This window comes from Halobacillus litoralis, assembly GCF_004101865.1.
Taxonomy (GTDB): domain Bacteria; phylum Bacillota; class Bacilli; order Bacillales; family Halobacillaceae; genus Halobacillus; species Halobacillus litoralis_A.
Window position 1 is genome coordinate 519,043 of the sequence record NZ_CP026118.1, and the last position, 230,686, is coordinate 749,728.

Here is a 230,686-nt window from a genome sequence, read left to right on the forward strand (position 1 = left end):
CACGGTTCACGCGTTTGCGAAGCATTTTCATGCCTCCGCCGCCCGCTTGGAAGTGACGCAAATTACCTTCTTCATCAAATACATAATAAGCAGGAACGTATTGATTTTCGAAAGCGTCAGTCAACGCATGTTGATTGTCTACATAAATCGGCTGCGTAATGCCGTGCTCTTCAGCAACTTCCTTGATTTGTTCCAGGTCCAAGTCCTTCTCTGAACGTGGCATGTGCACGGCAATGACATTTAAATCGTCACTGTATTCATCGCGAAATTCATTGACATTCGGCATTGCTTCTTTACAGAGGCCACAGCTGACAGACCAGAAATGGATCAATGTCGGTTTGCCTCCAACCAAATCTTCTTTAGATAATGGTTCACTATTCAACCACTCTGTAGCTTCTGGTAATTCTGGTATCGGTGTGCGTAAACGCATTGTTAACATCCTCCTTACGTGCTGTTAAATAAGAAAGAAAAGGGTCTAACAAATAAATGTTAGACCCTAATTCTCTAATGTTACGGAAACTTATAGGGTTTCTTGACCTGGTTTCCAGTTTGCCGGGCAGAGCCCACCAGTTTGAAGAGCTTGTAGGACACGAAGCGTTTCATCAACGTCGCGACCGATATTGTTATGGTTAACAACCTGGTATTGCAGCTCTCCCTCAGGGCTGATGATAAATAGACCACGAAGGGCTACACCTTCTTCTTCAAGAAGGACACCATAGTCACGGGACACTTGATGATTCGTGTCTGCTGCCAAGGAATATTGTAAATCTCCAAGACCATTTTCATCACGAGATGTATTGATCCATGCCAGGTGTGTGTGGATAGTATCTGTAGACACGCCCACAACTTCTGCATCCAGATCTTCAAACTCGTCGAAACGGTCAGAAAGCGCTGTAATTTCTGTTGGACATACAAAGGTAAAGTCCATTGGATAAAAATAGAGAACCGTCCATTTGTCATTTTTCATGTTTTCTTCAAGTGATACTTTACCAAATTCTTTGTTTGGAAGCACCGCATCCATTTCAAATCGTGGTGCCTGCTTAGCTACCATACGTTCTGCCATTAGAATCCCTCCGAAATATATTACTCTTTTTTCTACACAATTGTCAGTATAACGAAAAGTTTATTTATAGTCAATTTTAAGTAATAATTATTTTAATCTACTGACAAAAGGAATGGACATCCGCCTATCGCTATTCTTAACCTTCACTTTTTTATTAAACACAAACTCTTCAGGAAAGTAAAATTATTTGCCCTGCTAGTGTATCTCGACAAAATTCATTGCATTTCAACCTACTAATCGTTGAAACTTCCCTATCATTTCAGCTATCCTATTATAGTAAGAGAATGGACTGTAAGAAAGGAGTCACACCTATCATGAACTTATTTGAAGAAGGATTTAAATTCAATCCGACAGTAGTCGTCGAATGGTTGATTACTGGCGGCTTAAAGGTTCTCGTCTTATTAATCGCTTTTGCCATTATTAAGCCGATTGGCAGTAAAGCAATTGAAGCGGCCATCAACCGGATGAGCACACAGCGAAAAATATCAGAAAGGCGAAACCAAACTCTCCAGAAGCTTACTGTAAACATTTTCTCCTATGTCCTATTTTTTATACTTGTCATGATGCTATTGAGCACAGTAGGTATAGAAATCGGCCCACTTCTTGCCGGGGCTGGAATTGTCGGCCTTGCCATCGGATTTGGTGCACAGGGACTTGTTTCTGATATCGTTACAGGTTTCTTCCTGTTGCTGGAGCGGCAAATTGAAGTCGATGATTATGTTACAGCAGGCGGCTATGATGGTGTCGTTGAGGAAGTCGGCATACGTACAACGAAAGTACGCAGCTTTGACGGTACGCTCAACTTCATTCCCAACCGGAACATTGCCGGGGTAGCCAACCATTCCCGTGGCAACATGCGTGCACTCGTCGACATCGGCATCGGGTATGATGAAAACATCGACCAGGCGATGGATGTCCTGCATAAGGTAGCTGAAGACTTCGCTGAAGATGAACGCTTCAAGGAAGGTCCAAGTGTCCTTGGCGTACAAAGTCTCGGTTCCTCTGACGTTGTCATCCGTATTTTAGGTAAAACGGAAAACATGCAGCAATGGGCTGTGGAGCGTGACTTAAGAAAAGCTATGAAAGAAGCACTTGATGCAGCTGGAATCGAAATTCCTTATCCACACCAGGTTTTTGTACAAAAAGAGTCTTAAGTCAATGCAGGGTCCGTCTATAGTGCATGGACATTGAAGATGAAAAGGAGGACTTCCAAATGTGGGAGTCCCCCTTTTTTAGTTTGAATGAAAGGATACGAGCCCATCTTCTCTAAACGGTGTCTTGACTATTCGACCTCTTTCCAAACTTCTACTTTTTTGATCTGACCTTTGACCATATCAACTATTTTGAAATGATGATCTTCTTCTGTCACCAATGTCCCTTCTTTTGCTTCATAATCTTTTGTGTAAAGCCAGCCTGATATGGTATCAATTTCATGATGATTCAACTGAATATCAAAATAGTCATTGACATCCTGGATAGCTGTCTTTCCTTCTAAAAGGAAGTGGCCATTTTTCAAACGTTTAATGTCCCGCTCCTCTTCCGAGTCAAATTCGTCCCTGATCTCACCGACGATCTCCTCCAGAATATCCTCAACGGTCACCATACCCGCTGTACCCCCGTATTCATCAATTAATATGGCTAAGTGTGTATGCTCTTTCTGCATTTTCACAAGCAAATCCTGGATAGGTACATTTTCAAATACTTTCATGACAGGGCGGAGGAATGGACGCAGGCTTCCCTGATTTTCAGCATCGTCATAGAGCAATTCCTTCATATGAATGACTCCGACCACCTGGTCTTTATCTCCTTCGACAATCGGGTACCTTGTATACCGGTTGTGTTTGACTTCCCGTATGGCGTTAGTCACTGATTGATGGACATCGATGACTGCCATTTCTGTTCTCGGAATCATGATTTCTTTCGCAGTCCTATTATCAAACTCGAATATCCTATCCACATACGTATATTCAGATCGGTTAATTTCGCCTTTTTGATAACTTTTCGTCAGAATGTGGCGTAACTCGTCTTCGGAATGGACTTCATCCGCTTCTCTAGCGGTCTGAAAACCGAACATCCGCACCAAAATATTAGCAGAACCGTTCAACAGCCAAATCAATGGATACATAAGCTTGCTATATAACATCAATGGTTTAGCAAGCAACAAAGTGATGCCCTCAGCCTTCTGAATGGCCATCGTTTTTGGAGCCAGTTCACCGAGAACCACATGTAAAAAGGTGATGATAAAGAAGGCGATTGCAAAGGATATCGTATGTGTCACTCCTTCGGGAAGCGCAACCTGATCCAGCAACGGTCTTAAAAGGACCTCAAGTGTCGGCTCCCCTAACCAGCCTAGACCAAGAGCTGTGATTGTAATACCCAGTTGGCACGCGGACAAATAATAATCCAGATCATTCAGCACTGTCATAGCATTATTCGCTTTCGAATCCCCTTCGGAAGCCCTCGATTCCAGTCTCGTCTTCCTGACCTTGACAATGGCGAACTCGCTGGCGACGAAAAAAGCTGTCAAAATGATCAGGAGAGCCACAGCGAAAAGTTTGATTGTTGTTTCCATCAAAGACAACCCCTTCAATTATGTAAATGCCAGGCCAGAACTCCCCGGCGCAGCCAGGAAAATCAGGGAAGTACATGTCTACTTCATGGCACACCTGGTCTGCTGTTCTCCCATCTGCCCCAAAGCCAGCGGACATTGGATCCCACACCATCACGGTCTTATCCTGATATGGCACAACAAATAAGCTTGCGGCACCCATCCTGGTTATTCAATTTGTTGAACATAATAGCTTTCGCTTGAAGTGCAGCGTAGGTATTTAAAGTCAGCTTCGATCCCTATTTTCTTCATTCCCAACACCCTCAGATTACATCCATGGGATAGTGTTTGCAGGAATCTCGATCATATACCCCTGTTCAGAGTTCGCGCAACGTCTGTTCCACAATATCCACGCCGACGACAAGGGCCTTTTCATCTGGCTTTAATGTTGATTGATGCAATCCCGCTTCGGAATCAACCCCAAGCCAAAACATGAAACCAGGGATTTCCCTAAGCATATACCCGAAGTCCTCTCCTGTCATCGCCATCTTCGCCTCTTGAAAATTGTATGGTGTCCTTTCCATGATTCTTTTAAAAAGCTGGACATGTGTCTCTTCATTGAACACTTGATGATAATTCGAACCATAGTCAATGGCGATTTCGCAATCATCGGCGATTTCAAACCCTTTTGCAATCTTTTCTATTTCCATCTTCACTTTATCCATTGCATCAGGAGAAAGGCTACGCACTGTCCCTTCTAGCCTGGCATTTTGAGAAATGATGTTCTGCACAGTACCCGCTTCTATTTTCCCTACAGTGATAACAGCACTGTCGAGCGGGTCGACTCTGCGCGCTACGATTTGCTGCAAGTGCGTAACGAATGAACTTGCCGTCACAACCATATCATGTGTCAAATGAGGAAAAGCTGCATGCCCGCCGACACCTGTAAAATCGATGAACAATTCGCTCGTATTGGCAAAGAGCAAACCCGGTTTTGATGAAACCGTACCAACGGGTAAGTCTGGCGCAATATGAAGACCGAAAATGACATCCGGGCGGAAATGCTCCATCATTTCAGACTCCAGCATAGGTTCTGCTCCACCTGGCCCTTCTTCTGCCGGTTGGAAAATAAACACAACATCATCATCTGCCGGATCCGCAGCTAAACGCGTCAGCGCGCCCAGTGCGATCGTCATGTGAAAATCATGCCCGCAAGCGTGCATCCGCCCTTCATGTGTCGAAGAAAAAGGAAAACCCGTTTCTTCTTTTAATGGCAGTCCGTCGATATCTGCGCGATATCCCACAGTCTTGTCCCCGTTCTCTCCTTTCACACGAACAAAAATCCCTGTTTTCCATGTCTCTACAGTCAAAGATTCCTGAGGCAATGCTGCGATATAGTCTAATAGATATTGTTGTGTTTTGAATTCCTCAAAACCAAGTTCAGGGATTTTGTGCAAATCCCGTCTGATGGATGTCAATCTTTCCTGCTGCATCATGATTCCTCCTTAGAAGAAGGGCCTTGCTGTCTGCAGCAAGGCCCTTTCGGCTATTATTCCCGTTTCGTACGTTTCTTTTAATGGTGCTATTTATTGAAACCGCCACTTCAAGCGTTTGCTTATGCTTGTCGGAGCTTTCAAGGCGCATACGCTTTTCATTTTGATCCAGCTTCTGCGCCTAGCTCCTCGGGGTCATAAGCAAGCCCCTTGCTGTGGCATAAAACCGCCACTTCAAGCGTTTGCTTATGCCTGTCGGAGCTTTCGAGGCGCATACGCTTTTCTTAATTATCCAATTTTCGTAATTCTTGTTTGATTTCTGTTTTTGATTTTGTTTGGTCGTCGATTTTTTTGATCACTTTCGCTGGGGTTCCTGCTACCAGGGTGTTCGCTGGTACGTCTGCTGTGACGATGGAGCCTGCAGCGACTACAGATCCTTCGCCGACAGTCACGCCTTCCAATACGACCGCATTCGCTCCGATTACGACCCCGTCTTCAATCACGACTGGGCTGGCAGAAGGCGGTTCAATCACACCGGCTAATACGGCACCAGCACCTATGTGGCAGTTCTTCCCTACAGTTGCGCGGCCACCAAGGACGACGTTCATATCAATCATCGTCCCTTCGCCGACAACAGAACCGATATTGATCATTGCACCTAGCATAATGACCGCGCCATCTCCGATTTCAACCTGATCACGGATGATTGCACCTGGTTCAATGCGGGCATTCACTTTCTTCAAATCAAGCAAAGGAATCGCTGAATTACGACGGTCATTCTCAAGCACGTAATCATCGATCTCGTTCTGATATTTTTCTAAAAGAGGCTGAATCACTTTCCACTCTCCGAAGATCACACCAGAATTTTCGGATAAGAAATCTTGTACTTGTTCACCGAAATCAAGGTTCTCCAAGTTTTCCCCTTTGAGATAAACTTTGACCGGGGTCGATTTTTCACTATTTGAAATAAATGAAATGATTTCATTTGCGTCCATTTGCTTCATTGCGTTCTCCTCCTTTATGTATATCTTTCCTCCTTTACTTTATCAAAGCAAGGATAGGTTTATCAATCTTCTTTTTTAGGAAGTTGCAGAATTAGCAGAAAACTCAGGACAGCTAAAGAGAATAATCCAATATAGACAAGCTGCAAGCCACTGGTGAGGCCGTTTTGAAGCACCTGCAATTCTTGCGGACCTAATGCCTGCCTGCTTTCTGCTCTTAACAGGGCATTGGTGGAGTCGACATCAAAAGATGCTGGAAGGCTTGAGTTTTCGATTGCTCTTGCGATTCGACTATTGAGGAGGCCTCCGAGCAAAGCCGCTCCGATGGCACTACCAATTGTACGCATGAACATATTCGTCGCCGTTGCGATGCCACGTTTTTTCCATGTCACACTATTCTGGATGGAAACGATGAAAGATGTCGTCGAAAGTCCCATGCCGATACCGATGAACAACGAACCGAGAGCCGCAAACCAAGGTCCTTTTTCCGGAGTCAATATAGAAAAAAGACCACTTCCGATCATGAGGGAAATCCCACCTGACAATGCAGTCGGCCGAAAGCCGATTTTCAAAATAAGACGGCCGGCTACCGTTGCTGCAATGGGCCAGCCGATCGACATCGTTGTAAGTGTAAAGCCAGCCACTGTCGCAGATTCCTCCATCACCCCTTGTACAAAAGCGGGCAAATAACTGCTCACACCAATCAAGATCATCCCTGTGGTTAAAGATGTCAAATTAGCAAATCGGATGGAACGGATATTCCATAAGTCCATCGGCATCATTGGATCAGCTGCCTGACGCTCATGGAAAAAGAAGATGATCGCCCCTGCCAAGCTGACTGTGATCATTGAAGCCATTGTCCAGGATGCCCAAGGGATACCGACACCACCTTCGACAAGAATGATCATCATGGTACTTACCGTTGTGACTACCCATAAAGAACCAGCAATATCGACAGAGCGTTTTTCCTTGGATACGTCCTCTTTGAAAAAAAGGAGAATACCCGTTAAGGCTAGCAGTCCTAAGGGAACATTCATCCAGAAGACATAAGGCCAGCTCAGAACATCTACGAAAAAACCGCCTAATGCCGGACCAGTCACTGCAGAAATTCCCCACACACTTGATAAATAACCTTGTATTTTCGCTCGTTCTTCCTTTGTATATAAATCACCGACAATCGTCGTTGCAATAGGCATGAGAGCCCCGGCGCCGAGCCCCTGGATGAGCCTTGCGCCAATCAATACTTCCATCGATGGAGCTAAAGCGCATAGCATTGCACCTGCCAGGAACAAGCTGATTCCAATCATGAAAATCGGCTTCCGCCCGAACACATCTGACAACCTGCCGAACATTAATACAGTTGCAGCATTTGTCAATAAGTACGCAGAAAAAACCCAGCTATACAGGCTGAATCCACCTAAGTCAGAGACGATACTCGGCATGGCTGTCGAAACGATTGTCGCTTCAATAGCTGCCAAAAACATGGCGAGCATGATTGAGCCTAACACAAGCCAACGTCTGTGTTTGTATGATTGCATATGTATGTTCACCTTCAATACAAAAATAGATGACACCTTAGAGATGCCATCTATTCTACATAATATTATAGAGTCGTTTCAGTCATTGTATGTTTTAACGTTTCGTGATAGTGCTTACTGAACTGTTTAAGAATTGTACGACGTGTCACAATGCCGTCAAACTCACCTTCAGGGTTCGTCACGCAAACAAAGGGATAATCAATCAACTTGTGCATCGCATCAATCATGTTGTCATCCAACTGTAGACAAGGAACTTCATTGTCCATCACTTCACTGACTGTAATCTCTGATAAACGATTTAATTCAAACTCCTCGATACCTAACGTTTCTTCCAAAATTTTCGTCTTGCTTATGACACCCTGGAATTTAAATCTGGGATCAAGAACTGGCACTGCTGAATAACCTGACTTAACAAGGACTAACAGAGCATGTTCCAATGGATTACCGACTTGCACATGGGCTACTTTCTCCGAAGGGATCATAAGTTCTGAAACGAGAGGAATCCTTAATGCTTCTTTTTCTAAACTTACCATTTTCATGTTCACTCCTTTTTCCAAACACATCTGAAGGAACAGAAAGAGACGCTATTTGGAAACACTACTTATTCTATCATACATTTTCAGGAATCTCGAATCGCATTTCCCGACATTTCTCTCTCTGGCGCTCTCAGACGAAATACTTATACCCCCGTTCCAGTGCAACCCAAACCATTAATTTGCACTTAACTTTATAATTATTCTGCAGGGGCGTATAATGAACGTATCAGTAAGTATTGGGGTTGAAAAAATTGATGACACACACCTTCTCGAAGCGCGAGGAAATAGCCAATGCCATCACTCATGGGATCGGGGCCATCCTCAGTATCGCCATGCTTGTCCTGCTTATCGTTTTCGCCAGTTTCGGTGGAAACGCATGGCACATTACAAGCGTGACAATCTACGGAATTACGATGCTGGTACTCTATGTTTCTTCGACACTCGTCCATAGTTTTCCTGCCGGGAAGGCGAAAGACCTCTTCGAAATCTTCGACCATTCGGCGATTTACTTGTTCATTGCAGGAACCTATACACCTATTCTGCTGGTTCCATTACGCGGCACCCTTGGTTGGACGCTTTTCGGAACAGTTTGGGGCATAGCTGTCCTAGGTATCCTCTTCAAAATGTTTTTCGTTAAGAAATTCGTCGTCATGTCCACCGTTTTTTATGTATTAATGGGCTGGTTGATCGTGCTTGCATGGGGACCTTTGACAGCACAGGTACCTGCAGCCGGTATCACTTATCTCGTCGTTGGGGGAGTCATGTATTCCATCGGGGCGATCTTTTATGTCTGGCGCAGCTTCAAGTACCATCATATGGTTTGGCACTTGTTCGTGCTTGGCGGTTCAATTCTCCATTTTTTCTCCATCTTCTTTTATATTGTCGGGTATTGACCCTTATAATTAGTCAGCTCGAGATCTCGAGAGTCTCAATTGAATCGAAAAAGCCGTCCTGAAATTATTCAGGACGGCTTTTTTCTGCTCCTTGCTATTGGTACCCCCGTCATTGGATTCAATGGCAGGTTTGTAGAATGCGATGTGACCATGTGGCTGGCTTTTGTTTAGCCTCTGTTAAATTTTAGTGTTGATTTTTGATATAAGCTCCCTTTTGTGTAAGACTCAGTTTCGAGACTTTAGTGGGAGTTTAGGGGCTGCGGGAAAAGGTTCGCGTTCCATGGGGCGGGCGCTGAGCCTCCTCGGACTTAAAGTCCTGTGGGGTCTCAGCTGTCCCGCACATCCCATAGGAGTCTCACCGTTTCCCTCCGCCCCTTTACCATATGGGGTTCTCGAAACGACTTCTGGAATAAGCATCTATGAGCTTAAGGGAAGTAGAGGATTGACAATTCCAAGGAAGGTATTCTGATCAAGAGAGCTTGATATAAAGCATTTTACGACTATAACACAAGGATAGAGAAGACAATCCCCCTGAGTAAGGGGGTTCGTTTCTCACATATATCAGAATGGGTTGGTGGGGAAGCTGCGAGACTCCCGTGGGAGAAGGAGATAGGCGAGATCCCGCAGGGCGATAGTCCCGAGGAAGCTCGCCAGGTCCCCCACAGGAAAGCGAGTAGCTTCCTCACCAACCCTGAAGCTCAACATGGCAACGAACCTTGATTATCTCGAAATCGTCTATTCAAGAATCCTGCCACATGAAAAATTAACAACTTTTAACAAAGCCTTTGTTCAAATGACATCATAGCCCTGTTCTTCTACAACTTCTCTCATCTCCACTTTATTCGCCGTTTCTGAGTGAGTAACTTCTACTTTTCCTGTTTCCAAATCGACATCGACTTGTTCGACACCATCCACTTCTTTCAATGCCCCATTGACAGCACTCTTACAATGTTCACAAGTCATTCCTTCTACATTCAAAACCGTCTTCATGAAAAACTTCCTTTCCTTTTTCTTTATATTTTCGCTCTCTTCAAACGTAGCGAGTTCGTGACGACACTTACAGAACTGAAGGCCATCGCGGCGCCTGCAACCCAAGGTGCGAGTAAACCGATGGCAGCTACCGGGATTCCGGCGGTGTTATAAGCAAGTGCCCAGAACAAGTTTTGACGGATATTCTGCATTGTTTTACGGCTTAAACCGATCGCCTTGCTTAAATGGGCTAAGTCGCCGCCGACTAAGGTAATATCTGCCGTTTCGATGGCCACATCTGACCCTGTTCCAATCGCAATACCTATATCAGCTGTAGCCAGGGACGGGGCATCATTGATTCCATCTCCGACCATGGCGACTTTCTGGCCTTGTTTTTGTAACTCCTTTACTTTTTCCGCTTTTTCTTCAGGTAACACTTCTGCAAATACACCATCAATGCCTACTTGGCTGGCAATTGCTTCTGCGGTCCGTTTATTATCACCAGTGACCATGAAAACTTGTAAGCCAAGATCTTTCAAATGACGAATGGCTTGCTTGGATGTTTCTTTCACTGTATCCGCAACAGCTATATACCCTTCAAGCTGACCTTCAACAGCTATATACATCGCTGTTTTTCCTTCTTCTTCAAGCCCTGAGATGACTTCTTCATAATCTTCCCAGGTGATTTTTTCACGGTCCATCAATTTTCTTGTGCCGATATCTATACGTTTTCCATCTATAGCTGCTTTAATGCCATACCCTGGAATTGCTTCAAAATCAGTGGTCCCTTCCACCTGAACACCCTGGCTGTCTCCGTACTGCACAATCGCTTCTGCTAAAGGGTGCTCAGAAGGATTCTCGGCAGCTACTACCTTAGCAAGGAGCTCTTTTTCCTGCCCGTTTACCGCAACGAAATCCGTCACTTCGGGTTTTCCTTTCGTCACAGTTCCCGTTTTGTCTAATAGTATCGTCGTCAATCGATGGGTGCCTTCTAAATATTCGCCGCCTTTGAATAAAATCCCCTGCTCTGCTCCTTTGCCTGTACCGACCATAATCGATGTCGGAGTAGCGAGACCGAGGGCACAAGGACAAGCGATGACAAGAACCGCAATTGCTGCCTCAAGTGCAGGGGGCAGCTCACCTGGTGCCACAAAGATATACCAGATAAGAAATGTCACCACCGCGATCCCTACCACAATAGGAACAAATATTCCTGAAATAGTATCAGCAGTCCGCTGGATCGGTGCTTTGGAACCTTGCGCCTCTTCAACGATTTTCACAATTCCGGAAAGTGCGGTATCTTTGCCGACGCGTTCTGCTTCCATCCGAATGGTTCCGTTCTTATTAAGGGTAGCACCAATGACCGGCTCGCCTGCTTGTTTCTCTACCGGAATCGATTCACCTGTGATCATTGATTCATCCACAGAGGTTTTTCCGCTTAAAATCGAACCGTCAACAGGGATTTTCTCTCCTGGTTTGACGAGAATTTCATCACCGACTTGCACCTGGTCGACAGGTATTTCCTCTTCTTTGCCCTCTCGTATGACAGTTGCTTCTTTAGCCTGTAAATTCAATAACTTCGTCAACGCCGCGGTCGTCCGGCCTTTCGCCAGCGCTTCAAAAAGCTTACCGACAAGAATCAAGGTGATCAGTACAGCACTCGTTTCAAAATACAACTCGGGCATAATTTCAGGATTCAGCTTCCACCGAATCGCTTCCACCACACTGTAAAAATATGCCGCCGATGTACCGAGGGCCACGAGCACATCCATATTGGCACTTTTATTAGATAATGCCCGATAAGCTCCATTATAAAAAGAAGCACCAATATAAAATTGGACAGGTGTCGCTAAAATGAACTGAAACCATGGGTTCATCAACAGGTCCGGCACAGGAACACCGATATCCCACGGCAAGTGCGCAAACATTGTATAAAGGAGCGGAAGAGACAGAATGGCAGACAACCATAGTTTCCGCTTCTTCTTAGATAGCTCCTCTTCTTTTTGTTCTTTCTGTTCCTCACGATCTTGTTTGGTCACCGCTTCGTACCCTAACTTTTTCACTTTACCGATGATATCTTCCACACTTAACTTTTCGGGATCGTATTCCACTACTCCGGCTTCTGTTGCCAGGTTTACGGTCGCCTGGCCAACACCATCCGTTTTATTCAATACCTTTTGAATGCGGCTTGAGCATGCCGAACAAGTCATGCCTTGGATGTCCAACTCCACTCGTTCTTTTTGCACCCCATACCCAAGCTTTTCGATTCTGGTCTTAATATGCTCAGGATCGACAAGATGCTCATCGTAACGGACATTAGCCTTCTCCATCGCCAGGTTCACATTGGCTTCGACGCCCTCCATTTTGTTCAACACCTTTTCAATACGAGTGGAACATGCGGAGCACGTCATACCGGTAATACCGACATTCATGTTCTTTAGTTCTGACACTATCAAAACCTCCTTACTTGGAGAATTGCTGTACAACTTTCATCAGCTCATCAATCGCCTCTTCGCCTTCTCCCTTTTTAATCGCATCTGCAACACAATGATGGGTATGGCGTTCTAATAACGAATAACCTACTTTATTCAAAGCATTGTTAATGGCGGAGATTTGGACAAGAATATCTACACAATACCGATCGTTTTCCACCATCTTTTGTATCCCTCTCACTTGACCTTCTATACGTTTCAACCGGTTCAGCACAGCTTGCTTCTCATCTTCTGTTCTTGGCTGTACAGGCTGCTTACCACTGTTTTCAGGTAATGTTTCATTGCTCATCGTCATCTTCCTTTCTAATTAGAATATACCGGGTATAGGTATTTAAATCAACAAAAATGCTTGATGATTAAACAAAAATCATGTAGTTTATCATTTTACATATATGGGGTATAGATTAATAAATAGTGAAATTATTAGTTGAGGTGATAGCATGTTAGTTCTTATATCCTGGATTGCCCTGACGATTGGTTTTTTATCTTCTCTTATCATTATTGTGGATATCAGCCGACATCCTCAAATGATGAAGGTTATGAATTTCGTCTGGCCGATCAATGGATGGTTTTTCGGCCCCATCGCCCTTTGGACCTATTTTAAATGGGGGAGATTAAAAGCGGAAAACCTATCGAATGAAGATCATCGTGGAAGACCTGCTAAAGTTTTCGTTTCGACAAGTCACTGTTCAGCAGGGTGTACATTCGGAGATGCCGTCGGGGTTCCAATTGTAGCACTGACGGGCTTAATGATTGCAGGTTCGACTCTCTTCGCCCATTATACCGTCGAATTCATCCTTGCTTATATATTCGGTATCATTTTTCAGTTTTATGCGATTTACCCGATGAACAAGGATCTTGGCGTTAGAAGATCGATATGGGCAGCGGTAAAAGCAGATTCAATTTCGCTCATAGCCTTTGAAGTAGGAATGTTCGGTTGGATGGCCATCGTCCATTTTGTATTGTTCCAAGAACCACCAAAACCAAACGAACCCACCTACTGGTTCATGATGCAAATAGCCATGCTGTTAGGATTCATCACAAGCTACCCCGCCAACTGGATCCTTGTGAGAAAAGGGATAAAAGAAGAAATGTGAATTCAAAAGCGCAAGCGCCTCGAACAGCCTCGACAAGCTTAAGAACATTAGGCCTGTGGAGCGGTTTTCTTCACAGTAAAGGTATAGAGGAAGTTCGGCTAAAATCACAACATCCTGTTGCAACGCCGAACGACCCCACATCGTGTGGGGCCAAGACCTCGAGAGGCTAGGCGCTGGAGCGGGACGATGCAAAAGCGCAAGCGGATCCGGTTCGAATAAGACAGTATTTTTAAATACAATGAAAAGAAGCAGAGATCCCTCAAAAAGGGTTCCTGCTTCTTTTATTTATTCCTCCACTCCAACAATCTGGTACTATCAATTTCTACGCTGGAAACTCCTATGGCTTATCAATCAAAAGGGAAACTGGTTCAACCACTGTCCGCCGTCCAGTGTCACCACTTCACCATTCATATAGGAAGCTTCATCGGATAGAATGAACTTAGCAAGACCAGCAATTTCCTCAGGTGTGCCCAAGCGCCCTAGTGGAACGGAAGCCAGTGTACGCTTGGCGGCTTTCTCAGATTCGAACAGTTTGTCTGCTCCTCCTGTCCGTTCAATCGGACCAGGTGCAATCGCATTGGCCCGAATACCATATTTAGCACCCCACTCCACTGCCAATGTCCGGGTCATAGCCAGCACCCCTGCCTTCGCTGAAGCGGAATGAATGACTCCCGCTCCGGCATTCCAGGCATAAGTAGCTACCATATTCAAAATCGATCCTTTGATCTTGTTTTCAATCCAATAGTTTCCGACTGCCTGGCTGCAATAAAAGGTTCCGTTTAAAACAATATTGATGACAGAGTTCCAGCCATTCGTTGACAATTTTTCAGCTGGAGCTATGAAGTTTCCTGCTGCATTGTTCACTAAATGGTCGATGCGCCCGAATGCTTCCACTGTCTCTTTTACCATCCGCTCAGCATCTTCCACTTTGCGTACATCCATTTGAATAGGCAGTACAAAATCTTCTTTGCCGCCTGCAATCTGCTTTTTCGCCTCTTCTAACCGCTCAATATTCCTTCCAGTAATAGCCACTTTCGCCCCTTCTGCTACAAAGCGTTTGGCCATATAGAGTCCCATACCACTGGAACCACCTGTAACGATCACCACTTGATTCTCCATATGTAATTCCTCCTCTTCTCTTTGTTACATTCCACATCCACAAAATGAATTCCTGTTCATTTTTAAAAGTAGTGTTAAATTCCGACATTTTGCTTAAAAAATTCATGATATAATTACGTGAGAATTCGGAGGAGAGCTGTTATGAAAATAACCCGTCGCAAATTCATCAAGCAAACATTGGCGAGTGTAGCTGGAATCCTCGGATTCAGCGCATTCGGGTACTCTTATGCGCGCTATTTCGAACCGCATATGCTCACAGTTCAAAACTATACGATCGAAAATGAAAAGATCTCCCAAAACTTTCATAACCTCAAAATCCTACAATTTTCTGATACCCATATCGGGTTCCACTACAACCTTTCCCAACTCGAAGAACTTGTCGAGACCATCAATGAGCAAAAACCAGGTTTGATCCTTTTTACCGGGGACCTCGTTGATGAACCACATACGTATGATTTTCCTCCGCAGCTGCCGAAGATACTGCAGCGGCTGGACGCACCACTCGGAAAGTTTTGGATTTACGGAAACCACGACCATGGCGGCTATGGCACTGATAAAATTCGTGAAGTGATGGAACAGGCAGGATTTGAATTGTTACAAAATCAACACACAGTGATTCGAAATGGGACAGAATCTTTCACCTTAGTAGGCATCGATGATGTGATGCTTGGCAGACCTGACATTAAGAAAACGCTGAGTCGTGTCGGGGGGAATCCTTTTACAATCTTAATGGTTCATGAACCCGACGTCGCTTCAGAGTATCAGCACTACCCGATTGATGTGCAGCTATCCGGCCATAGCCATGGCGGACAAATACAGCTCCCCTTTTTCGGTTATTTAGTCACCCCTCCATATGCTGAACGATTCGTCGAAGGCTATTATCACTTAAACCAGGGACTTCATCTCTATGTGAGTCGTGGGATTGGAACCACACGTCTTCCCTATCGATTTTTATGTAAGCCGGAAATTTCAGTTTTTCAATTAAAAATGAAGGAATCCTGAGAGAACGCCAACATTTTTGTGACAGAACCTCACGAACACTGGGATGAGTTTATTCAAAGTGATACACTAAAGAAAGTTCAAAAAAATGGAGGCAGAGCATGAAGTTAAGAATTTGGTTCGGAATGGTTATACTGCTCCTGATCGTGAGCGCGTGCGGCTCACCGATTGAAGAGAATATGTCTAGAAATGTCGATCAAATGACAACGGTCAATCAACACGGAAATGAAGTGAAGCTGCCGGAGGATTTCAAAGGGGATTACTGGATAGCGGATTTCATTTTTACTAATTGTGATACGGTTTGCCCACCGATGACAGGTAATATGTCTCGCTTACAAAATCAATTGAAGGAAGAAAACCTCGAGGTCCCTCTCGTTTCGGTCAGTGTCGATCCAAAAAATGACACTCCAGAGGAACTGGTGGCATTTTCCAAAGACTATCAGCCGGATTATGAGCAGTGGGATTTCTTGACAGGGTACACGTTCCAAGAAGTGAAAGAATGGTCAATCAAATCCTTTCAATCTCCCCTGAAAAAATTACCTGATTCTAATCAAGTCGCCCATGGGACAAGCTTTTATCTGGTTACACCTGAAGGAGAAGTCATCAAAAGCTATAGCGGAACCGATGCTGACAGCGTGACTAAAATCGTCGAAGATTTGAAAACTCTAAAAAAATGACAAAGCTTATGTAAAATATTGTAATCACACAAGTGTACCGCTATACTTGGATGGAAAGGAGATTTCAGATGAAAGAGAACCAACTATCAAACCGCGAATTAGCCGAATCTTTATTCATCGTCAATCGCCACGCAAAAACGGCCCCTGAGCCTAAACACCTGTACGACATTAAAAAGCACACCATCGATAAGCTGCTAACCGAGAAGCGAGCAAAAAAAGTCGGACTTCATTTTTCTGACCACCCTAAATATAGTCAACAACACTCGACCCTCCTTATTGAAATTGGTGGCTATTATTTTCATATCCCTGCCGACAAACAGGACTTCCAGCAATTGAAGCACTTAGGTAAGGTCGATCAGTCCTATCGTAACCCGAAACCTAAACTATCTTTGTCGAGAGCAAAGCGGACGCTATATCAATTTCTGAATTGGAAACAGCCGAAAAAACCGGCACACACCCTACAAACCTCCGCGCAGTCGAGCCTACTTGGACAACCTACCGGAACACCGTGGAATCAACGGCCGAGAAGAAGACCATAGCCGAGCACCTATTCACAGGTTTCATTTCTAGCGAAAGAAGGAATGAGGCTTGTAGAGGAGGTTGATAGAGATGCCACCAAATGAAATGGAAGATTTCCTATATCATTTGAAGAAGTACATGGAATACACTACTGAAATGAGAGCGGCGTATGAACATCTCTCTGAACACGGTAAGAGTTTGGTCGTCGAAGCCTCTCCGACGAAACAGGGTCCCGAAACCCTATCTCAACAAGCTTATGCTTGGCACGATGAATTGTACAAGCGCACAAATATCAATGACGCATGAAAAGAGCCGCTGATTCACAGGTGGCCACTGAAGAACTGCAACTTATTGAGTTATGCATCAAATAAAGAAGCCGATTTGGACGATAAAATCGTCCAAATCGGCTTCTTTCAATGTACAAGGAAAAAGAGTGATTTTCTTTGTTTTTAAATCAAAGAAAATCACTCTTTTTAGGTAGGCCTCGTTGCTTCCACGATGAGCGTTCGGTGGTGACGCCTGCGGGAACAGCGCGAGCCGAAGATCCACTTGGTCAAGTGATCTTCTTGACCAAGTTAGCTGAGGCCGTGCCCGCGGCAAGCATCCACCGACAAGCGATTCGTGAGAAGCAACAACAAACGTTAACAGCTCCTCTAGATTGAGATGGGTTCTTCAGTGGCCTCGATCCACAGCGTTTTTTTCTGAGCAGGCTCTTTAAGTGTTCAATTATAAAATATGGTGGTCGATGATTTTGACCAGTTCCACAATCTCCGGCTTGGAAACTTGAGCGTCAGCTCCGACTACCTCCCCTTTGTGTCTCAGATCGTCAGTAATTAAAGAGGAAAAAATAATGACTGGCAATGCGCTGAACTTAGGTTCTTCTTTAATCAGCCGGGTCAGATGGTGTCCATCCATGCGTGGCATTTCAATGTCTGTGATCATCAATTGGTATTCCTCTTCCACAGACTTCCCTTCTTCTACTAAGCTCTCTAAGTGCTCATATGCTTCTTTTCCATCTTCAAAGCTGATAGTATTTTCGTAGCCAGCTTCGCCTAATGTTTCTTGAAGCATCGCTCGAAGCATTCCTGAATCTTCAGCTATGAGGATCTTTTTCTGAGAACGTTCACGCTCTCCAAGCTCGCGAAGCTGTTCTGTATGAATGCTTGATTCCGGATTAATATCTGCAACCACTTTTTCGAAGTCGAGGAGCAACAGCATTTCTTCTCCCATTTTGATAACACCTGTAATTTGCGTTTCCAAACCCTGGTACATTTTGCTCGGCTTTTCAATCTGCTTCCAGGAAATACGGTGGATTTGTGTAACCGTATGTACATGAAAAACAATTTTGGTTTTGTTGAATTCAGCCAAAATGAATTTGTCTTGTTTTGGATTTTCTGATGGAGAAAATCCGAGCGCGTGCGCGACATCTACGACTGGCACTACTTCGCCGCGAATCTCAATGATTCCCTCTACTGACGGATGGGAATGAGGGATCTTCGTTACTGCTTGCGGATTCAAAATTTCTTTAACTTTTATGACATTAATGCCGAACCGATTGTTTCCGACACCGAATTCGACGATTTCCAGTTCGTTCGTCCCTGTTTCTAGTAAAATCCCTTGATCTTTCTGCATGGCCATCGCCCTTCCTGTTATATAATCCACTTTATATATCGTCATATAGAGGAGAAGGTTAAGCTATGACAAAAGATTCAGGTATATAGACTCATAATGTCTTGCTTATCCGGAGGCTTGATTTCGATATGTTTGGTGAGAGGAACGGAGCGGCGGGGAATGACTCGACGTCCCTTGCTATAAAATTTCCTCGAAAACATGAGATATAAGCCGCTATTCATTGTTGAGCATTTTTCCTTCCATGTCGTGTGTAGGGCATTTTCAGCAAAATGTTCCTGACCATAAAGGGAGTTTCGAGCACGTCCCTAAGTATGGTGGATGGGAAAACGGTGAGACTCCTGTGGGAATGGATGGGCAGGCTAGACCCCACAGAGATTTAGCTCGAGGAGGCTGGCCGCCATCCCCGCGGAAAGCGATCCGTTTTCCCACCCACCATCGCTTCATGCAAAAGCATCGAAACTGAACTTTAAAAAAGAGCAGAGCTTTTTGCTCTACTCTAATCATTCCTTATGATTATATAAACGATCAGTCCGACGATAGGGAAAAAAAGCGTTCCGATTAAAACGACAAGGCTGTAAGTGCTGTTTTGGCCTTTTCGCAACGAATCCCGGTACGCCCAGACGCTCGTGACGATATTCAAGATAAGCAAACCCAACCCGAATAAGAAAAACATAAAAAACATGATGCCGATTTCCATGATGAACCCCCTCAGTTTTCTTGTTTCACCTTATTATACGAGGAAGGGGGCTCTCAGTTTCATTCTCAAGCCACTTTTCTTTTGTTCCGTTTCGAAAATTTCATCCATGCTTTACGCGTCGCCTTTGCGCCTACATAGACAAGTCCATAACTGCTGATAGCGAGAAGGCAGATCGACCAGTAATATCCAGGTAATGTAGATGTCGTATCACTCATAGCGTAACGATCGATGAGCTGCAGGAACACCAGAGCTAACAGTGCGCTTGCTACATAACTCGATAGTGATTTCCAATGATTCAGTATCATCCACTCAATCACTGGCTTCACAACCCACATCAAGGCCATCATAAAAAGGAAAACGAGAGAAAATTGCACATGGACCGGTTCTAGTCCAAATACGTTTAATAGATCGTCGTCTAATAACCTTATTGTATCCTCAAGAAATGATAGGTCGACCCATTCACCCAAATTCATTCCATCCTCAGCTCCTTGTTCAATCTATCACCATTATGAACAACAGAAGCTCAGGGTAAACGTCAGGACAGAATTCGTTCCGGGTGTTTATTCTTCAGCCATTTCAAACCTTCCCGCCGGCTTAATGGCCGACATTCTGTTTTCTCCAAGAAACATACTACGGCGTCTGGGTTCGTTTTGCTATATTCACGCAAGGCCCATCCGATAGCTTTTTCTATGAAAAACTCTTTCTCATGTTTCAGCGAATCGATCGTTTCGAACAACAGCACTTCATCTGTCTGCTCCTTGAACTTTAACTGGTGCAGGAGACTCGACCTCCTCACCCACATATGAGGAGATCGACTCCATTCTTTTGTAAGAGGGGGGAGCAGCTCAGGATATCGCCTGAAATAACCGCCGCATAAATGGGTTGCAATCATATCTACTGTATCCCACCAAGGCTTAGTCATGAGTAATTCTTTATAGACAGCAATAGCGGAAAGCGGTGCTTTTTTCACTCCTTTTTCCAAAAAGGCCAGTCCCGCATATTGGCATTCCCGTTCTGGTTTTTGAAACAGTTGCAAAGCCCCTTCCACCCGTTCTGTATCAGAGACATTCCTATACTCTTTTAACATCGGTTGGAGTATCTGTTTCCGCTCGGGCGACTTGATTCCAAAAAATGGAAAGTGGTGCTTCATATAAGCCTCCATCGGCCCTCTATTTTCGTCATTTCTATGTGCCCTTAACGCTTCATAAACTTCATTCGCAAAAGTGCTGTTCAGGTTCATCCTACTGCCTCCTCCTATGTGAGCCTGGTTCAAAAACAATTTCCACTCTATGCCATCATTCTGACTATCTTACTGATTGGAAGGAACCCGAGCAGTTTCATGGCTCAAATCCAACTTCCTCAACGCAAACACCATCCCCATTAACTTTGTAAAAATTTCTCCAGGCGCTCTCCCTGGTCTTGTGCTTCTTGATACCCTTGTATGTAAAGCTGGTGCAAACGATCCCTATTTCTCTCAATTCTGCTCACTCTCAGTGGTTGAATAGGTCGAATTACAAAGGCCGACCCATCTTTCTCAGCCTGTTTCACCTTCTCCAATTGCTTGTTATAGCGGAAATGACGATTAAGCATAGCTTTTGCAAATAAGGGGAATTGTTTGTATTTACGGTTGAAATACCAGCCTGCTTTCATCTTTCTTTTGATATAACCGTCATTCCGGGTCAAAACAACGACGTGCTTATCGTTGCCATGATCAAGAGAGGGCTGAAGTGGAATTGGATCTGAAATTCCTCCGTCCATCAATTGTTTCCCCTCATACTGGATACTTGGTGCCACCATTGGCAGAGAACTGGAAGCACGGATGATTTTCAGCAGGCTGTCCCTGTCAGGAAAATGGTCATAAAAAACCGGATCACCTGTCTGCATATCTGTGGTCCCGACGACGAATCTTGTAGTTTGCTGATGGAATGTCTCATAATCGAAGGGGACAAGCTGGTTCGGCAGTTTATCAAAAATAAAATCCATTCCGAACAGCTGTCGCTGGGTGAACATTCGTTTGTATGATATGTATTCTGGATGATTTCCATATTCGACAATGACTTCATAATTCCTCCCCCGCTGCCTGGCAACGTAAGAACTGCCATTACAAGCCCCAGCAGAAGCACCGACAACATAAGGGAGATGGATCCCTTCATCGAGGAAAAAGTCTAAAACACCTGCCGTATATGCACCTCTCATCCCTCCGCCTTCGAGAACTAATCCGACATTATTCATTGCAAACACCTTCTATCATTCGATAATATGTTACCTATCTACATTTTGCCACTTCCTTTAACAAAAGTAAAAAAAGCAACCCCTGTACGGCGGTTGCTTTGGTGTGTGGTATCATCAGCTCACATATTCATCGGAGTCGATTCTTTTAGAATGTTTTTCATCTATATCCTGCTCAATTTTTTCGATAGCTTCTTGATCTTGCAAAAGTTGTTGTTTATTACGATCGACTAAGTCTTCAAACGAAATACGATTAGGTCTCATCATCAAGCTCCTTTCGTTGGCTTATTTTGAATTATAACAAAATTCTACATGTTTCACGATTGAATTGTTTGAACATTTTGTTAACTTTTTGTAAAGGGAGAGTATATTATGGAGAATTTAATTAATTCCAAAGTAAAAGATATTGAAATTTCAGGGATCCGCCGCTTTTTCAACATGGTCAGCCATTATGAGGATGTCATTTCATTAACAATCGGCCAGCCGGATTTTCCTACACCGGACCACATCAAACAGGCTGGTATACAGGCCATTCAAGACAACCAGACAAGCTACACTCACAATGCCGGGCTGTTATCACTACGAAAAGCGATTGAACACCATGTGTCCACGACCTATCAATTATCCTATCGCGCTGAAGAGGAAATTATCGTAACGGTCGGGGCTTCCCAGGCGCTTGATATTACGCTGAGGACCATAATCCAGCCTGGGGATGAAGTATTACTGCCGGGCCCCGTCTACCCAGGGTATGAGCCTTTGATTCGATTAGCAGGTGCGACTCCTGTATTTGTTGATACAAGTGAAAATCAATTCAAACTGACAAGCGACTTGATTGAAGCCAACTTGACAAACAGAACAAAAGCAATCATTTTACCATATCCCTCGAACCCTACCGGTGTAACCATGACAGAAGATGAATTAAAGGCCATCGCTGAAACTCTGAAAAAACATCAGCTTTTTCTCCTTGCCGATGAAATATACAGTGAACTCGTTTATGAACAAAAACATACATCCATCGCCACGTTTCAGGAAATCCACGACCAGGTAATCGTCATCAACGGGGTGTCGAAATCCCACAGCATGACAGGGTGGCGGATCGGCTATCTCCTTGCGCCTGCCTGGCTCAGTCGTCATATTCTGAAAGTCCATCAGTATAATGTCTCATGTGCGACATCCATCAGCCAATATGCAGCTTTGGAAGCGCTGACCAGAGGATCTGAAGATAGTAAGAAAATGAGGGAAGCCTATAAACAACGCCGTTCTTATGTAACGAGACGCCTGCAAGAGATGGGGCTGGAGTTTGCCCAGCCTGATGGTGCCTTTTATATTTTCCTCCGCTTCCCCTTAAAAGGAAAATCAACCATGGATCGAGCGATTCAACTCGTTGAAGAAGCGGGTATCGCACTCGTACCCGGAGATGCCTTTTCTGAGTACGGGAAAGGCTATATGAGACTATCCTATGCCTATAGCATGAAGACCTTGGAAAAAGGCTTGGATCGGCTTGAAAAATTCCATCTGACCTCTTGAAAATGGCAGAGGAGGAATCCTGCTAAAGAAAAATGTTAATGAAAGAATCGCTTCCAAGGTATTGGAGGGCAAGAATGAGATGTAATAAGGAGACGGCGATGTTTCAGCTTTTTTCCTGCTGAAACATCGCCGTTCCACCATTCGATGAGAATATCGCCGGCCGGACAGGCCGGTTTTATCCACAAACCGTTTCATTTAATGAATTCCAAAAAACAAAGAACTTATGGAAATATCCGTTCCATAAGTTCACTCAATTCGTCCTTTGTTTCTGTATCTCATTTAAAAGCGCATCTAATTCTTGACTTATTTTGACAGATTCTGCACTTGCCAGTCCTTTCTCAAGTGCAACTTTTGTCATCCGTTTTCTTAAAACTTCCACTTCGGTTAAGAGAGGGTCTTTTCCGGTCATCTGCACCCCGCCTACCTCCTGACTGTTCACACTCTATTTTATCTTTATTTTGGTAAAAAGGAAAGAATGTGTGTTCGCATGCATTTCTTGCACGAACAGAATTATCTCAATTTTCCATCTGTTTGTAAATAAAAATGATAAAACTTCTTATCTTTCGACAAGCTTTCCTTTTTCTCCCAATAAAAACAGTTCCATATTACAGCATTGTAAAATCAAAGTCTCCTTCTTCCTTTTTGTATGGAATATGGTAAAATGAAGATGATTATGAATGTTCATCGAGAAAGGAAGATGAGATTGTCAGAGCGCTCAAAAAAAGAATGGTTGGAGTGGTTGAAAGCCATCGCCGTCGCCATAACGCTGGCCTTTATTCTGAGAACGTTTTTCTTTGCAACTTCGATCGTCGAAGGTGCCAGCATGGATCCGACACTACAGAACGGTGAACGAGTCATGTTCAATAAAATCATATACTATATAGATGAGCCCGACCAAGGCGATATAGTCATTATCGAACGTCCGGTGAAAAGTTATGTGAAACGGATCATTGGTCAGCCTGGAGATACAGTTGAAATCCGCAATCATCAGTTATATGTAAATGGAGAAAAAGAAACCCAGAGCTATTTGACTGAAGGGGCGGCATCCGCCACGAGAGATTTCGGTCCTGTAAAAGTCCCAGAGGGCGAATATTTCGTTATGGGTGATAATCGTTCCATCAGTAAAGATAGTCGTAATGGTCTCGGATTCGTTAAAGAAGAGGAAATTATCGGTCGTACTGAACTCATCATTTATCCGTTCAATGAATGGGGTTTGACGAAATAACAGCCAAAACACAATTTATGTTAAACAACCGTCTAGTCGAAGGATGACTAGACGGTTTCCTTTAGGAGGAAATGATTTTTTCAGGCAATTGGTGAAGCGTATCAATGAGCTGATCCAGCTTCCCTTCGACCCGGTGCAATAAATAGAATGTCACGGCCACAGGGAAACCGACATCAGCAATAATAGAGATCCACGGTTCCATTTCCAAAGCACTCCCCTTCTTAAAATGAGAGAGCCGCTAAATCCATAGCGGCTCTCCCTCTCCCATTAAATTTCTACCGTGAAAATATTACGTTCAACAATCCGTGCTTCTTTTTTCTTCACTAAATCTCCACCGCTTGAGTAAAAGCAGTTCTGTGCAATGATCGCATCCATGGCGGCATTAACCAATGCAGGATCAGCAGGTTCAGTCGGTTCATCAAGAGAAATGGTAACAACCTTGTCATCCTCATTCAGAAATTTCAATTCCAGCTTTTTCATTCATTCTCCTCCTCGATTATGATTCCTCTAGTAATAGGGACTGGTCGTTTCGTTCGACTTTGAATAGGATGCGCTCTTGAAGAGTAGCCAGGGCGTTTGATACTTCATACAATTGTTCATTTGTCGCAGCAATCTTCACATTGTTGAAGGACTTACGAGTTAAAACCATGTTCCCGTCTGCGTCTACACCTTTGTCAAAAACGAGTTGCAACCGTGCATCTGTTTTTTGGGAAATAACAGCCATGTCTTTCACCTCCCCTCACTTCTATAATCGAAAGAAAGGGGTGGAAAAGTGTCATTCATTATTGAAATTGCCTGATTTTTTGTACATCATATGATTACTCCCACGTTTATCGAGAGTTAGTTAACGGTATTTCTTCCGGGGTAAGGTGCGTTGTATGGGAGAACAAATAAGCAACCGTACTAGGTCACCTGCGGGATGTGTAGATATGAAATAAGGTTCGAGTCACGGGCTCTCTGCTTGAGCCGGTTTCTCGAACCTTCTGCTTATGTGCCTATTATTTTTCATTAAGTATCAGCCATTATCAAAAATAGTCAAACCGATCAAACCTAACATGACAATTATACTGACAACGAACATAATCATTTCCATACTTCATCCACCCCTCTTTCCACTTTCTATTTTAGCAAAAAACGAGAAACTCTGCTTTGTATATTTTCAGAATGATGACCCTTCTTTATTCATTATAAAAATTCCCTGAACAAATGAAAAGCAAACAAAAGATTCATAACAATGACATAACTTTTCGAACATATAATGATGAGCATAATAGAATTTTTTTGTTTTTTTCCTGTATATTTAAATTGTAAGGAAGGATTTCTTATCTCCCTTCATGTGAAATTGTGAACAAACTTTAATGAGGAGTGAGGTTCATGATCAACCAAATGTTAAGAAACAACAAAGTAGTCGCTGCTATTTTGACCGTTTTCCGTGTGTACTTAGGATATGCTTGGCTGACTTCTGGAATTGGCAAGCTCACAGGCGGATTTGAAATCAACGGTTTCTTGAATGGGGCGATAAGCAAGGCCGATGGAGCTCATCCCGCTGTTCAAGGGTGGTGGGCAGTATTCTTAGAACAATTCGCTCTACCTAATCACGAACTGTTTGCTTTCCTGGTAATGTGGGGGGAAGTTATTGCAGGAACCGCCCTCATCCTTGGGTTATTCACGAACTTGGCCGCTTTCAGTGGAATTCTCATGAACTTCGCTTTCTTATTCAGCGGGACTACGAGCACGAATCCGCAAATGGTTATATTGACCATCTTCCTGCTTGTGGCAGGCACCAATGCCGGACGCTACGGATTGGATCGCTGGGTACTCCCCCTTTTACAAAACCGTACTCTCAGCTTCCATAAAAAAAGACTTATGCTGCAATGAATGGAATGTGCTTGTTCGATTAATCGGTGAGATAGAGATTTTAAAACATGAACCTGGATACCCAAACCATAAATCAACGCTCTATGTACCTGCATAGGGCGTTTTTCGTTTATTTTAGTCTTCAATGAGGTATGATGAAATGGAATGAATGTTTTTTTACATGGCTCTGATAAATTTCAGTGTTGATTTTTTTGATATAAGCTCCCTAACTCAGTTACGAGGCTTTGTATAAGGTTATTGTTGGCTGGGAAACGGCTCACTTTCCTGCGGGGAGGACGGCAAGCCTCCTCGAAAGCGCTTTGGGGTCTTGCCAGCCAATCCATTCTCGCGGGAATCTCGTTCCCAGCCAACCATACGATTAGGAAGACTCTCGAAATTTCATCTCAAGGGGAGCATTCATCGAGGACATTCTGTAATTAAGCGTAAAATGTATGATTCTCACTCAAATATGACAGTATTTTTCTGAACGAATTCCGAGAAAAACATATAGCAAGGGGCGGCGGGGAATGCGAAGACTCCTGCGGGAAGAGAGGGCATGTTGAGACCCCACAGGACAGCGTCCGAGGAGGCTCAACGCGCTCCCGCGGAAAGCGAAGCATTCCCCGCCGTCCCGATCCTCTCCAAAAATGTCTCGGAATCGAGTCTTCCATAATACTGTTATAACTGAATAACTCTCATATAAAAAACGACAACAACCTTTAACAAAGACTTTTACATAAGCCGAGCCACCAGTGAAAGAAAGAGGTGCTCTATGACAACCTACATTTTTCGTTTCTTCATCTTTTGGTATATCTGCGGTCTTATCCTTATATCATTCGACCTCCTCCCCCCATGGCTGGAGTGGGCGAACAGCGTGTTTTTAATCACCGCTGGAATCATTGCCGGCATCTATTTTTCTAAAATGTACGGACTCTGGAAGGGCACCAGCTACAGTCTATTCATCATTTTCTTCAGCATTTATGTGGAGCATCTCGGTGTAAAATACAATTTCTTATTCGGATCTTACGCTTACACAGAGAATTTCGGGCTTAAAATCGGGGAAACCCCCTTTACGATCGGGTTCGCATGGCTGTTGATCATCGGCTGTTCACATGAGCTTGCCCGCATGATTTCTTCGGGACTTCACGGAATAAATAAAGCCATTGTTTTTTTATTTACAGGAGCATTGAGCGCTGTAACCATGGACCTTATTCTTGATCCCGTGTCTTATAAAGTGAAAGAATATTGGATTTGGCTAGACCCTGGTGTGTATTATGATATTCCTTTTTCCAACTTTTTTGGATGGTTCATTTTAGCGGCTTTTTTCCATATCATTTTTCTACTATGGGGTCCAGAAAAGCCTGCGGAGGCTGGACAATGGCCAAGACGGATGAGTCTGGTATTCGGTTTGATCATCGGTATGTTCATCATCATTGCGTTTACAGGCAAGTTGTACTTTGCCATCACCCTTGTCAGTCTAATGACTGCAGGTTGGTATGTTTTGTATTTTTGGAGGAAAAAACATGTTTCAACAAGCTCGTAAAAGACCAATGGTAGAGTGGGGTTTCACCCGCTTTAACCGTCTGTTCCTTAAAGCCCATTTTGCAAATATCCAAGTGGAAGGTCCACCCTCCATTCCAAGGAAAAGGACCTTGTTCTTGATCAATCATTCTACATGGTGGGATCCGCTTATCATTTTTCATTTGAATGACAAGTTTGTACGCTCCGATGGCTATGGGATGATGCATGAAGAAGGCATTCGCCGCTTCCCTTTCTTCCGCAGCATTGGTGCTTATTCTGTCAATGCCAGCGACAGACGGCATTTGCTGAAATCACTAAGGTATAGCCTCGAACTTCTTCAAAGAGGAAGTACCGTATGGATTTTTCCTCAAGGGGAAGAACAACATCTGGAAAAAAGGCCGCTGCAATTTTTCTCAGGGGTCTCCTACCTTGCTGAGAAATGTCCTGGTATTGATGTCGTGCCTGTTTCGCTTTATTACTCATTGGAGCATACAAGGAAACCGAATGCATACATCAAAATCGGCGCCCCTCTGGATAAAGATAGCTATGCTCACCTGGATCGTAAGTCAATTACGGAACACTTCGAAATGAAAATGACCGACCAACTGGATGAGCTGAAAAAGAAAGTCATTAACGAACAGCATGGTGCATTTATCAAGATTTAAAAGAAAGGCCGGGGATGAAACATGTCTTTGTTCACCATTCTTTTGACGGTTACGATCCTCCTTAACATATGGACGATATTCAATAGTCTTTTTTTATATCCCCTTGCTCCTTTGACCGATTTGCAGAAGTTTCCGATGGTTTCACTCCTTGTCCCATTAAGGAATGAAGCGGGAAATGTTACAGGATTGATTAATTCACTTCGCTCACTTACTTATGAAAACCTGGAAATCATCCTTCTCGATGATCACTCTGACGATGGGACTTATGAACGATTGATTGAATATACAAAACAAGATTCAAGAATGTCGGTAATGAAAGGGAAAGATCTCCCGGAAGGTTGGAACGGAAAAGTTCATGCCTGTCATCAACTCTCCGAAAAAGCAGCTGGCGACTATTACTTTTTTCTTGATGCCGATGCCAGAGTTTCCCCTTCAATCATTGAACTGTCACTCGGAACGATGAAAAAGAGACAAGCCGCCATGCTGAGTGGATTTCCAAACTATCCGAATAATAACTTTCTGAGTCATATGCTCGTCCCGCTGCAGCATATGGTTGTCCTTCTCCACCTGCCTCTTTTCATGGCGAACAAGACGACAAAGCCGATGTTCACAGCGGCTTGCGGGATTTTCATCGTGATTGAGAAAGGAGTTTATGAGGCAATCGGTGGCCACCGATCAGTTATGGATTCGTTAGTTGAAGATGTTCACATTGCCCGTGAAGTGAAAAGGCATGGCTATAAAATGGTGCTTGCCAATATTACTGGATCCGCCCTTTCTTACATGTATGACTCATCAAGCGAAACGTGGGGAGGGTTCAAGAAAAATATTTACACAGGAATCGGACGATCGGCGATGATGGTCACTTTCCTCACCCTTTTTTACACAATTGTATTCGTGTTACCAGCATTGCTGGCTGGCTTTGCACTCGGAACAGGGAATATAGCGCTTCTCCTCCCTTATTTGCTGACAGTGACATTCAAAATGTATGTAGATGCAAGAACCGGCCATCCATTATGGCTTGCTTTTTTCATTCCGGTGGCTGCACTTTTGCTGATCAGTATGATGGTCGCTTCCATGTCCGTTCATAAAAAAGGGAAATCCTACCACTGGAAAGGAAGGCGATATCAATGAAAGTAGCTATTGTCGGTGGTGGTCTTGGTGGACTTTCTTCCGCGATCACCCTTGCTAAAAACGGCTCTGACGTTTCAGTTTTTGAACAGAACACTCACTTTGGCGGCAAAATGATGGCCGTTAATGAAAGTGGCTATCACTTCGATTTCGGTCCGAATACGATCACGATGCCAGAAGTATTCCGTCATGTGGTCCAACAAGGAGGTCTGGATCCTGCAGAGGAGCTCCCTTTTGAAAAAATCACTAATCATACGAGAAATGAATTCAAAGACGGATCTGTGTTCGATTTTTCAACAGACCGCTCTTATATGAAAGAACAGCTTCACCACTTCGATCGTAAAGGCTACCGTGAATATGAGCGTTTTTTATTGGAAATAGAGCGGCTGTATGACTTATCCCGAAAACATTTCCTGCACAGGACTTTTTCGGGATGGGGTGATTACTTTTCCCCTGCCCTCGCAAAAAGCATGGCGCAAGTCCGGCCTCTTCAGTCGATGAATCACTTTTTCAAGCAATATTTCACCAACCCGAACCTTATCCAGGCACTCAACCGCTATTCCACTTACATAGGGTCTGACCCTTATAAAGCACCGGCCACATTCAGTTTGATTGCTCATCTGGAATGGAATGATGGCGTCTATTATGTACCCGGAGGTAATACAAAGATCGCTGATAGTTTCGTCAAGGCAGCAGAAAATGTCGGGGTGAAGCTTTACAGTGGTACAAAAGTGAAAGAAATCCGCACAGAGGATAAAAGTGTGACCGGCGTTGAAACGATCGAAGGAGAATTTTTTGCAGCGGATCACGTCATTCTAAACGGAGATCTTCTTCATGCTTTACCTGAGCTGGTTGATGATAAAGACCGGCGCTTTCTATCAGACCGCAAGCTGCGTTCTTATGACCCTTCAATTTCGGCCTTTGTTATTCTCGCAGGGTTGGATACACGCATCGGCCGCTTGAAGCATCATCACCTGTTTTTCTCTTCAGACTATGAAAGAGAGTTCAAAATTTTGAAAGAAGGACTATATGCTGATGATCCGACAATTTATATTTGTACATCGTCGAAATCAGACCCATCTGTCTCGCCTGGAGGAGATAACTGTTTCATCCTCGTGAACGCTCCTCCATTGGCGGACAATGCTGCGATAGATAAAGATGCTTACAAAGACCGCATCTATGAAAGACTGGAAGAAGCGGGAGTTCCGATCAGGAATCATATTCGCTACGAAAAAGTGCTGGATCCTGCCGATATTCAAAAAAGGTTCGGAGCATACCGCGGAGCATTGTACGGACCCTCCTCCAATAATCGCATGCAAGCCTTCATGAGACCGTTCAATAAGTCACAGGACATTGAACATCTGTGGTTTTGCGGTGGCAGCACACATCCCGGCGGTGGCTCACCAATGGTCGTCTTGAGCGGTCAGAATGTGGCCAACCAGATATTAGGAAAAATCGTCCACATAGAATAACGAGAATTCAGGATTACTCGATTAGATTTCTTCATCTATTCTTGGGATAGCGTACAAGACCACCACAGACTGTGACTTTATGACATCCTGGACAACAAAAAAACTGAAGCGATCAACTGCCTCAGTTTTACAAAAGTCGGATATGGGTGATTTTAGCTTTCGGGTCTGATAGCAAATGTGTGGCACGTGCCTGTTCCTTATGAGAGGCAATCACAGGCACTTGTTTAACAAGTCCGGATTTTGCCTGGTAGTAAATCAAATATTTTTCAGCCATCTTTACCTTCCTTTCTTCCTCGCAAAATAGTTGCTTAAAGTATGCGCATAAATCACAGCAATTATACTGATGAGAGCATTGGCGTGTGTCTCATCAGCTGAAGGTGGCATCAAATGATATTAATCTCACTCTAAAAAAGAAGCAGAATTACTGCATCTCTGCAATAATCTGCTTCTTTTTCTGATCAGAGACGAAATTACGTTTCTCAAAGACCTGATAGTCATTTTTCCGTACTTCTGAAAGAATCGCACGGTACATCCTCGCTGCACCACCGACGGGAGCTCTTGAATAAACAGGATAGGCTTCAAGCGTCGCCAAACCCTGCTCATAGTAAATTTCAGCATCGCTTGCTAAATCTTCCCACAATCGGATGAACGCCTGGTTCACTTTCTGCTCTTGCAATTCCACAAATGTGTAACCATACTGTTTCATCAAATCTCCCGGTAAATAGATACGATCGATTTCCAAGTCTTCTCCGATGTCTCGCAGAATATTTGTCAGCTGCATGGCATACCCAAGTTCAATTGCTCCATTTCTTAACATGTCCACCCGTCCTGGAGCGATGACAGGTAATAACATTAAACCAACCGTGCTGGCGACGTGGTAGCAGTAATCAAGCAAGTCGTCTTTTGAATGGATCGTCCTTGGATAAAGATCCATTCGCTGGCCTTTTATCATATCGTAATAAGGTTGCGGATCGATGGGGAAATTGTTGAATACATCATCAAGTGCAATCCAGCAAGGATGGTCAAGTTCCAGTGTTCCATCCATGAATGCTTCGAAATCCACTGCAAACGCTTCAAGCTCCGACTTCGGATTTTCTCCTTCATCTACAATATCATCAACACGTCGGCAAAAAGCATAAATCGCCCAAACTGCTCTTTTTTGCTTTTTTGGCAGCATAGCAAAAGCTTTAGAGAACGTCTTGGAATGCTTTTCGATTAATTCACGACAATGATGGTATGCTTCATTCAAGTCCGTCATCACTAAACACCTCGCCTGTAATTATGCCTTTCTTCCTCCTCTTTTTGCAAACGATCCGCCAGTAATTTCGCCCCTTGCATGACGATCGGAACGCCTCCTCCCGGGTGGACGGAGGCTCCTACAGCATAAACATTTGTTAAGGGGTACGGCTGAAGTTGCGGGCGGAAAACTCCTGATTGAAAAAGAGTCGGAGCGATTCCAAAGCTTCCACCGGCATAGAGACCTTCTCTCTCTGCTTCTTCTGGTGTACGCACATGCATCCATTCCATATGGTCCCTAAGGTTAGGAAATCCTTGTTTTTCCAATTGATCGAGCACCTTATCAATCAGGGCATCTTTATTTTCCCAATTCACCTCACCGCCGACCGGGACAGGTATGAGCGTATAAAGCACCCCTTTACCTTCTGGTGCCAATGAGTCATCAATCAAGGAAGGATGGAAGGTATAATAGGATGGATCATCAGGTAATCGTTTTTCTGTGAATATCTGTTTCATATGTTTGTCAAAATCGGCACTCATGAAAAATTGATGGATGGAATGATGATCGTAATTCTTATCAAGTCCTAAATAGAGGAGCAAGCAGCCTGAAGAAGGGGTGTATTTTCGGTTCAGCCTCTGTTCGGCCGGCAGCAAACGGTCCATGATCGGGAAATCACCATTTAAAACCACTTCATCGCATGAATATTCCTCCCCCTCAACAAGGAGGGATGTTGCTTTATCACCTGCGGTCACCACCTTCTCTACAGCAGAACCCACTCGTATGGTTACTCCTCTTCTTTTCAATTCCGTTTCCAGCATTTCTACAAGATGGGCATACCCTCCCTTCATATACCAAATGCCATGCTCATGTTCACTATAGGAGACAAGGGAATACATCGCCGGCGACTGCTCGGGGTGCCCTCCGATGTATAAAGTTTGTAGTGTGTACGCCTCAACCAGTCTTTCATCATCGAAATAACTGCGCATCATTTTCTTTACATTTTGGTAAGCTTTCAACTTGATCAATGTTCTTAAGTTCTTTCTGGAGAAAAAAGTCCGTTTATCGACAAATGACCGCTCAAGAAATTGAGCTTTTCCTCGTAAAAACCGTACTTTCATATCCCGTAAGAAGCGATCGAAGTGTATTTCATTTCCGGGGAACCTATTTTTCAGTTCAGCTTTTTGTTTTTCAACGTCAGCATACTTGGTAAAAGAAGTTCCGTCATGAAAATGTACATCGTAGAGAGGGTCGCACGGAATGAGGGGGATGCTTTCCTTAGCCATCCCCCCTTCTTCCAGGATGTCCAGCAGCATATCCGGTAAAAGAACAATGGTCGGACCTTGGTCGATTTTAAAATCCCCATGCCGCTCATAGGTCAAACGCCCTCCAAGATGATCATTTTTCTCGAAAATTGTGATTTCCCGGCCTTCCTCTTTAGAAAGAAGCAGGGCTGTCACCAATCCACCGATACCACCGCCAACTAATGCCGTATGGGTCATGAAGGCTGCACCTCCTTCTCTCTTATCCAGCTCGTCGTAATACGGGCAGATTCTAAAATCGTCGGTAAACCACTCCCCGGATGGGTGCCTCCGCCGACGAGCCAGCAATGCTCCAACTCCTGGAAGCGGTTATGCGGGCGAAAATACATCATTTGAGAGAGCTGGTGTCCCATGCTGAACGTCGCCCCCTTGTGTACAAAATGGTCCGACTGCCACTGTTTAGGTGTCAGTATCTTCTCTTCGACTACATGATTACGAATATCCGTAAATCCTGTTTTTTCTTCTATCTCATCGTAAATCAGTTTCTTAAACGTTTCCTGTTTTTCATCCCAGTCGATTTCCGAATAATTATTCGGTACAGGAGCAAGGATATAGACAGCTGAGTGCCCTTCCGGGGCGAGTGTCGGATCTGTCACACTCGCATTATGGATATAAATGGACGGTTCATCAGACAAAACAAGGTCCTTAGTCATTTCATTGACATTTTTCTGATAATCATCAGCAAATAAAATCGTATGATGGGGCATGTCATACTTTTTATCCAGACCAACATAAATCATGAAAGTGGAACAGGAGTATTTCTTCTTTTCCAATTTTGCTTTTGAATGACTCTTCAACACGCCATCATCTACTAAATGATTCATCGCTTCGGCAAAATCGGCATTGATGATGTATTCATCTGCTCTCACATGCTCTCCTGATTCGAGCTCCAGACCAGTGATTTTTTTGCCCTCAACAGCTATTCGTTTCACACCATTTTCAAGGTGAATATTTCCGCCACTCTCTCTTGTCACCGCCGCCATCGCTTTAGAAAGTCGGTTTACACCACCAATGGGATGAAACACACCCCATTCATGTTCCATATAAGAAAGAATCGAAAAAGCTCCTGGGCACTCCCATGGGGACATACCAAGATATTTAGCTTGGAAGGTGAAGGCGATTTTCAGTTTTTCATCAGTGAAATAGTCAGAAAGGACATCATACACGGATTTACCAATTGATAGTTTAGGCAAGGCCTTTAGAGCTCGTTTGCTTAAATAGTCGGTGAGCCTATGATGGCGGGTTTGCAAGAGGGGCATTAAAGCCTCCATCTTCTCCCCCGTATCCTCCATGAACCGCTCATAACCAAGTTCATTTCCAGGGAAATGTTCAGTGATGGTGGTCAACATTTTTTTCCGGTCCCGATACATCGGAATCCGTACACCATCAAATTGCAGCTCATACATTGGTGACAATTCCTTTAAATCCATATAATCATGAGCATTTCTTCCGGACATTTCGAAAATCTCCTCCATGATTTGAGGCATGCTCAAAAACGTTGGACCGATATCGAAAGTATAATCACCGATGGTGAAATGCCCATTTCTCCCCCCCACGTACGGTTGTTTTTCATATACATGGACATCATATCCATTAGAAGCGAGAATCATGGCTGAAGCTAATCCACCTGGGCCTGCGCCGATTATGGCAATCTTTTTCAATAAGCTCACCTTCTTTACCTGTTTTACATTATACAAACATTATACAAAACTTAAACATTTGTAGCTATTCAATACACTTACCCGATATGCTCCATGTTAAACAACTAGGCTAGCGGAGGAAGTTGCGAATAATCATTTCTGATAAAAATGGTCTGGAGAGCGTTGCTGAAGAAAACAAGCGCTGTAGATACTTATGTCATAGTAACTATCTATTTACGCATTCTAATTAGTGATTAGCTTAATTACTTCTACATAAGAAGTTTGATTCCTCTTTTCAAATCGGTCCCTCAACAAGCAAGGATAAACCGGCAAAGAAAGGGGACAATATAGGCTAAGGAGGCTAGGTTATGTATTCAAACCAAAGAGTTTCAGGGCCCTATTTCCCTTCCCATTCTACACATGCACCACCCCATAACCAGTTCAGCAATGAGCAGCTAAACCATTGGTGTGAAGAAATCGATCAGTGTGAACACCATGAAGAGCAGCGCCGAAATGAAATGCACCAGAAAAGTAAAATAACTAAACTTGCCCCACCTACTTTCATGAATTAATTCAACTGGGTGTATGACTATACACCGCCGACCTCCGTTGCATAGGCTACGAATGTAACAACAGGAGGTGAGCTTATGTACGGAGGCAACCCTTACGGAGGAAGACGTTGCGGCAGACCAAGAGGTTATGGCAATAACTTCGCCTTGATCGTCGTATTGTTCATTCTATTGATCATTGTAGGAGCAGCATTTTATTGCTGAGATTAAAAGCGGCAACCCCTTTGCAGTTTTAAGATAATCATGTGGTAAAGACAGTTTCATTACGGAATTGTCGGAATTAAAACTATAAGGGGTTAAATGAGGAGAGAGGCTGGAAGTTTATCTACCCATAAGCAGCAACGCCGTAAAGCATGCTTCTTTAGGTTATGTCACGCTAGTCTCTCTATAAAGGAACAGCAAACATGAAAAGAGTGATGTTCTTTGATTAATAAAAGAACATCACTCTGTGTGTGTACAAGGGCTGGTGGCGATATTCACCATCAATATCAAACAAATACTAAGCTCATGGACCAAAATGTCTCGAAAATACGCATTTCAGGTAACAAGAAAAGGTGAATATAGTGGAACAAGAAAGCGCCATGGGATTTTTGAAAAAATCCCATGGCGCTTTTCTTTTAGATGGACCTCGTTGATTCCACGATGAGCGTTCGGTGGTGACGCCTGCGGGAACAGCGCGATCCGAAGAACCACTTGGTCAAGGGGTCTTCTTGACCAAGTTAGCTGAGGCTGAGGCCGTGCCGGCAAGCATCCACCGACAAGCGATTCGTGAGAAGCAACAACAAACTTTAACATCTTCTCTAGAATGAAGAGGGCTTTTCAGCGGCCACGCGTTTTGCTAGAGGGGTTCATCGCGTTCCCGCGGAAAGCGAGCCCTTCCCCAACGCCCTCCACTCACACACCCTTCTCGAAATAAACCTTGTGTTCTTCATTAATGGACGATTGATGAATTGAAAACATCACTCAATTGTTCCGGGGGCAAGGGCTTACTGTAGAAATAACCCTGGATTTCATCGCATTTTTCATTTTTGAGAAAATTCCATTGCTCCGCAGTCTCCACTCCTTCAGCAATCACTTTCATATTGAGAGAGTGAGACATATGGATGATGGATTTGACGATTGCCTGGTTTTGTTTCTGGTTCTCACTGATAAACACTTTATCAATTTTCAACTTACTGACAGGGAAACGGCTTAAATACTTCAAGGAAGAATACCCTGTACCGAAATCGTCTATGGAGACATGGACACCCAGCTCCCGAAGCTCTTTCAATGTATGTATGATGTACTCTTCATTCGTCATGGCCATTGACTCGGTAATTTCAAGCTCCAGGTATTCCGGTGCGAGTCCGGTTTCTTCCAAAATCTGCTTCACCCTGAAAACCAGATCCTTTTGGAGAAATTGCAATGCTGAGAGGTTCACACCTACGATAACGGGGGCAAAACCTTCATCCTGCCACTGTTTATTCTGTTTACATGCTTCCTTCATCACCCATTCTCCGATTTCTATGATCTGTCCATTTTTTTCGGCGATGGGGATGAACGTTGCAGGAGAAATCATCCCTTTATCCGGGTGATTCCACCGAATCAATGCTTCTAATCCGACGATCTTGCCGGTGCCGATACTTTTTTGAGGCTGATAATGAAGCTCCAATTGTTCTTGTTTCAGTGCTTTTCTTAACTCCGAATCCATCGAGAGCATTTTCTCAAACTTCTCACTTATCGATGCGTTGTAGCACAAATAATTGTTCCGATGCCTCCCTTTGACGGTGAACATGGCACTGTCCGATTTTTTAATCAAATCATCAGCGGAACGCCCATGATCAGGAAATAAACTGATACCTATACTGACTGAAGTGTACAACTCATAATCATCAATAGTCACAGGTCTTTGGAATATACCGATCATCTTTTCAGCATAATCTTCCGCCTTCTCTTTTGATGTAACATATCTTTGCAGGACTAAAAATTCGTCGCCTCCCATACGTGCTATAAAGGTGTCCTGCTCTTGTATACTTTTCAATCGCTCCGCACATGCCTTAAGCAGTTTATCTCCGAACGCATATCCAAGGGTATCATTGATTTGTTTGAAATAATCCAAGTCAATGAAATGTACGGCTACCCCTTCTCCCTGTCCCGCAGCTTCCATTAAAGCTTCATTCAGCATGTCATGGAAGTAATGCCGGTTCGGCAAATCCGTCAGTTCATCATAATAGGACATGAATTCAATTTTCTTTTCATTATGTACTCGTTCCGTAACATCACGGATGATGGCAACTCTTAAGACACGGTCTTCCTGTGGATAAGGGTGGGCAAGTATTTCCAGGAAAAAAGTGGTCCCGTCTTTTTTCTTTCCTTTTAATTGGTAAGGCTCTTCAGGATATGTATGGAGCAACTGCTTCAGGTTTTCTCTACTGTCCTCATCAACAAGAGAAAACACATCTGTATTTCGTATTTCCTCCCTTTTGTACCCGAACATACGAGCAAAGGTTGAATCACAATCAACGATTCTTCCATGGTCGTGCATGACCACCCCTTCTGAACTGGCATCCATTAACCGGTCCATTTCCCTTTTCACTTCCAAGGTTTGATCGGAAATAGAAAGAGGGCGGAATAAAAGGGCATAAAGCCCCTCCTCTTTCCTTACTCTCATGCACTGGACGAAATATAAACGATCCCCTTCAGTTTGGAAATCAACTATCTTCTTGATTCCCTCATGGTCCTTTAACTTTTTAAAGTCCAACAGGTCCCTTACCGTCTGTCGTTCAGGTCCGATCACCTCTAGAGCTGCTTGATTACAACGGATGATGTCGCCCGCTTCATTTGTGAACAAAAGCGGATCTTGAATTTGCTGGAAAATCCATTCATGAATAGGTATGTTGGTAATCCCGTTTCGGTCCGGCATCATACTGCCCCCTAAGCAACGATTGTACTAACCAATAATGATTCTCTCTTTTGGAAAATGGTACTTACCTTGTGCTTTATCCTGCTTTTTAAAGGAAAACAAGAACGTCAGCAGGCCGATCCTTCCTAAGAACATCAACAGCATGAGTACACATTTTCCGAAACTGCTGAGACCAGGAGTGATTCCCAGCGATAGCCCGACAGTTCCGAAGGCTGAGCAGACCTCAAATAAGATTTCATTCAATGTGAAGGGCTCTGTAATCGACAAAGCCATGACAGCACTGAAGCATACAAATAAGGCCACCATTGTGACAACTACCGCTTTGTTCAAATCTTCCGGATGTATTTCTCTGCGAAAGATCCGGATGTGATTTCCGCCTCGTGCAAATGTTAATACAAAGATGACTACTAAAGCGAAGGTTGTCGTCCGTATCCCTCCCCCGACACTGCTGGGTGAAGCTCCGATAAACATCAGGGAAGACATAAAGATTTGGGTCTGTTCAGTGAATTGGTTGATATCCACCGTCGCTAACCCGCCGCTCCGTGTCGTAACGGATTGAAACAAGGCATAGAAGAAGACTTCATGCCAGGATTTATCTGAAAAGAAATGATTGAACTCTAAGATGGAAATCATAACCGCACCAAAAATGACGAGCGCGAAAAATGTAAAGCTGGTCAACTTGGCGAATAATGAAAACCTGATGGTCTTTTCTTCACTGTTATGCATTATATATTGTTTAACCTCAATCAACACTGGAAAACCAATCGCTCCAGAAATAATTAAGATCATATTGATGAATTGGACAAAATAATCATCTTTGAAGAGTCTCAAGGATTCTCCTGTAATATCGAAGCCGCCATTCGTCATAGCACTGATGGCTCCAAAAAACCCTTGCAGGTAAGCTTCCCCAGGATCAAAATATTGTAAATAATAAGTGCCTAAAATAAGAAAACCGATCAACTCGATAATCAATACGACGATGACGATTTCCTTAACGAGACGTACCATCCCCTGGAAGGATGTCTGGTTCTGATCGGTCATGATCAGCCGTCTCTCTTTCAAACCGATCTTTTTCCCTAAGACTAACCAAATCAAGGTACCCAGTGTCATGACACCGATACCGCCGAACTGGAGTACAAGTGCTAATATGAACACACCAGTCGTATTAAAAGTTTCCGCAGTCGGGACGGTTGTTAAACCTGTTACACTGACCGCGCTGACAGCTGTAAATAAAATATCAATGAAATTAAGTTGTACTCCATCGCGATGACCGACAGGCAGTGCGATTAAAATCGATGAAATAGTGACAGCGACTAAATAATAAATCGCAATTAGCTGGAATGGCGATAAGTCATTAAGCCAACGCAGGCCTTTTCTTCTCACCCACATAGTAAATCTCCTTTGATGTTGCTATTTCTGATCGATGATGGAGCACCATTCATATTATAGCAGTATAATCGACAAATTTCTTCTTTTAATCATAATTTCCCAGGACTTTTTCACCAACATATGTAGGGAGGCGCCTGAATATGGACGCCTCCAGTGTTTAAACTTATGCTTTAGACTCGTTGCCCCTTTTCTTAAACTCTTCTAACAGGTCTTCCCCTTGAAAACCTTCATCGAGCAGCTGTTTGAGCACTCTTTCCACTTGCTCCTGCTGACGATCGACAATCGTTCCCATGAAGATGACATTCATCGCTTCCCCGATCATATTGATATCAATCGGTTTAACCATGAAGGTAGCGGGCCGGTTGCTCGGCTTCGTAATTTTGACTTGGACAATAATTTCTTCTTCGTTCTCATGCATAGTACGGAAGAAGTCTGTATAACTCTCATCAACGAAGGCTTCAATGACCCAGCGGCCATGGTCATCTTCACGGTTGATGATTAAGCCATCCTGCAACTTGATCCGTCTTTGAGTGATATCTTCATTTTTTTCTTCCACGATATCCATTGAAATCAGCTTAAAGGTTTTCATCCAAATGACCTCCGAGAATGAATGTTATCTATATTATAGAGGACACGGACTCTCTGAGCAAAGATAGATCGCCCGATTTTGATAATTCATCCTCCAATATAGGACATTTCGATTTTATTCTCTTTCATAGGTTTCCCTTTTGCTCGATCAATTGAGTATTGATCGCTTCTTCCTGTCCATATTGCAATTAAATATTCTGTTATCTGTTCTTCCGAGTAGTCGCTGCGCAGGCATTCACGAAGATCATAACCTGAAGAAGCGAATAAACATGTGAACAACTGTCCATCTGCAGAGAGCCGGGCGCGGGTACAACTCGAACAAAATGCTTCCGTCACAGAAGATATGACACCGATTTCCCCTTCCCCGTCTTTATAACGATAACGGGAAGCAACTTCTCCATAGTAATTTGCATCTAACGGGATAAGCGGCATTTCTTCATGGATTTGATCGATGATTTTTTTCTTCGGTACGACTGCATCCATATTCCATCCATTATGGTTTCCTACCTCCATGAATTCGATGAACCTCAACGTATCTCCTGTATCTTTGAAATAACGGGCCATAGGAAGAATTTGACTTTCATTCATTCCCTTTTTGACGACCATATTGACTTTGATCGGCAGCCCGGCATCTCTGGCAGCTTCAATTCCCTTTAAAACCGGCTTTATTTTGACGCCTCTTCCATTGGTTTCTTGAAAGACTTCATCTTCAATGGCATCGAGACTGATATTGACACGGTCCAACCCTGCTTCTTTTAATTTCTTTGCTTGTCTGACTAAGAAAACAGCATTCGTGGTTACTGCAATATCTTTGATGCCGTCCACTTCCCGGATGCGGCGGATTAAATCATCCAGGTTTTTTCTCATCAAAGGTTCGCCGCCAGTCAATCTGATTTTCTCTACGCCAAACTTCGCAAAGACCTTAACAAGACGGATAATTTCGTCGAAACTTAACAATTGGTCTTCTGGTAAAAAAGCATAGTCAGGTCCAAAGATTTCTGCAGGCATGCAATACGTACAACGAAAATTGCATTGGTCGATGACGGAAATACGCAAATCCTTGAGTGGTCGGCCTAATTGATCCGCAACATATGGTTCTATACGATCACTCCTTTTCAAATTGATCCTGGCCCTGGAAGCCGTCTAATAAAATCGCTTCTACCTGATCTCCTTTTTGGTATCCGCGTGTGCCACCTTTAAGGACGATCAATACATTAGTGTGAGCCAGCGAACTAACCACCGCAGATTTATCGATGCCTGCTGGATAGACGAACACTTGCCCTTTGTTAAAGTCGAGATATCCCCTGACGAACCTCGTGAACGGATTCGGCTTTTTGAAATCTTCCCCGAGTGTCGCCTCTATCCGTCGGTGATGTGGTTCAGGATTCCCCATAAAGTTCTGAATGATCGGGTGGACAAATAATTCAAACCCGACGTAACAGGCCGAAGGATTACCACTTAATCCGTAAAGAAGCTGACCGTCTTTTTCAGCGACAGTTGTGACACTCCCCGGCCTCATTCCTACCTTATTAAATAAAACTTCCGCTCCAAGCTTTTCATATATATCCGGCATTAAGTCATAATCACCGACAGATACGCCACCTGTCGTAATCAAAAAATCATAATCCGTAAGGGAGCGGGAAACAGCATCAAAGCAAGTATCAAAATCGTCATCCAGTTTACCTAAGTAAAACCCTTGCCCTCCTGCCCGTTCGATTTGGGACAGAATCATATAGGCGTTCGAGTTGCGAATTTTCCCTGGCTCTAACGGTTCATCCACTTCTAAAAGCTCGGTGCCTGTAGCAAACACACCGATTGCAGGTCGCTGATAAACCTGGATTTCAGCATACCCGAACGTCGCAAGGAGTGCTTTGACTCCTGGATTAATACGGGTGCCAGCCGCAACCAGGGAATCCCCTTCTTTATTTTCTGATCCTTCTTTAATGATGTTCTGATCTTCTTCGAGCGTACGCTTCAAAGTTATGTACGCTTGGTCATTCTCTTCAAAGGACTGGGTGATTTCAAACATAGCCACACAGTCAGCCTTTTCTGGAATCTCAGCTCCTGTCATAATGCGGACAGCTTCGCCTGGTTGTAAAGGACCACTCGCTTGCTCACCAGCACCAATCGTTTCAATAACGCGAAATGTACCCACATTTTCTTTTGATAGCCCGTTTGTATCTTCCGACCTTAAAGCAAATCCATCATATGGTGATTTGTCGAAAGGAGGGACTGGATGAGTGGCACGTAAATCTTCTGCTAAAATCCTACCATCTGCTTCGCTCAACTCTACCGTTTCTGGTCGTCCATTTTTCCGATGTGCCATCACTTTGTGGACGGCTTCAAAAACGAGGAGTGGTTTCCTATGGAGACTCATCGGGACCTTCCTTTCTACTTACCTATTAATTCATCTCCCTTGAACATACCTGAATCTTCATATTTTTTCAAAGGTGGTCAAAATGTGATTGTGATTCATTTCCTTCATATAAGTCTATTATTCTGATAGTTCCCGAAGATTAAATAAATGAATCAAATTTATATTACTATGAGTAAGAGTGCCGCCTGCCCTCTATTAAACGCCAGGTAACAAAATGCTTCAACATGATGAGGACTGAATCAAATGCCGTATGTCGAAGCGTTTATTCACTCTAAAAATATTCAAGAAAGGTTACTGGATAATAGATGAAAAATACATATATGGCAACAAGTCTCTTCTATTTCTAGTGACAAGAGGATTTTAACATATTCTGGATTTTGTTTTCGATGGGTTGAATGATTTTTGCTCCACATATCGAATATGCCAATAAAAGAAGCGATTATCTTTGGATGGATAATCGCCCGCTGAAGTAATCATATCTATAACCTTTCCTTTTCTATTGTTTTTCTAAATGTATAATCTGCTGCCTGCACAGGGTTAACAGGTGATTGATGAATATAATATCGTTGAGTACCGTTTACTTTTGCGCAATCTGCAACAGGTTGCCGCAAGTATCATCGAAAACAGCCATGGTGATTTCTCCCATTTTTGTCGGCTCCATAGTATACTCCACGCCTTTTTCTGATAAACGTTCGTACTCCTGCTTAATATCCTCGACACCAAATATGGTTGCAGGGATACCCTCAGCATATATCTTCTGTTGATACTCTTTCGCTGCCGGGTGGTCATTCGGTTCAAGTAAAAGCTCGGTGCCCTCCTGATCTTCAGGTGAAACTAGTGTTATCCATCTGAATTTTCCTACGGGAAGATTATCCAAAATAATTAACCAAAGCTTCTTTTAAATTTCCAGCCTGATTAGACGAAGTGTGGACTAGAGAATAGGCATCTGGCCGAATAATCATGACATCCCCGTTAGATAAACCTAATCGATCTTTTACTTCCCCTTTAATATCGAAGTAAATCGCTTCATCATTATCATTCTTTCCTTGTACATCATTTTGAATAATGAAAACAGGTGTCAAGAAATCACCTACTTTTTGATAAAAGACTTGAAGTGCTTTCATGACCTGCTCCTTCACTTGTGGCAAACCACTTTCATCAGTATAAACGAGTAATAAACATTCACCGGATCTTAGTAAGTCATACAAGTCACTTTTCTCATTTCGTAACGTGTGAAGGCCTATATTCGGAATCCTTTCTCCGGTTGTACTTTTTTTAGCTTCGGTCCTTTTCCTCATTTGTTTCGAGAACGAAGTAAATGTATAATCCACTTCTATTTGTGATAAGCGGGAAGCGATTTTTTTCTGAATCGTATGATTGTTTAAGAAGACCTGCATTGCTTTATTTCTTGCCTTTATAGCATATTTATTTTGGATACTCATTACCTGGATTAAACGGTCTGTAGCTTTTATGACATCTTGTGCTACCGGTTTTCTTTCTTCCTGATAAGTATCGAGCAGACTTGGAGATAGATGATATTTTAAAACATAAGCTAGTTTCCAGGATATATTTACAGCATCCTGGATCCCTACATTCATTCCTTGTCCACCTAACGGATTATGAATGTGAGCAGCATCACCTGCAAAGAATACCCGCTTATCCTTATAAGAAGGAACCTGCCGATGGGAAGCTGTAAAACTGGACAGCCAAAAAGGATTCTCCAACTGTAAGGACTCCGGATACAGCTTTGTAACCGACGCTTGAATCTCGTCGAGAGTAACTTCTTCAGGGAAATTGCTGCCCTGTTTGTCAAAATCAATGGCAATGACTCTTGTGTAGTTATTCTGGAAAGGAGCAAAGAAAAGCAAGCCACGTTGTGTAGATATGAGTGATAATTTATTGTTTAACGAAGGCTCATTGATTTCCACGTCCCCAAGCATCACAGTAATGTTCTCTGATTCTCCCTCGAATGGCATCTGAGCTAACTTTCTTGTCTTACTATGAGCCCCATCGCACCCGATTACATATCTAGCGCAAATATCGTACTCTTCCCCTCCTTTCATCACAGTAGCACGGGCGGAATCTTCATGATTTTGTATATCAATCAGTTTAGTACTCCACTGTACAGTCTCAGCAGGAAGATTATTTTCTAAGAGCTTTTCCGTCTCACTTTGAGGCAGGATGCTCAAAAAAGGAAAATCCGTTTTCTTTCTCAAGAGTGAAAAATCTATAGTAAACAAGGATTCATCGTTATAATAAAAGTTCAATTGTTTACTAATAAAGCTTTCATTGATCCATTTATCCTCAACCCCTAATATCTCCAGCATTTCGATCGTACGCGCATGAACAACTAAAGCTTTAGAATATAAGGATCGCCGGTTCTTCTGATCAATGATTCGATACCGTATACCATACTTATTCAATTGATTCGCCATCATTAGTCCCGTAGGTCCAGCACCGACAATCAGCACATCAGTATCTAGTTCTTGCATAAACATCCTCCTAAAAAGCAGAGGTGAGTGGAATCAGCTGTAAGAAATCTGCCAAGCAAAGCATAAGTCATTTGCAGGAGTATTAAAAATGATAGATAGATAGATAGATAGCTATCCATCCATACCCTTATCACAATCAATTCGCTTTCTTCTTTACTTGAAAAGGCTGTGTAAAGAATATAACCTATGACTGCCACTACACCAATTAACTTATAAGTGCGATAGGTTACATCACCGGCTATGAATTCGTATATTACATACCCTATAAAACCTAATCCGATGATTGTCACTAGAATCACTTTCGCTTTGTGACTCATGGACTCCCTCCTATAGTAGGCTTTTTGAATGAATACCCTGGAAAGGAACAAATAAACATATATTGACAACCAGGAAAGGAGGGAGAGCAATCAATAATCTTCATCAGGCAATAAACTTATAATGATATTTGAATTACAAATTTTGCATATATAAACCGAATGTCCATATCAAATCATATACTAACCACAAAACATAAGGTAGTAGAATTCTAAAAGAAAAAACATCAATTTTTTTGAGGGTGAATGCTAATAAACCAACAATCATGATAAAAGGGATTAAACTGATAAAACCTAATAAAGTACTTTTCAGACCAAAAAACAAGTAGTTCCATAATTCATTTCCCACCAGCATACTCAGCGTCAGAATTAATGCAACCTTTCGTAACATCGATCCAGCAATATTGCTGATTTGCCTATATAAAATGACTGATACCATCATGTAATAAAGAATTCCAATAATGATAAAAAACCATAGAGGAACTAAATACCAAGGCTTGTCCAGTTCCGCATACCAAACAGTTAAACCGTCCCCTACAAAAGCATTTCCCAGAATAGCAAGAGTGACCACAATAGATATACTTAACAGGAATGACTTAATAGAACTCCCTCCCTCTTTCAATTCGTTAAATCAAGCATTCTTCCAATATTCCGATACATAGTCCAACAAAGATTAACCTATCCATAAGTAATAAGGATAAAGAATAATCGTTCTCTCAAGGTCGTTTACTTAATCAAAATATATCGTGAAAAAGCTTGTCTCCTTATGATATTTCTGAAGTTAGAATAGATTCTATCATTGTTGAATAGATCCTTCATATGTAATTCTCCAAGGTTATACAAAAGGGGACTGTCCAATTACGGAAATTCCCTTACTATTACACTAAAGGCACAGTATGTTTGAATAGACAAAAGAAAACCTTCCCACTTTTTGCAGGAAGGTTTTCTGAAATTAAATATACATATGTTTAGATTTCATTTCGTTAATCTTATTTTCAATTGAACGTTTGCGCATAATGGATCGATCAATCAATAATGTGTCCAAACGTTGAATCGAAATCACAAATATAAGGAAATTGATTCTCATTTTCCAATCCTCCTCTGTCCTGAGGCTAAGCCGTATCCTTCTCGTCATTCAACCAGTTCATAAAAGCAATTCTCAACATACCTACCATAATAATCTCCTCCTTAGTTTAGATATAACGGTTAAATGCAGACTTACGGTCAAGCCATTGATCTTGTGCTGTGAGTCGATAACCCGGCAACTCTTGAAACTTTTGACGTTTTTTTCTTATGACTGTAATCTTAAAAATTAAAAATTGAATCGTCATTATAAACCTCCCCTTTAGTGTAATTTTATATCAAAAGGGTAATTTTACCCTAAGATAGCACAACAAAAAACCGCAGGTGATCTGCAGCTTTTTTTAGAGAAATTCCTCCCATAAAAAAAGCCACAGGAATACAATATGCATCACCTGCGGCTGTTATGATTACTTTTTTTGAAAATAGTCGTAGTTCTCAGATTTGTTTCTGAGCGCAGGCCGATCTTATTGAGTTGATTGGATTTTGTACCATATAGTTTTCCATTGGATTCGACCTCGCTTTCATAGAAATTTACTTACACTGGAAATTATATAGAATCTTTTTCCAAAAGTAAAGCCTTTATTCAAAAAAAGCTTGACAAACTTGTAAAACACCTGAATATCAGTCACCCAGACAGCTTTTCTTTTTGTTCCAACACTTGTTCAATTCGCTGATCCAGAGCATGGAGAAGCTGGACCGCTTCACTTTTGTCCATTTTTTTATAATGGTGCATTCCCAGGGGCTGTTCATCTTTTTCATCCGCTCTTGTGACGACATCTTGTAAGGTAGTGCGTTTGTCATCAAGGTTAAATGGCAGGTAACTGTCGGTATGAAGCAGCACCGCGAGTGATACTTCTTTCGCGACGAGGCGGTCTTCTCCCAAACGGACCAGGAGTTTATGGGCACGTTCTGCCCCTTTGATAGCATGAATATCATGTTTCCTGTATTCCTCATAATCCCATTTCCCATCACGATACCATTCATAATGCCCCATATCATGAAGGAGAGCCGATTTAGTTGCCAAATCAGGATCCACTCCTTCTTCCAACGCCATTTCAAAAGCATAGCCTGTCACGGTGACCGCGTGATTGATGCCGGATCGTTGTAAATATTTTTGGGTAACACGATGTTTGAATACATCGACAAGTGTCACTCTTTTCATACGATCACCTCCGATTTTTTAAGATAATACCACGTTCTCCCCGAGGGGACAAGGTTACCAAAAGTTTACCCTTATTCCTTTGAAGGGAAACGCTCCTCCCTTTGGAAGGTGCTATGCATTTCAGAAGCAAACTAAGGAAGTGTGCGTGGAATATCTCTATTCTATGAATATCAAGGTGATATAGTGATATATCGCGATCTTCCATAGAAAGGAAGTGGACAATGATTGAGGATGTCACGTATAAGAGACTCCCTCCTATTGCCATCCATTCAAGAAAGTGATGAAGATAAACTGAAGAAGACCGGATGTTTAGTGGTTGTTGACCGGGGGTAGAGATATATTAACAAAACATTACGGAGGTGACGACAGTGAAGGAGCTGTCTTCTTACCAAGTACAATTACAAAAACCACTAAAAACAAATCAGATTATGAAATTGTATAAATCAGTAACGAAAAACAATTGCGACCTATACTTAAACCAAAAGCACTTGATTGCTGATGCCGGTCATCTTCCTAAACTGCTATCGTTCTTTCTTTTTATGGATATAGACACCCCATTCGTCATTATCATTGACGGGGAGCATGTCGATGATGTCTATGATGAAATTGAAGCAGAATGGATGGACAGCATTGTAGAAAGCAGTTGCCGAAGAAAGTATTGTGATTCCCTGGTCAACAGCGACACTTCTATATCCGTATAATTTCATTCGGAATTTGTAGAAGTGATAATCGGGTTCATATTTTTCGAAAAATAAGGATTCCTGCCATTATTGATAATCATCAGGAAACCCGCTCCTTTTATAAGGAAGCGGGTTTCTTTTGACTGTAAGTTTGATTATTTTTTTCATAGTTCATGCGGAACTGGACAAAACCGATAATGATGATCAGCGAAAAAGCAAGAAAGACATTACTGTAAACAGCTGTCGTTCCTTCAAATCCGAACCAGTTGAATGGCTGACCAGGGTTGAAAATATCAAGCGATTTTCCGATGATCGCCCCGCTCAATGCACCCGAAACAAAATTCAAGAGATTGAACACGCCCATACCTACGCCCGTTTCATTCTTATGAAGAATGTTTGCCAAAATATCAGCTGAAGATGCCTGGACAAGCGGAAAGCTCATATATGCGACGATAATTGCGGCACTCACCACGTACGGATGGGCACCGACAAGGGTTGATAAAAGCAGAAATCCTACGGCAAGTAATGTAAGCGCAAGATAAAGAACGAAAGTGTTGCCTTTCGTATCCACTAATTTCCCACCTTTTTGTCCCATCAACGCTGCACTCAAAGCTCCAGGGAACAGTACGAGGCCAATTGTCATCGTACCCATTTCATAAGCATCACGGAACATGATCGGCAGCATGAACATCATTCCGAAAAGACAAACGATGCTGAGAAAGCTCGTAATGATTGTCGTACGGTACTTGATATTCTTAAATAGGTGCGCCGGTATGAATGGTTCCTCAATCGTCTTCATCCGCCAAATATTCAAAAGGAAAAATGCAACGGACACGATAAACAACCAGGAAACGCCAAGGGTAATCCCCAATAATAAAGAAGAAATGAATCCGGCAATCAAAGCGGCTCCGACAAAATCAATATACCCTTTCTTCACAGCTTCCTGTGGTAAATTCCTTCTCAGGAATGGCAATGTGACAATGATCAAAGCTGAAGTCAAAAATAAATAACGCCAATCTAAAAAACCAGCGATGAACCCGCCCGCAATCGGGCCGATACCTGAAGCGAAAGCCATAACCGATGAGACGATCCCAAGGACTCTCCCCCGTTCATTAGGGAAATATTTTATTGGTGCTAAAAATACGAGGGCAGGAATCATCGCCCCGCCGACAGCCTGAATGACTCTCGCAAGTAATACCATTCCATAATTTTGTGCAAAAAATCCGAACAGTGAACCCAAGCAAAAAATAGTCAATCCAAATGTAATCAAAGTCCTGTATGGATAATAATCAGCTAATTTCCCATAAGTAAGCGCCCCGACAGCATAAACCATGATGTACCCTGTCATGACCCAGCTCACCTCGGAGGGAAGCAGATGATACGTTTTTGCTATATCTGGCACAGCGATATTGAACATCGTTCCATTCATTACGGACATCATCATGACCGCACAAAGAGAGATCAATAACCCTTTAGGATTCTTAACCGCTTGTTCTTTGTTCATGATCTCCCTCCTTTTATTTCGTTACACGAAATGAATCTTACAGTACTTCTCTCAATAAAGCAATGAAAGGAAGGCATAAAGGAAAAATTTAAATACACCGAGAATTCAGATATAATGAAAGGAGAAACTTTATAAGGAGTGAGTGTTCATGTATGATGTAGCTATTATCGGAGCTGGGCCTGCAGGTGCAAGCGCAGGTCTATTCACAGCCAAAGCCGGAAAGAAAACGATTCTTTTTGATAGCGGCAAAAGCATCACCGCTAAAGCATGGGTCGAAAACCATTACGGGGTAGACGCAATCGAAGGACCGAAGCTTCTAGAAAATGGTCAAAAACAAGCAGAAAAGTTCGGGGCATCCATAGTTAAAGAAGAGGTTGCAACAATCAAAGAAAACGGTGCCCTTTATACGATTGAAACTCAGGAAGGCAGTTATGAAGCGGACCATATCATATTTGCTACAGGCATGTCCGTCAAAACAGCTGAGTCACTCGGCTTAGAAATCATTGAAGGCACCGAACCCCGTGTAGCCAAAACCATCAAAGTCGATGCTCACGGCCATACGTCGTTACCAAAAGTCTGGGCAGCGGGGACAGTCGCTGGCGTAAGTGTACACACGATCATCACATCTGGAGATGGTGCCAATGTAGCCATCAATGTGATCAGTGAGCTGAACGGTTCAAGATATGTCGATCATGATGTATTAGGAAAATGACGAAGATACTGTAAATCTTCCTCTGCAACTATCAGAATTCACAAAAATCCCCGCTCCATTGAGGAGAACGGGGATTTTCTCTGTCTTCCAGCCATTGATTAACAATTCGATTGTAGGTAACCTCCAGCTTCTGCGCCTAGCCCCTCGAGGTCATAAGCAATTCTTTGCTGTGACAAATAGCGCCACCTCAAAGATTTGCTTATGCTTGTCGGGGCTGACCAAGGCGCATACGCTTTTGTTTTCACGATTTTTTATTCGGAGGATGGAAGCGCCCTACACCTAATTCTCTTCCCTCTTTATAGATGGCTTTTATGAAGCTTATGACCATTAACAACATGATGATTGAAAAAGGCAACGCTGCGATAATCATCGTATTTTGCAATGCTTGCAGTCCACCTGTATAAAGAAGGGCTAAAGCAGTGGCGGAAAGCAGGATGCCCCACGTCAGTTTAATGGAGGTCCCAGGAGTCTCTGAACCTCCTGTCGTCATCATGCCTAACACGAATGTACCAGAGTCAGCTGAAGTGATGAAAAAAGTTGCAATCAACATCATTGCGACTATAGAAGCAATCCAGCCAAGCGGGATGTTTGAAAAGACGCCGAAAAGCGATTCTTCTGTCGCTAAAGATGAAATTGTATCCACTGCATGATGTTCGAGGGAAATGGCTGTCCCGCCGAACGTTGAAAACCACAGAAAACCGATGACAGAAGGGACGATCAATACGGTAAAAACGAATTCACGAATGCTCCTTCCTCTTGAGACTCTGGCAATAAATACTCCCACGAACGGGGACCACGCGATCCACCAAGCCCAATAGAAAATGGTCCAATCATTGATCCATGCTCGTGTCTCCTGGTCTAAAGGTGCAATCCGAAAGCTCATGATCGGAAGGTTTTGCACATAGGAGCCAATTGAGTTTGTGAACAAATTCAGGATGAACATCGTCGGCCCCATGATGAATACGAGTAAAAATAACAAGCCGGCTAATAGCATATTGGCATTACTGAGGATTTTAATCCCTTTACCTAACCCTGTCCACGCCGAAATCATAAATAGTACCGTTACAACTGCTACAATAATGAACTGAACCAGGATCCCCGTCGGAATATCGAATAAATAAGACAAGCCCCCATTAATTTGTACAGCTCCGAAGCCAAGCGTCGTTGCCACCCCGATAACAGTAGCAATGACTGCCAATATGTCGATTACTTTCCCCACAGTACCCTCCGCCGCTTTAGCCCCTATAATAGGTCGCAATGTCGCGCTGATCAAACCTGCGTGGCCGTGCCGAAAATTAAAATAAGCTAAAACCAATGCCACAATTCCATAAATCGCCCAGGCATGGATTCCCCAGTGAAAATAGGTGAAGCGCATCGCGTCTTTAATCGCCTGGTCCGTCCCGATTTCTCCCGTAGGTGAACTGATCGCGTAGTGGCTGATGGGTTCAGCCGTTCCCCAAAAAACAATCCCTATCCCCATCCCAGCACTGAAAAGCATCGCAATCCACGTCGGACGGGAAAATTCGGGCTCTTCCCCTTTTTTCCCAAGCTTAATTCTACCTAGAGGTGTTATCAAGAATGTTAAACAAACTATCGTGAATAATGTAACGACTATCAAATAATACCAACCTAGTTTTTGTGCAATGAAATCCTTCACATTCGTGGTCACACTTTCTAAACCATCTGGCCAAACCACTCCAATAACAACGAGAACAAGCATGATTCCGGCAGAGATTTTAAAAACCATTGTAAAATTTTTCAACAGGGCGTTCCCCTTCCTTTTCGGATACTCACCTTTATTATCTTAGTAACCGTATTTCTTATTCTTTTGAAGGGAAACCCGTTTTGATCCATGGGATGTTGAAAAAGTTGCTTTCCTCCGTCATACCTGTCACACTTGTTAAGTTAAATATGCGAGAAAGTGCAGGTGAATAGATCATGATTGAAGTACGCACGTCTACACTTGAAAATGAAGAATTGAATAGAGGCATGTTCGCTACACGCGATATCGCCAAAAATGAACTTATTCATCAAGCGCCCGTGATACCTTATCCAAACAGCGAACATGTTCACATTGAAAAGACACGTTTAGCAGATTACGCGTTCGAATATGGGGAAAACCATACTGCATTCGTATTAGGCTATGGGATGATGTTCAACCATTCCTACGAGCCGAATGCTAATTATGTCATCAACTTTGAACACCATACGTTCGATTTTTACGCTTTTACAGATATAAAGGCAGGCGAGGAAGTTTTCATCAACTATAACGGTTTCGTTGATGAACAGGAACTGCTTTGGTTCGACCAAGAAGAAGAGAAAGAAGAATAATCTATCAGAAAAAGGCTCGGAGAATCAATAGAGGCCGCTGAAAAAAACTCTTCAATCTAGAGGAGCAGTTAAAGTTTGGTGTTGCTTCTCACGAATCGCTTGTCGGTGGATGCTTGCCGCGGGCACGGCTCATCGTGGAAACAACAAGGCCCATCAAAAAAGAGTGATGTTCTTTGATGTATAAAAGGAGTAAATGCCTTTATGTCTCGTCATAATAAAGAAGCCGAGTAGAACGATATAACCGTCCTAATCGGCTTCTTTATTTGATGGATAACTCAGAAGGTGCAGTTCTTCAGCAGCCTCGGATTAATTTCCGAGCCTTTTTTGTGTATTTTATGGGAATGCCTCCCATATCAGGACCTGTTTGACGATAAGAGCCATTTGTTTTTGGGCAGATGATGGAGGAGAGCCGACACTTATGCCTGCACGCCTTTTTCCGAGCTATGGCTCCAGGCCCCAGCTTTCTTCAAATCTACCCAAATGACTGCTCCCTGCGGATGTTGATAAGGAACAGGTTCATCAAAGATCATTGGATTTTCCATCACCCACACATGCGTATTTTTATAAGGAAGTTCCAGACAATCATCGACACAATGATGCTTTTGGCTCTGTTGGTAATCAAACAGACTTAACTTTTTACAGTCTACAATGTCGATCGTGCCGAATACCATGCCGGAACCACTTTTAATCAAGCCGATCCGCCCCCGCTTTTTCGTATTCGACCCTCTGATCTCCCATATCTTACTCCCTGCTAATAGCAAATCGATCCATGGTGCTTGTACAAGTAAACCATTCATTCAAATGAGCTCCCTTTTTATGTAAGTTGAACTACTACATTAACATAGGGAGGAAATAAGAAGAATCCCTCACACGCATAAGACCGGGCATAAGAAACCAGCCCGGTCTAATCCTCACTTTAATTTCCATTCATCTCTTCAAAGCAAGTATTCCTGCATCTTAAGAGACATTCTCCGGCATTTATAGTGACTTCAAAAACTGTCCTGTCCGTTCATTTTTTGAATAATGCGTTTTACAAAAGGCTGGTTCAGGCTTTATCGTGGACGGCGTTCCGCAACTTCAATAGAGATTTCAAAGATGTTCATTTCTGTTCATCTCCTTTGTTTTCTTGTTACTTAAAGTATAGTCCGCCACACGATTTTTCTTAACGGCCGGTGGAGTGATTTTCCATCCTTCTTCGGACCGAAAAAAGACGGAGAAGGAATCACCATCCCTTCTCCGTCTTCAGCCTTAAAATCACTCGAACCAGCCTTTACTCCTGAACCAGATGAACATACCTACCGCTACTGCTAGCATGATTCCCCAAACGACGAAATAACCATATTGGGTCTCGAGCTCCGGCATGTTGACAAAATTCATTCCATAAACACCAACGATGAATGTGAGCGGCATAAATATGACAGAAATGACAGTCAAAATCTGCATCGTCCGGTTCGTCTGATGGGAGTTGAGTGATAGGTAACTGTCCCTGATATCCTGAGTCATCTCTCTGTTCGATGCAATCATATCCGCGACTTTGATCAAGTGATCATGGATATCAGCGAAATATTCCCTTCGTTCAAACACACCATCTAAATGGTGGGTGTTCAGGATTCTGTAAAGCAAATCCCTCATAGGATGAACCGTTTGCCTCAATGTCAGTAACTCACTCCTCCGGTCGAACAGTTCCTCCAACAGGTTTTCCATCGAGAGTTTCTTCGTATTGTCTTCGATTTCATTAATATGGTCTTCGATGTTATATATGATCGGAAAATAATTGTCGACCACTTTATCAAGGATTTGATGAAAGACGTAGTATTCATCAACAGTGGAAAAGTCTTTCGTCCGCTTTACGATGCCCTTCGCTTGCTCTAAAGCTTCGTTTTTTTCCTTATGATAAGTAACGATCGAGCATTTCCCGAGGAAAATATCGACCTCTTCCCTTTCGAGATTTTTACGGTTGACCGAATGAATGACAAAAAAGGTGTGATCATCATAATAGTCGAGCTTCGGTCGCTGCAGGCCGTGCAAACAGTCCTCCACAGCCAGCGGGTGAAAATTGAAATGGGATTCGAGTAATCCGACTTCTCCCTCTGTCGGCGCCTCGAAATCCACCCAGTACCAGTCCCACTCCTCTTCAGAGAGTTGTTTCATGGAAAGAGCTTCTTGGAACCCTTTATCTTTTGAAAAAGCCATAATTTCTATCATCCAGTTCACCTGCCATTTATGTAGGGTCTTTCTTTTTTATTCCCAAATCATTGTTTTTCAAACAACCCCTCCTCGTTGTGATACGATAGAAGAAATTGCTGAACGGAGGAAAGCACTGATGCAGAAAACGACTAAACCCCTGCGCCTGAAGGGAAACCTCGTTCTTCTCAGAAGCATTGAAGAGGAGGACATTCCGAGTTTATACCAATTGATTTATGGTGATGGTGACCCAGAATGGAAAAAATGGGACGCCCCTTATTACCCTCTCGAACCGCATACGTTAGACAGTTACAGAAGTCACGAACGAGCAAGAAAAGATCGCCTCAGAGACAGCGAACCTGATTCGCGCTTGATAATCGAAGTCGACGGGAAGATCATCGGGACGGTTACTTATTACTGGGAGCACAAACCTTCTCTCTGGCTTGAAGTCGGCATCGGCATTTATGACCCGGATTATTGGAACGGGGGATATGGATCAGAAGCACTGACCCTTTGGATCGACCAACTTTTTCAAGTTCTCCCCCTTGCCCGTGTAGGGTTAACCACATGGTCAAGAAATGAACGGATGATGAGAGTGGGAGAAAAACTCGGCATGAAAATCGAAGGACGAATGAGGAAATGCCGCATTTATGAAGGTGAATACTATGATGCTATCCGGATGGGAGTTCTTCGTGAGGAATGGAGCAAGCGTTCATGAACCTCTACAAGATCTCCACCTCCTTCTTCATTCTGACAACCATTATCTTTGCGTACCTATGGTATGATTCCGAAGGCCCCCAGCCTTTGGATGAATTTGCTGTTGCAGCAGTCACCTCATCGATCAAGGAATTACCCTACACCATGGAAGATGTCCAACTCTCGTTTCAAAATTATCATGAAGAAGAGTCGACAGAAAAAGAACAATTTTACACAAGAACTTTATTAGCCAGAAGCTTACAAAATCTGAATGACAATCAAAGGTTGATTTCAGCAGCCGAACGATCGAAAGTTTTGGAAAAAGGCTGGTTCAGAGACTACTCCGATTCCCTTTTCACAATGCGCTCGATCCTCACCACCCACTCGTTTGAAAATAATAATTCTAAAGAAGTAAAAAGGATCAATCAAGAGCTTGAAACACTGCAATCCTCTATAGAAGAGACCGTAACCGATGAGTCATTTTCCACTAAGAATAAAAAAGACTTACGGTCAATAACAGACATGATTGAAAAATTCAATCAGAACTTCTCATAAAAACTCCAAAAAGAGGCCGGATAAAAGAATTTACCCACTAGAAAACCCGAACATCGTTCGGGTTTTCTTTAAATGAAGCAATAAATGCCTACGCTCCATTTGATCCATTCTACTTTATCGTTCTTTTTCCACCGGCAGTTACGTTTTTGCCCCAACCTCTTCTTGATGGATGGGTATATTACCGTTTCTCAGGTCAACGTTGCAGGAGGCTTTGGCCAACTTACGTGTTTAGGACATTCTCATATCCATCCGTGTCATAATAGCCTAATACTGCATCCACATAGTATATATCCCCATAACATGCCTCAAACTCCTCTGCTTCTGGCCGGATACAACTATAATCACCTGTATGCTTCAGCTCTTCGTACTTTTTTGCCGAAAACTCAATCGCTAACTCCTGGGTGTATTCTCCTCCATTGGCCATCACGTAATCGATGAAACCCGCACCAAAGTTATACGATTGGAGAGCTAATTTCACATCCTGATCGGCCTTTTCCAATGTATGCGCAAAATAGCCCACCCCTTGTTCAATTGAACGAGAAGGGTCATTGATGCATCCGACAGAACCACATAATGATTCTGATGCCTGCATAGGATCGTTACCTCTCCCACCGGATTCCTGCATCATTAAGGCCAGCAGAATACCAGTGTAGTCACCGATGCCTTCTTCTTCCGCATACTTTTCCACTTCATCCTCATATTGCAGCACTTGCTGCGAAAGGTTCCGTTCACGATCATTTGTAATGCTGCTCGTCATCCCCTCTCCCAAATTGCTATTGGAAAGTAAGTGGAGAACGCCGACGATAAGTAGAATAGGAAGAACGATCTTGATGAGGGCCTTGGTCCCGGCTTTTTTCAATTTAGTTTTGGTCTTTTTTCCAGACATGGTTCTTCCCCTTTACTATCAATAAAAAATGCATTTCAATTATGGATATCACTAGTTTAATAGATTCTGTCGAAATGGCGCGAGATAACTTAATAGTAACTGAAATGAGGGGAAGAACAAAATGATTTGTTGAAACTCCAAGCGGAAAAGTCAGCCTCGCCGGATTACTATTCAGGGATGGGTAGCCTTTAGAATAGTCGTGTTCAGTAGCCTTCAACCATAAATGAACGGGGTGGTTGGGAAGGATTGAAACAGCTGTGAACCGTAAACAACTTGAGACATTAATAATAATCATTTCTGCTTCTATTCTTTAAGCTTACCAGGATAAAAAAATAGAACGCTCGGAGGTCTAAATCCGAGCGTTCTATTTTTCTATTTTCTCCACCATTTCAGTTTCAAGTAGAAATGAGGTTTTTTACGCAAAGTGACTGTTCAACGGAGGAACAATTTGTTTCTTACGCGAAACTACTCCGGCAAGAACCGCCTGGTTATCGTCTAAATCAATATTAAATGCTTCTGCAACAGCTGCAGACTGTTCACCGACTGCTACCACTGTGGAGTCGCTTTCCAATATATCTGTAACGACAAGCAAAAACAGATCCAATTCTTTCTCTCCGACGACTTTGTTCATCGCTTGTTCCAGCTCACCTTTTCGGGAAAGGACATCATTCGTGTCCACTGTATTGACCTGGGCGATTTCAACTTTCTGATCACCCATCGAAAATTCTTTTGCATCAAGAGAGATCAGTTGCTCTGCTGTTTTATCACTGATGTCTGCCCCAGCTTTCAACATTTGCAAGCCATAATCTTGAGCATCTACCCCGGCGATGGATGCCAGTTCTTCAGCTGCTTTACGATCCTCATCCGTGCATGTCGGTGATTTGAACAATAAAGAGTCGGAAATAATGGCAGAAAGCATCAAACCAGCCATCGGCTTGGATATTTCCTGTCCTTTTTCCTTATAAAGCTTATTCAAGATTGTCGCTGTACAACCCACTGGCTCTGCACGATAATAAAGGGGACTTTTAGTTTCGAAATTCGCAATACGGTGGTGATCGATTACCTCAAGCACTTGTACTTCATCGATGTCATCCACACTTTGTTGCCGCTCATTGTGATCGACTAATATGACCTGTTCCACTTCTGTTGCTACGCGCTCGACTAAACGAGGAGCCTCAACGTTGAACTGATCCAGCGCAAATTGTGTTTCTCCACTTACTTCACCAAGGCGTACGGGCTCTACATCTTCACCGATCGCTTTCTTCAAATCTGCATAAACAAGGGCAGAACAAATCGTATCTGTATCCGGGTTTTTATGACCGAAAATCAATGTTTTACTCACGAAAATCTTCCTTTCTTATAGAGGGTATGTATTAAAGCGTGTCCGTTTTGATTATAAAATAGAATAGCTCTTGAGTCCATCGCAAGACAATAAAACCCTCTAAAATACTAGGAATTATTTTTTGTGAAAACTTATGATCAGTCCATAGCCGAACACCACCTGCAAAACCGGAGGGACCGCTATGTTTGTAACCAGAAACATAGGGAGAAGTGTATTAATAGGTAGAAAGAATGGAACCAGTAACAGATACAAGGCTGGAAGAATCATTAGTATCCAGACGTTTTTTCTCAAACGGACTTTCCCTCCCCCTCTCAAGAAATGGAGAAATTGTTGCAGCGCCAGCACCATTCCTACAGGGACGTAAGCCAGTTGCCCAAAAACAAAATAAGGATAAGGACTGAAAGATGCAACCGCATGCTCTTGAAACTTCACATTAAAATAAGAGATGACCAGCAAATAAAGAAAAATACTTACTGACTGTATGAAAACCAAACGTTGCCTATACATTTCCCTCTCCTTTCCTGTACATTTACTATATCTTATGTAAGCGGGAAGTTTTTTTTGCGATGTTCCCCAAATCCCAAAAATCGCACCCTTAAAGTCTTGACACATTACAAACCGCAAACCTCATAGGCAGCATCATATATGGGATTGCAAACTGCGACAGGATTTTACATAGTTCCTGTGAAAAATAGGTTTATCCGAAAAAAATAAGGGAATCTAATAAAAAGGTATTTGAGATTTCACTACATTATGTGTTAGAATTCCTAACATAAGAAAAAGTGAGCTCCATATCCTGAATCCACTCGGATACAAAACTCACAAATAATATTTAAAGAGAGGGTAATGTATGACTTACACAAAAGAACAGATCAAGCAGGAAGTAAAAGAGAACAACGTAGAATTCCTTTTATTGGAGTTCACAGATATGCTAGGGGATACAAAAAACGTCGAATTGCCGGTTGAAGAATTGGAAATGGTTTTGAATGAAGAAGCGATGTTCGACAGTTCTTCTATTTCCGGTTTCTCCGATATCCAAGAAAGTGATATGTATCTGGTACCAGATTTGGATACATTCTTGCTTCTTCCTTCATTGGTCGATGAAGATCGCAGTGCGCGCTTCATTTGTGATATCTACAAGCCAGATGGCACTCCATTCGAAGGAGACCCTCGTTACATCCTGAAACGTGCTATGAAAGAAGCGGAAGATATGGGCTATACAGTAAATGTCGGTCCAGAACCAGAATTCTTCCTATTCAAATTGGACAAAGACGGCTACCCGATCCGCCAAATGAATGACCGCGGTGGTTACTTCGATGCTTCACCGAAAGATAAAGGGGACAAAGTCCGTCGTGACATCGTCCGTACACTGAAGAAATTCGGTTTTGAAATGGAAGCTTCCCACCACGAAGTTGCTATGGGTCAGCACGAAATCAACTTCCGCTTTGATAACATGTTGAAAACAGCTGACAATATTCAAACATTCAAAAATGTTGTTAAAGATATCGCGACGAATCATGAATATCACGCGACTTTCATGCCGAAACCGATCTCCGGAGAGAACGGTTCAGGCATGCACTGCCACCTTTCATTATTCCAGAATGGCGACAGCGCGTTCTACGATGAAGATGCCGAAGATGGCGTATCTAAGACAATGAAACAATTTATTGCAGGAATTCTGCATCACGCACGTGGAATCGCTGCTATTACGAACCCAAACGTAAACTCTTATAAGCGTCTTGTACCTGGGTATGAAGCACCTGTCAGCATCGCATGGTCCCACTCTAACCGTAGTTGCATGATGCGTGTACCGACAACCCGCGGGAAAGGGACTCGTTTCGAAGTCCGTAATCCGGATCCTACTGCAAACCCTTATTTGACACTTGCAGTATTGATCCAGGCTGGTCTCGAAGGAATCCGTAAAGAAATGGATGCTGGTGAAGCAGAAGCACGTAACCTTTACGAAGTGGATGACGATAGTGTACCGACACTGCCGACAAACTTAAAAGAAGCACTATCATCTCTGAAGAAAGACGAACTGCTCCTTAATGCACTTGGTGACCACACATCCCAAGCGTACATCCAGGACAAAGAAGCTGAATGGACAGAGTATTCCCTACAAGTCAGCAAATGGGAAATCGACAAGTATATGAACAAGTAAGTTGAAAACCTTACTCCATGAAAAAAGCAGCGTTTTCCAATATGGAAAACGCTGCTTTTTACGTGTGATGTTTTATGGTGCACTATTCCCGTTCTGTTTCTAAAGGAGTGTTCGCAACTCATTAGTCATTTCATGAACCAGTTCAGGTCTTCCATGAAATTGTGCAGGTGTGTTTTGAAATAGTTCAATCTTCCATTCATCGTCCTGTTCAACCAAAACGAGAGTATGATGTGTGTTCATTTCAGATCTGATATCCTCTTCCCCCGGCGGGATCATCCCAGCGATCGCCCTTAAGATAACCGTCTCTTCAGTAAGGAAGCGGATATCTTTCACTTTACTTATGAACGGTGCCGTTGGGTGATCCTTGAAAATGGGATGCAAATGAGAAAAAATTTCCTCCCGGCCGATAGACTGACTTCCATCAAATCCGATACTTTCCCCATTTTCCGTAAAAAGATCTGCCATTTTTTCAGCATCGCGGTTGTTCCAAGCTGCTATCAGATTATTATATACCTCTTCTACAGCTTTTTCTTTATTAGTCTGCATATGATTCACTCCTACACATTAATTTTATTCTCGCCTATCAATTTACCATTGAAACTCTTTCACAAACTGACTTGGTGTTGCGCCATACATCTTCTTAAAGGAACGGTTGAATGTACTGATCGATTGAAAACCTACCTTGAATGCCACTTCCGTAATTTCCACGTCTTTACCCTTCAGAAGACAAGCCGCCTTCCTTAAGCGGACATGATGTAGGAAATTCCTGGGGGTCATCCCCACCGCATTAGTAAAAGAGCGATGAAGATGATATTTACTTATGTTTAGATGGGCAGCTAAATGATCTAAAGTCACATCATCTTGATACCTTCCCAGAATATAGTCCTTGATTGCTTTTATAGATGGTTCCGAACTATAAGGCCGCTTTTTTCCACTTTTCTCCCAATGCTCTGAATGCGAACCTCTCATTTGATCTAATAAGACAGAAGCCAACTCTCCCTCTCTAGCTAAGACCGCTTCCATTCCTTCATATGAAGCGATTTGAAACAGGGAGATCGCTTTATTTAAAAGCAGCTGTGAATTGGACTGGACAGGGGAAAAATCAATAGAATCGAGCTCAAACCCTGTATAGGTCCTATAGGCTTCTGAAATGATTTCTTCATTGAAGCTGATCAACATGATCTTCTTCCGGGCATACGCAGCTTCATGTTGGTGGCTGTCACCAGGTGGGACTAGCAAAGACTCCTCAAACTCCAGTTTCCGCTTTTTTGAATTATGGTAGGTCATTAAATCACCAGATAAGGGGACGCTGAGCTGAAAGTAATCATGCGTATGTGATTCATCAGCTTCCCCTTCTTGCAGATCGAACATTAAAACCCCGGACCCTTCCATTTCCAGACGCATTTCCATGAGGTTTCCCCCTTTCGCAAGATTCGCCTTCAATTGAGCAAGATTTGAAAAGTATTTAACCCCAGACCTCAGCTAAACTGTTTCTATCCCTTTACAGATTCGGAGATGAAGAAACTTATGAAATCATACCTGCGCCAAATCCCACAGCCCGTTTGGATCCAGACGATCGGTCATGCGTTGACTTCGTTTATTTCCATCATTCTTTTACCTTTTTTAACGCTTTATATGTATGATCATTTCGGCGAAAACATCATGCTTACGACATTAGTGATTGGTGTACAACCTTTCACAGAAATCGTTTTCACATTTTTATTTGGCGGATGGATCGATCGTTTCGGGCGGAGACCAGTGATGCTTGGCTCTTTATCTTTTCAATTCATCGCTCTCACAGGCCTTGTATTTGCTGATCACCTATGGTTGTTTGTCTTTTTTATTTTTTTGAATGGTGTCGGGCGTTTCGTTTATACACCTGCAGCCCGAGCGCAAATATCAGATATTGTCCCCGAAAAGAATCAGGCTGAGACATTCGCTCTGTTGAATACTGCTTCAAGCATCGGTGCACTTGGCGGCCCGGTCACAGGCGCTTTTCTTTTTCAATACGATCAAAAAATCCTTTTTTTGTCGATGGGGCTCCTGGTTTTGGTGTACTTCCTTATAGGACTGAAGTACATTCCTGAAACGTACAAAAGCATCCCCGCGTCTTCTACTTGCTATAAACTGGATTGGCGGGACTATAAAATGATCGGATGGCTTGTCATTGGAATGCTGCCGCTCAGCTTCTTCCACGCACAAATGGAAACGAACTGGCCCGTGTTTCTGAAAGAAAATCTAGTCCACTATTTATTTGTATTTTCGCTGCTTGAAACTATAGGTACCGTTGTTTTCATTCTGTTTGAAGTCGTTTTAGTCCAGCGCACCCGTCGCTTTTCACAAATACGGGTCATCCAAGCCGGTTACCTTTTGTATGGGGCAGCATCACTTGGGTTTGGATTTTCTGACCATTTGTCTGGGTTTATTGTATCACAGCTCATCTTTTGTATGGGGGCTATTCTTACACTCAACCATATGCAGACGATCATCAGCACCCTGGCCCCTTCTGCCCACAAAGGAAGATACTTCGCGCTTTTCGGATTACACTGGGATATCTCTCGCACTGGAGGACCATTTTTAGGCAGTATCGTATTATCTGCATTCGGCGGCGAGACTTTATTTTTTATCACTTTCGCCCTAATCATATCCGGGGGACTGATGCAAAAGCGATTGCTCAAGAGTTTGCTACAAACAGAATCGCACCTTTTCAAATCTGTATTGTGATACGGGTTGAGAAAAATAACATCGGCCCCGACCTACTAAAATCGAGCTGCTGAAAAAACCTCTTCAATCTATAGGAGCAGTTAAAGTTTGTTGTTGCTTCTCACGAATCGCTTGTCGGTGGATGCTTGCCGCGAGCACGGCCTCAGTTAACGCTCATCTTGGAAGCAACGATGCCCATCTAAAAAGAGTGATGTTCTTTGATTTATAAAAGAACATCACTCTGAGTGTACAAGGGCCGGCGGCGATCTTCACCTTCAATATTAAACGAATACTAATGCTCACGGAAAATGTCTCGTCATAATAAAGAAGCCGAGTTGAACGATAAAACCGCCCTACTCGGCTTTTTTCTTTGAAGGATAACTCAGAAAGTTGCAGTTCTTCAGAGGCGTAAGTACGATTTTGGTGGATGAACAGCAGCTAGATCATCCTTCCTATTGATATCGACCTATTTTCCACCATCTCATTAACTCACCATCCTCTCCCCTCATACCGAGCTGACGACAAGGACTGTGCCCAATAGAATGATCAGACCAAAAACATAACGTTCAAACTTATGGCTAGGGATGCGACGATGGATAAAAAAACCGAGCAGAGTTGCTATGACGATAGCAGGCAGTGAAAGGCCGAATAATAGAAATAAATCCTTTGTCCATAGACCTCCAATCGCCTGGCCGATCACAACAAGAAGACCGGAAATCAAGAAATGGGCTTGAAGCATGCCACGGAAGCGAGCAGGCTCCCATCGACGCATCGTTCCATATACTACCACTGGCACTCCATTGAAGTTATAAGCGCTCCCCAGCATTCCGGCAGCGAAGCCAAAGGGGATCGCCCAAAAAGGTTCATTCAACAACTGACGCTGATTTTTTTCAGTAAGCATCGGCTTGGCTATGGAATAACAGCCATAGACGATAAGAAATAGCCCAAGCCCTATAGAGATGAACAGCCCGGAGGCGAACTTGACTAAGAGAAGCCCTGCCGGGATGCCAATAAGTGTCATAATAGCTAAACGGATAAGGATAGCCCGATCGACGTACTGCCAGCTTGTTGAAACAGTAAAAACAGCTACTGTTAATCCCGCCAAACCGATTAGCGAAATGGCCGTATGTAGTTCAATCGGAAGTAAAGCGAGTAATGGCATGCTGATGACAGCTTCCCCAAACCCGAACGTAGACCGCATCAGTGCTCCGACAAACACTGCAGCAATTACTAGGATAATTAGTGTTGTAGTCATATAATCTGAACAGCTCCAAATAAACAGTATCGTTCTGGTTATAAAAAATCCATACCGAAGTCTGAGGCCCCCAGAGGGTTTGTTGTTCTTTCAAATCCTCTGAACCACTTCTAACTTCGAATGATTCCTATAACTTTTTATAGACGTTCCTTTTTCATTGTACCCCAAAAAAATTGACACTTCCGTTCCGAACGCTTGTATCTTCTTATCTTTTTTAAAATCCTGGATTATTGGTAATTCGTTTACCCCTCACTAGTTTTCATACAAAAACTATGCCACATTCAAACACTGAAGACTGTTTTCACCGGCAAAGAAAGTCGTTTAACTTCAACCTCAAGTGGAATGGTTAAAAAAAGCAGGAAAGAAAGGTGGCAGGACTTATGGTTGACACTGAAAAATATTTTAATAGAAGTTACGCGCAATCCAGAAATGAATTCCGCAAACATTTATCTACCATCAAAGAAAAGTGGCCGTCTGCAGAATTATTCACTCAATCGATCGGCAAAGAAGAAGACAATACCATAGATATCATTTATTCTGAGGCGAACTCTTCTAATAAGCAAGTTCTCTTTTTCACCACAGGGGAACATGGAATTGAAGGATATGCCGGAGCAGCGGTAGTTCATTTATTTGTTGAAGAATATTTGGATCAAGTCGATCCACAATCGACAGGCATTTGTTTCGTCCATGCGATCAACCCGTGGGGAATGAAGAATTTGCGCCGTGTCACTGAAAATAATGTGGATTTGAACCGCAATTATTTTTTCGAACAAGGCACCGTACCTGAAACCGTAAACCAGTACTACGCAAAAGAGAGCGAAATTTTCCAGCCTAATGGGGTGGTGAAAGATATAAAAAAAGAAAAAACAGCTTTATATGAGCAGCTAAGCAAAGGGATGATGAATGAAGGTCACAGCGGTATCAAAACAGCGAAAGGCATGGGGCAATTCGAATTTGAACGAGGCGTTTATTACGGTGGTTCTGAGGAAGAAGAGTCCACAAAGCACATGAAGGAATGGCAGCATAAAATACTGACCACCTATTCCCGTGTCATTCATATGGACTGGCATACCGCACTTGGACCGACAAATGAAGTCACCATGGTCATGTCAGAACATGACGAACGGGAAGAGGAAGAACTGAAAGCACAATACGGAATGAATAACATCAAAAAATTCACTCCGAAAAATGTAAAAGGAGATTCTACTAATTATTTTCATAAATTAAAGAAGGAAGTAAGCCCGGATACAAAACTCTTCTCCGCCCTGTTCGAATTCGGCACTTTTGGGGCGGATAAAAAAGCAGAGCTGCGTGAACTCACTACCATCATTCTAGAAAACCAACTGTACTGGGAAGGAGCTGTGCATGAGGAAGATCGACAATGGATTCTCGAGGAATTCAATAACATGTTTTATCCTGATGAGGAAGCATGGAGAGAAGCGGTATTAAAAGAAGCGCGTCTGGCCATTACTTCTGTCCTTAAAGAAGAGGGCCTCCTCTTACCAGCTTAATCATTGAATTAATGGAAATACTCTCAGATCAAATGTGAACAGGTGGAGTGGCCGACCCAACCAGAAAACGCTCAGATGATCTGAGCGTTTTCTTGCCCATAGAATTTTCCGCTAAAACATGCAAAGAATCTTCCTGACACTTAAAATGTGGTTATCTGTGTTGATCTACAAGAATAGGGTTCCCATCTGGATCCTCAATTGTAAAATGGCCTTTTCCTTCTCCTGATTCGTCCGTTCGTGACAATATTTTAATTCCCTTTTCTTCAAGCTGCTTTTGCAGCTCTCTGACATCCGAATACGATTCAATATTTTCAGCGTTTTGGTCCCAACCTGGATTGAAAGTTAAAATGTTCTTTTCAAACATTCCCTGGAACAATCCAATGATGCAATCGTCATTTTTCATAATAAGCCAATTTTGGGAGAGGTCTCCACCTAAGACTTGAAAGCCTAAGTTTTCATAAAAAGATTTCGAAACCGTGATATCTTTTACCGTCAAACTTACTGAAAATGCTCCTAATTCCATATTTTCTCCTCCTTTAGTATTGGCCCTGGTATTTATTTCTATAAACCTTAGTATACCTGAGCACTGGACAATTTCCACCACATTTGTAGCTATTTGTGAATCTTCAATTCTGTGAATTCAGGCCGCCATAGCCACTATAAAACCCTTCTCAATCCAAAGGAGCTGTCAACGTTTGTTGTTGCTTCCCACGAATCGCTTGTCGGTGGGTGCTTGCCACGGGCACGGCCTCAGCTAACTTGGACAAGAAGATCACTTGACCAAGTGGATCTTCGGCTCGCGCTGTTCCCGCAGGCGTCACCACCGAACGCTCTTCGTGGAAGCAACGAGGCCTATCTGAAAAGAGTGATGTTTTTTGATTTAAATATGTCTTATCGAAATAAAGAAGCCGAGTTGAACGATAAAATCGTCCGGCCCGGCCATTCTTTGATGCATAAATCAGAAAGTTGCAGTTCTTCAGTAGCCTCACTTCGTCCTGTGGGGTCTCAGCTGTCCCGCACACCCCAGTCCTTAAGCCAATGGAGGCTGAATTTTGGTTGGAAATCTTAAACCGCACAACTGCTGTCCAGCTCCAGTGCCTAGCGGCTAGTGAGACTCCCCTCGCTTCTGTACGATAAGTCAACATCGAATCGCTATGCTCTACGGGTTTCCTTTATCTCCTCCAGAAACAGCAGCAATGGCTATGACCTTAGGTTTGTCAGTCACCTTTTTCACCCCCCTTTCATTTTTAAGAGTCTCCCCTCCAGGTTACTGTGCAGAATTCATCCACACCTCCTATTGGAAGCTAGGCAATTTCCAATCAAACCATCTTCCATGTCCTTCTGTATCTCCAATCGTTCTTTCTTCTTTTATACCATTGATAAATGAATCCATATGTAATTTCCGATCGCTTATATTATTGTAAATATGGAAAACATCTCTTTTACTGCCGATCCTGTTCACTTTTTGCAGCAACTCTGTTTTTACTGCTTCCGGCATCTGGTTGGCCACATGGGTATGGAAGATACATAGTACCTCATCTTCAGAGGAGTTGCCGGCTAAATCTGAAAGCATTGCCACCCCGTCCCCCTCGATCAGCTTTGGAGGAGCGATTCTCAATTGTTCCACCGCTTTGTCGAAGGTGCGTAGCCTTTCCTTATGTTCCGGCCAAATAAGCGCTTTCAACCAAAGATACTCCTCCTCATCGGTTAAGTCGCTAATCTGTAAATCTACCCCTACCCGGTCTTTAACCAAAGGAGGAGGTGTAAGGAAATCAGGCACACTTCCTTCCCGCACCTTTGAGGTCAAATGAACAACTGAGTTTTCATTCCCATAATTTTTTCCGGTTCCATAAGAGTAAGAGTATTGATCCCACAGCAATTGCAACCCTGCGCTTGAACCAATTTCGATTAAAGAAAGCGGCTTTTCAGTCTTTTGATGGATATGACAAAAGGCTGGATAGAGATATGCACACCTCCCCACTTCATTCGTTTGCACAAGCTTGGTCCGTAACAACGCGATTATTTCTTCTCTATATACCTCACAAAAATCCTGAAAAAACGGATAAGGGTCTCCCTCCTGCACCGTTTCAGCCACAATACTTGGATAAAACGCCTGCAAGTGATGCTGCTTCCCTTGGAATAAAAGGTAATGAACGGATCCGAATAATAGATTAGGGATCGGCTGGCCTTCTTGAGCGTGAGAACATAAATTTAATAGCTCTTCATCTTCAGCGATTTCTAATGCTAATGTTTTGTATAATAGACTCGAGCCTTCACACTCGATTGCGGCAAAATCCTCAAATATTTTTTTCAGCTGATTGGTATCCATCACCTTTCCCCCTATCATTTAAATGCTTGTCAACGTTGAAAATCAGTTCCATTTTTTCAGAGCCGCCCATAACCCTTTCAGTTTCCGTTCGATAGGGTTGCTCGCATTTGTTTGCTGTTTTTGCCATTCATTGTAACTGGCGATTCCGATCAGGATAATGCCTGCCAATAGCAGGTAGACCCACCATGGCATATTGCCCCAATAAGGCTTCGTTTGATAAAGCACATTGAATATCAGGACGCCCATTCCTACAAAAAAGTAAGATTTGATTCGCCACTGCATACCGGCAATCATAGAAAGCAGCGATAACCCACCGATGATCCATGCGTCCCAGATGGTGTGACTTCGGATAGCATCAATAACCAAATAGGCAGCAATGAGCAATAGCACTGCAAATTGAACGTGGTTCATTATCGGTGCATATTCTTTCCATGTACTTTTTTTCAAGAAGAAAAGAACGACGAGAACAGGTAACACGAGCAACTCTGCTTCTATCAAGTCCGGTATCATATGGCGATGATCAACCAGTCCGACAATATAGCTAGCATATAAACATCCGGCACCAGCAGTATGGAAAATCTTCTGCAGTATAGGCTTCGACCATTTGCCGGCATTGATGAAGAGCCACAAGCTGAGAAGGAGAAGCGGAGTAATCTGAATCCAAACATTCTCATCCATCATTGTTGTGAGGTTTGTGTAAGCAATGTACACAAGCGCCGTCCATGAATAGGCATCCACTTCATATTTCGGGCTGATCAAATATTTATGAAAGTAACGCCCGGCTGTGACAAGGACGCCAATACAAATTACCATGATAGTAAGAAAAGTGAGCCTCTCCCAATCCATGCTTACCTTTTCCCATAATCCGATCGTCAGGATTAATGGAATGAAACGGGCAAGTGTCCACCCTCTCCGGTGTAAAAAGAAAAGGATCAGCACTGCATAGCCAAGGACAACCAGCCAGTCAAGGGAGAACCATCGGCCTGGCTGGTTTATGATCACCATCAGCCCGATCATTGAAAATGGAATCAAGTACCATTCAATCCTGCGACTCCATTCTAATGGTACTGCTCCCCACAATACTGCAAAACAAAGACTAGTTAAGATATAGACAAATTCGGACGGTATCGATACGCCCCATCCGTAAAAGTCTTTACTCGTCAGTATCATGACAAAGAATGTTGTCATACCCGCGTACAACATCAGCCTGGTTACCCATTCATGCTTGGTATTCAGTGAGCTGAATATATATATAGCTAACGGGATGACCAACACCCATGGCTGAACATTGCCAATGCCCAGTTGATCTAAGTAATAAACAGCAATCAGCAATGGCAGCAATCCATGCCCAAGCCAATAAAAGTACGGCCTGATTCCCGGCCATTTCTTCTCTCCTAACTCTCCGATGCCAACAAGAAGCACCGGCGCAAAGACCAGATAGATGAAATGGGCGGAGAATGAATCCAACGCTAATGTATCCATCAGGGAAGCATAAAATGCCAGGGTGACCAGGGATACGAGCAGCCATAAGAATGTTTGTTTTGCAAATTGGACCAGACTGTACAGCATGGCAATTCCAACCAGCAGGATCAACGGTCTGACCACATCCCCTTCAACTTGAGTGTTGTTCAATAGTAAGACCATACCAAGACTGTAGGATACCTGGCTGACGTAAAAAGTCGCTGTGGAAAGCTCCTTTTCACTAACCCTCTTCCAGCCTAGATGAACAATCAAAAGCAAGACACCTATGACCGCATAATGAAAAGGCATGGAAAGACTTTCTTCATAGCCTGGAAACCTGTCACTCATAGGTTCATAGATTATGGCCCCTGCCAGGAGCAAATTGATAGGCTGGCCCCAAACAGCAGTTATTTTGATATCGTGGCTGCTGTGCTTTCTTTTCACCAGATAGCATTGGATGCTGACGAGCAGTAACATGAGTGCACTGTAACCATAAATCATCTCATACAACGCATAGACGACTGCTCCAGCCATCACCATCAGACATAAATGAAAAGTACTTTCCTGAATCACCTTCAACCAGGTATTTTCTGTCCATAAGCCGACATACACAAGCACCAGTGAAGCACCTGCAAATAAGAAAAAGAACAACGGACCTGTTTCGGTCAACTCCCATAGCTGCCAAAGGGTAATAAAGAAAAACACTGGTGTCATGTAAAGGATTACCACGTATCCAGTTAAATTAGCAAGGAGCAAATAATTGGCGGTGATGATGACATAGGCTGTCAACAATACCCAGGAACCTTCTTCTCCTCTTAATAAAATGCTCTCATAACTGATATAGACAAAAGCGAAAAATGAGACGACTCCACTCGTGTATCGAAAGACTTTTTCCACAAACTTGTGGTTTCTGAAGGCATAGGCAAATCCTAAATAAATCAATCCAACCAGTGCATACACCGTCAAGTCCAGCGACTGGAGAGGAGAATGTTCCACCAATTGATAAATGGCGTAAACAACCATCACCGAAAAGACAAATTGGTATTCTTTCGTTTTATAGACGAAGACCATCGCCATGTAAATACCAGCCGTCAATAAGAGATTGAAACTGTAGAACACTTCACTCTCAAAGAAAAACAAGAGAAGCAGGGTTGATAATACAAGGTTCATCTGAGCATACAGGGGAAATTCTTTCATGAATAACTGCCATTTTTCTGAATCTTTGAAACGCACATGAAAAACGAGCAGCCCTGCATTAAAGACCATCAGCAATAAATAAAAAACATCTGTAGCTAAGGGAAGAGCCCCGAGTGCAAAACCTACCGATAACGATAGAAACAGAAGGGAAATCCACACATATAAACGCGACTGATGGACAAAAGCAATCCGAACATACAACGGCAGTGGGAGAAATGCACCCAAGAAACCGAGCAGATACCTTCCCTCTCCGAATAGAGATAAATAGCTTCCCAGCAACTCAAAGTAACCGATCGCCACAATGGCAATAGGAATTAACAAACTTCCAAGAGTCAAGAAAGCAAAGGCCGTTTGTGTAATCTTCAGGAATCTTCCAGTCACATAACTAAGCCCGAAGAAAAATAACGACACAAACGCCAGCGAGAACACTTTCATCCCGGCTCCCATCTGATTCCACTGACTCGTAGCGACAATCAGACCTGTAATAAGCAACAGTGATACACCTAAAATCAATGACCAGGTGATATTCCGTTCACGGATTTCTTCTGCTGATTTTACTTTTTTCACTTTCTCAGGTTTTGCTGGTTCCGGCTTAGCCTCCTCCACCGGTTCAGCTCTATCTACTTTCATCGCCTCTTTCTGCTTTTGCAGAGATTGTTGCTCATTGATATCTGAATGGTGCGCCTCTAGGACTCTCCCATATTCATCATCGGACAAATAACCTTCGTTCCATAAGTGGACAAGTCTTTCCTTGAAAATCGCCTGTCTCTTTTCTTCTGATAAATAAGACACATTGCTCCCCCTTTCGCCCGATTGTTAAGTGTAATATTACACCTTAACGACACTGAAATCAACCTTTATTTTCCATATTCATATGTAACATCAATGAAACTATGAGCCAAGATCTTTTTCAAGAAGTGTCTGTTAAATGGAGAAAATAAGAACTAATAATAGAGATGCAGCAGCGATAAATGAAAAGACCGCCATCGGTTTACTTTCAGTTCTGCTGCACCTGTCACGAGCATCAAAGTACCAGGAAATAAAAGCATGTAAGAAAGTACATTATCATTTCCAGTGATCGACGCATAGTTGAATATTCCGATACATATGACTGCCAAAACGACTCGGGTGATTGCTAACATTTTCCCACTCCTGAAGTTCATTTTTCCTTCCATTTATCTTTTTGTCAGATACGAGAAGGATAAAATGAGTCCAGATCCGTATAAACCTAATGCAATATAGGCAGGGAGCAAATGAATGAATGTTGTATATCCAATCATGATATGGACGAATATTCCTGCAGCAAAAGCCGGGATGCCTCCTATAAGATACATCCACCATAACCATCGTTTTCCTTCATGAAACCCCCAGAGTGCAGCCATTAGCACGAGCGAGCCCACACTGATCAAGGCACTACCGAAACCGGCCCGGTCATGGGCAACGACGGGGATCAGCCGTTCATTGAAAGCCTGGATCATATCTGGAGGCATGCACAGGTACTGGATATCCGTCGGGATAAACACACTGGATACCCCGATTACCGAAATAATGATTCCTCCCAGTACAAAAGCAAACCCTAAAACTACAAGACAAAATTGGCCATATACCCCAAGCTTCCATGCGCGACTATTCTTCCGGTTCGGTGAGGAAGGTGTTTCTTTCAATCCACGTGATTGAATCGCCCCTGTCATATACATAGGAAGGAGAACGAGCCAAAACACTAGATGCAGCCAATCGAAATATCCATATCCTATGAAGAATAGAATGCCTGCAAAACCTGTAATAGCTGCAAAGTCAATGGCTTGCCTGGCCCACCTCAGTCCATGACGGACGCCGAATCCAGCCAACATCATATAAATAAAACCACCGGAAATCATTGTTCCTGCCAAGGTCATGCGATCGTGTTTCATGAACCAGATCATTCGCTCATTAAATAGCAGCAGCTCTTCTCTTGTCATTCCTAAAAAATGTTCATCATATGGAAGAATGACCGAGGTCAAACTGAACATCAAGGCCAGAAGGCCTCCGAGCAAGATCGACAGCCCAAAGAGAAAATACCAATTCCACCCTGTATCAGGAATCCCCCTCTCCCCTTTTTCATCAATTAAAGCTTCATAGATCCGCTTCGGCAAACCAGGGCCTGTATCGATGTATTCACTTGATAATAGGAGCAGGTCCGCACCCTCATCCAACAATTCGATCGCATCCGCAGGTTCACGGATTCCACCTACCGTGATTTTATGTAAGCCCGGATATTTCTTTAAACTATGCTTATGATTTTCCTTATTGATCACGGTATCTTCGCCTGCTTGTTCTTCCAGTATAATTCCAGACAGCCATTTAAGCTCATCCTCAAGTTGAACATCCTCCACCAGATGACTTGGCACCCTTACATAAAGAGGTTTATATTCATTCAGGAGCATCAAGTCTGTCGGATGCAATTCATTTTTCATTTGTTGATAAGAAATACTATAAAACCCTTCGTATGGCTGCAATTGGTCAGCCAAGTGCATGATTTCCTCTTGCGAACCCTTCAAATGAAAAAGAAGTGGCTGGCTGATATTATCCCGCACAAGATGATCCAGCGTCTTTTGCAGTCCTATCGATTCGCCCCTCGCAGGGAAAGCGATGGTCCGATTCGCGAGGGTTCTTTTCGGATATAATGGACGTCGTTCTTCCTCTAATGTGACGGGTCCGATTTCTATGAACCCAAAGCCTAACTGACTGAAAGCTTTCGTTCCGGATAACTGCGGATCCATCTTTCCGGCAAGTCCAACAGGTCCTGAAAAAGGAAGACCGTTAATGGAAGTGTGCAGCCGGTCCGAAATCTCTTCTCTTCCTAAAAAATGAATGAACCCGCTCCCCCCTGGTAAAGAAGCGATTCGGTTCATGTTTTTATGTATGAATTCTCTGGAAGCTTTTGTTGATAACTTCTTCAGCCAGGGTTTGAATAATACATGATAGGACCAATCCGGCATATAATCACCCTCTCCATAAAGAAAAAGAGATACCGGACACCGGCATCTCTTAAAGTTTATTTAATCGCGTTAGGACCATGAAGCATCCGGTTCGTCCGGTGTGTCCCGTAGCGATCTTTCAGTTCAAGCCGCTTCAGCTCACGCTTTAATTTGTTGTAGCTTTTCAGACGATCAGCTTCCAGCTCTCCTTCATCAATGGCATGGAGCACTGCACAGCCGGGCTCCTGTTCATGTCGGCAGTCTCTGAATTTACAAGCAGCGCTCAATGATTCAATGTCGGAAAACGTTTGATCAATCCCTTGCTCATCACCCCACAGCTGAAGTTCACGCATACCCGGAGTGTCTACGATGTAAGTGCCGTTTGGAAGTTGAAACAGCTCCCGGTGGGTCGTTGTATGACGTCCCCGATCGTCTTCTTCTCTGACTGCTTGCGTCGATTGGATCTCTTCACCCAGCAAACCGTTGATCAGCGTGGATTTTCCGACACCTGACGAGCCGACTAGTGAAATGGTTTCTCCAGACCGTAATTCCTGGCGCAACTCATTCATGCCATCTTTCGTTAAATTATCGATGGCATAGACAGGCACACCTGGGGCAACCCCTTCAACTTCAGCGAGTTGTTCCGCAGGATTTTCGCACAAGTCCTTTTTCGTACAGACGACTACAGGTCGTGCTCCACTTTCATAGATTTGCTGCACGTAGCGTTCTATTCTACGTAAATTGAATTCCTGCGTCAAAGCCGTCACGATGAAAACGGCTTCGACATTCGCAGCAATCACTTGCTCACTATGGCTCCCGCCTGCCTTCTTCCGAGATAAAATTGTCTTACGATCAAGGACTCGTTGGATTTTGGCTCGTTCTCCATTTTCATAAGGATCGAATACGACCCAATCCCCTACAGCCGGGTAATCACGATCCTGTTCCACTGTATAGTGAAAACGACCAGAGACCTCCCCATTCATTTCCTTATCATCTGTTACAACGGTGTACAGTCCATGGGTGAGGCGGGAAATACGTCCGACCTGTTCACCGCTTGCTACCTGTTCTTCAAAAAATACATCAAAATCAGTCCGTTTCATTTCATTCCTCCTGAGATTTCGGAGGACGTTACGAGTGATGTCCTCCGTGATTGGTTATTTGTTGGATGGGAAATTGCTTGTTTAAATTCGTCATAAAACATCGCTCCTAACTTTTAGTTACATATAGTATATCAAAGAAACCTGATTATGTTTCATTTTTTCCGTAATTATCCACCTGCGAATATTTTTCCGCTATGAATCCCTTTGATTCGATGGATCTGCCACTCAGAACCATTTCGTTTTACAATCAAATAGATCGGGAATCTCTTAATTGGGCTAACGACAAGAAACCGCCAAAACTAGACTGTTTTCACTGTTGAAACCCCACTTCACTGCATGGTAGTATTTATAAAATAGAAAATATTCAGATAAAAAGGAGGTTAACTCTTGGAGTTTATTGAACTTAATTCTTGGATAGCGCCAAGTCTACTGTTTTTGACTCTTGCTGCAATGGCCGGGTCCTATTTCTGCTTCAAAGCAGAGAAGTATTTTATGCTGATGGGATTCGGGATGGTTCAAACCCTCATAAGTACGCTGTTTGCTGGCAGTATCGGACCGGTTCTCTTCGGGATAGGGTTGATCCAGTTTTATGTAGGGATCGTCAATATAAAAAAGGTGAAAGCTATGAGTCATGAGTAATCATGAGCTTATAGAGCTTTCACCTTTTTTTCTATATATGAACACAGGTGTCCTATGGTTGAGAGATGTTCAAACTCTTTCCTGTGAGTAAAATCATCCTCTTCCGCTATGAGATCCCAGTGCTTCCGAAGTGCCTCCATCGTTTCCATGAACTTCCCTCGATCGCCTTTATACAATCTTCTCAAATCCGTATCCGTAGTCAGATGTTCCGAAGGATTTTCATAATCTTCATCAATATACATATGAACATAGAAGACCACACTGCGATACACAGCGACAACCAACCGATCATCATGGAGCTTCTTTTCACTGCTTCTCTTCATTTGATATTCGTTGAAGTTGAACACTTGCGCCACTTTTACCACCTCACACTCCAATACTTTATTATATATTCTTCATTCATTTACAAAATCCTTCATGGTTCAATGTTTTTCTGAAAACTAAACCATTCTATTGTTGTGGTATCCTGTAGAAAAGAATAATTTCTAAGTGAGGGGAATCATGATGTACAAAACATGTCTCATCATAGTATCATTTTGCTTAATCCTCATCGGCTGCAATCATAATGCTGATGGAGAGGATGAAGATCCAGCGAAGGTCCACGCTGTAGAAGAAGGTGAAATAAAGGTTGAAAAAGAACCGGCGACGGAGAAGGATGAACAAAAGTTACAACTGACGGTCCAGGGCAATTCTTATCCATTCCAATTCAACGATTTTCCTATTCTGTCTCAATATGTGCAAAATTTCGACCGGCCTGAAGAAACGCTGCAAAACCTTCCCTTCGTCCAAATAAAAGAAGACCAATTCTTCGTCGAGTTCGCCTGTCATGAAGAAAGGTGTTCCCATTTACTGCTCGACTTCGGTGAAAAGAATTCCTTTCTTCTGAGTGACTTGAGTGCATGGAGGACTACAAAAATCTCTCCCGACAACCAATTTGCAGCTTTTCTTTTTGAACGTGCCACTGCTGGGGGGGCAAAACATCAACTGACTGTTGTAGACTTGTCTACATTAGAGCCTGTCGAATTGGAAGCTGCCGACAATCAACTTTTATTGAAACCGAATCATTACCAATACACGATTCATGATGTTACTTTTATGGATGAAGAACAGTTGAAAATCATAAGTACTCCCATGGATGCTGGTGAAGACCCGGCCTACGTAACCTCCATGTGGAATTATCAGTAGGAGGATCAATGATGAACGAAACGATTGAAACCATACATAAACACCGCTCCATTCGCAAATTCAAAGATACAGCGATAACAGAGGAACAATTAGACGCTATCCTTTCCTCTGCTCAACAAGCTTCCACTTCCAGTTATATGATGGCATACAGCATCATCGGCGTGACCGATGAAAAGAAGAAAGCCCAACTTGCTGAAATCACCGGCCAAAACTATGTGAAAGACAATGGCCATCTGCTGGTCTTTTGTGCTGACTTACACCGCCATACCTTGAATGCCACACCTGAACAATATGAACAAATGACACCGAACCTGGAAAATAGCGAGCATTTTCTAGTCTCTGCGATCGATGCTGCCCTTGCTGCTCAAAATGCAGCGATTGCAGCGGAATCCATGGGACTCGGAATGTGCTATATAGGAAGTGTCCGTAATCAATTGGACCGTGTGGATGAAATCCTCTCCTTACCGAAGCATGTGATTCCGCTCTTCGGCATGGTACTCGGCGTTCCTGACGCCCAGCCCGACCAGAAACCGCGTTTACCGAAGCAAGCCATTTATTTTGAAAATGAATACCGTGATCATAAAGAAACCTTGAACGAATTTGATGAATCGATTGCCGCTTATTATCAATCCCGTAAGACGAACACACGCCATGACTCGTGGACAGACCAGATGCTCAGACGTTTCACTAATCCGATGCGGATGGACGTCACAGGTATCATCAAAAACAAAGGATTCAACAAACAATAATGGAATATAATTCTATCCACGAAACAATAGCTCTCCATCTGAAAAGTGCAGAAAATATTGCAGTCCTGACAGGAGCAGGAGTCTCGACTGCGAGCGGCATTCCTGATTTTCGCTCAAGTGAAGGGTTGTGGGCGGAAGATCAATCGAGAGAATTTTACATGTCGACTGATTATTTTTTTCACGATCCAGAAGACTTCTGGAAAAAATATAAAGCCATTTTCCGAATGAAACTTTTGAAAAATTACCGACCGAATGTTGTACACGAGTTCATACAAAAGCTGGAAAATCACGAACGCGGCGTTTCTGTCATCACTCAAAACGTCGATGGGCTCCATACATTGGCTGGAAGCTCAAACGTACTTGAATACCATGGTACCCTCAATCGCTCCAGTTGTCCGCATTGTGGCCGCTCCTTCTCACTTGAAGAAGTAATGAAAGTCCAAGTACCTAAATGCGACAACTGCGGGCATGTATTGAAACCAGATGTGCTGTTGTTCGGTGACATGATCACAGCGCACGACGAAGCAGAAGCGATGATCAATAAAGCAGACCTTTTACTCGTTATGGGCACATCCCTTCTTGTGACTCCATTCAATTTACTGCCATACTACGCATTGGATCAGCAACAGACAACATCTGTCATCATCAACAACGAACCAACAGATAAAGATCATTTATTCGACTATGTCATCCATGAAGATTTGACCCAAACCATTGAACGAATCGAGCAAAAGATGTAACAAAAGCGCAAGCGCCTTGGTCAGCCTCGACAAGCTTAAGACGATCCTCGCCGTGACGTCCTTTGTCACAGAGAGGATTGACTTAAGACCTCGAGAGGCTAGGCGCTGGAGCTGGATGTAACAAAAGCGTAAGCGCCTTGATCAGCCTCGACAAGCTTAAGACGATCCTCGCCGTGACGGCCTTTGTCACAGAATCAACAAAAAGAAGCGCTCAGAGCTTTTCACAGCTCTGGGCGCTTCTTTAGGTTCACATATGCGAACAAGATAGGAACCCGCCTGAAAACCCTGGATTCCTCTCCCGATGACTTAAGTTTGTTCTTCGACTGGCTCGTCAAACAAGTCGGTGAATTTCGCTACATTTTCATAACTGAATTCAAATGCCATTCTTACCTCACCGAAACCCGGCTGATAAAAATAACCTTGAACTTCATAACTGCTTTGATTCTCTCTGACCTTCGTAAGATGAAAATACCTTTGAAGATATTGTGCCATCTCTTCCAGTTTTTTGTTCCGCACTTTAATCCATTGTTCTTTTAGTTCTTCTGTGGGAAAGTCAGATTCTTTTAACATTCGCTCACTCCTCTAGGGAAATACAAATCTCTAAAACTGTGTTTATAGACATTATCATATAAGAGGTTCGACTTATTTTCAACTGCTAACCGAGATAAAAGTAGGAGTTTTGGTCACCGTATGTATGGATTCAGAAAAGGTTCAACCGGAAGAAAGCGCCTCTCATGCGGTTTTTATAGGGTACAGCTTAAAAATCAGAAAACAGATGACGCACACGACTCTTATTAGAACCGTATGCGCTTTGCCCGATGCCTATTCGCTTTTTCATAAGTGCTCTTAATCTATTTCCAGATTGCCTTATATTTTTTTGCGTATTTCGTATCCTCTACATTTTCAATTAAATCCAGGGCTGTCTGCTTAATGTCCTCTTCTTCCAAATGGTCATAAAGCTGTCTCATATTCTGGAGGATATCTGATCGGATGAGGGTATAATTTTTTTCTTCTGTGCAATTTTGAAAACGGTGCTCCATGTATTCCATAACCATATCCCGCTGCTCTCTGCCAGCCAGTCCTACCTTCCAGATCGACTGTAAACTATGTCTGGCTGTAACGAACTTTTCGTCTTTCGTTACCTCCCATAGCTTAGGGAAATCATTCAGCATCCTTGCTTCCGGATCACTTTTCGCTAAATTCGCCAGATACTGGGCTGCTCTTGACCGTTGATGGTTATCCTTATGAGTCAGATCCTCCAGTAATTGATCCCACACTTCATAAGCCCAATCAACTTCGTGTTCTGTCTCATTTAAAATGTTATGGTACGCTTCATAACGTTCCTGTTTATCTTTTGATTTGGATTTCTCGAATTCTTTCTCCATCTCACTATTCATTCTCATTCCTCCCAGCACTCTATGATTCCCCATTCATTGATCTACGAGCAGTTTACTGAATGAGGGATTTTCGTATCGTTCCTATGATTATCCTTTGTAGCTGATTTTTCCTGTTTCCACCAGTTCCTTCAGCCCCATGAACATTAAATTCCATCCATGTTCAGTGCCATCATGGTACTCTCCAAGAGCTTTCTCAACATCAGTTTTTGTCCAGTCATCTTCATGAGCTACATGAATCAGTTGAGTGAATGTCATGTCACAGCCCTGCTGTATTTCTTTTAATTCCACTGTTATTATATCCTCTAATTCGCTGAACTGGGGCATTTTAAACGTAAATACAAGCTTTTTTGGAGGATCCACTTCAAGATACTTTCCAATCGCACGATAGTCCACGCCATCCCTATGGTCGATCACTTCCCATGTCCCTCCCTCTTGTGGATCATTTTGTGTCAGCTTATTTGTTCCTTCCAACGTGAAAAGCCATTTTCTCATCATGTCAGGATTCAACCATGCATCAAAAACCCTTTCCGGTGCTACACCGAACTCTCTTTTCATCTTTAAAGTTGTAGTAGATAAATTTTCCATAAAAATCCCTTTCCCTTATTTAATGTTCGTCCTTTTTCGCTTTCCATAACTCTTCTTCAAGAATATCGAATCACTTACTCCAGAACTGCTCGTACACTTGGAGCCATTGAGAAGCTAAGGATAAAGTTTCAGCATTGAGCCGGCAGATGTGGTTCCTCCCTTCTATCTTCCGGTGAATCAAATTCGCTTTTTCCAATACTTTAATATGTTTTGAGGCAGCGGCTAAGGACATGTCAAAAGGGGCAGCCATTTCTGAAACCGAACGTTCCTTCTCAGAAACGAGACTGACCATCTCTCTTCTGGTACTGTCCGCAAGAGCATGAAAGATTGCATCTAAATTTTCGTTATTATGTTCAACCATGTGGTTAATTATATCCTTTCCTATCAAAATAGTAAACCGATCGGTTGAATTGGAAACGGGTTCTAACAATTCATAAAAGAGATACCTTCGACAAGAAATGGCGTGGGCTTTCTCTATGGAAACGACTCCTAATGATAAGCTTGCTATTTCCTTCTATAAAAAAACTCTCAGCCTGCACGATCCAGGCTGAGAGCAAATCATTCATGATGTGAAACTTTCTGGTTTCTTCGTTAAGGTGAAAAACATCACGGCACCAATGGAAGCAGTGATAAATAAAGTCGCCCCCATCGGGACAGCTGTCGACTCATCAAGGCCTACAAGTGGAGAAACGGTCGCTCCGAATAATAGTGGCAGCATCCCCAAGACCGCGCTTGCACTTCCTGCCCTGTGCGCCTGGTGTTCCATCGCCAGCGTGAAGGTACTCGTCAACACCATCCCCATTGCTGTCATATAAATGAAGATCGGAATGACCAGAGATGCCAGTGGCCCTTCAATAATTGTCATGACTAAAAGGAAGAGGGTGGCACTGACAGCGATGATGATCGCAGCACGCAACAAGCTTCTTTCATGGATGATTCCACCTAACCGGCCGATCAGAAAACTCCCTGTGATGATCGCTAGACCATTGATACCGAACAACACACTGAAAACTTGTGGCGATACCTCATAGATACCCTGGTACACAAACGGTGTTCCTGATACGTAGGCGAAGCTTCCTCCGTGCACAAAACCGATGGTCAGGGCATAACCAATGAACGATCGATCCTTAAACAAACGACCGATGGTGCGGAAAGACTCCTTGATTGAACTGGGAATCCGTTTCTCGACAGGCAGGGTTTCTTCAAGTTTTACCGTCACCGTCAAAACGATCAACAGGCCAAGAAAAGCTAAGAAGTAAAAGATCGTTTCCCACGCAGCAAACGGCAGAAGCAGAATCGCTCCCCCTGTCATCGGCGCAATCATCGGAGCCGTTGCATTGATGACCATTAATAATGCGAAGAACTTCGTCAGTTCTCTCCCTGTAAATACGTCGCGCACAACGGCACGGGAAAGAACGACACCTGAAGAAGCAGTGAATCCTTGTAAGAAACGCGCAATGACTAATATGGTGATATTCGGAGCCAACGCACAAAGGAGCGAGGCAAAAGCAAATAAAGAAATAAAAACAATCAACGGTTTTCTTCTTCCTTGTGCATCACTCATTGGCCCGACGACAAGTTGTCCGACTGCAAGTCCGATCAAACACGAAGTCAGACTTAACTGCACGAGCGATGCGTTTGTTTCCAGGTCTGATGCAATACCGGGAAAGCTCGGTAAATACATATCAATATTCAATGGCCCAAGAATTCCCAGCATTCCGAGAAGAAAAGCCAGGGCCAAGCGTTCTTTTCCTATTGGGTTATGCAGCATAATACTCAAACACCTTCCTGATTGACTCTACAATTTTCCGTTCCTTGTAAGGTATCCCCACCTTCTCCCATCTTTTAAACTATGATTTTATCGCTTTTCATTCATAAAGTCTATGTTCTTCTCCTGATAGGGAATAAATATTCCTCGGCTTAAGACAAACATTAAAAATAGTAGTTCAATTAAGGAGTACACACCCTCGTGTGGCTCCGTTAACTGAACTACTGATTTCTACGTGTTTTTCATTCAAATTTGCGAAAAATCCCCTACATCTTCGGAGGCCACTGAAAAACCCTTCTCAATCCAGAAGAGTTGTTAAAGTTTGTTGTTGCTTCTCACGAATCGCTTGTCGGTAGATGCTTGCCGCGGGCACGGCCTCAGCTAACTTGGTCAAGAAGATCATTTGACCAAAGTGGATCTTCGGCTCGCGCTGTTCTCGCAGGCGTCACCACCGAACGCTCCTCGTGGAAGCAACGAGGCCTATCTGAAAAAAGTGATTTCTTTAAGGTATATATGTCTTATCGAAATAAAGAAGCCGAGTTGAACGATATAATCGTCCAGCCCGGCCTTTCTTTGATGCATAGCTCAGAAAGTTGCAGTTCTTCAGTGGCCACCATCTTCGCGGGTTTTGTAAGCCAGCAGTTAATGTCGCTTTGCCCACTCTCCCAAGTCAGTCATTCACTTACGTCGGCAGGCTGATATTACACTCCGACATATCGATGGTACAGCTTCTTCGCTTTTGTCACATCGTGGACTCCATGAATCAAGGTTCTTCCCCCTTTGAAAACAACGAATCTCACTCCTTCTACCTCAAAGATAAGAAGTTCACCATTCTCTTTACGCTTTGCAGTCACAGCTGCCAGATGATTATTCAATTCCTGAAGCGACCGAGTTCCAGACTTCTCTGGTCTGACTTGAATGGTGTCCCGCCCGCAAAGAACCGCCGTCTGCATCCCTTTTTCTTTTTGTAAATAGGGGTAAGCAGCCTTTTCAGAACATGAATGACATTGGGGGTCTAAAAGGTTCGTTACGTTGATGGAAGAATGCTCCCCTTCCCAAACATCAAAGTAAATGAATCGGGAAGAAAATGGAGAGCCGGTAAGATACTTCAAACACTCGGTCGTTTGATAAGAAGCTGTCATTTGTACAGCCGGTCCAATGATACCAACCGTATCGCACGTCCCCCCGTTTTGAGGTACATGTTCAATCAGGCATTGCAAGCAAGGAGTTTCCCCTGGCATAATACCGAGGGAAACCCCATGACTTTGCAAACAGCCGCCGTAAACCCATGGGACCTTATGTTTTGCTGTAACATCGTTGATGATAAACCGTGTATCGAAATTATCCGTGCCATCAAGGACCATGTCCACATTCTGTATCAAACGTTCAGCATTTTCTGCATGAAAATCTTCAGCAATGCCCTCTATTACTATTTCAGAATTGATAGCTTTTAACCTTTCCTCAGCAGCCTTTGCTTTCGGGCGTGTGTGGGTTGCATCTTCTTCTGTATAAAGCTGTTGTCGCCCCAGATTGCTCCACTCGATGTAATCCCGATCGATAAGTGTCAATTTGCCGACCCCTGCTCTTGCTAACATTTCTGCATTGGCACACCCCAAAGCCCCTGCGCCTACGATCAGCACATGTTTACGTGAGAGGAGATCCTGTCCTTCATTACCTATTGCTGAAAAAAGCTGCTGTCGTGAATAGCGGTCCCTCATCATTCAATCATCCCGTATTCCGGGCTGCTTTTTGTCGCATATGTTTTTTGCTTAATTCTGCCTGCTTCATAACCTAAACGCCCGGATCGGATGGCTAACTTCATTGCCTCGCTCATCTTGACAGGATCATCTGCCCCTGCAACGGCTGTATTCAACAATACGCCATCTGCCCCAAGCTCCATAGCCCATGCTGCATCTTTAGGGGAACCTATCCCTGCATCAACGATCACAGGTATTTCTGATTGTTCAATGATAAACTGAAGATTGCCCGGGTTTATAATGCCCTGCCCAGAACCGATTGGTGAAGCCCCAGGCATGACAGCATGAACGCCCTCCTCTTCTAAACGCTTGGCTAATACCACGTCATCTGAGGTGTATGTCAACACTGTGAATCCTTCACTTAAAAGTTGTACAGACGCTTTCATCGTTTCAAAAGGATCAGGAAGCAATGTTTTATCACAACCGATCACTTCTACTTTAATCATGTCACACAACCCGGATGCATAAGCAAGACGGGCCATCCGTACGGCTTCTTCAGCATTTTTTGCTCCAGCTGTATTCGGAAGTAATGAGTATTTTTCTAAATCAAGTGCTTCCAGCAAGTTAGGCTCATCAGCATCAAAAATGTTCATCCTTCTTACTGTGAAGGTCAATATCTCAGTCTCTGAAGCTTCCACTGCTTCTTTCTGCATTTTGAAACTAGGGTATTTGCCAGTCCCTAACATCAATCGTGAATGGAAATGTTTAGCACCTATTTTTAACATGATTATCCTCCTCCTACAAAATGAACAATTTCAACAGCGTCTCCATTGGAGAGCTTTGTGGTTTCATAAACATTTTTACTGATGATTTTCCGATTAACTTCCACAACTGAAAACACTTTCTTCACTTTATATACATCGAGCAAATCAGCCACTGTCGTTTCCTGTTCTGATAACTGCACGTCTTTCCCATTAACGCGAATATTCATAACGGCTGCCTCCTTCTCTTTGAAAGCGTTCCGGTGAGAACATTTCCTTAAGCACATTGGGAACTGTCTTTCCAGCAATCATATCTTTAATGATTTGGCCGGTAGCAGGAGCTAGCAAGATTCCATTACGATAATGACCGGTGGCAAAATACAGCCCCTCTATTTCAGGATGCTCACCGATGATCGGCCTGCCATCGACCGAACCTGGCCTAACCCCTGACCAACATCCATGGAAGGCTTCTTCTTGTAAATCAGGGAAAATGGAGAACACATCATTCATCAATTTTGATAACCCCCCAGCTGTTGTGGCCGTGCTTCGGTCCTCAGGAATGGTAGTCGCCCCGATTACAAGGCGTCCATCCAGCTTTGGCACGAGGTAAAAATTGCGGAAGAATAAGGTCTCATTTACAAAGTGCCTGTCAGGTTTGATGGAAAAACATTCGCCTTTTGTCGGAACCATAGGGTTTGAAAGACCAGTACCAGTAAACCAACGACCGCTTTCAGCCCCTGAAGCCACTACGACCTTTTCAGCAGTGAGTGAACCATTTTCGAGGTGGACTTTAAAAGCCCCTTTTGACTTTTCTACACTTACTACCCCATTATTCTCAAGCAGACCTCCACCATAAGCTAACGCCCCTCGCTTAAAGGCTTCACAAGCTTGTGCGGGTTCCACATGTCCATCCTCTTTCATGAATAATGCTCCAGATGCTTTTTTAGTGACGGCAGGTATCCGCTCTCGTAGCTGGTGACCCGAAAGATACATTAAGTCAGGAAACAGGTCCCTTTTTGCGAGCAAATCATCGTGATGTCGTGGATCGGTGGCAATTTCCAGCATGCCGCATTGTGAAAAGCCGATATCTATCTCTGTTTGTGCGTATAAGTCCGTACTTAATTTTTTATACAGATTTCTGCTATTCTCACAAAACTGGTGAAAAGCACCTGCTTCTTTATTTTCTGTATGCACCCCGAGCATGCCGGCAGCTGCCTTTGTCGCTCTATTGCCACTTGTATTCTTTTCCACCACTAACGAAGAAAGGCCACTTTCACTCAAATAATAGGAAACCGAATGACCTATGATCCCCCCGCCGATAACCAACGTATCTATGTGCTTATCCATCATAAAGCCCCTTCCTTTTGTAACGATCCGCCGCTTCCAGAGGATCTTCAGCACTGAATATCCCAGACATGACCGCGATCCCTTCCACCCCTATCGCAGTCAGTTCTTTCACTTTTCCAGGATGAATCCCCCCGATTGCCACCACTGGAATACTGAGCACCCCAGTCAGGTTGGCGACGTTTCCGATTCCTCTAGGAGTCCTTCCTTTTTTACTGCTTGTGGAATAAACGTGGCCATACATGACATAATCCGCTCCTTCCTCTTCTGCTTGTATAGCTGCATCTATGGTATGTACAGATACACCTACAGTGAGGTGCGGGTATATTTTCCTTACCTTGTTGACTGCTGCCCCATTTTCCGGAAGATGAAGATGATCGACCCCCGTCAAACCCGCAACATCCATATGTTTATGAACACAAAGCTTCTGTTTAGGAACTCCACTTTCCAGCAAGTTCCTTACAAAAGAAAGATACCCGGAAACCGTCTTTTGTTTTTCCCTCAGAATGATGAGGTCAACAACCTCTGCCAAATCAAGAATGGTTCTTACCAAATCTGTTTCTTCCATTTCTCCATTAGTAACGGCGACTAATTTCACAACCTCACCTCCTCAACAGGAATATAAGCGCCATGACCCACACTCGCAGAGCTAAACAAAATTTTTAACAAAAAAATGCCACCTTCCCGGAGGAGAGTGGCATGACCTATTTTTATTACCAACATGAAAATGCATCCATTTCACGTGTGAAAATACAAAGGCTTTGTCACTTTCCTCCGCTGGTTTTAATGCCAGTTCAGGTTCAAAGAGTCTCGAAGTTCTACTTCAATCTCAGCCTTTAAGTAAAGGCACCCCTAGTGAGTAATTCATTATTTTGTTATGGTCACTTCAACCTTACAATATTTTGAAAGTTCCGTCTACCGTAAGTGAGTATATTTTCGTTCAATTCTACTTCATTCATCTAATAAGTCCAACCGAAAAACCCCTTTCAATCCAGAGGAGCTGATAAAGTTTGTTGTTGCTTCTCACGAATCGCTTATCGGTGGATGCTTGCCGCGGGCACGGCCTCAGCTAACTTGGTCAAGAAGATCACTTGACCAAGTGGATCTTCGGCTCGCGCTGTTCCCGCAGGCGTCACCACCGAACGCTCATCGTGGAAGCAACGAGGTCCATCTAAAAAGAGTGATTTCCTTTGAATTATAAAAGAGAATCACCTGAGATTACAAGGGACGATAGCGATATTCACCGTCAATATCAAACGGATACTAAAGCACACGGGGGAGCAAGAGCCCCAAGGTTTCAGCGATATGAAGAAGCCGAGTTGAACGATAAAATCGTCCGACTCGGCTTTTTCTTTGATGCATCACTCAGAAAGTTGCAATTCTTCAGTAGCCTCTCAAAAAAGGCGGTTTAGCATTTAGATCCTTTATTCAACATTGCATTGTTTAAAGCCAAGGATTACTGCTGTTTAGATTGTTTGCGGAGGAAGACGCCTGCCGCTGCAATTGCTGCAAGAATGGATGCATACAACCAGATGTTGTTATCTGTCGCTGTGCCACCCATGCCTGTATCCGGCATTTCCTCTGGCATTTCCTCACCCATGAATTTATCAGGGTATGCTCCTACAATCCCAGTGGAAAGAGCTTTAGATGCGCCGAACATATGAGCATAAGAATCTCTTAAAGTCATATAGGTTTTCTCATAGTCTTCAGCTGCATATTGATCAAACGTATTGAACAAGTAATCGGCATGTTGCTGCAGACTTGGAGCCAGTTTATCTGCACTTATCTCGCCTTTAGTACCTTGCTCAAGGAACTTAGCGAATGTTTCACGATAATCTTCCAACGCTTTCATGGCTTCTTCTTTCTTCGCTTCATCATCATTTCCTGTCGCTTTTACATAAGAAACGAAGTCATCGATGTGCTGTGTCCAAATGTTATTGAACTGGGAACCAGCTTCTTCACCAAAGATGGACGTAATCGCTTTCGTCAAGTCTTCTGTATTATTTGAAAGAGCTTTAGCGGATGCTTCAAAATCTTCTGATCCATCAAGTCCATTTTGCATCGCCATCGTAGCTAGTCCAACATGTTCACTCAAAAGGTGGTTCAGGTTAGAACGAAGGTCGGCAGCTGGAGTGACAGCTTTCGTATTGTTGAATTTATCCGGGAATTGATTAACGATGGCACTAGACATCCCTTTACTTACGCCATACATATGCTCAATGGCTTTACGCTCTTTCATATACGCTTCTTCATAATCCCCTGCTACATATGCATCAAAAGCACCGATCAACTGGTCGACGTGCATTTGTAAGCCTTCAGCAAGACCATCTGCTTTCAAGCGGTTTCCGGTCGCTTCTGAAATAAATTCAGAGAAGTCCTCACGATACTGGTTCAATTCATCCAATGCCATTTGTTTTGCTTCTTCATCTTCATTACCTGTCGCTTTCACATAATCGACGAAGTAACCAATGTGAGAAGACCACATCTCATTGAACTTCTCCCCAGCCTCTTTACCATATACAGATTCAATAGCAGCTGTGAGGTCATCAGTGTTGGAGGATAAAGCAGCAGCAGATTGTTCAAAATCCGATGCACCTTCCGCTCCTTTTCTCATTGTTTCAACAGCCAGGTAAGCATGCTCACTGAACAAGTTGTCCAGCTGGGATCGCAACTCTACTGCTTCCGTTTGAGTTTGTGGAATCTTATGTTCTTCAGCATTCACGATATCCAAAGACGTAGGGAGTAACAGACTTGCACTCATTGGTACGACTAATAGAGCTTTTTTGAAATTCATGATTCATTCATCTCTCCTTCGTTTTTGTTTTTTCACATAGCTATCGGACAAGGATCAAATTTGGATCACATTTTTCATGAAAAAATTAACTTTTCACTCGTTTGCTGTCGTTTTTCCTGTGTTGACAGGGTCTATGGACATAAATGATAACCTTTGGAATTTTTCAGCAAATCAGAGGGAGAGAAGAAGTACGGAGATTTTTTATCAATAGCACAAAAAAACCAACCTGATGGAGGATGGCTTTGGATAAATATATAATGTTTGAATTAATAAGCGTAAAAAGGATTTTCTGTATAATAAATCAATGGAAAACTCTAATTAACAATGTACTTCCTTTACATGTTTTTACTTTGCTGAAGAAGTTTGGATTTCCCTGTACGTTCCCACTCTTCTACTATTTCATTAGCTCTTTCTTGTGAATAACTTTTCCCTACGTGGAGTCGCATTAGTACTAATTCTTGAAGAATGTGTGTGGCGTTTACTCCTCTTTTCACATCCTCCAGCCCTTCCTCCACTAAAAATTCCGTGTACTGCACCCATTCATCTGGTGTCCTGCCAAAAACAACAGATTCTTCATAGCCTTCACTGTAGCCTTATTCCGCATCTATTGCATCTGCTTTGGTAACATGAACTGTTCCAAATGGATGGTTAGGTGGGGCGTATATCGAGTAAAGCTTAAGAGGTGTCTCACCTGTATTGGTTAGATTATGCCATGTACCAGCAGGTATGATTATGGCGGAATCGTCATAGACATTTTTTTCAAAGTTTAATTGATCTTTACTTTTACCCATCTGGACAAACCCTTGCCCTTGTTCAATACGTAGGAATTGATCAAGATTAGGATGCATTTCCAAACCGATATCTTCACCTACATTTATACTCATTACTGTCATCTGTAAATGGGATCCAGTCCATAAAGCTGTACGATAAGTATTGTTTTGTTTCGTTGCTTCATTGATATTGACGACGTATGATTCAGGTCCATAATCCATTAATGATATACTCCTATCGTTGGTGGATGAACGGTAATAATTAAATCTATTTTCATTAGGAGGAGCCCAGTAAACTGATTGTGTTCCATAGTTATTCAATGGTCCATGAACATAATATGGATGTTGATAAGTGAACATATAAGGAACGTAATACATCTTTCTCAATCCCTTCGCAATTTATAAAATCATCGTATGTATTCGTTTAGGAAACGTACCTGCATACAAAAGATCGACTCATGTTATCGGGTGGATTGGGCATTTTATAGATAGAATTAAAAGATGCTGAACTTGCCTAAATGAAAAAAACAATTAAACTGAAGAGTATCAATTTAAGCAATGAAAAGGGAGGATAATATGAAAGCTGTACAAGTAACAGGTTACGGTGATGTAGACAAATTAGAGCTCGTGGAAAAAAAGGTGCCGGAACCGAAAAGTGATGAAGTACTCATTAAAGTGAAGGCTTGTGGAATCAATAATACTGAAATTTGGATGCGAGAAGGAGCTTATGGGTCAGGGGGTAAGTCAGGTTGGCGGCCAGAAGGTGTACAATTCCCTCGCATACCAGGATCAGACATCACTGGTTGTATTGAGAAGACAGGAAGTGAAGTGGATGAAAGCTTAATAGGAAAAGATGTCGTCTTATTTCCATTCACATCAAGCGGCAAAGAAGGACTTGAGCATATCTCAGAAGATATGTCCTTTATCGGTTCTGAATACGATGGAGGATATGCCGAATACGTAACTTGGCCCGCTGACCTATGCTATGAGATGCCTCTAACCGATTCGATTGAAAGTGCCGTCTTCTCTGTAAGCGGAATGACTGCCTGGCATATGGTGGAACAAATCAAAGCAAAGCCAGAGGAAACAATCATGGTGACCGGTGCAAATGGCGGTGTAGGTTCTCTGAACGTCCAAATTGCTGCCAACGTATTCGGGTCTAAGGTCATCGCGATTGTCGGAGATTTGAAGCTTGAGGAAAAAATGAAGGAATTAGGAGCCACCCACGTGCTATCGTACAAGTCTGACAACCTAGCTGAACAGATCATCGAAGTAAACGGCGGCCCGGTCGATTCTGTCTTGGATGTAGTAGGCGATGCCTTATTCAGCACTTCCTTGCAAGTACTCAAAAAGGGAGGGAAATTTTGCACATCTGGTTCAGCAGGGGGGCAAAAAACTGAGCTTGATTTCCGGACCCTCTACTTGAAACACATCACTCTGTACGGTTCTGTTCTAGGGACAAGAAACGAGTTCAAACGCATGCTTGATGCTATAGAAGAGGGTAAAATCAAACCGGTCATTGACCGCACCTTTCCACTAGAAGAAGCCCGGGAAGCTCAAGCCTATTTTAAAAATGCAGGCAAACTCGGGAAGATCGTCCTCATCCCATAAAGCTTTTGAATAAAGGGGGGTAACGGCAGTAGAGTCGCTTGTCCTCCCCCCTCACATTTTATATCGAAGAAGATCCATGTACCCTCACCTTCACCAGCCTGTTAAATACTAATTAAACCACACCCTGTCTACCATTCAGACCTTCCCCCCTCTGCATATCAAACCGTTCTTCTATTCCCCTCAAGAAAACCTTCTTAATTAAACAGTCCTCCTGGCTATTTCGCCCTATTATTCTATTAAATTTTGCAAATATTTAAATTTGTTTATATACTATACAATATCCTTTTTCATTCCAAGTATGAATACTGAGTTCTTGGTCATGAAAATTGAATAATTATTCACCAGGAGGTATAAGGACGACATGAGTCTACCAGATCGAACTTTGAACACAGGGGTGGAAAAGAAACGAAAATGGGAAATGCCGGATACATATGTCATTCTTTTTGCAGTTTTATTGTTAGCGGTGATCTCAACCTATCTTGTTCCATCAGGAGCATTTGAGCGTGAAACTGTGGATGGCGTGGAGCGGGTCATTCCTGGTACATACAGTGAAGTAGATGGAAGCCCGGCAGGATTCATGGATATCTTTTTAGCCTTACAGGAAGGGATGATTCAGTCAGCGGGACTGATCTTCTTAGTGTTATTTGCTGGAGGAGCATTTGAAGTTGTCGAGCGCTCGGGTGCGATAAAAGGTGGGATTTTAAGAGCGGTCAATAAAACCAGAGGAAAGGAGTTCTGGCTGATTTCAGTGGTTTCCATATTATTCGCCATAGGAGGAGCCGTCGGAGTCATCGCGAACGCTGTCATTCCTTTTGTAGCGATTGGTGTGATTATTGCCCGGGCGATGAAGCTGGATGCAATCGTTGCCGTATCGATTACGTTCGGAGCGACATTCGCCGGGTTTAACGTCGGTTTTTTAAATCCTTATACTGTTGGAATCGCTCAGTCAATTGCCGATATTCCATTGTTTTCCGGGATGCTGCTCAGAATCATCGCTTTCGTAGTAATTGTAGGAATCACCATTCATTATACGTGGAGCTATGCGAAAAAGCTGTTGAATGACCCTGCAAAAAGTCTTGTAGGTGTCTTAGATGAAAAGCAGGCGTCTGAAGATGAGTTGAAGGCGCCCTTTACGGTCCGTCATAAGTGGATCCTGGCCTTCGTAGGTGCTGCGCTATTATTCTTCATTTATGCGACGATTGAGTTTAAATGGACGATTAATCATATGGCTGCCTTTTTTATTGTGATCGGGATCGTATCAGGGATTATTGCTGGTATGAACTATAATAAAGTGGCTATGACTTTCCTTGATGGGTGTCAAAAGCTCGTCTATGGCGCGTTGATTATCGGTGTTGCCCGTGCAGTTTTGATTGTCATGGAAAATGCGAAAATCCTGGATACGGCGGTAAATGCCTTGTCGATCCCACTTGAAGGACTGTCCCCTGTCTTCGCTGCACTTGGGATGTTTGTCGCAAATGGAGTTTTGAATTTCCTGGTTCCATCAGGAAGCGGGCAGGCAATGATCGCCATGCCGATTTTATCCCCATTAGCTGATATGGTCGGGATCACCCGTCAAGTTGCTGTTCAGGCTTATCAGTTCGGGGATGGATTCACGAATAGTATCTTTCCTACGTCCGGGCCATTGATGGCGAGCTTAGCCGTAGCGGGAGTGCCTTGGATAAAGTGGGCGAAGTGGATGCTGCCTCTCTTGTTGATCTGGATAGTGATTGCTGTGATCATGTTATCTGTAGGGGTGTTGATTGGCTGGGGACCGGTTTAATACTAAGTGATCTTTCCTGAGTTAGCAGGCGTGAAATAAGTAGATAGGTTCTTAGCTTTGACATGTTTTCAGAAGAAAAAGGAAAGCTCTCCCCTGTCTCCCTGATTTTTCGGAGGATGATCTTCCTCCAGGTTTCATCTCTATTCACTCCCCGTTAGAAATAACTAACGGGGTTATTTGTGTATTCAATTCCATAAAACACATTATCCGGGTCCAAATCTCCCATAATTTCCACAAGTATCCTGCATATTCCCCTTTTGGTCATGGTCTGAGAGAACTTTAGTTAAACAAAGATGGTCTTTCAAGATGTTAAAACCATTCAACTCTTCCGTCTCTTCCTTACCCAAATCATCGCTATAAGCAGGGACACCCCAGCGGCCATCAAAGTGATATTGATATACGGAGGATGATAGATGAATTCTACTCTTTCATCTCCTTCTTGTATCGAGGTGCCGAGCATAGCATAGTTGACCTGTTCCAAGTCGCGTTTCTCTCCATCTACCTTAACCTGCCAACCTTTTTCATAAGGGACAGGAATGGCAAGATAGCCATCCGTATCCGCTGACAGGTCGTCGATGGTGATGCGGTTTCCAGCGATTGCTATATCATGCTTCCGCTGGTTCTCCTGTTTATTTTCTGCTGCGTTTTCAAGTGCCACGTAATCTTCCGTATAAACCTCCACATCTTTTAACGTATAATCTCCTTCCCGCATACGGATGGAAATTTGCTCCTCTTTAGGGATGCGGATGGTGATATCATTTACATTTGTTTTATAAATGGATTCCCTGGATTTCCTAGTGGTCCAGAAATCGTTCACCCTTAGAGCAAATAGTGGCGCCTCTACTTCATTGTTCAATAGATAAAAGGAAACATAGATATCTTCAGCATCCGAATCCAGCACGGAATCTGGAAGAGAGATGTCCAGTCCCCCTTCTTCTTCCGTGATGACAAGCCTTTCATCGGAATAGCTGCCACCGACGCTTTCTATGTTTTTCTTGTCAACCAAGTTTTCTTTATGCGGAACGTCCTTCCTTTTCGTCTCTGCATTTTCTACCACAAGACCCTGCAGCATCGCTTGCTCACGGGTCAGTGGGTGGTGATTTTCCAGTGACTCCTCCCTGTAGATCTGATCGGAAACGCGGACGAATGGGAGAGGATTGGTATTTTCATAAACAATATAGTCTTCACTTTCCCTATAAGGGACAAATCCGTATGGAATATTCGTTTCTTCCCCTTTTTCATACATGACATAGTTGGCCTGCCATAAGCTGTGCAGATTGGCACGATCCCCGAATCCAGAGTATCTGCTGACGCTTTCCCGTTTCATATCAATTTCCAGATCATGATAATAGTAATTCAGCAGATTCCCATTAAGGATACTGGAATAGACACTGGTTCCGGGAAAACCTTGGATGATCGGTGTGTTATATCTACCATTTTCCATCCATGTGACCCGGGGCAGAGGGGTGGAATCGGAATCCAGAACATCATCAATTAATGCCTGCTGTTCTTCTGCCGAATATTTCTCACCCATAATATACTCCTTCGTGCTTTCATGGACACTTCCATCTGCATACAACTTGTCGTATTGATAATAATTCATCACTGCAAGCTGCGATAGGACGATGATGGTGAACAGACCATACATATACACCGTTTTTTTTCCATCCTTGATGAACAGAAATACGAACAACAGTATTATTCCTGCAAAAATGGGGATAGCTGCTGACCATAGGCTGCTGAGTTCTAATGTTGGATCCGTCAACTGAAAAACCGTATACACAGCAACGAGTCCTACACTTGCAACCGTGAGCTGTTTTATCGTCACATCTTTCAATGCGGGCAGTCCAGCAGCAACGGCGCAGCCAATCGTGAACGCTGCCAGATATTCATAACGATGCTGGGGGGCGGATAGGCCATTGAAAAAACTTGCTGCCCATGGGATGAAATGCAGGACGATCAATCCCAGGCTCAATATGGCGAATAATCGGAACTGTGGCTTCCTATACAGCTGTCGAACGCCAAGCATCAGCACAAACACGGCTGGAACGATCAGGTAGTAGCTGTCATAAAGAATGTTGCTCGGAAAAGCAGCAAGCGGGATTTTCTGATCATATGGTGGCCGTGTGTTTTGCAGAAAACTCCAGACTGCAGGCACAAGCCCGACAGAGCCGATACCGAATCCAAGCAGGACGCAAAAACAATAATATTTGAGTTGGACACGTTTCGGCGTTTCTATTGTGCCTAAGGGAAATATCCATCTTGCTGCTATATAGAGGCCGGTGAAAATGCCGCTGATATAGGCGAAATAAAAATTGTCAAAGAAGGAGATAGCTGTCGCTGTAATAAGCCAGCCCGGCTTTTTCTCCCGGATGATTTTTTCCACCCCGAGAATCAAAAGCGGCAGCCACAGGAAAGCATCTCCGAAGAATTCCCAATAAGTGACATGCAAAAAATACATCGCGGAAGTTCCATAAAGGACAGCGCCAATGAAGGATGGGAGCAGCCTTCCGTCGTTCAGGTATCGGAATACATATGTAGTGATGATTAATATGAACATCATCCTCACGGCGCTGCTAAAAACAGTAGCCTGGGCCCAGAACAAGACATCCGGTTCCCTGATGATCGACAGGGATTCCAGAATGAATACCACCATGACTGTCAGGAAGAAAAAGATATTGATACCATAATAATAGGCTAGCTGGCTGAGAGTGCCTCCGCCGAGTCCAAATTCATAAGAATAGAAAAAATTCCCGCTGGTGAACTGGTCGTAGAGCATCTCACGGAAAGGAACCATCTGAGAGAGCCCGTCATTCGGCCCTGTCATATACACTCCTTGTGTCCATTGGTATAGGAAGAAGGCGTGCGCCAGGAGAGCAGTGAGAAGACTGCCGCAGATAAGCAGGATCCATTGTTTCTTTGTCATGATTATTCACGCCTTACCTCTTCAGAATTTTACTAGTAACAAGAAAAGTGATTGGAACAGTGAAAATGACCGCAGCTAATGGAGCGATATTGCCATTCCAATGCAACAGGTCGACAAACAGGTAGATTAAAAGGGAAGAAACCGACATGTTGACCACCTGAGTGAACGGGAACATAAGGAATTTGCCCAAAGTGGGCTTTACCTTATAGGTGAAATAGACATTTAAGAAAAAAGATATGACCATGCTGATGAAAAAAGCAAGGATGTGTGAAAGAAGGTAAAACCAGCCCAGAAAGTTATAAAAAAGAACATAGAATAAATAGTAATTCGCTGTATTCAGTCCGCCTACGACGACGAACCGGGTGAATTCATTGTTCCACTTACTCATAGGTATCCCTTTCTACATTACTCTCCTGCACGAGATAATGCGGACGTTTCTTTGTTTCCATATAGATTCTTCCGACATATTCACCAATCACTCCGAGACTCACCAGCTGTACACCTCCGAGGAATAAGACGGAAGATATGATCGTGAAATAGCCAGGCTCTTCCACTCCTCTGATGAGAGTCATCACGAAGATGAAAGAGATATAAAGGAGGCTGAGTGCCATGATTAACAAACCTGTATACATTACAAAACGAAGCGGCCGCTGGTTGAAGGAGACGATTCCTTCGATTCCATACTCTAGCAGCTGCTTCAGCGACCATTGTGAATGGCCATTTTGCCGCTCGACATTGTCAAAATGGACGGTTTTCTGTTCGAACCCGATCCACGAAAACAGTCCCTTGGAAAACCGGTTGCCCTCACTGAGTGTCAAGATAGCTTCTAACGCCTGTCTTCCCAACAGCCGGAAATCTCCTTCCCCATCATGCAGGTCCACCTGGATAAGGCGATTGACAGTTTTATAGTAAAGCGAAGAGAGGAAAGAGCGGGACTTTGCCTCTCCTACCCGGTTCCGCTTGGCCACTACTTGTTGATAGCCTTCCTCATATCCCTCCAATAAATCAGGAATCAGTGCAGGGGGATGCTGCAAATCAGCATCCATAATAACCACCGCTTCCCCCCTGGCGCTCTCAAGTCCGGCGAAAAGGGCAGCCTCCTTACCGAAATTGCGTGTGAATGACACATATTTCACTTCTGGATATGTATTTGCCAATGTGCGGATATTCTTAAGCGAATCATCACTGCTTCCATCGTTTACAAAAACTACTTCCCACGAATAGGAAAGTCCAGCAAACTCGTTTTGCAGCGCTTCATGTACCAGTTCAATATTCTCCCCCTCATTAAATGCCGGGATGACCACTGAAACCAATAACTTTTCCATACTCTACCTCCGCACGACCGTCGTTACTAATCTGATATAAACATACCCGTGCGGCGCAAAAATGAAACTTAGGGGAAGCTATGGATTTGAAGGCTATCAACCTCTATATTGCATACATAATACAACCCAATTACTAATCCTTGTCCGTTCACCCATACCTTAAAAAGACGGTGTAATTTTATGGTAATATGGACATAAGGTTTTTCGGACCGTGCTGGTTAATAGATTACCATCCGGTTTTATGAGGAGGAAGATATGTGATAGGAAGAATATTTAATTTGAATATGTTATATATCCTTTTGGCAATAATCGCTATTGGTTTCCTGCTGCTCCCGCGAATAATCGAAGGCATCAATCTACAATCCAAAGGGATCAGCTACCTAACAAGTAACATAGAGGACTATTATCATAAAACCTTCCCAGAAGAGGGAAAGTACACCATAAAAATTGATTTGAATGATATAGAAAGTAACGAAGGAAAAGTGCTTTTAGAGGAAAGTGAAAATAAAATTCATGTAACAGAAGTATCGCAATTGGATTCAGGATATGAAATAACTTTCAGATCAAGCGGAAGTTATGACGCGGGTGGCGCGACATTAATTTCTGGTTTGGAGCACGTACGTAATGATAACGGTTTTACTAGTCATTTCAAAGCGGAAGCAGAAGCAGTGTATAAAGGCGAAGCTTATCAATTAACCCCTTCTGGATCTTCCGGTTTGACTTATCGCGATGGGGACCAATTCGGATTTCAGTTATCCCATCCCGACCAAATGAAAAACATTGATTTAAAAGATGACCCTATCATAGAAGTGACAATTACTGATTTACAAGTGAATTTATGGGTGAAGAAGCCAAATAAGTAATTCGAAGGTTGATCTTCTCCAGATAAAAGAACACACCCCTTTTAGTTAAGACTGTGTTCCATAAAATCATGCCTGAAATCCTTTAAGTTCAAATGTGAAATATTAAGAAGTGCTTTGAAGTTCTGGTTCTTCTTCGAAATATCCGGATTTGCTTGGCGTCAGAACTAACTTTATTTGCCAAATGCTTAGAACTAACAATAATGTCGAAGCAGCAATGATGCTGTACCTGACCGGAATGATATCACCTGTAAAACCAATCAATAATATAAAGATGACTTGAAGAAGACTTTGAAAGATTCCGTATATGCTAGAAATCCTCCCCATCATTTTAACAGGCACGTTATTTTGATAAAAAGTCATAAACCCAGTACCAGAAAAGGAGTTGAAAAACCCTAAGACCATAAATCCGAATGCTACTGTCCAGAATGAAAAAGAGAAAGCATAAACCAAATAACCAACCGATACCAGAAAATATCCACTGGACATCATTGCTCTTATAGACAATTTTTCAGCCACGAACGAAACAGTAGCTGCTCCTAAAATAGAGCCCACGCCTGTGAGACTTATGAGTAAGCCGTAGTCTGTCTCAGATAAATTCAATACCTTTTGAGTAAAGACGACCTCTTGTGCATCCATTCCAAGTGCTACAATCATAAAAAATTGAGCTAAGAAGTACACCTTTACAATAAATAGGTTGTTCTGACTGAATTTAAATACTTCTTTCCAATCACTTCTCAATATTTTCAAGCTGAATCTGTCTCCTGTTGCATCAGCATCAGTATTCACGTTTGGCAGGAAATACAACATTATAGCTGAAACTACAAAAGAAAAAGCATTGATCCATATGGATATATGAACAGTGGTAATGAGAAGAAGTGCTCCCGAAATAGCAGGACCGATGAAGAAAGCACTGGAAGTGATCAAACTTCTGAAAGAGTTAAACCGTTTTCGACCATTCTCAGGAACAACGTTAGTTATATAGGTGATCGCTGCTGGTTCAAAGAAGGCTTTTGAAATGGATAGGCAGAATAGACATACATAGATAAGCCATATAGAGCTGAAGAAAGGAATGATCGCAACTAAAATCGCGCGAATGATGTCTGTTCCAATCATTATTCTTCTTATATTCAAACGATCTATCATACTCCCAGACCAAAATTTCGTTAACATTGAAGCTATTGGTCCTATTATCCATAAACCCGCTACTGCAGCAGCGGAACCGGTTAATTTCAATACTAGGATATTGATGGCGACGAGATAAATAAAGTCTCCTAAAGTAGATATGCCCAATCCAAATAGTAATAAATAAGAATTCTTTTTTTGGGAAAAGCTTTGTTTACTAATAGTAACACCCCACTTAAGAATTCTTTCTACAAAGATTGGAAATCACCTGTAAATGTGCATAGTTGTCACAAAACATACATAACTGAAAAAGCTGCTTGCTGTGTTTTCCTCAAGATGACGGACCATAGAAGACAGCAAGAAATACCAGTGCTAAAATAGATAATATGAGAATTTCATTGATAGGCGTACGCTTTCTAATCCAGTATTAGATAAATAGGATACTTTTCGGTAGTAAAATCCGTTATACGAATTTATCTTAAGGAGGCTTGAGGCATGGACCGTAAGGAAATGGATGAACAAGTCATTCACCAATACAAGCAAGATGAACAAAAGATGATTTTAATTTTCGCTCAATGGTGTGTAAACAACGAGTTGGATCCTTTTGAAATATATAAAAAAGCTTATCCAAATCAGTCAAACAATACTGCTTTGGCGGATGCCGCGGAATTAACACTCCCTCCAAATGAAGCCTACCAGATTCCTGTAGAAACTTTATTAGAAGTGTTGTCTTTATTCGGTAATGATGACCTTGCATTTGTAGTCAATGAGGAATGGAGCCGATTGGAACGTAAAAACAAGCAATAGCTGCTATTAATAACAGGCTCCGTCGATTTCCGACCGAGCCTGTTGCAACGGGGAGGTCAGGTGTATGACTTATTCAAAAGACTCTGCCACTGTGATCAGATCACCTTTTGATAGGCCCTCTACTTCCCCCTTCAACTCATAGGTGATCGATCCGTCTGACCAAATCAACCGTTGAGTCCCGCCTTCGTTTCCAGCATATTGACCTGTTTGATTCCCGATAGAAACCTCTTCCGTGTCCAAGTCCTGAGAGGTGATTTCACCATCCTTGACGGTCATCAGTTCCATCGTTTCGTCCTTTTCGGCATGAAAGATGAATGTTAATAAGGTATCCTTCTGCTCCATGATCCCAGGTTCAATTTCTACACCATCAACTTCAAAAGGCATGACAGTCGGATACATAGGCTGATAGGCTTCATCTCCAGTCCGGCTAACCAACATCGAACGATCGTATTCGTATAGTCCTTCTTCTGTTTCCACGGCCGTATCAAAAGCGTTCATCAATGATTGAGTGTCAATATAGTGGATTCGAGTGATTTTGCCCTCTTCGTTCGTGTTCACTCTCCCACTGATCTCCGCTGACTGACCATTACTGACATCGATTTGCATCTCAAAATCATAAGCGTTTTCTGTGTCCTCGCTCTGCTCAATGCTTCTATTGCCAATCTCCATGTTAACTTCATTCCCATACGCCTTCTGATGAAAGCCGCCAAGCAGATTGGTGTTCACCGCCTGATTCATGTACTCTTCGGTAAAGAATGATTCGAAGTGGTCCGTGTAGTAGTCAAAAACCCCTTCATAATCATCCTCTTCATAAAATCGGGTCAGCTTTTCATCAGGTCCAGAAAAAATTTGCTCCAGGACCTTTGTTACATCATCTTCTGTCGTATTCTCACCAGTAGACTGGTTAGATGCGCAACCGGCGGCTATAAGGAGCATAATAACAATAAATAGAGTTTTTTTGATCAATAAGACAACCTCCGTTTTATCTTCTTTATACGTGTACGATTACACACTGGCTTCCGTTTCAAAAGTCGGGAATCGGGAAGCTTGGAACAGGAGACACACTGATTATATTTTTCAAAAAAAAAGCTACCAAAAAACAGTCTAAGCCTTAATATATGCCTTGTTCGCCCTTGACATTTTCCTTTATCACTTTCTCCCCACCCCACAAAACGATTTCGATGACAAGAGCTATTAAAACCACCCATGCCCATAGAGACAGGAAATGCTCATGGAAATCATAGAGATGTTTTTTGTAAGAAGCGTTTTCATGCATTACCATTGTAAAAGCATAAAACATCCCGAACGTGAAATTTCGTGACCACTGGCTGACATTATAGGAAAAGACGCCTTTTCTCCAACCCTTTTGCCGGATTCGCTTGATAGCACGAACGACTTCCAAACCTTCCACCAGACAAAAAATCATCAGAACAAGCATCCAATAATAAAGCAGAATCTCCCCTTGGAACATTTTTGTCGAAACAATGGCAAGCCCCGTAATCGAAAGACCACCATGGATAATGCAATTGGTATTCGTCCAGTCTTCTGTTAAGGACCAGTCTGTTTCAAGATATCGTTTAAAAATAAGAATGAGGCCACCGATATAAAAAAGACCACCCAGGGCAAATGCAGATAGACTGAAAATATCAGGCAAAGAAGGAAACAATTCATTCCATAAGATGACCACTGATTGAGTTGCTACAGCAGACAAAAGTACAACACCATGAGTGGCATGGAAAGCTGGACGAATCCACAATTGCTTGAAATTCATAAAACAAATATAAAGAAACATTACCCACAGCAATGAATTGACAACCGCCAAAGCAGCCACCATAAAATGAAGCAAAGGTAGATACCTTTCCAATACGATACTCAACACAGAAAAACCAGCAATCCACGAACCGAGAACGAAGGAATTGACTGGGTTTTTAAGTAATGAGGTAAGAAAACCTTTTTGGAAGACCTGCCGGAACAATTTTGAATATATGGCAATAGAAAGAAGCAGATAAGCAAAAACAAACCATCTACCTGCTGTTTGATTTAAAAAATGGTTCATCGCCCCTTGTAAAAAAATACCTAACGCCATGACAATCGCACCCGAGGCTGGATTGAATATTTTCCTTTTATGAACATTCATTGTACTTTTCACCTCTTTTAACTCACAAACCACTTGTTCATTGTACGGTTTCCTTCCAATAATTTAAAGAATCGGGTACGCTATAGCAATTCTACTCCTTCATCTATATAAAGTTCTTATTCTTTTCTTATGTAAGTACTTCCTTTTAATAGGAAGCAATCCTCCACGTAGAATTCCTGAATACTGCCCCTGCTTGCAGAAACATGATATTGAAGGTTTATTATTATGCTTATAATGACTATTTCTGCCCAAGCACCACTTTCAAACAAACTAAAATGTTAAAAACCACTCAGAGCATTGACCTCTGAGCGGTTTTATAAAGGTGGGAGGGGAAACTCCCTATTAAATAACATAGCTGTATTTTTTCTCAACATATGGAGACACCATGAGGGAAAGAAGTGCGCCATAGTTCAAATTGAAGGTGACTTCATCACCAACTCTCAAGTTGCTATCTTTAGCATTTATCACTGTATGATCGCTGCTTGAGCCAAGGATTTCAATATCTAATAGAGGAGTTAACCCTGAAACCATCACGTCCTGATTTCCCACACCCACTATCACACGATTCATGAGGCCACGGTCTTGAAATTGCGGAACCTCCCCAAAAGCATTCTGCCCTATTTCTCCATAAGGCATCGAAGGTTTTACTTTTGACTCGATAACCTCTGAAATGAATGTAAATGCGTCCGTATACAATTCTGGTATCACCAATCGATTCAACGTTTCCCGTCCCAAATAAATCGATTCTCTCCCAACATCTGCAGCCCCCATAAACCACTCGTAATTGGCTGAATTCCCACCTGATACGAATGAAAGTGGCAAGGTGTATTTCGTTTCAATCATGGAAGCGAGCAAGGATAAATCATCCATTTTCCGGTTGTCTGGTTTGACCCCACCGAAACAGGCAAAATTCACGCCTATTCCCACGATTTCAATCCCCTTCAATGTCAAAACTTCTTGAATAAAACAATCAAGATCTTCGGGCATAATCCCTTCTCTTAAATCACCCATCTCGATCATAACAATAATGTTCTGCACAATATTACTTACCAGTGCTGCCTCAGATAATTTCGTAACGACAGCAAGTTCAGTATTGATGCTTATGTCAGCATATTCAATGACCATGTCAACTTCGCTTAAAGAGGGTGATCTCAGATACACCAAATCCGCCTTGATACCAGCATCCCGCATCCTTTTAAGGTTGAGGAGCTTTGAATCAGCTAGCATTGGTATCCCCTGTTCTAACAGGACTTTAGCAATTTCAGGTGCTCCGCAAACCGTTTTCGTCACTCCCATTAATCCAATATTTTTAGCTCCATATATTCCGACTAACGTTGACGCATTATGAGCGATTTTTGCCAGGTTAATTTCAATGCGCGGAGTAAGTGATCTGGTCAATGAGTGGTGACACTTTGTTTGCTTTTTAAGGTTGGATAAGCTTCAAAGACGCTTGAGACTAATTTATCACATCCGAATTTAAGAGCATCCGTTGTTGGGAGATTCAGGTCAGCTTCATATTCCGAAATTGTACGATCCAACTCTTCATCAGACATATTTTCGTGATTTATTGTGACAGCAATGACTTTTGATTTCGCAAAGTTTTCGATTAAATCAATCTCACTTTTGACTGTTGGCATTTTCATATAGCTGAAATCACCAAGGTGCTCCCGTTTCGGGGCATGCTGCACAATAACGGCACCAGGTCTTGAACCTCTTATAATTCCACATGAACTGATGTATGCTGGATACTCAATGCCCCTTGTCCTTCAACAATGATGATATCCGGCTTTTCATTTGTCCATGCTTTCATAATTTGGTTCTCGATTTCACCTGTCATGAACTGAGAAGGAATCGCATCAATCGCGACACCGTATTTTGCCCCCTGGATTAAACCGGTCTGGCCAGTAGCAATAAAGGCGACGTTTAGTCCCTGCTTGATCAAGGCATCTTCAAGCAACACAGAAGTCGTTCGTTTTCCGATGGCGCTATCCGTGCCTAGTACCGCTATGACTGGCGTATCAATTGATAGGATTCTTCCTGAAAAAAGATGCATGTCTTTCTTTTCCGGAGGCTTCCTAACATCGTTTATCCTGACATTGCATTTCTTTGAATGCTCTACAAATTCCTGATCATTTGTAAAAAATTCATGAAGTGGATTTACGATATTCATCCCCTGTTCCATTGCATAAAACAGAAGATTTCGTTCCGTTTTTTTCAAAAATGCCTCTGAAGGCGCTATTCCATATATAAAGTGGTCAGGAACTTTCCCCAACATCTCCAAAGCATGGTGAAGATCCTTGAAGATAGGAATACCATTTTCCTTTCCAAATAGAAATTCACCGGCATCCTTCCCTGCCTTTGTACTATCAATAACTCCCACGATATCGAAGTTTCTTGAACTTCTTACGAGCCCATTGGCTGTCTTTCCATCCATTGTTCCAAATTTATCTTCACAATACACGATTGCACATTCTTTCATAAGGCTATTCCTCCCAAATCTATTTTTACTACAGTCATTCCGCGTAAAAGAGATTCTACATTTCGGCCAAGAAACCCTCGCCATATAGAATAGCCAGTAAGTGAATTTTCTGAAAAATAGCAACATTCACACGCATATATAATTATAGCACACAAACCAGGAAATTTTTGTTATTTATATTTTAATGTTGTTTTTATCCAAAAAGAAAACCGCCCTTGGCAAAGGCGGTAAATTTAAATATCATTCTTTTTTATTTTAACGATTTCCGAAGAATTGTTCCTTATTCTTTCTCCAGTACAACAAGTGAAGATACCATTGGCACCAACCCGACTGGACTCTGAGATACAACCTTCCATCCCTCTTCAAGAAGTTGGTTCAACTCACTTACGTTGTTCTTTTTATCGGATTGATAATGAACAGTGATTGCCTTTTGCATAATACACCTCCTGAACCCAATAGGTTATACGTAATACTCCATTATCTTTCCATGATCATGGGAGGAAAAATAAATAAGTTTACACAATTATGATAACCAAAGCTTATCACAAGATAAATCTCATGGCGATCTACAGTAATAATAATGATATATCGAGAATGAATATTCAGGTAATAGATAAAAGTCTCAACTATATATACATTACTATTTCCACCTAGTTTATAGCTATAACACAAACACAATCCACGGGTTTCATTTTCTTAAAATGTATCTGGTTTTCTGAATAACCTGCTTCTTTTAAGCAATCAATGATTTTTTCACCGAACTTTTTTGTGGTTTCGTTGGTGGCACCTTTCGCTCTCGGGTGGATTGTAATCGCTATTTTCCCATTAGGTTTTAAACGCTCACGTAAATTCATGAGTGTGTTAATGGGGTTTTCCCAAAACATGAAGTTATTAACACTTAGTATGTAATCAAACTTTTCTTCAAAAGGTAACATGTCAGAAACATTAACAAACCTTAAATCCACAATGCCTTTGTCAATAGCCTCCTTATTTCTTTTACTCGCTGCTTTTATCATTACTTCAGAAATCTCAATCCCTGCAATGTAACCCTCTGTTACCTTTTGCGACAATGCTTCGATAGCTATCCCAGGACCAAAACCTACTTCTAATACCCTGGCCGAGTCAGTAGGATTTAACAACGATACCGTCCAATCACTTTTTTCTGGTTCCTTAGCCATTAAATATCCTGCAACTCTACCAAAAAAACCTTCAGGCTTCTTAAACTGTTTGAGAAATTTCTTTAATACTCCCATGCTTGTAAGAACACCCTTTCATAAAGTGTTGCTCTTTGCCGTCACTTCACCTATGTGAGATAGGCTTAGCTATAAGAAAAATCTAATTCGAGCTATCGGGTAACCCTCCAATAATAGATCTCTAAATCCAACCAATCCATGCGGTTAAGTCCACTCTCTTCCATGCTCATTTATGAATTTTATTTCGTTTTCATAATGCTCAAGATGTCCATCGTCTATCATTTTTTGAAAAGCAATGTCTCCTTCATTGGCCTTTCTCTTCATGTATTTACATAAACCTTCTAATCGCAACAAAACCATCTCTAAAAACCCTTTTCCATCCCTCCAATACCGTAGTAATCAAAAAACAATTTAACTCTTCTTTGTACTCGTTCAGCATCATGTAAAGGATTATAATAGACGGCCTCACCTGTTTCGGTATGATAAAGTCTACTTAAAGGAACGCATGTATATAGGGTGTAAGCTATGTCCCAAAGCCTTGGACCAGGAGCAGCAACATCAAAATCAATTATACCTACTGGCTGTTTATGATTAAAAATAATATTGTATATGGCAAAATCATTATGACATAAAACCTCAATGTTATCAGGGGTATTGTCAATTGGTGGCCACTCATTTAATGACGGAAAATCACTAACTGCATCATGATAAAGACGAAGCATATGTGCTATTTCTTTTAAAACATCATTAGACCACATATATCTTTTCAAAGGATAATTACCTGTTTCCCCTTCTATAAAGGATAATATCTCTCTATTTCTTTCATCAACACCTAAAAACTTGGGAGCATGATCAAAACCTTTACTTTCCAAATGCTGCAACAATTTATGAATTTTAAAACTATCAGGCTTTAATTCTCGTCGAACCGTATCTTCCGCACGATATACGTTTGATACATTCCCTCCTGTCAGCTTTTCTTCGTTTATGTTGTTTGGCATTTATAACTCCACCCCTTGTTAACACGCTTAAACTAATCTTTATTATTCGAACTATCCTTCCACGTTAATGAAAAAGCAATTTTCCATATTGAACAATTGCTCTCGTTCTCATAACATAAAACTTGATTACAAGAAAAATCTGATAAACCTATATTAATTATCCAATGAACATGTATTATTGAGGTAACATAACTTTAGTAAATTCACTTAAGAATTTTTCATAATTAAGATTAATGGCGATCCTTGTTTTTCCTTTTTTACTTGTTGGTCGAAGATCGATATAAGATTGTCCCCTGGCTTCAAATCCCTCAACTACGTTCGCATCATAATAAATGTAGTCCACTACTTTAGGATTCTTAACAACGATGAGGGTCAGTAAATCATGCATAGGGGCACCGACAATCCCCGGCAAAGTCTTTTGATAAAACTTATAGTAATACTCAAAAATAGGCGCCATCATGAAAGAATAGATGTTTTTCTTGTTTCTAGATATTTCATCTGCAAGATTAGAAGTGATTATAGCGAATTGAGTGACATTTAATGGAGTTATCGTTAGGTTATGCGCAAACTTAAGAACATAATTAGATGAAGTTGGATCTCCATAAAAATTTGCTTCTGCCAGAGCCGTTACATTTCCTGGGACGAAGAATGCTCCACCCATGACGTAAAAAGATTGCACCAATTCTATATGATCCGGGAATAAGATAAATACAGTTGCCAAGGTAGTTGACCGTCCCGTGTCTACGATAATTAACTCATTCCTATACCTCTCAATAATGAAACGAATCGTATCAAAAGTGTAAGTCTGATACTCCATATTTCCCGGAGGCCTTATAGGACCAATCCCTTCCTTACCATGGATTTCTGGATAAAAAGCCACTTCCTCCTGTTGAACAGGACTCGAAGCTCCAGGGATAATCGGAATATCTTTTCTTCCTGCCAATTCTACTAAATATGCAGCGTTTGCTGTTGCTTGTTGTTTAGTAACGTTCCCATAACTTGTGACGATACCTACAAGTTCTATCTCGGGATCCATCAATGCGTACATAATTGCTAAAGAATCATCAATTCCAGGATCGCAGAACAAGAGAATTTTCTTCACCATAGGTATCCCCTTCCTTTTATAACTATATATTCCAACACTCCATTATCCATACTTGATTTAGTTTCAGGAGACTAAAATATACGGGGCTCCGTTGGAAATTGACTCATTTTTTCAGATTCATTTAGCATTTAATCACTTTTATAAAGGAAATAATGGAATTCAAGAAACAATATCTATTACTATGTAACACCCTTCCATCCATTCTTCAATAACGTTTCTCAGTTTAACTAGCTCTATCTGGTTTACACTTTTTCATTTCCGCATGTATTCCAATTGCAAGGATAAAAAGCATCGTATGTAAAGTCAAAATAATACCGTTCCATTCCCCTCTAAATATTGTAACGTTAATTAGTGTAGAGAATTGCATAATAATTATAATAGATACTAGTAAAGAACTAGTCTTCACTTACATTTCTCCTCTCTATACAAATTTCAATTTCATGCACTGTAATTAATATGACGAACTTGCAGAATTTAAAGTATTCTGATCCGTCAGTTTAATGCTAAACGCTTTCCATATTTCCCCTTCGTTTATGTAATGGGCGAGTTCTCTAATACTCTATTGAGCAAGACTTTGATTGGACAAATATTTATTGTTAAAGATTCACCTTCATTTCCAGAAGACTAGACTTCAGGAAAATAATATAGTAAATACTATAATTATATATGGATATTTTAAGATAGCTATATAACGAAGGAAGTTATATTGCGTCTAAAAAATCCTTTCAGTTAATAATATTAGGAAATACTAACCAAAAAGGTATATTTATAACTAGCGGAAATGCCAAATAAAATAATGTGTCAACGTCTTTCCTTGTGCTCTTATCTAGAAATAATAAAATACAAATTGTAAATATAGGATATAAAAGAAAGCCAATAATCAAAGAAGCATTAAGAATATCCTTAGGACTGTGGCCAAGGAAACTAAACAAAGGATAAAAGCCTATTTCTGATAGGGAAAAGATTCCTATTGCCCACCAGAACCATGCAGGTTGCTTCCATTCTTTCATAAATTACTTCCCTCCAAAATAAAGTCATATATAAACATGGAATAGAAGACAAGGCGACTTTCCTTATTGGAAAATCGCCTCCGTTTACTGAAACCTCAAAATCAAAACATAAAAATGACCACTTAAAGTATTACAGGTAAAACATTCGTCACCAAACTTATTTCCCCTTTATCACCTAACTATACGTTGTATAAAGCATTAAGTTTCATTTCTTAATTACTGAACTAAACAGCTTAATCAGTTATAAATCTAAAGTGCCTGATATATCTTGTTCTTATGTAATAAAGGGCGAGTTCTCTATTGAGTACTCGCCCCGATTGTTTAAGATTCGAAATCAATATAAATAAAACTAAATCATTAAATTATCTGGTATTTTGAATGATTTTTATTTACTGATCTTTGGCCAGTTCATATTCAAGATACAATCTAAATCATTTACTTGTTTGTAACTTGAAAAATTGAACACCCTCTTTTTAAATTCGTAATGAAAATAAGCTGGTCCTTCCTAATTGAATATTATTGGAAAAGTAAATATAACAAAAGCTGCCCAAAGTCCGTAGACCGGTAAATACTTGGTAACGGCATCTTGGATGGCTGATAGTTCGGATTTGTTTTGTAAAAAACGCATATAGGAGAACATTATCCAAATTAGATTCACCCATATAAGTATGTTTATTCCTAAAACTGCAAATCTATTTGGAGTAATTCCAAAAGAAGAAAGTCTGAACACGATGGCTGACAAAGCCACACTGTCGATGATGAGCGCAAGGACGATCAAGGCAACATTGATATAGTCTGAAATGTTCTTTTTCTTGTCTGAATCTCTTTCAGTTATGGAAAATATGGTGACAACCAATACACCAAGGAGAATTCCGTTGAAAGCTATCAGGAAATTGCGGTCCAGGAACGGGTTATTCCCCACCCATATTACCGTTACAAGATAGACTAGCAATGTAATAAGGACAAGAGGGCTGAAAATTTTCGCTAAATATGGTGTGATATTCTTAGCCAGTTTAAGATTCATTGATACCACTAGATACGCAGCCACAATTGCGAGAGCGGCAGCACCAAATAAAACAATATTACTAAAATAGAAATCTTCTATATTCAGTCCGACAAAGCTGAATAACCGCATGGTTAATGCTGCTAGCAACATTCCGCTGACTGCCATACTAGCGTAGAGAATACCATATTCCAAATTAAATTTAATATAGGATATTCTTCTACTGCCTTTTGAATAGCCGTCTCCTGTAAAGGCAAGCCCTACCAATATCCATAAGAAAATGGGAAGGTGTAAATATGCAAGGATTATACTGTCTGAATAGTTTAGTGGGAGCAGATTAAGATAAACCACAGAAATGATGAGCAAAGCTGTAAGGGAATAAATAATACTTCTTTTCGGTGTATTACTATAAACAAAGTAGGCTACGATAAAGGGAATTATACCAAAAGCCAGGTTAACCGGAGCAATTGCTTCCTGTTCGACAAAATGGAAAATGATTCTGGTGCTTATCCCGGCAAGAATAGCTAAAAGACCCATGAATAAGAAACTCTGTTGAAACAAGGAAGGTTTATTTGTCTTCGCTGTCTCCTCAAAATGCAACCTTTCGTACCAGACACCAAGAACCTGAGAATCAGGATGTTGTTCCCATGCGTATGAGAATGATGTTTTAAATGTTTTGGGGTCTTTCCGATACATTCTCTCCAACTCATGTGGATCAGCAATATTATTAAGAACCGAATTGTTCATATCCATCGTCATACCTCCTCAATAATTATTAGGTGAAGCTTCGATGTATTCATTATAAATAAATATTTATCGCTTTACAATAAATTTTTATTCTGAAATCAATTTTCGTGTGAAGCAATAAAAAGAATTTCTCATTCAAAGAAATGCTCTATAAACTTTTAACTTGTCCAATCATCTTGCCCCGTTCAGCAAGCAAAACTTTCCAAAGTAGAATTTATTTGCTAAATAGTTTTGGTTTCCTACGCATTGAATAATGACTGTTTTTATTAATCCTCATCACGGCTTCTTTACTACAAAAAAAGAGCTATTCTCCTTCTTGAAGAATAGCCCCATTGGTTTACCAATTATAATTCTCATTATCGGTCTAACAGCGTAATATTTTTTAGGTAGTTTTAGTTACCATTAAATTCCAAACAATCACTTAGATTGCCAAACTTCTTACTGAATCCATAACCTACTAGTAGCATAAGTGTTTGTTGTCCGTCTTTATTAATTTTCTCATAAAGATTGTCAAGGTCTTCTTCAGTATTCCAAGGAACAAAGATTAAGAAAAGAAGGTGTGAAGGAAAACTGATGTTTACATTACAGTATTTATATAATGGCTAAAAATGCAGAAACCCCCTCAAGTTAAGGTTTTCAGTATTAGGTTAAGAATATAATGTACGCTTGGCTTACATTATAGGAAGGACCGTGCTTTTTAATCCCCGTGTGAATGATAGTACTTTTCCTTATAATTTTTATATGCTATTAATGAAGAAATAGTAAAAATTTCGATAGCAATTATCCACCAAAAAACAGGTTGTATGTGGTCAATCGCGGCGCCACCAACCCCTCCATTAGCAAACTTATATAGCCATACATATTCACTCCAAATAAAAATTGCGATTAATTGAGTGGACACCGCTAAAACAGATAGTATGATGTATTTTAGCACTTTCCTAACTCCTCTCTTTTTCTTTAACATGGTTCACTGCTTTATATTAAGCCTGTACTAGCTCAACAACGATTTATCTTTCAAAGCCATCTTTAGATATGGAATATGTTTGTCATTTACAATTACTCTATTTATTTCTCAATTGTCAGAGTGCTTTTCGCTGATAAATAACATGGGAGATGCTCCATGAAATCACATAGACGATCACCCCACTAAGCACTGCTCCTGTATATAAAAACTGTACTGATAAATTTGCTAGAAAATCCGTTAGAGGAGTAAAATGGGTTCCCAAATATAAAAGAATGGAAGGTCCGATACCTGCCAATACAAGAAAAGATACAAGAACGATTGTGAATATATAACCTTGTTTAAAGATATAGAACAATGGAAAGGTGAACGCAGAAAAGGTTAAGAACAGACCGCTTCCGATCGCAATATCCCTTATGGTAAACGGTTTATCCATTAAGAATAAAGCCAGACTTGATAGTGCAATGGCCAGGATCATGTATATGACAGCACCCAGATAGCGTGAAGAAATAATTTCCTTTCGTGTATAAGGCAAGGAGTTCAATAATAAGTTTGTCTCCGCTTTTTCATCATAAGCATAAGCATTAAAGGGGATGAAAATACTTGCAACGAGAAATGTCAAAACTGGGTGTGAATTTGTGAAAATAAAGAATAAAATAAAAGGAATGAAGAACAGCAACTGTCTCTTTTGTAAAATAACATCACGTCTAATCAAATTAAACATTCTGCTTCTTTCCTTTCAAATAATACATAATTTCTTCGAGAGAAGCCCGCTCGAGGACAACTGCATCTCCGAAAGTATATTCCACCGTCTTCACATTGTCCGTTAAAGCGTGAAACCCTGTTGATGCACGGTGAACTTGCACAAAGCATTGTTCCGTGTCCCGATCAAGAAGGTCCAATCCCCCTTTTACTACCGCATAATGTTCAGAAATATCCTGGATGGACTTACTAAATACTAATTCCCCGCTCTGGATAAATGCTATGTAATCTGCGATACGATCAAGATCAGTCGTAATATGGGTTGAGAAGAAAATAGTTCTTTTACCATCGATCATGACCTCCTGCAAAAGGCTCAACAGCTCCCGTCTAAAATTGGGATCTAATCCAGATGTCGGTTCATCCATAATGATTAACTCTGCATGATGAGATAAAGTGATCGCCAAGGATGCTTTCATCTGCATTCCTTTTGAGAAAGTTTTTATTGCTTTGTTAAGAGGTAAGTCAAACTGTTCGACATACTTGTAAAATAAAGGATCATCCCACTGTTTGTACGCAGGGCCTACTATTCGCCTTATATCTTTTAGGTTCAACCCTTCAAAGAACACATTTCCATCGTACACAAACCCAATGCGTTCCTTTATCTCCTTCTCATGTGTCTTGAAATCCAACCCAAACACCTTAACGTCCCCACTATCTGGCTTTAACAAATTCATCATCATTTTTATCGTTGTCGATTTGCCTGCCCCATTTTCTCCAATGAAACCAGTGATAAAGCCTTGCTTCACTTGTAGATCAATGCTTTCTACAGAAAATTCCTTGAATTTCTTCGTTGCATTTCTTAATTCAATCACATTCTTCATGTATTCACTCCTCATATAAGGTCTTTAATAATTGTTGTAGTTCATCAAGTGTGATTCCCATGTCCCGGGCGTTGGCTATGACTGCATTTAACTGACCTTCCATAGCTTTAAGCTTCCTCTCTCTAATGACCTCTAAATTCTGCTCGGCGACGAACGATCCCTTGCCGACGATGGAATAGATAAAGCCCTCCTTTTCAAGCTCTTCATAGGCACGTTTGGTCGTGATCACACTGATTTGTAAATCTTTGGCTAACTGGCGAATGGACGGTAGAGCCGCCCCCTCATACAGGTCATCTGCTAAAATAGAAGATTTAACTTGTTTCGTAATTTGTTCATATATCGGCTCCTTCGATTTATTGGAGATAATGATCTGCATGCTAATCCCTCTTTTTTTGTATCCTGGCTTTGCAGGATATAATGTATATATACTATATATACTATATATACATTATATACACAGATCAAGTCCCTCGACAACCACTAATTGGATAATTTTACATAAAAAACAACGAGATCATTCTCTTTTTTGTAAATGTTACACAAACAAGAGAAATGTCCCGATGTATGCCTAGGAAGTTACTCTCAAGACAATTTACGTGCTTATGTAAAGTATTTGCCCAGTGTTCAATTAAACACTGGGCAAATACTTCAAGTTTCGATATCAAGTAATCTCAGGTAAATCTCCAACTAATCCACCCTATAGTAATTGAATAAGTTTACCCTACTTTATAAAAGGACTCCACAGCCGTAAAAAGCATAATATAATTGCCCCTATTCCTATTTTGGCGCCCCTTGATGAGTTCAACTGCCGTTAGCATAATAAATACAATAACTACAAATATGCATCCCGGTAAAATAGGTCATTTAATCACCCTTTTTAAAAAAAGACACGTAGCGTTTACGTGTCTTTTTTCTCCTGCCAGAACAGGTCATCCAGCGACTTATCAAGCACCCAGCAAATCGATAAGCAAAGCTGGAGTGATGGGTTGTATTTCCCTAGCTCAATCAGCCCGATCGTCTGCCTGGAGACACCGACTGTCTTGGCCAATTCCTGTTGGGATAAATCATGTTCGGCGCGAGCCATTTTAAGTTTTTTATTCTTCATGTCCAATCACCGCACATCTTCATCATCATCCAATTGCGCGTCATTGACGCGATCACTTTTATTTTTTGCCAGTTTATATGGCACTACTATTATCCCAAGCATCACAGGAATATAGATTGCCATGCAAGTGAAGAAGATCATCAAAAAGAAAGAAATCTCTTCGCCAGCACTATCTGCATAGCGCTGGGAGTTCCTGATTGCAAGTGTAAGCGAAAACCCAATCCCTACAACCAGACTGACAATGAAATTTTTCTTGTTCAGCTTTATTTTACTGGATCGATCATGCATCTCCACTTCATCAGAGAATATTCCTAGACTGGATACGCGGATCAGGTAGTAGACTCCTCCGCCAATAAGGATGATTAACTCCGTCCAAATATTCCGATCATCGTTAATCGTTTTTATTATAAGCGATAACACCGCGACTATGGTGACAAACATGTACAGCTCACGGTAGACTTTATTTTGAAGGTTGGTGACGCGCTCATCCTGCTGTTTCCTTCTGAAACCGATATTCATCTTCATCCTCCTAGTAATCAGTTTTTGGGAGTTTGTAATAGGCGAAAAGGAATAAAAGTAGATTTACAAGTATAATCACCGTCATTTCTGAATTGGACAGCGCAAGGAATGGCACTTGGCTCGGCAGGCTGTACAGGGGAGAAAAGGCGACGATATCCTTCATGAATGCTGGAATCGCGTCGACGCGGAATACCATCCCAAGAAGCCCTGGAAGCACGAGTATGAACATCAGTGCTAACACAAGCAGGTTCATGGCTTTTTGGTAATACATCGAAATGATCATGAACAATAATGTGAAAAATGTTCCGAAGAATACGTAGTGAAGAAGGGATGCACGGACATCCGTCCACATGAACGCCTGGCTGTTCCAGAGGTGGTTCACATATAACAACGCACTGCAGCCGATTCCGAAGAGAAGTGATACGACTCCGATGACGACCACGCGTGAAAGCAGGAAGCGGAGTCGGTCCTTTGTCGATTTGAAAAAAAGATAGATCGTTCCGTAATGTAAATCTGCAATAACCATTTTAGCACAATAAATCCCTAGTGCTACCGTAGCAATTGACGCGTAAAGTCCGGCAACGTTTCTTGGCTGGAATGGGCCACCGAGCTCGTGGATCGAATAGATGATCCCCCCGCCGAGCGCAAGAGAAAGGCTGATCGATAATACCAGGTGCATGCTGATGACATTTCTCCGCAGTTCCAAAACTAGCAATTGTGAAAAGTTCATTTGGTTTCACCCTCCATATTGTCGAAATAAAAATCCTCAAGGGTCATGCTCCTTCGTTTCACTTCCCTAGGGAAAATGTCCATTTGCCCCATCTGTTTCAATAGCGGCTTCATTTCCCCATCGTAATGGAAGATCGCTGTAGAGTTATGGATGGTGAACCCTTTGAAATCCCGCAGAAGAGGCACTGCCTCCTGAAGGTCGTGTTCATCCTCAAACGTCATATCAATCAGTTGCTCCTTTGTAGTAGAAGGCGCGTATTCACTGATCATCCGCCCATTTTTAATGACATATACACGGTCGCTGATCGCTTCGATGTCTTTCAAAATGTGGCTGGAAATCAGCACGCCGATCTTGCGCTCCTTTGCCAGCTTCTTTAAATAAGCTAGAATGCTGCGGATGCCGTCCGGATCCATTCCGTTAGTCGGCTCATCGAGAATCAGATAAGCCGGTTCAGCCACCAGTGCCAGCGCAATACCGAGGCGCTGCTTCATCCCAAGCGAGTACTGCTTCACTTTTTTCTTCAGATAGGAACGAAGATCAAGAGAATTGATGATTTCTTCCACTGTCTCTTTTTTAGTTCCGTACAGTGCTCTGAAATAATTCAGATTGTAACGTCCGCTTCGATTCGGAAAATATTTCGGTTTTTCAATCAGGCTGCCGGTTTTTTCTGAAGTTGGTAATATGGACTGGCCGTCATAACGGACAATAACCCCGGCAAGAATTTTCATCAACGTCGTTTTACCCGCTCCGTTCGGTCCGACCAAACCGACGATTTCCCCACGATTCAGTTGGAAATCAATGTCCTTGAGAGCACATTCCTTTTGATAAATTTTGGTGACCTTGTTCATCATAATGCTCATATCCTTCTCCCCTTCAAGTCAATTTCTTGATTCTTATTATAATGTATATATTACATAATGCAATATATATTGTACATTTTGCATCAAATATATGACTCCAATCCTTTTAGGAGGAGGTATTCACATTAAATTCACATCAAAAAGAGACTTAGTGTTGTTCTAAGTCCCTTTTGTATGGAAAGCAATAAAATTAAGCGATAATTATTTCTGTGCTAACATTTTAAAGACCCTGATATTAAGAAACCTTAAAGAAGAGGTAATAGTCATAATGGTGCAAAGAGAGGGAGAACAATGAAAGAAAACAATAGACATACAAAAAAATCAAAGAGGACAGGTTCTCCAGGCTGTTATGGCTCTGCCAATCTTTCAACTAAATTAATTTAATTATGGCCAATCGCTTAAACCTACAAAGTATAAGAGCAAAATTCTCACCTAATAATCGGAAGTTGTTTTTTTGATAGTAAGTCCTCCACCAACATTTTATGTTCGGTAAAGATATTTTCCGGCAGTTCCTCAAGTGGAAAGAATTTGTTATGTATGGATTCTTCGTTGCTCTCAACTAAATCTCCACTGTACCGTTCACAATTAAAAGAAATAAGAACCAATGCTACTTGATCTCCATTAGGAAAGGTTTTGTCATACTGAGGTCCAGAATCAAATAAGATTTTTCTCCTTGTTAAATTTCTTTAATTATTTTAACTTTTTTATCATTATACCCCTGTGGTCAATTGTTTCTGACTTTAACTGTACGTTCCACAATAAACCCAACTAATAAGCCGAGGGCAAAAGGAAGTATTGCAATATTCGCATTAAAAATCAATCCATTTTTTAACGGTTCATTTAAAACAAATGAAAACCTGAAAAGAGAAATATTATATATATTTCCAATCCAATATAATAGAGCCATTGTCCCAACTGCTGATAATAACGGTAACCATATAATTTTCACAAAAAATCTCCTTTTACCACTTGTTATTGAACAAACCTACTCATTAGCATAATAAGCGATAGCAACGTGCAGCTATCGCCCCAACGTTTAAGCTTATTCAAAGATTTCATAAGCATACGGTTCGGTATCAATTAACATCAGTTTTACATCGCACCTTCTTTCTATAGAATCCCCCTATTTTTCTTAGCAGTGCTAACTAAATAGAAATGGTGCTCCAACAGTAATTATAGCTAAAAAAATGTGAGATCTTTTATGTTTGAGTATCATGGGAACTAACTTGAATGCTCTACAAATGATACTTACGATAAGTATACTTTTGTACTATTTACCATATAATTCTTTATTGGTAATTGACTGTTTTAGGTTTGAAACGAATTCATCTAATTTCATTTCTCTAGTTGCCTTCTCCCCATAGGATCTAACATTTACATGACCTTTCTCAACTTCCTTGTCCCCCAGCACAAGAATAAAAGGTGTTTTGGTCATTTGGGCTTCTCTAATTTTGTATCCTAACTTCTCATCTCTACCATCCTTTTCTACTCTTATTCCTTCTTGTTTCAATCGGTTAGTGACTTCTTCCGTATAGTCTTTATGAACTTCGTTTGATACTGGGAGTACTTTTACTTGAACAGGTGCTAACCAAGTAGGAAATGCTCCACCGAAATGCTCAATGAGTATGCCTAAAAAGCGATCAATGGAGCCAAACACAGCCCGGTGGATAACCACTGGACGAACTTTTTCATTATGTTCATTAATATATTCCAGATCGAATTTTTCTGGCATTTGGAAATCCAGTTGTACGGTTGCACATTGATGACTTCTATTCAATGCATCTTTTATGTGGATATCAATCTTAGGACCGTAGAAAGCACCGTCTCCCTCATTCACTCTAAAATCATATTCCAGTTTCTCTAATACATTTTTAAGCGCGCCTTCAGCTTGAGCCCATAAGTGTTGGTCACCCATAGACTTTTCAGGTCGAGTAGATAACTCAATTTCATAATTGAATCCGAATGTTCGATAAACATTATCAATCAACTGCAAGGCTAAAGTGATTTCCTCTTCTATCTGATGAGGTGTGACAAAGATATGAGCATCGTCTTGACAAAAGGAACGGACTCTCAGTAATCCGTTCAATGCTCCACTGAATTCATGACGGTGAACTTGACCGAATTCAGCCATACGAATAGGAAGGTCTCTATAGGAGCGCAAACGGTCCTTAAAAATAAGCATATGTCCTGGACAATTCATTGGTTTAAGAGCGAATTGCTGCTGGTCAACTTCAGAGAAGTACATATTGTCTTTATAATGATTCCAGTGCCCCGATTGTTCCCATAACCTCTGATTCATCATTAGGGGCGTTTTCACTTCTTTATAATTAAACGATTCTTGCAAACTTCTAAGGAATGATTCCAACTCATTTCTTATCACCTGCCCATTGCTTAAATAGAATGGCATCCCTGGAGCTTCATCTGAAAACATAAACAATTCAAGCTGTTTCCCTAATTTACGGTGATCTCTCTTTTTGGCTTCTTCCACAAAATAAAAGTATTCATTGAGTTCTTTTTTTGATGGGAAAGCTACGCCATATATTCGTTGTAACATCTCATTATCACTATTCCCCAGCCAATAAGCCCCCGAGATATTTGTTAAGGAAAAAGCTTTTAGAAATTTAGTTGACGGTAAATGGGGACCTCTGCATAGATCTATAAATTCACCTTGTTTGTAAATGGAGACCTCTTCTTTCTGAGGAATTTTCTTTAATAGCTCTAGCTTTAAATGATCATTCGAAAAAATGCTTTCAGCTTCATCTCGAGATATTAACTCCCGTTTAATAAACAAGTCCTCAGCTACAATGTTATTCATTTCTTTTTCAATTTTAGATAGATCGTCTTTAGATATACTATGATCAGTATCAATGTCATAGTAAAAACCATTTTCCACAACAGGACCTACACCTAAATTCACCATTCCAAAAAGACGCTTAACGGCCTGAGCCATAATATGAGTTGCAGTATGCCTCATCACCTCTAAACCCTCTGGAGAATCAAGGGGAAATAATTCAATCTCAGCATTAATGTTGATAGGTCTCTGCATATCATATAAGGATCCATTGACTCTCCCGACTACCGACTTTTTCTTAAGACTAGGACTTATAGATTGGGCAACATCCCCCAATGTACTTCCTTTTGAAAAAGATTTTCGGCTACCATCTGGAAACGAAATCACCATTTTTTCATGACTCATACATACACATCCTTTTATAAAAATTTAAAAAAACCATACTCATCCCTCTCAACAAGGGACGAGTATGGTTTTTACCCGCGGTTCCACCCAATTTCCCACTACCTTTAAAAGTAATGACTTTGGTTTGCTGTATCGTAGCATTACGGTGTGAACTACTAGTTCATTCATCCACACAGTTCCAAGGTGGTAAACTATTACGCAGCGTTAGGAAGGTCTCACCATTCCTTCCCTCTCTGGTAACCGGTCATAATAGCTCTTGTCCTCTTCATCACTATAGCTTATTCAAATAAAAAACACCCGTCCCTAAAAAAGGGACGAGTGCTGTACTCGTGGTTCCACCCAACTTCCCATTACTTTTACCAAGTAATGGCTTCGGTTTGCTGTATCGTAGCATACGGTATGAACTACTCATGTTTCGTCCATACAGCTCCAAGGTGGTAAGTTATTATGCTGCGTTAGGAAGATCCCACCTTTTCTTCCCTCTCTGATAACCGTTCATAATATCTCTTGTCCTTTTCATCGCGAATTATTTTAAATTTATATCACTATATACCTTTTACCAAATTCAGTCAATACATTCTAGGATATCGTAGCAGAAATGCTGGCCGAGATGTACTGGTACCAATGGCCGATCAAATTGTTCACCCGCTGGATCAAAAATTAATTGAAAATCGGTCATTTTTTCTATTTAGACGAAAAAACTGTTCAAAATTAGATTTATATCGCTCTTATTACCTCCTGCTTACTCGTCATGAAACAGACCAATATTCCTTGGAAACGACCAGCTTTATTGATTGAAAGATGCCTCCATTAAAAGTTATGGGAACCATATCTGAACTGGGATTGAATGCTTCAAGCTGTTCCCTGAGGGAAGTCTGGTTAAAGGATCTCTTTTGTTTAAATGTATAAAATCACCAATTGGTCAAGGCCTTCTATTTATGTGGAGGTCTCTTTTTTACATTAAAAACAGAAAGATAATACTAGTGTATGCAACATATTTTCATAACAAAAGAGAGCACTGTTTATTCTTCTCTGAAAAAATCATGAAACTTATGGGACTTCGAAGTTGTGACTAAAGTTGATTCAAAACTGTTTCACTGACGATCGAAGTCCCTTTTAATTTTCTCTATCTATATTAGAACCAACCGACTACTACTTGAATGGTTACCCATATCGTCAAAACGGTGGTCAACACTAACACGATATTTTCCACAACATTGGCTTTATGTTTGCCTAAATGGCTCGATTTGTTCGCAAGAATTAAAAGTCCGATAGCGACAAGCGGAACAGTAACCGCTTGCAATCCAGTGACAAAAACAGCCATAGCGACAAACCCTGGCATGCCAGGAACAGACCAAATGATCGGAGATACTAGAATAAATAAGCTGACCCATTTAAACAAAGGATCATCTTCGAACTTCTCTCCGAATTTTTCTCTTCGTTCTTTTTTGACAATATGCAAACAATCAATAATTACTTTAGGGAAACCATTTGCAAATCCGATCACGCTGCTGTAAAGGATTCCAAAAGCACCCAAATAAAAGACAATTCCCCCCAAATAGCCTAGCTGATTGGAAAGAGCTCTGGATATATCCTCCAGACTGTTTACTTCGATCCCATTTGGTCTAAGAATTTCAGCCCCAACGATCCATATTGCCAAGTTTATTACAATAGCAGCACTAATACCGAATAAAAGATCGTTGCGCTGGAGTTTCTTATAGAATGGCCCATTCCATCCTTTTTCTCTTACATAATAAGGATAAAGAAAGTTAGCCATCGATCCGGCTACCGCTCCTATTAATGAAAGGGCGACCGCAAAAACTCCAAAGGCACCCGTATTATCCGGCACACTAAATCCAATAGTTCCTTTTATGATTCCACCAACGTCCGGAAGTGCATAAACCGCCAATCCAAGCAAAGCGATCGTTAACAGACCAAGAAAGATTTTCATGATCTTTTCAATGGTGTTGTATACATCACGTCCAATTACAAACAAACTGACCAAAACCACAATTACTGACCACAAAAATGGTGAACCAAAATTAAAGATCCAAGCAAGTGCCTGTCCCGCTCCTTTTATCATATACGCATTAAGCAAATGACCGCTAATTAAAATAGCAATTCCCAAAAACCAAGGGAAATACTTGGATACGTCATTATATCCCTCTAGTATTGATTGACCTTTCAAATTGCACACCTGATATCTTCCCATAACGTTTACAATCACAAATCGGATAATTAAAGAAGCAGCAAGGAGCCACATCAGATTGTACCCATAATTGGATCCAGAAACGGAAGAAGTGACAAGGTCTCCAGCCCCCATCATGCTCAATACTGCTATAATTCCAGGTCCAAATTCGCGAAGGGTACTTAAAAATCCTTTCTTTTGAGGTCCCATTTTTTGAGGTCCCAATGGCGTTTCATATTTGGCTTTTTGTTCCATAAATTATCCTCCCCTTTATAATTTAGGGTTATCTTAGAATTTCTTGATTTCCCTCCGATTTGATTTTATACCTTCTTCCATTACTTAATAATTTAATTCTTTATACTGTATGAAGAGTTCACGAGTTCTCTTTAGATGAACCATAGTTTTCCTTACTAGCAATCAGTAAGAAACCTCTTAATTAACCTTGTTTAGTAAGCGTTTTCAAAATACTTTTTGGAGAGATTAATTGCAGGGTATTTTTTAAGGCCCTCTCATTTTCTTTTATAAAAAAGGCAGACCACGGTCTGCCTTTTGTTCCACTTTACTTGACGAAGACCGTTTTGATGTCCGTGAAGAATTCCTGAGCTGCTTTCCCCTGCTCGCGAGAATGAGAACTCGACTGCTTCATGCCGCCAAATGGTGCCTGCAATTCGACCCCGGCGCTTTCCGCATTCACACGAACTAGACCGGCATCCATGTCATCAATAAACGACAGCGAATGCTGGACGTTTGTCGTAAAGATTGCTGCGCTTAATCCGTAATCCACATCATTGGCAATATCTAATGCTCCTTCCATGGTGGAGAAAGGCATCAAGGCAATGACCGGACCGAATATTTCTTCCTGCGCAATTGTCATGTTATTATTTACCTGATCGAAAATGGTCGGCTCCAGGTAGTAGCCGCTGCTGTCTTCGATTTGCTTTCCTCCGCAAAGAAGTTCAGCGCCCTCTTCCTTACCCTTTTCTATATAGCTTAACGCGTTGTCCAGCTGGGACTTCGAAGCACAAGGCCCCATCCAGACGTCTTTCTCCAAACTGTCGCCTACGGTGATTTTTTGTGTTTTTTCAACAAGCAGCTGCTTGAACTCTTCATAGATATCCTGATGGATAATGACACGGCTGGTTGCTGTACATTTCTGGCCAGTAGACTTGAAGGCTCCGGAAATAGTGGCATCCGCAGCAGCTTCTAAATCAGCATCTTTCGCAATAATAACCGGATTCTTGCCGCCCATTTCCAATTGGTATTTTGCCCCCCGCTGCAAAGCATTTGCCCCGATAGTGCGGCCCACCGCATTGGACCCTGTGAACGTAATGCCGTCGATGTCTTTATGGGTGGATAAACCGCTTCCGATGAGCGAGCCTTTGCCTGTTACAACGTTCAATACCCCGGCCGGCAGTCCTGCTTCTTCAAAGCATTCAGCAATTTTTGCGAATGTAATAGGTGATTCACTTGCGGGTTTAATAACGACCGTATTTCCATATATGAGAGCAGGGGCTACTTTCCATAGCGGAATTGCAATAGGAAAGTTCCAAGGAGTAATAACTCCCACCACTCCTAAAGGAGAACGCTTCGTAAACATTAAGGCATCTGGATCCGTGGAAGGAATCACATTGCCCTCTTCCCTCATACCTTCCCCGGCATAATATCGAAGAATGGCTACACCTCGCGCCGTTTCCCCTTTGGTTTCCAGAAGCGTTTTTCCCATTTCTCTTGTTGCAATTTCTGCAACTTCATCTGCTTTTTTCTCCAATATTTCGGCGGCTTTATATAAATATTGGCCTCTGGCGGCACCGGACAGTTTGCGCCAGGCTGTTTTCGCGTCTTTGGCACTCTGAATGGCCTGCTGTAAATCCTCTTCGGTGGAGTCCTGGAAAGTTCCTACTTTATCCTGCAGATTCCCCGGGTTGATGATATCAGTCGTTTGGTTGTAGGCGCTCGCCGTCCATACACCGTTAATAAAATTTTTCATGTCCATGTTGTTTCCTCCTTAAATTGATACTGTTGGATTATTTCGTCTGGAGAGAGTATTTATCGAAAGCAACATTAATAACAGCTTCCAATTCCTTATAATGAGATGATTCCACTGGCGTTAATGGTGGCCGCACCGTATTTCGGACAGGCAGACCGACAATTTCCATCCCGGCTTTGATCAAAGCGACAGCGTATCCCGGCCGTTGTTTACGGATGTCATTAATAGGAAGAATCACGTCACGATAGATATCTGTCACCGTTTCCTTATCACCATGTAATAATGAATCATAAAATAACCTTGAGATATGAGGAATGTAATTGGATATGGCGGAGGAATACCCCTCAAAACCGAGCGGTATGTAGGCTGGCATGGTTACTTCCGCCATCGGCATGCCATTCATCCACTGCAGGCGATCTCCCACTGCCTGCGTTAGTTGGATGTTTCGTTCCATATCTCCAACCCCGTCTTTAAAACCGACCACCTGAGGAATGGTAACTAATTGCTGTAACGATTCTTTGGTTAGCAGCACGTTGTTTCTTTGATAAACAATGGAGTTCAGCTGCGTACTCTGGGCAACCTGAGAAATGTACTCCACGTTTCCCTGATGTGTCCCTTCAACTAAATAAGGTGGCAGGATGAGATACCCGTCTACTCCCTTTTTCTCGGATAGTTCAGCCTGCCGGACGGCGGTGCGAATATTTCCGCCAACCCCGGTGTATATTGGTACCTGGCTTTGAGTGGCTTCGTGTGCTATATCGATCATCGTCTCGTATTCGTCTTCGCTGATCGCATGAAATTCTCCAGCACCACAGCCGATAAAAATACTTTCGAGCCCATTGCTAATCAAGAAGGAAATGTTTTTGTAAAGAGCTTGCTCGTCCAATTCGTCCTTTTCGTTAAAAGGAGCTACGGGGAAACCCAAAATGCCCGTTGGAACGTTTCGTTCGGAATCCATATTGATCACCTCACTTTTATTTGTCTTACATTATATTGTATGACAAATAAAATGTAAACGCTTTTTTGTCAGAAAAAAAAGTCTTCCTTCGTTATAGAAGGAAGACTTCTTGATATAATAACTCATTGGTTCAATACTTTATCCCGAACAAAAACCAAATGAGCATACATTTCCTGAGTTGCTTTCTGAGGATTTCTTTCTTTCAAGGACTCGTATATAGCTTCGTGATAGGCAATTGTTTTTTCTTTTTCCCTATTAGGAATTTGAATGTTAACTTTTGTGTGGGTCAATAATAACGAGTCGATCATACCTTGGATCACAGGGTTTTCTACACTTGAAGCGATGATTTGGTGAAAAGCAATGTCGTGTTCACCGTAATCGTTATCTACACTTTTCCTAATCGCGTCGATGGTCTCTCGCAAACGCTGAAGGTCTTCTTCAGTTATTTTCTCCGCTGCTAGAGCTACTAATCCTAATTCCAACGTCATTCGAGCTTCGAGAATGGCTTCTAAATTGTTGTTCACAATCGAGAGCATAACAGAAAACGGGTGGTGGCCGATTCTTTTAGTAAAATATGTGCCACCTTTCGTCTTTCTGCTGATGATCCCCAGTGATTCCAGGGAACTCATGGCTTCCCGAAGAACCGAACGACTGACTCCAAGCATATCGATTAATTCCATTTCTGATGGCAGTTTGTCTCCGGGCTGCATCTTATCTTGAAGTAACAAACCCACGATTTTTTCTTCCACTTGTTTGGACAATGTTTTTCTGGTAAGCGGCTGATCAATTAGATGGTTATTCTCATACATTAGATTAGAAACATTAATATCCCTATCTGCATTTAATGTTTCTTCCTCCCTTTTTTAATTAATAGTAGCTATAATCATAAAAATCATCTTTATAATTTTATTGTAATACAAATGTACTTTAATAGATACGAAGAACATTTTCAATTAATATAGATACATTTTTAACGCGATAAACGGGGTGTACAGATAGATGCAGCATAGCGCTTCGCCAACGACCGGCGTCGAAAAAAGGCTTTCACCTCTGCTTCCACGCTTTGCGTCATATTGGAAATCTTCTACGGGGTGTAATAATGCTCATTTATGCACTCCGGGGAATCGAAAGCGACAGCTACCCAAATTCGGTTGTCATGTTACGGTTCGCACATGCCATTGTGGGAATTACCCGAACCAAGGGGGGCCGCATTTCTGCAAAATAATCTTCTGTTTGATTAAATTCAAAGTAATGTTGGGCTACACAGATAGCGTACAAAGTGGCCGTAAAACCCGTAAATAGCAACCCTGCTCCTTTAACACAAAAGGGAATAGCACTGTGCAGCTATCCCCTTTTTTCACAAGACTTGAATTCGAGATATCTTGAAGTAGATCTTAAACTAACGCACTCGTTAAATTAAGATATTGTTCACGATTTTTTCTCTAAATCATTAATTCTTTTTTCTAGTTCTTTTACATTATTACTACTATTCAACACTGTCGTAAAAGCAACAATACCGAAAGTGAATCCCATTATTCCAAAAACAAACCCCATAATTTCGAAAGCCCCCACATAATCACCCCCACTTTTAAACTTTAAGACAATTTCTCTTAATATATTTATTTCTCAACTACTATGCTCAATAAGCATAATAAGCGATATATATATAACTTGATTTCAAAATATTTCCTTTTATAAACAGATTATTTCTACTTTCTTGAATGTATGTACTTTTGTGTAATTACTTGGATCTCCTTTTTATGATCTTCACTGTATCGTCTTCCTTACTCGCCAATAATACAATATTGAACGAACAGAAAAATAACCGAATTCGATGACGACGATGGTTTGCACGGCTACCATCCAAAAGGTAGCATCATCAATTTCTCCCCGAAGAATATCATCTATATTCAGTGAGATGATCCATATATATAGAATCGTCAATGGCAAGAATATGCCCCCCTGCCAAAGTGTAACTCGTTTGGCATGCTTCAACTTGTGATGGGGGTCACTGTACAACTGAGGTTTATCCTCTTCACTAGTGTACGTTTTCGCCCACAACGTCCAGGACATGAACGAAGAAGAATGGAACAATTGACGCCAACCTCGGTCGCTATGCAAATAAAAATAATCCGATTCGATCGATTTTTGAAAATCAGCCGCATAGCTTACCGTTTTCGGCTCTCCTTCACTGAAGAAAAACCGAACCCCCCTTTTACTGACTTTTTCTAAGCGATATCCTTTTTGTTCCATAGTCTCCAGCCATTCTTCTAAACGGTCAGGGGCGAACTGCCAGGCTAGCCTCCACTTCGTGAATGTAATGGGGCTTGTGTTCCGTTCAGTGGAAGGTGCAGGGTCTAACTTCAGTTTTTTCAACCCTTTGCGTAACGTGAGTGTCGAATAAGGTACAAGAGTCCAAAGCGTCAATCCTGCAGTAATGGTAATTGCCCAATAAGGACTGGGAACAAATGTCGCCGATCCACCGCCTAAAAATACAGTGAGAGTCAGCAATCCTACCATGCCAGCAGAAATGAGCATATAAATGAAAATCGCCATGAAAATATAGTAATGAACTTTGTTCCTTGACGCCATGCTATCCCTTAGTGGCTCCTTGTTCGCAGCGCCTTCATGACGAATTATTCTCCAACGTCCTTCTTTCGTGATTGATTCCCAGCCTGACTCTACTAAAGACTGGGGAAAGTGATTAGACTTCTCATATTGAAGTCTATATGTACAGGTTTCGGAATCGTCTTTTTCAAAATGGAATTTCCTTGACCACCGATTGAATCCAGTCAGAAAAAGTCCTTCGCTCGCTTTCTTTTCCAGCCATTCTTCCGTTTTAATCGGGTCGTAACTCCAAAATGGTCGAAAAATCGATGTGTTCATGAAAACTCCTCCCGATATTGAATCGCATTCTTATAAAGTTCATTCAGTCTTTCAATCTCCATCCGCATGATTCTTTTACCGTCTTCTGTCACTTCATATACTTTTTTCCGCTCACCATCGGCGTACTTGACGATCAAACCATCGCGCTGCATCTTCGTCAATGTGCCATAAACGGTCCCCGAGCCTAAACTTACTCTCCCTTTTGTCAAGTTATCGACGTGTTTGATAATGCCATAACCTTGGCGGGGTTCAGTTAATGCAAGTAAGATGTAAAAAGCAGTTTCAGTCATAGGTATGTATGTTTTCTCTGGCTTTTTTATGTTTTTTGGATTCCTTAAAGTATTACAGGATAGCCCTCAATTCAGGAACACTAAAATCCAAACAATGTATCCTTTGCTTACTCATTCAACAATAGAAGAAATAGTTCAATCTTAATCCAATTACAGACATTAGCAAAAAATATGTAACAAAGATAATCAATAGGTTTACTGGAATACTAAATGTCTCATACAATGCAGGCCCGGCGAATATAGAGCTAAGAACGAAAATAAACCTGCCTATATCCTTGTTTTTCTTTGTTTTACTCATTGTTTCTTTATTCTCTGCGGTCATTAGTTATTTCTCCTCCAAACAACATAATACTTTCCGGGTAATTTTCTTCCCTAATTCACCCCTATCAACTTGAAAGAGATAGGGTCCCCATCAATAAAGTCAACCCAGCTAGAAATAATAACAAAACTGCACGAGCTTTGCGTTTATGTTGAAACTCTGAAATGCTGTAAATTAAAAGTATTGTCCCTATAAACAACTGCGTAAAATAAAGGATTTGATAGTTATCGGTTCTAATACTATAAATCATTATAGAAAATGCAATAATGGCTGAAACAACTCTAATTACTTTCATTAGATCAACCTCTTTCTTCTTTAAGTATTCTGCTATGTAATTTAAAAGCTAAATTCCTTACATCATTTCCCATCCTGATGTATTAGAGGCGAGCACTCTATTAAACCATAGCTCCCTTTTTTATAAGATTCGAGCCCGAGATATTTTGTATGAAATCCTATGCTTTATTGATACATTTAATATACCTTGATGCTTCTAAATTTTTCTTCACTTGAAAATTTGAACACTTAAAGGCACTTCAAGTTACATTAGTATATGGGTATAACCCATTATGTTCAGAACTACTCCCATTAGAGAAAATCCGATCCCCATATAAGAAGTCCACAGATTTTCATCTCTTCTTTCATCAAAGGTTTCAAGTGTTGAATAAATCTGTAACTAATCCATCCTTTATTTTTCGGATAGAAAATATCTTGCATTCACAAAAAATATGGTTCCAAGAAGAAATAACATGGCTATGAACCAACTTGCTATAGTTGAATAATCACTTTTTAAAATAAATTCACTTGTAAAGGTGACAAATACCATTATTGCCATAACAATATACAATCCTAATAAATTTTTCATTAGTCGAATCTCACTCCTATACGATCTAAATAATCCTTCTTTGATTTAGCCTGTAAAACAATCTATTTTAAATAACTTCCTCTGTATGATTAAAAAGCCAAATAATCAATTTTTATGTAACAAGCATGATAACACGATTAAACACTCGCCCCTTTTCTTGAAGACTTGAATTCAAGATAATACAAACTATTCTTTAATATTTTAAAGCATGTTTACATTAACGTAGTATTATATTACAATTTGTATTGTCTTAAATTATCCTCACATTTTTAACCAATTTTGTGAGAACATGTAGAGAATGATCATACTTTGTTAAGGACTCCATCTATAATAGTGGGGTCCTTATTATTTTTATAAATGCTCATTCCGAAGAGCGGGTTAATAAAGTCTTTCCTCAGTGAGACGGTGCCTGCCCCCCATCTTTAACAGTGGTAAAGGAGGGGGGGCAGGCACCGCCATGTGAACCACCGATTTACACGGCGGTTCAATCATTCAGTTTACGCTCGAAATATACCTGCGCAAAAATGTTATCTTTTGTCTTCCTCAAAACGGACCGTATCTTTTAAATCATTGCCTTCTTCAATTGAATTACTGCTCGTCACTTTCTTCGCAAATTCCTTAACGGTATTGACGCTCAAGCCAGATTCCCAATATTCAGCGATTTCGGGTTTCACTTTGACCAGTACAACATTCGGATCATCGGCAGAAGTGTTCAGAACTTTTTCCACTATCTTATTCATGTACTCTTTCTTCTTCTTCTCATCTTGTACAAACTCAGCAGTACCACTGATCGATACATAGGATCCGCCTGCGTAAGCCAGGTTAACGGCAGGATTATGCATGATATCCTTATATTTTTCTGTATCTTTTTCTGTAATGAACCAGATTTCCTCCTTATCCATTTCCACTTCCTGCGTGTGCATCGGGCGAGACATCAGCTTACCCTCCGTGGATACCGTGGTCAGCATGGCTACCTTCTCATCCTTAATCAATTCTTTAATATTCTTAATGGTTTTCTCGTTTGTTTGGTCTGCCATATCTATTTACCTCCTTATGGTCTTAGCAGCTGTTTCTCTCCTTAACTACGAAGCAGTCAGCTATCTATCACATCTTTTTTCCTTTTCCCGGTTAGACCTACAATTACACTTCCCCACCTGTCTTTCCTTGTGATATAGGGGATTTAACCTTACTTTATTTTAGTCAGCCTCTTAGCCTTTAAATGAACACCAGGAATATCATACTCCTTATTTTCCTTTTGAGACGGTGCTTGATCCCAAACCTTTTGCAGTAGTAGAGGGATGGGGGCGTTAAAATAGCATTAGCACTAATCCATAAAATCTGAAAATTGAGGGCAGCACATTTTTTGTAAAATATTCCAATATACCATATATTAAACATAAGAATTAATTTTAGGAGGGATTGAATGCAGGATCTCGATGGCGCGCTTGATATACTTCTTTTTATTTTATTAATTCTGGCAAACTTTTACGCTATTAAGTTGTATAGGAATGGACGGTTACATTTATGGGGTTCCGGTCTTCTACTGACAATTGCGGGTGTTATACTTGGCTTTTTCACGGGTGCTACTCTGGTACCATCGAGTGGTGGATATGGAGCAATGTATGGAGTATTCGTCGGTCTTGTTATAGTAGGCAATGGATTACTTCTTTTCCTCGCAGGGATTGCCGTAACTATCGGAAAACGATGGACTAAAAAGAATACTCAAGCATAAGAAAACCCAAAAAACCGAACGTCTCTTAATCAGATCGTCGGTTTTTTGATTTTTTAAACTAACGGCCCTGTTACAGCAAGACTTGATTTCGAGATACTTACTGTGAGATATCCAATTTCATAGTAAAAATTCGAACACATCGAGTAAAAGTGGTGCCAAAAGTAAAAATCCAGCCACACCAATTACTATTATAATTGGCGTTGTGATTCGACTAGGTTCATTTAATTCATCTTGCTTTTCATTCATTTTCTTTAATTCATATAATATTTCTTTTTCATATTCTTCAGACATACTATTCTCCACTAAAACACTTTTTCTTTTTAGAATTTATATCATCAAAAAAAACTTTCCTTTAATACAGATAAGCCCCTTCAGTTATAGACTTACACAATAGTTGAATATTATATAAATGACGTGATAAAAATCATAATTTCTTACGTTTTCGTTCTAAAAATATGGGTGCTATATTTAGTAAAATAGAAACAATTGTCAAAAACCAAAATGCTCTTGCCATACCAGGTACTACATCCGATAAAGCCGCCCAATCTTCTGCTTTTATCCACCGATTTAGATAACTGTAATCTGCACAAATTGTTAATGCTGTAAATGATAATGCCATCGCCATAGCAAGCTTATAATCCTTTCCTGATGCATACAAAGAAAGATTTATAACAGTTACTACTATGGCAATAACCCCTAATATTATCCACATAACTTTATCTCCAATCCCATGATAATATGAAAAGGTATGTTGCTGGGTAAAGTGTTATTTCCTGACAATCAACTCAGCATAGTTCCAATTATTTCAAAACCCTCCCACTTACTCAACCTTTTCCCATTAGATAATCCATTAACTCGAAATTATGTATTCGAGAAGAAGAATTCTATGTAAAAGAAAAGGCGACTATTCTTATTGAATAATCGCCCCCCATATCTTGAATATTCGAGATCGAGATATTACATGTATTAATAGTCAAATGGATAAACACTCCATTGCTTAAAGAAAGATAAAGGGTCGTATCTAGACTTTAAGAAAACCTTACCTTCATAATTACGACTTTCAATTATTTTATGCGCTTCTGCTGCATCACTCATATTAAATATTTTACTATAGGAAGAACAATTTGTTTTTCCTCAAAACGATTGCAGCATATCAGGTAAAGAGGGCATGGTTCGGTTGTTAAATTAATTATTTTGAACTTTTAAGTATCTAAATACAGTGTAGCTGTGTTTTAACTAAACCGTATAAGTATTCAAATATATTTTAACTTTACTATTAAGCTGTTTATACCCCGCCAATACCTGCAGCTATCCATAATAAGTATGCAATAACCAATACAACACCATTTCCTAATACACCCACAGCTAGCCATACCCATTTTCTTGCTATACCAGCGAGTATGGCAAATATTAATCCCAATATCCCGAGAGAACTTAAAACAGTAATTCCTAAAGAAAGGTTTGCATTAGGTCCTCTCTGAACAAGGAAGAATATAAATGAAATCACTACTGTGAGAATTGACAAAAACCCTAAAATATGGCCGTTTTTCATATTAGGTCCTCCACTTCATAATTACCTATATTCCTCATACAAAGAATGGCCCATTATTTGTCTTAACCAGCACTGTTTTGAGGGAGTCAGAATCAATGTACACCGCCCCTTCAATCGTCCAGTGCAAAATAAGCAAAAACAGGGATACAAGTGTTTATACCTTGGAGACGGTTTTTAACGTTAAGATATTTTTTTAAGTTTCACTACGTCCATTACTAAACTCCTTTTCACTATTCTACCTCTTTAAGAAAAGCCCCTTTTCAGGAAGACTTGATTTCAAGATAATTTATGCAAAACGTAATCTAGCGTTCCTGTAAGTACTCACATTTCTTATCAATTTTATAGGATGACTTAATTCAGTCATCCTTTTATCTTTAGTAGTTTATAGTATTAATTTAGCCTTCCAAGCATCGTAGAATTCTTTTATTGTTGAATACCTCTTTTTGCGGTGACAGAGTTTGTTTATGGAGAAACTTTCGCAACCCAAAAGCAATTAGGCCTGGCTTTATTTGACTATGTCCACTGGTACAATCATATCCGTATTCACGGAAGTTTAGGCTATTCAAGTCCTATTGAGTTTAAAAAGAAGCACCTTAACAAAGTTGTCTAGTGTTGTGTTGACAATCCAAAGCAGCGAGAGTTTAGTTCAAGTTAAAAAACTTAAATTTCTAAACTCATGGTTAAAGTCCTTTTTTTAAAGCCCATCTTTTCATATAATTCAATAGCTTTATTACCGGAAAATACGCTTAGTCGGACTTCAGAATACCCTTCATTTTTAAGATGATCCACGCCAGATCTCATTAACTTTTCGGAAATACCCTTACCTCTGAATACTTCTAAAACAAACAACTCATAAATAAATCCGATTGTTTCATTTGTGAATTGATCTTTACTGCTCCCTAATAGTACCCAGCCCATCAATTCATGGCCATCTGTCGCAATTAAGTAATAACTTCCTCTATCTAAAAGGGACTCCACAAGTTGAGTGACTTTTTCTCTGGTTGGTTTTACTACACCTAATGTCCCATCCAAAATTGCTTTGGGAGATAAAGATATTACTTTTTCGAGTTCATTATCATTAGGTTTTCTTATTATCATCGACCTTCACCCTCCTATCCACATATTTACAGATCCTATAATCGCGCCCTCCTCACCATGTAATGGGGGAAAGTCTTATTCAACATTCGCCCCCGTTTCATTAAGACTCAGTATCGAGATAATTTATTAGAACTCATATGACTTTATTATACTAATTCATGTAAGAATCATTTTATACTTCCTTAACGATGGATTTTCCTTCAGTTTGATCCTTAACAAGCCATTGCCACTCTTCATGTAGTTCGATTTTCCCTTGAGAGTTTATGTGAGGTATGGATTTGCACTTCCCTCCTCTGATTTCATTTGAAGTGTTCACATGATTATATCGAAATTCTAAAGTGTCATCATTATGTACAATACCTACTAATTTCCCTTTGACTATCTCACCACCAGAATAATCAGCATAAAGAATGTTCCCATTTTGATAATAATCAAAATATGTTTTGGAAGAAACTTCACCACTTTCTGTATTCTCTATGGAAACAAAATGGCGGTTATTATAATCTATCATCTGAATCCCATCCTTGAATTTGTAAGCTAAAATGTTATCACATAATTCTAAAAATTAAAATGAAAAGAGGCAATCCAATCTTCATGAATTCCCCCCGTTTTTATAAGACTTGATTTCGAGATAATTGAAGGATATTCTCACCTCACGCTCTCGTTACTTAAACAACTTTACTTCTTCCTAAATACTCTCCTTACTACGACAACGACAAGAACGATAGCAATGATTAATATAATTATCCCAGACAAATTAAAACTATGTAACATGGTATACCTCGATTCTTCTTATAAATGCTTCGTTTACTTAAATGTTTCAGCTTCTGTTTCAGTTAACCACTTATAAATAGGTATTTCCTACCGTTCTGAGAAAACACCCAAACATTCCTTGACAGGAATATTCCTTATAAGGAATAATTAATTTAACACCAATGAGCGACATAGATTAAAGTGAAAAAACTAGGAGGTGATCCATAATGTAACACCATACATTATTTATGAAAAATACTCATGTTAGGAGATAATTCATCATGAACGTACAAACATTTAGTGCACTGGCAGAACCCAACCGTCTTGCTATAGTCGACCTTCTACTTGACGAACCTCTTCCAGTAGGGGAGATTGCAGGGAAGTTAAACCTAAACCAGCCCCAAACTTCAAAACACCTTCGCGTTTTGAGCGAAGCTGGTCTTGTTGAGGTTGAGCCGCTAGCTAATCGTCGGATTTATAAGCTAAGACCAGAACCACTTCAAGAGATGGATAAGTGGCTTGACTCCTACCGTCGAATGTGGGAATCGCGGATGGATCGGTTGGAAGATTATCTCAATGGTTTAAAGGAAAAAAAACACTGAATTGATGATTAGGCAACGAAAATATGAAAAAAATCTCGCAGGGTCCCCCTATAACTTGTATGGAGAGACTCATAAGTAAAAATATCAAGTTTTGAGACATAATATCTTTTCCCTAAGAGTATTTAACTTTGACGATGATGAAGATAATGACTTGGCTGTACAGGTAAAGAGAAAATGGAAAAGGTTTATACATTTGAGGGAGGAATTAAAATGGGAATCAATGAATTAAAATCTAGAGTAGAAAACGATCAGGTGCTAGTACTGGAGCGCAACTTCGATGCACCACGCGATCTCGTTTTTAAAATGTTTAAAGAACCTGAGCATCTCAAGCATTGGTGGGGACCAAATGGCTGGGAACTTCCAGTTTGCCACGTTGATTTCCGACCGGGCGGCACTTGGCATTTCTGTATGAAGTGTATGGATCAGGGTCAAGGAGAATATTATGGGATGGAGTCTTGGGGAAAAGTCGTTTACAAGAATATTATTGAACCAGAGATGATTACTTATACCGATTATTTCTCGGATGCTGATGGTAATATTGACGAAGCGATGCCTTCATCCGAGATCACTTTGGAATTCATCGATATGGATGGAAAGACGAAGCTTATTAACCGTACAGAGTATGAGTCTGCGGTAGCTCTCAATAAAGTCATGGATATGGGCATGCTGCAGGGCATCACAGAAACTTGGAACCGCCTGGAAGAGTATCTTAAAGTAGTTAAATAACTATTATTAAATCAGGAAAGTATCAATCATAATGAAAAGGAGAAATATCAATCACTAATCAAAAAATTGTCCCCCATCTGTGGTTTAATCAGGAAGCCAAAGAAGCAGCACAATTTTATACATCTATTTTCCCCGATTCAAAAGTCACCAATATCACAACAATTCGTAACACGCCATCTGGAGATAGTGACGTCGTATCTTTTCGTATTGCAGAATATTCATTCATGGCCATAAATGGAGGTCCACATTTCCAGTTTAATCCTTCTATATCTTTTTTTATCAATTTTGACCCTTCTAAAGATGAGAGCGCAAGGGAAGATTTAGATCAGGTCTGGGAAAAGCTGTCCCAAGGCGGTACACCACTTATGCCACTTCAAGAGTATCCGTTCAGTAAACACTACGGATGGATCAAGGATAAGTATGGCCTGACATGGCAGCTGATGCTCACGAACCCGGATGGTGAAGAACGACCATTTATCGTACCTTCATTGATGTATGTTCAAGATGTGGTAGGGAAGGCAGAAGAAGCCAGTGACTTTTATCTTTCTGTATTCAGTGAGTCAAGACGAGGGGATATCGCTCGTTATCCAGCAGGCATGAAACCAGATGAAGAAGGGACTGTGATGTTTACAGATTTTATGCTTGAAAAGCAATGGTTTGCTGCTATGGATAGTGCTCAGTCACATAATTTCAAATTTAATGAAGCTATTTCACTATTAGTTCGATGCAAAAATCAAGAAGAGATTGATTACTACTGGGAAAAGCTATCCTCAGATCCAAAAGCAGAACAATGTGGCTGGATAAAAGATAGGTATGGTGTCTCCTGGCAAATCTGGCCGGAGGTTATGGGAGAAATGATGGCAAATAGGACAACAGAACAATTGAACCGATTAACAAACGCATTTCTCCAAATGAAAAAAATTAACATAGAAAGATTAATAGAAACATATCAAAGTAAGTAATAAATTTCTTGCTCTCAATTGATTATAAAGCTGGTTAGCGCCAGCTTTTTTTATTACACAATGTCAATAAAATACGACATTAAGAATCTCCAATAGCTCATAGGGTTATGTTAAGCAGTTGCCCCCAATACAAGAAGATTCGTAATCAAGATATTATTTCATAAGCTACGTAATTAATGCACAAAATTTATTACAGGCTCCTCATATGGATGGATACTCTTTATTAAATTCCTAATCTCCTCCATATTCTCGTAAGACGACTTAAACTCCATTTTACAGTCTAATCCAAATTCCTTTTTATTCTTTCATGAATACCACCCTCTTTTAAAGTGCTTAGGATCCATTGTCTTTTCCGTTAAGATAAACCACAATTTCATCATACATATATAGTTACATAATGGATAAACTGAAGGTTAGACCACATTTGATTTGGAGTGAAGACAATGGAGTTCATTCAACAAAACGTCAAATTAACATCGGCCGAGATATCAAATTTATGGGCTACATACATGAATGACAGTGGTTCCATTTGCCATTTAAAATATTATCTCAATACAGTAGAAGATACTGAAATTAAATCTGTTATTCAATATGCATTAGACATTTCACAATTGCACGTTAACACAATAACAGAGATATTTACTCGGGAAGGTTACCCTGTTCCTCATGGTTTTAAATTAAATGAAGACGTTGATGTGAATGCACCACGGTTGTTTTCTGATACTTATTATTTAAATAATGTTAATCAATTGGGTAAGATTGGTTTAAATGCATATAGCACGGCTTTACCTGTTGCGGTAAGAGAAGATGTTTATAGCTTTTTTAGTCAATGTATAAGTGAATCAGATAACCTTATCAAACAAACGAATGATATATTATTGGCGAAAGGACTGTATATCAGGTCACCATACCTCCCGAAACCTGAATCATATGATTTTGTAAAACAGAAAAGTTTTTTGGCAGGCTTTTTTGAAGAAAAAAGATCCCTTATAGGTGCCGAAATCACAAACCTATATACCAACTTTCAAAGGAACGCATTAGGGGCAGCCACCCTAATTGGTTATAGTCAAGTTGCCCAAGATGAAGAAGTAACACAATTCCTATTAAGAGGAAAGCAAATGGCAAATAAGCATTGTGAAATATTTGGTTCATTTCTAAAAGAAAGTGATTTACCTTGTCCTATGACATGGGATACAGAGGTTACTGATTCTATTACGTACACTTTTTCTGACAGGAAAATGATGTTTTATACAACAAGTTTAATTGCACTTAGTGTAGGATATTACGGAGGAAGCATGTCCATGAGTCCAAGAAGGGATATTGGCGTTATGTATAGCAGATTAGTTGCGGAAATATTAAAATATGCTGATGACGGGGCTAAAATCATGATTAAAAACGGGTGGATGGAAGAACCACCACGGGCATTAGACCGTGATGAACTATCCAAAAAATGAAATAGTAGAGGATAAAAGCAAAGTTCTTGAAGCAATTTTTTGGAGTATTGCATTGCCTGGCTTTGCACAAATCCTAAATGGAAAGATAATAAAGGGTTTTTTGTTTATTGTTATAGAAATTTTCATTAATGTTAAATCAAACTTTAATGAAGTAATTTATTTAAGTTTCCATGGAAGAATTGAGGAAGCTATTATACAAACAGATTATCAGTGGTTAATGTTTTATCCTTGTTTGTATATGTTTGTTATGTGGGATGCATTTAAAGATGCTGGGGGCGGAAAGGAACCATATGCATTTATTCCCTTTGCCTTTTCTGCATTTTCTGTAACGATTGGTTTGATATATTCCTCAACGTTTGAAATTGGTGGTGTTCTATTGGGTTCAATGTGGCTACCTATACTGTTCTTACCTATTGGAATAGTCTTTGGAAAATTGATTAGGTCCATTGTTCTAAAAAATTTTTATAGCCAAAGAGGATAGTTTTGGTATCAATTCAAAATACACAAAATTTATGTTTATACTTTTGTATAAAGGGTACATCACCATAGACGCAGGATTGATAAGGGGCTATATGCCCCTTTTTTTATGAATTTTATAACATAACAGGGTCCTTTTTATTCTTAAATGCTTTTGAAGTCTGTTTCATTACAACTAAAAAGCAAAAAGTTAATGATTTTGGATTTTTTCAGATGACCTGGCCAGTAAGTTGCTGAAGGTATTTTAAAGTGGCTGCATTTACTGTCCCAAAGATCAAATCTTACAGGTGAACATTTTATATTAAAGGTGTAACTTCACCTCTTCATAAGTCTATATGACTTCTTGAACAGGTCAAAACCCTTCTTACCAAATACTAAAACATATAAAAGAGACCGCATTCAGAGAGACTTTTCTCCCTGAATGCGGGGTATATACTCTATTCCCCTACTTTAACAATCGCCCCCAATTGTTTAAGACTCGACTTCAAGGTATCAACCTTAAAAGAGTCCTTACACTCCCATTATTAATGGAAAATAATTTATAAAAGTAAACCATCCAAAGGAAGCTAAACTTAATGTTAGCACGGTAAGTGACAAATAAGGATGATAACCTGAATTTTGTATTTGGAATATTATGGATCCCAAAATACTTACTACAAATATGAATCGCTAGATCACATTCATTAGATTAGACAGCCTAATTCCAACTCAATCCTTTTTCCCCAAAAAAGAGGCTTATCCTTTCTACAGATAAGCCACCTTTAGTAATAACATCTTTTTTACTGTAAGGTATTCAACGATTACAATATTTCGATATACCCTTCTGTTCCATGTACGCGAATTCGTTGCCCGTCTCTTATTAGTTTAGTAGCATTTTCTACACCGACAACTGCTGGTAAGCCATATTCACGTGCGATAACTGATCCATGGGTCATCAGTCCACCAACTTCGGTGACGAGACCTTTAATGGATACAAACAATGGGGTCCAACCAGGGTCTGTAAAGGGAGTTACTAATATATCTCCATCTACAAGAACGGCATCGTCCATGTGTAAGAACACACGCGCTCTCCCTTCAATAACTCCAGAAGAAACAGGTTGACCTACAATCGCATTGGCTGGAACATTTTCTCGTTTGTACTCACCAGGAATGATTTCACCTTCAGAAGTGATAACACGTGGGGGAGTTAGTTTTTCATATAATTTGTAGTCGTCTTTTCGTTTACTTATGGTCTGATAATCCAATTTGTTTGTACGTACTACTTCGTGAAGTTCATCAAAAGTGAGATAAAATATATCTTCTTTGTCATGAATAACACCAGCTTGCACGAGCTGTTCAGCTTCTTTCATTAAAGCCTGCTTATAAACGAAATAGCGGTTAATCCAACCGTATTTTGGATATTCACGATAACCGATGAAATTTCGTATTCGGCGGATCATTCGCTTTGTCTCTTTAGCTTTCTGTTCACCATCCGGCAATTGGATTAATCGAGCTAATAACTCTTGTTCTTTTTCCATAGCCTCTAGGCGACCTTGCTCAAATTTTCGATTGCCGGCATTAGGTTCAAAGGCATTGATGTTACCCAGAATCATGGGGACCAGTGTAATTGGTTTTTCACTCCAACGCGTTTTAGAAATATCGATTTCTCCCGCGCATCGCATTCCATATTTATTGAGATAAGCATAGATTGCGTCATAAGCTTCCTGTCCACCCTCGAGCTTAACCATTTCCTCCAAAAAGTTCTCATCTTTTACATGCTGTAAATAATCAATCACTTCCGGATAAGGACGAATCTCATCAGCCACACGCATTAATGCCAGACCCATTTCTGAAGTAATATTGTTGGGTACCGATTTAGAAAGCGAATCTGCTGCGTTTTTTTCGCCTAACCACTCGTTCATTTTTTCATTAATCCATAATGAAGCATTTATAGCAGTCATAAACACACCCGTACTTATTGGGTCAAATAAGAACTTTTTTAATTGCTCGATATCTTCGAGAATAAAATCTAATAAATCCTCTCCTGATTTCATCTGGATGTTTTGTTTTAACTCTTCTACCGATGCTTCGTTACTCTTAATCAAATCAGAAACAATGTTCGGATTGTTTTCAATTTGTGCCAGCAAATCTGAATCACTTCTGTTGGGAGTCGGTGCTGTTTGATCATTTGGTAACAATTTTATGAAATCTCGCTCTATTATGCTCATGAGGGCGCCTTTTATGAGCGGATCCGATCCCACGGTATTTAATAAAGTTTCCCGACCGACAGCTGTAGCCAGTCTAGGTGCAACATCAACAAACAACCTCCCACCAGCTTTACGCATTGGTGCAGGGGTAATTAACAGGAAGAAAGACATTCCCAATGGTTTCATGGGGTCTGTCATCATTTGTTGATGACCAACAGATAAATAAACGTGATTTTCTTGATCATTTGCTTCAGGGATCGGGAAAAGCGTAGTGATTGGACGGCTCTGGACAATAAAAATTGTTTCATCAACTAAACACCATTCGATATCTTGCGGGCAGCCAAAATAAGCTTCAATCTGTCTACCGATAAGTGCTAATTCTAAAATTTGGTGGTCAGTAAGTGTTTGAGTCTTTTGCTGAGCGAGGTCGATCTGCTGTGTCTCTGTTCCGCCATCTTTTCGTCCATAGATAGCCAATTTTTTGTGTGCTATCCTCCTATCGACAATTTCCTCTTCCATTACTTTATAACAATCGGCAGATACCAAGCCAGAGACTAGTGCTTCTCCAAGTCCAAAACTGGCATCGATGGATAGCAGGTTTCGGTTAGAAGTAATCGGATCAGCTGTAAATAAAATCCCAGAAGCTTTTGGAAAAACCATCCTTTGAACGATTACGGATAGATTAACTTGGCTATGGTCAAATCCGTTTTGCATTCGGTAGATAACCGCACGATCCGTAAATAGGGAAGCCCAACATTTGCTGATATGCTGCAAGATGGCATCAACGCCCATGATATTTAAATAGGTTTCGTGTTGACCAGCAAAAGAGGCATTTGGTAAATCTTCAGCAGTTGCACTAGAACGCACTGCATAAGCATGTTCTTCGCCAAACTGGGAGAGATAGCGAGCAATTTCAAACGCAACATCGGAAGGAACTGCTACTTCCATAATGATTTGTCGAATATTGCTGCTGATTTCACCAATTTGATTTCGATCGTCTACTTTCAGCATTCTCAGTTGATCCAACAATGCTTGAAACGTATCGTTTTGTTCGACGGCTTTTTGATAAGCTTCTGTTGTAACACAAAAACCTTCTGGTACTTGTATTCCTTGAGTCTTCAATAGTTCCCCTAAATTAACCCCTTTGCCTCCGACCACCATTTGTTTCGTTTTATCAACCTCTTGAAACTCCAGTACATATTGTTTCATTTCTTTCCCTCCCATTTATCGTTCTCAATGCTAAGGTAAAGCAATTAAAAAAAGAGTTCATCTTATCAACTAATTATGTCCGTTTAAATGTCTCATCGAAGTAGCAACATCACTTGTCTAATACTACCAATTTAAATAAATAAAAAACAGACTAAGAATGTTTAATGAATCGTGATATAATTAAATTAGAGAAAAGGACAGTTACTGATTATTTATCGTAACTGTCCTTTTTTGTAACAAATATAATTGAAACTATCTATCCTTCCTCTATAAAGAAAAGAGAATATTACGATACCTCCTTGTTTTGTCAGGACTGCCCGGCAGGATCAAAGCAATCGCCTTAGATATCAGAAGCCACTTTCACAATATCCTACTCACAACTTATTAACCATCTCGGAACTGAGTCTTCAACTATTCTGATCCGTTAGCACGATAAGCGATAGCCACTGTGCAGCTATCGCCCCCATTTACGGAAGACTTGATTTCGAGATATATTTGAATTGATTTTCAATAACGCACCTGTTTAGGTCCTCTTTTACTTTAGTTACCCATTAACTTAATTAAGCAAATACTATTATTGAAATGGACTTTTCTTCTTACTAGGATAATCAATTGAGTTAGCTATTTTAACTAATACTTCAGCATTGACCTTATCAGAAGCCCTTTTATCAATACTAAACATGTATTGCCAATCATCCCTCTCAAAAACTAATGCATAAGGCCCTCTACTAAACTTCATATAGACTGCTTTATTCCCGTTCTTTAGGTTAACCTTTTTAACAATATACTTATCTGGGATTTGAATTTTATGCTCGATAGGTCGAACGTCTATTTTGTAATGATTTCCAGGTGATTCCTCACTTATGAACGTCAGTTCTAAAGAATCATTTATGTCGCCATCTAAATCACTAAATCTTCCCAAATAATGAGTAAAAGTTATAGGTGGAATTCTAAGTGGCAACTTTAAGTCTCGGTTATAATGTTCTTCAAATTCTTTTATAGCTTCTTCAGCCGTTGTATACCCGCCATATTCAGGATAGAATTCCTCTATGGGTTTAGGTTTATCGTTAGAATTTGCATTTACTGTTCCATGGTTCCCTCCCCAAAAGAAAGTACTGAAAATGATTAATAAAAGAGATATACATTTCTCCATATAATACCACCCTAAAATTATATTTAGGCGTATTATTAACAGTTAATTAACAACTATTCTTTCTGCACTAACCTGGTCGTTAGTTCATAAAAAAAGGTCCAAACCGTTATTCCTGATTTGCCCCCGTTAGTTTAATTAGGTGTTATGCAAAAATGATCATTAACTCTTAATTATTGTAATGTCCTCTTATTTCAGAATACAATATCCAAACATTTGTTTTAAAAAAGAAAAAATATGCCAAAAAACAACACTACAGTCCATATAAAGGAAATATGTATGCTTTTGTTAATACGATTGTTATTTCTTTGTTTTTTGTGCTCAATCGAAAAAATAAATAGGAATATTAAAAAGAGAAAATATATAAGGAAGAAATATAGGAGTGACCTCCACTGTTCAATCCAGCTCATAATGGGTCCAATAGTTCCACCCACCAAGAATAGAATTACGGATAAAACACCTACTGAGATACTAATTTTGGGCATCAAACTCCAAAAGGATCGTTCAAAAATATTGTTTCTCTTTTTTGCCTCAAACAAAAATATTAAATAGATGCAAGATAAAACTGCTGTTACGATACTAAATGTGATGTAAACATTATTCACGGGGGTCCAACCAGTCGAAGAGCTTACCAGTCTGCTAACAGCAACCAATTCTAAAGTTGCCATCAATACTCCTATAACACCCACTGTCAGGATTTGAAGTACTAACCATTTCACTTTCTAAACACCCCCTAACCATATACGTATAAGTACACAAAAGTTCTAATAACGTCCTCATTTCTAATCTCCCACCTCTTTTATTAAAGACCCCGTTGCAGGAAGACTTGAATCCGAGGTATATCTTATTGTTTTACCATATGACTCTTATCGAAAAAATAAGGAATAAATTATAAACCCAGCTACTATTTGGAAAATAAATATACCAGTTCCCTTCCAGCCTAAGCCACCAACTAAATCTGCAAGGTTACTTCCGTGACCACTACTTGAAGGATTGCTTAACTCTTTTTGTCTTAGTCTTTCTCTTCTTTCTCCAGGTGTTTCATTTCCCATCTAATTCCTCCTAAAATCATTTCTCTTATTACACACATACGATACTAATCCAAATTAGTTTCAAAACGCCTAATATCTCGAAACTGAGTCTTCCACAAACCTGCCCTTTAGCTGAAGACTCAGTTTCGAGACATTTCTGGACAACTACGCTTAAAACTGGACTTTTATCCATCCCGTTTCTCCTGGAAAGTCATCTCTGGAAAGTTTCGCACCACTTATGAATTGCCTATAAGAGGTCATCGTTCCGTCATGTGTAACGATATATATCCTCTCCTTCTGCTGTTCTTCACACCATTCAAGAAACCTTTCTGCCAAAGATGCAAATTCCTCTTCGGGTAAAGTATTAATCCCTTGCCGCCATACATATGGCAAGGGATTATCAATGTGAAAGTCGGGAAAGTCAGTTTTGATTTGATTCATTTCCAGCAGTTGATCACAAGGAAGTGTCTGCCATTCCGGATTTTGCGGAAACATTCTTGGAGATACGAATGGACTTACAACTTTATGGCAGTTTACCCCTTGCGTCCATATCGTGGCGGTTTGCAACGTTCTACGTAGTGGGCTGATCACTATGAGATCTTGTTCTGATAAAGGAAATTTTTTTCTGAGCATACTTGCTTGTTGGATTCCTTCCTCTGTCAAGTCAGGATCTGAAGTATGTAAGCTTTGAGGTAGATGTGTTGTGTGCTCACCTTGACCATGCCTGATAAATATTAATTCCACTAATATCCCCCTTGTCACTCAATCTTTTTATACCAATCATCTTTATTAAAGCGCTGCGCGACCATAGCCATAATCCCGATCGGAACGCCTATTACTATATACAATGCAACGACTGGCAGAAGACCAGCTATTGTCATCGTATTATTCAGAAGAATGACCATAATAAGGAATAGAGTTACAAAAGTAAAAAATGAACCTCTTCCCTTCCTTTTTCTACGATAGGCAGTGACTCCAGCACCTGCCATAAATACAGTGACAAAACCGAAGATCCCCTGGACAATTGGCTCGAGCAGAACTTCGTCATGTTTCGTTAGCAAAGCACCACTTGAAAAAATGATCGCTATTGACCCGGTTAATATCAATAAACGATTTTTGTTGAACAAGGTTTTCCCCCCTTTTCAGTTCGTCTCATTTAAGAAAGCATGGCCCTTTCATTTCGATTGAAAAATTGTTTAAAAACTTGCGATGATATTCCAAAGGATATGTAAAAGAATGGATACGAAAAGGGACTTTTTGCAATGGTAAACAACTCCGAATGCAACCCCCATGATGAACCCGAAAACTAGATAATCGCCATGGATCACCCCGAACAATAGAGAAGAAAGAATAATTCCCATTAGGCTTCCTAGCCTTTTTGTCAGCCCATGCTGAATGATTCCTCGGTAGATGATTTCCTCATAAATCGGTACGAAGAGAATGACACTTATTAAATAGACAGGTGTTTCATCACGTTGTCCAAATTCATATAATGCCAAGAAATGTTCATCGAATAAAAAATCCAGGAAGAATATGAATTCTCTACAAATGAATAACATGATTAATGATAGGAAAAGCCATATATAGGTAGAGGCCCCTTTTAGTACAGATAGTTTCAAGGTACTCTTTATGTGATTTCTGATTGTCGGAAGAATACAGAGGATTACTACTATCCCGATGAATTCAAGGATGTACGAATAATCCCTATATGGGTAAAATTCGGAACTGACACTGAACATGGAGTTCAAAATTCCGTCAATGGTGATATATAACAACAAAAACAAAACATACTGAAACACGGATAGATATATTTCTTTCCTCAATAATACCCTCCCCAATAACCAGCTTTTGCTTTCCAGTGCAAATCCCATTATTTTAAAACTTCTATTTTTTTACAATATTTCATCTAGTGGAAAGATTATTATCCGGGTTATATATAAAGGGTAAAAGTGTCATATTTTGGTGCGTAAACGCATACCTCCCTCGTTCAGATGAAAAGGTCCCTTTAACTCATCTCCTTTGGAAGGTTTTACAATTTAGTTATCGGGGAATGCTACATTAACGATAAAATGGGGGTAGTGGAAATGCAAGAAACACCAACCGACAATAAGGTTCATTGTAGGACAGAATACTCTCCTCTCAGCAGAGCACTGGTTGTAAAGCCATCGTTCATGAAGATAACCGAAGTGATCAATGAAACGCAAAAGTATTACAAAAGAAACAATATTAATATCCCTCTGGCTTTGCAGCAGCATGAAGAGTTTGTTGATATCTTAGAAAAAAATGATGTAGAGGTGCTTGAACTGCCCGCGGAATCAGATTTACCTGAACAGGTTTTTACGAGAGATATCGCATTTGTAATTCATAATGACCTCTTCCTCGGTTCAATGAATGAACAAGTTCGGGAAAAGGAGACCACACGCCTGGAACCATGGCTTCATGATAACAAAATCTCATTGGAAAATGTGTTCACGGGTTCGATTGAAGGCGGTGATGTGATGGTGGATGGATCAACTATCTGGGTTGGAAGGAGTGGGCGAACGTCTGCCAGAGCTGTGGATGAGCTTCAAGCACGTCTCCCTTCTTTTCATGTTGAAGCCTTATCCCTGAATGATGACATCCTCCATCTTGACTGTGTTTTTAATATAATCGGGGAAGGGGTAGCACTTGTTTATCCTCCGGCTTTTACTTCGAATGATTTTGAAAAGTTAAAAGCCTCCTATCATTTGATTCCAGTTACAAATGAAGAACAATTTCGAATGGGACCAAATGTCCTCACTATCGGACATGGAAAAGTCATCAGCCTTCATGCGAATGAGAGGTTGAACAGGATTATGAAGTCAAAAGGATTCCAAGTCATCCCTGTTGAATTTTCTGAAATCATTAAATCCGGAGGCTCTTTTCGCTGTTGTACCCTCCCTCTGCGAAGAGAAGAATAAAATGTGTTCATTCACTTCCTCTTATGGCTACCTGCGAACTCTAACGCAGCATACGATAAATAAACCAGTCCCAAAAGCAAGGGCAACCTTTTTAAGGACCATGCTTTTGGGACTTTTTTTGTATTACCCTACAACTCGTTGCATCACAACCCGCCCAATATTACATACAATAGGATGAAGTATGAGCCAAAGGAGTGAAGATCCATGTATCATCCTTATTGGTATAACTATCCCCATGGTCACATGCCTGTCATTCAGCAAAATCCCGGTCATTTCCAAAATAATCCCGGCAACCCGAATGAACAAGTGTGCCGGGACCGTTGTTATAAATTAGGTTTCCGTCCTGGAACTGCCGGCTGGCGATATTGCATTCACGGATGCCAGGGCAATAATGGTTTGTTTAGAGATCAATCTCTTCCAGATCAATGGGTGACATATATTCAACCATTAGTAGACATGGCCCTTGAAGAGGTGGATGAAGGCATCAACTTAACACATTTATTCCAGGAATATATATTAGCCGGGGTTTTAGTCGGGCAAGGGTTCCCACCTGAAACAGCGATTCAACAAGTTGAAAGTTGGGAAAAAGGAGAATCAAAGTTACTCCAGCAAAGTAAGAAGAATGAATAGTTTCTTGCCCTCATTCACAAAATCCCCCTAGAGTAGTATTTTATAATTTCTTATCCACTAAAAAAGCTGACTCATCAAAGAGTCAGCTTTCTTTTACAGGCCAGCGCTCATAAGGACTTCTCCTTGAGGGGTCTGACTATTTGGTCCAGGTTCTTTTGAAATGGCGACAGCGTCCCATTCTCCCCCTTCCACATTTTCCAATTGCTGCATCGGAAATGCTACAGCCCCTTCACCGTTTTGGTTCGATATAAAGGAACCGGCTGGATAGGGTTGATCACCTTTCAACAACCACACTTGATAGACTTCATTCTGTTCAAGCGGTGTAAGATTCTCTGCTTGGACGACCAGCAATTTTTCTTCTTTATCATCAAGCATAGCAGCTGTACCACTCATTGAGTTGTCTTCACTTTGCAACTGGACACGTTGGAGGACCTGATCTTCCGGCTCTTCTTCACCAGGATCTTCATCCACCGGTCCTGCGACTTCATTTTCTGACTGAATGATCGTATAAATATTTCCTGCAACGGACAATAATAATGCTGCAGCTAAGGCAGGTACCATCCATGGACGTTTTCTTTTATTTTTCACAGGTACGGAGACTACATTGTCTTTATCCTTATCTTTTTCAGGTGTTGTCTCATGCTCCTGATCATCTTCTGACGGCTGCTCTTCTGCAAAAACATTTCCTAACACTCGATCTTTCATGGAAGAAGGGGGATCGACAGGATCAGCAGCAAATGGCAAGTCTGCAGTCAGCTCTTGCAATTCGGCTAACTCCTCTTTACAGTCATCACAACTTTCCAAATGGCGCTCAAATTCTGATTTCTCTTGTTCTGTAAGTTGATCGTTGAAATAATCAATGACTTTATCGCATTCGTTATGCATCATGGATGCCCCCTTTCTCCCTGATTTGGTGTAACTCTTTTCGTAAATGCTTCAACGCAAGTCTCAATCTCCCTTTAACAGTTCCTAATGGCAGCTCGCATTGTTCTGCGATTTCTCTATGTGCCATCCCTTTGAAGTAAAAGCAGTCGACCATCTGCCTCTGTTCATTAGAGAGCTTCTTCACCGCCTGGCGCACGGATGCCCCTTCTTCCCGCCATTCAGCTAAATTTTCTGTGGAAGGTGTTTCCTGGTGAACTTCGTCACGCTCTTCCTCAAAAGCAACGGTGTTCTTTTTCCTTTTTCTTATTAGATCGATACAAGTATATCGAGTGATGGTCACGATCCACGAGGAAAACTTCCCTTTTCCCTCTTCGTAAACTGCTTTTTTGGTCCAAATTTTAATGAAGACTTCCTGCAATACTTCTTCGGCTAGTTGCGAATCCCCAGAAAGCTTGATGGCAAATGAGTAAAGGAGTTTTTCATATTTTTCATAAATCTCCTCTAAGGCTTGTTTATCGCCATGCAGCATCTGGTGATATAATTTTTGATCACCCTTAGTCATAGCATACTCCTTTAGTTGGTTGGTATTGATATCGTAGCACACAAATGTTTCGTGCTCGACTATTTGAGTGGGTAAGCAATCTATTCAGCTATCGGATATTCTTTTCATTTAGATCACTTTTTACAATAATGAAAAAGTTGAACATCAGAATTATTATTGGAAAGGACTTATCGTGAGAGAAATGGAGCTGCTAGAGAGAACTTCATTATGAGGAGGAGTTTTAAACAAAATGAAGAGAGGTCCAAATAACTGACATGGTTAAGAGCAACCTCTCATTATTAAGGAGAGTTGCTCTTATTTTTCAGTGGAGGAATTATTCTATAGGAACTTTACCACCATTATTGATTTCCCACATTTGAGGCACCGTAACAAATTGATAACCAAGACTTTTCAGAAGAGGTATAAGCTCGTCTACCGAATCCACTGTGCCGCTTAAATCTTGTGTCCAATGTCCGGCATTATGCATTAATATAATCGCTCCAGGGTGTATTTTACTAATTACCTCGTCCTTTATAGATTCTTTTCCAGGGGCTCTCCAATCCTGCGTGTCAATTGACCAGCCAATTCCTTTATAATTCAAATTCCCCAGCATCAAAACCTGCTTTTCATTCAATGCACCATACGGAGCTCTAAACCAATGGCTTTCTTCCCCTGTTGCTTTCAGGATTTGTTCCTGGGTTTTTGATATTTCCCATTCCATATTCCGAATATTTGATTCTGCCAAGTTAGGGTGCCAATACGTATGATTCCCGATTGCATGTCCTTCAGCTGCGATTCTTTGTGCTACACCGGAATGTTTGGCTACCCGTGACCCCATTAAGAAAAAGGTGGCTTTTACATCGTGTTTCTTTAAAATATCTAAAATTTCAGGCGTGTAGCGTTGGTCTGGCCCATCATCGAACGTTAAAGCTATGACTTTTTGTTGTACCTGCCCTTGATAGAGCATGTATTCAGGGAATTTTATCTGTAAAGGATAATGGGATGAAGCTGCATGTGAGGTTATAGGTAGATTACATAAGAGGAGCAGGATAATTCCCAAAGAAATGAAAGCAAGACGCAGCATGGATACCACTCCTTTTCTTTTTAGTCTTTGTCATTATAGTGCCCTTCGCTAAAACCAAGTATTCGTTTATTAATTGTATATAGGTGTATAGCATTTAAAGAAATTTTACTTTTATCATCACCAATTAAAAAAGCTGAAAGCACCTTTGTGCCTTCAGCTTTTTATGGTATTTCTCTTACTAAGGTAACAAGCGTGGTGCGTGGCTTTTATCACAAACGAAACTGTCGGGGTAATATCAGTCTGCTTCCTGGAAAATGTGGAAATTCAGCCAAGCTTCGGCATAATCGACCGCTTCCTGTATGGAGAACAAGCGGCATTCAGCTGATCCTACCTGCCCTTTTGTCACATGCTTCACTTGTTCAAAGGCTTCTCCAAGGGATTGGAACCGCTCTTCCTGAAACTCAATATCCTCAAATTTTTGCCAGACCCGTTCGCCATCCTTAAATACTGGCGCTCCTTTTATAACTGTCTTTTGGTCGGGAATGCGATATTCCGCCAGGTGAAAACAAGTACAGGCATCAAAATCAGAACCAATGAAAAGCACATGGGCGTCCATGTCATATAATCTTTGCAATGGTGATTTCTCGCCGAGGCCGAATTCTGCAGAGTGTTGAGTGAGGATTTCATCTTTATGTTTCCCCCAGGCAGCAAAGGAATACAAAGGATGGGTACTCCTGCTTACGTCTGGAAAAGTACGAAATACTTCAACGACTTTCCCCATCCGACTGGCAGGTGTGTAATCTGGATGATAGGCAGGCATCGTTTCGAGGATCTCTGGCACCCATTCTTCAGGGACAGGAGGTTGACTCCAATCAGTGGGATCTGACATATCATCCGATTGAGACGGCATGACAATCGTCCCTTCTTCTGTAACGACATCCATCAGCGCCAGATTCACTGCTACTGCTCCCCCGTTGACCCAACCTAGTGAAGATAATGAAGAGTGAACAAGCACGGTACTTCCTTTTTCCACTCCTAGCTGAAGCAAGTCATTTCGAATGGATTCTCTCGTTCTCAATTCCTGTGACATGGTATCCTCCTAACAAAAACATTCGTCATATCAATTTTAACATAAATATCCATTATTCCTGGTGAAAAAGCACGGGTAAATGATAAGGTACAAGGGGAGATTAAACAGCTTGGACTCTACAAGAATGCGAGTGAGTTTTTTTGTACGGATCGGTTACCCATTTTTATAATGAATCATCCAAAATTCAACTTACTTGAGGAAAGGAATGAGTCTGTTGTTGAATGCTAGTAGAAATATCTTATCTGTCCTTATACTTTTTATCGTTGCATTTGGATTGATTACGAAAAACTTCCTCCTGATGCCATTGATGATGCTGTTCTTGGGAGGGTTGATGCTGGTCATGGGTGTGGAGCAATTACAAGCGAACAAAGAATCGATGGGTTATCCCTTTGTATTCGTCTCTTTGCTATGTTTTTGTGCTTCCTTTCAGATTTTCACCATGAATTAACAGCTTAATACCAAACCTACATAGACCTAAGAAGAACCAGTGAAAATAGCTAAGGAAAGTGGGAACATGCGGAGTTTTGCTTGCCTCTCCGCTCCTCTTTTGAGTTGAACCGATGATTTTTCATAAAAAAAGGCTTCGAGTTGAAGATGACTCGCAGCCTTTCTATCTTTCACCATCAGCTTAAACAGTCCTGGAATCAGTACTCCTGTCCCTTGAGAGACATCCTTCAGACGGCTTGCTGATAAACCCGTTCACCATCTGGATGCAACTTATAATAAAGCGGATAGGCTCTCGTGTAACAAAGCTGGATTACGGGACCAAGGAACAACATTGGTGCAACCGTCCCTAACCCGACGGGTCCTCCTACAAGCAAGGCAAGGGAGGTCATGATCACCGCTACCACGGTTTGACCTGATTGGATACTTAAGTTGAAGCGAGCACTGACAGCTAAGAACAATTGGTCGACAGGTGCACGTGGAAATTGCGGAAGAATATAGATGGCCACTCCCAATCCGATGATCGCTACTCCTGTAAACAGTGCCATTACTTGTAACAGAAATGGTGCTGTTGATAAATCCACATTCGCAAAAACGATTTCCAGCCAAAAGTCTAAGATCAGACTTTCTAAAATCACGGGAACGACAGCCCGCACCTCCGGCAGCTGCTTCATTAATTTCGCGTTAATGAATATGATGACCAGTTGAAATGCCCCGTACCAGAAACCTACAGTAAAACCGAGGTGATCGGAAACTCCTATGAAGAATGATGTCCAAAATCCAGCGCCTAAAGTAGCATTGATCAATAGCGCAACTCCAAAGAAGTTGATGAGCATCCCAACCAAGTAAACCACGGAACGATATAGCATGACGAACTCCTCCCTTCCATAAAAAAAGTGATCACGTCAGAGACTTTTCTCTGAATCGTGACCACATTTTATTAGCGATTATTTTGTGCGTCAATCGAAAAAACTCATCAAAACCGATGGGATATTTCTCCACCTCAAAAAATACTGAATCCCTTACCAGCACTGGGATATAGAAGCATTATCTTCCAGAACATTTTCATTTGTTAAACCATTATTTTTGAGGTTCGCTTAAGTTCAACTTTTTAATTAATGGTTTTAAAGTCAATCCCTGCACGATCAAGGAAAACAGGACGACTGAAAACGTCAGGAGCAACACCTGGTCTCTTCCGCTGAAATCCATCGGCAAGCTCAATGCAAGAGCAACCGATAAACTTCCTTTCAACCCGCCCCAGTTGATCAGTATTCTTTCTTTTGATGTCAATTCCTTGACCCAACCTGTTCCAATGTAGACGGCAAGTGTACGACCGACAAGGACGATTGCGATGGCTGATACAATATAGCCCCAGTTTCCGGCTAAGTCGATATTTCGAATCTCCAGACCGACCATCAGGAATATCAAGGCATTGGCAAGCAACGTGATCGTATCCCAGAATGAATTAATATTGGTCTTCGTTTCTTCCGACATTCCGATCTTAGCTCCGTAGTCACCGAACATGAAACCTCCGACAACGACTGCGATAACACCTGACGTATGAAAATGCTCCGCAATGAAATAGCTGCCGAAGAATAGGAGTGCACTGAAGGCGATTTCCAAAGGGTAATCATCAAAAATGCGGATGATCTGGGAGAAAATATAGCCGAGAACGAGACCAATCAGTGCTCCGCCGAGGGCGAATTTCAAAAATAGTAACAATCCGCTCCCAAGTCCTGCCCAGCCCATTTCGATGTAAGATAGCAAATACACACTGGCAATCGTGAAAAGGACAACAGCGATCCCATCATTGAAAAGAGACTCCCCTTCCATGACGGTTGTCATTTTTTTAGGAACTCCTAATGATTTAAAAATTGATAGCACACTGATCGGGTCGGTTGCACTCATAAGCGCTGCGAACGTAAAAGCAACTGCAAGAGGCAGACCCAGCAGGAAATAGGCTGCTGATCCAATGGCAAGCGCTGAAATGAATGTACCGACGAAAGCGAGACCCAGCACCGTTTTTTTACGCTGAAAAAGCTCGTGAAAAGGCAGTTTCAGTGTTGCATCACCTAGTAATATCGGAAGGAAAAGCGAGATGATGGTCGCCTGGAAGACCTCTGATTGAGTTATGTACCTCTCCGCTTCCTCGATAAGCGGAAGTTCTGTCATTCCAAGCACTAGTCCTACAAGGACCAATGCAATAGAGTCCGGTTCCTTCAATAGTTTTGCAATAGCGATGACCGATACGGATACTGCCAAAAGTAATAAAATTTGTATGAAAACCTCGTGGAATCCATGCATATCCATCCCTCCATTCTAGAATCACTTAATTAGTCATTCCCTAAATGTGGTAACTCTACGCAGCTAAAAAGGAAACTAATGATAGGATTCTGAATTAAAAACACCACTCAGGAAACTGAGCGGTGTTTTGATTATTCAGGGGCAAGTGTCAATTCTTCCCCCTCGAACCCTTCTGTTTTGGTAAGGTGATAACTTCCTTCTACCCAATCATCCAATTGATCATGATACCATTCACTTCGGAAGTGCCCGGACTGGCCAGGGCCGACCACATGATAAGCTTCCTCCGTATTTTCCATGTCTATCACAAAACGCCAGGATGCCCCGTGATTTACAAGCCCATCACTTTTAAATCCGGCTGCCCGGACCGTCACACGGCTGCCGCTCACTGGTGAAGGTTCCCCCGCATTCAGAAAGCGTTCAAGAAAACCGATGCTCGATAACGGGTGAGTAAACTCGACCGCATGATAGTCTCCCCATGTCCATGCTGTAGGGTCATCGCCAAACTCTTCCGATATTTCTGCAATCGTACTCTTGAAGGAATGTGTCATCAAAGCCTTGATTCCGCCAGCTTTTTCGACCCATAAAGACTCCTCTCCTTTTCTCACCTTCCGCAGCAACTCGTCCGTCGTTTGTCCGGAACCTTCAAAAAAGCTGCGCATCTCTTCAGAAATTTCTTCATCGTAAAGTTCATCCTGTAAAATACCCATCCAGCGGTGGAATATCAGTGGTTGAGCGAGGTCACGATCATCTTCAAAATTCCACTCTTTCATGAGGGCTATGCTCTCTTTTTCCAATTTCGTCTTGTCTTCATTCACTTGGGCGATCATAAAGTTCAGAAACTCTTCAGCTTGCAAATTTTTCACATCCATTTGCATGGCTTGAAAATCGTCTGGAGTAATGGAATCATTTTCACCTAACATCTCTTCAATACGCTGGTATCGATAAGGTTGTGCCCAGTTATGACTGATATGATATGGGTAATCTTCTGAAGTGATTTTATTGTTGGCTGTCGCGACAAAACCAGCCTCTGGATTCACGACCTCAGGCAGTTCATCAAAAGGGATAAACCCATTCCATTCATCTTCAGCCTCCCAGCCTCGAAGGGGAAGCAAGGCGTCATCCGGCTGATCATAGATCGGGATGCGTCCATTCGCTTTATAGGCAATGGTGCCATCCTTGCTTGCAAATACAAAGTTCTGGGCAGGTGCCAGGAACTTCTCCAAACCTTGTTCAAACTCCTGCCAATTCGACGCGCGGTTCATTTCAAGCACCGCTTCAAGTTCTGTAGTCGGATCGAGTGCTGTCCATCTGAGTGATAAAACAGTCTCCTCCCCACTCTTTTCTGCGAATTCACTGATGACTGGTCCGTGCCTTGTCTCTAATACTTCCATCTCAACTGGATCACTGTCTTTCACTTGTATCGTTTCGTTGATGACATCCGCTTCTTCCCACTCATCTTCATATAAAAATTCGTTGTGGTTATCAGGGTTTCTTTTTTCCATATAAAGCTGCTGGACATCTGGACCAACATTTGTAACGCCCCAGGCTATATCATCATTGTGGCCGAGAATGATACCAGGGACTCCGGCAAAGATGACACCAGAAACCTGATACCCGGGCGCCTGCAGATCCATTTGATACCAGATGGAAGGTGTCGCCATTCCGAGATGAGGGTCGTCCGCAAGCATCGGTGCTCCAGATTCCGTACGATCTCCACTCACTACCCAATTGTTGCTGCCATTGAACTCATGAGGGAGGACAGCATCGCTTAAACTTTTCTCAATATCAACAGGAGCTGCATCGGACAGTACAGTCGGAGCATTCTCAGGATAGGTCGGGAATAGTTCGTATGCTTCCTCCTCAGGAAACTCCTGGAGCAAGTGATAGTTGAATGCTTGACGTTCCCAGTGCCCACCGAGATCGAAAGCCATATATTTCCCGATTGTCAGCGAGTCGATCGGCTCCCACGGCTCAGGATCAATCCCCATCATCGCGAATTCCGGCGGCAGTGGGTTTTCTTCAATAAATGCATTGACGCCATCTGCAAAGGCTTCTAAGCTCTCAAGTGCTTCATCAGAATATAAAGAGAGTGATTTTTCCGCTGCCCTTCGCAGACCAAGGGTTCTAAAATAGCGATCTTGCTCCAGAGTGCTTTCCCCTACTACTTCACTTAAACGTCCAGAAGCCTGACGGCGTGCCAATTCCATTTGAAAAAGCCGGTCCTGTGCTTGCACGAAACCCTGTGCCATGAACAAATCTCTTTCATTCGCAGCTTCCAAATGTGGCACACCTGCTTCATCCCTAGTGACCTGCACCGGAGCATTCAAACCATCCAACTTTACCTCACCAGAAGTTTCGGGAAGACTTCGATTTATGTAAACGTTTACAAAAATAAAGGCAGCTGCCACTAATATCATGATTATTCCAGCCGTTAACCAAGCGACCTTTTTCCATCTACGCGTCCCCTGCTTCTCATGGTCGATCTTTCTTGCAGTTTCCATCCCCTCACCCCTTCCACTTGATTCCCTTTATTATATCGTAATTTTCAAAAAATAGGATAATTTGTTCACACCTGTTAATGATTAGGTGAAAAATGAAACGGGTACATATATGAATGTGTTTTACTTTGGAGGTGGATATAATGGAAAAAATAAAAATCAGTAATACATCAATGGAAGCCAGCCGTATCGGACTCGGAACATGGGCGATTGGCGGCTGGATGTGGGGTGGCACGGATGAAGATCAATCCATCAAAACCATCCACTCCGCATTAGACCAAGGAATAAATTTAATTGATACAGCGCCAGTCTATGGTTTTGGACGTTCGGAAGAAATCATCGGTAAAGCCGTGGAGCAATACGGACGGCGTGAAGACCTTCTGTTAGCAACGAAGGTGGGTATGGACTGGAATGAGGAAACACCCTTCCGAAATGCCAGCAAAGAACGCATTCACCAGGAAGTCGAAGATTCGTTAAAACGCTTGAAAACCGATTACATCGACATCTATCAAGTCCACTGGCCGGATCCAGTAACACCGATTCATGAAACAGCAGAAGCTTTATCTTATTTATATAAACAAGGAAAAATCAGAGCCATCGGGGTGAGCAACTTCTCACCAGAACAAATGGACATTTTCCGTGAAGCAGCTCCATTGCACACTTTGCAGCCCCCATACAACTTATTCGAACGGGATATCGAATCCAAGACACTGCCATATGTACAAGATCATGACATTACGACCATCTCATATGGCTCTCTTTGCCGCGGGCTTTTATCCGGAAAAATGTCTTCAAACCGTGAGTTTGAAGGAGACGACTTGCGTAACAACGACCCTAAATTCCAACAGCCCCGCTTCATGCAATACTTGAACGCAGTACAAGAGCTCGAACAACTTGCCGAAAACCGATTCGGAAAAAGCGTTCTGCATCTAGCATTGCGTTGGGTCTTAGATCAACCCGGCTCAGGCATCGCCCTAATGGGAGGACGCCGGCCAGATCAACTGAACCCGCTTAAAGAAGTAGACAACTTTACAATTGATGAACAAACAAGACATGACATTGACGAAATACTGCTGAAACACATCAACGATTCCATCGGTCCAGAGTTCATGGCCCCACCAGACCGCCAAGAACTCGGATTGAAGTGATTTTAAATGTGGAGGCGGCCTGGGAGACACGACAAGCATAAGACAAACAACGGAGTGGAGCGCTTTTCCTCCACACCGTTGATTGACTTATGACCTCGAGTGTCTCCCAGGCCGCTGGAACTGGATAATATTAAATGTGGAACCCCAACCGCTCTCTTGGATGAAGAGGGCGGTTTTTAAATGACGAACTTTTGGCTATATGGAGCTCTTTCTGGAGAAAATAAGAATGCTTGGAAAATAGAATTCTCTATAAATAAAAAGTTTAGAAACTTTTACCCTTGTCAATCGTATATGGAAAGAGTCGTAATCTTAGGAGGTTCATGCTTATGGAAATATTAATATGGGTCATCATCATCGCTTGTTTCATCGCAAGCTTTGCAAGCGTCATTTTCCCGATCATCCCTGCACCACTTGTGCTTTGGATCGGTTTTCTGGCATACTTTTTCTTTATAGATGGCAGTGAGCTTTCGATCTTCTTCTGGATTGGTGCTATTCTCCTCACCGTTTTATTGATCGTATCTGATATTATTGCAAACAGTTATTTCGTCAAACGTTACGGTGGAAGTAAATGGGGCGAACGTGCAGCAGCCATCGGAGTTATCGTTGGTTCATTCATCATTCCGCCGTTCGGGATCCTCGTTATTCCATTCGTTCTCGTCATCATCGTAGAACTGGTACAAAAACGAGCATCTGAGGACGCCTTCAAAGCAGCAATAGGTTCATTATTCGGTTTCTTGAGCGGAACCGTAGCCAAAATCATCATCCAGTTGATCATCATCATATGGTTCTTTCTGGAAATTTAGATATCAATAATCGCTCCCGACTGCAAATTTTGAATCAAAAGGGCGAAAAGACGAACGCATCCTTCACTTGTCATTTGACGAGTGAAGGATGCGTTTTGTTTTTCCATTACTAATATTCTTCTAACAAAGATCGAATAGACTCATTGAGTTGGTTTACATTCACTTCATCCACTCTTTCCCCGTTCAATTGATATTGATTCTTCAGTTTAAGGATTCTCTCGACACTTTGATTGATCCGCTCTTCTGATATTTCCCCTCTTTCTACGGATGCTGTTAAAGCATTGATGACAGCTTCCACTTTCTTGTAATCATGGGCAACAAGAATGATATCACTGCCCGCTTTCACCGAATCCACTGAAGCTTCCTCTAGGCTGAAATTGTTAGTAACGGCTTTCATTGTCATATCGTCCGTAATAACAATTCCCTCATAACCCAGTTGTTCACGGAGCAGCCCGCTAATAATTTTTTCTGACATGGAAGCAGGCAATGTTCGATCTAGCTCAGGAAGCAATATGTGTGCGACCATAACTACTTCGGCCCCTTTTTCAATGGCATTTTCAAAAGGAATAAGTTCCAGATTCTTCAGTTGTTCTAAACTTTTACTGACCTGAGGAAGCTGAAGGTGAGAATCGACAGAAGTATCCCCATGTCCTGGAAAATGCTTGATCACTGGGATGATTTGTTGTGACTTTATTCCTTTCATTTTTTGAATACCCAACTGGCTCACAACTTGAGGATCACCGCTAAATGACCGATCGCCGATAACGGGATTGTCCGGGTTGCTATTCACATCCATGACAGGAGCATAGTTTAAGTTAAACCCGAATTGTTTTAATTGTTTGCCGATGATTTCCCCTATACCATATGAAAATTGCGATGAACCTACGTTACCGACCGCCCCATTCGTGGGTAAGTCAAGTAATTGGCCAGGAAGCCTCGAAACACTCCCGCCTTCCTGGTCGATACTTAGAAAAAGTGGTGTTTCATTTACTTCATTAGCGTCTTTCATTTCATTCACGAGTTGAACGGTTTGCGAAGGAGATGCCACATTGTCTGAATAAAAAATTAAACCTCCGACCTTCTGATTACGAATTAAATCTTTGGTCTTTTCATTTATTGTGGTTCCCGTAAATCCAGCAATGATCATCTGACCGATTTTTTCCTTCAGACTCATAGATGATATTTTATCCTGCACATCATTCTGCGGTTCTGTCACAACGGAGATATGATCCACTGGAGGGTTTTTCTCATCGTTGGTGGGCTTCTTCAAAACCCATTTCAACTGGTAGGTTTGGTTCATTGGATAGATGAGTATGATTTGATCGTGACTGTCATCTTTGTAATAGTTCACCTGATCCGGTTCACCCTGCACTTTTTTTATGTCGTTCAAGTGAATAGTCGCTAAAGATTTTCCTGAATAGCGAACATCAAAAATTAATCCATCGCTATATCCGATACTCATTTGTTGATCAGGATAAGCTCCGTAGTGGCCACGTGAAGTCTGTGTAATTTGTTCGGGTTCTCCCCATTTACTTTTGAGGCTGTCCAGTTTCGTTTCCCCTGCTGTGACTGAGGACCCGGGCACTTTCCCATCCTTAGCTTGCTGGATGATATTGTTCACGTCAGTCGCGGGCTCTATCTTCTCTTCGTCTTGCTCGTTTTGCGTATCGTCGGCATTAGACTCTCCCGTATTTTGTGGCGAATCATTAAAATACAAGAGAAAAATTGTAAGTAATAGTGTGAAAAATAATGCTATATACAAGAACTTTTTCATCTTATGGACCTCTTTTCCTATAGTACATTCGGAAAGTCTCATTTGTAGTTTCTTCTTCTCTCTGGAAACCATTCCCCATCTTGGGTATTGTGTCCTTTTTATACTCTAGCGTACGAGAATTATTTACACCCATTCATTTAATACCAGATCATTTAATACCAGATCATTTAATACCAGTTCATTTGCTACTATACTTAAAAGATAGCATTGTAATACCTCGAATTCAAACTATCCTACCCCCGAATTAACTAACTAGCTTGTTATGTTTGCAACAAATCTCATGTGAGGTAAAATGGAATAATGGGAAGAGTATAAATGGTGATCATTTTGAAGAATAGAAAAGGAGTGGAGCATATGAACAACAGTCAATTCGATAAAATTAAAAACGGCAAGGGTTTCATCGCAGCACTTGACCAAAGTGGAGGAAGTACTCCAAAAGCATTAGCAGAGTACGGTGTACCTGAAGATTCTTATTCCGGCGAAGATGAAATGTTTGATCGGGTACACCAAATGCGTACCAGAATCATTACATCCCCTGCTTTTGATTCCGACCATATCCTTGGCACCATTCTTTTCGAACAAACAATGGATCGCGAAATCAAGGGCAAATATACTGCTGAATATCTTGCTGATAACGGCATCGTCCCTTTCCTTAAGGTAGATAAAGGACTGGCTGAACAGGAAAATGGTGTCCAGCTCATGAAACCGATCCATGATTTGGATGACACACTGAGCCGTGCCAACGAACGGAAAATTTTCGGCACCAAAATGCGCTCTGTCATCCATGAGCCAAACCCAAGCGGAATTAAAGAAGTAGTGGACCAGCAATTCGAAATCGGGAAACAAATCCTGTCTTATGACCTCGTCCCGATCATCGAACCAGAAGTTAATATCCACAGTGAAAACAAGGAAAAATCTGAAGAGATCCTTAGAGATGAAATCCTTAAAAGCTTGAACGGATTATCAGCAGACCAAAACGTTATGCTGAAGCTTTCCATTCCTACGAATGCCAATACTTATAAAGAATTAATTGAGCATCCGCGCGTGGTACGTGTCGTCGCTCTTTCCGGCGGGTATTCCCGTGACGAAGCGAATGAGAAGCTGAAAGAAAATCATGGACTGATTGCAAGCTTTTCCCGTGCTCTGGCTGCTGACTTGAATGCAAATCAATCAGATGAAGAGTTTAACCAAGCATTGAAGAGCGCTGTCGATTCCATTTACGATGCCTCAGTTAATAAAAAGTAAAGAGTGATTGAATATTTGGGAATTGAAAAAGGGTACGTTTACGACATGTAAACGTACCCTTTTCTTATGAAACGAGAATTTTCACTTTGATAAATAGATGAACATCAATTTTTCGCTCTCACGACGATTCTTTTGCAGCTCGAACTGATAAGCCGAATCAAGTGCGACCCATCCCTTTCAAGAAATGCATCATCATCGTGATACTGCGATTAATCTCAGGGTCTTTCAGCGCTTTAGCCAGATCAAGAAAAGATGTTTTCTGTTCTGTGCCTTCTCCTTCCATTGCTTCCATACCATTGTTCAAACGGGATGCGAGCTCCCTCATTTCACCGACATTGATTTCTCCTAACAGAAAAACCAGTTCTGGTAGATTCCTCAACAATGGTTCATATTGATCTTTATCTATTTCCTTCACAACGTTCGCCAGGGCTTCGTCTTTTGACCTGGTAAAAGCTGTAACCATATCAAGGGTACCTTCTTCATCAAGGGCACGCAGCAGGCCAATGCCTTTCAAAATCGCCTCTTTATTATCAGCGACAGCCTCCTGGACTTCCTGCATGTCTTTCTCTCTCTGCTCTTCTTTCGATAGTTCATACCTTTTTATGGAGCTGATGGCTTTTCCCATTACCGCTTCACCTCACTGCCGGGGAATACGTAATCTTCCCGCTGCCATTTTTTCTTCACTTGCACACTCACTTGCGGTACTGGGTTTCCGCGCCGATGATTATTGTGTGGAATCGGGGATTTCCCTTTCTTCTTCAATACTTTCATTTTAACGGCGATTTCTTTATAGGCAGGGGTGTTACTGTCTTTATCAACCCGGTTGTCGGTCAAATAGTTGATCGCTGATTTCCCATCCCCGTTCAAAGGAAGATAAAGCTCTTTTCCACTTACCCGGTCGGTAACGGTCACAATCCCTGTCGCCTCCCCTGCATCTGATATCAATTTGACTTCAGCGCCTTCCTCGATTCCCCGCTCTTTGGCCAATTCCTGTGATACTTCTATGAATGCATTCGGTGTTTTCCGGCGGATGCCTTCCGATTTGTAAGTCATGTTACCTTCGTGAAAATGCTCCAGTAACCGTCCGTTATTCACATGAAGGTCATACTCTTCGCTCGTATCATACATCAGCTCAAAGTCTAAAGGATACAAGCGCGCCTTTTTATCTTCAAAAGGGAACCCTTCTGTAAATAGGAGTGGTTCATCTGTGCCGTCTTCAGCTACAGGCCACTGCAAGGATTTGTACCCTTCCAAACGATCATACCGGACACCAGCGAATAATGGGGCAAGTCCGGCAGCCTCCTCCATGATCTCAGAAGGATGGGTGTATCCCCAATCGAAGCCTGACTCTTTCGCAAGCAGCTGAAGGATTTCCCAGTCGGGTTTGGTGCCTTCTAACGGCTCAAAACTCTTGTACATTCGCTGAATTCTCCGTTCAGTGTTCGTGAACGTACCCTCTTTCTCCAAGCTTGGAGAAGCAGGTAGTACGACATCCGCGTATTGAGAGGTATGTGTCAAAAACAGATCCTGGACGATGAACAAGTCCAGCTTTTCTAAGGCTGCTGTTACGTAATTGATATTCGCATCGACGATTCCGGTGTCTTCCCCCATCACATACATTGCTGAAAGGTCGTCGTTGTGTATGGATTCGATCATTTCATGGTTGTCCATGCCCGGTTCTTTCGGAATTTGGACGTCCCATGCCTTTTCGTATCTGCCACGGACTTCATCATCAGTCGTTTCCTCATATCCCGGGAAAAAGTTCGGCATGCTTCCGAAGTCGCTGCACCCTTGTACATTGTTATGACCACGGAGCGGGTAGGCCCCAGTGCCAGGCTTGCCATAATTGCCAGTGATCAGCAAAAGATTACTGATCGCTGTACTCGTATCACTGCCAAGCATATGCTGGGTCACACCCATCGCCCAGCAAATCGCCACCTTCTCTGTTTTCGCAATCTCTTGGGCCAGGGATTTCAAATCTTCTTCAGCAATGCCGGTGAGATCAGATGCGTATTCCAATGTGAACGGTTCGAGACTTTCACGGTATTCATCAAAACCGTTGACCCACTCTTTCAAAAAGTCTTGATCCTCCCACCCTTGATCAAGGATGTATTTCGTTACAGCTGACAACCAGACAAGATCAGTACCCGATTTCGGTTGAAAGAACCGATCGGCCCGTTTAGCCATTTCGTGTTTTCGCAAATCAAAGACGAACAATTTTTGACCGAAAAGTTTTTGAGATCGTTTAATTCTGGATGCGAGCACCGGGTGGGATTCAGCTGTGTTCGAACCGATGGTCAGGACAAGGTTGCTTGCAGCGATATCATCGATCGTTCCTGAATCTCCGCCATACCCGACCGTTCTGAACAGTCCTTTTGTTGCCGGAGCCTGACAATAGCGGGAGCAGTTGTCAATATTATTGGTCCCAATAACTTGGCGGGCGAACTTCTGCATCAAATATGACTCTTCGTTCGTGGCTTTGGAAGAAGAGATGAAACCAAGATGATCGGCTCCTTTTTCTGCCTTGATTTCACTCATTCGCTCCACTACGAAGGAAATCGCTTCTCCCCATTCTACTTCTTCAAAATGATCGCCACGGCGAATGAGCGGTTTAGTCAGTCGCTCTTCACTATTGACGTAATCCCAACCGAATTTCCCTTTGATACAAGTGGAAATACCGTTCGCTGGTGATTCGGCGTTCGGCTCAACCTTCAGGATTTGACGCCCCTTCGTCCAGACATCAAACGTACAGCCGACACCACAATAGGTGCAGACCGTTTTTTTCTTATCGATCCGCTCTTCGCGCATCGACGCCTCCGTATCGGAGACCGCAAACAATGGTCCATAACCGGTCTCGACTTTTTTCGTCAATTGGATCATCGATTTCAAAATTCCTGGTTCTTGATCCGTCAAAAAGCCTGCCTCTCCTTCCATTCCTGTTTCCATCATGGCATTACAAGGACAGACAGTAGAACATTGGCCGCAATTTACACATGAGGACTCATCGATGGGGACATCATTATCCCAAATGACCCGTGGTTCCTGGCGTTCCCAGTCGATTGTCAGTGTTTCATTCACCTGCACATCCTGGCAGACCTCCACACATCGGCCACATAGGATACACTGGTCAGGATCATAACGGTAAAACGTACCAGACTCATCTTTATCATAGCTAGTGGGCTGAAAAGGGCGGGATTGGTGCTCTAAACCGAAATCCGCCATCGTATTATGAATCTCACATGCCCCATTGTTGTAGTCGCAAACCGTACAATACAACTCGTGCTTCTCTAAAATCCGGTCCAGGGATTCTTTCTGTGCTTTATGTACATGAGGTAGTTTCGTCTGGACCTTCATTCCTGCCTTTACACTCTGGCCGCAGGCACGTACTAACTCACCGTCTACTTGGACGATGCATGTATCACATGTTTGTATCGGTCCAAGTGATTCGTCATAACAAATTTGTGGAATCTGTTCGTCCGCCTTATTGATCAAGTCCAATAAATTCTGATTTGGATCAGCCAAATACTCTTTTCCATTAATTGTTACTACTGTGTGTTCATTCAAGCCGTTGACCTCCTTGGACAGGTGCCTGGACCCGTCTGTGATGTGTGTAGACATTCATCCTTTGTCCCCGGGTGAAACCGACAGCGGTGATGTTCAAATCCTCGGCCAACTCCAGTGCCAGATCTGTAGGAGCAGATTTTGATAACAGAAGACCAAGTCCTATTTTGGAAATCTTCAAAAGGACTTCAGATGAAATCCGCCCACTGAATAAAATCACTTTCCCTTTGCGTTTCACCTTCTCTTTCAATAGATAACCAAATAATTTATCAAGCGCGTTATGACGCCCGATATCGGCGTAAGTTTTCAACAGTCCCTCAGGCGAAGCTATAGCTGCTTGGTGTACCCCACCTGTCCGTTGGAACATCCCCGCCTCCAATTGGAAACTCTCCATCAAGTCATAACATTCCGAGGGAGTAATGGTAAAAGAGTCCATGATCGTCTTTGCTGTGGTGGCATCATTTTGAAAATAAAACGCACGACTTTTTCCACAGCATGACCCAAGCCATCTCTTTTGGACGTCTGTACGTATCGGAATATCCTTGGAAGTTTGCGTATAAGCAAAGCCACGGTCTTCGTCTATCGTCAATCGCTCGATTTCCTCATATGTACGGATAATTCCTTCCGATGCGAGGAAACCGATGACAAGCTCTTCTAAATTCATTGGTGTGCAGACCATTGTGGCAAATTCCTTGTCATTGACCACCACCGTCAGTGGGTATTCTGAAGCCACTTCATCATCCACTTCCTGGTGAACGTCATGATCGTAGCGTTGAATTTTCCAGGACCGGGTAGTCATTCGTCCACCTCCTTAACCTATAAACAGGTTATCTTTCCTTTCCCTTTTTCCGGTCATGACAAACGCCTGTCCACCAACTAGGGTGCCAGGCGCATACTGGTTTAACCAGCCTTTTGATCATAAGGTGTTTCTACTTCCTCTATTTTTACAACTTCTCTTTCTTCGTCTTCAGTTCCTTCCTCTACATCGAATTTTTCTAATTCTTCTTCCATACCTGTTGCGACTTGTTCTAAATCCTCTGCCAGCATATTCAACTGCTCCATTGCCGCATTACTTTCCTGGACAGAAGCGGAAACTTCTTCAGAAGCCGCAGCCGTCTGCTCAGTGATCGTGCTGATTTCATCAATCGTTCCGACTAGATTATCTTTTTTCGTACTCATCGATTTCATGGAACGGATGATTTCATTGATTGCCGTCACACTCTCAGATACATGCTGGAAGACATCATCGAAAGATTCTTCGGTTTCATTGACCGACTGCTCCTGGTCTTTCACCACTCGCCCCGTATCTTCAATCAATTGCACAATCTGTTCCGTACGGTTTTGCATTTGATCGATCATTTCAGAGACATCTTTCAGGGCATCCTCTGATTGCTCGGCAAGCTTGCGTACTTCTTCAGCAACGACTGCGAAACCTTTGCCTGCTTCGCCTGCTCTAGCAGCTTCAATGGCTGCATTCAGTGCAAGCAAATTGGTTTGCCCGGCAATATTAGATATGGTACTGACGACTTGATTGATATTTTCAGAGCTTGTTTGCAAGTCTTCAATCGAGTCTTTCATTTCATTTGTCATATGATTCGTTTCTGTTGAATGTTTGCGCAAGGTGGATACAATTTGTTTAGCCTCTTCTGAGCGATTCGCCAAATGATCAGATTTTTGTTTTAATTGCTCACTCTGTGAAACGACACCGTTGATCGTATCAGACAGCGCTTTAGAAGATTCCACACTCTCATCCATCCGCTCTGTTTGATGCTGAGCACCCGTCGCGATTTCCTGGATCGCCCTGGAAATTTCATTGGAAGCGGCTGTATTTTGCTCGGCATTCGCCAGCATATTTTCCGCCGAATCACTTACAAGGCCAGAGGAAGATTTCACTTTTTTCAACAACGATTGAATCGAATCGGTCATATGTTGAAAGTCGTTGGAAAGATCACCGATTTCATCCGAACGGTCCATTTTGGCATGAATGGAAAAGTTCCCTTGTCCTGCCTTGCTCATTAACTGCTGCAATTGCTTAATCGGTTTAGTAAGATGACGCGTCAGCATGACAGCAATTAGCAAGGATATTAAAATGACGACAATCAATACAATGACGATGGGCAGAAGGATCTGACTTGCCTGCTGTTGAAAGTCAGAGACGTTGACAATCCCCATCATCTTCCATCCAGTCTGCGGGTTTGTAGCAAATGCGGCTACTTTTTTCTCCCCGTCCTCAGTGAACTCATAAGATCCTTGTTCACTAGAAGCAATGGCCGAATAATACGGAGTTCCTTCAGCACTTTCACCAATCATATCCTTGTTTGGATGGACCAAGAAGACACCTGTATCACTGACCATCACGCTGTGGCCGGTTTCACCGATCTTCACATCATCAACCATCTCGAACAATGTCGTCACAGTGAAATCGATGGAAAAGACACCAGACACATCTCCTCCGCTCTCAATCGCACGAGCGGCGCTTACGACAGTGTCCCCAGAGGCTGCATCTACATATGGCTCCGTCCAAATGACTTCCCCGAGGTTTTCCAAAGACTTTTCATACCATAGTCTAGTCGTGGGATCGTAATCATCAGGAAGCTCCGTTTTCGGATAAATAAGCATGTCCTTCGTCGACTGCTCTCCCATGTAAATATTTAAAATCGATGGATTCGATGCTCTCGTTTGCTCAAATTGATTGAAAATCTCCTCTTGATTACTCGACGGATCAGCTAATAGCGGATTTTCCGCATAGCGATCGACGTTATGACTGATCGTATTGAACATCGTATCAAACGAATCACTCATTGAACCCATTTGACGTTCGATATTTTCTGTCATCGTTTCCGTTGTATTATTCAAGCTGAACCAATAGCTTGTGGAAGCGACCACCACACCTGTCAATAAGATCAAAAATAAAAATGGAAATAAGAACTGGCGCTGGATACGCTTTGTGAAAAAACGGTTCACACTCCTGAAAAACTTCATTTGATATCCCCCTATGTTTTCTATCTATCTATTATTTCGGAGATAATTCAGAATATTAAATATCTTGGTGGATTTTTTTAAAAGAAATATAGACAAAGGAGAGGATACTCCCTGATATCCCCAAGCTTCCACCTAAAAAACCAAGTGTGCGTTCCCCTATGTGATCAAGCAAGTATCCAGCAGCAACCATCCTCAAACCGAGTTGAATATTCACCAGTGACTCGGCCCAGCCAAAGGACAGCAAATAAGGAACGACACGTACACCCGAAGCAGCTCGACCGCAGGACCTGCTCCTGTCAGCTGAAGAATGAGTGTTAGTACAGCAACTTGACTGAAACGATCTCCCACTCCATTAGCAATCCCTGAATAAAACAAATACCGATAAGGATGACGGTGAATCATATCATACCCTCCTCTTTTCAATTAGATGCACATCTAATTAGTTGTCCGAGAAAAAAGGGCAGCCAAAGCCGCCCTCCATAACCTACTTTTATTAAACATGGCAGTCGATGATCACGAATCGCTTTTTCATGGGCTTATTTTCAGAGTAAAAGCTTTTACAACGCGCAGCCTATCTGCACGTGAAAACCAGACGCACCTCTGATAGGTCATCGCTTCACGACCATCGGCCACATTTCTACGGGATTCAATTCGTATCGATTATTTTCTCGATACATGAACTGCTGCATCACCCATTCGCGTCTGACCGTCGCAAAATCGTCAAAAAATGTTTGAATGTATTCATTCACTTCCTTTTCATCATACGTTTTTCCTTGTTCAAACCATTGGACAAAATAGGATAGAATGACAAGCTTCTTCTTCAATTGTCTTGGCATCTGTTTCAATCGGCCCTCTACAGACACGAAATTTTGAATGATTTTCACCTGATCTTTCTCCTCCATGTACAGTTCTTCTGCTTTCATCGAACTTTCATCTCCAATCCTCAAGATGGCAGTAGTCATCGATTCCAGTCTCCGCTCATCTAAGTAAAAATAAATCGTATTTTTGTCCCTCCGTGAATAGACCATCCCTGTCTCTTTAAGTTTTTTCAAATGATGAGTGATTGTGGGAGGTCGTAAACCCAACTTACCTGCGATTGCCTGTCCGTGAAGCGGTCCTTGTCTTAGCAGCGCGATAATGCGCAGCCGTGTTGTATCACCGACAGCTTTATGGAACTTGACCATTTTTTCTAACTGCATGATCCACCACCTAATTAGTCATTTATCTAATTAGATATTAATCCAACTAGATAGTTATGTCAATGCTATTCCTTTTTTGAAACCTAAACCGTCACCTATGCCCTGCATTTTTTCTTCATAATAGGTATTCAGGAAAACCCAGATGGTTTATCGGCTTAAAAAAACCGCATCCACTATGGATACGGCTGATTTTACGTTTGTTTTTTCATAAACTCATATACCTTTAAATCAATATACCCACGCTTCTGCTCACGTCCTTCAAAATTTTCCGTATGCAAATACGTTGTCAAAGCTTCGTGAAACTCATCATCCGAAACTTCGCCTTTTGAAAGATATTGAAAATGTTGAAGACGGTTGGCAACCTCTTCCTTCAGTTCTTCATTTATTTCCACGACATCCGAGTCCTCAGAGGCTCCGAAATATAATTGTTGAAGCTGGTAAATCCGGTCCAGCTCTTCAATCGGTTCAGGGTGGTCGTCAACGCGAAGATCGACAGCCACATCACTGAGACCTCCGTATCCTGCCTGGTCTTTGACTACCAATAATGCAGCCGACTGTTTGCCACGACTATCTCCGCCTGCATTTTGTGCGGCTTTGATCGCTGCTAGAAGACGATCAGCCAGTGAGCCTTGTGCTTTTTCAAATGTTTCACCCATAGCCGTGACAGTTTCTTTATTCACTAGAATATTCCCCTGGGCTGCATAGTTCGTGCCCGCTTTCCCCCCAGCCCAGTCGTAACAATTTTCACCCGTAAAACTGGCAGAGCGACCTTTGCTATCAATAATACCTACTTGGCGGTCCTCTGAATGAGGATCTTTTGATGTAAGCCTTTCAACGACTTCAGATGCGGACAGCCCTTGCTCAAGCAATCCAAGACCTTCAGGACCATAGGCTGGGTTAGCGAAAGCTTGCGTAGCTACTGCGCCTACTCCTGCTTTTGCCCATGGGACAACAGCCCCTACCCCAAGGAATTTAGATTGGACAGCAACACCCCACTCTCCTGTTGCCGGATCATGGGCGACGATTGAGAATGTAGCTATAATATCAGAACGTTTTTGTTTCATTTTCTTCCCTCCATATCTTTAAATTTTCGATACACCACTCTGAAATCCTCCAAAAGTATCAAAAAGTGGTCGATAAGTTTCTTTGAAAATAAAACGGGAATGCACCATAGTAACTTCATATAAAGGAGAGATTACTAATGAAACCATTGATTCGCGAATATACAAATGACGAAATTTTGATGAAAGACATCAAATCATTAAAGGATAAAGGTATCGATAATAAAGAGATTTACATCCTCTCGCATGATGATGACCGTACAGATCGGATTGCTAAAAATGTCAACGCCAATACGATTGGACTCTCTGAACAGGATTTAACAAATGTGCTCAGCAATATTTTCAATAAGCAAGGCGATGAGCTCCGTATTAAGTTACAGGAAATGGGCTTTTCCCAAAAGGAAGCAGAAGAATACGAAGAAGACATGGATGAAGGGAAAGTCCTCTTGATCGTGACGAACCCGGAAAAAGCGGAATCTCTTATCTAAGAGTTCAATGAATGAACATCCTAATAAATAAAGTTGCTGCTTTTTTGTCCATTCAAAACCCACTAAAAAAGCAAATTGGTGAACCCTGGAAGCTTAAAAAAGCCCACAGCTATAACATGAGGCTACTGAAGAACTGCAACTATCTGAGTTATGCATCAACAAAAAAGCCGAGTTGGACGATTTACCGTTCAACTCGGCTTTTTTATTTCGATGAGACATTCGTGCTCTTACTCCTCCATGAACTTTAGTATTCGTAGACGATGAATATCGCCACCGGACCTTGTACACGCAGAGTGATTTTCTTTGATATATCAAAGAAAATCACTCTTTTTAGATGAACCTCTGTTGATTCCACGATAAGCGCTCGGTGGTGACACCTGCGGGAACAGCCTCAGCAAAAATCCACCGACAAGCGATTCGTGAGAAGCAACAAAAAACTTTAACAGCACCTCTATATTTTAAAAGGTTTTTCAAAGGTCTCATATAAAATCTGCGAGCTTTTTTCAATCAATACGTAGTGAACCATGTCCATTTCTGCAGATAATACGACGCATAACGAATTCCCGTCAATTTATCCTGATATTTTTTATAATCAGCAGTATAATGACCGTCTTCGTTTTCCCAAATCCTGTTGAAGTATTCGTCGACTTCCTGGAATACTTCTTCCTCTCCAGGTCCTTTGATCACTACATCTGCTTCCAAGTTCAAGTTGGATAAATTCCTCCTTGTATAATTGGCTGACCCTGCAATGATGACATCTTCCTCTTCTTTGTCGATATACAGCATTTTCGTATGATACTGTTCCATGTTCACATCATACCAACGAAGGTTGATGTTATCATTACCTAAATTCTTCAACTCTGCCGCAACAGGTAAATTAGGAATTCCGGTTTTCTCGTGACCGAATGCGGTTGTATTCGGATCCATAACGATATTCACCACAGCTCCCCGGTCCGCGGCTTTATCCATTTCATCGATAATTTTCCGGTCTGCCAGGTAATACATTCCTAACCAGACTTGATCGCCTTCACCAGCATTCGCTAGTTCGTCTAAAATAGCATGATATATTTTGCCTTCCGTCACGAAGCGAGTCGTAAGCGGCCCTTCCTGTTCTTCCCAGCTGCGATTTTCATAGTCAGGGAAATCTGCCTCACCTGAATAATTCACAACCGCTTCTTCCGCTTCTAATATATCTTTAATGATCGGACCATCCATTTTGAATGCTACATTTTCGTGAAAACCACTGGCATCATGTGGGTTAGCTGTTGAAACGATGGCCGAATTCTCAGTAACTAATAATTTTCTATGGTTCGCTTTGATATTCAACAATTTCATATAGGACCTCAATGTTACCTCAGGTGCATCTTTGGAAAATGGATTTTTGATCCACCCATCATCACCTGTCCCCATCCAGGAAAAAAACACGCGCCAAACGCTTGAATAAACAGGGTTGGAATCACGCAGCTTATCCAGATTTGTTAATACAACATCCACGCCACCATCTTCCAGACGACGGATCGTTTCTGATTCATAAGAGCCATAAACCGTATTGATCTTATCTGTAATAAATACCACTTTTAAATCTGGCACTTCTTCTTTCCTCTTGAGAATTGCATCTACCAGATTCTTTGAGATTTTAGGAAAGTCATGTTTTCCACTGGTATATCCGTTGAATAAAAACATGTCTGAAACGATAAAATTCTCAGCTTCAGAGATCGTCCGGTTGATTTCTTCGAAAATTTCCAACTCATGAACGGTTTCCCCTTCGTCATTCTCATAGGTCAAATCCCGAAAAAACTCCACAGTATCCATGGAGTGCTCTTCCCCCTCATAGGAAACCCCTTCCGGTAGTGATTTCCACGATGTATGATACGCAATCGTCAAACTGATAATAATTAGAAAGATAAGTACAATCCAAAACCATTTGCTTTTATAAAATCTTTTCAAACGCTGCACAACAATCCCCTCCACTTTTTAGAGCGCTTAGTTATTTTCACCATCCCCCTCCATTTCAAACCTCTCAAACAAAATTTGTCGAATTTCAGTGTTAGCTTCCTCTCATTTACGACCTGAAATTTCTAACATAAAAAGAAGCGAAGTATGTTGACGCAGCGGCTATGCATTTATTACTTCATAAAGAAAACCCGAACGAATTTTCGTTCGGGTTTTCTTTATGAAAAATTCTTTTGTCCCGCCACAACGGCTTAATGCATCAATAATTTAGGACGCTGCACGAATAACAGACTGACCACAATACTACTCAAAATAAAAGCAGGCAACATATATCCCCCGTTATAGACGAGTGAGTAGAGCCACACCGGCTGTCCTTCCGGGGCAAATTCCCCGTAAAAAACAATCCCGGCAGTAAAGTGACCGATAAAGCGTAACAAACTTCCGACGAAGCACCCAAAAACGATCCAGCCAACCAATGCTTTCGACTCTTTGGCTTTAATCGCTTTCCATAATGGTTTGGCAACAAATCCCGCTACCCCGATGACAGCAAAGGCAATGATATAATCTAAAATCGTCTGTACCGGCGTGATGATATAGGCTCCTGTTAAGATTTGATAGATTCCTAATAAGACGCCTGTGGCCATGCCGCCTTTGATTCCCCACCTGAATGCCATGATGAACACAGGCACCATTGCAAGGGAAATAGAACCCCCTTGCGCCCATAATTTGAAAGATAGAAAAGGTAAAATATCCAACAACAACGCTAATGCTGAAAAAATAGCAATTTCTACTAAAAATAAAACACGACGATTCCTCATCTGACCTACCTCCTGTAGAAAGACACAAAAAAAGCAATGCCAAATAGGGAAGCTTCCTGATGGAGGAGTCCCAAATGCATTGCACCATCAAAAAAGCCGCCATCCCTGCGTCAGTATTAACTGACAGGTTCGAAGGGTAAGAACGAAGAGTTCACTCTCAGCCGGAAGGCTCCCCTTGAAGGCTTTATACCGTTACTTTTCTTGATTTGTCTACTATTATAATAGACTTTCGGATTAATTACAAAGATTATCTTATTGCCCCGGAAATACTCTTATCTCAGCCTTTAGTATTCGTGTACATCTGGAAAAATTCGAGGCTTCTTTCTATGATTAAATCCTGGTCGTAATCCAGTGTCGCAACATGGTAACTGTTTTCTAAGTGAATGATTTCTTTATGCTCCGAAAAGACGGAATCAAAGACCACTTCTGAATTATTCGGTGGTACGACATGGTCTTCATCTGAAACGAAAATCATGATGGGACAATGTATAGCATCAAGTCGCTCTTTTACTTGATCCATCAGACGGACAAGCTCTTCAATCGATTTAACCGGGGTGCGATCATAGGCGAGTTCATGACTCCCCTGGTCTTTAATATCCGAACCGATGGCATCCAAAAACCGCTCTTCCGATGAAATACTGCTTTCAAAGGCCGGGATTTGGATGGCGGCGTTAATGGGAATGACCCCTTTGACTGCTTCATACTGACTTGCTATATACAAGGCAAGCGCACCACCCATCGATAATCCGGCAACGAAAACAGTGGAACACCTCTCAGTCAACCACTGGTATGCTTCATCCACAGAGCGGATCCACTCCTTATAAGAAGTAGATTCCATATCCTCAGGGGTGGTCCCATGACCTTTTAAACGAGGACAATGAACGGTGTAGCCTTCTCTCGCATAGGCTTCCGCTAATGGCCTCATACTCTGAGTCGTGCCTGTAAACCCGTGGCAAAGCAGAATGCCCACCTCATTCCCTTCAAACCGTATGTCTTCCGCTCCATTCATCACGATACTTTGTTCCATATCTCTTCTCTCCTTCTGATTTTTCGGTTCCAAGTATTTTTTTCAACACTGTTCTCTCCAACCACCGCCACGGAAGGATTCGTTTCATAAACACATTCATCCTTACCCCGGATCCAATCGGATAACGGAGTTTAGACAGCTGCTCCTTTTGCATAAGGTCTGCCATAAAATCAGCTACCTTCCCCGGCTTTTCATGGGATTCTTCATTCAAAGCACTCCAGAGGCCTTTCGTGTAGTCTGAATATGGCGAATCAGGATCATGGACAGTGTCAGGCAATTCCATGCCAGAGGACCAGATGTTCGTCTGATAAGAACCTGGTTCAATCAATGCGACATCAATACCAAAAGGCCGGACTTCAAAGCGTAGACTTTCGGATAGTCCTTCGAGTGCATGTTTAGATGCTACATAGGCGGAGAGGCCGGGGAAGCCGATCAGTCCACTGACACTGCTTACGTTAAAGATTTTCCCCCGTCCTTGTCTCCTCATCAAAGGGAGCACAGCTTTGGTGACACCGATCACCCCGAATACATTCGTTTCAAATTGGCGTCGGTAAGCTTCCAGAGGTACTTGTTCGAGGAAACCGCCAATCGCAAAGCCCGCATTGTTCACGAGTACGTCCAGCCTGTCCAAGCTCTCCAGTTGTTGTTCAAATCGCTTTATAGAATCTATGTCCGTTACATCTAACGGCCAGACCTCAATCAGGTTTCTGACTTCAGGGGCCAGGGTCCCATCTTCAAATACAGAGGCTTTCTCCATATTCCTCATCGTCGCGATGACCTTAAATCCTTTTTCTGCACATTTAATAGTGGTATGGTAACCGAACCCACTGGAAGATCCGGTGATCAAAACGGTTTGGCTCATTCAACTACTCTCCTTTATTCCTTGCTTTACCCCCTATTGTTCGCTATCACACACCAAATCTCCTTTTTGTTGAAATTGGCCTTCACCAACATGAACCTCTCTCCACACCAGTAATCGTTTACTTATTCATAAAAATATTAACTTAGGTTTTAAGCAAGGAATGGTATAGTATTCGGTTGAATAATGTTAAAATGAGAAAGGTTTGTCTACAACCGAATTTTAAAAGAAAGGAAGTTTCATAACCTATGAGTACTGACATGAAGCTTCAAGAGCTTACTCCTTCCTATGATCCATGGGAAGCGTACATGGATGTCCAGGAACATGGTGAAATGAAGTTATCCAATATTGAATTTACAACCACCACCTTGTGCAACATGCGCTGTGAACACTGCGCCGTCGGCTATACACTGCAGGCGAAAGATCCGGAAGCATTGCCGATGGACCTGATCCGTGAACGTCTCGATGAAATCCCTCACCTGAGAACATTGAGTATTACAGGCGGTGAACCGATGATGTCGAAAAAGTCTGTCGACAACTATGTTCTCCCATTGTTGAAATATGCCCATGAACGAGGAGTGCGCACACAAATCAACTCCAATTTGACACTCCCTTACAAACGATATATTCCGATCATTCCATACCTTGATGTTTTACATATCTCACATAACTGGGGAACGATTGAAGAATTCATTCATACAGGTTTCGCTCGTATGGAACGGAAGCCTTCCGAAGAAAACCGACAGAAATATTTCGATCGGATGGTCGAAAATTCACAGCGGCTTTCAGAAGAAGGTGTGATGGTATCAGCGGAAACAATGCTCAACAAACGGACCTTCCCGTATCTGGAGTCTATCCATGATCATGTCAAAGAAATGAAGTGTGCCAGACACGAAATTCATCCGATGTACCCTGTCGATTTCGCCAGCAGTCTGGAAACATTGAGTCTGGAAGAAATGCGTGAAGGAATCAACCGTCTTCTCGACCACCGCGATGAAAACACGTGGATGCTGTTCGGAACCTTACCTTATTATCCTTGCAGCACATCAGAGGAAGATTTGAGCATGCTAAAACGTTTGTACAAGGAAAAGAATGTTACGGTACGTAATGACCCGGATGGACGCTCCCGTCTCAACGTCAATATTTTCAGTGGTGATATCATCGTGACCGATTTCGGTGATGAGCCCGGACTCGGTAACATTCAGGATAAGAAGCTTGAGGATGCTTATCAAGAATGGATGCAAACAGATACGGCTAAGAACCTCAACTGTCATTGTCCTGCCGTTCAGTGCCTCGGCCCGAATGTGCTTGTCAAAAACACGTATTATGAAGGTGTAGATTTTCAAAAAAGGAAAACAAACATTACATTATAACTGGCATTCGTCCCACCCTTACAGTGTACCGATAGATTTCAGGGAAACGATCCCTTCCCCTTTTTGCCAAAGAAACATGTAAGGTCCTATCTAACTCCAGTCCAAAAGCGTCCTTTGCCAGGGGCGCTTTTTTTGACGCCTGCACAACCCTGGATTAAAATGAAAACACGAAAGGGGAATCCCTATGCCAGCAATTACATACGGAAAAACAAATATTACTTACCAACTTGAGCGGAAATATGATGTTTCTTATATCAAAATATATTTGGATGATTTGAACGGAGTGCACGTAACAGCTGCCAAACAGAAATCTGAGGATCGAATTGAAGCTTTCATTCGGAAAAAAGCGTTATGGATCAAACAAAAATGGCAGGAAACCCATTCTGACCTTTATCACATCGATCAATTGACACTGGACGATGAACAGAGAATCTCTTATCTAGGCCGTTCTTACCAACTGTTTTCAGAACCAATTTCAAACGAGGATGAACCTTCCTTCCGCTTTCAAAAAAGTAAATTCTATTATCATTACCCTAAAGTCCTTTCGAAAGATGAAGCACAGCGGCTGCTCATCCAAAAGGCGAAAATCTGGTTCCGGGAAAAATCGGAACAAAAACTGCCCACTTTGACTGACCACGACATAGAAATCGAAGAAGACAGCATAAGGCTGGGGATAAAAGAATCAGACCTCATCCACCTCAACTGGCGGATCGTCCAACAACCGAAGGACACCATCAAACAGACCATCCGGGACTTATGGGAAGAAAAAACGTGCTGACATAGGAAAACCCCTTCAGGAATCAATCTTGAAGGGGTTTTCTTGCTTAGCAAAATTTTTTCACTTCGATTTTTTATAATCCTTTGACTAAATGAAAAGCAATAGACTCAGTGCCATGACCGCCATACCGGCGACGACCCCATAAATGGATAAATGCGCTTCTCCATACCTCCTGGAAGCCGGAAGCAACTCATCCAATGAAATGAATACCATGATTCCAGCGACACCAGCGAAAAGAATTCCAAACATCGTTTCATTCAAGAATGGCATTAACAATAAGTACGCAAGAATCGCGCCCACCGGCTCTGACAATCCACTCAGAAAGGACAGTTTAAACGCTTTTTTCTTATCCCCTGTAGCAAAATAGACAGGAACCGAGACGGCAATTCCTTCCGGGATATTATGAATAGCAATGGCAGCAGCAATGGCGATCCCAAGCGTTGGGTCATTCAAAGCAGCGGTAAACGTTGCAATCCCTTCCGGAAAGTTATGAATTGCAATCGCGAGGGCTGTGAATGTACCCATTTTCAACAGGTCAGGATCTTTTACCCCGGCATTCCCCTTTGTCATATCCTCGACTTTTTTCACTTCATGTGGGTTTCCTGCTTTTGGTATCCATTTATCGATAAGTGCGATGACGACCATCCCACCAAAGAAAGCAGCCACAGTAACCCAATGCCCTTGTTCATTTCCTAATGCATGGACGAGAGATTCTTGGGCTTTGAAAAAGATCTCAATCATCGACACATAAATCATCACTCCTGCAGAGAATCCGAGTGCCAGGGAAAGAAACCTTGTATTCGTCGTGGACGTAAAGAACGCCAGCACACTCCCGATCCCAGTGGCTAACCCTGCAAAGAGCGTCAGCCCGAAAGCCAGTAGTAAATTTTCCATAATTCCACTCCTTCAATTCGAACATTAACTAATGTTCATTGTAAATGATGTTTTTCCTTTGTGCAACTTTTTTAGTTTTAGTTATATTTTATGCGCCCAGAGAAAAAATGTCCCTCTAAAACGAAAAATATTTACAGCATAAATGTAGAACCTGCAGCATAAAATACCCGCATTCAAAAGCACAAACACCCCTTAGTCGCCCTTTTAAAATAGTGGATGATCAGGTCGGGAACTAAGATCCTGCGGCAGAAAGCTGCTCTTGAACACACTGAAAAACCACAGCCTCATCGACTGTAGTCCATTACACTTATGTAGGTGAAATATCAGTTTCCTCCAGCATTGATTACTACTGATATCCCTTATTTCAATCTAATGGAGAGAAGTCAGCCCGTACATTATCTATCCTCCTCTTCACTTCTGAAGTCTATGATAAGATTTCTGATAGACTTCAGAAGTGCCACGTCCCCTCCCCTTCAATCTGAAAATCATGGTAAGTATTGAAAATGCGCCTCAACCCTTGCTACAGTCTCAAGTGTCCCGGGCGCAATTGGCGTGGCGCCCGCACTCATTACCTGGGTCTTACTGAAGCTCTGGGCTGGGGAGGCAGGCGTAGTTCCGATCTCCATAATCTTCACAGGAGTTTGGTCGAGCTTCAATCTCATTGTATTCGCAATGGTCTGCGCATTGGCTAATGCATTACCTAAAGCAATCCTTAGGGCTTCCTGGTAGTCAGCATAAGGGTCTTTGACCGTGAATTCAATATTCGATACACGGTTCGCTCCATTTGCGACCGCTGTATCAATGATATACCCTGTTTGGTCAATGTCATCTATAGTGATACCAAGAGTATGTGTCACTTGGTAACCTCGGAATTCCTGTTTACCGTCAACATAATCGTACTCAGGAAAAATGAAGTAATCCGCCGTTTGTATATTTTCTTCGGCAATTCCCACAGCGATCAATTGCTCTTTGACACGAGATATCGCACTCGCATTGTCCTGCTGAGCTTTTTCCAAGTTCATATCCTGGGTCACGACACCGACTTGAATATTCGCCGTATCCGGGCGCGATTGCACTTTTCCGACTCCATTAACCTTAAGGATTCTGCTTGCTCCCGCTTCTCTTCCTGACTGTCTGATCGGTGGATATTGCATGATAAACCCCTCCCTTTTCATTTGATGATAAAAAGGGAAAAATTATTCCCTGCGAACAAGGGAATTATTCCCATACTTTTATTCGCTTCAAGTGAATAAATAGTATATGGGGGGTTCTTATATGGCAAAAACAAAAAAGCTATCCTATCCGGATGATTTTTTACACATTATTCAACAAGGTCTGCCCAAAGCAGCTAGAAAAAAGCGGATACTGATTATCGGGGCAGGAATGGCGGGGCTTGTGGCGGGACAGCTCCTTAAACAAGCAGGTCACCAGGTGACAATATTAGAAGGGAACAACCGAATCGGCGGTCGAGTGTATACGGTTAGAAAACCTTTTACTTATGGGAATTATATCGATGTCGGAGCAATGCGTCTTCCTTCAAATCATGTACTCGTCCAAGAGTATATCCGTAAATTCCAGCTGCCCACTCAGCCTTTCTTGAATACCACACCAGATGACCTCCTGCTCATCAATGGAAAACAATTATTCCAGGAGGATTATAAAGAAAATCCAGATTTACTGGACTTTCCCCTTCTTCCTTGGGAGAGAGGAAAAACGGCAAAAGAATTATTTCTATCTTCTGTGCAGCCATTTCTGGACCTTTATGAAAAAAGCATACCCGAAGAGCAGGAAAAACTACGCGACCAATACTCCAACTATGCGATGGGGGAATATTTACGTAACAATCCACTTGGACCTTCGATGTCTACAAACGCTGTCCGAAAAGTTAAACTGCTGTTAGGAATTGAAGGTTTTCCAGAATTCTCATTCCTGGATATATTGACAGACATCACCTTCCCCATTTTCAGTGAAGAAACAGAGTTCAAAGAAATCACTGGAGGAAATGATCGTCTGCCATATGCTTTCCTCCCGTCATTATGCTCAGATATCCACTTCAATAAAAAAGTAAAGAAAATCTTCCAAGGTGAATATGAAATCAGAGTCGAAGCCGAAAACCAGCTGGATTGTAAAAGAACATGTTGGAGGGCTGATTATGTCCTTTCCACTATACCTTTCACAACTTTCCAATTCATAGAAGTATACCCCTTTTCATCCATATCATTTAAAAAGCGGCAAGCGATTCAGGAACTAATCAATGTACCAGCTGTCAAAGTTGGCATTGAATTCAAAAGCCGTTTTTGGGAAAGATACCCTGTCGGAAACATCACCTCTGACCTCCCGATGCGTTTTATGTATTTACCAAGTCATGACAGAGGTAAACCTGGCCCTGGTGTCATGCTGGCCAGCTATACGTGGGGTCAAAATGCAATGCTTTGGAACAGTTTGAGTGACAAAGAAATCATTGAAGTCCTTCTCGAGAATTTGTGCAGGGTTTACGGACCGATCGTTTATCAAGAATATTTGAGCAGTGTAGTCTTTAATTGGAGTCGAAACCCCTTCTCTGCCGGCTGTTTCACCCTTTTCACCCCTGGACAAAGTCTTGACCTCGAAGAAGTCATACCAAGCCCGGAGGGACGGCTGCATTTTGCCGGAGAACATACATCCTCATTCCATGGCTGGATTGAAGGAGCTGTCGAATCAGGAATACGTGCCGCTAATGAACTGAATAATGCAAGTGAGGGATCTTCAAAAGCTTAAGCAAACCTGAAGAGATAATGCAAAACCGATCCCCCTTTTTCACGTCGGGCCTTCTGGGGTTGAAGAGGAAGATGCCATTCGATTTATCGGCGTAAAAGCAAAGTTATCGATGTGACAGAGATTTTATCAGCGCAGTAGCTTGAATATCATCCCCTAAACACCCAAAAGAATCTGGGCCAAAACGATAATTGCCATTGGAAAAGACGAACAATAGGGTAGAATAGATCAGGTGGAGCGTATGCAACATAGGGAACAGCACGTGGTGAAGACCCCGGGAGGTAGCGGTCTTTGCTTACTGAGGAGGCAAGGCCCTGCCCGCGGAAAGCGGAGTATGATAGAGGACACTGAAAAACCCTTTTCAATCTAGAAGAACTGTTAAAGTTTGTTGTTGCTTCTCCCGCATCGCTTGTCGGTGGATGCTTGCCGCGGGCACGGCCTCAGCTAACTTGGTCAAGAAGATCACTTGACCAAGTGGATCTTCGGCTCGCGCTGTTCCCGCAGGCGTCACCACCGAACGCTCCTCGTGGAAGCAACGAGGCATAACTAAAAAGAGTGATTTTCATTAACATACTTGAGATCACTGAAAAAAGACTCCTAAATAAAGGGAAACACCCTACTTTTTCAGTGACCTCAAGTATGATGCCGGATCGGCGTATGCATTTATGGCTTCATAAAGCCAAAGAAAACCCGAACGAAATTCGTTCGGGTTTTCCAGCGGAAAAATCCTTTTGTCCCAGTGTCCTATTCCATCATTCTTCTTCATTTTCTGTATCCAACTCTTCACCCTTACCGCTCCAAATCTTGACGGATTGGTTTTCAGTCTTCACTGGATACACGACCTTATATTTCTTCATTTCCACTTCTCCCTCTACCGTCTCTTCGGCAGTAAGAAAAGCAGTGACTTCCACATGATCCCCTTGAGGGTCTGCGACGAGATTATCCACTTGAACGGTTAACGTATTGTTGTAGCCGGATCGGAAATCTTCGAAGGAAATGTCCTCCTGCCAGCTGCTGCTGAGCAGTGAATATGCCGTCACGAAATCACCTTGGTTAATACTATCGTAAAAATACTGGACAAGATATGTGGCCTGTTCCGCATCTGTACCAGTTACAGGAGATTGTACCTGTTCTTCGAGCTCAGGAAATTCAGGAAGTGATTTCATCGGTGACTCACTCCACCGTTCCACCACCGGAAGAATATCCCCGATGGGTATGCTGAAACCGATTGTTTCTTCATCAAGCTTCGCTGAATTAATGCCGATGACTTCACCTGTCTCACGGTCCAATAAAGGGCCGCCACTGTTTCCTGGTGAAATCGGGGCTGAAATCTGATACATATTTTTATAATGGAAAGGCTCGATATCTAATGTGCGGTCAAGACCACTGATTTCTCCACGGGTCACTGTATTCTGCAGCCCAAGTGGACTCCCTAAGGCCAGCACTTCATCAAGCAGCTCCACAGACCCATCTTGTCTGATTGGAAGCGGTTTTTTTCCCTTTAATCCCGCCACTCTTACAACGGCAACATCAGTATCTCGGCTGATCCCAATCACTTCACCTGGCATCTTCTTACTGTCGGCCGTCACGACTTTGACGTTCTCCTGGTTTGCGACGACGTGAGCATTCGTGATGACATCGCCTTTTTCGTTATACAAAAATCCGGACCCGATTGTTCCATCTTCCAATTCAATCTGGACGACGAGTTTTTGCGATTCGAAGATTATGTCCTGCGTTTCTTTGGGTACTTCGTTACCTTCTGCTCCCTCTTTAGCGGGGTCATCCAATACCGCACTCATGCTCATTTGTTCAGGGACAGCATTCGTGATATAAAAAACGCCCGCGATCCCGCCTCCGATAATCATGATGGAGACAAGAACGCTGAACAGCCAAGAGCGTTTCATCTTACATCCTCCTATTCTACTAACCATTCCATCTCTGTCATCTCGACAGAATACTCCCCTTCTTCCAGCTCATAATAGACCTTTTCGAAGGACCCCTTTTTTCCAGGGTTCAAATATAGGGGATAGACCTTTGCAGACTCTGAGCGCACGACTTTCCCATCAGCATTGAGGATGTCATACTTCACAGTTATCGTGCTGATGATTTGCGTGGCCACACTTTCCAGCTCACCACTTACTTTATAGTCTCCGAATTCATCTTTAGTTATATTGAAATCAAGGACTTTCAAAGCTTCGGTTTCATTCACCAATTCATCTTCAGCCGCTTGCTGCATGGCTCGTTCCATCCGCTGTTGTTCCGCTTGTTCGAATGCTTGCTTCTCTTGTTGGATCCGTTCTTTCAATTGAATCAGTTTTTCATCATTCGATACATATTGCAAACCTTGATCGACGATGGCGACCGCTTCTGTATAGCGTTTTTCATTTGCCGCTTCTTCTGCTTTCTTCGTCGACTGGTTGACTATTTTTTCATGGATTTTTTCTCTGACTTTCGAAGCTTCCTCCAAATTCAACTGGGAAAGTGTATTCAACTTAGCAGCGAGCTCTTCTACATCTGTCACTTTGGATAACTCCTGATTAACCTCCTTGAGGGTCATCAGAGAATCCATCTCATTCATCTTGGGGACAAGTGTCAACAAGAGCTGACTGTCTTTCTCCTGCAGTTCCTTTTCAATGGCGTTCAATTGCTCTGAAGCTTTAGAAAGTGAACCTTCTTCAAGCAGAGTATGGACTTCATTTAGTTTACGATCCCAAGTAAGTGCAATTTGAATGTTAAGCAGTTCTTCCTGTAAGGCATCGACATGCGGCCTTTGATCGACAGCATTAGCCAATAGGGTCTCCGCTTCCCTGTATTCACCTGCAAGCGCAACCTCTTCTGCTTCCTTTTTCATTGCTCTGACTTCCTTATTCACTTGTTGTTCATGTGCATACACAAAATAAAGCGCTGCCCCCACCACAATCAACACCATCACAGGTGTGAGGACTGGGAGTTTTGACTTAAGAAGACGCCTTCTATCCTGTTTTTCTTCACCTTTCAAAGGTTTTCCACATTGGGAGCAATAACGGGAACTTTCGGTCATACCATGTTTACAATGAGGACATTCAATCATGGTCCCGTCCTCCTTTTCTATCAAACTTACATAAATTCTGACAATCCTCACTTATTATAGCATGCCTCCTGTTGAATCTGAACAACGTATTTAGGCCCTTTTTTCCTTTTAAAAAAATACGTAAAGATGCAGGGAAACCGCACGGCCGGTTTTTTCTTTCGTGCATACAATGAAATACCTCAGACATGAGAGGAGGGTCTAAATGAGAGATCGTGATAAAGAAAACCAACCGAGACGTAAGCCCTCGAAACCCTGTTGTGGACGCAAACCCAAAGGGAATTCCAGATAAAAAAAGAAAAGAGTCGCTACCATGGATTGCGGCTCTTTTCCCATGGGTGAATTTTGTCATATAAATGTAATCATAATGTAGGCATTTTGTATTTGTTTTGTTCTGAAGACGCCTGTTATACTCCAATGAGTAAAACAAACGAAAGGGGTCATCAGTCATGAACAAGTACCTCTCTGCCATCATATTTTTATCAACCATTCTAATCATGAGTTTCAGTCTGCCCATTTCTGCCGAAGAAACGGACAAGACCGCTCAACACATAGAAACTAAATCAATTACGCTTGATAAAAAGATAAAAGAACATGAACGTTTTAATGAAGAAAAAGAAGCAGAAGCAAAAACTGCGTCTGCCTCTACTGAGCAGGTGAAACGGACCGTAGCTGTGGAAGCGACAGCCTATACCGCTTTCTGTGAGGGCTGCAGTGGAAAAACCTATACAGGAATCGACCTTCGCGCCAATCCGGATCAAAAAGTGATCGCAGTCGATCCGAATGTCATCCCCCTTGGATCGAAAGTCCGCGTGCCTGGGTATGGCGTAGCAATTGCTGGTGATATCGGCGGCGATATCGAAGGCAATCGGATCGATGTGTTCTTAGCTGAACAAGGAGATGCCCTGGACTTCGGCCGTCGTCAGATTGAAGTGGAAATATTGGAATCATAACGGTTGAAGTGAGGCTGTGCAAAAGAATTCTTCCGCAAGAAAACCCGAACGGACCCGTTCGGGTTTTCTTTATGAAGCCATAAATGCATACACTGCTCTAGCAACATCCATCGCTCCATTTGATCCAATCTCCACTATCATTCCCCTTTTTCAGGGCAGTCAGTGTTTTGTCCCAGCCCTTTGTTATTTTGGACTGATGGGTGGGAATATCAGCTTCATATGATTTTATTTGTGCAAACCAATTGAGACCACACGAATTTTATCGGCGTAACTTAAGTTCGCCCATAAAAAAACCTTGTCTCCGTAATGTACGGAAACAAGGATCACCCTCAATCTCTGGAGAAACGCGTGCGACGCGCACATTTGTCTAAATAAAAACTTTCCACTCCACTCGTATGAATAGCCACACCATCCTCCAGGAACCACCAAGTCCCCCGGTCCAGCTGTTTGACGATGAATTCAGATGCCTCACGCTCGTCCATCGCTTCACTCAGCTCCAGGTCATGTGTGACAACCCGCTTACTGTCCAACAAAAAAATGACGTGCCACTCTTTTTTCTTAGCCATCCAATCACTCCTTTAATAAATATGTAGTCAACATACTTTACCCAGCTATTTTTTAGTTTAATCTTAGAATCGAAACTCATACATAAAAAGTTAAACAGTGTAGCCGCTTGAGGATATTATGTATAGCATCACTGCTTGCCTGATACAACAACAAAAAAGCCACGCTTGTGAGGCGTCGCTTTCGATCAGTCTTTATGTAGGGGGAGGTGCGCCAGAGGTACGCCAGGAAGTTCTTCGGTTTGCTTTCTTACAAACAAAGAAAAACCAGCGAGTGACAGAAGAGCAAACGACAGGTATAAGACATCCCTCCAAAAATTTTTATAGATTGTCCTGTCTACGCTTTGAGTTTACCACTATTCTTACAATAGTAGTGTTAAGCCTACGTAAAGACTGAATCTATTCTCTTTGTACAACCATTCTATGCAAATGGATTTACAAATAGACGTGCCTTCGGTTAGAATGACTAAAAGTTAAAACTTAGTAAACAAATCGGATTTAGGAGGTTTATATAAATGCAACAACAGACAGTTGAACAAACAGTAGCAGAAAACAAGCGTTCTGCAGTCACTGATCAATTGGATCCGGTCCAAAAACCACTTGTATGGCTTGGGGCGATTGTATCACTGCTTTTATTTATATCTATTATCAGTGTCACCACTTTCACTCAAGGAGTGCTCTTTCTTATCGGAATTGCCTTCGGTCTTGTGCTGTTACATGCCCGTTTCGGATTCACCTCTGCGTTCAGACGGCTGATTTCTGTCGGGAATGTCCAAGGCTTGCAAGCTCATATGCTAATGCTTGCCGTTGCAACCACCTTGTTTGCCGTCATTTTAGCAACAGGGTTCAGTTTCACAGGAACAGCTCCTCAAGGATATGTGTTTCCTGTAGGAATTAGTGTTATAGCCGGATCGTTCATGTTCGGAATCGGCATGCAGCTCGGTTCTGGCTGCGCATCCGGTACCCTTTATACCGTCGGTGGCGGGAAGTCCTCCATGGTCTTGACTTTGTTCGGATTCATTGCGGGCTCTGTGCTTGGTGCCTATCACATCGGTTTCTGGCGAGAAACGCCAACACTCCCGGCCATCTCATTAGCTGAAACAACTGGTTTCGGATATTTTGGGGGCTGGATTTTACAACTCCTTATTTTCCTGGGCGTTTACGGAATCACTGTGAAAATCGCTAAGAAAAAGAACCCTCCGAAAATGGCGCCGCTTAAGACGACGACCGGTTTAAAGAAAATATGGCGCGGTGCTTGGCCATTGCTGTTGGCTGCCGTCATTCTGGGCATCTTGAATGCATTGACTCTCGCTACCCGCGGGAATCCATGGGGCATTACTTCAGCATTCGCACTCTGGGGCTCCAAGTTCATCCAAATGTTCGGCGTTGACGTTGCCAGCTGGACTTACTGGTCCGGCGACCCGGCTCCATTAAACAAGTCCGTCTTAGCTGACTCAACAAGTGTGATGAACTTCGGTATCATCTTAGGAGCATTCATTGCAGCCAGTTTCCAGGGGAATTTCAAACCTGGAAAAATAAAACCAGGCATTGCGACCGCATCCATCCTCGGTGGTGCACTGATGGGATATGGAGCACGCCTCGCATTCGGTTGTAACATCGGCGCATACTTCGGTGGAATCGCATCCTTCAGTCTCCACGGTTGGGTCTGGATGATCATGGCGTTAGTCGGCACCTATCTCGCCCTATTCTTACGCCCAATGTTCGGAATGAAAAACCCCAACCCGAAAGATTCCATTTGTTAACCCAAATGTGGAAGTGCCTTGATCAGCCCCGACAAGCTTAAGACAAACAACAGAATGGAGTGCTCTTCTCCATGACGTTGTTTGACTTATGACCTCGAGTGTCTGGACGCTGGAACTGGATGACCCAAATGTGGAAACGCCTTGATCAGTCCCGACAAGCTTAAGACAAACAACAGAATGGAGTGCTCTTCTCCATGGCGTTGTTTGACTTAAGACCTCGAGGGACTAGGCGTTGGAACTGGATGAATCAAATGTGCAGCCAAAAAACAGCGCGGATACGAAAAAGTTCCGCGCTGTTTTTTTTCTAAAAATGTGGTATGATGGAGTCAGAAATAGGATACACATAAGAAAAGGGACCACAGCTGTCACTGTGATCCCATCGGATAGCGCTCTGCCTAGGGCGCAGCCTAAATGAAAAATAGACTCACCCGCATTCACGTCAGAATAGGGAGTCTATTTTTTTATGCGTAAAATCGCTACAACTAAGCCTAGGATTGATACAGTCAAAGAACTGAAGGCAATCATGACCATTAACGATTCATACATACTCAGAGGCATCACCCCCTCCATCGATGAGACATGGGGATTAGCCGACACCCTATTCAATTGGCAAAAATCACTATCCAATATAAATTATAGCATGTCTCTCCGTAGAAAAAGACAGGCTTTTTGGACTAAACATGAATTAAAGCAGCGCACTCTTATAGCAATTTAGCTACAAACTTGCGCTCACGCGGTCCGTCAAACTCACAGAAGTACAGTCCCTGCCAAGTGCCGAGCACTAGCCGGCCATCATCTACAATCAATGTCTGGGCATGACCGATGGTACTCGTTTTCATATGTGAGGCTGTATTACCTTCTGCATGGCGATCTTCGGGATGATCCCATGGGTATACTTCGCGAAAACGGCGCAGCATATCTGTTTTCACATCAGGATCAGCATTCTCATTCACGGTCAGTCCTGCTGTCGTATGCATGGAGGATACGACAATGACACCTTCTTCAATTCCTTGTTCTCGAATCCAATTTTCAACCTGACTGGTTACGTCAATCATTTGGTCATGTTGGTTTGTCGAAATATGAAATGTTTTCAGCATCTGTCTCACCCTCCGATTTCTGAAGCTGCATAAGCTTCCAATTTTTTATAAAGCTCATTTTCTTCATCAAAAAATTCCTGCTCAGACATATGGAAGGTCAGTGCTTCCATGTCAATCTTCGCAACGGCTCTATATACATTTGTTGCATTCCCGCGCAATTGGATAGAAAAACGTCCTTCCTTCTTTTCTACGAGGCAGTTGACGAGACCTCCTTTATTAATGACGACAATCGGTCGATCAAGTTCGTTCGGCCCGAGCATCGTTGATACCAGTGAAGAGGCTGACATCGCTGTTCCACAAGCATTCGTCAAACCTACCCCGCGCTCAAAGGTACGGACAAAAATTTTATTCTTTTCCAGCACTTGTACGAAGCTGACGTTTACACCATTCGGAAATATTTCCGGCAAGTGATTGGCTCTTTTTCCGATTCTTAAGAGTTCTTCATGGTCCACTACATCGACCATTGCTACAATGTGGGGATTTGGAACACTAAGAGCTGTAAATGTAAGGTTGTCGGATAGTTCCGGTATTTTCACATCAACTGCTTCCTCCCCAGCCACATTCACCGGTAATGATTCAGCATCAAAGGAAACCGGTTCGATCATGACAGAAAATGTGGAGATCTCAGGGAAGATTTCATCCACTTGACTGACAGACAGCAAAGCTTTCTCTGTCTCGATTGTTATGGAAGGCTTACCCAGCTTTTCAATCATGTGACGTGCGACACAGCGCAGCCCATTGCCGCACATTTCCGCTTCTGTACCGTCCGAGTTGAACATGCGCATCCGTCCTTCTGCTTTTTCACTCGGCATGACAAAAAGAATACCATCCGATCCGATTCCACTACCTCGGTCACATAATAGTTTAGAAAGGTCTTTTCTCTGTGTTTCCGTAAAATTGAATTCCTGGTTCGTTTCATCAATCATTATGAAATCGTTCCCCGAACCATGGCATTTGATAAATGGTATATTCATTAGCACAAAACTCTCCCCTGCCGTTCATTTTTATCTCATAATAGCATATTTACGCTGGAATGAAAGAGATAGTGATGCCTGTTTAGAATATCAAGCAAAGATTGTAGCCAGTGAGGCGGAAGCACAGTAAAAAATGATAAAAAACCAGGATAGGTAATAAAGCCACCTATCCTGGTTTCACTATTCAACTATTATTAGCAGGAAAACTACCTCCAGCAGACATTAACTTATGCCGCACGCTTTTTCATCAACCATAGAAAGTAAGGGGCACCAATCAAGGCAACCAATATTCCCGACGGTATTTCATTCGGAGCGAGCAGCGTCCGGCTGAACAAATCTGCCACGACAAGCAAAGCACCACCAATCAGCATTGTAACAGGCAGCAGTTTCTGGTTCACACTCCCCACAAGCAATCTTGCAAGGTGCGGAGCGATCAAACCGACAAAACCGATTGAGCCCACAGCCGCAACACTACATGCAGCAAGCAAAGTAGCGATTAACGCCATCTGGAAACGGACAGATACAACGCGGAGACCGAGTCCTTTTGCTGTATCATCGCCGAGTGATAATACATCGAGCGTTTTGATATAAAAAGCAAGCAGCGGTACGAACAGAATCACCGGCCAGATCAAATATTGAAGAAGCTCAGCCCACCCTTTTGCATAGGTCGTCCCAGACAACCAGGTAAGAGCAGAAGCGACACCTAAATCCGATTGGACGACGAGAATCTGAATGAATGCTGATCCGAAAGCAGACATTCCGATCCCCAGCAATGCCAGCACTGTTGGCTGAAACTCCGCTTTCGCTCCAAGTGCCATGACGATGAGGAAGAACACTAACGCGCCGGCCATCGCCCCTAGAGGAATCCAAACGGCTGATACACTGAACCAGTACATCGTCATCAATGCTCCTACCCCTGCCCCGGATGTAATTCCGATGACAGATGGATCGGCAAGCGGGTTACGCAGTACGCCCTGGAAGATCAGACCACTGACGGCTAACACGGCACCACTGAAGAGAGCGACGAGTGCGCGGGGCAGCCGGAGATCAACAATTAAATTACGGATGAATTCATTCGCATCCCCGAAGAACGCCTGATAAGCGACACCGGGTTCAAAGCCGTAATTTCCAGAAGCAAGACTGACAAGCAGCGTCACAATGATAAGAAGCCCAAGGGCCGGCAGCACCTTCACTAATGAAACTTTAGCTGAATCCTTTCCAGCCATAATAGCCCCTGTATCCTGACTGTTGCTGCTTTTCATCCGCATGACGAGCCAGATAAGCCAAGGGGCACCGACAAGTGCGGTGATCGCACCAACCGGGAGCTCTGAAAAGGATGGATCGATAATCCGGGCAAGGACGTCGGCTAACAGCAGCACATTCCCACCCCATAGGAAGGAACCGATAATCAGTGGTACGTGTGCCCGATACCCGATAAGTTTGATCAAGTGAGGAGCGACAAGACCCACGAAACCGATAGGGCCTACAATACTAACTGTCACACTTGTAAGCAGAACTGCGGCAAGCACAGTAATCAATTTGACGGTTCGGACATTTTGACCAAGAGCAGTTGCGACATCATCCCCAAGCGTCAATGTGTCCAGTTTACTGGCAAAAATGAAGGCAACCAGCACAGCAGCTATGATCAGTGGCAATGAAAACTTCACGCCGTCCCAGTCGTTTTGGATCAATGTACCAGAACCCCATAAGAACAATCCCTGTGTTTCATTTTCGTAAAAAATCTGGAGCACAGAAGTAAGCGATGAAAACAAAAACGTTACAATCATCCCCGCAAGCACCATTCGTACAGGTGTAGCATCACTCCCGCCTGACAGCATATAAACAAACAGGAAAGTCAATACTCCACCTAGAAAAGCAGTGATTATTCCGTTGCCAAACATCGAAAAAGGCAGGAAAATCGTCGATACTACAACTGCAAAATATGTGCCTGAGTGAATACCAAGCGTACTGGCAGATGACAGCGGGTTTTTCGTAACTGTCTGCAAGATGACCCCGGATACGGCCAGCGCTCCACCTGCGATAATCCCCATTACAGCCCGCGGCATGCGTAAGATTCTCACAGTGTGATGTTCAAGTGTGTCTTGAGGATTGAAAAGCGCTTCTACAACCGTCGCTAACGGGATCGTCACATTTCCTTGATTGATATGTATAAAAGTTAAAAGACACAACAACGCGATTCCACCTCCAAAGGTGAAAATCGCGATCATTGTGTTCTTAATTGCTGCGTTCATAAAAACCACTCACTTTACTATTCTTCAACAGCTGCGTTGACCACCTGCTCAGCCAATACTTCTGCAGATAATGGTCCGCCGAATGTCCATGCATCTCCTGGCATCTGATAAGTACGGTCCTCCTGGACAAAGGCAAGATCTTCCCACACAGGATTTCCTGCTAATTGTTCACTGAAGATGTTATCTTCTTCTTGAACGATATAGAAGAAATTAGTGTCTTGATAGTTTTGCAGCGTTTCCACTGTGGTTTCTGTATATCCGTAGATTTCAAGCTCTTCCGATTCGAAATCATTTTGCATTCCCATGTTGTTCATGATTTGAGCCACCATGGAATTGTCTGTAAATAAGCGCAGTGTCGGCGTATCCTGCATCGTAAATGCCTGTGTAATTACATAATTCATGTCTTCTTTACCAGCCTCTTCAAGACGGGCTTGTTGCTCAGCGAACGTATCCTCCATGCCTGTCAGGACTTCCTCCGCTTTAGATTCTTTATCAACGATTTTGGCAATAGTGTTGAATTCATCTTTCATGTTTTGGAACTGATCCTGAGCTGCTTCTTCAGAATAAGGAGCGAACATCACGGTTGGAGCGATATCTTTCAGTTGATCTGCAATTGCTTCATGACGGAATTGCACGCCGATGATCAAATCCGGATCCAGACGGGAAATCGCCTCCAGATTCGGTTCCGCACGAGTACCGACATTTTCTACGGACTCGCTGAACGGCATGCCGACATCCACCCAATCACCATAAGAATCAAGACCAGCGACACCAACAGGCTCCATCCCTAACGCCTGGAGATCCTCTGCATAGGTCCATTCCAGCACGACGACCTTCTTAGGTGAACCCTCGATCGTCTGCTCTCCCATTGCGTCTTCGATCGTGACCGAGCGTGTTTCTTCTCCATCATCCGTTTCCTCTGTTTCTTCACCTTCTGTATCCTCAGTTCCCTGTTCTGAGTCATTACTGCAAGCAGCAAGCACCACTAACCCTAACATTAAGACAAACAGCCAAAATTTCTTCATGTATAGCATCCTCTCTCTATCGTTTTCTATTATGTAGAATCGTTTACCAGCGGAAACCCTTAGTAACAGCTTTGAAAGAAAACCAATTGATAAAGATTCTCATTATCACCATATCGATTATCTTACCTTAGGCTCAATTTTCTGTCAACAAAAATTTCAGGTAACGTTAATACTAGTTAAACTTCTGGCCGATGGTTTTTGAAAACATCCACATCTACTGCCACTCCCCCCTGCATACTCATTCATCAAGCATTCAACCAATCATAAGCAAGGATACTCTTTCTGGACTCAAAACCTTCTCTTCTCGATGTTTGTCTGAATACTTCCACCATACCTCCATAGAAGTAACGCAGCAACTCTGTACGGACAAGTCCATTTTTGTAGGCGAAGACAGTCTGTTTGAAGGTTTCTTTGATGATAGTCATATACTCAATGACTGGTAAATTCATTTTCAATTGACGATAGGCGCTTTCAACAGTCCTCCAGGCAGCCAGCACTTGCTCTGCTTCTAAGAAAGGTTTGGTTGTGTCAATGAATTCAGATGGTATGAATGATGGCAGAAATGAATGATCCAGGGGTACAAATTTACTAAAAGAAGCTTTCCTCTGTTTATTCTCTGTTTCAGGAGTGGATTTGATAGGTTGAGGCTTGTGTTCATCAGGGGTTTGGACTTTTGGTGGGATGTCATGAAGGGGGTCATGAGGGGTGTCATCTGCGGGCAAAAAAAGATCAGCTTGAGGAAGAAAAATTAAAAGGTTCGCCCCCTGCCTGCCATTGGGCTTTGTCGTGACGGCTTTTTCTATCAATCCTTCTTTCACTAAGCAACGGAGTGCACGAGAGACGGTGCTCTCACTCAATCCGGTTTTCCCAACAATCGTTTGCTTTCTCGGAAAAGCAACACCCGGGTATTTGACAGCATGTCTCCAAATGAAGCGCAGCACAGTCAAGGTTCCTTCAGATAAAGCAGCCTTCCTTTTAAATAAAAAGCTCCTTACGTGACGATCCAGCTCTGTCTTTGTAGCAAATCGCTGCTTTTCTCTAATTCCTACTAATTCCATTTTCCATTCCTCCAGTTTCGACGGTCTATAACTATAATCGAAACGAGTCGGAATCTGGTGTCTAAAAAAATGAAATTTATTAAAAAAAATGATATACAGTGATTCCTTGTATGGATAGAACAGCTGACAGGAGGTCACAAAGAGGAGAATAGTCAGCTTCAAAAACACCCCTGCAGTTGTTGGAATCCACTGAAAAACCGTCCTCAACCTAGAGAAGCTGTTAAAGCTTGTTGTTGCCTCTCACCAATCGCTTGTCAGTGGATGCTTGCCGCTGTCACTGCCACAGTTGACTTGGTCAAGAAGAACACTTGACCAAGTGGATCTTCGATCGTGGCGTTCCCGCAGACCCCATCATCGAACGAACGTGTGGAATCAATCGTGGCCCCAAAAAAAGAGTGATTTTCTTATCTATTGAAAGAAGCGAGCTGGTTATTCTTCATGATCGTCAGGGTTCCAGCTCAGCTCATGATCATCTTTATCAGACTCGATGATCACTTCTGTCACTCCACGCTCTCGTAATATCTTTCTTTCGATAACTTTCAGAACATCTGAAGCCTTTTCAATGGACATTTCAGGGTCGAATTCGATTTTCAACTCTACATGCAGCTCTTCCCCTTCTTTGATTACCATCAATTTCTTAATGTCCCTGACATGGGTGTCTTCAAATACAAGCTCCCCAATTTTAGCTTCCATTTCTTCATCCGCAACTCCTAATACTCCTGCAGCATTATCAAGGAAAATACGTCCGACCACGTAAAATAACATTAAACCGATAACCACAGAGGCATACCCTTCTGCTGCGTGGAAAGGTGTGTAGGTGGCAATGAGAATGGAAATGATTGCAATGATCGCTCCGAAAGTCGCTACCATGTCTTCTAGGAAAACGAGCTTGGTGGCAGGTTTCGCATTCCCTAAATTCGTAAGGCTCATTTTTACCACCTTGAAACCCTTCACATTTTCTTCACCTATATCCGCGATTACTTCTTTCATTGCTTTATACAAAACGATCGCCTCTAGAATGGTGGCAATCCCCAGGACTAATAAATTTAGCCATAGCCAGGAACCCGCTTCCGGAGGACTGGTAATATGATGAATCCCTTCTTTGATGGTTTCATAAGCCAATATCCCGACAATTAACACAGCACCAAGTAACACCAAATTGACTAACCGGGCAAAACCGTGCGGAAAACGGTCGGTCGGTGCCTTATTACTTAATGCAGAACCGATGAATACAAAAAATTGATTGGCGGTATCACCGATACTGTGCATCGTCTCAGCAAACATGGCTACATTTCCAGTGATAAAAAATGCGATCGCCTTCATGACAGCTATCGCCCCATTCATGATGCTTGCTAACAAAGCAGGTCGATTCCCTTTTTTTAATAACGCGAAAAATTCGTTCATCAGCTGCTCCTTTCAACGAGAAAACTCTGTGGCCATTCACTTATTAGTCTGCCTAAGGCCACCGAAAAAAATCATCAAAATTAGTGAGGCGTGGGATTTTGTTCACTCCCAATGGAGGCTGATGCTTTGGATAAGCTTCGGCAAGCATAAGAACCAGATACATTACTTGCATCTTTCCAGTCTGTAAAGCGATAAAAAAACCCCCTTATTATCGGGAAGAAGGCAGATGCCTTGTTTATTCCCGATTATAAGAGAGTTCAGTATACATGTGTTAATCACAATGATTTCGAAAACTGCCTGAGGTTCTTCTCAGTTTATTTCAAGCTGACTACATGAATCGTTTCTTCCTGGTCTACTCTTCCTTTCACGTGTGTGATTTTCGTTTATGGACAAAAAAGTACATGCTCAACGGCCACCAAAGTACGCCAAAGATCGGATAAACTGCCCAAATCGTCGCAGGCGAAAACACTGCATTCACACTTGTGAAAAATATCCCGAGCAACAAGGCAGCATGAATCGAATATTTAAAATAAGTCTCCTTTTGGATATGATACACAGTCAGCGGCCACCAAATCACAGCAAACACCGGAAACATCGCCCACGGGTATTGCGGTGAAAGGAACAAATTCAAGCTGACATAATAGATGATGGTGAGCATAGTGATGATGAAAGCTAACCGAAATTGGGGCCAACGCTTTCTTAAGCCTGATACTACAGGCAAAATCACCAATGGAAAAAACACGTATAAAAACCAGGGATAGTCCGGTGTGTCGCGGTAGTTTTCAAAGATAAGGAATCCCATAAGTAAAAGGCTTGCCCATGAAGTAAACAAAGTATATCGCTTCTTGATTATGCTGTAGACCCCGATCGGAAACAGGAACAAGGCAATCACAGGGTAAACCGACCACATGTGGGACGTACCCGTCAATAAATTGACTATGATCAAAAATAGAATAGTCATCATACTTCCAGCAACGACAAAACTGATATCAAGTTTCTTCATGTCCGGCCTCCTCAATCATTATTCCGTTTCCAGTAGAAATACATCGAAAGTGGCCACCACAATACCGCAAAGGTCGGGTAAACGAACCAAATCACATCTGGCGTATAATAAAAATTTATAAAGATAAACAATGCGATAATCAAAGAACTGCCCCAAATTGAATACCACAGATTCAGTTTAGTCGTATCCTTCTTAACGGGCAGACGAACGCCCAGTTCATTTGTGAGATCACTCGCATCTCCGAATTCCACAATGGCTTTATTGATCGCATCCTCCTCATTCTTGCCTTGCTCCATCAAGTCCCACACTTTTTCTTCCATGTTCTGCAAAACCTCTTGTTTGACAGCTTCTTTTTGCTCACTGTCAGGAACATCTTTGAACAATGCTTGAACATGCTGTGTTAACTGCTTCAACGTAACCCCTCCATAAATAAATCGATAATAGCTTTCGTTTCTTTCCATTCTTGTGCCGATTCTTTGAGAAAGGCTTTTCCGAGCGTAGTGATACGGTAATACTTGCGTTTTCCGCCTTTTGATACGCTTCCGAAATAGGATTCAAGCAATTCCTTTTTTTCCAACCTTTGAAAGACTGCATATAAGGTGGCCTCTTTGATTTGGAATCGGTCCTCCGTTCTCGAACTGATCTCCTTTGTTATTTCATAACCATAACGATCCTCTTCTAAGACCAAGCGCAATATAATGGAATCAAGATGACCACGGATAATATCACTTCTTATCACATTGACACGTCCTTGTTTTAACTATTCTATCTGATAGAGTAATAATACCGTTAATTACTCTACCTGTCAAAGTAATTTTGAAAATTTTTTCTGAAGCTATTCACCAAAAAAACCCCCCTCAGTTGAACTGAGAGGGGGGGAGAATTATTTCTTTTACTTGAAAAAAACAGCCCGGAAAAAATACAAATGAAAACCGCAATCAATACCGGAATATTCACTTTGCCTTGCTCCTTTCACATGCTAATGAATGACTGTTCCTTTTTCTCACGGACCTAACCATAATAGCACTCCGATAAGAACGATAAAGAGCAAGACAATTTCAATCAAAGATACTATATAGTTCTTCCTATTCTCCGCGAATCTCCATTCCGAATAAGATTGAAAAGCAAGCTGTATCATATGAAATACAAACGATAGTACAAGAAGAAACAACGGTTTTCCATAAAAGACAATCGCCCCTATGATGAACACGACTATGAAGCTGACCCTTAGCATCCAGTCGTACTTTTCATAAAATTCATTCACATGATTATAAGAGAACCACTTCTTCTTATCTGCTCCGATCCTCTTGCGAATGATTGCCGGAATCACAGTAATGATAAAAATCACGGCTCCCATCACAAGCCAGAACTCCTGCCAAAAACCTTCAGGCATTCCGTAATGTTCCATTTTTCATCAACTCCCGTCCACATGTTTCCTATTATTGCTACGAAAACAGGCGGACTCAGGTTTCACCCAAAAAATCACATCACGCTTCAGGAAATTCATCACCTTCCATAATGGGGGAGTTAGAAGTTTTTTTCAGATGAATCCTTTTAACACTTCAAACGTATAGAAGTAAATAACAACATCCTTTTATAAAAGAGGTGATTGATCATGTTCTTCAGAATATTCCACAAAGCGAACCTGCCTACAAAAATAGCTCTAGTCTTTGGATCTGCGGTACTTTTACTAACCGGAATTTATCAACTCATTTTCTAAGGGGATAGAAGGCAGTGTTGAGAACCCCCCCTTAACGTAAATGATGGACAGACTCACTTATTCGGATGAATTCGTCGACATCACGCATGCAATGCTCCATCCCTTTCATCCAAAAATCTTCTTTTGTCAGATCTTCACCCAGATGCTTCTTGGCTAAATCTTCTACTGTCATCCTGCCAGAGTCCTCAAGAAGTGCTATATAATCACGTTCAAAGTCTCCACCTTCTGCTTCTCCTTTTGCGTATATGGCTGTCTCAAACAAATACCCGAATGTGTAAGGGAAATTATAAAAAGGTGTTTTTGTCATATAAAAATGTGGCGTTGATGCCCAGGCATAAGGAGAGAGCCCTGCTATGGACCCACCGTATCCTTCGTCCAAAGCTGCTTTCATCATTTCTTTTAACTGTTTTGCAGAAACGAGTCCTTTTTTTCTCGTTTCATTAAGTTTGTATTCAAATAAAAACCTTGTATGAATCTCCATGAAGTTCATGACACTTCGTTTCAGTTTCTCATCTAACAGAAACAACTTCTGCTCCTCTGACTCTGCTTTTTTCATTGCAGCGTTCAATACGATCATTTCAGCGTACGTAGAAGCTGTTTCAGCTATACACATCGGGTAATTTCTGTTCAGTGGAGGCACAGGGCCCATTGCATGATTATGAAAGGCATGACCCAGTTCATGAGCCAGCACCAGTGTATCAGTGATATGCCCACCGTAAGTCATACTAATTCTGGATTCTCCTGATAGTGGAAAGCCTGCACAGAAAGCATGTGCTGATTTGTCGGGGCGGTCTTCTGCATCCACCCACTTTTGCAGGAAAGCATTTCGAGCAAAACTTTCTAATTCCGTTCCGAACTTACTAAAGTGCTCTAATATGAAATCCACACCATCTTGATAACTCATTGTTTCAATTTCGTTATTGACCGGAGCCCAGAAATCATGTGCTTGCAGTGTAGAAGTCCCCAGTATTTTTGCTTTGTGGTTCAAACATTCCACTAACGGCTGCTTATTGCTGTTCACCACACTCCACATGGCCTGTAGCGTTTTTCTGTTCATCCGGTTATGTATGAAAGATTCCTCGAGTGGATCATCTATGTCGCGCTTATCATTTAATTTCAGTTTCATTCCGGTTATTCGATTTAATATCAATGAAAGTGTCCCGGACTGATCCTTCCAAGTCTCCTGTAACAAATGATACGAGGAACGCCGCACTTCCTGATCAGAATGGGAGCGCAGATTCCTGATTTGAACTACGGAGAGCTTTTCCTTCTTCCCACCCATCCTGAAATTCAATTTTATATCTCCTACTATCGAATGATATAAGTCTCCCCAGCCGTGATAACCATCTTCCAGAAATGTGGAAATCATCTCCTCTTCTTTTTCTGATAGTCGCTTGATCGCTTCCCTGCGCCATTCTTCCAGGATAAATGAGTACTCAGTCAATTCATTTGTTACAAGTTGATCCCATGTCCCCTCGTCAATTTCAGCGAGGGAAAGTTGAACCTTGTGAACCAGGGGGTCAAAGCGGACACTGATCTCAGTCGTCCTTTCCTTCCAATAATCCCCGGTCTTATCAGAAGTGTCTGCCGCGCGGATACAAGTACAGTAAGAGTTCATTTGTGCCAAGCCCGTTTGGATACTTTCAATGCTCTCAATGGCTGCCTTCCATTCACTGGGATTGATTTTATCTGTTTGTTCAATTAGTTCCACTTGCCTTTGTAAGTGATCGACTTCAGTGGATATGTCTTCAAATTTTGTATGTATATTCCCTTGAGGTGCCCCTGCGGCAAAAATATCCGCTAAATCCCATGTTGCTGCAAACTTTTGACCACGCATATGATCCTCTCCTTTTTACGATTTAAAAAACAAAGTCTTCCTGTTCCAGCATTCCATTCATACATGTGCAAAATTTTGGACAGCCAGGTCATAGACAGTTAAACACAAATTTCCAATAGAGGTAAGGAGCTCCTATAGTAGGTGAAAGAGCCTTTAGCATAAATCCATTATAGTTAAGACATATTAATTTTGAACATTGTGTGTCCAAATGAAGAATTTTTTGTTACAATAATATCAAAGAAACCGTTTACATGAATAGGATATCATAAGGAGTTGATTGAAATGGGAGTTACATTCATGTTCTTGCTTTTGGCGACTGTCACGCCATTTTTACTATTACAACTTAAAAAACCAGCTTTCGCTGTCGTACAATCGATTTTCCTTGTCGGCATGTGGTTATACTGCTTTCAAATTCTCCTCTTCACAGCACCTGCAGCTTTTTCAGCTACATGGACGATGTTCTATGCAGGTTTAATTGGAGCACAGGTCGCCTGGATCATGTTCATCATCGCTACAGTAAAAACAAGCCCCTCTTTTCAAGAAAGCTTAGAAGAAAAAAAAGAAACGCTTCTTCCTTAATCATTCAGGAAGAAAGCGTTTCTTTTTTTTAATCTACTGGCTGTAATTTGAACAGCTGTATCAAAGCTTGCACAAAAGCAAAGCCTGTTACCAGCACAAGAAGAAATTTCGGTTCATAAGAAGAATAGAGTAACCCACAAAGGGAAAAAGCAGTCAGCGCAATACATAGGATGAAACCGACCATGGATTTCCACGGAAAGCCTCCACCTACTGTGGTGTTTTTCTGAAGTTGTTGTTGTCTTTGTTCCATACCATTTTCCCCCTGTGTAATTAATCTGTTAATGACCCGAATGTTCTTCCTGCTGTTCTTGCTGTTGATGATTTCCACCGCCATCGTCATGGTTATGATCAAAGCCGAAGGACATAGTGAAAAGCGACCCCGCCACAAGGATGCCAGCTAAGGCAAAACCGTGGAACATCATATTCCATGGGATATGACCATTCCCACTCTCTGCTTCTGTCACGTGCATGAACATAAATAATTGAACACCTGCTTGCAGAAGAGCGAGGATCATGATGCCGATAATCACCCATTTGACTGGTAGATCAGACCCGATAGCTGCCCAGGCAGCGACTAATGTCATTACCAGTGACAAGACAAAACCGACGATGTGGTTCGTTGGTATTCGTTTTTTCGTGTTCGTCATATCAGATCACCATCCCTATCAAATAGACACTTGTTAAAATGAAGATCCAAATGACATCTAAGAAGTGCCAATATAAACTGATAATAAAGAATTTCCGGCTTGTCACATTTGTAAGTCCGCGTCGTGCGATTTGGATGAGCAGTAAAGTAGCCCAGCCAATTCCAAGTGTGACGTGAAGCCCGTGCGTTCCAGCCAGTACAAAGAAGCTTGACCAGAAAGCACTGGATTGTATGGTTGCTCCTTCGTGCGCATAATGCACGAATTCGTATATTTCAAAACCGAGGAATCCTAAGCCTAGAGCTAAAGTAATGATCATCCATATCGTGAGCCCTTTGACAGACCCTCTTCGCATTTCATGAATGGCAAGCCCACAAGTAAAACTACTTGTGAGGAGCAAAAAGGTCATGATCAGTACTGTGCCGGCCTCGAAAAGTTCACCTGGATGCGGTGCGTCAGCTGTGCGGCCGAAGAGTACCGCGTAAGTAGCAAATAGTGTAGCAAAAAGGACGACCTCGGCTCCGAGGAAAATCCAGAAGCCGAGAATGCTCATTTGCCCTTCTTTCGTCCGGTACTCCAATGGACCTGTTTTCAATTCTTCAGCAGACATATCATAACCCCCTTGCTTTTCGCTCTATGCGTTTAATTTCATCAACCTCGACATGGTATCCTTCATCATAATCGAAGGACCTTAAAATCATCATGATGACGCCGCCGATCAAGCCGGCAATGGCAACGATCATCCATTCAAAGATCAATCCGAAACTGCCTAAGGCCAAGAATGCCATCATTATGAATGGTGCGCCCGTATAGCTTGGCATATGGATCGGTTCCAGCTTCGATTCATCATACGTCGTCTTACCTTCTTCTTTCATCCGTACATATGGATCGATTTCATCGACATATGGAACAGTTGCAAAGTTGTAATATGGAATCGGTGTGGTCGTCGCCCATTCAAGCGTCCGTCCGTTTCCGTTCCAGGAGTCACCTGTTTCTTCGCGCTCGCTATTACGGAAACTGTAGTAAATGTTAAAGACGAATACAGCGAATCCAAGCCCCATTCCGAAGGCACCGACCGTTGATATGATGTTCAATGGCAACCATTCAACAATGTTCGTAATGAACAGTCGACGAGGCATGCCGTCTAATCCCAGGAAGTACTGAGGGAAGAAGCAGACATGGAAACCAAAGAAGAATAGCCAGAACGCCCATTTACCAATGCGTTCATTCATCTTGTGACCAAACATCTTCGGATACCAGTACACAAGTCCTGCGAAACAAGCAAAGACTGTTCCAGCGATCAATACATAGTGGAAGTGTGCCACTAGGAAATACGAATTGTGGAACTGGTAGTCGGCTGCGGCCATGCCGAGCATCACCCCTGTGACACCACCAAGAATGAAGCTCGGGATGAAGGCAAGAGCCCACATCATCGCGACAGAAAACTCAATTTTCGATTTGTATAACGTCGCCAGCCAGTTGAATATTTTCACTCCGGTCGGAACCGCAATCAACATCGTCGATACGGAGAAGACAGAGTTTACGAATGCTCCTGCACCCATCGTGAAGAAGTGGTGCACCCACACGAGGAAACTCAACAGAGCAATGATGATCATCGACCAAACCATAGCGTTGTATCCGAACAAACGTTTTTTCGCAAAGGTAGCGATGATTTCAGAAAATATTCCGAAGGCCGGCAATATGACAATGTAAACCTCGGGGTGTCCCCACATCCAGAAGAGGTTCGCCCACATCATCGGCAATCCTTCTCCTGTCAACGTAAAGAATTGGGCACCGAAAATACGGTCAATGGTCAGCAGCGCCAGCGCTACAGTAAGAATCGGAAATGCAAAAACGATGATGAAACATGTGACAAGCGTTGACCAAGTGAAAATCGGCATGTGGAAAAGCTTCATTCCAGGTGCGCGCATTTTCAAAATGGTGACCATCAAGTTGATCCCTGTGGCAAGGGTACCGATTCCTGATAGCTGGAGTCCCATCAGATAAAAGTTTTGCCCAGGTCCTTCACTCATTGCTGCCCCGGATAACGGCGTATAGCTCGTCCACCCGGCGTCAGGAGAGCCTCCGATGATGAAGGAAACATTAAAGAGCATGGCCCCGAAGAAAAAGGACCAGAAGCTCAGTGCGTTTACATATGGAAACGCAAAGTCACGAGCTCCGATTTGTAATGGGACGATGATATTCATCAACCCGATCAAAAACGGCATGGCCATGAAGATGATCATGATTGTACCGTGCGTCGTAAAAATTTCATTATAGTGCTGGGAATCTAAGAATCCCAAATCCGGAAAAGCGAGCTGCACCCGCATCATCATGGCGTCCATCCCGCCCCGGAATAACATCGCAAGGGCACTCAGGATATACATGATGCCGATTTTTTTGTGGTCAACCGTTGTCAGCCATTCACGCCACAACCATCCCCACTTTTTAAAGTAGGTCAAGAGAAAGAGAATAGCGATTGAAACCAGTGCAATCGAAACCATTGCCGCATATATGATCGGCTCACCGGTGACTAAAATATCTGTAATGTGCATGTCTTCACCTGCTTTCTACTATCTATTGGAATGTTTCTTGTTGTTCAATGTCATCTAAATGCAGTTTTTCTTTGAAAAGGTCACGATAGTTTTCGACAACATACCCCATACCTTCTTTAGAAGCATGATTGATGTACTCCAAGTGTGTAGAAGAGAAAGAATCTTTATCTGTCAATCCTGGCTTGAGGAGTTCATCATATTTTTCTGCAGTCAGTGCTGGTGCTTCATTCTGAATTTGTTCTGCCCAGGCCTCAAATTGTTTTTCACTCTCTGCATGGACTTTAAAGGTTTGAGCTGCGAAGCCTTCGCCATTGAAGTTCGAGTTACGTCCATCGTAAACCCCTTCTTCATCTGCCTGGAGAAACAGTTTCGTCTGCATGCCGGCCATGTTATATTTCTGCCCTCCAAGAGCAGGAATCCATAGCGCTGTCATAGCATCAGCCGATGTCAGCCTGAACTCGATCGGTCGATCCGTCGGGATATGCAGGTAATTCACCGTTTCAATCCCTTGTTCTGGATAACTGAAAAACCATTTCCAATCGGCTGTCGTAGCGTGAACAACCAATGGCTCTTTTGCTTCTTGACCATCCTCAGGTTCCGGAGCTTTTTCCAGATCAAACAAAGTCGTAACTGTCGGGAAGGACAGCATAGCGACGATTATAAGTGGAATTATTGTCCAAATGATTTCGATGGTCGTATTTCCATGCAAATTCGGGTCATAATCACTTTCCTTACGTCCAGGGCGACCTTCCCTGTATTTGATGATCATGTACGCAAACAAAGAGAACACGACCACTATGATCCCAAGCATGAACCATAATGAATATTTAATCAGTTCATATTGACTTTCAGCGACCGGCCCCTTTGGGTTAAGGACGGTCATTTCACCACATCCGCTTAAAAATAAAATTAAACTTAAGGGAATCAGGCCTAACCACTTAGAACGCAGATGTTTTATTTTCATGGGTTTCAACCCTCCTATTAAACTATGATTATTAAGTACAAAACCAAACTTCTGTAAGTTCCTCTATATGATAGGACTGGACTGATTATATCAGATTTCGATAAAATTCAGTCCAAGTTCACGAAGTTGTCATATAAGAGTCAATAACTGTTAAAAATTCCGTCACATGTTATACGCTTTCACGGAATATTCCACATGAATTGGTAAAAACGGGCAAAATAATTCAATCCATGAACACCTTTATATACCCATTTTAAACGAAGAAAAAACAGTCTCTCAACTGATGATACCTTAAACAGATATGCGATCAGATTCAGAGACTGTTTTTTTAGGACGGCGTTTGTACTTTCTTCCAACCATATAGACAATCGGAGTACCGATGATTGTCGGTAAAAACCAGTAATATATGGTAGGGAGTTCATTGAGAACCGGGATTTTAGCTACATTTACAACCAGCGTAGCTGTGACGATTCCAATATAAGATCCCAGCATACCACCTATATGCATGGTTAACCACTTTTTCGTTTTCTTCTTGTTCTTCACTGCTATGTACCCACTTAAAGCAAGACCATAGGAGAACAAAGCAATATAAAAAAGATATTGACTCTCCTGCCAGTGGATGATTGCCATTGCTACAGCGGTCAAAAACACCCCTACATAGGACCAATGGTAAAGTTGACCGAATGCCGTATGCCTGCCTTTTCTCTTCTTGGCAGTCATGGCAAACAAACCACTAATTAAAGAAATGCCGCCTGCGATAATATGGATGACTAACAATACCTTCATTACAAATCAAACTCCCCTTTTTTCACCCGCAACATAACCTGGAAACACTCCATGTCAATGTAAATAATTCCATAATTTTGAATTACATCCTAAGTTTATCATAATTTTGTCTGAAGAAAAGCTCAACTACTTTGGATGTCTCTCAGCGGAAACTTACAGTAATCCCCAGACAAGAAAAAATCCCTTATCATATATAAGGGATCCAAACACTCACGCTATGCATTCCTCTTTTCATTCCTGACGTCAAATCATCCTTTCCTTCTTCACGTTCTCTAATATTTCTTCTTCGCGGACAAGATCCAGACCGGCTTTTTTATCCACGCTCCCTCTGGAAGTGTCCCATTTATAAGTGTCCAGGATGGTTTGTTCGATTGCTCTGAAATTCAGCCCTTTTCCAATTGCCTTTGTACTATCTATTCCGATGTCATGTTTGGCAGGAATCCAAAGGGGCAGTTCGATCCAGGGCTGGACCTTTTCATTCAAGAGCGTTTCCTGGGATAACCATACAGGTTTGGCGTCATAAGGGTTCAGCACACTTCTGCAAGCATCGACAAACGCTTCCATCGATAATTTTTTCTCAGGACCGGCAGCGTTGTAAACACCGGACTCCTTGTTTTCTACCATATTGATGATCCATCTGGATAGGTCACGTACATCGATGAATTGCACTTTACTTGAACGAGGTTCTGGTACGATGAATTCACCACCAGTTGCTACCCGGCCCGGCCAGTACGTAAAGCGGTCTGTCGGATCATCCGGGCCGACAATGAGACCTGGACGTATGATTAAAGAACGCTCAGCACCAACCATTTCCTTGACGGATGATTCACTGTGAAACTTCAAAGGACCGTAATACTCGTTAGAGCTTCTTCCTTTCACTCCTTTGGTCACACGCTCCAGCTCTGTTTGGGTCAATTTTAAAACTTCGCCGGATTCGTCAATTCCATCAGCCTCGCCAAAATGTTCATAGACAGATACACTTGAAATGAAACAGTACAAATCGATGTTGTCCTGCAGCACATGAAGGGTTTTCGCTACTACTCCCGGCAGAAACCCACATGTATCAATGACAGCATCCCACTTTCTGCCAGCCATTTTTTGGAGATCCTCGGCATTTTCCCGATCGCCGATGATCGTTTCTACCTGTTCAAATGCATGCGGATTCGTTTTTCCTCTATTGAATAAGGTGACTTCATGTCCATTATTCAGCGCATGCTGGACGATGGACTTGCCGACAAATTGTGTACCGCCAATCACTAATAGTTTCATACCTGACTCCTTTATAATTGTTTTCTTAATCTATTCCACTTTTTTCAGGAAAACCCTCTTAAAAAGGTTATGTTGGATACTGTTATTTATATGTAAAGAAATGCATCAGGCCTTCATACCTTCACCGCTTATACATTGAAATGCTGATTAAGAAGCATTACTTTGAACGGTCTCCGTTGTTTGAATGACACTTTCATCTCTCTCATTTACGGACTGCCCCAGGGTATGACCCTTACTTATTGCTATGTGGGCATCCTCTGAAAAGATTTTGTGAAACTCATTGTGCAGGGTAGTGGAATAATCCAAACCTTCTAATTGCTTTGCTGCCAGCATCGTATATTCCTTCCCTGTGGATGAAGTAAATTCAAAGCCCCCGGAAATTGTATTATGAAGTGACATTGTTGCCGTTAACTTCTTCAACGAGTACCTATCATCCAACTTTGCCATGCCATATACACCGTATTGATGATTCCCGGAACGTACTACGTATAATTCATCACCCTCCAGCGTTTGTACTTTTTCTACATCTGCTGTTGCTTTTTCCTTCTGAATAAAATGAGTGAATGCTTCTTTTTCTGTCGGAAAGCTTTCTTTATCAATAGATGAAGTCTGGTTGCTCGTACACCCTGCCACCATTACCAAATACAGGAACAGCAGAAGCGAATAAAAATAAAAGCGCATATCAGCCCACCTTTTTATAATTACTCTGTTAAATTTCAGTATTGATTTTTTGATATAAGCTCCCGATTGGGTAAGACTCAGTTTCGAGGCTTCAGTAGGAGTTTAGGGGCTGCGGGAAAAGGTTCGCGTTCCATGGGGCGGGCGCTGAGCCTCCTCGGACTTTGAAGTGACCCCCAATAGTTGGACACTTATCCAACGCTAATTTAAGGGGGACCTCCATTGAAACGATTTACGAAGGAAGACAAACTCACAGCTGTTCGTCGATATACCGAAGAGACAATAAGCTATCGTCACCTAGCACATCAGGTTGGCGTAGACCACTCTGCCCTACGGTACTGGGTGAGATTATATGAGTACCATGGTGATCAAGCCTTCTCAATCCCCTATACAAACTATTCTTCAGACTTTAAACTGAAGGTAATTGAATGTATGGACGATGAAGGATACTCCATTCGCGAGGCCTCTGCCCTCTTCCATATCCCGGATTATTCGATGGTCCGAAGGTGGTTGAAAAAATGGCAGAATGGCGGTGTGGAAGCCCTTGCGTCCAAACGAAAGGGGAAGGTTCCAGTGCCACAAAACAAGAATCAAAAAGCCAAGAAGCCATTTAAATCGGTAGAGGAAGAATTGGAATACCTACGAATGGAGAACGCGTATTTAAAAAAGTTGAAAGCCTTAGTCGAAGAAGAGGACCAGAATACCAAAGACAAAAAGCCCGGATCGTCTTCGAACTAAGGCATGATTACCCCGTGAAACAGTTGGTAGGTGTGGCGGGACTATCACGCAGCACGTACTACCATCAAATCGGTCAGATGGAGAAACCGGATCTAGACCTGGACCTGAAAGAAGAAATCCGAAGCATTTTCCACCAAGAAGATGGGACATATGGCTACCGCCGCATTCAAAATGAGCTTGAAAATCGAGGGACACCTGTAAACCATAAGAAAGTGTATCGACTGATGAAAGAGATCGGTCTACGTTGTCTTGTGCGTATGAAGAAATATGTGTCTTATAAAGGCCGTGTCGGAGAGATAGCGGATAATATCTTAAGTCGAAACTTCACGGCAGATAAACCGAATCAAAAGTGGGTCACGGACATTACAGAGTTTAAGCTATTCGGCCAAAAGCTTTATCTCTCCCCGATTCTTGACCTTTATAATGGCGAAATCGTTACGTACACGCTTGGAACACGCCCGACCTATGACCTTGTCAGAGAGATGTTGGAAAAGGGGCTCGAACGCCTAGAGTATTCCGACGAATTACTTATGCATTCCGATCAAGGCTGGCATTATCAGATGGCCCCATATCGCAACCGTCTCAAAGAGGCAGGCATTACCCAAAGTATGTCCCGCAAGGGCAACTGTCACGATAATGCCGTGATGGAGAACTTCTTCGGCCACATGAAATCGGAGTTTCTTTATCACAAAGAATTTGAGAGTGTAGAACACTTCAAGCAAGAGCTGTCACGTTTTATGGATAAATATAACAACCACCGAATTAAGTCTAAACTTAGAATGAGTCCAGTCCAATACCGTGAAAAATATCAAGCAACGGCCTAATTACATAGTGTCCAATTTTAAGGGGTCAGCACACTTCGTCCTGTGGGGTCTCAGCTGTCCCGCACATCCCATAGGAGTCTCACCGTTTCCCTCCGCCCCTTTACCATATAGGGTTCTCGAAACTACTTCTGTAATAAGCATCTATGAGCTTAAGGGGAGTAATCGATTGACAATTCCAAAGAAGTTATTCTGAGCATGAGAGCTTGATATGAAGCATTTTACTACTATAACACAAGGATAGTGAAGACAATCCTACTGAGCAAGGGGGTTCGTTTCTCACATACATCAGATGGGTTCGTGGGGAAGCTGCGCATAGCCTTCAAGCTAGTGAATGATTGACGCATTGTCGGATCACACACCATTATTAATTACTTAATATTCCAGTAGGGGCCGTATCGTTGTATGGATAGAAGGGTACAGAGAACTAAGAAAGCCTCCGCTTTAAGTTTACCTGTACGTTTGTGAAACCCCGGTTTCATAAGCTGTTTTTTGTACGAAAACAGGGTTAAATGTATTATGAATAACTTCAGACATCGACTTGATTTGTTTTTCGAAATGCATAAAATCATCCTTCCTTAGAAATTTCTTCATGGAAGGATAACGTTTATAGAAGGGGAAACAAAATCGTCTAGCTTAGCTTGAGGCTATGCGCTGTTTCCCAGCCAACCATACGTTTAGGAAGACTCTCGAAACTACTTCCCAAGGGGAGCATTCATGGAGGGAACCTTGTATTTAACCTAAGATGTTTGAGTCTCACTCAAATATGCCAGCATTTTTCTGAACGAATGTCGAGAAAAACATATAGCAAGGGGCGCGGGGAATGCTTGCGCAGCAATCCTTCTGGAAAAGACGGATGATAGCGATTTTCTTTTATAAATTAAAGAAAAACACTCTTTTCAGATGGGCCACTGTTGATTCCACGAGGAGCGTTCCGTGGTGACGCCTGCGGGAACAGCGCGAGCTGAAGATCCACTTGGTCAAGTGATCTTCTTGACCAAGTTAGCTGAGGCCGTGCCCGCGGCAAGCATCCACCGACAAGGGATTCGTGAGAAGCAACAACAAACGTTAACAGCTCCTCTAGATGGTATAGGGTTTTTCAGTAGCTCCGAGAGACCCACCTTACTTATTCAAATAAACCATTTCCGGCTGGGGGTGGCTTAAGAAATCATGGTGGGAGATGGTCCAGGCATATGCACCAGCCATTTCAAAAATAATGATATCACCGGCCCGGAGCTGCTTGACAGAATTCTGACGCACAAGCACGTCATTCGGTGTGCACAGTTCGCCAGCGATGGTGACCTCAGCATTCAACACTCCTGGCCGTTCAAACGGATAACGCCATTCCTCCACTGGATGGATACGGAATGGTTGGCTCATTTTCCATGCGGCCGGCAGACGCAAATGGTGCGAACCTCCCCGGACCAGGGAAAAATACTGATCATGATTCTTCTTCACATCCAATACTTCTGTAACATAGAAGCCGCACTCCGCCGTCATATAACGTCCGATTTCCAATACCAAAGTCAGATTTCCAACAATTTTTCCGAGATGGTCGATCCCCTCAGCAAAGGTAGCCCAGTCGAACGGTTCTCCCGGATTCCAATAGTTGATACCGATTCCTCCGCCGATATCAACAACAGAAATTTCAAGTTTGAATTGTTCCTGCCATTTACGGGACTTCTCTATGCAAGTTTCGACAAACCGGACATGGGCTTTTGCATTCAAGTTGTTGGACATTGCATGGAAATGAAAGCCTTCTATTTTAACATGGTCGGATTGGAGTGCTTTTTCAATCAAATCAGGTATATCAGCTTCATCGACCCCGAATTGGGACGGGACTCCTGACATCATATGGTGACTGTCAGGGACATCTGAGCTTAAATTGACCCGGATCAGAATCGGTATTTTCACTTGCTTTTGTTCAGCAAGATACAACATCCTGTTCAAATCCTGAAAGCTTTCCACGTTCAGATAACCGACACCGTCCCGTATCGCCGCTTCGATTTCACAATCTTTCTTGGCCGGAGCACCGAAAATCATCGGTATTTGCCCGACCTCATTCACCTTGTGGATCTCCCCTTCTGAAGCCACCTCGAACCCATCGACAGTAGGTGCTAACACCTCCAGCAGGTGCTGATCAGGATTCGCCTTGACGGCATAATAAAGCTTGCAAAAATCAGGAAGACTCTCCTTGATCGTATTTGCATGATCTCTCAACTTTTCTAAGTCATAGACATAAGCACAAACAGGCTCCTCGCCCTGTACCCGCTTTTCCTCTATATACATTTCTACTGTCTGCCTCTTTGCATTGGTGGCCATGACTGATTCCTCCGGGTTTCGTCTTCAATCCGCTAACGGGTTCGGAACGGCATTATAGCCATATCCTTTACTGTTGGTGAGTCTCATTTTCGTAAGCGACTTATGCATCACCTTTGATTGGTATAAAAACGTACGATCCAGCCTGACTTGTTCCGCAATATCCTGTTGCAGTGACAAGTCATGCAAAACGCCACCACAGACGGTTTTGACCTGCGTCCAAAATGCAGACTCATCCCTACCTGAATATTGCACAAGCTGCCTGATCATCTCACCTAAATGATTTTGAAAAACTGTATAATACAGCTTGTTATGCATATCTGCATCCTGATTTGTGACCGAGACTGAATCAGGGGCGAACCCTGGCGAGAAGCCCTGATTCCGCAGGCGCTCTGTATGAATCCGTGCTCCTCCCCAATCTCTGAAAAAGAAACGCGATATCCTGCCATTTTTAAAGACAGGGATACTGTTCTGCAGATGTCCTTCAAGAGCAACTCCATATTTGACCATCAGTGTGAGATAACCGGGAAGTACCTTTTCTAAATAGTCCTGGAAAAAGTCATTGGCAGCGGCATCTCTTTTCACATTATTCTCACGAGCAAAAGAATCTACCAATTCCTTTAATACCGTTGTTTCGCTGAACGGCGATGTTGCATATAAAGCCATTCCGGCAATCGCGATTTCGTCATCCTCTAGGTATTCATCGATATTTTCACGTAAAAGCACCGTCAAGTTGCGGCTTTTCATGTCATCTTCCGACTGAAAAGCTGCTCCCCCTAGTTCATTGAGAGGAAGAAAAGACTGCAGGTTTGGTTCTTTGTCCATAACCCCCTTCAACAAATCTGTAACTACGGTTGAATTCATGGCTGTCTGCATGGAAATCGAACGTACCGTCGATGTCATTTGGCTGTTGACTGCAAGCTTGAGATCTGGCGCGCCCTCCTGCTTCGGGGCGACCGTTCGAAACGATGAAGTCGCTTCAGCAGGCAGCTTCACATCTTGTAAAAGCACAACAGTGCCTGCCTCTATTTCCTTTTCATAAATCGCCGGGATAGCGTGTGCAAACTGCCATGGGTGGACAGGCAGAATGTCGAATGTGTCTGCCGCACAGCCTCTTCGTTCCAACTCCTTTCTTACTTCAAAGCATTTTTCAGGATAATGCTTCTCCAATAAACCCTTTTCTTCTGTGGAGATCAAATGAGTCTTACGGACGGCCGCAAAGCGAATATTAAAAGATTGGTGAAATTCCGGAGAGTAGCGGAACACATCCGAAAAAGTCACACCAAGCTTCGTTTTGGCGCCAGGGTGAAGATGGTGGCCTTCAACGGTCAGCTGCTCAAAAAATAAACTTGAAGAAAAACGTGCGTCCCCGGTCCTCTTCTTTTGCAAATATTCCATAGTCGTGCGGACTCCGAGTTTTTCTGCTTCCTTCTTGAGTTTCCCTTTCCACTCTTCCTGATACATCGAAGCCAGCATCAAGTTTACGGTGCCATTATTGAGTTCTTTTATAAATGTATCTACATTCGGATAGTTCTCTTTGCTGAACAAAAGCCTTGTCAGCGTAGAAGCAGTGGGGACCACTCTTGCTTTCTCACTATCAACATAAATCACCTCATCCGTAGTTTCTACAAGCTGAAAGGCGTACTCATTCTTTATAGGAAATAGTAGCGCGTACCCCTCCAACTTCAGGTACTTATACGTAAGGTCTGTGCGAAGCGGCAGTTTTTTCAAAGGCTCATAAACCTTTTCCCACGAAAAAGAATGACCGTTGATATAGAGGGATCCGCCGTGTTTCTTCAAATCGAAGGCCCGCTCATAGAAGCCATCGATATTCTCTCTTAAGACAGAGTCTGCTAATTTATAAAGAATCCCTTTTCTGCCCATTTCCCTGTGGTGAAGAAAACGAGGCACCTGGGCAGGCAGATACTCTTTTGCGAAAGACAAACAGCTTTCTTCTTCTTTCAAGAGTTCTGTATCGATCAAGCTTTGGCTTTTCATTGCTGATATGGTCAAGTTCCAAGCACCTCATTTCTCATAGAAAGCGGATTCGGGAGATTCACGTAAATGTTATCTGTATATTTGTCTGATAAGCGCATCTGTACCAATGCTTTCATTCTCGATGGCTGAGAAAAAAGGTGGTTTTCGTCAGCCATTGCTTCACTACCAATCGTAGGATCTTGTTTTAAATGAGTGTATGTTTCTTCGATTACAGAGCGGACGATGGCCCATAATTTCATTTCATCGACCTTGAGATCTCTGGATAACCAGTAGATGATTTCTCCTAAATGATTATGAAGCAGCGCATGGGAAAAGATATCAAGAAGCTCATTACGTTGCGCTGTCAAAAGATTCGTACTCGGGTCAATCGGTTGTTTATCAAAGTAACGATCCAGACGTTCATTCATGATCCGGATTCCACCGATATCTCGGAGGATCACCCGTTCTGGAGATCCGTTCCTGAATACAATGACGCAATTCTGCAAATGGGCTTCCATGCTGATGCCATACTTTGTAATCAAAGTCAAAATTCCGGGAAGCAAAGCCCTGGCATACTTTTTCATAAAGGCCTGCGACGCTTCAAAAACCGATCCTTGCTCCTGGCGCTGGACGAGTTCTTCGACTATCAACCTTCCTGATACAGGTGACTTGGATAATAAAGCAGCTGCCGGAATAGCGATTTCGTCTTCCTGAAGCTCCTGTTCTGGATTTCCCCGGAGTATGGCCGCCATATTCTTCTGGAGAAAATGGGTTTGCTTCTCATCAAATTCTCCTTCCGGTTCGTAATGGATGCCCACCTCATCACTCATCAATGTCAAGCGGCTTGAGAGGAAGCTATCATTCCTTAACATCTCCTGGAACAGCCGGGATAGTAAAGGCCCATTGATGGTAGATGCGGCGGAAACTGTACGGATGGCACTCGTCATTTGTACGTTCATCGCTGTTTTTATATGATGCTTCGTGCGGTTGTTTAAAGGGGCTAACGTCCGGAATGAAATAAGCGCCGCCGTCTTGATTCGGACATTTTCTAATGGAATGATTCGTCCTTTTTCCAAAGCTTCGTGATAATTGTGTCTTACTGTATGGGTGAATTGCCATGGATGGACGGGGATGATCTCATATTCGTCCTCGTTCATCAGCCGCGATTCACACAACTCTTCAAAAGCTTGCTCGAGTTCAGGATACTCCTGGAATAATATCGTTTTGGTATTCTGGTTATCGAGTGCCGTCACCCTGCAGATGTGGTGATGGACAACTAGAGGAATGACCTCTGGCTCTCCACCCCACTCAGGCGCGTAGCAGGCAATGTCCTCTGCTGACATGCCGAGTCGTGTCCGTGAACAAGGATGAATCGTGTGTCCTTGAATGACCCATTGTTCAAAAAAAGCCAGCGGACTGAATGAGTGGCTCTTCTGCTGTTCGGCACTTACTAACGAATAGACATCTTTTGCATTCAGCTGCCGTGCTTCTTGTTCAACCTTCTTCTGGCGGTAACCGGCAATAGTTAACGCCAACCCGTAATTCTCGACACTGTTCGCTATTTCTTTATAAAACGACAGTTGATTTTTTGATAGGTTTTCCTTGTCATATAAGACATCCAGCAAAACGAGCGGTGTCGTGATAGGATGCTTATTCCCTTCGATATCACTATGGATGATTTTACCATCAAGATCCAGATGACTTAACGCAGACACTCTGCCGACAGGTACCTGGAGTGACTCCCCATCACAGAGGGAAATGTGAATACTGGAGCCATCCGCAACCCACACATAATCAAAAACGCCTTCACGGATGATGGCTTGAATGAGCTGATGGAGAATCACCTTTTCCGCTTTTTTCAAATGAATTATGTAATTCTTTTCGAAGTCCGGGTATTTGTTTTTTATAGAATGAACTGGTTGATTTATTCTTTTCACTTTTCTCACCTCATCCGAGGTTTTGTACAACCTCACAGCTGAATTTTCTTATTCCCTTTTTTTAATAGGAGTAATCGAATATAAGCAAACTACATAGAGTTAGCATACGTCCATCCCCCTGTTTATTATGCCCGTTCCTGTTGTTGGATTTGCAGAATTATTTTATAATTGATAACAGTTATCATTTCCAAAGATTATGGTGGAAAAATATAAAATGTGGGAGTCATCTATATGAATGCTGCATTTGAACAAATCCAAAATGACCATCGAATTTATATCGGGACGGAAGCTCAGAATCGTATTTCATATACGGTCAATGAACTGATTCACGATCAACAGCAGGCGGAGCAACTTCTGGACTTACAAAAACGGCAGCTCGATGCCCCGAATTTGTCGCTTACCGGACTTCTATTCGGAAAGATGTATTCCGTTTTAACCATGGGACTTTTTGAATCCATCATCAAGTATGGCCTTATCATCGATACTGCTCCATCCAACATAGGCATTGAATTGAAGCAAAAAAACGCTATGAACTATATGATTCACGAAGATGTTGTGTACCGTGTTGCTGACCTGCCTGAGGAACAGGTTAAGAATTTGGTCCACACCTTCATTGTAGAGAACTTACAACCATTGTTCCAAACAATTGCCCAAGTTGCCAAATGTAAACCAGCGCATATGCGGTCGATTGTTTCCCATAACCTTCACCAAAGAAAATGTGCACTGGTAAAAGAACGCCCGGAAATAAAAGAACACATCGAACAAGTATTCCGTTGGTTCACATCAAATGACCTTTTCGAGAAAAACCGACGAAACCCTTTGCTATTCAACTTCCGTTATTATACTGCAGATAATGGAAAAGAGACGTATGTGCGGCGGCACTGTTGTATGAAATATATGCTTCATGGCGGAGATAAAACGAAATGCTGCCCTACATGCCCGCTCATCCCAGACGAAGAACGCGACGAGCGGTTGTGATCTTTTCCTCAAGTGAACCATATTTTTCCAATTACACTCAATACGCAGCAACACTTTTTGAGTTATGCATCAAATAAAGAAGCCGAGTTGGACGATCAAATCGTCCAACTCGGCTTCTTTTCGATACAAGAAAATCACTCTATTCAGAAGAGGTTTTTTAGCAGCCTCTACAACGAAGGATGCTTTTCCAGCTTACTTTTATTTTAGAAGGAAACAGCAGTCGCAGCTGCCTTTTCCAAACCTTCTTCTACAATACCTTCTGCTTTATGAGGATATTGGTTGTGACCTTCCACTACCAATGTGGTAATATCTTCGACTCCCCAGAAATGCAGAATATTTTCCACATAATTCACGGCCATTTCCGCCGATTTTGCTGGTCCCTCCGAATAAACACCTCCACGTGCATTCAGAAGAGCTACCTTTTTATCCGGCAGCATCCCTACTGGACCTTCTTCCGTGTAACGGAAAGTCTTCCCTGCTTGTGCTAAATAATCAAAATACGTGTGAAGCACGGCAGGAATTGTGAAGTTCCATAGTGGGAAAGCAAATACGACTTTATCCGCTTCTAAAAATTGATTCAAATAATGATTGACTGTTCTAGTCGCTGTTTTCTCATCGTCGGTAAGCTCGATATCTCTAGACAGCTTGAACATTCCATTGATCTTATTCGTATCATAATAACCGAGGTTTTCTTCGAACAAATCAAGCTCCTCGATTTGGTGATCCGGGTGGGACTCCTTGTAGTTTTCTAAGAACTTATAATAAAGCTTGACACTCACAGACTGCTCAATAGGTCTGGAGTTCGCTTTTATGAATAATACTTTCGTCATGTTGAGAACCTCCATTTGTATGAATAAGTTGTTATAGCAACTAAATAATGGAAACGTAAATCATCTCTTTCACTGCACCATTTAGTTGCTATGCATACTTTTTATGTAGATAAATATATAAGGGATGATGGATATTGTCAACAATAAAGGTTTCCTTATCATCCTGGACGTTTATTCTTCCCTCTCCATGTGGAACCAACAAAGAAGAATACTTACAGAAAGAAGGGAAATCGCTGTGCTCGATATTCTCATCAGTCATATTCCATCGACACTTGTACACGTCCTGGCAGGGGCTCTCATCATGAATCTATTCTTTGAAAACGAGTCCCTCTCCCAGCTGCAGCGAAGAAATATCATGTTACTCGGAGCCGCCGTCGTGCTGGTGATCGATATTCCGAAACTGTTCGGCATTCTTTTGTTCCACAGTCTGCTTTTCGTCCCAATATTGGCACTCGGTATAGCCTTCTTTATTGAAAAATATATGATCACTTCTTTTCAGAAACTATGGTGGGCTTTCATGACAATCCTATCCATAGCAGGAATCGCAGTCGATTTTCTTGGCAATGGAACGCATCTTTTCTATCCATTTATGAATGAGAATTTCTCTTACACTCTCATCCACCAGGAAGGTTGGTACGCGCTTGCCTTGTTCGTTTTATTGATCACCCGTCTATATGGGCCACGTTTCATACCTTTACACTTTAGCAAAATCCTTCAAGTGAACGGGCTCTTCTTCCTGATTTTATTTATCATAGAAAATGGATGAAGGCCTTAAGAACTATTTTCCATAATTAGGTTTTATTAGGATGAATTACGGCAATATAGCTTATGTGCGCACAACTAATAAATCAATGAAAGGATGTTTTCAACGATGGCAGACCGTTACAAGACAGGCGAACAGGCTCCGCAAGCTGGAACATATGCATTTGATGGTTTAGTTGATGGTCGAAAAAAGGATAACGTAACAGAAGATGAAAAACATATTGAATTAAGTAATGGTGATACCTTCCCGCCACTTCGCTCCAGTAAAGAAGCAGCATACTGGAAGAAGTCCAACTAAAAAGCGAGCAAGAATCAAAAGGTCCTGAGCCGGATATCCGCTCAGGACCTTTTCTTGTGCTTCACTTCTTAGTACTGCCTCCATTGATCACTTTGAACTTGACCCCGCCCTTCTCATCCGGGTGGCGCTCAAAAGAATAAATCGATGCCTTCGTGCCGATCGTCAGTGAACCGTCCTCTTCTATGAAAAACAATGTTCCTGGCTCTTTCACCTGGATGGACTGCACATTATGCTTCGCGAAGACCTCCTGCAAATCCTCGATCAACTCACCTTTACCGTATGTGAAAGCCATTCTTTCACTCCCTACTATACATGCTATTTGTAGTAGGTTATGTAGAAAGAATAGGAAACATGCTCATTTCCCGTTATATAATGCTTTATATTTAGTTAGTGCTTCCAAATGGGTCATCATGGCTTTTTCCTGTGTGAAGTTTTTGATTTCTGGCAGTTCTTCTGCTTCAATATAATCAGCAAGCACGTCGATCACTTCATCCAGCAACTTGGCTTTGAAGTAATAATGCATTCGATCCAGGATTTCCTCCCCGGCTAAACCTTCTACTTTCTCCCTCCAAAAATCCCAGCCAGCCGTTTGATAGAACGGCCACAGGAACACAGAGTAATCCATGGCTGCATCACCCGATGAAGTAAGATCGTCCCAATCAATGATCCGGTAGCCACCCGCATCGTCCACCAACACATTATGCCAGTTCATATCATTATGAACGACGTCCGAAGCCAGCCCCCGGAAAGCCTCATCTTCACAGACCCTTTCCTGCAGATCATCCACCTCCTGATGGAAAAAATGGAGGGTTTCTTCATCTACAAATGATAGCAGGTCTTTCTCTGATTCGATAATAGATAGATCCGCTTGAAAACGTGTTATATATTCCTTCGTAAATGCATCCGCATATGTAATAGGCTCCATCCTGGTTAAGTGCTCTTTCATTTTACTGCTGCTATGTAATTGCTGCAGCTTATGTAAAACGGACTCAGTAACTTGATCATTCCCACTTAACGGCTTTCCCTCAAAATATTCAAAAACGAGCCCATAAGGATAACCTGGAACCAGTTCTTCTTTTATCTCACAGATAAGCGTCGGTGCTTTAAAGTCACTCATCAATAAAGAATTCACCTGCATCCACTGTTTCAGAGCAGGGACATTCTCTTTCCGAGCGAGCTTTATATGCCGCCATCTCTTTCCATCGGTGATTTTATATGACTGATTCACAAAGCCCCCGGGATTCCATATATATTCCGCCGTTACCACTTTTCTCAAAAGTCCCAGTTCTTCTGCATGGTTATGTGCCCATTCAGCCACTTTCCTTTCAAACAATGCCAGTTTCATCCTTTTCCTCCTCGCACCTTTCCTATTTTAAAAATCTTTAAACAATCTAATCTCAATTTACTCCTCCTGCAATTCGAATCCTCTTTTCAAAGCTTGGGAAAGTTCAACCTGAATAAAGGCCCTTAGAGGTATATAACCACCTCTCATATCCCAACCTTCTAATGGCAGGAATTTTACAACTTTTATAAAATACATAGATTATGGAACGAAAAGGGGGATAAGTACATAAGCCTGTGCTAGTTTCTCATTGAACTAAAAAATAGGAGGTATGTAGAACATCAGCTTTTTTTGAAAAGAACACATAGAAATCCGGGAGGTACGTTACATATGAAGAAAACAAAATGGTATCTACTAAGTTTCACTCTTTTGATGAGTATGCTTTTGGCAGCTTGTTCAGGAGCTGAAGAAACCACCAAGGAAGAAGAAGAATCTTCCTCAGCCGACAGCTCGAGTAAACAAGAACTCCATCTGACAGAAGGTGCAGAAATCCCTACGATGGACTCTTCTCTGACGATCGATGCGATAGCTTCACAATGGTTAGGCTCTACGAAAGATGGACTATACCGCCTTGGAAAAGATGGAAAGACAGAGCCGGGAATTGCCAAAGACCATAAGGTAAGTGAAGATGGTCTTGTTTGGACGTTCCAATTACGCGAAGATGCTGTATGGTCCAATGGAGACCCTGTGACTGCCCACGACTTTGTATATGCATGGCAGCGCACAATCGATCCTGATACCGGCTCAGAATATGGGCCTTACATGATGAATGGCGTCATAAAAAATGCTGAAGCCGTCTCTCAAGGGGAAAAAGAGTTGGACGCCCTTGGTGTTAAAGCAGTCGATGATTTTACTTTTGAAGTGACACTCGAAAGACCTACGCCATATTTCCAGTCAATGACGGCCTTTGGAACGTTTTTACCGATGAATCAAAAGTTCGTTGAAGAAAAAGGCGAAAAGTACGCTATGGAAGCAGATGCTCTTCTCTCTAACGGACCCTTCATTATGACTGAATGGGACCATGGTGAAGGATGGACAGTTGAAAAGAATGACGATTATTGGGATGCAGACAAGGTGAAGCTTGAAAAGATTACTGTGAATGTCGTCAAAGATACAGCATCAGCTGTGAATCTATACGAGACGAACGAAGTGGATGTGACGAACCTTTCCTCCGAATTCGTCGACAAGTACCGGACCAATGAGGAATTTAAAACAGAAGAAGAACCGACCGTTTTCTTCCTGAAAATGAACCAGGAAAACGAAATCCTCTCTAACCTTCATGCACGTAAAGCCATCCAGATGGTCGTCGACCGCCAAAGCATGGTCGATGTCATCCTGAATAACGGATCCATTCCGGCTGGTGGATATATGCCAGCGAACTTCGTCAATCACCCGGAAACAGGAGAGGACTTCCGTGACATCAATGGCAGTCTTGTCACAGATAGTGTAGCGAAAGCTCAAGAGCATTGGAAGAAAGCGAAGGAAGAACTGGGAATCGAAACAGCAGAGCTCCGCTACTTAGGTGGCGATACTGAAGTAGCCCAGAATCTGGATGCTTTCATCAAGGACCAGCTTGAGCAACTTGAAGGACTATCGATCAAGGTAGAGAGTGTACCTTTCAAAGTACGCTTGGAGCGGGACAGCAACATGGACTATGACATTGAAAACTACGGTTGGGGACCAGACTACATTGACCCGAATACATTCTTGAACCTCTGGGTTACAGATGGTGGAAACAACAAAACCGGTTACTCCAGTGAAAAATATGACAGCTTAATCAAAAAAGCAGGCACGGAATTGGCGCAAAAACCTGGGGAGCGCTTTGAAACTTTCCTCGAAGCAGAGAAATTACTCATTCAGGAAGACGCAGTCATTGCACCGCTTTATCAACGTGCAAAAGCCCAGTTATGGAAACCCTACATTAAAAATGTAACAGCGAATCCGATGGGGCCGGATTACACTTACAAGTACGCTTATATTGAAGGAAAATAAGAGGAGAAAAGGTCAGCCTGTGAAAGGGTTGACCTCTTTTCATTCGATAAAATCCACCTCAATGCTTCTCTAGAATCATATCCTGACCATCTACTGAACACCCTGTTAAAATTAGCACGATACCAAATAAAAACTTCTTCACCTTATCCCTCCCTATCAGCGTGATCATGACGTCTCACAAAATGAAATTAACTATTGATCATTGCTGTAATCATCAAAATAATCATGGAAACTGCATTTGGAGCACTAATCAATAAAAATCCCTTGATCCATTTGCTCTTAAGCTCCCTATCTTCCTTAACTTCTGTATGATTATTTGCCCTATTCCGATCCCCACTCACGAAAGCCCCCGTTAAAAGGCCCGTAATCAATAACGGGACGACAGCACTGATCGCTATTATTTTCACAGTTGTTTCCCATTCATTTGTTGAAAATCCATAAATAAAGGAAGTGAGGGTCACTACAACTCCAATACCAAAACATTTCTGTTTCATGTTATCACTCCTCACTTTACATACGTTCAACGAACAATTTCGTTTCAAGCTTCAATCGCTTTCTTTCAAAAAGCAGCAAAGTGCCTGGGATAAAAAAATTTCCCACTAGAAAACCCGAACAAAAAAACGTTCGGGTTTCCTTTATGAAGCAATAAATGCATACGCCGCTACGTCAACATACTTCGCTTTACGCAGGCACAGCCTCAACCTCCTCATCGTCTTTTCCAGTCGCAGTTATCGTTTTCTCCCAGCCTCTTCGTATTTTTGACTAACTCACTTAACAAAGTACTTTAGACAATCATTTATATAATTGCCAATAAAGCATACCTTCATCTTTATGTATTTTTATCATATTCACTTTCTCTAACACCCTTATTGAAGGTGCATTATCCTCAAGACATTCAGCCATTATTTTATTTACCGAACCCGTGTTGAATGCCCATCCAATGATAGATTTCAATGCTTCTGTCGCATAACCTTTATTTTGTTGTGCAGATTCGATACCATAGCCCACTTCAACCGATTTTTCTTCATCAGGCTTACCTTTAAAGCCCATATCACCGATAATTTCATTCGTTTGTTTATCAACAATAAGCCAGACTCCCCAACCAAAAACAGATGCTTCTTTTTTCAATTCTTCAAGATACATTTCAATATGAGGTCCAGGTTCGTATCCATTTGTGGAATAGGTCATTAATGACTCATTCGTACAAGGGGTTAGTTTCAGTCTCTCTGTATGCAGCTCCATTTCCTGTCTCCTTCTCAACTTTCATTCTCGGCTAACCTACTACGACGATTATTCTATTTTAATAGGACATCTTTGATAACCTGAGTTTATCATAAGTACCAAATTTTAGGTAAAATAGTTTCCATTTCCCAAAACTGAAACCATGTCAAATATCTAAAAAAGGAATAGCAACGAGTGAGGAAACTGAAAAATCCTTTTCAATCTAGAGAAGCTGTTAAAGTTTGGTGTTGCTTCTCACGAATCGCTTGTCGGTGGATGCTTGCCGCGGGCACGGCCTCAGCTAACTTGGTCAAGAAGATCACTTGACCAAGTGGATCTTCGGCTCGCGCTGTTCCCGCAGGCGTCACCACCGACCGCTCATCGTGGAATCAACAGTGGCACATCTAAAAAGAGTAATATTCTATGACTTATGAAAGAAAACCACTCTGCATGTACGCGTTAGCGATCTTCACCGTCAATAGCAAACTAGCACTAATACCATGGAAGATTAGGAGCCCTAATGTCCCATCAAAACTATAAAAGAAGCCGAAATGAACGATAAAATCGTCCAACTCGGCTTCTTTATAAGATGCATACCTCAAAAGTTGTGTTCTTCAGTTACTTTGCATCGAGTGAATACTTTTTCATCGATGCTCTATGAATTTCTTCGTCAGTCAGTTAATGTCCAGTTCATCAAATCTTTATATCGCGTTTATTGAAGCCTATAAAACCTGCTATTGTCAGTAAGACCGCAAACAAGCTCAATCCAGCGAGTGCCATGAATGAATAATCTTCAATCGGTATTTGCGGCACGTGGCCAAAAGGTGAGAGATTGCCGACCCAATCGGAAAACTGAAATAATCCTCCTAAATACAATACCAAAAAGGAATAAAGAACATAGAGCCAAATAAAGCCCGTCAAATTCGGCAAACAACCAATCAGCAATACGGCTATACTGATCATGACGAGCATGGCGGGATAATAAGACAAGGCCGCCCCAAAAATCATTTGAAACGATAATCCGCCATCAACTACTGCCGTCCCCGCTGACCATAACCCAAGCGCTGCAAGCATGAGCATGACGAATCCATTGCCAATCGAAATCAGCAGGTAGCTGCCTAACAGCTTATTCCGGGAAACATTTCTACTTAACAAATGAACGATTTGTTCCTTTTTCTCCTCAGCGCGCAGTTTATTCACTGCCATGACAGGAGGGACAGTGGCAAGCAGTGAAATGACAATCATCAGCATCGGAATGAACTGTTCAACCAATGTCACCCCTTCCGCCGGCTTAAGCAGCTGTTTCATTGTTTCATTACTGGAGAAAAACGACTCAAGATCTCCTAACACAGCGCCATAAGAAGCTCCTAATACAAGCATCCCCACAGCCCATGAGATGACTCCGGTCCGTTGTAACCTTAAAGCAAGACCGATGGGACTCTGCAAAAAGCGGGAAGCATATCTTTTACCAGGTTTGGATGGCAAAAAGCCGCGATCCAAGTCCCTGATTACATTCAGGTAATTCGCCACACCATACAGGACCACCGAAACAAACACCATTAAAAGGACCGGCCACCAATTATTCGTATCGTAAACTTGTGCTTTAGTCACCCAGGCAAGCGGTGAAATCCACGATAAAGCCTCATTGCTGACATCGGTGACTGCACGGAAAAGATAAGCGATAAGCAGGAAGGCAATCGAATAACCGACCGTACCGCGTGAACTGTCTGAAAGCTGACCAAATACAGCTGTTACTCCCGCAAAAAACAAGCCCGTGGCGCCTAGGGCTGCCCCATACAATAAGGAACCTTCCAAATCCATACTCTCTATCCCGAGCGCGTAAAGTCCGAAGCCATTGAGCAATGCTAACCCCGCGCAAGCCCCTGATATGACAATCAGAACAGAATTCAAATAGGAAAGCCTTCCTGTTGGTAAGGAACGAATCATTTCCAAGCGTCCATCTTCTTCAGCGGCACGTGTGTGGCGAGTCACCAGGAGAATACTCATCAACCCGACCACCGCAGCTGTGATGAGCAGCATCTGATGTGCGGTCATGACACCAAGCGTATAGTTTGCAAGATCAGCTGGCCCAGTCATGGCGGTCATAGCTGGATTTGCCATCGTTTGGGCCATTGCCTCCCTTTCCTGTTGGGAACCATAAAGATCTACAAAAGACATTGGTACAATGAGCGTAAAAAAAGTAAGGGCAATGATCCAAATCGGAATCCGGATGCGATCAAGACGAAGAATGAATTTTGAAAGGTACGCCGTTTTAGCCATTAATTTCCCTGCCATCAGTGTACTTCTCCCCCTTCTGTCTCCTTCCCTTCATAATGACGCATGAATAAATCCTCTAAGGTTGGCGGAGCACTCTCAATTTTGATGATACCGAATTGACTGATATGTTTGATAACCGGATCGATTTGCGCGGTCTCCACTTGAAATGAAACCCCATGTTCCCCTTCTTCGATCTCATGCATGCCTTCCAACTCATTCAACCCTGTAATCGGCTGTTTAGTGTCGACGAGCATTTGCGTCCTTGTCAGGTGGCGCAGTTCGCTTAATGAACCCGATTCGATTATTTTCCCCTGCCGTATAATACTCACCCTGTCGCAAAGTTTTTCTACCTCGGATAAAATGTGACTGGAAAGCAAGACACTTTTTCCTTGGCTCTTCAATTCCATCACACATTCCTGAAACACTTTTTCCATAAGAGGATCGAGTCCTGAAGTCGGTTCGTCCAGGATATAAAGGTCTGCCTCAGATGAAAAGGCAGCAACCAAAGCAACCTTCTGCCTGTTTCCTTTGGAATAGGTTCGACACTTTTTAGAAGGGTCTAAATCAAATTTCTTTATTAATTCCTCACGTTTTGCGTTATTTACTGTCCCATTCAATTTCACAAATAAATCAATGACCTCTCCCCCAGTCAAGTTCGGCCATAGATTCACATCACCAGGGACATAGGCAATACTTTTGTGAATGGCCACAGCATCACGCCAGGCATCCTTGTCAAAAATCTTCACGTCTCCATCTGTCGCTTTCAATATGCCTAATAATATGCGAATCGCAGTCGATTTACCTGCACCATTCGGACCGATAAACCCTACAATTTCTCCTTTATCGACCTCAAGATTAATTCTATCCAATGCTGTAAACTTGCCGAACTTCTTTGTTAAATCCGTCACTTTTAATAAGCTCATGTTCATTCCTCCCCCTGTTTATAGAAACTATGCTTGAGAATTTCTGCATAGCTGTTCCATTCGTCAAGTATGTGGACGCCGACATTTTCAAAAGAATCCAATTTTTCAAGTTGCGTTTCTGCAAATCCGACCATAGACCAGTTAAGGATATGGATCGCCTTCTCAGGGTCAATATCATCTCGGAATTTTGACCAATCGATATTCTGATAGATTCTTTTCAAGCCATCCTCCAATATATTGCCCTTCATTTGATCGATATCGGATTTTACTTCTGCCGCAGTTTCATCCCCCAGTGATTTCAGAAAATCAAATACCAGAGGATATCTTTTTTGAATCTTTAATTTAATCAACCCAATCTGACCAATCCTTTTAAAAAGGTCCTGTTCATTAAAGTCTATGTCATCATAAATTTGCTCAACGATCTTAACTGAACTTTCAATTAAAAAAAGATACAAATCCTTTTTATTCATAAAATAATTGAATAAGGAACCCTTTGATATTTCAGCCTCTTTGACTATTTCATTTGTTGAGGCTTTATCAAAACCGCTTTTCACAAATTCTTTCATTGCGGCATTGATTATTCGCTCTTGTTTATCGATTTTCAAATTATAAAATTTAGCATTAATTGTAAGACACCCCTCTTACGTGAAATGACCACTTCGGTCAATTTTATAATAACAAAGAATGACCAAAGTGGTCAATGTTTATTTGAACCCTATCATAACTGGTCTCACCATTAGTTAAACTTCGACAATTGATTGCATCCGAAATTTATCGGCATTTTCCGAAGATTTCCTTTCACGTCTATTTGCACTGCTATTCATAAACTTTCCTTAGGGGAACCCAGGTATGGACCATTTTTACCTAACCGATTGTTGGATTATAATAAAGACTATTCATGTTTTTTTAAGTCTCTGAAGATATTAAAGGAAATCTACGCTATAAAACGGTGAGGATGAAAGTTATGAATCAGACAATAAATGTTTTAGTCATTGAAGACGATAATGATATTAACCGGTTACTATGTAATGTCATCAAAAAGAACGGTTATCATCCAAAGCCAGCCTATTCAGGTACAGAGGCTGCCATTTACTTAGAGAATCAACAATGGGATCTGGTTCTGCTGGATCTCATGCTGCCTGGATTACCCGGGGAAGAAATTTTAACGAAATTGAATCAAGAGGTCCATGTCCCCGTTATCATAATTTCAGCCAAACAGGAGACCCAAACAAAGGTCGACACACTGAGAGCGGGAGCGGATGACTATATTACAAAACCTTTTGATGTGGATGAGGTTTCTGCCAGAATTGATTCGTGTTTAAGAAGGTTTCAAAGGATGGAAGTACAGGGATCCAATCAGTATCATCACAAAAACCTTGTCCTGGACGCTGAACTGAAGAGTGTCACAGTAAAGGGGAAGGAATTAAAGTTAACAGCACGGGAATATGAAATTTTATCCCTTCTCATTTCTTCGCCTAAAAAAGTGTACACAAAAGCTAATTTATTCGAGAGTGTTTGGAATGAAAATTTCCATGGTGATGATAATACGATCAACGTCCATATGAGTAATCTGAGAAGTAAACTTTTAACGGCCGACCCAGAGGAAGAGTATATTGAAACGATCTGGGGCATGGGCTATAAACTTAAAACTTAAGGTTTTCTTAAGGATTATCTTAAGCCTTTCTTATGTTTTCCTCCTTATAGTAGTAAGTGTGCAAGATAACAAACGAGAAAGTACAGGGAGGAAAAGACGTAATGAATGAATATGTACTTCAAACGAATCAGCTTTCAAAGAAATACAAGAATACGATGGCGCTTGATAAAGTGAACATGACTATCAAGCGAGGAGAGATTTATGGCTTCATCGGACAAAATGGTGCTGGAAAATCCACCTTGATCCGGCTGATCTGCGGTCTTGCCAAGCCTACCAATGGCAAAATCGAATTATTCGGGGAGAGCAATGAACAGGAGCTGATTCAAGCAAGAAAACGAATCGGTACAATCATCGAGGGGCCAGCCTTATATCCGAATATGACCGCTTCTGAGAACTTGGAGGCACATCGTCTTTTAAAAGGAATTCCCGGTAAAGACTGTATAGAAAAGACACTTACACTCGTCGGCTTAGTGGACACAGGAAAGAAGAAAGCCAAAAACTTTTCCTTAGGTATGAAGCAGCGTTTAGGGATCGCTATTGCATTATTAGGTGACCCTGAATTCCTGATTCTTGATGAACCGATCAATGGATTAGACCCGATGGGAGTAGTCGAAATCCGTGAACTGCTAAAGAAGCTCAATCAGGAATATGACATTACCATTCTCATTTCAAGCCACATACTGAGTGAACTTCATTTATTAGCCACGCATTATGGAATTATTCATAATGGGAAATTGATTGAGCAAATGTCCTTGAAAGAACTGAATGATAAATGTCAGCAGTACCTGCATATCAAGGTGAATGACCCGAACAAAGCGGCTACTGTCCTGGAAAATCATTTACAAACGAAGAATTTTGAAGTGATGCCAAACGGTTCGATTAAATTGTTTGAATTCGTGGATGTGCCAGGGGAAGTTTCTCAGACGCTGACGAACCAAGGGCTCGTGATCGAAGAATTCATGCCGTCGGGAGAAGATTTAGAAACTTACTTTTCTAAACGGATCGGGGGTGTCCACAATGGGTAACCTGATCAAATCTGAATGGTTCAAACTGACAAAAGACCGACCGTTCCTCGTATTGAGTGGTTTTTTAATTGCCGTGGCTGTTCTATTCCCACTTTTGGAGTTTGATGGAGCACAGGCAGGCCTGCCTACTGTGAGTGACTACTACTTGAATGTTGTCCTTAGTGTCCACACTGACATCGTAAAGCTGATCCCCAGTATTCTCGCTGGTTTTTTTATTACAAGTGAATACTCGATCGGGACGATGAAAAGCATCACCTCATCAGGGAATAACAGAGTTAGGATTTATTTTGCCAAGGCGATGATATTTTCTGTTGGAGCGATTATCCTGTCCTTAATCCTCCCTGTTTTCATGACAGGGGCAAGTGCTTTGTATTTTGGTTTCAGCGACATGCCGGAAATGGCTTTCTACTTCCAGACAGTTGGATTGATCGCCCTTTATGGAGCTGGCTTTGCCTCGATCATGGCTATTTTCGCGACGATATTTTCTGACAGTGGAAAGACGATAGGATTTTTACTTTTATTGTTTCTATTGGTTGACTGGCCCCTGCAAGTATTAGCAGTAAAAGTCCCATTCCTTGAACCCGTAATCAGCCATTCTGTGTTTAATTTAGTTTATGATATTGTTAACATCAGTCAACTGGCCACTAATGAAGTGATTACATTGGTCCTCGTTCCCATTTTGACATTTATAGTATCCGGAATGATCGGAAGCTTCATTTTCCATAAGAAAGAAATCAAGTAAGCAAGGAGGCGGGTGAAGATGATCTATCTGACAATCGTAAGCATACTCATTTTAATAACGGTACTCACCCGCCTATTTTTTGTGAAAAGGGAAATCAAAAGAGCTTCCCGGCAGCTTAAAGCCCTCAACAACGGGGTAACTTCCAAGAAAATAGATCTTCACTATTATGATAAAGATATGGAAGAGTTGACTAACGAAATAAATAAGCAAATCGATTCAACCAAAAAAGCACACGCCGAAAAGCGCTCATCAGAAAATGAGTTGAAAAAGGCGATTTCCTACATTTCCCATGATATTCGCACTCCTATGACATCGATTCTCGGGTATATTCAATTCCTTGAATCCGATGAAATAACCCCAGAATTAAAACGGGAGTACACAGGAATAATCAAAGATAGCGCCAAAAGATTAAAGGTGCTCCTCGAGGATTATTTCGAACTATCTATTATAGAGCAAGTCGATTATCCATTGAAATTAGAAACGGTCAAGTTGAATGTGCTGACACCGGAGGTACTCTTAGGATTTTACGAAGAATTCAATCAAAAAAACCTGGAGCCTGACATTACGAGTCCAAATGGGGACCTGTCAATAACTGCAGATCCATCCGCTGTAAAGAGAGTGATTGAAAACTTAATTGTAAACGCCATAAGACATTCCACCGGCTCTGTATCTATCCAGTTGAAACAAGAGGATCACTTTGCGTATCTGATCATTAGTAACTCTGTCAACCATTTAAGTGAGCAAGACTTAAACCACTTGTTTGACCGTTTTTATAAAGCGGATCGTACAAGGGCCGGAGAAGGCACAGGCTTAGGATTACCAATTGCCAAAAGCCTCATGAATAAAATGGACGGAAGCCTTACCGCCGAATTAAAGGAAAACCACATCATCATGACTTGTAAATGGAAGAATCAGCCTTGAAGACCGGCTATTGATCCAAGTCCTTATATGTAAGTTATTTTAACTGTCCGATGATTTTAGGTAATTCCTTTAAATCATCAATCACATAATCCGCTTTCACTCTGCCCCAATGATGGTCCTTTTTCCATATACCTTTCATTCCAACTGCTTGGGCTGCCTGCAGGTCTTTTTCCGGATGATCCCCTATGAACACGCACTCTTCCGGATAAACATTGAGCTTTT

231 protein-coding genes, 4 pseudogenes, 2 riboswitches and 2 other annotated features (2 of these 239 running past the window's edge) are annotated in these 230,686 nt (G+C 42.1%); of the genes and pseudogenes, 65 read left to right on the forward strand and 170 right to left on the reverse strand.

What is annotated here, in order from left to right; genetic code table 11:
* Together HLI_RS02625 and HLI_RS02630 are read right to left on the reverse strand one after the other, a co-directional pair.
* A protein-coding gene (locus tag HLI_RS02625) for a redoxin domain-containing protein (protein WP_128522946.1) crosses the window boundary here: on the reverse strand, positions 1–430 show its 5' portion. The gene continues 23 nt to the left of window position 1, outside the view; 430 of the gene's 453 nt are visible here — the first part of the coding sequence; it begins with the start codon at positions 428–430; its stop codon lies off the left edge, out of view.
* Positions 431–520: 90 nt separating this feature from the next.
* Positions 521–1,063, reverse strand: a complete 543-nt coding sequence (locus tag HLI_RS02630) for a peroxiredoxin (RefSeq protein WP_128522947.1) — start codon at positions 1,061–1,063, stop codon at positions 521–523.
* Positions 1,064–1,377: 314 nt separating this feature from the next.
* Between HLI_RS02630 and HLI_RS02635 the strand changes: the two genes are divergently transcribed.
* Positions 1,378–2,217 (forward strand): mechanosensitive ion channel family protein, encoded by an 840-nt coding sequence (locus HLI_RS02635; RefSeq protein WP_128522948.1) that lies wholly within the window; start codon positions 1,378–1,380, stop codon positions 2,215–2,217.
* A gap of 128 nt (positions 2,218–2,345) precedes the next feature.
* Here the strand turns inward: HLI_RS02635 and HLI_RS02640 are convergent, their stop codons facing one another.
* The 5 genes from HLI_RS02640 to cbpB all read right to left on the reverse strand — a co-directional run bounded on the left by HLI_RS02640 (position 2,346) and on the right by cbpB (position 8,176).
* Positions 2,346–3,635 carry a hemolysin family protein gene (locus HLI_RS02640; RefSeq protein ID WP_128522949.1) on the reverse strand — a complete coding sequence of 430 codons (1,290 nt, stop codon included), beginning with the start codon at positions 3,633–3,635 and terminating at the stop codon, positions 2,346–2,348.
* A 353-nt stretch (positions 3,636–3,988) separates the two neighbouring features.
* Positions 3,989–5,104, reverse strand: coding sequence for an N-acetyldiaminopimelate deacetylase (locus tag HLI_RS02645; protein ID WP_128522950.1), 1,116 nt, complete (start codon positions 5,102–5,104; stop codon positions 3,989–3,991).
* Positions 5,105–5,388: 284 nt separating this feature from the next.
* Positions 5,389–6,108, reverse strand: coding sequence for a 2,3,4,5-tetrahydropyridine-2,6-dicarboxylate N-acetyltransferase (gene dapD, locus HLI_RS02650; protein WP_128522951.1), 720 nt, complete (start codon positions 6,106–6,108; stop codon positions 5,389–5,391).
* Between the two features lie 62 nt (positions 6,109–6,170).
* The gene (locus tag HLI_RS02655; RefSeq protein WP_128522952.1) at positions 6,171–7,643 is read right to left on the reverse strand and encodes an MDR family MFS transporter; all 1,473 of its coding nucleotides are present in this window, start codon (positions 7,641–7,643) and stop codon (positions 6,171–6,173) included.
* A gap of 65 nt (positions 7,644–7,708) precedes the next feature.
* Positions 7,709–8,176, reverse strand: a complete 468-nt coding sequence (gene cbpB, locus HLI_RS02660) for a cyclic-di-AMP-binding protein CbpB (protein ID WP_128522953.1) — start codon at positions 8,174–8,176, stop codon at positions 7,709–7,711.
* 257 nt (positions 8,177–8,433) lie between these two features.
* On the opposite strand from cbpB, the gene trhA reads away from it, so the two are divergent.
* The gene (gene trhA / locus HLI_RS02665; protein WP_128526796.1) at positions 8,434–9,072 is read left to right on the forward strand and encodes a PAQR family membrane homeostasis protein TrhA; all 639 of its coding nucleotides are present in this window, start codon (positions 8,434–8,436) and stop codon (positions 9,070–9,072) included.
* A 789-nt stretch (positions 9,073–9,861) separates the two neighbouring features.
* Here the strand turns inward: trhA and HLI_RS02670 are convergent.
* The 3 genes from HLI_RS02670 to HLI_RS02680 are packed head-to-tail and all read right to left on the reverse strand — an operon-like array spanning position 9,862 to position 12,822.
* Entirely contained in the window at positions 9,862–10,062 is a 201-nt protein-coding gene (locus tag HLI_RS02670) for a cation transporter (RefSeq protein WP_128522954.1), read from the reverse strand.
* Positions 10,063–10,085: 23 nt separating this feature from the next.
* Positions 10,086–12,491 carry a heavy metal translocating P-type ATPase gene (locus tag HLI_RS02675; RefSeq protein WP_128522955.1) on the reverse strand — a complete coding sequence of 802 codons (2,406 nt, stop codon included), beginning with the start codon at positions 12,489–12,491 and terminating at the stop codon, positions 10,086–10,088.
* 13 nt (positions 12,492–12,504) lie between these two features.
* A complete protein-coding gene (locus HLI_RS02680; RefSeq protein ID WP_128522956.1) occupies positions 12,505–12,822 on the reverse strand; it encodes a metal-sensing transcriptional repressor in 318 nt (105 codons plus the stop codon).
* 151 nt (positions 12,823–12,973) lie between these two features.
* On the opposite strand from HLI_RS02680, the gene HLI_RS02685 reads away from it, so the two are divergent.
* Entirely contained in the window at positions 12,974–13,630 is a 657-nt protein-coding gene (locus HLI_RS02685) for a DUF4396 domain-containing protein (protein ID WP_128522957.1), read from the forward strand.
* A gap of 351 nt (positions 13,631–13,981) precedes the next feature.
* Here HLI_RS02685 and fadH read toward each other — a convergent pair whose 3' ends face one another.
* Positions 13,982–14,749, reverse strand: a complete 768-nt coding sequence (gene fadH, locus HLI_RS02690; protein WP_128522958.1) for a 2,4-dienoyl-CoA reductase — start codon at positions 14,747–14,749, stop codon at positions 13,982–13,984.
* 141 nt (positions 14,750–14,890) lie between these two features.
* On the opposite strand from fadH, the gene HLI_RS02695 reads away from it, so the two are divergent.
* From HLI_RS02695 to HLI_RS21400, 5 genes are all read left to right on the forward strand, one after another.
* A complete protein-coding gene (locus HLI_RS02695; protein ID WP_128522959.1) occupies positions 14,891–15,751 on the forward strand; it encodes a metallophosphoesterase in 861 nt (286 codons plus the stop codon).
* A 98-nt stretch (positions 15,752–15,849) separates the two neighbouring features.
* On the forward strand, positions 15,850–16,425 hold the full coding sequence (locus HLI_RS02700; protein WP_128522960.1) for an SCO family protein: 576 nt from the start codon (positions 15,850–15,852) through the stop codon (positions 16,423–16,425).
* 68 nt (positions 16,426–16,493) lie between these two features.
* Positions 16,494–16,964 (forward strand): YkyB family protein, encoded by a 471-nt coding sequence (locus HLI_RS02705; RefSeq protein WP_128522961.1) that lies wholly within the window; start codon positions 16,494–16,496, stop codon positions 16,962–16,964.
* A 70-nt stretch (positions 16,965–17,034) separates the two neighbouring features.
* On the forward strand, positions 17,035–17,250 hold the full coding sequence (locus HLI_RS02710; RefSeq protein WP_241655923.1) for a hypothetical protein: 216 nt from the start codon (positions 17,035–17,037) through the stop codon (positions 17,248–17,250).
* 203 nt (positions 17,251–17,453) lie between these two features.
* Positions 17,454–17,606, forward strand: a complete 153-nt coding sequence (locus HLI_RS21400) for a hypothetical protein (RefSeq protein ID WP_164908446.1) — start codon at positions 17,454–17,456, stop codon at positions 17,604–17,606.
* Between the two features lie 64 nt (positions 17,607–17,670).
* Here the strand turns inward: HLI_RS21400 and HLI_RS02715 are convergent, their stop codons facing one another.
* The 6 genes from HLI_RS02715 to HLI_RS02740 form a co-directional block, all read right to left on the reverse strand.
* The gene (locus HLI_RS02715; protein ID WP_128522963.1) at positions 17,671–18,576 is read right to left on the reverse strand and encodes a chemotaxis protein; all 906 of its coding nucleotides are present in this window, start codon (positions 18,574–18,576) and stop codon (positions 17,671–17,673) included.
* A 496-nt stretch (positions 18,577–19,072) separates the two neighbouring features.
* Positions 19,073–19,273 (reverse strand): PLDc N-terminal domain-containing protein, encoded by a 201-nt coding sequence (locus HLI_RS02720; RefSeq protein ID WP_241655924.1) that lies wholly within the window; start codon positions 19,271–19,273, stop codon positions 19,073–19,075.
* A gap of 65 nt (positions 19,274–19,338) precedes the next feature.
* Positions 19,339–19,746: a hypothetical protein gene (locus tag HLI_RS02725; protein WP_128522964.1), complete on the reverse strand. Its 408-nt coding sequence runs from the start codon at positions 19,744–19,746 to the stop codon at positions 19,339–19,341.
* Positions 19,747–19,808: 62 nt separating this feature from the next.
* Positions 19,809–20,513: a DNA alkylation repair protein gene (locus HLI_RS02730; protein ID WP_128522965.1), complete on the reverse strand. Its 705-nt coding sequence runs from the start codon at positions 20,511–20,513 to the stop codon at positions 19,809–19,811.
* 140 nt (positions 20,514–20,653) lie between these two features.
* Entirely contained in the window at positions 20,654–21,505 is an 852-nt protein-coding gene (locus HLI_RS02735; RefSeq protein WP_128522966.1) for a patatin-like phospholipase family protein, read from the reverse strand.
* 114 nt (positions 21,506–21,619) lie between these two features.
* Complete coding sequence (locus tag HLI_RS02740) at positions 21,620–21,766, reverse strand: FbpB family small basic protein (RefSeq protein ID WP_128522967.1); 147 nt, start codon at positions 21,764–21,766, stop codon at positions 21,620–21,622.
* Between the two features lie 108 nt (positions 21,767–21,874).
* Here HLI_RS02740 and HLI_RS02745 point away from each other — a divergent pair, with 108 nt between their 5' ends.
* Positions 21,875–23,029, forward strand: coding sequence for an aminotransferase A (locus HLI_RS02745; RefSeq protein WP_128522968.1), 1,155 nt, complete (start codon positions 21,875–21,877; stop codon positions 23,027–23,029).
* Between the two features lie 250 nt (positions 23,030–23,279).
* On the opposite strand, the gene HLI_RS02750 is transcribed toward HLI_RS02745, so the two are convergent.
* Positions 23,280–23,438: an aspartyl-phosphate phosphatase Spo0E family protein gene (locus HLI_RS02750; RefSeq protein WP_164908623.1), complete on the reverse strand. Its 159-nt coding sequence runs from the start codon at positions 23,436–23,438 to the stop codon at positions 23,280–23,282.
* A gap of 294 nt (positions 23,439–23,732) precedes the next feature.
* Between HLI_RS02750 and lepB the strand changes: the two genes are divergently transcribed.
* Positions 23,733–24,254 carry a signal peptidase I gene (gene lepB / locus HLI_RS02755; RefSeq protein ID WP_128522970.1) on the forward strand — a complete coding sequence of 174 codons (522 nt, stop codon included), beginning with the start codon at positions 23,733–23,735 and terminating at the stop codon, positions 24,252–24,254.
* A gap of 61 nt (positions 24,255–24,315) precedes the next feature.
* Here lepB and HLI_RS02760 read toward each other — a convergent pair whose 3' ends face one another.
* The 3 genes from HLI_RS02760 to HLI_RS02770 all read right to left on the reverse strand — a co-directional run bounded on the left by HLI_RS02760 (position 24,316) and on the right by HLI_RS02770 (position 24,978).
* On the reverse strand, positions 24,316–24,456 hold the full coding sequence (locus tag HLI_RS02760; protein WP_128522971.1) for a YvrJ family protein: 141 nt from the start codon (positions 24,454–24,456) through the stop codon (positions 24,316–24,318).
* Positions 24,457–24,521: 65 nt separating this feature from the next.
* Complete coding sequence (locus HLI_RS02765; protein ID WP_128522972.1) at positions 24,522–24,734, reverse strand: DUF2922 domain-containing protein; 213 nt, start codon at positions 24,732–24,734, stop codon at positions 24,522–24,524.
* A gap of 16 nt (positions 24,735–24,750) precedes the next feature.
* Complete coding sequence (locus HLI_RS02770; protein ID WP_128522973.1) at positions 24,751–24,978, reverse strand: DUF1659 domain-containing protein; 228 nt, start codon at positions 24,976–24,978, stop codon at positions 24,751–24,753.
* A 650-nt stretch (positions 24,979–25,628) separates the two neighbouring features.
* On the opposite strand from HLI_RS02770, the gene HLI_RS02775 reads away from it, so the two are divergent.
* The 5 genes from HLI_RS02775 to HLI_RS02795 all read left to right on the forward strand — a co-directional run bounded on the left by HLI_RS02775 (position 25,629) and on the right by HLI_RS02795 (position 30,897).
* Positions 25,629–26,132 (forward strand): DoxX family protein, encoded by a 504-nt coding sequence (locus tag HLI_RS02775; RefSeq protein ID WP_128522974.1) that lies wholly within the window; start codon positions 25,629–25,631, stop codon positions 26,130–26,132.
* A 751-nt stretch (positions 26,133–26,883) separates the two neighbouring features.
* Entirely contained in the window at positions 26,884–27,654 is a 771-nt protein-coding gene (locus tag HLI_RS02780) for a carotenoid biosynthesis protein (protein WP_128522975.1), read from the forward strand.
* Positions 27,635–28,297 (forward strand): lysophospholipid acyltransferase family protein, encoded by a 663-nt coding sequence (locus HLI_RS02785; RefSeq protein WP_128522976.1) that lies wholly within the window; start codon positions 27,635–27,637, stop codon positions 28,295–28,297. The genes HLI_RS02780 and HLI_RS02785 overlap by 20 nt, the downstream gene beginning before the upstream one ends.
* A gap of 21 nt (positions 28,298–28,318) precedes the next feature.
* On the forward strand, positions 28,319–29,428 hold the full coding sequence (locus tag HLI_RS02790; protein ID WP_128522977.1) for a glycosyltransferase family 2 protein: 1,110 nt from the start codon (positions 28,319–28,321) through the stop codon (positions 29,426–29,428).
* The gene (locus HLI_RS02795) at positions 29,425–30,897 is read left to right on the forward strand and encodes a phytoene desaturase family protein (RefSeq protein WP_128522978.1); all 1,473 of its coding nucleotides are present in this window, start codon (positions 29,425–29,427) and stop codon (positions 30,895–30,897) included. Before HLI_RS02790 ends, HLI_RS02795 begins: the two co-directional genes overlap by 4 nt.
* Positions 30,898–31,024: 127 nt before the next feature.
* On the opposite strand, the gene HLI_RS21405 is transcribed toward HLI_RS02795, so the two are convergent.
* From HLI_RS21405 to HLI_RS02810, 4 genes are all read right to left on the reverse strand, one after another.
* The gene (locus tag HLI_RS21405) at positions 31,025–31,171 is read right to left on the reverse strand and encodes a hypothetical protein (protein WP_164908453.1); all 147 of its coding nucleotides are present in this window, start codon (positions 31,169–31,171) and stop codon (positions 31,025–31,027) included.
* Between the two features lie 147 nt (positions 31,172–31,318).
* The gene (locus HLI_RS02800; protein ID WP_128522979.1) at positions 31,319–32,155 is read right to left on the reverse strand and encodes a phytoene/squalene synthase family protein; all 837 of its coding nucleotides are present in this window, start codon (positions 32,153–32,155) and stop codon (positions 31,319–31,321) included.
* Positions 32,156–32,157: 2 nt separating this feature from the next.
* Complete coding sequence (locus HLI_RS02805; RefSeq protein ID WP_128522980.1) at positions 32,158–33,633, reverse strand: phytoene desaturase family protein; 1,476 nt, start codon at positions 33,631–33,633, stop codon at positions 32,158–32,160.
* Positions 33,630–35,063 (reverse strand): phytoene desaturase family protein, encoded by a 1,434-nt coding sequence (locus HLI_RS02810; RefSeq protein WP_241655980.1) that lies wholly within the window; start codon positions 35,061–35,063, stop codon positions 33,630–33,632. The genes HLI_RS02805 and HLI_RS02810 overlap by 4 nt, the downstream gene beginning before the upstream one ends.
* Before the next feature lie 398 nt (positions 35,064–35,461).
* Here HLI_RS02810 and HLI_RS02815 point away from each other — a divergent pair, with 398 nt between their 5' ends.
* From HLI_RS02815 to HLI_RS21410, 3 genes are all read left to right on the forward strand, one after another.
* A complete protein-coding gene (locus tag HLI_RS02815; RefSeq protein WP_128522982.1) occupies positions 35,462–35,665 on the forward strand; it encodes a hypothetical protein in 204 nt (67 codons plus the stop codon).
* A gap of 144 nt (positions 35,666–35,809) precedes the next feature.
* Positions 35,810–35,866, forward strand: coding sequence for a YjcZ family sporulation protein (locus HLI_RS22245; protein WP_101844851.1), 57 nt, complete (start codon positions 35,810–35,812; stop codon positions 35,864–35,866).
* Positions 35,867–36,315: 449 nt separating this feature from the next.
* Entirely contained in the window at positions 36,316–36,471 is a 156-nt protein-coding gene (locus tag HLI_RS21410; protein ID WP_164908454.1) for a hypothetical protein, read from the forward strand.
* A 122-nt stretch (positions 36,472–36,593) separates the two neighbouring features.
* Here HLI_RS21410 and HLI_RS02825 read toward each other — a convergent pair whose 3' ends face one another.
* The 12 genes from HLI_RS02825 to HLI_RS02870 form a co-directional block, all read right to left on the reverse strand.
* Positions 36,594–38,564 (reverse strand): sensor domain-containing protein, encoded by a 1,971-nt coding sequence (locus tag HLI_RS02825; RefSeq protein ID WP_164908455.1) that lies wholly within the window; start codon positions 38,562–38,564, stop codon positions 36,594–36,596.
* A gap of 27 nt (positions 38,565–38,591) precedes the next feature.
* Positions 38,592–39,953, reverse strand: a complete 1,362-nt coding sequence (locus HLI_RS02830) for a TrkH family potassium uptake protein (protein ID WP_128522985.1) — start codon at positions 39,951–39,953, stop codon at positions 38,592–38,594.
* Positions 39,954–40,116: 163 nt separating this feature from the next.
* Positions 40,117–40,542 (reverse strand): YwpF-like family protein, encoded by a 426-nt coding sequence (locus HLI_RS02835; RefSeq protein ID WP_128522986.1) that lies wholly within the window; start codon positions 40,540–40,542, stop codon positions 40,117–40,119.
* Positions 40,543–40,628: 86 nt separating this feature from the next.
* Positions 40,629–41,660, reverse strand: coding sequence for a GTP 3',8-cyclase MoaA (gene moaA, locus HLI_RS02840; protein ID WP_277750303.1), 1,032 nt, complete (start codon positions 41,658–41,660; stop codon positions 40,629–40,631).
* Positions 41,647–42,918 carry a molybdopterin molybdotransferase MoeA gene (locus tag HLI_RS02845; RefSeq protein ID WP_128522987.1) on the reverse strand — a complete coding sequence of 424 codons (1,272 nt, stop codon included), beginning with the start codon at positions 42,916–42,918 and terminating at the stop codon, positions 41,647–41,649. The genes moaA and HLI_RS02845 overlap by 14 nt, the downstream gene beginning before the upstream one ends.
* A gap of 577 nt (positions 42,919–43,495) precedes the next feature.
* Entirely contained in the window at positions 43,496–43,795 is a 300-nt protein-coding gene (locus HLI_RS02850; RefSeq protein ID WP_277750304.1) for a VOC family protein, read from the reverse strand.
* The gene (locus HLI_RS02855) at positions 43,788–45,410 is read right to left on the reverse strand and encodes an FAD-dependent monooxygenase (protein WP_164908456.1); all 1,623 of its coding nucleotides are present in this window, start codon (positions 45,408–45,410) and stop codon (positions 43,788–43,790) included. The genes HLI_RS02850 and HLI_RS02855 overlap by 8 nt, the downstream gene beginning before the upstream one ends.
* Positions 45,398–45,727, reverse strand: a complete 330-nt coding sequence (locus HLI_RS02860; protein WP_128522990.1) for a hypothetical protein — start codon at positions 45,725–45,727, stop codon at positions 45,398–45,400. Before HLI_RS02860 ends, HLI_RS02855 begins: the two co-directional genes overlap by 13 nt.
* A gap of 133 nt (positions 45,728–45,860) precedes the next feature.
* The gene (locus tag HLI_RS02865; protein WP_164908457.1) at positions 45,861–46,295 is read right to left on the reverse strand and encodes a TspO/MBR family protein; all 435 of its coding nucleotides are present in this window, start codon (positions 46,293–46,295) and stop codon (positions 45,861–45,863) included.
* 381 nt (positions 46,296–46,676) lie between these two features.
* A complete protein-coding gene (locus HLI_RS22105; protein WP_277750305.1) occupies positions 46,677–46,811 on the reverse strand; it encodes a hypothetical protein in 135 nt (44 codons plus the stop codon).
* 106 nt (positions 46,812–46,917) lie between these two features.
* Complete coding sequence (locus HLI_RS21415; protein WP_164908458.1) at positions 46,918–47,055, reverse strand: hypothetical protein; 138 nt, start codon at positions 47,053–47,055, stop codon at positions 46,918–46,920.
* A 377-nt stretch (positions 47,056–47,432) separates the two neighbouring features.
* Positions 47,433–47,969, reverse strand: a complete 537-nt coding sequence (locus HLI_RS02870; RefSeq protein WP_128522992.1) for an HD domain-containing protein — start codon at positions 47,967–47,969, stop codon at positions 47,433–47,435.
* A 368-nt stretch (positions 47,970–48,337) separates the two neighbouring features.
* On the opposite strand from HLI_RS02870, the gene HLI_RS02875 reads away from it, so the two are divergent.
* Entirely contained in the window at positions 48,338–48,670 is a 333-nt protein-coding gene (locus HLI_RS02875) for a hypothetical protein (RefSeq protein WP_128522993.1), read from the forward strand.
* A 97-nt stretch (positions 48,671–48,767) separates the two neighbouring features.
* Here HLI_RS02875 and HLI_RS02880 read toward each other — a convergent pair whose 3' ends face one another.
* Positions 48,768–50,153, reverse strand: coding sequence for an MFS transporter (locus tag HLI_RS02880; RefSeq protein WP_128522994.1), 1,386 nt, complete (start codon positions 50,151–50,153; stop codon positions 48,768–48,770).
* A gap of 148 nt (positions 50,154–50,301) precedes the next feature.
* Here HLI_RS02880 and HLI_RS02885 point away from each other — a divergent pair, with 148 nt between their 5' ends.
* Entirely contained in the window at positions 50,302–50,865 is a 564-nt protein-coding gene (locus HLI_RS02885) for an FAD-dependent oxidoreductase (RefSeq protein WP_128522995.1), read from the forward strand.
* Between the two features lie 241 nt (positions 50,866–51,106).
* On the opposite strand, the gene HLI_RS02890 is transcribed toward HLI_RS02885, so the two are convergent.
* The gene (locus tag HLI_RS02890; RefSeq protein WP_128522996.1) at positions 51,107–52,627 is read right to left on the reverse strand and encodes a glycine betaine uptake BCCT transporter; all 1,521 of its coding nucleotides are present in this window, start codon (positions 52,625–52,627) and stop codon (positions 51,107–51,109) included.
* A gap of 176 nt (positions 52,628–52,803) precedes the next feature.
* Between HLI_RS02890 and HLI_RS02895 the strand changes: the two genes are divergently transcribed.
* The gene (locus tag HLI_RS02895; protein ID WP_128522997.1) at positions 52,804–53,196 is read left to right on the forward strand and encodes an SET domain-containing protein; all 393 of its coding nucleotides are present in this window, start codon (positions 52,804–52,806) and stop codon (positions 53,194–53,196) included.
* 416 nt (positions 53,197–53,612) lie between these two features.
* Here HLI_RS02895 and HLI_RS02900 read toward each other — a convergent pair whose 3' ends face one another.
* Together HLI_RS02900 and corA are read right to left on the reverse strand one after the other, a co-directional pair.
* A complete protein-coding gene (locus HLI_RS02900) occupies positions 53,613–53,993 on the reverse strand; it encodes an ASCH domain-containing protein (RefSeq protein ID WP_128522998.1) in 381 nt (126 codons plus the stop codon).
* Between the two features lie 457 nt (positions 53,994–54,450).
* On the reverse strand, positions 54,451–55,401 hold the full coding sequence (gene corA / locus HLI_RS02905; RefSeq protein WP_128522999.1) for a magnesium/cobalt transporter CorA: 951 nt from the start codon (positions 55,399–55,401) through the stop codon (positions 54,451–54,453).
* A 118-nt stretch (positions 55,402–55,519) separates the two neighbouring features.
* Between corA and HLI_RS02910 the strand changes: the two genes are divergently transcribed.
* Both HLI_RS02910 and HLI_RS02915 read left to right on the forward strand, forming a co-directional pair.
* A complete protein-coding gene (locus HLI_RS02910) occupies positions 55,520–56,098 on the forward strand; it encodes a GNAT family N-acetyltransferase (protein ID WP_241655925.1) in 579 nt (192 codons plus the stop codon).
* Positions 56,095–56,631: a hypothetical protein gene (locus HLI_RS02915; RefSeq protein WP_128523001.1), complete on the forward strand. Its 537-nt coding sequence runs from the start codon at positions 56,095–56,097 to the stop codon at positions 56,629–56,631. The genes HLI_RS02910 and HLI_RS02915 overlap by 4 nt, the downstream gene beginning before the upstream one ends.
* A 220-nt stretch (positions 56,632–56,851) precedes the next feature.
* On the opposite strand, the gene HLI_RS02920 is transcribed toward HLI_RS02915, so the two are convergent.
* The 3 genes from HLI_RS02920 to HLI_RS02930 all read right to left on the reverse strand — a co-directional run bounded on the left by HLI_RS02920 (position 56,852) and on the right by HLI_RS02930 (position 59,366).
* The gene (locus HLI_RS02920; protein WP_128523002.1) at positions 56,852–57,517 is read right to left on the reverse strand and encodes a lysozyme family protein; all 666 of its coding nucleotides are present in this window, start codon (positions 57,515–57,517) and stop codon (positions 56,852–56,854) included.
* 415 nt (positions 57,518–57,932) lie between these two features.
* Positions 57,933–58,859 carry a manganese-dependent inorganic pyrophosphatase gene (locus HLI_RS02925; protein ID WP_128523003.1) on the reverse strand — a complete coding sequence of 309 codons (927 nt, stop codon included), beginning with the start codon at positions 58,857–58,859 and terminating at the stop codon, positions 57,933–57,935.
* A 114-nt stretch (positions 58,860–58,973) separates the two neighbouring features.
* A complete protein-coding gene (locus HLI_RS02930; protein ID WP_128523004.1) occupies positions 58,974–59,366 on the reverse strand; it encodes a hypothetical protein in 393 nt (130 codons plus the stop codon).
* 343 nt (positions 59,367–59,709) lie between these two features.
* Here HLI_RS02930 and HLI_RS02935 point away from each other — a divergent pair, with 343 nt between their 5' ends.
* Positions 59,710–61,020: a glutamine synthetase family protein gene (locus tag HLI_RS02935; protein ID WP_128523005.1), complete on the forward strand. Its 1,311-nt coding sequence runs from the start codon at positions 59,710–59,712 to the stop codon at positions 61,018–61,020.
* A gap of 99 nt (positions 61,021–61,119) precedes the next feature.
* On the opposite strand, the gene HLI_RS02940 is transcribed toward HLI_RS02935, so the two are convergent.
* On the reverse strand, positions 61,120–61,566 hold the full coding sequence (locus HLI_RS02940; protein WP_128523006.1) for an SgcJ/EcaC family oxidoreductase: 447 nt from the start codon (positions 61,564–61,566) through the stop codon (positions 61,120–61,122).
* A 42-nt stretch (positions 61,567–61,608) separates the two neighbouring features.
* Positions 61,609–62,430 carry a helix-turn-helix domain-containing protein gene (locus HLI_RS02945; protein ID WP_128523007.1) on the reverse strand — a complete coding sequence of 274 codons (822 nt, stop codon included), beginning with the start codon at positions 62,428–62,430 and terminating at the stop codon, positions 61,609–61,611.
* Between the two features lie 117 nt (positions 62,431–62,547).
* Here HLI_RS02945 and HLI_RS02950 point away from each other — a divergent pair, with 117 nt between their 5' ends.
* A complete protein-coding gene (locus HLI_RS02950) occupies positions 62,548–63,744 on the forward strand; it encodes an MFS transporter (RefSeq protein ID WP_164908459.1) in 1,197 nt (398 codons plus the stop codon).
* Positions 63,745–64,228: 484 nt separating this feature from the next.
* Here HLI_RS02950 and HLI_RS02955 read toward each other — a convergent pair whose 3' ends face one another.
* Positions 64,229–64,978: a sulfite exporter TauE/SafE family protein gene (locus HLI_RS02955; RefSeq protein WP_128523009.1), complete on the reverse strand. Its 750-nt coding sequence runs from the start codon at positions 64,976–64,978 to the stop codon at positions 64,229–64,231.
* Between the two features lie 380 nt (positions 64,979–65,358).
* On the opposite strand from HLI_RS02955, the gene HLI_RS02960 reads away from it, so the two are divergent.
* Positions 65,359–66,489 carry a M14 family metallopeptidase gene (locus HLI_RS02960; RefSeq protein ID WP_128523010.1) on the forward strand — a complete coding sequence of 377 codons (1,131 nt, stop codon included), beginning with the start codon at positions 65,359–65,361 and terminating at the stop codon, positions 66,487–66,489.
* Between the two features lie 151 nt (positions 66,490–66,640).
* On the opposite strand, the gene HLI_RS02965 is transcribed toward HLI_RS02960, so the two are convergent.
* The 7 genes from HLI_RS02965 to rsgA all read right to left on the reverse strand — a co-directional run bounded on the left by HLI_RS02965 (position 66,641) and on the right by rsgA (position 75,533).
* A complete protein-coding gene (locus tag HLI_RS02965; RefSeq protein ID WP_128523011.1) occupies positions 66,641–67,012 on the reverse strand; it encodes a VOC family protein in 372 nt (123 codons plus the stop codon).
* Positions 67,013–67,160: 148 nt separating this feature from the next.
* Positions 67,161–67,313, reverse strand: a complete 153-nt coding sequence (locus HLI_RS21420) for a hypothetical protein (RefSeq protein ID WP_164908460.1) — start codon at positions 67,311–67,313, stop codon at positions 67,161–67,163.
* Between the two features lie 470 nt (positions 67,314–67,783).
* A complete protein-coding gene (locus HLI_RS02970) occupies positions 67,784–68,821 on the reverse strand; it encodes a DUF2332 domain-containing protein (RefSeq protein WP_431357389.1) in 1,038 nt (345 codons plus the stop codon).
* A 39-nt stretch (positions 68,822–68,860) separates the two neighbouring features.
* The gene (locus HLI_RS02975) at positions 68,861–72,268 is read right to left on the reverse strand and encodes a hypothetical protein (RefSeq protein WP_128523013.1); all 3,408 of its coding nucleotides are present in this window, start codon (positions 72,266–72,268) and stop codon (positions 68,861–68,863) included.
* A 152-nt stretch (positions 72,269–72,420) separates the two neighbouring features.
* Positions 72,421–72,618, reverse strand: a complete 198-nt coding sequence (locus tag HLI_RS02980; protein WP_128523014.1) for a hypothetical protein — start codon at positions 72,616–72,618, stop codon at positions 72,421–72,423.
* Between the two features lie 33 nt (positions 72,619–72,651).
* A complete protein-coding gene (locus tag HLI_RS02985; RefSeq protein WP_128523015.1) occupies positions 72,652–74,454 on the reverse strand; it encodes a beta/alpha barrel domain-containing protein in 1,803 nt (600 codons plus the stop codon).
* Positions 74,455–74,510: 56 nt separating this feature from the next.
* Positions 74,511–75,533, reverse strand: coding sequence for a ribosome small subunit-dependent GTPase A (rsgA, locus tag HLI_RS02990; protein ID WP_128523016.1), 1,023 nt, complete (start codon positions 75,531–75,533; stop codon positions 74,511–74,513).
* A gap of 387 nt (positions 75,534–75,920) precedes the next feature.
* Here rsgA and HLI_RS02995 point away from each other — a divergent pair, with 387 nt between their 5' ends.
* Positions 75,921–76,172, forward strand: a complete 252-nt coding sequence (locus tag HLI_RS02995; protein ID WP_128523017.1) for a hypothetical protein — start codon at positions 75,921–75,923, stop codon at positions 76,170–76,172.
* Positions 76,173–76,180: 8 nt separating this feature from the next.
* Here the strand turns inward: HLI_RS02995 and HLI_RS03000 are convergent, their stop codons facing one another.
* The gene (locus HLI_RS03000) at positions 76,181–76,528 is read right to left on the reverse strand and encodes a hypothetical protein (protein ID WP_128523018.1); all 348 of its coding nucleotides are present in this window, start codon (positions 76,526–76,528) and stop codon (positions 76,181–76,183) included.
* A gap of 148 nt (positions 76,529–76,676) precedes the next feature.
* Between HLI_RS03000 and HLI_RS03005 the strand changes: the two genes are divergently transcribed.
* Genes HLI_RS03005 through HLI_RS03015 form a run of 3 tightly spaced genes read left to right on the forward strand, consistent with a single transcriptional unit; the run spans position 76,677 to position 78,846 of the window.
* On the forward strand, positions 76,677–77,357 hold the full coding sequence (locus HLI_RS03005) for a hypothetical protein (RefSeq protein WP_128523019.1): 681 nt from the start codon (positions 76,677–76,679) through the stop codon (positions 77,355–77,357).
* An 11-nt stretch (positions 77,358–77,368) separates the two neighbouring features.
* Positions 77,369–78,106 (forward strand): oxygen-insensitive NADPH nitroreductase, encoded by a 738-nt coding sequence (nfsA, locus tag HLI_RS03010; RefSeq protein ID WP_128523020.1) that lies wholly within the window; start codon positions 77,369–77,371, stop codon positions 78,104–78,106.
* Positions 78,106–78,846: an NAD-dependent protein deacylase gene (locus HLI_RS03015; RefSeq protein WP_128523021.1), complete on the forward strand. Its 741-nt coding sequence runs from the start codon at positions 78,106–78,108 to the stop codon at positions 78,844–78,846. Before nfsA ends, HLI_RS03015 begins: the two co-directional genes overlap by 1 nt.
* A gap of 306 nt (positions 78,847–79,152) precedes the next feature.
* Here the strand turns inward: HLI_RS03015 and HLI_RS03020 are convergent, their stop codons facing one another.
* From HLI_RS03020 to HLI_RS03065, 10 genes are all read right to left on the reverse strand, one after another.
* Positions 79,153–79,416 carry a hypothetical protein gene (locus HLI_RS03020; RefSeq protein ID WP_128523022.1) on the reverse strand — a complete coding sequence of 88 codons (264 nt, stop codon included), beginning with the start codon at positions 79,414–79,416 and terminating at the stop codon, positions 79,153–79,155.
* 281 nt (positions 79,417–79,697) lie between these two features.
* Positions 79,698–80,243 carry a hypothetical protein gene (locus HLI_RS03025; RefSeq protein ID WP_128523023.1) on the reverse strand — a complete coding sequence of 182 codons (546 nt, stop codon included), beginning with the start codon at positions 80,241–80,243 and terminating at the stop codon, positions 79,698–79,700.
* 87 nt (positions 80,244–80,330) lie between these two features.
* Positions 80,331–80,828, reverse strand: coding sequence for an SRPBCC family protein (locus HLI_RS03030; protein ID WP_128523024.1), 498 nt, complete (start codon positions 80,826–80,828; stop codon positions 80,331–80,333).
* A 70-nt stretch (positions 80,829–80,898) separates the two neighbouring features.
* Positions 80,899–81,189, reverse strand: a complete 291-nt coding sequence (locus tag HLI_RS03035; RefSeq protein ID WP_128523025.1) for an ArsR/SmtB family transcription factor — start codon at positions 81,187–81,189, stop codon at positions 80,899–80,901.
* A gap of 201 nt (positions 81,190–81,390) precedes the next feature.
* Entirely contained in the window at positions 81,391–82,599 is a 1,209-nt protein-coding gene (locus tag HLI_RS03040) for a Bcr/CflA family efflux MFS transporter (protein WP_128523026.1), read from the reverse strand.
* 698 nt (positions 82,600–83,297) lie between these two features.
* Positions 83,298–84,314 carry a ThiF family adenylyltransferase gene (locus tag HLI_RS03045; protein ID WP_128523027.1) on the reverse strand — a complete coding sequence of 339 codons (1,017 nt, stop codon included), beginning with the start codon at positions 84,312–84,314 and terminating at the stop codon, positions 83,298–83,300.
* Complete coding sequence (locus HLI_RS03050; RefSeq protein WP_128523028.1) at positions 84,314–85,084, reverse strand: thiazole synthase; 771 nt, start codon at positions 85,082–85,084, stop codon at positions 84,314–84,316. The genes HLI_RS03045 and HLI_RS03050 overlap by 1 nt, the downstream gene beginning before the upstream one ends.
* Positions 85,081–85,284 carry a sulfur carrier protein ThiS gene (thiS, locus tag HLI_RS03055; RefSeq protein ID WP_128523029.1) on the reverse strand — a complete coding sequence of 68 codons (204 nt, stop codon included), beginning with the start codon at positions 85,282–85,284 and terminating at the stop codon, positions 85,081–85,083. The genes HLI_RS03050 and thiS overlap by 4 nt, the downstream gene beginning before the upstream one ends.
* Positions 85,268–86,404, reverse strand: a complete 1,137-nt coding sequence (thiO, locus tag HLI_RS03060) for a glycine oxidase ThiO (RefSeq protein WP_128523030.1) — start codon at positions 86,402–86,404, stop codon at positions 85,268–85,270. The genes thiS and thiO overlap by 17 nt, the downstream gene beginning before the upstream one ends.
* The gene (locus HLI_RS03065) at positions 86,394–86,996 is read right to left on the reverse strand and encodes a thiamine phosphate synthase (RefSeq protein ID WP_128523031.1); all 603 of its coding nucleotides are present in this window, start codon (positions 86,994–86,996) and stop codon (positions 86,394–86,396) included. The genes thiO and HLI_RS03065 overlap by 11 nt, the downstream gene beginning before the upstream one ends.
* Before the next feature lie 154 nt (positions 86,997–87,150).
* Positions 87,151–87,262, reverse strand: a riboswitch (TPP riboswitch).
* A 326-nt stretch (positions 87,263–87,588) separates the two neighbouring features.
* Here HLI_RS03065 and HLI_RS03070 point away from each other — a divergent pair.
* Positions 87,589–87,810: a hypothetical protein gene (locus tag HLI_RS03070; RefSeq protein WP_128523032.1), complete on the forward strand. Its 222-nt coding sequence runs from the start codon at positions 87,589–87,591 to the stop codon at positions 87,808–87,810.
* A 44-nt stretch (positions 87,811–87,854) separates the two neighbouring features.
* On the opposite strand, the gene HLI_RS03075 is transcribed toward HLI_RS03070, so the two are convergent.
* The 3 genes from HLI_RS03075 to HLI_RS03080 form a co-directional block, all read right to left on the reverse strand.
* Positions 87,855–89,192, reverse strand: a complete 1,338-nt coding sequence (locus HLI_RS03075) for a copper amine oxidase (protein WP_128523033.1) — start codon at positions 89,190–89,192, stop codon at positions 87,855–87,857.
* Between the two features lie 335 nt (positions 89,193–89,527).
* Complete coding sequence (locus HLI_RS21425; RefSeq protein WP_164908461.1) at positions 89,528–89,686, reverse strand: hypothetical protein; 159 nt, start codon at positions 89,684–89,686, stop codon at positions 89,528–89,530.
* Positions 89,687–89,785: 99 nt separating this feature from the next.
* A complete protein-coding gene (locus HLI_RS03080) occupies positions 89,786–90,340 on the reverse strand; it encodes a cupin domain-containing protein (protein ID WP_128523034.1) in 555 nt (184 codons plus the stop codon).
* Positions 90,341–90,538: 198 nt separating this feature from the next.
* On the opposite strand from HLI_RS03080, the gene HLI_RS03085 reads away from it, so the two are divergent.
* Together HLI_RS03085 and HLI_RS03090 are read left to right on the forward strand one after the other, a co-directional pair.
* Positions 90,539–91,573: a zinc-binding dehydrogenase gene (locus tag HLI_RS03085; RefSeq protein ID WP_128523035.1), complete on the forward strand. Its 1,035-nt coding sequence runs from the start codon at positions 90,539–90,541 to the stop codon at positions 91,571–91,573.
* Positions 91,574–91,934: 361 nt separating this feature from the next.
* Complete coding sequence (locus tag HLI_RS03090; RefSeq protein ID WP_128523036.1) at positions 91,935–93,353, forward strand: YfcC family protein; 1,419 nt, start codon at positions 91,935–91,937, stop codon at positions 93,351–93,353.
* 319 nt (positions 93,354–93,672) lie between these two features.
* On the opposite strand, the gene HLI_RS03095 is transcribed toward HLI_RS03090, so the two are convergent.
* The 3 genes from HLI_RS03095 to HLI_RS03105 are packed head-to-tail and all read right to left on the reverse strand — an operon-like array spanning position 93,673 to position 97,604.
* The gene (locus HLI_RS03095) at positions 93,673–96,279 is read right to left on the reverse strand and encodes a YfhO family protein (protein WP_164908462.1); all 2,607 of its coding nucleotides are present in this window, start codon (positions 96,277–96,279) and stop codon (positions 93,673–93,675) included.
* A 13-nt stretch (positions 96,280–96,292) separates the two neighbouring features.
* Positions 96,293–96,667: a GtrA family protein gene (locus tag HLI_RS03100; protein WP_128523038.1), complete on the reverse strand. Its 375-nt coding sequence runs from the start codon at positions 96,665–96,667 to the stop codon at positions 96,293–96,295.
* Positions 96,660–97,604, reverse strand: coding sequence for a glycosyltransferase family 2 protein (locus tag HLI_RS03105; RefSeq protein WP_128523039.1), 945 nt, complete (start codon positions 97,602–97,604; stop codon positions 96,660–96,662). Before HLI_RS03105 ends, HLI_RS03100 begins: the two co-directional genes overlap by 8 nt.
* A gap of 257 nt (positions 97,605–97,861) precedes the next feature.
* Here HLI_RS03105 and HLI_RS03110 point away from each other — a divergent pair, with 257 nt between their 5' ends.
* Positions 97,862–98,467, forward strand: a complete 606-nt coding sequence (locus HLI_RS03110) for a hypothetical protein (protein ID WP_128523040.1) — start codon at positions 97,862–97,864, stop codon at positions 98,465–98,467.
* A 102-nt stretch (positions 98,468–98,569) separates the two neighbouring features.
* On the opposite strand, the gene HLI_RS03115 is transcribed toward HLI_RS03110, so the two are convergent.
* Positions 98,570–99,757 carry an MFS transporter gene (locus HLI_RS03115; RefSeq protein ID WP_241655926.1) on the reverse strand — a complete coding sequence of 396 codons (1,188 nt, stop codon included), beginning with the start codon at positions 99,755–99,757 and terminating at the stop codon, positions 98,570–98,572.
* Positions 99,758–100,084: 327 nt separating this feature from the next.
* Here HLI_RS03115 and HLI_RS03120 point away from each other — a divergent pair, with 327 nt between their 5' ends.
* Positions 100,085–100,396 (forward strand): hypothetical protein, encoded by a 312-nt coding sequence (locus HLI_RS03120; RefSeq protein ID WP_128523042.1) that lies wholly within the window; start codon positions 100,085–100,087, stop codon positions 100,394–100,396.
* 69 nt (positions 100,397–100,465) lie between these two features.
* Here HLI_RS03120 and HLI_RS03125 read toward each other — a convergent pair whose 3' ends face one another.
* The 29 genes and pseudogenes from HLI_RS03125 to HLI_RS03260 all read right to left on the reverse strand — a co-directional run bounded on the left by HLI_RS03125 (position 100,466) and on the right by HLI_RS03260 (position 130,549).
* Positions 100,466–101,362 (reverse strand): DUF4367 domain-containing protein, encoded by an 897-nt coding sequence (locus tag HLI_RS03125; protein WP_128523043.1) that lies wholly within the window; start codon positions 101,360–101,362, stop codon positions 100,466–100,468.
* Between the two features lie 145 nt (positions 101,363–101,507).
* A complete protein-coding gene (locus HLI_RS03130; RefSeq protein WP_128523044.1) occupies positions 101,508–102,533 on the reverse strand; it encodes a TDT family transporter in 1,026 nt (341 codons plus the stop codon).
* A gap of 342 nt (positions 102,534–102,875) precedes the next feature.
* Entirely contained in the window at positions 102,876–103,931 is a 1,056-nt protein-coding gene (locus tag HLI_RS03135; protein ID WP_128523045.1) for an alanine/ornithine racemase family PLP-dependent enzyme, read from the reverse strand.
* Positions 103,928–105,138, reverse strand: a pseudogene (locus HLI_RS22250) (DUF1611 domain-containing protein). Before HLI_RS22250 ends, HLI_RS03135 begins: the two are co-directional and overlap by 4 nt.
* A gap of 154 nt (positions 105,139–105,292) precedes the next feature.
* A complete protein-coding gene (locus HLI_RS21430; RefSeq protein WP_164908463.1) occupies positions 105,293–105,448 on the reverse strand; it encodes a hypothetical protein in 156 nt (51 codons plus the stop codon).
* A 214-nt stretch (positions 105,449–105,662) separates the two neighbouring features.
* Entirely contained in the window at positions 105,663–106,265 is a 603-nt protein-coding gene (locus HLI_RS03145) for a class I SAM-dependent methyltransferase (RefSeq protein WP_128523046.1), read from the reverse strand.
* A gap of 144 nt (positions 106,266–106,409) precedes the next feature.
* Positions 106,410–107,203 (reverse strand): annotated as a pseudogene (locus tag HLI_RS03150) (phosphotransferase).
* Between the two features lie 175 nt (positions 107,204–107,378).
* On the reverse strand, positions 107,379–108,308 hold the full coding sequence (locus HLI_RS03155; protein WP_206659634.1) for a nucleoside hydrolase: 930 nt from the start codon (positions 108,306–108,308) through the stop codon (positions 107,379–107,381).
* A gap of 725 nt (positions 108,309–109,033) precedes the next feature.
* Positions 109,034–109,318 carry a hypothetical protein gene (locus HLI_RS03160; RefSeq protein WP_128523047.1) on the reverse strand — a complete coding sequence of 95 codons (285 nt, stop codon included), beginning with the start codon at positions 109,316–109,318 and terminating at the stop codon, positions 109,034–109,036.
* A gap of 505 nt (positions 109,319–109,823) precedes the next feature.
* A complete protein-coding gene (locus HLI_RS03165) occupies positions 109,824–111,074 on the reverse strand; it encodes a DUF4153 domain-containing protein (RefSeq protein ID WP_128523048.1) in 1,251 nt (416 codons plus the stop codon).
* Positions 111,075–111,765: 691 nt separating this feature from the next.
* A complete protein-coding gene (locus HLI_RS03175) occupies positions 111,766–112,002 on the reverse strand; it encodes a hypothetical protein (RefSeq protein ID WP_128523049.1) in 237 nt (78 codons plus the stop codon).
* A gap of 145 nt (positions 112,003–112,147) precedes the next feature.
* Positions 112,148–112,753, reverse strand: coding sequence for an ABC-2 transporter permease (locus tag HLI_RS03180; protein ID WP_128523050.1), 606 nt, complete (start codon positions 112,751–112,753; stop codon positions 112,148–112,150).
* Positions 112,746–113,612 (reverse strand): ABC transporter ATP-binding protein, encoded by an 867-nt coding sequence (locus HLI_RS03185; RefSeq protein ID WP_128523051.1) that lies wholly within the window; start codon positions 113,610–113,612, stop codon positions 112,746–112,748. Before HLI_RS03185 ends, HLI_RS03180 begins: the two co-directional genes overlap by 8 nt.
* 4 nt (positions 113,613–113,616) lie before the next feature.
* A complete protein-coding gene (locus tag HLI_RS03190; protein WP_128523052.1) occupies positions 113,617–113,988 on the reverse strand; it encodes a GntR family transcriptional regulator in 372 nt (123 codons plus the stop codon).
* Positions 113,989–114,510: 522 nt separating this feature from the next.
* A complete protein-coding gene (locus HLI_RS03195) occupies positions 114,511–114,717 on the reverse strand; it encodes a helix-turn-helix transcriptional regulator (protein ID WP_128526800.1) in 207 nt (68 codons plus the stop codon).
* Positions 114,718–114,723: 6 nt separating this feature from the next.
* Positions 114,724–115,236, reverse strand: a complete 513-nt coding sequence (locus HLI_RS03200) for a DUF6773 family protein (RefSeq protein ID WP_128523053.1) — start codon at positions 115,234–115,236, stop codon at positions 114,724–114,726.
* 10 nt (positions 115,237–115,246) lie between these two features.
* Positions 115,247–115,966 (reverse strand): hypothetical protein, encoded by a 720-nt coding sequence (locus HLI_RS03205; RefSeq protein WP_128523054.1) that lies wholly within the window; start codon positions 115,964–115,966, stop codon positions 115,247–115,249.
* Positions 115,963–116,826: an ABC transporter ATP-binding protein gene (locus tag HLI_RS03210; RefSeq protein ID WP_128523055.1), complete on the reverse strand. Its 864-nt coding sequence runs from the start codon at positions 116,824–116,826 to the stop codon at positions 115,963–115,965. Before HLI_RS03210 ends, HLI_RS03205 begins: the two co-directional genes overlap by 4 nt.
* Before the next feature lie 724 nt (positions 116,827–117,550).
* Positions 117,551–117,775 carry a hypothetical protein gene (locus HLI_RS03215; protein ID WP_128523056.1) on the reverse strand — a complete coding sequence of 75 codons (225 nt, stop codon included), beginning with the start codon at positions 117,773–117,775 and terminating at the stop codon, positions 117,551–117,553.
* Between the two features lie 321 nt (positions 117,776–118,096).
* On the reverse strand, positions 118,097–120,022 hold the full coding sequence (thrS, locus tag HLI_RS03220) for a threonine--tRNA ligase (RefSeq protein ID WP_128523057.1): 1,926 nt from the start codon (positions 120,020–120,022) through the stop codon (positions 118,097–118,099).
* Between the two features lie 51 nt (positions 120,023–120,073).
* Positions 120,074–120,300 (reverse strand) — a binding site (T-box leader).
* Between the two features lie 29 nt (positions 120,301–120,329).
* Positions 120,330–120,551: a binding site (T-box leader), on the reverse strand.
* Positions 120,552–121,157: 606 nt separating this feature from the next.
* Entirely contained in the window at positions 121,158–122,465 is a 1,308-nt protein-coding gene (locus HLI_RS03225) for an Nramp family divalent metal transporter (protein ID WP_241655927.1), read from the reverse strand.
* A 304-nt stretch (positions 122,466–122,769) separates the two neighbouring features.
* The gene (gucD, locus tag HLI_RS03230) at positions 122,770–124,203 is read right to left on the reverse strand and encodes an alpha-ketoglutaric semialdehyde dehydrogenase GucD (RefSeq protein ID WP_128523058.1); all 1,434 of its coding nucleotides are present in this window, start codon (positions 124,201–124,203) and stop codon (positions 122,770–122,772) included.
* Positions 124,204–124,234: 31 nt separating this feature from the next.
* Complete coding sequence (gene kdgD, locus HLI_RS03235) at positions 124,235–125,155, reverse strand: 5-dehydro-4-deoxyglucarate dehydratase (protein WP_128523059.1); 921 nt, start codon at positions 125,153–125,155, stop codon at positions 124,235–124,237.
* A 122-nt stretch (positions 125,156–125,277) separates the two neighbouring features.
* A complete protein-coding gene (locus HLI_RS03240; RefSeq protein ID WP_128523060.1) occupies positions 125,278–125,964 on the reverse strand; it encodes a FadR/GntR family transcriptional regulator in 687 nt (228 codons plus the stop codon).
* A gap of 619 nt (positions 125,965–126,583) precedes the next feature.
* Entirely contained in the window at positions 126,584–126,727 is a 144-nt protein-coding gene (locus HLI_RS21435) for a hypothetical protein (RefSeq protein ID WP_164908464.1), read from the reverse strand.
* Positions 126,728–126,922: 195 nt separating this feature from the next.
* The gene (locus HLI_RS03245) at positions 126,923–128,041 is read right to left on the reverse strand and encodes a DUF2812 domain-containing protein (protein ID WP_128523061.1); all 1,119 of its coding nucleotides are present in this window, start codon (positions 128,039–128,041) and stop codon (positions 126,923–126,925) included.
* Entirely contained in the window at positions 128,038–128,331 is a 294-nt protein-coding gene (locus HLI_RS03250) for a PadR family transcriptional regulator (RefSeq protein ID WP_128523062.1), read from the reverse strand. Before HLI_RS03250 ends, HLI_RS03245 begins: the two co-directional genes overlap by 4 nt.
* 386 nt (positions 128,332–128,717) lie before the next feature.
* A complete protein-coding gene (locus HLI_RS03255; protein ID WP_128523063.1) occupies positions 128,718–128,945 on the reverse strand; it encodes a DUF3953 domain-containing protein in 228 nt (75 codons plus the stop codon).
* A gap of 1,094 nt (positions 128,946–130,039) precedes the next feature.
* On the reverse strand, positions 130,040–130,549 hold the full coding sequence (locus HLI_RS03260; RefSeq protein ID WP_128523064.1) for a pyridoxamine 5'-phosphate oxidase family protein: 510 nt from the start codon (positions 130,547–130,549) through the stop codon (positions 130,040–130,042).
* A gap of 386 nt (positions 130,550–130,935) precedes the next feature.
* On the opposite strand from HLI_RS03260, the gene HLI_RS03265 reads away from it, so the two are divergent.
* Complete coding sequence (locus HLI_RS03265; protein ID WP_128523065.1) at positions 130,936–131,244, forward strand: inner-membrane translocator; 309 nt, start codon at positions 130,936–130,938, stop codon at positions 131,242–131,244.
* 117 nt (positions 131,245–131,361) lie between these two features.
* Here the strand turns inward: HLI_RS03265 and HLI_RS21440 are convergent, their stop codons facing one another.
* From HLI_RS21440 to HLI_RS03275, 3 genes are all read right to left on the reverse strand, one after another.
* Positions 131,362–131,535, reverse strand: a complete 174-nt coding sequence (locus HLI_RS21440; RefSeq protein WP_164908465.1) for a hypothetical protein — start codon at positions 131,533–131,535, stop codon at positions 131,362–131,364.
* Positions 131,536–131,668: 133 nt separating this feature from the next.
* On the reverse strand, positions 131,669–131,956 hold the full coding sequence (locus HLI_RS03270; protein WP_128523066.1) for a hypothetical protein: 288 nt from the start codon (positions 131,954–131,956) through the stop codon (positions 131,669–131,671).
* Positions 131,957–132,529: 573 nt separating this feature from the next.
* Positions 132,530–132,796 (reverse strand): hypothetical protein, encoded by a 267-nt coding sequence (locus tag HLI_RS03275; protein ID WP_128523067.1) that lies wholly within the window; start codon positions 132,794–132,796, stop codon positions 132,530–132,532.
* 451 nt (positions 132,797–133,247) lie between these two features.
* Here HLI_RS03275 and HLI_RS03280 point away from each other — a divergent pair.
* A pseudogene (locus tag HLI_RS03280) lies at positions 133,248–133,406 on the forward strand (IS3 family transposase); the annotation flags it as partial.
* A gap of 50 nt (positions 133,407–133,456) precedes the next feature.
* On the opposite strand, the gene HLI_RS03285 reads toward HLI_RS03280, so the two are convergent.
* Positions 133,457–133,894, reverse strand: a complete 438-nt coding sequence (locus HLI_RS03285; RefSeq protein WP_128523068.1) for a GNAT family N-acetyltransferase — start codon at positions 133,892–133,894, stop codon at positions 133,457–133,459.
* A gap of 172 nt (positions 133,895–134,066) precedes the next feature.
* Positions 134,067–134,405, reverse strand: a complete 339-nt coding sequence (locus HLI_RS03290; RefSeq protein ID WP_206659635.1) for an avidin-fold protein — start codon at positions 134,403–134,405, stop codon at positions 134,067–134,069.
* A gap of 523 nt (positions 134,406–134,928) precedes the next feature.
* Between HLI_RS03290 and HLI_RS03295 the strand changes: the two genes are divergently transcribed.
* The 5 genes from HLI_RS03295 to HLI_RS03315 all read left to right on the forward strand — a co-directional run bounded on the left by HLI_RS03295 (position 134,929) and on the right by HLI_RS03315 (position 138,872).
* Positions 134,929–135,249 (forward strand): ArsR/SmtB family transcription factor, encoded by a 321-nt coding sequence (locus HLI_RS03295; protein WP_128523069.1) that lies wholly within the window; start codon positions 134,929–134,931, stop codon positions 135,247–135,249.
* Positions 135,250–135,459: 210 nt separating this feature from the next.
* The gene (locus HLI_RS03300) at positions 135,460–135,975 is read left to right on the forward strand and encodes an SRPBCC domain-containing protein (RefSeq protein ID WP_128523070.1); all 516 of its coding nucleotides are present in this window, start codon (positions 135,460–135,462) and stop codon (positions 135,973–135,975) included.
* A gap of 77 nt (positions 135,976–136,052) precedes the next feature.
* Entirely contained in the window at positions 136,053–136,937 is an 885-nt protein-coding gene (locus HLI_RS03305; protein WP_347232272.1) for a VOC family protein, read from the forward strand.
* Positions 136,938–137,380: 443 nt separating this feature from the next.
* Entirely contained in the window at positions 137,381–138,391 is a 1,011-nt protein-coding gene (locus HLI_RS03310) for a DUF3231 family protein (protein WP_128523072.1), read from the forward strand.
* A complete protein-coding gene (locus tag HLI_RS03315; protein WP_128523073.1) occupies positions 138,372–138,872 on the forward strand; it encodes a hypothetical protein in 501 nt (166 codons plus the stop codon). The genes HLI_RS03310 and HLI_RS03315 overlap by 20 nt, the downstream gene beginning before the upstream one ends.
* A gap of 796 nt (positions 138,873–139,668) precedes the next feature.
* Here the strand turns inward: HLI_RS03315 and ppsA are convergent.
* The 6 genes from ppsA to HLI_RS03345 form a co-directional block, all read right to left on the reverse strand.
* Positions 139,669–142,263 (reverse strand): phosphoenolpyruvate synthase, encoded by a 2,595-nt coding sequence (gene ppsA / locus HLI_RS03320; RefSeq protein WP_128523074.1) that lies wholly within the window; start codon positions 142,261–142,263, stop codon positions 139,669–139,671.
* 574 nt (positions 142,264–142,837) lie between these two features.
* On the reverse strand, positions 142,838–143,416 hold the full coding sequence (locus HLI_RS03325; protein WP_085505792.1) for a hypothetical protein: 579 nt from the start codon (positions 143,414–143,416) through the stop codon (positions 142,838–142,840).
* Between the two features lie 863 nt (positions 143,417–144,279).
* A complete protein-coding gene (locus tag HLI_RS03330) occupies positions 144,280–144,465 on the reverse strand; it encodes a DUF6366 family protein (RefSeq protein WP_085505794.1) in 186 nt (61 codons plus the stop codon).
* A gap of 150 nt (positions 144,466–144,615) precedes the next feature.
* On the reverse strand, positions 144,616–145,188 hold the full coding sequence (locus tag HLI_RS03335) for a histidine phosphatase family protein (protein WP_128523075.1): 573 nt from the start codon (positions 145,186–145,188) through the stop codon (positions 144,616–144,618).
* A gap of 14 nt (positions 145,189–145,202) precedes the next feature.
* Positions 145,203–145,571 (reverse strand): hypothetical protein, encoded by a 369-nt coding sequence (locus tag HLI_RS03340; protein WP_128523076.1) that lies wholly within the window; start codon positions 145,569–145,571, stop codon positions 145,203–145,205.
* Positions 145,572–145,640: 69 nt separating this feature from the next.
* Positions 145,641–146,267 (reverse strand): CPBP family intramembrane glutamic endopeptidase, encoded by a 627-nt coding sequence (locus HLI_RS03345; RefSeq protein WP_164908467.1) that lies wholly within the window; start codon positions 146,265–146,267, stop codon positions 145,641–145,643.
* Positions 146,268–146,528: 261 nt separating this feature from the next.
* On the opposite strand from HLI_RS03345, the gene HLI_RS03350 reads away from it, so the two are divergent.
* Both HLI_RS03350 and HLI_RS03355 read left to right on the forward strand, forming a co-directional pair.
* On the forward strand, positions 146,529–147,383 hold the full coding sequence (locus tag HLI_RS03350) for a dimethylarginine dimethylaminohydrolase family protein (RefSeq protein ID WP_128523078.1): 855 nt from the start codon (positions 146,529–146,531) through the stop codon (positions 147,381–147,383).
* Positions 147,384–147,587: 204 nt separating this feature from the next.
* The gene (locus tag HLI_RS03355) at positions 147,588–148,013 is read left to right on the forward strand and encodes a hypothetical protein (protein ID WP_128523079.1); all 426 of its coding nucleotides are present in this window, start codon (positions 147,588–147,590) and stop codon (positions 148,011–148,013) included.
* Positions 148,014–148,106: 93 nt separating this feature from the next.
* Here HLI_RS03355 and HLI_RS03360 read toward each other — a convergent pair whose 3' ends face one another.
* The 4 genes from HLI_RS03360 to HLI_RS03375 all read right to left on the reverse strand — a co-directional run bounded on the left by HLI_RS03360 (position 148,107) and on the right by HLI_RS03375 (position 151,553).
* Entirely contained in the window at positions 148,107–148,898 is a 792-nt protein-coding gene (locus tag HLI_RS03360; RefSeq protein WP_241655928.1) for an anti-sigma factor, read from the reverse strand.
* Complete coding sequence (locus tag HLI_RS03365) at positions 148,891–149,460, reverse strand: RNA polymerase sigma factor (RefSeq protein ID WP_128523081.1); 570 nt, start codon at positions 149,458–149,460, stop codon at positions 148,891–148,893. Before HLI_RS03365 ends, HLI_RS03360 begins: the two co-directional genes overlap by 8 nt.
* A 313-nt stretch (positions 149,461–149,773) precedes the next feature.
* The gene (locus HLI_RS03370; protein WP_128523082.1) at positions 149,774–150,523 is read right to left on the reverse strand and encodes a polysaccharide deacetylase family protein; all 750 of its coding nucleotides are present in this window, start codon (positions 150,521–150,523) and stop codon (positions 149,774–149,776) included.
* Positions 150,524–150,758: 235 nt separating this feature from the next.
* Complete coding sequence (locus tag HLI_RS03375; RefSeq protein ID WP_128523083.1) at positions 150,759–151,553, reverse strand: AAC(3) family N-acetyltransferase; 795 nt, start codon at positions 151,551–151,553, stop codon at positions 150,759–150,761.
* Between the two features lie 205 nt (positions 151,554–151,758).
* Between HLI_RS03375 and HLI_RS03380 the strand changes: the two genes are divergently transcribed.
* Positions 151,759–152,001 carry a DUF3953 domain-containing protein gene (locus HLI_RS03380; protein WP_128523084.1) on the forward strand — a complete coding sequence of 81 codons (243 nt, stop codon included), beginning with the start codon at positions 151,759–151,761 and terminating at the stop codon, positions 151,999–152,001.
* Positions 152,002–152,227: 226 nt separating this feature from the next.
* Here HLI_RS03380 and HLI_RS03385 read toward each other — a convergent pair whose 3' ends face one another.
* The 3 genes from HLI_RS03385 to HLI_RS03395 all read right to left on the reverse strand — a co-directional run bounded on the left by HLI_RS03385 (position 152,228) and on the right by HLI_RS03395 (position 156,802).
* On the reverse strand, positions 152,228–152,866 hold the full coding sequence (locus HLI_RS03385; RefSeq protein ID WP_128523085.1) for a YczE/YyaS/YitT family protein: 639 nt from the start codon (positions 152,864–152,866) through the stop codon (positions 152,228–152,230).
* A 211-nt stretch (positions 152,867–153,077) separates the two neighbouring features.
* Positions 153,078–154,301 (reverse strand): cation:proton antiporter, encoded by a 1,224-nt coding sequence (locus tag HLI_RS03390; protein ID WP_128523086.1) that lies wholly within the window; start codon positions 154,299–154,301, stop codon positions 153,078–153,080.
* A 131-nt stretch (positions 154,302–154,432) separates the two neighbouring features.
* The gene (locus HLI_RS03395; RefSeq protein ID WP_128523087.1) at positions 154,433–156,802 is read right to left on the reverse strand and encodes a penicillin acylase family protein; all 2,370 of its coding nucleotides are present in this window, start codon (positions 156,800–156,802) and stop codon (positions 154,433–154,435) included.
* Between the two features lie 140 nt (positions 156,803–156,942).
* Here HLI_RS03395 and HLI_RS03400 point away from each other — a divergent pair, with 140 nt between their 5' ends.
* Together HLI_RS03400 and HLI_RS03405 are read left to right on the forward strand one after the other, a co-directional pair.
* A complete protein-coding gene (locus tag HLI_RS03400; protein WP_128523088.1) occupies positions 156,943–157,947 on the forward strand; it encodes an aldo/keto reductase in 1,005 nt (334 codons plus the stop codon).
* Positions 157,948–158,273: 326 nt separating this feature from the next.
* Positions 158,274–158,750: a DUF456 domain-containing protein gene (locus HLI_RS03405; RefSeq protein WP_128523089.1), complete on the forward strand. Its 477-nt coding sequence runs from the start codon at positions 158,274–158,276 to the stop codon at positions 158,748–158,750.
* A 109-nt stretch (positions 158,751–158,859) separates the two neighbouring features.
* On the opposite strand, the gene nagZ is transcribed toward HLI_RS03405, so the two are convergent.
* Positions 158,860–160,524, reverse strand: a complete 1,665-nt coding sequence (gene nagZ / locus HLI_RS03410; protein WP_241655929.1) for a beta-N-acetylhexosaminidase — start codon at positions 160,522–160,524, stop codon at positions 158,860–158,862.
* Between the two features lie 354 nt (positions 160,525–160,878).
* Here nagZ and HLI_RS03415 point away from each other — a divergent pair, with 354 nt between their 5' ends.
* On the forward strand, positions 160,879–161,769 hold the full coding sequence (locus HLI_RS03415; RefSeq protein ID WP_128526805.1) for a fructose bisphosphate aldolase: 891 nt from the start codon (positions 160,879–160,881) through the stop codon (positions 161,767–161,769).
* 157 nt (positions 161,770–161,926) lie between these two features.
* On the opposite strand, the gene HLI_RS03420 is transcribed toward HLI_RS03415, so the two are convergent.
* The 7 genes from HLI_RS03420 to HLI_RS03450 form a co-directional block, all read right to left on the reverse strand.
* Positions 161,927–162,394 (reverse strand): helical membrane plugin domain-containing protein, encoded by a 468-nt coding sequence (locus HLI_RS03420; protein ID WP_128523091.1) that lies wholly within the window; start codon positions 162,392–162,394, stop codon positions 161,927–161,929.
* Entirely contained in the window at positions 162,394–165,333 is a 2,940-nt protein-coding gene (gene fdhF / locus HLI_RS03425; protein ID WP_128523092.1) for a formate dehydrogenase subunit alpha, read from the reverse strand. The genes HLI_RS03420 and fdhF overlap by 1 nt, the downstream gene beginning before the upstream one ends.
* Positions 165,326–166,129: a formate dehydrogenase accessory sulfurtransferase FdhD gene (gene fdhD, locus HLI_RS03430; RefSeq protein WP_128523093.1), complete on the reverse strand. Its 804-nt coding sequence runs from the start codon at positions 166,127–166,129 to the stop codon at positions 165,326–165,328. The genes fdhF and fdhD overlap by 8 nt, the downstream gene beginning before the upstream one ends.
* A 101-nt stretch (positions 166,130–166,230) precedes the next feature.
* Entirely contained in the window at positions 166,231–168,312 is a 2,082-nt protein-coding gene (locus HLI_RS03435; RefSeq protein WP_128523094.1) for a methyl-accepting chemotaxis protein, read from the reverse strand.
* 210 nt (positions 168,313–168,522) lie between these two features.
* Positions 168,523–168,714, reverse strand: coding sequence for a hypothetical protein (locus HLI_RS03440; RefSeq protein WP_128523095.1), 192 nt, complete (start codon positions 168,712–168,714; stop codon positions 168,523–168,525).
* A 206-nt stretch (positions 168,715–168,920) separates the two neighbouring features.
* A complete protein-coding gene (locus HLI_RS03445; protein WP_128523096.1) occupies positions 168,921–169,511 on the reverse strand; it encodes a DUF2087 domain-containing protein in 591 nt (196 codons plus the stop codon).
* A 191-nt stretch (positions 169,512–169,702) separates the two neighbouring features.
* On the reverse strand, positions 169,703–170,575 hold the full coding sequence (locus HLI_RS03450; RefSeq protein WP_128523097.1) for a DUF1028 domain-containing protein: 873 nt from the start codon (positions 170,573–170,575) through the stop codon (positions 169,703–169,705).
* A 137-nt stretch (positions 170,576–170,712) separates the two neighbouring features.
* Here HLI_RS03450 and HLI_RS03455 point away from each other — a divergent pair, with 137 nt between their 5' ends.
* A complete protein-coding gene (locus HLI_RS03455; protein WP_128523098.1) occupies positions 170,713–171,060 on the forward strand; it encodes a YflT domain-containing protein in 348 nt (115 codons plus the stop codon).
* A 507-nt stretch (positions 171,061–171,567) separates the two neighbouring features.
* Here the strand turns inward: HLI_RS03455 and HLI_RS03460 are convergent.
* From HLI_RS03460 to HLI_RS03475, 4 genes are all read right to left on the reverse strand, one after another.
* Positions 171,568–173,016: a phospholipase D family protein gene (locus tag HLI_RS03460; protein ID WP_128523099.1), complete on the reverse strand. Its 1,449-nt coding sequence runs from the start codon at positions 173,014–173,016 to the stop codon at positions 171,568–171,570.
* A gap of 248 nt (positions 173,017–173,264) precedes the next feature.
* Complete coding sequence (thiT, locus tag HLI_RS03465; protein ID WP_128523100.1) at positions 173,265–173,831, reverse strand: energy-coupled thiamine transporter ThiT; 567 nt, start codon at positions 173,829–173,831, stop codon at positions 173,265–173,267.
* 85 nt (positions 173,832–173,916) lie between these two features.
* A riboswitch (TPP riboswitch) is annotated at positions 173,917–174,017 on the reverse strand.
* Between the two features lie 91 nt (positions 174,018–174,108).
* Positions 174,109–174,858 carry an alpha/beta hydrolase gene (locus tag HLI_RS03470; protein WP_128523101.1) on the reverse strand — a complete coding sequence of 250 codons (750 nt, stop codon included), beginning with the start codon at positions 174,856–174,858 and terminating at the stop codon, positions 174,109–174,111.
* A complete protein-coding gene (locus HLI_RS03475; RefSeq protein WP_128523102.1) occupies positions 174,812–175,720 on the reverse strand; it encodes an SDR family oxidoreductase in 909 nt (302 codons plus the stop codon). The genes HLI_RS03470 and HLI_RS03475 overlap by 47 nt, the downstream gene beginning before the upstream one ends.
* Positions 175,721–175,965: 245 nt before the next feature.
* Between HLI_RS03475 and yfkAB the strand changes: the two genes are divergently transcribed.
* Both yfkAB and HLI_RS03485 read left to right on the forward strand, forming a co-directional pair.
* Positions 175,966–177,090 (forward strand): radical SAM/CxCxxxxC motif protein YfkAB, encoded by a 1,125-nt coding sequence (gene yfkAB / locus HLI_RS03480; protein ID WP_128523103.1) that lies wholly within the window; start codon positions 175,966–175,968, stop codon positions 177,088–177,090.
* A 184-nt stretch (positions 177,091–177,274) separates the two neighbouring features.
* On the forward strand, positions 177,275–177,868 hold the full coding sequence (locus HLI_RS03485; protein ID WP_128523104.1) for a YgjP-like metallopeptidase domain-containing protein: 594 nt from the start codon (positions 177,275–177,277) through the stop codon (positions 177,866–177,868).
* An 87-nt stretch (positions 177,869–177,955) separates the two neighbouring features.
* Here HLI_RS03485 and zupT read toward each other — a convergent pair whose 3' ends face one another.
* Together zupT and HLI_RS03495 are read right to left on the reverse strand one after the other, a co-directional pair.
* On the reverse strand, positions 177,956–178,762 hold the full coding sequence (gene zupT / locus HLI_RS03490) for a zinc transporter ZupT (RefSeq protein WP_431357390.1): 807 nt from the start codon (positions 178,760–178,762) through the stop codon (positions 177,956–177,958).
* A gap of 485 nt (positions 178,763–179,247) precedes the next feature.
* On the reverse strand, positions 179,248–179,916 hold the full coding sequence (locus HLI_RS03495; RefSeq protein ID WP_164908468.1) for an SIMPL domain-containing protein: 669 nt from the start codon (positions 179,914–179,916) through the stop codon (positions 179,248–179,250).
* A 121-nt stretch (positions 179,917–180,037) separates the two neighbouring features.
* On the opposite strand from HLI_RS03495, the gene HLI_RS03500 reads away from it, so the two are divergent.
* Complete coding sequence (locus HLI_RS03500) at positions 180,038–181,519, forward strand: flavin monoamine oxidase family protein (protein WP_128523107.1); 1,482 nt, start codon at positions 180,038–180,040, stop codon at positions 181,517–181,519.
* 358 nt (positions 181,520–181,877) lie between these two features.
* On the opposite strand, the gene HLI_RS21445 is transcribed toward HLI_RS03500, so the two are convergent.
* The 3 genes from HLI_RS21445 to HLI_RS03510 form a co-directional block, all read right to left on the reverse strand.
* Complete coding sequence (locus HLI_RS21445; protein WP_164908469.1) at positions 181,878–182,030, reverse strand: hypothetical protein; 153 nt, start codon at positions 182,028–182,030, stop codon at positions 181,878–181,880.
* Positions 182,031–182,268: 238 nt separating this feature from the next.
* A complete protein-coding gene (locus HLI_RS03505; protein WP_128523108.1) occupies positions 182,269–183,420 on the reverse strand; it encodes a S1C family serine protease in 1,152 nt (383 codons plus the stop codon).
* Between the two features lie 11 nt (positions 183,421–183,431).
* Positions 183,432–184,586 carry a hypothetical protein gene (locus HLI_RS03510; protein WP_128523109.1) on the reverse strand — a complete coding sequence of 385 codons (1,155 nt, stop codon included), beginning with the start codon at positions 184,584–184,586 and terminating at the stop codon, positions 183,432–183,434.
* A 671-nt stretch (positions 184,587–185,257) separates the two neighbouring features.
* Here HLI_RS03510 and HLI_RS21950 point away from each other — a divergent pair.
* Positions 185,258–185,536: pseudogene (locus tag HLI_RS21950) on the forward strand (3D domain-containing protein); the annotation flags it as partial.
* A gap of 329 nt (positions 185,537–185,865) precedes the next feature.
* Here HLI_RS21950 and HLI_RS03520 read toward each other — a convergent pair.
* A complete protein-coding gene (locus tag HLI_RS03520) occupies positions 185,866–186,102 on the reverse strand; it encodes a hypothetical protein (protein WP_128523111.1) in 237 nt (78 codons plus the stop codon).
* Between the two features lie 512 nt (positions 186,103–186,614).
* On the opposite strand from HLI_RS03520, the gene HLI_RS03525 reads away from it, so the two are divergent.
* Positions 186,615–187,862 carry a YeeE/YedE family protein gene (locus tag HLI_RS03525; protein WP_128523112.1) on the forward strand — a complete coding sequence of 416 codons (1,248 nt, stop codon included), beginning with the start codon at positions 186,615–186,617 and terminating at the stop codon, positions 187,860–187,862.
* Positions 187,863–188,315: 453 nt separating this feature from the next.
* Here the strand turns inward: HLI_RS03525 and HLI_RS22255 are convergent, their stop codons facing one another.
* The 12 genes from HLI_RS22255 to HLI_RS03580 form a co-directional block, all read right to left on the reverse strand.
* Complete coding sequence (locus HLI_RS22255) at positions 188,316–188,432, reverse strand: putative holin-like toxin (protein ID WP_431357398.1); 117 nt, start codon at positions 188,430–188,432, stop codon at positions 188,316–188,318.
* Between the two features lie 131 nt (positions 188,433–188,563).
* Positions 188,564–188,959 carry a secondary thiamine-phosphate synthase enzyme YjbQ gene (locus HLI_RS03530; RefSeq protein ID WP_128523113.1) on the reverse strand — a complete coding sequence of 132 codons (396 nt, stop codon included), beginning with the start codon at positions 188,957–188,959 and terminating at the stop codon, positions 188,564–188,566.
* A gap of 5 nt (positions 188,960–188,964) precedes the next feature.
* The gene (gene dapF, locus HLI_RS03535) at positions 188,965–189,933 is read right to left on the reverse strand and encodes a diaminopimelate epimerase (protein WP_128526806.1); all 969 of its coding nucleotides are present in this window, start codon (positions 189,931–189,933) and stop codon (positions 188,965–188,967) included.
* 227 nt (positions 189,934–190,160) lie between these two features.
* On the reverse strand, positions 190,161–192,185 hold the full coding sequence (locus HLI_RS03540) for an iron ABC transporter permease (RefSeq protein ID WP_128523114.1): 2,025 nt from the start codon (positions 192,183–192,185) through the stop codon (positions 190,161–190,163).
* 17 nt (positions 192,186–192,202) lie between these two features.
* Positions 192,203–193,210, reverse strand: a complete 1,008-nt coding sequence (locus HLI_RS03545) for an ABC transporter substrate-binding protein (RefSeq protein ID WP_128523115.1) — start codon at positions 193,208–193,210, stop codon at positions 192,203–192,205.
* 245 nt (positions 193,211–193,455) lie between these two features.
* A complete protein-coding gene (locus HLI_RS03550) occupies positions 193,456–194,268 on the reverse strand; it encodes a helix-turn-helix domain-containing protein (RefSeq protein WP_128523116.1) in 813 nt (270 codons plus the stop codon).
* A 429-nt stretch (positions 194,269–194,697) separates the two neighbouring features.
* Positions 194,698–195,672 (reverse strand): cation diffusion facilitator family transporter, encoded by a 975-nt coding sequence (locus tag HLI_RS03555; RefSeq protein ID WP_128523117.1) that lies wholly within the window; start codon positions 195,670–195,672, stop codon positions 194,698–194,700.
* A gap of 364 nt (positions 195,673–196,036) precedes the next feature.
* Positions 196,037–196,675, reverse strand: a complete 639-nt coding sequence (locus HLI_RS03560; protein WP_128523118.1) for a hypothetical protein — start codon at positions 196,673–196,675, stop codon at positions 196,037–196,039.
* An 11-nt stretch (positions 196,676–196,686) separates the two neighbouring features.
* Positions 196,687–197,088 carry a permease prefix domain 1-containing protein gene (locus tag HLI_RS03565; protein ID WP_128523119.1) on the reverse strand — a complete coding sequence of 134 codons (402 nt, stop codon included), beginning with the start codon at positions 197,086–197,088 and terminating at the stop codon, positions 196,687–196,689.
* Positions 197,085–197,414 (reverse strand): PadR family transcriptional regulator, encoded by a 330-nt coding sequence (locus HLI_RS03570; RefSeq protein ID WP_128523120.1) that lies wholly within the window; start codon positions 197,412–197,414, stop codon positions 197,085–197,087. Before HLI_RS03570 ends, HLI_RS03565 begins: the two co-directional genes overlap by 4 nt.
* A 264-nt stretch (positions 197,415–197,678) precedes the next feature.
* The gene (locus tag HLI_RS03575; RefSeq protein WP_128523121.1) at positions 197,679–198,083 is read right to left on the reverse strand and encodes a DUF4181 domain-containing protein; all 405 of its coding nucleotides are present in this window, start codon (positions 198,081–198,083) and stop codon (positions 197,679–197,681) included.
* A 343-nt stretch (positions 198,084–198,426) separates the two neighbouring features.
* Positions 198,427–200,232 (reverse strand): M3 family oligoendopeptidase, encoded by a 1,806-nt coding sequence (locus HLI_RS03580; RefSeq protein ID WP_128523122.1) that lies wholly within the window; start codon positions 200,230–200,232, stop codon positions 198,427–198,429.
* Positions 200,233–200,514: 282 nt separating this feature from the next.
* Between HLI_RS03580 and HLI_RS03585 the strand changes: the two genes are divergently transcribed.
* Complete coding sequence (locus HLI_RS03585; protein ID WP_128523123.1) at positions 200,515–200,811, forward strand: spore morphogenesis/germination protein YwcE; 297 nt, start codon at positions 200,515–200,517, stop codon at positions 200,809–200,811.
* A gap of 28 nt (positions 200,812–200,839) precedes the next feature.
* Here HLI_RS03585 and HLI_RS03590 read toward each other — a convergent pair whose 3' ends face one another.
* From HLI_RS03590 to HLI_RS03625, 8 genes are all read right to left on the reverse strand, one after another.
* On the reverse strand, positions 200,840–201,061 hold the full coding sequence (locus tag HLI_RS03590) for a cytochrome C oxidase subunit IV family protein (RefSeq protein ID WP_128523124.1): 222 nt from the start codon (positions 201,059–201,061) through the stop codon (positions 200,840–200,842).
* 28 nt (positions 201,062–201,089) lie between these two features.
* Positions 201,090–201,458, reverse strand: coding sequence for a cytochrome aa3 quinol oxidase subunit IV (qoxD, locus tag HLI_RS03595; RefSeq protein ID WP_128523125.1), 369 nt, complete (start codon positions 201,456–201,458; stop codon positions 201,090–201,092).
* A 1-nt stretch (position 201,459) separates the two neighbouring features.
* Complete coding sequence (gene qoxC, locus HLI_RS03600) at positions 201,460–202,065, reverse strand: cytochrome aa3 quinol oxidase subunit III (protein WP_128523126.1); 606 nt, start codon at positions 202,063–202,065, stop codon at positions 201,460–201,462.
* Between the two features lies 1 nt (position 202,066).
* Positions 202,067–204,010: a cytochrome aa3 quinol oxidase subunit I gene (gene qoxB / locus HLI_RS03605; protein ID WP_128523127.1), complete on the reverse strand. Its 1,944-nt coding sequence runs from the start codon at positions 204,008–204,010 to the stop codon at positions 202,067–202,069.
* 22 nt (positions 204,011–204,032) lie between these two features.
* Positions 204,033–204,974: a cytochrome aa3 quinol oxidase subunit II gene (gene qoxA / locus HLI_RS03610; protein ID WP_128523128.1), complete on the reverse strand. Its 942-nt coding sequence runs from the start codon at positions 204,972–204,974 to the stop codon at positions 204,033–204,035.
* Between the two features lie 291 nt (positions 204,975–205,265).
* Positions 205,266–205,760: a DUF2306 domain-containing protein gene (locus tag HLI_RS03615; protein ID WP_128523129.1), complete on the reverse strand. Its 495-nt coding sequence runs from the start codon at positions 205,758–205,760 to the stop codon at positions 205,266–205,268.
* Positions 205,761–206,003: 243 nt separating this feature from the next.
* Positions 206,004–207,029 carry an NAD-dependent epimerase/dehydratase family protein gene (locus tag HLI_RS03620; protein ID WP_128523130.1) on the reverse strand — a complete coding sequence of 342 codons (1,026 nt, stop codon included), beginning with the start codon at positions 207,027–207,029 and terminating at the stop codon, positions 206,004–206,006.
* Positions 207,030–207,176: 147 nt separating this feature from the next.
* Positions 207,177–207,710 (reverse strand): hypothetical protein, encoded by a 534-nt coding sequence (locus tag HLI_RS03625; protein WP_128523131.1) that lies wholly within the window; start codon positions 207,708–207,710, stop codon positions 207,177–207,179.
* 219 nt (positions 207,711–207,929) lie between these two features.
* Here HLI_RS03625 and HLI_RS03630 point away from each other — a divergent pair.
* A protein-coding gene (locus HLI_RS03630) for an IS3 family transposase (RefSeq protein ID WP_128523132.1) occupies positions 207,930–209,269 on the forward strand; the annotation gives its coding sequence in 2 pieces (ribosomal slippage) (positions 207,930–208,416 and positions 208,416–209,269; 1,341 coding nt in all).
* A gap of 933 nt (positions 209,270–210,202) precedes the next feature.
* Complete coding sequence (locus tag HLI_RS03635) at positions 210,203–210,430, forward strand: hypothetical protein (RefSeq protein ID WP_128523133.1); 228 nt, start codon at positions 210,203–210,205, stop codon at positions 210,428–210,430.
* Here HLI_RS03635 and HLI_RS03640 read toward each other — a convergent pair.
* The 3 genes from HLI_RS03640 to HLI_RS03650 are packed head-to-tail and all read right to left on the reverse strand — an operon-like array spanning position 210,389 to position 215,499.
* The gene (locus HLI_RS03640; RefSeq protein WP_128523134.1) at positions 210,389–211,588 is read right to left on the reverse strand and encodes a type III PLP-dependent enzyme; all 1,200 of its coding nucleotides are present in this window, start codon (positions 211,586–211,588) and stop codon (positions 210,389–210,391) included. The genes HLI_RS03635 and HLI_RS03640 overlap by 42 nt on opposite strands.
* A 24-nt stretch (positions 211,589–211,612) precedes the next feature.
* Complete coding sequence (locus HLI_RS03645) at positions 211,613–213,598, reverse strand: IucA/IucC family protein (protein WP_241655930.1); 1,986 nt, start codon at positions 213,596–213,598, stop codon at positions 211,613–211,615.
* Complete coding sequence (locus HLI_RS03650) at positions 213,595–215,499, reverse strand: IucA/IucC family protein (protein ID WP_164908470.1); 1,905 nt, start codon at positions 215,497–215,499, stop codon at positions 213,595–213,597. The genes HLI_RS03645 and HLI_RS03650 overlap by 4 nt, the downstream gene beginning before the upstream one ends.
* A 231-nt stretch (positions 215,500–215,730) precedes the next feature.
* On the opposite strand from HLI_RS03650, the gene HLI_RS03655 reads away from it, so the two are divergent.
* A complete protein-coding gene (locus tag HLI_RS03655; protein WP_128523136.1) occupies positions 215,731–216,477 on the forward strand; it encodes a hypothetical protein in 747 nt (248 codons plus the stop codon).
* Between the two features lie 203 nt (positions 216,478–216,680).
* Here the strand turns inward: HLI_RS03655 and HLI_RS03660 are convergent, their stop codons facing one another.
* Positions 216,681–217,307 carry an FMN-dependent NADH-azoreductase gene (locus HLI_RS03660; RefSeq protein ID WP_128523137.1) on the reverse strand — a complete coding sequence of 209 codons (627 nt, stop codon included), beginning with the start codon at positions 217,305–217,307 and terminating at the stop codon, positions 216,681–216,683.
* A 127-nt stretch (positions 217,308–217,434) separates the two neighbouring features.
* Here HLI_RS03660 and HLI_RS03665 point away from each other — a divergent pair, with 127 nt between their 5' ends.
* Both HLI_RS03665 and HLI_RS03670 read left to right on the forward strand, forming a co-directional pair.
* Positions 217,435–218,073 (forward strand): hypothetical protein, encoded by a 639-nt coding sequence (locus HLI_RS03665; protein ID WP_128523138.1) that lies wholly within the window; start codon positions 217,435–217,437, stop codon positions 218,071–218,073.
* Positions 218,074–218,178: 105 nt separating this feature from the next.
* Complete coding sequence (locus HLI_RS03670) at positions 218,179–218,367, forward strand: YjzC family protein (RefSeq protein ID WP_128523139.1); 189 nt, start codon at positions 218,179–218,181, stop codon at positions 218,365–218,367.
* Between the two features lie 61 nt (positions 218,368–218,428).
* On the opposite strand, the gene HLI_RS03675 is transcribed toward HLI_RS03670, so the two are convergent.
* Both HLI_RS03675 and HLI_RS03680 read right to left on the reverse strand, forming a co-directional pair.
* Positions 218,429–218,659, reverse strand: coding sequence for a hypothetical protein (locus HLI_RS03675; RefSeq protein WP_128523140.1), 231 nt, complete (start codon positions 218,657–218,659; stop codon positions 218,429–218,431).
* A gap of 63 nt (positions 218,660–218,722) precedes the next feature.
* The gene (locus HLI_RS03680) at positions 218,723–219,712 is read right to left on the reverse strand and encodes an aminoglycoside phosphotransferase family protein (protein ID WP_128523141.1); all 990 of its coding nucleotides are present in this window, start codon (positions 219,710–219,712) and stop codon (positions 218,723–218,725) included.
* A 327-nt stretch (positions 219,713–220,039) separates the two neighbouring features.
* Here HLI_RS03680 and HLI_RS03685 point away from each other — a divergent pair, with 327 nt between their 5' ends.
* Positions 220,040–221,701 carry a peptide ABC transporter substrate-binding protein gene (locus HLI_RS03685; protein WP_128523142.1) on the forward strand — a complete coding sequence of 554 codons (1,662 nt, stop codon included), beginning with the start codon at positions 220,040–220,042 and terminating at the stop codon, positions 221,699–221,701.
* 188 nt (positions 221,702–221,889) lie between these two features.
* Here HLI_RS03685 and HLI_RS03690 read toward each other — a convergent pair whose 3' ends face one another.
* The 6 genes from HLI_RS03690 to HLI_RS03710 all read right to left on the reverse strand — a co-directional run bounded on the left by HLI_RS03690 (position 221,890) and on the right by HLI_RS03710 (position 226,727).
* Positions 221,890–222,195 (reverse strand): DUF5316 domain-containing protein, encoded by a 306-nt coding sequence (locus HLI_RS03690; protein WP_128523143.1) that lies wholly within the window; start codon positions 222,193–222,195, stop codon positions 221,890–221,892.
* 298 nt (positions 222,196–222,493) lie between these two features.
* Positions 222,494–222,943: a GNAT family N-acetyltransferase gene (locus tag HLI_RS03695; RefSeq protein WP_128523144.1), complete on the reverse strand. Its 450-nt coding sequence runs from the start codon at positions 222,941–222,943 to the stop codon at positions 222,494–222,496.
* 197 nt (positions 222,944–223,140) lie between these two features.
* Positions 223,141–223,293, reverse strand: coding sequence for a hypothetical protein (locus HLI_RS21450; protein WP_164908471.1), 153 nt, complete (start codon positions 223,291–223,293; stop codon positions 223,141–223,143).
* Positions 223,294–223,615: 322 nt separating this feature from the next.
* Entirely contained in the window at positions 223,616–225,217 is a 1,602-nt protein-coding gene (locus HLI_RS03700) for an ABC transporter permease (protein ID WP_128523145.1), read from the reverse strand.
* Positions 225,217–226,122 carry an ABC transporter ATP-binding protein gene (locus HLI_RS03705; RefSeq protein ID WP_128523146.1) on the reverse strand — a complete coding sequence of 302 codons (906 nt, stop codon included), beginning with the start codon at positions 226,120–226,122 and terminating at the stop codon, positions 225,217–225,219. Before HLI_RS03705 ends, HLI_RS03700 begins: the two co-directional genes overlap by 1 nt.
* Before the next feature lie 2 nt (positions 226,123–226,124).
* The gene (locus HLI_RS03710) at positions 226,125–226,727 is read right to left on the reverse strand and encodes a TetR/AcrR family transcriptional regulator (protein WP_128523147.1); all 603 of its coding nucleotides are present in this window, start codon (positions 226,725–226,727) and stop codon (positions 226,125–226,127) included.
* Positions 226,728–227,086: 359 nt separating this feature from the next.
* Here HLI_RS03710 and HLI_RS03715 point away from each other — a divergent pair, with 359 nt between their 5' ends.
* The 4 genes from HLI_RS03715 (at position 227,087) to HLI_RS03730 (ending at position 230,464) form a co-directional block, all read left to right on the forward strand.
* Complete coding sequence (locus HLI_RS03715) at positions 227,087–227,776, forward strand: response regulator transcription factor (protein ID WP_128523148.1); 690 nt, start codon at positions 227,087–227,089, stop codon at positions 227,774–227,776.
* Positions 227,777–227,877: 101 nt separating this feature from the next.
* A complete protein-coding gene (locus tag HLI_RS03720) occupies positions 227,878–228,801 on the forward strand; it encodes an ABC transporter ATP-binding protein (protein WP_128523150.1) in 924 nt (307 codons plus the stop codon).
* A complete protein-coding gene (locus tag HLI_RS03725) occupies positions 228,794–229,543 on the forward strand; it encodes an ABC transporter permease (protein ID WP_128523152.1) in 750 nt (249 codons plus the stop codon). The genes HLI_RS03720 and HLI_RS03725 overlap by 8 nt, the downstream gene beginning before the upstream one ends.
* A gap of 18 nt (positions 229,544–229,561) precedes the next feature.
* Complete coding sequence (locus HLI_RS03730; protein ID WP_128523153.1) at positions 229,562–230,464, forward strand: sensor histidine kinase; 903 nt, start codon at positions 229,562–229,564, stop codon at positions 230,462–230,464.
* 34 nt (positions 230,465–230,498) lie between these two features.
* On the opposite strand, the gene HLI_RS03735 is transcribed toward HLI_RS03730, so the two are convergent.
* Positions 230,499–230,686, reverse strand: partial view of an HAD family hydrolase gene (locus tag HLI_RS03735; RefSeq protein ID WP_128523155.1) — the 3' end only. It continues 475 nt past the right edge of the window; 188 of the gene's 663 nt are visible here — the last part of the coding sequence; the start codon falls outside the window, past its right edge; the stop codon is at positions 230,499–230,501.

Coding starts and splice junctions, on each gene's coding strand:
- HLI_RS02630 (WP_128522947.1), bottom strand. CDS start 1,063: ATGGCAGAACGTATGGTAGCTAAGCAGGCACCACGATTTGAAATGGAT.
- HLI_RS02635 (WP_128522948.1), top strand. CDS start 1,378: ATGAACTTATTTGAAGAAGGATTTAAATTCAATCCGACAGTAGTCGTC.
- HLI_RS02640 (WP_128522949.1), bottom strand. CDS start 3,635: ATGGAAACAACAATCAAACTTTTCGCTGTGGCTCTCCTGATCATTTTG.
- HLI_RS02645 (WP_128522950.1), bottom strand. CDS start 5,104: ATGCAGCAGGAAAGATTGACATCCATCAGACGGGATTTGCACAAAATC.
- dapD (WP_128522951.1), bottom strand. CDS start 6,108: ATGAAGCAAATGGACGCAAATGAAATCATTTCATTTATTTCAAATAGT.
- HLI_RS02655 (WP_128522952.1), bottom strand. CDS start 7,643: ATGCAATCATACAAACACAGACGTTGGCTTGTGTTAGGCTCAATCATG.
- cbpB (WP_128522953.1), bottom strand. CDS start 8,176: ATGGTAAGTTTAGAAAAAGAAGCATTAAGGATTCCTCTCGTTTCAGAA.
- trhA (WP_128526796.1), top strand. CDS start 8,434: ATGACACACACCTTCTCGAAGCGCGAGGAAATAGCCAATGCCATCACT.
- HLI_RS02670 (WP_128522954.1), bottom strand. CDS start 10,062: ATGAAGACGGTTTTGAATGTAGAAGGAATGACTTGTGAACATTGTAAG.
- HLI_RS02680 (WP_128522956.1), bottom strand. CDS start 12,822: ATGAGCAATGAAACATTACCTGAAAACAGTGGTAAGCAGCCTGTACAG.
- HLI_RS02685 (WP_128522957.1), top strand. CDS start 12,974: ATGTTAGTTCTTATATCCTGGATTGCCCTGACGATTGGTTTTTTATCT.
- fadH (WP_128522958.1), bottom strand. CDS start 14,749: ATGGAGAATCAAGTGGTGATCGTTACAGGTGGTTCCAGTGGTATGGGA.
- HLI_RS02695 (WP_128522959.1), top strand. CDS start 14,891: ATGAAAATAACCCGTCGCAAATTCATCAAGCAAACATTGGCGAGTGTA.
- HLI_RS02700 (WP_128522960.1), top strand. CDS start 15,850: ATGAAGTTAAGAATTTGGTTCGGAATGGTTATACTGCTCCTGATCGTG.
- HLI_RS02705 (WP_128522961.1), top strand. CDS start 16,494: ATGAAAGAGAACCAACTATCAAACCGCGAATTAGCCGAATCTTTATTC.
- HLI_RS02710 (WP_241655923.1), top strand. CDS start 17,035: ATGCCACCAAATGAAATGGAAGATTTCCTATATCATTTGAAGAAGTAC.
- HLI_RS02715 (WP_128522963.1), bottom strand. CDS start 18,576: ATGCAGAAAGATCAAGGGATTTTACTAGAAACAGGGACGAACGAACTG.
- HLI_RS02720 (WP_241655924.1), bottom strand. CDS start 19,273: ATGGAAATCGGCATCATGTTTTTTATGTTTTTCTTATTCGGGTTGGGT.
- HLI_RS02725 (WP_128522964.1), bottom strand. CDS start 19,746: ATGAATTTGGGTGAATGGGTCGACCTATCATTTCTTGAGGATACAATA.
- HLI_RS02730 (WP_128522965.1), bottom strand. CDS start 20,513: ATGAACCTGAACAGCACTTTTGCGAATGAAGTTTATGAAGCGTTAAGG.
- HLI_RS02735 (WP_128522966.1), bottom strand. CDS start 21,505: ATGAATAATGTCGGATTAGTTCTCGAAGGCGGAGGGATGAGAGGTGCA.
- HLI_RS02740 (WP_128522967.1), bottom strand. CDS start 21,766: ATGAGACCTAATCGTATTTCGTTTGAAGACTTAGTCGATCGTAATAAA.
- HLI_RS02745 (WP_128522968.1), top strand. CDS start 21,875: ATGGAGAATTTAATTAATTCCAAAGTAAAAGATATTGAAATTTCAGGG.
- HLI_RS02750 (WP_164908623.1), bottom strand. CDS start 23,438: ATGACCGGAAAAGACCCTCTCTTAACCGAAGTGGAAGTTTTAAGAAAA.
- HLI_RS02760 (WP_128522971.1), bottom strand. CDS start 24,456: ATGGAACCGTGGATCTCTATTATTGCTGATGTCGGTTTCCCTGTGGCC.
- HLI_RS02765 (WP_128522972.1), bottom strand. CDS start 24,734: ATGAAAAAGCTGGAATTGAAATTTCTGAATGAGGATGACAAGGTTGTT.
- HLI_RS02770 (WP_128522973.1), bottom strand. CDS start 24,978: ATGGCTGTTATTTCCCAAAAAACAGATGCACGGTTGCAACTCGTTTTT.
- HLI_RS02775 (WP_128522974.1), top strand. CDS start 25,629: ATGATCAACCAAATGTTAAGAAACAACAAAGTAGTCGCTGCTATTTTG.
- HLI_RS02780 (WP_128522975.1), top strand. CDS start 26,884: ATGACAACCTACATTTTTCGTTTCTTCATCTTTTGGTATATCTGCGGT.
- HLI_RS02785 (WP_128522976.1), top strand. CDS start 27,635: ATGTTTCAACAAGCTCGTAAAAGACCAATGGTAGAGTGGGGTTTCACC.
- HLI_RS02790 (WP_128522977.1), top strand. CDS start 28,319: ATGTCTTTGTTCACCATTCTTTTGACGGTTACGATCCTCCTTAACATA.
- HLI_RS02795 (WP_128522978.1), top strand. CDS start 29,425: ATGAAAGTAGCTATTGTCGGTGGTGGTCTTGGTGGACTTTCTTCCGCG.
- HLI_RS21405 (WP_164908453.1), bottom strand. CDS start 31,171: ATGGCTGAAAAATATTTGATTTACTACCAGGCAAAATCCGGACTTGTT.
- HLI_RS02800 (WP_128522979.1), bottom strand. CDS start 32,155: ATGACGGACTTGAATGAAGCATACCATCATTGTCGTGAATTAATCGAA.
- HLI_RS02805 (WP_128522980.1), bottom strand. CDS start 33,633: ATGACCCATACGGCATTAGTTGGCGGTGGTATCGGTGGATTGGTGACA.
- HLI_RS02810 (WP_241655980.1), bottom strand. CDS start 35,063: ATGATTCTCGCTTCTAATGGATATGATGTCCATGTATATGAAAAACAA.
- HLI_RS02815 (WP_128522982.1), top strand. CDS start 35,462: ATGTATTCAAACCAAAGAGTTTCAGGGCCCTATTTCCCTTCCCATTCT.
- HLI_RS02825 (WP_164908455.1), bottom strand. CDS start 38,564: ATGCCGGACCGAAACGGGATTACCAACATACCTATTCATGAATGGATT.
- HLI_RS02830 (WP_128522985.1), bottom strand. CDS start 39,953: ATGTGGGTGAGAAGAAAAGGCCTGCGTTGGCTTAATGACTTATCGCCA.
- HLI_RS02835 (WP_128522986.1), bottom strand. CDS start 40,542: ATGAAAACCTTTAAGCTGATTTCAATGGATATCGTGGAAGAAAAAAAT.
- HLI_RS02845 (WP_128522987.1), bottom strand. CDS start 42,918: ATGAGTCTCCATAGGAAACCACTCCTCGTTTTTGAAGCCGTCCACAAA.
- HLI_RS02855 (WP_164908456.1), bottom strand. CDS start 45,410: ATGCAAGAACTAGATACTGATGTGCTGATTGTCGGTGCTGGACCTACG.
- HLI_RS02860 (WP_128522990.1), bottom strand. CDS start 45,727: ATGAGTCACAAAGCGAAAGTGATTCTAGTGACAATCATCGGATTAGGT.
- HLI_RS22105 (WP_277750305.1), bottom strand. CDS start 46,811: ATGAGAATCAATTTCCTTATATTTGTGATTTCGATTCAACGTTTGGAC.
- HLI_RS21415 (WP_164908458.1), bottom strand. CDS start 47,055: ATGACGATTCAATTTTTAATTTTTAAGATTACAGTCATAAGAAAAAAA.
- HLI_RS02870 (WP_128522992.1), bottom strand. CDS start 47,969: ATGAAAAGAGTGACACTTGTCGATGTATTCAAACATCGTGTTACCCAA.
- HLI_RS02880 (WP_128522994.1), bottom strand. CDS start 50,153: ATGAACAAAGAACAAGCGGTTAAGAATCCTAAAGGGTTATTGATCTCT.
- HLI_RS02885 (WP_128522995.1), top strand. CDS start 50,302: ATGTATGATGTAGCTATTATCGGAGCTGGGCCTGCAGGTGCAAGCGCA.
- HLI_RS02895 (WP_128522997.1), top strand. CDS start 52,804: ATGATTGAAGTACGCACGTCTACACTTGAAAATGAAGAATTGAATAGA.
- HLI_RS02900 (WP_128522998.1), bottom strand. CDS start 53,993: ATGAATGGTTTACTTGTACAAGCACCATGGATCGATTTGCTATTAGCA.
- corA (WP_128522999.1), bottom strand. CDS start 55,401: ATGATAGAAATTATGGCTTTTTCAAAAGATAAAGGGTTCCAAGAAGCT.
- HLI_RS02910 (WP_241655925.1), top strand. CDS start 55,520: ATGCAGAAAACGACTAAACCCCTGCGCCTGAAGGGAAACCTCGTTCTT.
- HLI_RS02915 (WP_128523001.1), top strand. CDS start 56,095: ATGAACCTCTACAAGATCTCCACCTCCTTCTTCATTCTGACAACCATT.
- HLI_RS02920 (WP_128523002.1), bottom strand. CDS start 57,517: ATGTCTGGAAAAAAGACCAAAACTAAATTGAAAAAAGCCGGGACCAAG.
- HLI_RS02930 (WP_128523004.1), bottom strand. CDS start 59,366: ATGTATAGGCAACGTTTGGTTTTCATACAGTCAGTAAGTATTTTTCTT.
- HLI_RS02935 (WP_128523005.1), top strand. CDS start 59,710: ATGACTTACACAAAAGAACAGATCAAGCAGGAAGTAAAAGAGAACAAC.
- HLI_RS02940 (WP_128523006.1), bottom strand. CDS start 61,566: ATGCAGACTAATAAAGAAAAAGCTGTAGAAGAGGTATATAATAATCTG.
- HLI_RS02945 (WP_128523007.1), bottom strand. CDS start 62,430: ATGGAAATGCGTCTGGAAATGGAAGGGTCCGGGGTTTTAATGTTCGAT.
- HLI_RS02950 (WP_164908459.1), top strand. CDS start 62,548: ATGAAATCATACCTGCGCCAAATCCCACAGCCCGTTTGGATCCAGACG.
- HLI_RS02955 (WP_128523009.1), bottom strand. CDS start 64,978: ATGACTACAACACTAATTATCCTAGTAATTGCTGCAGTGTTTGTCGGA.
- HLI_RS02960 (WP_128523010.1), top strand. CDS start 65,359: ATGGTTGACACTGAAAAATATTTTAATAGAAGTTACGCGCAATCCAGA.
- HLI_RS02965 (WP_128523011.1), bottom strand. CDS start 67,012: ATGGAATTAGGAGCATTTTCAGTAAGTTTGACGGTAAAAGATATCACG.
- HLI_RS02980 (WP_128523014.1), bottom strand. CDS start 72,618: ATGTTAGCAATCACCCGAGTCGTTTTGGCAGTCATATGTATCGGAATA.
- HLI_RS02985 (WP_128523015.1), bottom strand. CDS start 74,454: ATGCCGGATTGGTCCTATCATGTATTATTCAAACCCTGGCTGAAGAAG.
- rsgA (WP_128523016.1), bottom strand. CDS start 75,533: ATGAAACGGACTGATTTTGATGTATTTTTTGAAGAACAGGTAGCAAGC.
- HLI_RS03005 (WP_128523019.1), top strand. CDS start 76,677: ATGTACAAAACATGTCTCATCATAGTATCATTTTGCTTAATCCTCATC.
- nfsA (WP_128523020.1), top strand. CDS start 77,369: ATGAACGAAACGATTGAAACCATACATAAACACCGCTCCATTCGCAAA.
- HLI_RS03015 (WP_128523021.1), top strand. CDS start 78,106: ATGGAATATAATTCTATCCACGAAACAATAGCTCTCCATCTGAAAAGT.
- HLI_RS03020 (WP_128523022.1), bottom strand. CDS start 79,416: ATGTTAAAAGAATCTGACTTTCCCACAGAAGAACTAAAAGAACAATGG.
- HLI_RS03025 (WP_128523023.1), bottom strand. CDS start 80,243: ATGAATAGTGAGATGGAGAAAGAATTCGAGAAATCCAAATCAAAAGAT.
- HLI_RS03030 (WP_128523024.1), bottom strand. CDS start 80,828: ATGGAAAATTTATCTACTACAACTTTAAAGATGAAAAGAGAGTTCGGT.
- HLI_RS03035 (WP_128523025.1), bottom strand. CDS start 81,189: ATGGTTGAACATAATAACGAAAATTTAGATGCAATCTTTCATGCTCTT.
- HLI_RS03040 (WP_128523026.1), bottom strand. CDS start 82,599: ATGCTGCATAACCCAATAGGAAAAGAACGCTTGGCCCTGGCTTTTCTT.
- HLI_RS03045 (WP_128523027.1), bottom strand. CDS start 84,314: ATGAGGGACCGCTATTCACGACAGCAGCTTTTTTCAGCAATAGGTAAT.
- thiS (WP_128523029.1), bottom strand. CDS start 85,284: ATGAATATTCGCGTTAATGGGAAAGACGTGCAGTTATCAGAACAGGAA.
- thiO (WP_128523030.1), bottom strand. CDS start 86,404: ATGATGGATAAGCACATAGATACGTTGGTTATCGGCGGGGGGATCATA.
- HLI_RS03075 (WP_128523033.1), bottom strand. CDS start 89,192: ATGAATTTCAAAAAAGCTCTATTAGTCGTACCAATGAGTGCAAGTCTG.
- HLI_RS03080 (WP_128523034.1), bottom strand. CDS start 90,340: ATGTATTACGTTCCTTATATGTTCACTTATCAACATCCATATTATGTT.
- HLI_RS03085 (WP_128523035.1), top strand. CDS start 90,539: ATGAAAGCTGTACAAGTAACAGGTTACGGTGATGTAGACAAATTAGAG.
- HLI_RS03090 (WP_128523036.1), top strand. CDS start 91,935: ATGAGTCTACCAGATCGAACTTTGAACACAGGGGTGGAAAAGAAACGA.
- HLI_RS03095 (WP_164908462.1), bottom strand. CDS start 96,279: ATGACAAAGAAACAATGGATCCTGCTTATCTGCGGCAGTCTTCTCACT.
- HLI_RS03100 (WP_128523038.1), bottom strand. CDS start 96,667: ATGAGTAAGTGGAACAATGAATTCACCCGGTTCGTCGTCGTAGGCGGA.
- HLI_RS03105 (WP_128523039.1), bottom strand. CDS start 97,604: ATGGAAAAGTTATTGGTTTCAGTGGTCATCCCGGCATTTAATGAGGGG.
- HLI_RS03120 (WP_128523042.1), top strand. CDS start 100,085: ATGGACCGTAAGGAAATGGATGAACAAGTCATTCACCAATACAAGCAA.
- HLI_RS03130 (WP_128523044.1), bottom strand. CDS start 102,533: ATGAATGTTCATAAAAGGAAAATATTCAATCCAGCCTCGGGTGCGATT.
- HLI_RS21430 (WP_164908463.1), bottom strand. CDS start 105,448: ATGCAAAAGGCAATCACTGTTCATTATCAATCCGATAAAAAGAACAAC.
- HLI_RS03145 (WP_128523046.1), bottom strand. CDS start 106,265: ATGGGAGTATTAAAGAAATTTCTCAAACAGTTTAAGAAGCCTGAAGGT.
- HLI_RS03155 (WP_206659634.1), bottom strand. CDS start 108,308: ATGGTGAAGAAAATTCTCTTGTTCTGCGATCCTGGAATTGATGATTCT.
- HLI_RS03160 (WP_128523047.1), bottom strand. CDS start 109,318: ATGAAAGAATGGAAGCAACCTGCATGGTTCTGGTGGGCAATAGGAATC.
- HLI_RS03165 (WP_128523048.1), bottom strand. CDS start 111,074: ATGGATATGAACAATTCGGTTCTTAATAATATTGCTGATCCACATGAG.
- HLI_RS03180 (WP_128523050.1), bottom strand. CDS start 112,753: ATGTTTAATTTGATTAGACGTGATGTTATTTTACAAAAGAGACAGTTG.
- HLI_RS03185 (WP_128523051.1), bottom strand. CDS start 113,612: ATGAAGAATGTGATTGAATTAAGAAATGCAACGAAGAAATTCAAGGAA.
- HLI_RS03190 (WP_128523052.1), bottom strand. CDS start 113,988: ATGCAGATCATTATCTCCAATAAATCGAAGGAGCCGATATATGAACAA.
- HLI_RS03195 (WP_128526800.1), bottom strand. CDS start 114,717: ATGAAGAATAAAAAACTTAAAATGGCTCGCGCCGAACATGATTTATCC.
- HLI_RS03200 (WP_128523053.1), bottom strand. CDS start 115,236: ATGAATATCGGTTTCAGAAGGAAACAGCAGGATGAGCGCGTCACCAAC.
- HLI_RS03205 (WP_128523054.1), bottom strand. CDS start 115,966: ATGAACTTTTCACAATTGCTAGTTTTGGAACTGCGGAGAAATGTCATC.
- HLI_RS03210 (WP_128523055.1), bottom strand. CDS start 116,826: ATGAGCATTATGATGAACAAGGTCACCAAAATTTATCAAAAGGAATGT.
- thrS (WP_128523057.1), bottom strand. CDS start 120,022: ATGAGTCATGAAAAAATGGTGATTTCGTTTCCAGATGGTAGCCGAAAA.
- HLI_RS03225 (WP_241655927.1), bottom strand. CDS start 122,465: ATGGAACAAAAAGCCAAATATGAAACGCCATTGGGACCTCAAAAAATG.
- gucD (WP_128523058.1), bottom strand. CDS start 124,203: ATGGACATGAAAAATTTTATTAACGGTGTATGGACGGCGAGCGCCTAC.
- kdgD (WP_128523059.1), bottom strand. CDS start 125,155: ATGGATTCCGAACGAAACGTTCCAACGGGCATTTTGGGTTTCCCCGTA.
- HLI_RS03240 (WP_128523060.1), bottom strand. CDS start 125,964: ATGTATGAGAATAACCATCTAATTGATCAGCCGCTTACCAGAAAAACA.
- HLI_RS03245 (WP_128523061.1), bottom strand. CDS start 128,041: ATGAACACATCGATTTTTCGACCATTTTGGAGTTACGACCCGATTAAA.
- HLI_RS03250 (WP_128523062.1), bottom strand. CDS start 128,331: ATGACTGAAACTGCTTTTTACATCTTACTTGCATTAACTGAACCCCGC.
- HLI_RS03255 (WP_128523063.1), bottom strand. CDS start 128,945: ATGAAAGTAATTAGAGTTGTTTCAGCCATTATTGCATTTTCTATAATG.
- HLI_RS03260 (WP_128523064.1), bottom strand. CDS start 130,549: ATGGCAGACCAAACAAACGAGAAAACCATTAAGAATATTAAAGAATTG.
- HLI_RS03265 (WP_128523065.1), top strand. CDS start 130,936: ATGCAGGATCTCGATGGCGCGCTTGATATACTTCTTTTTATTTTATTA.
- HLI_RS21440 (WP_164908465.1), bottom strand. CDS start 131,535: ATGTCTGAAGAATATGAAAAAGAAATATTATATGAATTAAAGAAAATG.
- HLI_RS03270 (WP_128523066.1), bottom strand. CDS start 131,956: ATGTGGATAATATTAGGGGTTATTGCCATAGTAGTAACTGTTATAAAT.
- HLI_RS03275 (WP_128523067.1), bottom strand. CDS start 132,796: ATGAAAAACGGCCATATTTTAGGGTTTTTGTCAATTCTCACAGTAGTG.
- HLI_RS03285 (WP_128523068.1), bottom strand. CDS start 133,894: ATGATAATAAGAAAACCTAATGATAATGAACTCGAAAAAGTAATATCT.
- HLI_RS03290 (WP_206659635.1), bottom strand. CDS start 134,405: ATGATAGATTATAATAACCGCCATTTTGTTTCCATAGAGAATACAGAA.
- HLI_RS03295 (WP_128523069.1), top strand. CDS start 134,929: ATGAACGTACAAACATTTAGTGCACTGGCAGAACCCAACCGTCTTGCT.
- HLI_RS03300 (WP_128523070.1), top strand. CDS start 135,460: ATGGGAATCAATGAATTAAAATCTAGAGTAGAAAACGATCAGGTGCTA.
- HLI_RS03310 (WP_128523072.1), top strand. CDS start 137,381: ATGGAGTTCATTCAACAAAACGTCAAATTAACATCGGCCGAGATATCA.
- HLI_RS03315 (WP_128523073.1), top strand. CDS start 138,372: ATGAACTATCCAAAAAATGAAATAGTAGAGGATAAAAGCAAAGTTCTT.
- ppsA (WP_128523074.1), bottom strand. CDS start 142,263: ATGAAACAATATGTACTGGAGTTTCAAGAGGTTGATAAAACGAAACAA.
- HLI_RS03325 (WP_085505792.1), bottom strand. CDS start 143,416: ATGGAGAAATGTATATCTCTTTTATTAATCATTTTCAGTACTTTCTTT.
- HLI_RS03330 (WP_085505794.1), bottom strand. CDS start 144,465: ATGGGAAATGAAACACCTGGAGAAAGAAGAGAAAGACTAAGACAAAAA.
- HLI_RS03350 (WP_128523078.1), top strand. CDS start 146,529: ATGCAAGAAACACCAACCGACAATAAGGTTCATTGTAGGACAGAATAC.
- HLI_RS03355 (WP_128523079.1), top strand. CDS start 147,588: ATGTATCATCCTTATTGGTATAACTATCCCCATGGTCACATGCCTGTC.
- HLI_RS03360 (WP_241655928.1), bottom strand. CDS start 148,898: ATGCATAACGAATGCGATAAAGTCATTGATTATTTCAACGATCAACTT.
- HLI_RS03365 (WP_128523081.1), bottom strand. CDS start 149,460: ATGACTAAGGGTGATCAAAAATTATATCACCAGATGCTGCATGGCGAT.
- HLI_RS03370 (WP_128523082.1), bottom strand. CDS start 150,523: ATGCTGCGTCTTGCTTTCATTTCTTTGGGAATTATCCTGCTCCTCTTA.
- HLI_RS03375 (WP_128523083.1), bottom strand. CDS start 151,553: ATGTCACAGGAATTGAGAACGAGAGAATCCATTCGAAATGACTTGCTT.
- HLI_RS03380 (WP_128523084.1), top strand. CDS start 151,759: ATGAGTCTGTTGTTGAATGCTAGTAGAAATATCTTATCTGTCCTTATA.
- HLI_RS03385 (WP_128523085.1), bottom strand. CDS start 152,866: ATGCTATATCGTTCCGTGGTTTACTTGGTTGGGATGCTCATCAACTTC.
- HLI_RS03390 (WP_128523086.1), bottom strand. CDS start 154,301: ATGCATGGATTCCACGAGGTTTTCATACAAATTTTATTACTTTTGGCA.
- HLI_RS03395 (WP_128523087.1), bottom strand. CDS start 156,802: ATGGAAACTGCAAGAAAGATCGACCATGAGAAGCAGGGGACGCGTAGA.
- HLI_RS03400 (WP_128523088.1), top strand. CDS start 156,943: ATGGAAAAAATAAAAATCAGTAATACATCAATGGAAGCCAGCCGTATC.
- HLI_RS03405 (WP_128523089.1), top strand. CDS start 158,274: ATGGAAATATTAATATGGGTCATCATCATCGCTTGTTTCATCGCAAGC.
- nagZ (WP_241655929.1), bottom strand. CDS start 160,524: ATGAAAAAGTTCTTGTATATAGCATTATTTTTCACACTATTACTTACA.
- HLI_RS03415 (WP_128526805.1), top strand. CDS start 160,879: ATGAACAACAGTCAATTCGATAAAATTAAAAACGGCAAGGGTTTCATC.
- HLI_RS03420 (WP_128523091.1), bottom strand. CDS start 162,394: ATGGGAAAAGCCATCAGCTCCATAAAAAGGTATGAACTATCGAAAGAA.
- fdhD (WP_128523093.1), bottom strand. CDS start 166,129: ATGACTACCCGGTCCTGGAAAATTCAACGCTACGATCATGACGTTCAC.
- HLI_RS03435 (WP_128523094.1), bottom strand. CDS start 168,312: ATGAAGTTTTTCAGGAGTGTGAACCGTTTTTTCACAAAGCGTATCCAG.
- HLI_RS03440 (WP_128523095.1), bottom strand. CDS start 168,714: ATGATTCACCGTCATCCTTATCGGTATTTGTTTTATTCAGGGATTGCT.
- HLI_RS03445 (WP_128523096.1), bottom strand. CDS start 169,511: ATGCAGTTAGAAAAAATGGTCAAGTTCCATAAAGCTGTCGGTGATACA.
- HLI_RS03450 (WP_128523097.1), bottom strand. CDS start 170,575: ATGAAACAAAAACGTTCTGATATTATAGCTACATTCTCAATCGTCGCC.
- HLI_RS03455 (WP_128523098.1), top strand. CDS start 170,713: ATGAAACCATTGATTCGCGAATATACAAATGACGAAATTTTGATGAAA.
- thiT (WP_128523100.1), bottom strand. CDS start 173,831: ATGAGGAATCGTCGTGTTTTATTTTTAGTAGAAATTGCTATTTTTTCA.
- HLI_RS03470 (WP_128523101.1), bottom strand. CDS start 174,858: ATGGAACAAAGTATCGTGATGAATGGAGCGGAAGACATACGGTTTGAA.
- HLI_RS03475 (WP_128523102.1), bottom strand. CDS start 175,720: ATGAGCCAAACCGTTTTGATCACCGGATCTTCCAGTGGGTTCGGTTAC.
- yfkAB (WP_128523103.1), top strand. CDS start 175,966: ATGAGTACTGACATGAAGCTTCAAGAGCTTACTCCTTCCTATGATCCA.
- HLI_RS03485 (WP_128523104.1), top strand. CDS start 177,275: ATGCCAGCAATTACATACGGAAAAACAAATATTACTTACCAACTTGAG.
- zupT (WP_431357390.1), bottom strand. CDS start 178,762: ATGGAAAATTTACTACTGGCTTTCGGGCTGACGCTCTTTGCAGGGTTA.
- HLI_RS03495 (WP_164908468.1), bottom strand. CDS start 179,916: ATGCAATATCCACCGATCAGACAGTCAGGAAGAGAAGCGGGAGCAAGC.
- HLI_RS03500 (WP_128523107.1), top strand. CDS start 180,038: ATGGCAAAAACAAAAAAGCTATCCTATCCGGATGATTTTTTACACATT.
- HLI_RS03505 (WP_128523108.1), bottom strand. CDS start 183,420: ATGAAACGCTCTTGGCTGTTCAGCGTTCTTGTCTCCATCATGATTATC.
- HLI_RS03510 (WP_128523109.1), bottom strand. CDS start 184,586: ATGATTGAATGTCCTCATTGTAAACATGGTATGACCGAAAGTTCCCGT.
- HLI_RS03520 (WP_128523111.1), bottom strand. CDS start 186,102: ATGGCTAAGAAAAAAGAGTGGCACGTCATTTTTTTGTTGGACAGTAAG.
- HLI_RS03525 (WP_128523112.1), top strand. CDS start 186,615: ATGCAACAACAGACAGTTGAACAAACAGTAGCAGAAAACAAGCGTTCT.
- HLI_RS22255 (WP_431357398.1), bottom strand. CDS start 188,432: ATGGAGGGGGTGATGCCTCTGAGTATGTATGAATCGTTAATGGTCATG.
- HLI_RS03530 (WP_128523113.1), bottom strand. CDS start 188,959: ATGCTGAAAACATTTCATATTTCGACAAACCAACATGACCAAATGATT.
- dapF (WP_128526806.1), bottom strand. CDS start 189,933: ATGAATATACCATTTATCAAATGCCATGGTTCGGGGAACGATTTCATA.
- HLI_RS03540 (WP_128523114.1), bottom strand. CDS start 192,185: ATGAACGCAGCAATTAAGAACACAATGATCGCGATTTTCACCTTTGGA.
- HLI_RS03545 (WP_128523115.1), bottom strand. CDS start 193,210: ATGAAGAAATTTTGGCTGTTTGTCTTAATGTTAGGGTTAGTGGTGCTT.
- HLI_RS03550 (WP_128523116.1), bottom strand. CDS start 194,268: ATGGAATTAGTAGGAATTAGAGAAAAGCAGCGATTTGCTACAAAGACA.
- HLI_RS03555 (WP_128523117.1), bottom strand. CDS start 195,672: ATGAACGAATTTTTCGCGTTATTAAAAAAAGGGAATCGACCTGCTTTG.
- HLI_RS03560 (WP_128523118.1), bottom strand. CDS start 196,675: ATGAAGAAACTTGATATCAGTTTTGTCGTTGCTGGAAGTATGATGACT.
- HLI_RS03575 (WP_128523121.1), bottom strand. CDS start 198,083: ATGGAACATTACGGAATGCCTGAAGGTTTTTGGCAGGAGTTCTGGCTT.
- HLI_RS03580 (WP_128523122.1), bottom strand. CDS start 200,232: ATGCGTGGTCAAAAGTTTGCAGCAACATGGGATTTAGCGGATATTTTT.
- HLI_RS03585 (WP_128523123.1), top strand. CDS start 200,515: ATGGGAGTTACATTCATGTTCTTGCTTTTGGCGACTGTCACGCCATTT.
- HLI_RS03590 (WP_128523124.1), bottom strand. CDS start 201,061: ATGGAACAAAGACAACAACAACTTCAGAAAAACACCACAGTAGGTGGA.
- qoxD (WP_128523125.1), bottom strand. CDS start 201,458: ATGACGAACACGAAAAAACGAATACCAACGAACCACATCGTCGGTTTT.
- qoxC (WP_128523126.1), bottom strand. CDS start 202,065: ATGTCTGCTGAAGAATTGAAAACAGGTCCATTGGAGTACCGGACGAAA.
- qoxB (WP_128523127.1), bottom strand. CDS start 204,010: ATGCACATTACAGATATTTTAGTCACCGGTGAGCCGATCATATATGCG.
- qoxA (WP_128523128.1), bottom strand. CDS start 204,974: ATGAAAATAAAACATCTGCGTTCTAAGTGGTTAGGCCTGATTCCCTTA.
- HLI_RS03615 (WP_128523129.1), bottom strand. CDS start 205,760: ATGAAGGTATTGTTAGTCATCCATATTATCGCAGGCGGCATTTCTTTA.
- HLI_RS03620 (WP_128523130.1), bottom strand. CDS start 207,029: ATGAAACTATTAGTGATTGGCGGTACACAATTTGTCGGCAAGTCCATC.
- HLI_RS03625 (WP_128523131.1), bottom strand. CDS start 207,710: ATGCGCTTTTATTTTTATTCGCTTCTGCTGTTCCTGTATTTGGTAATG.
- HLI_RS03640 (WP_128523134.1), bottom strand. CDS start 211,588: ATGGCCACCAATGCAAAGAGGCAGACAGTAGAAATGTATATAGAGGAA.
- HLI_RS03655 (WP_128523136.1), top strand. CDS start 215,731: ATGAATGCTGCATTTGAACAAATCCAAAATGACCATCGAATTTATATC.
- HLI_RS03660 (WP_128523137.1), bottom strand. CDS start 217,307: ATGACGAAAGTATTATTCATAAAAGCGAACTCCAGACCTATTGAGCAG.
- HLI_RS03665 (WP_128523138.1), top strand. CDS start 217,435: ATGGATATTGTCAACAATAAAGGTTTCCTTATCATCCTGGACGTTTAT.
- HLI_RS03670 (WP_128523139.1), top strand. CDS start 218,179: ATGGCAGACCGTTACAAGACAGGCGAACAGGCTCCGCAAGCTGGAACA.
- HLI_RS03675 (WP_128523140.1), bottom strand. CDS start 218,659: ATGGCTTTCACATACGGTAAAGGTGAGTTGATCGAGGATTTGCAGGAG.
- HLI_RS03680 (WP_128523141.1), bottom strand. CDS start 219,712: ATGAAACTGGCATTGTTTGAAAGGAAAGTGGCTGAATGGGCACATAAC.
- HLI_RS03685 (WP_128523142.1), top strand. CDS start 220,040: ATGAAGAAAACAAAATGGTATCTACTAAGTTTCACTCTTTTGATGAGT.
- HLI_RS03690 (WP_128523143.1), bottom strand. CDS start 222,195: ATGAAACAGAAATGTTTTGGTATTGGAGTTGTAGTGACCCTCACTTCC.
- HLI_RS03695 (WP_128523144.1), bottom strand. CDS start 222,943: ATGGAGCTGCATACAGAGAGACTGAAACTAACCCCTTGTACGAATGAG.
- HLI_RS03700 (WP_128523145.1), bottom strand. CDS start 225,217: ATGGCAGGGAAATTAATGGCTAAAACGGCGTACCTTTCAAAATTCATT.
- HLI_RS03705 (WP_128523146.1), bottom strand. CDS start 226,122: ATGAGCTTATTAAAAGTGACGGATTTAACAAAGAAGTTCGGCAAGTTT.
- HLI_RS03715 (WP_128523148.1), top strand. CDS start 227,087: ATGAATCAGACAATAAATGTTTTAGTCATTGAAGACGATAATGATATT.
- HLI_RS03720 (WP_128523150.1), top strand. CDS start 227,878: ATGAATGAATATGTACTTCAAACGAATCAGCTTTCAAAGAAATACAAG.
- HLI_RS03725 (WP_128523152.1), top strand. CDS start 228,794: ATGGGTAACCTGATCAAATCTGAATGGTTCAAACTGACAAAAGACCGA.
- HLI_RS03730 (WP_128523153.1), top strand. CDS start 229,562: ATGATCTATCTGACAATCGTAAGCATACTCATTTTAATAACGGTACTC.